Origin of the sequence: Stratiformator vulcanicus (assembly GCF_007744515.1) — a bacterium.
Lineage (GTDB): Bacteria > Planctomycetota > Planctomycetia > Planctomycetales > Planctomycetaceae > Stratiformator > Stratiformator vulcanicus.
Window position 1 is genome coordinate 57672 of sequence record NZ_CP036268.1, and the last position, 230686, is coordinate 288357.

Genomic DNA, 230686 nt, shown 5'->3' on the forward strand with positions numbered 1-230686 from the left:
CGGGATCGTCTACAACTTCCATCACGCCCACGGGCATATCGAAGATTGGCCCGAAGTCTTCGCGGCGATGAAGCCTTATTTGCTGTGCCTGAATCTCAACGGGATGAACGAGGGTGCGAAGCCGAAAATCGTCCCGATCGGCCAAGGTCGGCACGAAGCCGAGATGATCCGCGTCGTTGTCGAAAGCGATTACGACGGGCCGATCGGCGTCCTCGATCACCGGAGTGAAATCGACGCCCGCGAGGCGCTCAAGCAGAATTTGGAGGGGCTTGCGGAGCTTCGAAAGAAGTTCGCCAAGGACGACAAACCGCAAGAGGATCGAGATGTCAGTGCAACCGAGCCGAAGAGCGCCGAAGGAGAATTCCCCTACGATCCGCAACTCATTTCCGCACTCATCAATGAGGCCAGCAAGGAGGGCGATGCGAAACGCGGGGCGGCCGTCTTCGCATCTGCGAAAACCGCTTGCCTCTCATGTCATCGTGTCGGAGCGCACGGCGGCAAGGTCGGGCCGGAGCTATCAAAAATTGCCGCGGAGAAGAAGCTGCCGCACATTGTGGAATCGATCTTCTGGCCCAAGCGCGAGGTCAAACCGGAGTACGTGGTGCATCAGGTGCTCACGATCGACGGCCGCATTCGATCGGGTTTTCGTCATGCCGAAGATGACGACCACTTCACCCTTCGTGACGCGAACACCGGCAAGCTCACGGCGATCCCGCAGGATGAGATCGACGATGTCTTTACCGGCAGCACGCCGATGCCCGCCGCTTTGGCGAAAGCGATGTCGCGTCGCCAACAGGTCGATCTGATCCGGTTTCTGTCGGAACTCGGTCGCGGCGAGGACGGCACCGTCACAGACGGAGTTCCTCCGGAAATTGATTCCCTGTTAGCCCGCCTCGGCTCGCACGCACCGGCTGACTTCCCTCTCTCAAAGGCACCGCTGGAACCGGCGCATTGGCCGAACGCATCGCATCGGGTCAATCGTGATCGCATCTACGATTTCTACACAAAGCAGGCGGAGCATTTCCGGCGAAGCGGTCCACCGCCGATGTTGCTGAAGGCCTATCCCGGACTCGACGGAGCCGATACCGGGCACTGGGGCAATCAGACAGAATCGACGTGGCGCGACGACCGCTGGAACAAGATGCGGCTTGGCTCGGTGCAGGCGGGCGTGCTGAATCTTGATGGTCGCCGGATCGCGCGGGCGATCTGCCTGCGGCTCGGCGACCATGCGGTCTGCTTCAATCCCGACACGCACACCTATGAGGCATTCTGGAAAGGCGGCTTCGTCAGTTATTCATCGACCCGGCGGGGCTTTCTCGGGGGGATGAAAGTCGACGGCAAACTCCTGTCGCTGCCCGCGTTCAAGCCTCGTCCACAGCCGGTCGAGTATCTGGGTTTCCACCGAGCGGGAAACGAAGTCGCGTTTCACTTTCGAGCCGAGGGCAGCGAGTATCTCGAAATCCCGCGGGTGGTTGCGGGGAAGCTCACCCGTACGATCGTCCCTTTTGAAGATCATCCGTTTCAATCGCTCTTGACCGGAAGCGATCCGACTTCGCCCAAGGTGTATGAGACGGAAATCGCCCTTGGCGACGGGTCGCCCTACGCGATCGACACGATCACGGTTCCGGAGCAGACCGAAGACAACTCGTTGTTCTTTTTCGGAGGGCACGACTTCCTGCCCGACGGCTCGGCAATGCTCTGCACGATGCAGGGGGACGTCTGGCACGTCAGCGGACTCGACTCCGGCACCGCACGATGGCGGCGATTCGCATCGGGGCTGCATCATCCGCAGGGTCTCGTCGTCGACGAAGATGGGGCGGTGTTCGTGCAGTGCCGGGACGCGTTGATGCGACTGACCGACGAGGACGGCGATGGCTCCGCCGACTATTACGAATGCTTCGACAAGTCGTTTAAGACATCGCCCGCCGGTCACGATTTTATTTGCGGGTTGGAGCGCGATGCCGACGGGAATTTCTACACCTCCTCGGGTAATCAGGGCCTGTTGAGAATCGGCGCCGATGGCGAATCGTCCGAAGTCATTGCGACCGGCTTTCGCAATCCCGACGGTCTCGGCCTGTTGCCCGATGGCACGATTTCGGTCCCCGCCTCGGAAGGCAGTTGGACGCCGGCCTCGATGATCTGTGCGGTCACACCGAAAGAAATCCAAAGCGGTGGTCGTCCGCACTTCGGCTATCGCGGTCCGCGGGGCGGCAAGCCGCCGTCGTTGCCGTTGGCTTATCTACCGCGAGCCCTCGACAACTCCAGCGGCGGACAGGTCTTCGTCGACGGCGATCGCTGGGGTCCGCTCAGCGATCAGCTCTTGCATCTTTCATTCGGAATGGGCTCGTGGTTTACGGTCCTGCGTGACGAAGTTGACGGCGTTCCGCAGGGGGCCGTGGTGCCGATGACCGGGGACTTTCTCTCCGGTGTGCATCGGGGTCGCTTCCGTCCGCAGGATGGCCAGCTCTATGTCACCGGTATGCAGGGCTGGGGTTCTTATACGATCGCCGATGGATGCTTTCAGCGGGTGCGATATACAGGGGCGAAGTTTCAGACTCCGATTGGCTTTCACGTGCACGAGAACGGGGTACGCGTTGAGTTCGCCGAGCCGGTTGCCGCAGAAGTCGCCACCGAACCGAAAAGCCACTTCGCCCAAAGCTGGAACTACCGCTACAGCGGCGGCTACGGCTCCCCCGAGTACTCGCCATCGCACCCCGGCGTTGCCGGTCATGACCCGCTCGAGATCGCATCTGCTCATGTCCTGGACAACGGGACGTCGCTCTTCGTGGAGATTCCCGAGATCCAGCCGGTCAGCCAATTGCATCTGCGATTGAACGTCAATCGCGCGGGCGAAGTCCCGACGGCAAACCCCGCGGGAACCGGGCACGACCTGTTCGTCACGGTTCACCGTCTCGACGCCCCCTTCACCGGCTTCCCCGGCTACGTCGAGCGGGACAAGCTGATCGCCGTTCATCCGCTGCTATCGGACATGCGGCTCAATGCGGCGCGGAAGCCGAACCCGTGGCGGAACGAGGTCAAAGGCGCTCAGCCGATCCGCGTCCTGACGGGTGAGAATCTCAGCTATCAGACTCGCGAGTTGACGGTCACCGCCGGGGAGCCGATCGCCTTCACGCTCGCCAATCCCGATGTCGTGCCGCACAACTGGGTGCTCGCCAAACGCGGCACGCTGCGAAGTGTTGGCGAACTCGCCAACAAGCTGATCGCCGATCCCGACGCCTTCGCCCGGCACTACGTCCCGAAGACGGCCGACGTGCTCGTGCATACCGATGTCGTGGGTCCGGGCGACGAGCAAACGATCTACTTCAAGGCCCCTGAAGAACCGGGGCGCTACCCGTTCCTATGCACCTTTCCGGGTCACTGGATGGTCATGAACGGGACGATGGTCGTAGGAGTTGTGGATGAGTGATCGCTGAACAGGCATGCCGATTGCGTCGGTAATTTGCGGCGCGCATTGCGAACCGCACATTGCTGGCGTGTGTCGAGCGGCTTAGACTGATAAGGGGCCCGGCTCGGGCCGAACGGTACCGACTTTCAAAATTCGAGGGCACGCTTGGGCGATCCGAAACGCGACCAGTTACAAGTCAAACAAAAGCGGGCGGTGCTCGCGGCGGTGATCACTCCCGACGATCCGCTCTCCAAAGAACACGCATTGGATGAACTGAAGGGGCTGGTTGAAACCGCGGGCGTGATGGTCGTCGGCGAGTTGATCCAGAACCGGCAGAATCCGCATCCCGCGCACTGCCTCGGCACCGGCAAGCTCGAAGAGCTGGCCGAACTGGCCAAGGCGACCGACGCCGAGCTGATCATCTTCGACAACAATCTCTCGCCCGCTCAGGGGCGAAATCTTGAAGAGCAGACCGGCACGGTCATCGTCGATCGCAGCGAGGTCATTCTCGACATCTTCGCTTCGAACGCCCGGACGTACGAAGCGAAGTTGCAGGTGGAACTGGCGCAATTGCTCTACTTCCGCCCGCGGCTAAAACGGCTGTGGACGCACTTGGAACGAATCGAAGGTGGTGTGGGAGCCGGGCGCGGTCCCGGTGAAAAGCAGCTCGAGACCGACCGCCGCTTGCTCGATCGACGGGTCGCGGAATTAAAGCGAAAGCTCGGCGAAGTCGAGGGGCGTCGCCGCCGTGCGGTCGATGCCCGCGATGAGAATCCGACGGTTTCGCTCGTCGGCTACACCAACGCCGGCAAGAGCACCTTGATGAACGCCCTCACGGGGGCCGATGTCTATGTGGCGAACAAGCTCTTCGCGACACTCGATACCCGGACGCGGAAGTGGTCGGTCCCGAACTGGGGCGAGTTGCTGCTGTCCGACACGGTCGGGTTCGTTCGCAATCTGCCGCACCACTTGGTGGCGTCGTTCCGCTCAACGCTCGAAGAGGCCCGGCAGGCCGATCTGCTGCTGCACGTCGTCGATGCGAGTAATCCGGAAGCCGAGGAACAGATTCGGACGGTCTACGAGGTGCTCGAAGAGATCGGCGTTGAGACCGACAGCGTGCAGCTCGTCTTCAACAAGATCGACAAGGCGGAAGCCGAAGGGCCGTCCACGCTCGATATCTTAAGGCGTGAGTTTCCCGATGCGGTCTCCGTCAGCGCCGCTACCGGTCGCGGGATCGAACGCCTGACGGAACTCGTCACCATACGGTTGGGTGACGGCTATGTCGACGCGGTGATCGATACCTCCGCGGGCAACGGCAAGCTGCTCGCCTTCCTCGCGGCACACGGCGTGATTCAGAATCGGGACTACGTCGATTCACGTGTCCGCGTTGAAGTTCGCCTGCCGCGGACGACGGCCGACCGCATCTTCGCGGATGAGTCGTTAGTGGATGAGGACACGAAGTTCGAACTCCTTTCGGCAAAGTCGGGAGAATCGCTGGGCGACCCGCTCCAACCCGCAACGCACGCGGCTTCAGGGTGAATTGAATCGCAACGCTCAACAAACAAGCCCGTCGCCAAGCAAGAGACTTACTCACGAAATCACGAAAGAGTTTAAAGCTTATGATCAGATGCGAAGCATTTTTAAGATGATCAACTGCGCTAATTCTCGCGATGATAAAGTCGCGATCTCAAGTCGCGTGGGCTTTTCCTATTTTCGGGCAACCCTTTCCATACAATGGGAATTTGCGAGCTAATCCCTTGCTGGCGTTGCGGGCTTGTTTGCGTTCAGAATTATTTTCGAACTCTTAGGGCACTTCTTAAAGACGTTTGCCATGTCGACATCCCGCAGCATTGACGACGTGATCCATCACCCGCGACCGGGTGAGCCGGCGTACTTCATCGCGGAGTTCTGGCCCGATCAAGGCCGGTGGAGCGAAGAGGCTTATTTTCGGCTCCCCAAGCAGCAGGGCGTGGAACTTGTTGACGGTCGATTGGAGATGCTTGCTGTGCCGACAACTACTCATCAGCGGCTCATGAAATGGGTGTTTCGACTCTTGATGATCAGCGTCGATGATCGCGGCTTGGGCGAAACGTTTCCGGCTGGGTTGCGGGTTCGAATCCGAGCTGGAAATGTCCGCGAGCCCGATGTCGTTGTTGTTCTAAATCGCCGACCGGGAGCCGACGAAAATCGAGCTCTCAATCACGCCGACCTCGCTGTTGAAGTCGTCAGTCCCAGTGATCCCGATCGCGATTGGGTTGAAAAGCACCGCGATTATGCGGAGGCCGGCATCAGCGAATATTGGATCGTCGACCCACGCGACCGCACGTTGACGATCTTCTCACTCGACGAGGCCGGCGTTTATCAACAGGCGGGTCGCTGCGCAAGCGGGCAGACCGCGCGATCAACCTTGCTGCCTGACGTGACCGTAGTCATCGATGAGCTTTTTGCCTGCGTGGGCGAGTGACAAGCTGAGCAGTTGGCTTTGACGGCCGGATGACGTGGATCACGGTTCGTCTTGGATCGAGTGAAAGTCCCCATCGAAGTCGATTTGATGCCGTGATGTCACCACCGAGGCGAATTTGCGGATGCAGGGGCTTACATGGGCCTCCTTCCCCGTTTAGGCTTTCTGATCGACCTCAACGCTTTCTTTCAGTGACGTTTCATCCGATCGAGGAATTGAAATGAATTCGAAGCCGGTTACCGGAGAATACGCACGCGAACGGCAGGTGCCTCGCCGCGAAGCTTTAGGCACTTTAGCGGCCGTTGCCGCAGGGGCGATGACGGTTTCGCCCCGCTCGCTCTTTGCAGCCGAGACCGACAAGCCGGTTCGACTCATCACTCGTGCCGACGATCTTGGCGGGATGCGGAGCCTTAATCACGCGGTGATTGAGTGCGTCGATCCCGGGATTGTGCGAAACGCTTCGGTCATGGCAACGACGCCTTACACTGCCGAGGCCGCTAAGACGTTTGCCGCTCGTGAAGACATCTGCTTCGGGCTGCATTCGGTGCTGACATCGGAATGGGACGACGTGCGGTGGGGACCGGTCGCCCCGAAAAAGCATGTGCCTTCGCTGCTTCAGGAAGACGGCACGCTGCATCAGTTTCATGCCGGACTGAAGGGCGTCAATGCCGATGAAGCCCTGATCGAGCTTGATGCTCAGCTCGCGAGAATTAAGAAGTTGGGCTTTAAGCCGAAGTATGTCGACTCGCATATGGGGGCGGTCACACACGTTCCGGAATTGCCGGAGAAGTTTGCCGCGTGGTGTGCTGCCAACGATCTGTTTGACTATCGCGATGCGAGCATTACCAAACCCCCCGGCGTACATGGATACGGCAGTGTTAAAAATCGTCGCAAGCCGGATGACTTCCCCGATGTCGTGCTCAGCGCAATTAAGAAATGCACTCCGGGGGAAATTTACCTTCTTAATGGACATCCCGCCTACAACGATGCCGAAACCCAAAAGCTGGGCCACGACGGCTACGCTGACGGAGCCGTGGCAAACAATTTGAACCTCGAGCGATTGGTCTTCACGGATCCTCGCATTATCGAATTGTGCGAGAGCGATGCCGTGGAACTGGTGCGCTACGACGAACTGTAATACTTTGGATTATGCATCAATAAAAAAGCCCCGGCGTTGAAACGTCGGGGCTTTTCGTTTGGTGCCGAAAGGTCGATCAACCGAATTCCGGTCGACGACGGCGGAGTTGGTCTTTGAGGCGTGCGACGATGCTCGAGTGCATCTGGCTAACGCGGCTTTCAGAGAGGCCGAGCGTCTGGCCGATGTCCTTCATCGTCAGCTCTTCGTAGTAATAAAGGATGATGATCAGCCGCTCGTTGCGATTGAGGCCCTTTGTGACGAGCTTCATCACGTCCCGCTTCTGCAGGCCGAGCGTCGGATCTTCGCCCTTCGAGTCTTCGAGGATGTCGACTTCGCGGACGTCTTTATAACTGTCGGTCTCGTACCATTTCTTATTGAGACTGACGAGATTGACGGCCGAGGCTTCGGTCTTCAGTTTTTCGAACTCTTCGATCGGCAATTGCATCTTGCCGGCGATTTCCTGATCGGTCGGTGGCCGACCGTGTTCGGCTTCGGCCGATTTGCGGGCCGCTTCGAGCTTTGAGGCTTTGCTGCGAACGAGCCGAGGGACCCAGTCCATCGTACGGAGTTCGTCGAGCATGGCCCCGCGAATTCGCGGCACGCAATACGTTTCGAACTTAACGCCGCGTTCCAGATCGAACGCATCGATCGCGTCCATCAGGCCGAAGACGCCCGCACTGATGAGGTCGTTCATGTCGACCCCCTCGGGCAGTCGCTGCCAGACACGTTCGGCGTTGTAGCGTACAAGAGGCAGGTATCGCTCGATCAGGCGATTGCGAAGTGCCTGATCCGATTGGTCGACCTTAAAGGCCTTCCAGACATCGGTGACATCCTCGGCCTTGGTTCGTGCGCCGGCATATTTCGTGTGTGTCGTCATCCAGCCCTCCGTGGTCTCGTCATCGTCCGTCGCAAATCCTTGCGAGGACGTTTAATCGGTCGGTTCCCGTGCCGCTGTCTTCCCGCTGCCTTTACCGTGTCATCTGCTGCGAAATGCCGATCACTGATTGTCGTGATCGCTCGAATCATCTGCCGTTTCTTGCGTCGCACGCACGGCATTATCGAATCGAATAGCGGCGACTTCTTCCGCGAGTCGCCGGCCGATCTCTCCGAACACAAACCCCAGCAGGTAGAAGATCGCCCCTGCGGCGAAGGATGCCAGCAGCCCGGGGATGACGGCGGCTCCGGACAGCGCCGACTGCGCTGCGACTGCTGCGAGTGCGATCAGTCCGAGCCGTTGTGCGTAATGGACCGCCATTAATTTGAGTGTCCCGTCGGCACGGTCGGAAATAGGAGACGGCGCGCGGCGGCCGCCATGGCTTATTATCGGTCATCGTCGGTTCGTTCTTGAGAAAAACTGTCGGAGGCCTCGAAGTCAGGCCAGCCGTTAAACTTTGCAATCGATCGTTCCGCCCGGACGTCCGGGTTTTAATTAAGCGTTCGGCGTCAGGGGGAGAATGGCGTTGGCTGCGGCGTCGCTGGTCGCGGTTTCGAAATCATCGGGAACGTTTTGTCCCGTCGTGAAGTAGCTGAGCGGCAGACCGGAGTGTCGGCAGAGCGTGACAATTCCGCCCGCGCCGTCGGCTTCGTCCAATTTGCTGGCGACCAGGTGAGTCACGCCAACGCGGCGAAATTGGTCCACGGCGTTTAAAAGCGCCCGGCGGCTTGCGGCGACACTGACGACCAGATGCACTTCGTCGACATCGGCGGCATTAAGCAGGTCGCGCAGTTCATCAATCTGTCGGGCATCTCGTGGACTGCGACCGGCTGTGTCGATGAATATTAAGTCGACGTCGGCGAGGTCTTCCAGCGCGTCACGCATCTCGCTGCGATCGGCGACGACTCGCATTGGCAGGTCAATAATTTCGGCGTAGGTCTTCAGTTGTTCGACTGCGGCCACCCGATACGTGTCGACGGTGACCAGACCCATTGAGACATCGCCCCGCATTTTCAGGTCGGCGGCGAGCTTCGCGATGGTCGTCGTTTTGCCAACCCCGGTCGGGCCGACGAGCGCGACAACTTTGCGTTGACCCCGCACGGGCTCGATCGAACCGCCGCAGCGGATCTCCGCACCAAGACGATGATGGATGGCCTCTCGGAGCGAAATGTTCGGATTGGACCGGGCGGTCGTGACGAGTCGGCGAGCGTCCGTATGATCGACGCCGCTTTGAATTAAGTCCTCGTAGACTTCCGTCTGCGTCTCGTCGAGTTGATCGTCCTCACCAAAACGGCGTTCTCGCTCAATTCGCTCCAACGCTCGCTGGATGATGTCGAGCCGGTTCGCCAATGCGTCGGTCTGATCGACGGCGGGCGCGGCTGATCGTTGGGGGCGAACGGGACTCGTCGTCTCTGGCGAAGCCTTTTCTTCGGTCTCGCTCCATCGGCCGTCCGTCAGGGGTGAGTCATAGTTCTGCGTGGCGATTTCGCGGACGATATCGACGGCTTTGCGCTCCTGAATTGTCATTGCGGGCGCGGGCCGACGGCGGGGCGGTGTGCGCCGGGCTGCCGCTTTCGTGGTGATGCCGAGTCCCGCCGTAATTTCGACTTCCGCCTTCGGTTGAGAAAACGACAGCAGCCGCTTGCGGGCCGGGACCTCACGCGTGTTGAGAATGACCGCATCGGAGCCCATCTCGCGTTTCACGCGGTCGAGTGCGTCCTGCATTGATGCGGCTCGAAAGCTGCGAATATCGGGCATGATTTGAGGCAGGCAGGAGGAGGGCGGGCTGTGCCCGCCGGTTTAATGTTGAGAGTTGAGAGGTGAGTGACTCTTGTTGTCAGCTCTAATTGCGTCTTAGCCGCGGACGTCGGGGACGCTGCCGTGGACTTCGACATTGGTGTCGCGTGTGATTTCGTTAAGGCTCAGAACGGCGAGTTTGGAGAGAGAGCTACGCGTGATTTGTTTCAGCCCGGCCCGAACCTGCGGCCCGCACACGACGACGGCGGGATGGCCCGCGGAGGTCAGTGCGGACAGGGAATCGGCCAGTTGTTTGACGGTCTGATCGACGACGTTCGGCGGAAGTTTGATCGCCAGTCCCGCTTCGCCAAATTCGAAGCCTTTGGAAAGTGTGTCTTCCAAACCGGGATCGAGTGTGACGCAATGCAGGACGTTGTCGCGGTCGCGGTACTGCTGGCAGATCGTGCGGGCCAAGGCGTTGCGGACGTATTCGGTCAGAATGCCAAGGTCTTTGGTCCGGTCGGCAAAGTCACCGAGGGTTTCGAGGATCGTTTCGAGGTCCCGGATCGGCACCCGCTCCTTGAGCAGGTTCGCGAGGATCTGATGCACCTGCGAGACTTTGAGTTGATCGGGAATGAGCTCTTCGACGACGTTCGGCGAATGTTCTTTCAGATTGTCGAGAAGCTGGTGGACGTGCTGGCGGGTGAGGATTTCTGCGGCGTGGTCGCGGACGATCTCGGTCAGGTGCGTGATCAATACCGCACTCGGCTCGACGACCTGATAGCCGTACAACTCGGCCCGTTCGACGGCGGATAGTTCGATCCAGTGGGCCGGTCGACCGAACGCCGGTTCGGTCGTCTCGACGCCGGGGAGTGATCCGGAAGCTGCGCCGGTATCGATTGCCAACCGGGCATCGGCGTAGGCTTCGCCTTTGGCGATTGGCACATCGCGGAGTTTGATGCGATAGGTGCGTTGATCGAGGCGAATGTTGTCGCGAATTCGGACCTTCGGCAGGATCATGCCGAGTTCCTGCGCGATTTTATTGCGAATGCGGACGACCCGATCGAGCAGATCGCCACCGCTCGAGGGATCGGCGAGCTTGAGCAGTCCGACGCCGAGTTCGAGTTCGAGCGGATCGACGAGCAGGTTCTCTTCCGGCTTTGGTTCGGGCCGCTGGGCCTGTTCCTGCTGCCGCTCCTGCTTGGCTTGCTCGACAACTTTCTGCGAATTCGATCGCCGGAGACTGACCCCGACGACGGCGCAACCGGCTCCCAAAGTGAGCATCGGCATCGTCGGCAATCCGGTCAGCGACAGGGCGACGAGAAAGCTCGCGGCCAGGAACATCGCTTCGGGATGCCGAAACATCTGGCCGACGACGTCCTGCGGCAGGTTGCTGGCTGAGGACGTTCGCGTGACGACAAGTGCCGCGGCGAGAGAGATTAGAAAGCCCGGAACTTGAGTGACGAGACCGTCGCCGATGGTCAACGTCGTGAAGACGCGGGCGGCGTCGGAGGCATTCATCCCGTTTTCGACCATGCCGACATAAAAGCCGCCGGCGATGTTGATCAATGTGATCACGATCGAGGCGATCGCATCGCCGCGGACGAATTTACTGGCACCATCCATCGACCCGTAGAAATCGGCTTGGCTGGTAATTTCTTCGCGGCGGGATTTGGCTTGTTCGGACGTGATTAATCCGGCGTTCAGATCGGCGTCGATCGCCATCTGCTTACCGGGCATGCCGTCGAGCGCAAATCGCGCGGCGACTTCACTGATCCGCGTCGCACCCTTGGTAATCACAAGGAACTGAATCGCGATCAGAATGACGAACAGGATCACTCCGACTGCGAGGTTCCCGCTGGTAACGAAGCTGCCGAAGGCTTCAATTACGCCCCCGGCCGCATTGGTTCCGTCGGTCGCCCCGCGGCTGAGGATGAGTCGCGTACTGGCGACGTTGAGCACCAGTCGCACGAGCGTCGTGCCCAGCAGAATCGCCGGGAAAACGCTGAATTCGAGCGGCTTGGCGACATAGATGGTCGTCAGCAGGATCAGTACCCCGATCGTGACGTTGCACGCCAGAAGCATGTCCATCAACACCGGCGGCAGCGGCGCGACGATTACAAGAATCGCCGTGACGATGAGCACGGGGAAGATCAGACCGCGGGTACCCGCGAGGATGTCACGCAACGATCCCATGGAGGTCGCTTTGGCCTCTGAGCCGGAAAGGGAATGGTGGTAGCAGTGGGGAAGTCAGCTTGGAGATGAGGGCCGATTGATAGCGAATCTGGACCCAATTGATCCAGTTTTCTTCGACGCCGCGGAACATTTTGTAAATGTTTCCCCGGTTGGCATCGGTTTCGCCGGGATCAGGCGACCACATTCTGGACACCGAACGGAGCGAAACGCACGGCGCGCTAGACGGTCGACGATCGGCACGCGGTCATACGCCCGAAAGCGCATCGTTGAGCAGCGTCGGTATGACCGAGCGGCAACGATCGACATCGGCGAGCTCAATTTCGGCATCGATGACTTCTGCATCCGTCCCGGCCCGGGCGAGAACTTCGCCCCACGGTGAAACGATCATCGAATGGCCGAAGGTTCTCTTGCCGCCGGGGTGCTGTCCGCATTGGTTCGGAGCTAAGACAAACGAGCCGGTCTCGATGGCACGCGCACGCACCAAGACTTCCCAGTGGGCCTCACCCGTCGCCTGCGTGAAAGCGGCCGGGATCGATAAGACGTTCGCACCCGCCTGTGCGAGCCGTCGATACAGCAGCGGGAATCGAACGTCGTAACAAATCGACAGACCGATCGTTCCGAAATCGGTCGGCACGGTCGTGAGTGAACTGCCGGCTTGGTAATAGTCGGATTCGCGATGCGCTTCGCCGCCCGGCAGCGAGACGTCGAACAGATGAATCTTGTCGTACGTCGCGGGTGGTGAGCCGTCCGGCGAAAACAGATAGCTGCGGTTGGCGACCTTCGTGGGACTGAGCGGAACATGCAGTGAGCCGACGAGAATCAAGCAATTCAACTCCCGCGCCAGCGCGGCGAATCGCTCCACGCCCTCTGTTGCTTCTCGCTGAGCGATCGCGACGAGCGATGACGTGTCGGCGATCATCGCAAGCACATTTTCGGGCAGCACGATCAGCTTCGCTCCCCGCCCGGCCGCATCACGGCACAGTTCAATCGCGCGGCCCAGATTGCGCGAGAAATCGTCACTGGAATTGCACTGCACACAGGCGGCGGTGAATTGAATCATGACGGCAATACCTGCGGAGCGAGCATCCGATGAATGCCGCTTCAGCCGGAACAGACGCAGTGGCGAACTCGCTTCAACCAGCGTGGAACACGCGAGTCAAAAAGTATACATCACGCCGCGCATAGAGAGTTCGACAAAACGGCCGCCGATCAATTTCATCCGCACGAGCGCATTGGAAGTATCGCGGTTAACGATCGCGGCTCGCCAGGCGATCGTTGGGCGGCAGCACGTGCAGCATCACTGGTTGGCTGACCGGGTCGCCTCCGACTTCGGACTTCAGGTGAAACAGTCGCGAACCGGGTTGGGCCGTTTCGTCGGCCGTGATGAAGAAGTCGCGTTCGCTTGTCCCGCCCACAATCATGAGGCCGTTGAGCCCGATGTTGTCGACGATCACCCCTTTGGCCAAGTTGCGGCCCGCGTCGCCTTTGCCGAGCGGAATCCGACCTTTGAACCCGTTGCGCTCAGCCCGCACGTTCAAATGGATGGTTTCGCCGGGGCGAATTTCGAAAGCGAGCAGCCCATCGGATGCGGATGAGACGGGGGGCGTGCCGCCGGGGAGTGGTTCGATCGTGATCTTCAACCCGGGTTTGGAATCGATCTTAATGCTCGGAGCGATGCCGAAATTGCGGGTGACTTCTTCGCCGCGGATCATCGCGGTGGCGGTCCCAACGACCACGTCGCGCGATTTGTCACCGGGCTTCGGCGCGATCACCGGGATCGTCGCGGCCGCTCCTGATGCGGCAATCAATCCGAACGCTTCGGTACGGCCCGCTTCGATCACGACGGGGCTCGTTGCCGTCAGTCCGTCGGGCAGCGTGTCGACGTCGACACGAATCGGTCCGTCATAGCCGTCAATCCGTTTCGCCCGCACAACGAACTCGCGACCGCTCCCGCTACGAATCGCGAGGCTTTCTTTCTTGTCGACCCAAACTTCAAACCGGGGATTGCGCGGGCGGATGTGAAGTTTGTAATGGGCTTTTGGATCATCGATCCCGCGGACATCGCGAACGGCGGCGATGTATTCGCCGTCGGCGGGGGCGGTGAAGAACAGCCTTGAATCCTTACCGATGTCCCGCCGGGCCGCATCGTCGTTCTCGTAGTGGATCGTGAAGACCGGCAGGCCGTTGGGAATGATCTCGGCCTCCGGCGCATGCGGTTCGACCACGTAAGCCGGTTCGCCGAGGGCGTGGGCCAGCGGCGTCGTATCGAAATAGCCCCAACGCTTGCCGAATTCCGGTTCCATCTCGAAGCCGGAGTCAGGCCCGCGGGGGTGCGACCGCAGCATCGCGACTTCGCCGCTGGCGAACAGCAACTGCCCGAGCTTCATTTCCTGCCAGTTGAACAACCGGAAGTCCCCGGCCTGGTCGGCATCTTTCCCGCGGAAGGTGAAGTAGGACTCCCGGACCGCCTGCAGTTTGACCCGGGGCAGCCGTTCGCCGTCGGAGGTCAGCACTTCGATGAATGAATCGAGCGTCGATTTATTCCGCGCGGCCTCGATCTCCAGCACCCATTGCTGACCGGCTTTCGCGGTGAATCGATACAGATCGGTGTCGACTGCCGATTCCGAGTCGTTATGGATTAGGCCCGAAATGACCGCGGGCACAGTCACGGCTTGAGCCGTCGCCGCCGTCGCATTCGGCTCCTGCTCGGCCACATCGGTCGCCTCGCCGGTAATGCGGACGTAATCGGTCTCGGCCGTCGATCGGCGCGATTTCGGCGGAGCGACTTCGGGGATTTCGTACCGATCAATTTGACCATCCATGCGTCCGACGATGAACGATCGGCCGTTCGGCGTCACGGCGAGGCTCGACACGACGTCGCGGTCGGCATCGCGCCACACGTGCAGCTCCCGCACTGAGGCGGCGTCCCATAATTTGATGGTCTTGTCTTCCGATGCGGAAATCAGTCGTTGTCCGTCCGGGGTCATTTCAAGGTGTGTGATCGGCCCCTCATGGCCGAAGCGGGCGATCGTCTGCGGGTTGATCCGCGGCTTGTCGGTCGAGATAAACTTCCAGATGCGAATCTTCTTGTCGGCCCCCGCGGCGAAGACCGTCTCGCCGTCGGCACCGAATCCGCAGCCATATTCTTCATTGAGCGGCTGGCCGAGCGTGTCGAGGCGGACGCCGTCTTCGACCCGCCAGACCTTGCACGTATCGTCGGCACTCGCGCTGACGAGGAAGCGACCGTTGGGGTCGAAGGCCACATCGTAGATCGCGCCATTGTGCCCGCCGAGTGTGCGGAGTTGCTCGCCGCTGTTCACATCCCACAGAATGATCTTGCGGTCGTAGCTGCAGGTCGCGAGGACACTGCCGCTGGGCGAGAGCGTGGCGTCGTACAGAATGTCGCGGTGGCCCTTGAACTCGCGAACCAGTTCGCCCGTTTCGACATCCCACAATGCCGCGACGCCCCCGAGTCCGACGACGCCCGATGCGGTGAGCAGATGGCGGCCGTCTTTGATGAACTCGATCGATGTAACTTTGCCGGGAAACTCATCGAGTTCGACGACGGGATCACTCTCCATCGCGGAGCCGAACTCGCTCGCGTTATAGATCGCGACGGTGCCGAAGCGCGCGACGGCCAGCAGGCCGCCGTCGGGGGCGATGTCGACCGCGGTGATCGGGCGGATGTCAGCTTTGCCTTCGATCTTCGGTACGATCAGCGAGAGCCGGTCCGGCTCGACGCCCGCGGGACCCTTCGCCCCGCCGTCGATCCAGCGGGTGAGAATGGCGATTTCATTTTCGCCGGGCTTCGGCTCATCATCTGGCGGCATCGCGGGCTCGGCTTCGCCGGTGATCAGCCGCACGATCAGGCTCGACTCGGCATCCCCGGCCAGCACCGCGGGGCCGTCGGGCGTGCCTTTGAGCAGCGCGTCATAACTGTGCAGGGCGAAGTCGCCATCCGGGGCGAAATCACCGTGACAGCCGGCACAATACTTGGTGAGGATCGGCGCGACTTCGGTGTTGAAGTCGGGGGCGGCACCGTCCTCGGCGAGAGCGATCGCTCCGCATAAGATTGGGGAGACCACGAAGAGCGTTCGAAGAGGCATCAACATGCGATTCATCATATTCAAAGTTTGGATCGCGAAAGGCATTATGGAGTGGCCCGGACAACGTCCGGGCCACTCTTTTAGTCTTGTTTTTCTTCGTCACCCTTGCACGTGCTGCGGGCTTGTCACGGACTCAGTGATTGAAGATGAATTCGCGGCTTGTGAGCACGGCCCACAGAATGTCTTCCAGCACAATGCGCTCGTCGTCCGCGCCCGCGGCCGGAAGTATATCCTGAAGCTGCGTTCGTTCGCGTTCGGTCGGAAAGCGGGCCAGCGCGTTGAGATAGATTTCGTCGAGCAGGGCCCCGTCCGACATCCCGTCACTTCGCAGCTTGACGAAATCGCCGACGCAGCTTTGTTTGTTCGCGAGTTTGTCGTTGATCGTGTTGCCGTTGGACAGGTGCAGCACCTGCACCATGCTGGGCTCATCAGAGCGCTCGCACTCGCAGACGATGCGGCGTTCGTTGCGACCGAACGTGTTGAGGAAATAATTCTCGACGGCCGAATCGTGTAGCTGAATCGCGCGGGTGCCGTTCTTATAGATGTCGACGTCCTGGCGGTTGTTGCCGGGGAAGACGATCTTGTCGAACTTCGTGGGCACTTCGGTGACCCGCACGATCGCGTCGTGCAGGACCTCGGCGGTCATTCGTTTGGGGTAGTAGCGCGAGTAGAAGCGTTTGTCGTTCTTGTTGCCGGCAAGCGGTTCGCTGGACCGCTGATAGGCATTCGAGCTCAGGATCGCCCGCATTAACGACTTCAAGTCAAAGTCCTGCTCGACGAGATAACCGGCGGCGGCGTTGAGCAATTCGTCGTTCGAAGCGGGGTTGGAGACCCGCATATCGTCGACCTTTTCGACGATCCCGACACCAAAGAATTTCGCCCAGACACGGTTGGCGATCGAGCGCGAGAAATACGGATTCTCCGGCGAGACGAGCCATGCGGCGAGATGCGAGCGACGGTCGGACGTGTCGTCGATCGCCAGTGGCTCGGCGTCAAGCGGCGCCGGCGGTTGCGGGTTTCCCGTCCTCGGCTGAACGAGGTCGCCCGACTCCGACACGTAGAGCGTCCGCAGTCCGTCACCGTTGCGAGGCTCGCCGCCCCAGCCCTTGGCCTTCACCCGGGCGAACAGGTTCGCCATCGCGTAATATTGATCGTTGGTCCATTTCTCGAGCGGGTGGTTGTGGCACTTCGCGCATCCGATCGACAAACCCATGAAGGCCTGCGAGGCGTTCTCGGTCATGTCTTCGGGGGATTGATGCAGCGCGTAGAAATTCGTCGCCCCGTTTTCGTAACTGCTCCCCGTCGCGGTCAGCACCTCCCGGACGAGATCATCCCAAGCGGTGTTCTGTGCGACATGCCCGCGGAGCCAGCCGTAATAGGCCTCCAAGGCTTTCGGCCGCAGCAGCGTGCCGTTCATGAGAAAGATGTCGGACCACTGATAGGTCCAATAGTCGACGAATTCCGGGCGTTCAAGCAATTCATCGATCAGTTGCTCGCGCTTGTCTACGGAGTCATCGGCAAGAAACGTGCGGACTTCTTCCGAAGTCGGCAACAGGCCGATCGTGTCGACGTAGGCGCGCCGGATGAAGCTGGCGTCACTGCAAGGGCCGGACGCCACGAGGTTCAATCGCTCCAGTTGCCGATTCACATGCTCGTCAATGAAATTCACCGGTTCGCGGGTGTCGACAACATCGCCCGCCGATGCGACGGCTTCAAAGGGGACCGTGACGCGGGCGATGGCCAACTTGCTGGAGTACCAGGCCACAATTGCCCCCTCCCCCGGCCCGATCACCGTCACGGTGCCGTGTTCGTCGACGGAGCAAACGGCTTCATCGGAGGAAGACCAGATCACCCACTCGCTCACATCGACGGCTCGGCCGTCGGAGAAATGGGCGATGACCACAAGGTCCTGTTTCGAGCCGACTGTGTGGATCGAGCGCCCCGGCAGCACCTCGATTCGCTCGACCTCAGTATCGGCTTTCGTCGGGGGCGACGCCCCGGCCGCGATCCACTCTGAGAGAATCTGATACTCACGCGAGTCGGTTTCAAATCGCAAGCCGCCCTTATGCGGCAATGCTCCGGACGGTTTGGCGATCAACAGGCTTCGCCCCGGGTCGGCCAATTCGATCCGCCGACCGCGGTCTTGCTTGGCGATGTTGAAGTAGTCGCTCATCGGGTCGTAACCGCGGAGTGAGAGGCGGAAGCCCCCCTTCCCCGCGAGTGCCCCGTGACAGGCGCCCGAATTGCAACCGGCCTTCGAGAGCACTGGCAGCACGGCGTGACGAAACCCCCACGCCTCCGAGGAGTTCATCCCGACGACCGTCACCTCCGCAGTGACCGATCCGTTCGGAGTCTTCGCGACGATGTCGGTATTGCCGTTGGCGACCGGGTGCACGACGCCTTCGTTGGTGACCGTCGCGACCGCCGGGTTACTCGTTGACCAAGTGATGCCCTCGCGAACCTGCGCACCGATTTCCTCTCCCGATTGCCGCTGCAAAAGCAGTCGCTGCGAGGCTGCTTCGCCGTGCAGCGTTGCTTGCGGCGGAAGGATCGTCAGCGCGTCCTCCGCCAGGGCGGCCGAAGCGCAGAGCGTGAGAGCGAAGGCGATCGAGAAACTCTTCATGTCTCGTCTTCTTACATTTCTGAAACACAAGCCCGACGCGCGAGCGAGAGATTTCATGATTGATGCTTGGTCAGGGTGCCGGGGGCGTGTCGCCCCCGCATCTCGGTGTTCGTTTACTTCTTGCAATGTTCGCTGTTTTGTCCACATGCCGGCTTCGATTGGCCGATGCGCCGCATTACGCAGTCATGCTTGTTCCTGCGGGGGCGATAGGCCCCCGCCACCCATTTCATTCATTGGTAAGCCCGTCAATCCCTCGCTTGCGCGTCGGGCTAGTAATGAATGCGTCTGTCGAATCTAGAACAGCTCGTGGATCGCTTCGGCTCCGAAGTCGACGATCGGGAACGGTCGACCGGCCGGGCCGGGGAGCGTTGTGTCGAGGTCGAGGCCGAGGCTGTGAAAGATCGTGGCTACGATGTCTGCCGGCTCAACGGGCCGATCAGCCGGAACACCGCCGACAGGGTCACTCGCCCCGACGACCTGCCCGCCCTGCACGCCGCCGCCGGCGAAGTAGACGGTGAAGCACTGCGGCCAGTGGTCACGACCGCCGGCGGGATTGACCCGCGGCGTGCGGCCGAACTCCGCGAGATTGCAGACCATCGTGTCGTCGAGCATCCCGCGTTCGCTGAGGTCAGAGATCAACGCGCTATAAGCCTGATCGTACATCGGACAGACGACGTTCTTCATGCCCTCGATCGAGGTGAACGGTTTCGAGCCGTGAATGTCCCACGTAACTTCATCGAACACCGTCAGGAAGGCATTGACGGTCACGAACCGCACGCCGTTTTCAACAAGTCGGCGGGCCAGCAGGCAGCATTGACCGAAGCGGTTGCGTCCGTAGCGATCGCGGACCGAATCCGGCTCTTCCGACAGATCGAACGCTTTGCGGGCCTGCGGGCTCGACATCAGCCGGAAAGCGGCTTCGAAGTTCTCGTTCATCAAGTTCGCATTTTCGGTCGCCTCGAAGGTGGAGACCGTCTCGTCGACGATATCGCGCAGGCGCCGCCGGCGGTTGAGTCGGACCTCGCCGATCTCCTGCGGCGGGAGCAGGTCGGGCACTTTGAAGTTCGGTTTGGAAGGATCGGCGTTGAGGGCGAACGGATCGTAGCGTTTGCCGAGGAAGCCACCCGCTTGACCGTTGGGCAGGTTTCCGCCGCCGCGACCCATCTTCTCGGGCAGCACGACGAACGGCGGCAGATCCGATTTGCGACCTTTCAAATAACTCACGACCGCCCCGGCGTGAGGTGACTCGACTCCGCCGGTGAACTGTCGGCCGGTTTGAAGCATCTGCCAACCGGAGTCGTGGACCGCGGCCCCGGTGTGATGTGCCGAACGAACGAGCGAGAACTTGTCGGCGATCTTGGCGTGCTCGGGGAGAATCTCCGAGATCTCGACGCCGTCGGCGACGGTTTTGATCGGCTTGAACGGACCGCGGATTTCAGCGGGGGCCTCCGGCTTCATGTCGAACAGATCGACCTGACTGGGTGCCCCGAGGTTGAAGATCATGATGCACGAGTTGTTGTCGTGCCCGTCTTTCACCTTCCCTTGGGCCTGTGCGGCCATCAAATGCGGCAGCGACAGGCCGATGGCCCCGAGCGTGCCGACTTGCAGAAAATCGCGGCGTGTGGTGCCGTTACAATTGTGAGTGGAGCCGCGTCCGGTGAAACTGAGCATGGCAAAGGCCGTTTCGGCTGACTGATGGCATGGAGCAGGCGCGAGCGATCCTCACGCGATGGCGAACTGCGATCGCGGGAACGCATCAGCGTATGCCAATAATCTAGTCGCCGACGGCCTGTTTCGCCTAGTAGCAATTCGTCATTTTCTTGTAAAAATCGCGCATGCAAATTGCCGTCGATCCGGTCGAGCAGATATCGGCCGAGCTCTCCGTCGCGTTGCAACTGGCCGAATTGTTCGATCAACTGCACGACACCGTCTTCTTCGCCAAAGACCGCGAGGGCCGCTTCATCCACGTGAACCTCGCATTCCTCACAATGCGTGGGCTTTCCGATCACTCGGAGGTCGTGGGGAAGACCGATCTCGACCTGCATCCGCGGTACCTCGCCGAGCAGTATATTGAAGAGGATCGGCAGATCATGGCGTCGGGTAAGCCCCTGCCCAATCAGACATGGCTCGTCCCCGACAGTCGCGGCGACCTGAAGTGGTATCTTTCCTGCAAGACGCCATTGCTGAATTCCGCCGGCGAAGTCATCGGGATCGCCGGCAAAATGCGAGACGTGCAGAAGTTCTACACGCAATCGCAGCCCTACGGGGCGATGGATGGCGTCCTGCAATACGTGCTGACGCACTACCCCGAGCGAATCGAGGTTCCCCAACTTGCCAAGCAGGTTCACCTGTCGGTCAGCCAATTCGGGCGGCGTTTCCAAGAGCTATACAGCATTACGCCCCAGCAATACATCCTCCGCGTGAGGATCAACGCAGCCACGCAGGCGCTCACGGCGACCGATCTGACGATCGGCGAAATCGCCCAAAACTGCGGCTTCTTCGACCAAAGCCACTTCACAAAGCAGTTCAAACGCGAAACCGGAACCACTCCGCTGACCTTCCGGCGTAAATATCGGGAAGATGGGTGACGTCGGTGATCGAGTTGGTGCCCGCAAGTCCGTTGAACTGAGTCAAATAGACTAACGTAGACAAGCCGCGCACGAAGTAAGCGGATATCGCGCGGGTTGATCCGCTACTTCGTGCGCGGCTTGTCGAGCGTCGAAATAGCACGCGCTTCGCAACACGGACGACGTGCGTGCCACTCTTCAACGCAGAGTGACGGTCACCAATGGCCCTACAAGGTCGGGCCTTCGATCGCCAGAATGCGAGCCGACTTGTTGACCTGGTTGGTCGCGGTGACGTAGACGCGGATGTTGAAGCCCATGGCCAGCCCGGTCCACGTATACGTGTAAACGTTCGCGGCCGAATGCAGCCGACGTTGCACCAGCGGATAGCTCTTCATGTCCTCGACCTTCAACATCGGGTTGCCGGTTTGAAGGTCTTTGAGGGCTGACACGTTGGCTCGGCCACGTTCGCCGAGTTTTTCTTTCCAAGCGATCGCCGTCGCTTTGGCTTCTAGCCAAGCGGAGCGCTCGGTGTAAACGAGGCCGCACACGATTGCGAGAATCGGCCAGATCGCCAGTCGCAGGCCCCATCGCTTCCAGAACGGCTTGCGGTCGAACAGCGATTCGTCGAAATCGTCGCTGTCGTCTTCGGCCATGCCGCGCATCCGGTCGCGGAGCGACGACATCATGTCGTCTTCCATCGTGGAAGACGATGGCTGGTCTGTTGATTGAGAGTCGTTCATGACGGGATCATGCGCAAATTCCCGCTCGCATCCAAGATCCTTCATCAGAAGTTCATCGAATAGTTGAGCCGGGCGGATCGCCGAGCGCTGCCGTGCCATCAAATTCGCGATCGTTGCGACTCGAACCGTCTGACCTTATTATGCGGCGACCTGCCGGAGGCACCGCCTTCGGCTCTTTTTCTAGCGACTCCTCGGCAGGTATTGGCCGAATTTCTCGCTCCCTGCTCCTCGCTCCTGACTCTTCGACTATGCTTCGGACCCATACCTGCGGCGACCTGCGCAAAGATCACGTCGGCGAATCGACCACGCTGTGCGGGTGGGTCCAGAATTATCGCGACCACGGCGGACTTGTCTTCATCGATCTGCGAGACCGCTACGGGCTGACGCAAGTCGTCTTCAATCCTGACTTTGACCCCGAAATGCATGCCGTCGCTCGTGATCTGCGGGCCGAAGACGTCATTCAGGTCACGGGGGAAGTGATCGCCCGCGGCGTCGACGGTAAAGGCAAATCGCTGGAGAACCCGAAGCTCCCGACCGGCCAGATCGAAGTCCGTGCGCGGGAACTGAGCGTCCTCAACAAATCGAAGACGCCCCCCTTCGAGCCGAACTCGCAGAACCTGCCGAACGAGGAACTCCGGCTCAAATATCGCTTCATCGACCTGCGTCGCAAGCCGCTGCAAGACGCCATGGTGATGAAGCATCGCCTGATGCAGATCACGCGAAACTACTTCGACATCAAGGGCTTTCTGGAGATCGAGACCCCGATCCTCGGCAAGAGCACGCCGGAGGGAGCCCGCGACTATCTCGTCCCCAGCCGGATTCACGAAGGCGCCTTCTATGCCCTGCCCCAAAGCCCACAGATCTACAAGCAAATTTTGATGGTCGCCGGCTACGACCGGTACTATCAGATCGCCCGCTGCTTTCGAGACGAAGACCTCCGCGCTGATCGCCAGCCGGAGTTCACGCAGGTCGACATCGAGATGGCGTTCGTCGAACGCGAAGACGTTCTGACCACGATCGACGGTTTGATCGCCGCGTACTACGAAGCGTTTAAGGGCAAAGAACTGCCGACTCCCCTGCCCCGTTTCAGTCACGCCGAGGTCATGGAACGCTTCGGCACCGACAAGCCCGACATGCGATTCGGCATGGAACTGGTCGATGTCAAAGAGATCGCGGCCGAATGCGGCTTCGGGGTCTTTAAAGGCACGATCGACAACGGCGGCCGCGTCCGCGGAATCAATGCCAAGGGCGCCGCCGGCAAGTACAGCCGCAAAGACATCGACGGCCTGACCGAGTTCGTTAAAGGCTACGGGGCCAAGGGTCTCGCCTTCTTCCGGGTGAAGGAAGAGGAGGGCAAATTACAGCTCGACTCCCCCATTGCCAAGTTCTTCGAGCCGGAACATCAGGCGGCGATCATCGAGAAGCTGGGCGGCGAAGCGGGCGACCTGCTGTTCTTCGTGGCCGACAAAGCCCCGGTCACGAGTGCCGCGCTGGCCGCACTGAGGAACCGTCTGGGCAAGGAATTGGAGCTTTACGGTCCCGATGACTTCGATTGCCATTGGGTCCTCGACTTCCCGCTCGTCGTGTGGGATGAAGAGGAGAATCGCTGGGAGGCCGAGCACCACCCGTTCTGCATGGTTCACCCGGACGACGCCGACCTAATGGCGACCGATCCGGGCAAGGTCCGAGCGGCCTCCTATGACCTCGTCTGCAACGGCTACGAAGCGGCCTCGGGCAGCGTGCGTATTCACGACCCGAAGGTCCAGCAGCAGGTGTTCGACCTGATCGGCATGTCGGCCGAAGAAGCGGAGAAGCGATTCGACTTCCTGTTGGAAGCACTCCGCTACGGCGCTCCGCCCCACGCCGGCATCGCGCTGGGCCTGGACCGCTGGGTCATGATGTTCGGCGACATCCCCAACATCCGCGACGTGATCGCCTTCCCGAAAACGCAAAAGGCCTCCGACCTGATGAGCGGCGCCCCCGGCGAGGTCGACACCAAACAGCTTAAAGAACTGCACATCAAGGTCGACGCGTCGAAGTGATCAAATTAACTCCCCTCTCCTCTCGGGAGAGGGGCCGGGGGTGAGGGGACTGGGCGACGGTAAAATTAATAGCCGCGCTCAAGATAGCGATAGCAAGATGCGACTCTCGCTTTCTTTCTTGCCACACTGGAAGTTGAAGAGTGGCCCGGACAACGTCCGGGTCGCGTCGCGACCAGAGCATTCAGGCAGAGCTTGGCCCGACGAATCGGCATCGAATGCTAAATGTGATCGATAGCTGAATGCTCTGGCGGCTGCGCCGCACGGACGTCGCCCGTGCCACTCGCTATGGAATCGCTTCTTGGGCAAGGGTGAAGAGCAAACAACGATGGCGTTTAGCAACCGCCCCACCCTCCCCTCATCCGGCCTTCGGCCACCTTCTCCCGAGAGGAGAAGGCCCGCGATTGCTGCCGCAGGCACGAAGTGCCCCCTCTCCTCTCGGGAGAGGGCTGGGGTGAGGGGCCCACGGCGGCGCTGGATTTCATAGCCGCGCTCTTAATACCGGAAGCGATTTTAAGTCTCGGCTTTATCGATTACTCTTGCCCGCACCATGTATTCAAGAGTGGCCCGGACACCGTCCGGGTCGCGTCGCGACCAGAGCATTCAGGCAGAGGTTCCCCTACCAATCCGGCACCGAATGTTACATGCGATCAGTAGCTATATGCTCTGGCGGCTGCGCCGCACGGACGTTGTCCGTGCCACGCGAAGTCGAATTAAGCTGAGAATATTGATCGGGCTTCGCTCAGCTTTCGTTTTCACTGCCACAGGTTTTCTCGCGGGTCCGTCTCCAACCCTTTTAATTCTTCATACAACTTTCGATGGTCGTCTGTCGGGTCTTCCGGCACGACGATTTTCACCACGACGAATTGGTCGCCGCGGTTTTTGGTTTTTGGGTCGATCACGCCTTTGCCGCGGAGTCTTAATTTCTTGCCGCTCGAAGTTCCGGGCGGGATGGTGAGCATGAGCGTGCCCTCCGAGAGCGTCGGGACTTCGACTTTGGCTCCGAGGACCGCTTCGGACGGCGTGACGGGGACGTCGACCAGCAGGTTCGAGCCTTCGCGGCGGAAGTGCGGATGGGCGGCGATGTGAATTGTAATAAGCAGGTCACCGGCTGGTCCGCCGCTGTAGCCCGGTTGGCCCTGTCCGGCGAGGCGGATCGTGCCGCCCTCTTTGATGCCTGCCGGGACTTTGATCGAGATCGATTCCGGTTTTCCGTCGCGATCGATCCGCAGGTCGTGCTTTCCCCCCTCGGCGGCCACGGTGAATGGCACGGTGATCTCCGCCCGCGCATCCGCACCGCGTGCCTGGCGAGGTCGGGCAGCGCGGGGACCGCGGGCGCTGGAGGCCCCGCCGCCGAAGGCTCCGCCGAACAGGTCGCCCAGATCGAAGCCCTCCCCAAAGATGTCGTTCAGATCAGGCTGCCCGCCGCCCCCGGGATGGCGATACTGTCCGCCGCCTCCACCCGGCGCTCCCTGAAAGGCGTGGCCGTAGCGATCGTACTGGGTGCGCTTTTCGGCGCTGCCCAGCACGCTGTAGGCCTCCTGAATCTCTTTGAAGCGTTTCGCGGCGGCCTTATCGTCCGGCTTGACGTCGGGGTGATTTTCGCGGGCCAGCTTGCGATAGGCCTTGCGGATTTCATCCGCCGAGGCTTCGCGGGAGACGCCGAGCGTCTTGTAATAGTCTTCAGCCATATTTGATCTGTCGAGGAGGCAGCAAAAAGCACGAGCGACAATTGTAGTTGCGGAAGCGCCGGCGTGAAGGAAGGAGAGTGTTTCGGCGTGAGATGTGAGGGTTGAGGGTGAGAGGTGTGTGACTTTCGGGCCGGAATTCGATTCTGGTGGTCGCGAACCTGCTTGTGACTACCCGTGGCGGCTTGGGGCATCAGGGGAATCGGTAGCGATCAGGTCGTCACTGACTGCCGTGACGGGCGTGCCGGGATGTTTCGAGAAGAAAACATCGGTTCCCGGCGATTTGCCTCAATATTCGTTGTGTTTGCCGTCCATCGATCGCAGCATGGGACCAACTGCGGCCAAATCGAAACGACGCGGTCGCAGCTTGAACGGCATCCTGAGAACACATTCATTTACGAGTATCGCCCGGCCCATGTTGACGATCTCGAACGACCAACTCCCGCAAACGTGCCTGAGCTATCTGGCCTTCCGCATTGCGTTCAAAGACACGCTCGAACGCTTGTCGCTGGCGGATCAGATGTGGAGCGATCCGCACGAATGCTTCGGCTTTCTGACCGAGGTGCCGTTTCTGCAGGCCGTCCCGTCGCACGTCCAGATCGATCTGCTGGCGCGGACGTGGGCCAAGCACCTAGCGACCGACCCGATGGAAGCCGATCTGGTCGATGAAGCCGTCATTTACGCGGCGTGCGAATCGGCGGCAGCCATTGTGGAACGCGACCCCGCGTCGGTCCATCGCTTTCTGGACGGGGGGCCGCTCGATGTGACGGTGCCGCTCGATCAATTCCTGGCGACTGAACTGCGAGCCCTGCACCTCAATTTGGCGAGCGAAGGGGACTTCCTGCTGATCAGCCAATTCGAGGACATGCACCCCGACGAGGGGGCGAAGCTCAAAGCGAAGTTCGGTCTTGAACAGGAACGGCTCGAACCGCTGTTCGACGTGCTCGGACTGTGGTCGATTTCGCCGGAATTCCTCGGAAACCTCGCGGGATTGCTGACCGGTCGCGAAATTCTGTCGACCGTCAAGATTCTCGGCGTGAAGTGAGTTCAGATTCGAGGGCTGAGAGTCGAGAGTCGTCGGGTGGCCGGGGACGGCGCTTTCGCCGCCCCCGGAAGGCGCACTCTTGGACTCTCGAACTCGCGACTACTTTAAGAGGTTGTTGCCGAAGAAGAGATCACTGTGGGCGTCGTAAAGACGTCGTCCACAGCCACCCTTCGAAGTTTCTGGCTCGTGCGAACTGAACCACTAACTGTTCGGGCTGCTCTTATTTGAATCTCAGGTTTTCGATCTGCGGCATGTCGTCGAGGTCGGCCAGACCGAATACCTCCAGAAACCGGTCGGTCGTGGCGTAGGTGGCGGGCTGCTTCGACTCCTTACTTCGCTCAACGTGGAGCAAGCCCCGGCGGACGAGGTTATTCAAAATCGGCCCTGCATTGCCATCACGCATGCCTTCGATGTCTTCCCGGGTGACCGGCTGGCGATAGGCGACCAGCGACAGCACCTCAAGCGTTTCGGGGGTCAGCCTGACGTCCCGCGGGCCCAGACCGAACACCCGCGCTCGGACCGCTTCGAATTCGGAGCGCAGCGTAAATCGGTATCCGCCCTCACCGAACGTGATCTCGTAGGGTCGTCCTTCATTTCGGTATCGTTCGTCGATTTCGGCGACCATTCGCTCGATCGACTCAGCCGAGTATTCGTCGCCCAGCAATTCGCGAAGGCGCTTCAGCGTGAGGTCGATGCCGCCCACGAAGAGCGCCGCCTCGATGACCTGGCGTGCCTGCACCCGAGGAGCGCTTTGGGGGACCTGCGGCGCTGTCTCGTCCGCTTCGGGTTCGGCAGCGTCGGGCGACGTTCCGAGATCGGCTTCATCGATCACATTGAGGGCACGGCGATACGCCGATTCGATGTCGTCCTCGAATCCGAGTTCGATCGATTCCTCATCAGGGTCGATGTCCAAATCTGCGTCAGCCATGGCCGGGCTATCGTATGTCGCGTCGAGGTTCATACTCAAGACGAGCTTTCGCGGGCGACTTTGCGGCTGAGGCGATCGGCGAGATAGAGCGGCTCCGGGAGCCGATGTCCTCGAAAAAACTTACGGACGACGGCGGTCGCATCCGCAAGATCGCAGCAATGTCCGGGTGAGACATACAGCGGCTTCGAGGCGGGCGTCGGTTTGACGATTCGACCGATTTCGCCCTCCGCATCGGTGATGGTGCCTTCACTGCCGACCTTCCCGCAGAGCAATTTCTTACCGACCCCGACGGTCGGGTGATCGAGCACGACGCCGAGTTGAGACGCGACGCCGCAGCGTCGCGGATGGAGAATGCCGTTTCCGTCAACCAATAGCAGCGGAGCAAGATCGCCGCGCTGCCGAGCTTTCTTGATCGCGGCCAGATGGGCCGGGATCTCGCGAAACGCGAGGTAGCCGGTGATGTAGGGGAGCGGCGCGGGAACTTTCGCCGTGACCACGCACAAAGGTTCGGAAGAATCGGCAGCCATCTCGACGTAAGCAGCGACCGCGGTGCCGTCCGATTGATACGAGACGTCGATCCCCGCAACGACATCGGGCATCTCGGGCATTGATTCGATGCTTACCTTCGGGCGGACCAGTTCCTGTTGCCTCGCCAACTGCCGCAGCGGCTGCGCCGAGGCGAAATCGCGAAACCGGCATTCGTCGAGTCGGACCCGATTGTCCCGCATCGGCACGCCGGCGGAACGCAATTGCTCAATTCGCTGCGCGGGATCGGTTCCTCCGGCCGGGCTGATTTCTCCGGTTTGCCGCACGACTCTTCGCGACTCGGGCAGTTCGGTAGGCGATGGTTCGGGCAGTGCGCTCGCGATCCATTTCGCCGCTTTGATATCGCCAAGAGCCCGCGCGAGGTCACCGAAGGTCGTGACTTGGCCGGGCGGAATCTGGCGAAGCAGCTTAGCCAATTCCGCTTTTAAATCGGGCGGTTCGTGGAATTGAGGCGAGGAGGTCGTCACAGATTTTGGTCGAGGCGAGAGCAAGCGAGGAAACCCATTTCCGCCCCTGTTTGAGGTATCAGGCCGAGGAGCGGATCCGGTCGATAATCATGTGCGGGGCACCAATATCGATTACATGGACTTCGCCGGTCAATTCGCGAGCCGCTTCGTTTCGGAATCCGAGCTTCTCGGCCACGAACGTCGCCGTGACGTCCGCACGAACCGTCGTTCCCAGCGGCTGCCCCGAGTCGCAATCGAGTCCTGACGGGATGTCGACGGCAAACACGTTAGCCCGGCTCGCATTGATCGCGGCGTGAATCGCCGGGAACGGTTCGCGGAGTTCGCCGCTGGTTCCGGTTCCCAGCAACGCATCAACGATCCAGTCGGCCCCACCCAAGGCCTCGGCGATCTCGGCAGTCGGTTGGTTGGAGTCGAAGATGCAGATGTCGGCGTCCATGCGGCGGGCAATTTCGTAATTCACCTTTGCATCACCGGCGAGACCGGAGGGGTCGGCGAATACGAGCAGCCGAATGTCGTACCCCTGATTGAGCAAATGCCGGGCAATCACGAAGCCGTCACCACCGTTGTTCCCCTTGCCGCAGCAAATGGTCACGGTGCCGCCGGAGAGTTTCGATCGAAGTAGCTCGGCGCAATTTCGGCCCGCGTTCTCCATGAGCACGAGTCCGGGCATGCCGAAATCTTCGATCGCGATGCGATCGACCTCGCGGACCTGTTCACGAGTGAGTGGTTGGCTCTTACGCATTGGTGACCGCCTTTGCGAAGGAGTGCGATTTGGTCAAGTCATCCGATTCCGAGGTCCGCCCCTGTTCTATCGGTGCCCTCGCGGTGATACCATGGGAACCGCCGAGACTGAACTGCGTTGCCGAATCGGGGTGCGGCTTGATTGAAGAATACGCAGACCGCTGGGCCGTCGTGACCGGTGCGTCATCAGGAATTGGGGCCGAGTACGCGCGCGTGCTCGCCTCACGCGGGATGCACGTGATCCTGGTCGCTCGGCGGAAAGAGCGGCTCAAAGAACTTGCCGCCGAGTTGTTCGATAAACACGGCACCCGAACCGAAGTTATTTCAGCCGACCTCTCCCAAAGTGAGGAAGTCGGGCGACTGTTTCGAGAGATCGAGCAGCTTGACGTTCCGGTCGAAATTCTGGTCAACAACGCGGGGTTCGGTGTTGTAGCCGACATCCCAAATACGTCTCGCGAAGACGTGCTCGACCTGATCCGAGTCAATATTTCGGCGCTCACGGATCTCACCTATCGGTTTCTGCCCTCCATGATTGAACGGCGACACGGGGCGATTCTCAATATCGCCAGCGTCGCCGGCTTTCAGCCGGTCGCCTATATGGGAGCGTACGCGGCCAGTAAGTCGTACGTTCTGCATTTCAGTGAAGCCCTGTGGGCGGAGACGCGCGACCACAACGTGACGGTCATCGCGGTTTGCCCCGGTCCGACCCGAACGGAATTCTTTGACGTCGCCGGGGTCTCCGGCTGGCTCAAGAAACAGTCGGCTCAAACGCCGGAGCAGGTGGTGAAGTCTTCGCTGAAGGCCGCCGAGCGCAACCGCCAGTTTGTGATTACCGGTTGGCGAAATCGGCTGCTCTCGCTGCTTGTCCGGATGGCGCCCCGCAAGATCGCCGTGCTGGAGAGCCGGAAATATTTCCGGCCGAAACCGCGAAACGCATCCTCATCGCACGCGGTATCAACGGACGAGATCGCCAAGGACTCAGAATCTTCGGCGAAATCGGCCTGAGAGCGGGCTCGCTTTCGAGTACCCCTCTCGGCTTTCGCCGAACTGTCGCGATCGGGTCGGGGTCTTCCCCTCTTGAGTTTCGTGGTCCTCGAAGGATTGCCCCGTGCGTTCGAATGCCCACAATCTGCGAAGGATCGCGTTTCGGATTGCGCGAACCATCGGATTCGGATATCTCGCGATTGTGGTGATGTTTGCGTATTTCCAGCGGGCGTTGATGTATCCCGCACTACAGGTCGAACGGCTCGCCGCCCAAGCGGTCGACCACGAATTCGATTCGCTCAGCGACGTCACGCAGGAAACGTCGGATGGCTTAACGCTGCACGGTTGGCACGCCAAGCCGAGTCGGCCCGAGGGGGCTTCCGAAAGTGACCCGCAGCGACGTGCGATTTTGTTCTTTCACGGCAACGGCGGCCATCGGGGCCATCGCCTGTGGGAGTATCACCTGTTCGCCAAGTTCGGCTGGGAAACGATCGTTTTCGATTACCGGGGTTACGGCGAAAACGCAGGCAGCCCGAGCGAAGACGGACTCGTTGCCGATGCCAAGGCGGCTTGGAAATACGCCACCGAGGTGGCCGGGCTGAAACCATCCAATATCGTTCTGTTCGGTGAGTCACTCGGAGGGGGAGTGGCGATTCGGCTGGCGGCAGATTTATTCGAAGCGAAAACTCCGCCCGCCGCTCTGGTCGTGCGATCGACCTTCCGCACCATGACCGATGCGGCGGTCCATCGCTTTCCTTGGCTGCCCGTCCGGCTGCTCCTGCTCGACCGCTATGAATCGATCGGACTCGCTCAACAAATTGAGTGCCCGGTCCTCGTCTTTCACGGCGATCGTGACACGGTCATCCCGATCGATCACGCCCGCGACCTGTTCGACTCGTTTCCGGAGGAATCGGATTCCGGCGTGCCGCGACAGTTCGTGTTGCTCGACGGGGCTGATCACAACAATTACGCCGATGTCGCCGGGGTCGAGTTTCAACGAGAATTGAAGGCATTCCTCGATAAGGTCATCAGTACCGAGGAACGCGATCCTTAACGCATTGGTTGACGACTCAGGAGAAGAGTTCATTCACCGGAGCGCCACCCTCGACGATTTTCATCGGCCGGCCGAGCGGGCTCATCGTTTCGGAGTGCATATCGACTTCGAGAGCCTTGCACACTGAGTGGAACAGATCAGGAACCGTGACGGGGCGATCGGTGACGTTGTCGCCCCCCGCGGAGGTCGCGCCGATGACCTGCCCGCCTTGAACACCGCATCCGGCCAAGGCCGCATTGAAGGCTCGGGGAAAGTGATCCCGTCCGGCTCGCGCGTTAATTCGCGGCGTCCGGCCGAACTCGCCCGCCCAGACAATCAGCGTGTCATCAAGCAGGCCCCGGTCCTTCAGATCGGCGATTAACGTGGCGAAAGCCGGGTCACACTGTCCCGAAAGCGTGGCGCACTCTTCGGAATTGTCGCTGTGCGTGTCCCAGTTGCCGAGATTGACCTCCACGTACGTCACGCCCGACTCAACAAGTCGGCGGGCCAGTAGGCAGCCCCGACCAAAATCGGTGTCACCGTAGCGGTCCTTCAGTGACTGCGGCTCATTGGCAAGATCGAACGCTTTCAACTCGGGGCTGAGGACGAGATCGGCCGCCTTGGCGTAGATATCACCGTGATCTTTGACGGTCTGGGCCGCACCTCGCTTGGCGAACTCACCATCAAGTTGCGACAGCAGCGACCTGCGTCGAATGAATCGATCGGGCGACGTCGGGAGGGCGACGTTTTGCGGGAGCTCGCCGGCTTGCGCGACGCGAAACGGCTCATATTCGACGCCGAGGAAACCCGGTCCGGTTCCGGTCGTCCCGCCGCCGAGCCGTCCGCCGCCGATCGAAACGATGGAAGGCAAATCAAAATCGTCCGGGGCAATGCGATGGGCGATATTCGCGCCGAGGCTTGGGTGCTTCACGCTGCCCGAAGGCACGTATCCCGTATGCATTTGGTAGGTCGCCCGCTGATGGTTGCCTTCCTTATTGGTCATCGAGCGAATCAGCGCGATGTCGTTCATCGCTTTGGCTGTTTCGGTCCATGTCGAGGCGATCTCAATACCCGGAACGCTAGTGCGGATGGCTTCAGTGCCTCCGCCGTTTTCATGATCGGGCTTGGGGGAAAAGGTCTCAAACTGGCTCGGCGCGCCCTGCATCCACAGCAGGATCATCGACTTGTGCTTCCGCTTTAATTCGGATGCGTGTGTCGTCGCGAGGTTATGAAACCCGAGGGCACCCGAAGCAAGGGCGGTCGCCGAGGCCGTCCGCAGGAAAGAGCGACGGGAAAAGTCTCGACCGAGCGGGCTGAACGAGTGATGCAGGAATGATTTGGTCATGATTAGATCCCGATAAAATATTTCTATGAAAAATTCTGTCTTGATGACCAAGGACAGAAAAATAAAACTTCTCGCTTCTCGCTTCTCGCTTCTCGCTTCTCGCTTCTCGCTTCTCGCTTCTCGCTTCTCGCTTCTCGCTTCTCGCTTCTCGCTTCTCGCTTCTCGCTTCTCGCTTCTCGCTTCTCGCTTCTCGCTTCTCGCCTCAACGTCGCGAGACGAACTCGGCGCTGTTAATTAAAGACCAAACAAGGTCTTCATAGGCGTCTCGGCGGCTATCAGCCTTGTCGATGTAGGCGAGGCAGATCTTTGTTTCTGCCGCGGTCGGCTCGCGTGAAAGCACGTTTAAGTAAACCTCGGCGATCGCGTCTTTATCATCCGAATAGCGCCGCAGGAGTCGGCCCAGTTGAGACAGCGGATTGGCGGCGATCGAGCGGTTGACCTGATCGCTATTCATTAAGAACAGGGCTTGAGGGATATCGCCGGTCAGGTCTTCTTTGGGCGTCGAAGGGTCGAAGCCGAAGGTGTTATTAAAGGCGAACCGCAGCCGATCGAGGCCGCCGAGGCGGCCGCCCATGCTTTGGCTGACCCGTGAGCGGAGCGTCGGCTGCCCCAGCACCTCCGAGAGGGCGTTATAAATCTGGTCGGCCCGCAGGCGAGTCGCCCCCGTGGCGGCAAACGCGTTGCCATCAACGGGATCGGTGTAAGAGCCATCGAGTGCCCGTTGGTAGGCCTCGGTGTTCATGATCGCGCGGAACAGCCATTTCGGGTCATAATCGCTGGCGGCAAACCCGAACACGAGTGCGTCCAAGGCGTCCGCATAGCTCGCTTCTCGCTGCGGGCCCATGTCGTCGAGCGGGTGATAGAAGCCTTCGCCGACGAGCTCCGCCCACATGCGATTGACGTAAGCCCGAGCGAACCACGGATTGCGTGTGCTCGTAATACCGGCCGCAGCAGCTTTGCGGCGAATGCTGTCGGAAGTGCCGGGCGAGACGCGGACGTTTCGAGACGCGAACAGGGCCGGTGAAATTAATTCGCCTTTCGCATCGGGGTCCGAAAGGTCCGGCATGAAGTGCTCAATCGAGCGATTGCGGTCGTTCGGCGGCTCCGGCAGATTCTTTAATTCTTCCAGGTTCAGCGCGCCGTCGCCGTCTTTGTCACCGTAACGCACGATGAAAGGAAACGGTCGTTCGAGCTGAGTTCCCTCAGTTTCACTCTCGGTGATTCTGCCGTCACGATTCTTATCAATAAAACGGAAGACGAAGTCGGGATTCCTCGCGAATCGGGCGCGGGCGTTGGTGCGATCGCGATCCTGACTGACGACTTCGAACGAGCGTGGGGCATTCTCCTTTAGCACCGGACGAACACGCACACGTGGGAAGAATGCGGCGAGCTTGTGAAAGTCTTCACGCTTCCAAGCGTCATACGGATGATCGTGGCATTGGGCGCATTGAATCTGCACGCCCATAAAGATGCGGCTCACTTCGCCCGCGATCTCATTGGCCTCGCCATCATGGGCGAAGAGCAGGCCGACCGCGCCGTTCTCGCGGACGTCGCCGGTGGCTGTGATCAGCTCGGTGGCGATTTCATCCCACTTGCGGCCCTCGCGAAATTGCTCGGCCATCCACCTTTCGAATCTCGGTTCGGACAACCGGGCCCGCTGATTGGTGGCGTGGGAGAAGATCACGTCTTTCCAATAGCGGGCCCAGTTGAGCGAATAGCCTTCGGTTTCGAGCAGGCGTTCGACCAGCTCTGCTCGCTTTGCGCCGTCCGGCGTCACGGCAAACAGCACGGCCTCGTCAGCCGAGGGCGGTCCGCCCGTCAGGTCGAATGCCGCCCGCCGCAGGAAGTCGACGTCACTGCATTTTTCCGAAGGGGACACGCCCTGTTCGGCGAATGCCGCGGCCAGGATCCGATCCACTTCCGCGGCAACCTCGAGCGGCTCCACCGGACGCGCGTACGCCGTAAGCGAACTGAACATCAGGGCCAGACTGAGGGCGACAGGAGTAAAACGCATAGCGGCGACCTCGTCGTGAGACGCGAGTGAGAGTTGGGACGTGGGGTTAAACCACCCCGGGGGCAGAAAAGTTTCGGTGCTTTTTCCGAGAACCACGAATGGGAAAGGCGAAGTATCATTGAAGGCGGTCGGCAACGCCGGTCTCTGTTTCTCCCGCCTCTCACGTTTCCCACGTCTCCGGAATGCCCGTCTTGCCCGATTTCGGCAAATGACCGATAGTTCGGGCAATGGGCCGCGAGATCAGTGCGCGCGGCTGTTCGGAAAAGTCCCACGGATGGAAGACGCGTCGCCATGTCTCCGGCGGATGTAATGGAAGAATCGCGAGATACGTCGAATTTGACTCCCGCAGCCGGGGGGGCGAATGCGAACCCAGCTGCGTCGCAGGGTCGGCTCGATCCGGCCGTGCGAACCATCATCGCATCGGCCCGCAAGCCGGAGCGGCCGCCGTCGCTGGGGGCCTGGGTCTGCGGCCTCGTCTGCGGAGTGCTCTTCTGGGCGAGTTTTTATCCGCTGGCCATCGGTCCGCTCGCCTGGTTCGCGTTCACGCCGCTGGTCATGCTGATTCGGATTCCAGTGCCGACGCGGTGGATGTATTCAGCCCTGTATCTGACCACGCTGGCCGCAACGCTCGTGCAATTGCAGTGGATGCGGCTCGGCGACGTCACGATGTACCCGGCGTGGATTGCGCTTTCGCTCTACGTCGCGGTCTATGTTCCGCTGACGGTGTTCCTGTGCCGGGTGGCGCGGACGCGACTCAAGGTTCCGGCCGTGATTGCACTCCCGGTCGTCTGGGTCGGGACCGAGTGGCTTCAGGCTCACGCCTTCACCGGATTTTCGTGGTACTACCTCGGTCATTCGCAGTGGCAGTGGACGACCTTGATTCAAATCAGCGACTTGGTTGGCGGCTACGGCGTCAGCTATGTGGTCGCGACCGGCGCAGCCGTTCTCGGTCTGTTTCTGCCGCGCCGGCTCTACCAATCGCTCCGACTGGAGCCGCCGAAAAGATCGGACTGGCCGAACAATTCTGAGGGGTCGAGTACCTCGCTGCCACCGGTTTCTTTGTCGCACCGAGGCATGGCGACGGCGTGGCTGATTTGTCTTGTCGCTGCCGCCTGTTTGTATGGAACGCTCCGGCGTGACCCTGCGGTCTTCTCGCCCGGGCCGCGGGTCGCGCTGATCCAAGGAAACTTTCCGACCAGTCTCGGTCCCCCTACGGTTGCTGCGGGGGACCGCTTTCGGACCTACCACCAGCTCACCGGACTCTCGGTGCCTTACCAGCCCGATCTGATCGTCTGGCCCGAATCGGTCATGCCGTGGCCGCTGCTGGAAGCCGAAGAGAACCTCTCTCTGGCCGCGATTACCGGAATCGTTCCGAACATTAAAGCCGAGGCGTTCCGCAGCGGCGAAATGAAAGAGATGTTCGAGAACCTCGCGACGCAGGCGGGAGCCGCCATGATGATCGGTGTGCTCACCGGCGACGTTACTGCCCGGCACGGCTATCGCACATTCAACAGCGCCGCGTTCAGCCGACCGGAACTCGGACTAGTGGGACGTTACGACAAGGTCCACCGGGTGCCGTTCGGTGAATTCGTTCCGATGCGGCAATGGATTCCCGGCTTGGAGCAACTGACGCCCTATCGCGGTCAATTCGGCCTCGCCAAAGGTGAAGGACCAGCGAAGTTCGAATACGAGGGGCACAACTTCACGCCGCTCATCTGTTTCGAAGACACCGTGCCGCATCTGGCAAACGAGTATGTCCGCCGCGAGAATCCCGATGTCCTGGTCAACCTGACGAACGACGGCTGGTTCAATGAATCTTCAGAGCAGGAGCAGCACCTGATCTCGGCGCTGTTTCGCACGGTCGAAACGCGGACTCCGCTGGTTCGCGCCGTCAACACCGGCATCTCCGCCGTGATCGATGGCGACGGGGTCATCTTGGAACCGAAGGTTTTCATTGATGGCGAGACCTTGAAACGGACCGAGTATCGCACGGCCTACGGCGGATTCGAGAAGGATCGACATGCCGTGCTCGTGTCCGATGTCCCGCTCGACAGCCGGACGAGTCTGTATGTGCGCGGCGGAGACTGGTTCGCGATGAGCTGCGCGGTCTTCGCTTCGTTCTGCCTGTTTGTCCGATTCGTCCCGACCCGATCGGTCGCTATTTGAACGCGGCTGTCGCACGGGTTGCGACCACTTCTCGACGAAGATCGGCGCGATCTCTCGGAATCGCTGCCGGCAAATGGCAGGGTCGATTCCCGGATTGATTCGCAAACTCGGCGGGTGAGATAGACGCTCATCGGCCGCTGTGGTCAGATAGGCGTTTGGTGATATCTCCTGCGCCGGGAGATTTCCGATCTGCGATGCGGTTTTCGGTGTTGGATGCGACAATGCGACGGTCGTGTTCGGGATCGTTCCCGCCTTGCAGCATCCGATAATGATGAAATCAGCAGGCAGGAGCGCGTGTCACCACGGTTTGGCTTCTCGGGTCAATAATATTTCGGCCTCAGCCAGACCGCCCGCCTCGATAGATCACAGACAGCTGGTGTAGTGATGCGACCGGATACCGTCAGCGAACGAGCCAAGACGAAGTCTCGGGTGGGGGTGGGGCATCGGACGGTCGTTCGTTCGGTCACTCGCACCGGATCGTTTCTTCGCACCCAACTGTGGGTCTGGCCGATCATTGCGGCTCTGACGTTGGGTCTACTCGGTCTGTTTTTGCGAAACGCGATCGAAGACACGCTCAGCAAAGAAATCGGCGATGAGCTCGTCACCCTCGTCCAGACCGACGTCGCCGCAATGAAGCTCTGGCTCAACGAGCAGGAGCGAGCTGCGCGGTCGGTCCTCGAGGATGACACCGTGTTGCGGAATGCTCGCGAACTGGTGCGGTTGAGCGAAGCGAAAAACACGTCGACGGCGGACCTGCTGCAGGCGCCGCAGCTTGCGGAACTACGGACCGAAATGGATCCGTGGCTGCACGCGCACAACTATGACGGTTTCGTGGTCGTCACCGACGGTGGCCGCGTTGCTGCATCACGAAGGGATGCGCCGGTCGGCCTCACCATCGAGCAGGAGCTCGTCGACGTCATGCGAACACGGATGGAAGCTCGGGGGGCCACAGTGCTGCCGCCGTTTAAGAGTCGAATTCCGCTTGAAGATGAAGACGGCACGTTAAAGTCGGGGTTGCCGACAATGTTCGCAGCCGCTCCGCTGAACCGGGAAGACGGCTCTCTTGCCGCGATTTTCGCGTTAAGAATTCGCCCGGAGGACCAGTTCTCTGAGATTTTAAGAGTCGCAAGACCGGGAGAGTCCGGCGAGACTTATGCTTTCGATGCCGACGGATTAATGCTCTCGAACAGTCGCTTCGATCCCGACCTGAGAAAAATCGCGCTTCTTTCCTTCGACCAGGACTCGATTCTGAACATTCTGGTTCGCGATCCCGGTGGTGACATGACGCGGGGCTTTAAACCGCAGGCTCAGCCCTCGGAACGCGAACCGACGAAGATGGTGGCCTCGGCGGTCGCCGAAGGTGATGGTTACGATGCCGTCGGATATCGCGACTATCGGGGCGTTCGGGTGATTGGCGCCTGGGTTTGGCTTCCCGAATATGACTTCGGCATTGCCACCGAGTTGGACGCTTCCGAAGCCTTTATGGCCCTCAATATTCTGCGACGGTTTTTTTGGGGGATGTTTGCCCTGCTCGGTATCGCGGCTGCAACGATTTTCGTCTTTACGATCTTTATCGAAAGGGCGAATCGGGAAGCACGCAGCGCTGCAATTCAGGCCAAGCAACTCGGTCAATACGCATTGGACGAAAAATTAGGCGAAGGGGGAATGGGTGTCGTCTATAAAGCGCATCATGCGATGCTGCAGCGACCCACCGCGGTGAAGTTGTTGCATGCCGAACGAACGACCGAGGAGGCGATCGCACGGTTTGAACGAGAAGTTCAAATCACCGGGCGATTGACCCACCCGAATACAATCGCGATTTACGACTACGGGCGGACTCCGGAGGGCGTGTTTTACTATGCGATGGAATTGCTTGACGGTCGTGATTGCGAAGAGCTCGTCAACCAAGCGGGCCGCCTGCCGGAAAGCCGCGTGATCTACCTGCTGCGGCAGGTTTGCGGGTCACTGTCCGAAGCCCATGCCGTCGGATTAATACACCGTGACATTAAGCCCGCCAATGTCTTTGTGACGGTACGCGGCGGAATGTACGACTTCGTCAAGGTACTCGATTTCGGCCTCGTTAAAGCCGCCGATGCCGGCAAGATGTCGACGTTGACTAACGCCGGGGCGATCACGGGGACGCCGCTTTATATGCCGCCCGAGATGATATCGAACCCTGAGTCCACCGATGCTCGCAGTGACCTCTATATGGTCGGAGCGGTGGCTTATTTCCTGTTGACAGGTCGACCGGTGGTCGACGGCGGCAGTGTGATCGACATCCTACGTCAACAAGCCGAAGTGGTCCCGAAAAAGCCATCTCAACTCGCAAATCGCGAGATCGATTCCGACCTCGAAGCGATCGTGATGCGTTGCCTGGAGAAGTCGCCGGCAGACCGATTTCAAAGCGCCGATGAACTGGAGGCGGCCCTTGCGGCCTGTCGATCGGCGAACCAGTGGACCAGGCAGGACGCGGCCCAATGGTGGATGGAGAACTCCGATGAATTCATTTCGCCGGGGAACTTGGAGCCCCCGGACGCCGACGAAGCGATGGCCAAAACCATGATCGCCGTCCCGACAGAATCGACTCGGCAAGTTCGTTAAATTAGTAGCCTTAAGACTCTGAAGCGCGAGCACTTCTGGCCGCTCAACTGGTCAGTCAGGAGACGCCGACCGCGTTGTCCTTGGGGGAACGCTTCTTCCGAGATTGACGCTTACCCCAGCGATCCGATTCTCCGAATTCGATGAACCGGTGCAGCATGTCGCGATCCAATTCCGGGCAAGGCAGATCGGGCAATGCCGCGATTGTATTTGAGACGTCGAAGACCGGGTCGGAGGTGACGTACGCGTCATAAATTGCCGTGTTCTCGGCCACGGCCTGCTCGTAAGTATTCCAATCAGAGATGTCGGCATCGTGACCGACAAACTCGACGCCGTCGATCGAGAAATACTCTAGGCACGTGCCGATGGAGTGATTCGTTGTCGTCGGCTCCGACGGAGCAAGGTGATAGGTCTCGCCGTGAAGCGAAGGCTGATTAAAAATTCGGACCATCGCGTTCGCGACCCAATCGACCGGAACGACATTTCGCCGTTCTTCGCCGGTGATGCGGACGCGGATCGGGATGAATCGCCGCCCGTCTGGCCCCGGCTCGACGCTGCGGGCAATGACCGAGATAAATTTATAATAGCTCAGCAGGCCGTGATAACTGCTCGTGTAGCCGGTCTGGGCATCGCCCGCGATGATGGCGGGGCGGTAAACGGTGAGTGAATCGAAGCATGAGGCATCGCGGATGATTCGTTCGGCTTCGAATTTGGAACGCTCGTAGTCGTTCCGGAACGTCTGGCCGGCATCAAGGTCGCATTCCATGATCGGCCCCGGTCGCTCTCCGCAGACGTAAGCCGTCGACACGTGATGGAATTTGCGAATTTGAGTCGAGCGGCACAGCTCGATCACGTTCCGCAACCCCTCGACGTTGCTGCGGTACGGCTCCCCGCCCTCCTCAGTCGCGATGAATTGCAGGCTCGCGGCGTTGTGCAACATCGCATCGCAATGAGTCTCGACCCATTGGCGACTCGACTCGTTCAGCCCGAGCCCCGGTCGGTTCAGATCGCCATCGAAGACGGTCGGAGGCGATAATGATCGGCCGACTTCCTCCTCGAGTGATTCGACGAGTTCCAACAGGCGATCTTGGGCGGACGCGTGTTCGCTCGGTCGCGAGATCACGGCTACGTCGACATTCGCGCGAAGCAACTCACGCAGGACGTACCGACCCAGCAACCCGGTCGCCCCGGTCATCAAAACGCTTCGCTGCATCAGTCTCGCTTCCGTTCGGTTTGAGCGTTCGCAAGCACTGCGGCAGCGGGTCGGAGTGCGTCAAATCTCCGCTGCAATTCGGCTTACACCAATAGAAGGTCTCGATGGCTGAGCGGGCACGGACAAGACCTCCACGAGAGGTTACCGCTCGACTGTAGCAGCCTCGCCGATGCGCTCAACCGCAACGCCATTTACTTCGGGGAAATCCCTATCAATCGGACCTGCCGGCACGGATGCCTTACCGTGAAACGCGGAAGACTTGGGAATCATCCTCATCCGGTTCCCATTCCGGCTCGCGGTAACCGGGTTGCGCTTCTTCCGGTAGTTCCTGCTGATGTTCGAGCACGATCCGATAGGTACGGTCTTTGAGATGCTGCACGAAGTGCTGAAACCAGAGCATCTGCTGAATCCGTGGCTGTGGGTCGTAGAGATAGATTTGCACGCCCCGCTCACGCCAATCGAAGAGCATTCCGAAGAAGCCGCTCGGAATGTACTTCACGTGGGTCATATCGACCGAGATCGCCCGCTTTTTCTCCCGAGTGATCAACCGGATCAGAGTATCACGCAGTAGCGAAAGGTCCGCGCCATCCCAAATATCCATGTCACCGAGATTCAGCATCGCGACGCCGTTCGCTTCACTGACAATTTTTCGTCGCTTGCGTCGTGTCGCCATTCGAGTCGGCCCCGTGGGTCTGGTCAATCTATGGGGGTGACGGCGGCGCTTCGCGTTGTAAGGAATTCGAAGCGCCGCCGGAGAGAAAAGGGAGAACGCAAAGGGCGCACCGGAGCAACATCAGACATGGAAATTATCTCGTAAACAATTTTACCCATTGCACTTAAGCCATTTAGGTGGGCGATGTTGCTCGCGGGAAACCTGTGTCGTTTCTGCAACGTGGTGTCGTCCACGTTGAATTTTCGAAACGTCGACCGCGGTTCGGGCAGCGGACTCCGACGCGGCCGGAGAATAGAGAAAGCAAGGCATCATGTTCGGGGGGGTGGCCGGGGACGGCGCTTTCGCCGCCCCCGGAACGCGCGCTCGCGAAGTCGCGTTGGATCGATGAAGGTGCGACCAAAGGCCGGATCACACGGGGCGTCGCAATGGCACGGTCCTCAGCCACCCTTTGAGCTTCCGGCTCGGTCAAGCGGACCGTCTTTCGGACTCCGACGCTCGTTGGAAAAGGAGCGGGCGGACCCTATCATGATGGGTCGCGGTACATCGGCTGTTGTCGACGCGTACCCGAATCGCTTTCGACCGCCGGAGTTTGCCCCGTGAAGCACGATATCGCCGTCGCAGAACTGCCCCCCGCCCCGTCATCGCCTGAAGAAGCCAAAGCCGCGCTCGACAAACACACCGTCGAGATGGTGCAGTGGCACTTCAGCGAGGAAACCGGCTCCCCCTTCTGGCTGGAGAAGAAGTCGACCTACGATTTCGACCCGCTGACCGATGTGACGTGCTTCGAAGACCTCCGGCAGTTTCCGGAGTTCGAAGACGAGTGGCTCCGCGGGGGTCCCGTCCGCCGTTGGTTACCCAAGGGCCTCGAAGGCAAACCGCTGTACGTCTTCGAGACGGGCGGCACCACCGGCATCCCCAAGAGCCGGCTCGTGGCCGAGGACCACTGGATCGACTACGAGATGTTCTCGCACACGCTCCCCGATGAGTTCTTCCCGGAAGGAGCCGACTGGCTGATGCTTGGGCCTTCCGGACCACGCCGGCTGCGACTGGCCGTCGAGCACCTTGCCCAATACCGCGGCGGCATTTCGTTCTGCGTTGACCTCGATCCGCGGTGGGTCGTGAAATTGCTTAAGGCGGGAAAAGTTGAGGAAGCGAAAGCGTATCAGACGCACGTCATCGATCAGGCCTACACCGTCCTGACGGCGGGCCACGACATCCAATGCATGTTCGCGACGCCGAAGTTGCTCGAAGCACTCGCGATGAAATTGTTCGACGAAGGCACGAGCATTGAAGAAATCGGCATTAAGGGCATCTTCGCCGGCGGCACCGAGTTCACGCCGCAGTGGTATAAGTTTTGTAAGGAAGAATTGCTCGGGCCGAACGTCTATATCACGCCGACCTACGGCAACACGCTGATGGGCCTCGCCTGCGGCAAGCCGTTCGATCCGGCCGAAAATTATAAGATCACGTACTATGCTCCACAGCCGCGAGCCGCCGTCGAGGTCGTCGACTTTGACGACTACAACAAACCGGTCGGCTACGGCGAAACCGGCCGCGTGAAGCTCTACACTCTGACGAAAGAACTCTTCATCCCCGGCTTCATGGAACGGGACGAAGGCGAACGCGAAGAACCCTGCGACAAATACCCCTGGGACGGCGTCAGCGGCGTCAGGCCGTTTCACGTCTTTGCGAAGACGACGACCGTCGGGGTTTATTAAGAACGAGCGATTTCACCCGCCCCGTTTAGCCGCGACCGCCAGGGAGCGTGCTCACTTTGCACTTAGCCCTCGGTGCTCTCTTAACCTCGGTTTTGAACGTCCCTCTGCTGATTCTCAAAAACATGAGTGATCTGAAACCGGTATTCGCCGCAGCCGGACCGATGCTGAAGGAGTTAGGCTTCCGAAAGTTTGGTCCCACGTACACGCGTGAGTACGCTGAGTCGATCCAAGTAGTCAACTTTCAGAAGAGTCACGGGGGCGAGAAGTTCTTCATCAACATTGGTGCGAGGCCAAAGTTCTTGAAGCTGCACGGTGGCGTGTTCCCCGACCCGAAAAAGCTGAAGGAATACGAGTGTTGCTTCCGCAGCCGTGTTGACGTTCGCGACGAACCAGGTGGGGCGGGATTTTCGTATACCGAAGACCCGGAATGGCTCGCTGATCTCGCCGATTCGCTCGCGAATGCGATCGAAGATGAACTGAATCTAGTATCAGAGTATCCGGGCCTCGTGACTCGGATTACGCTGAAAGAGTTTAAAGCACAGGACGAAACACCGATCTTGGGGGGCACGCGGGCGATCAATCTGCGATTGTTTGCCGATATAGCCTTCGAGTTAGGAATGTTGCGGAGAGCAAAGTCATTTGCTCGCGAGAGTTTGAAACGATGTCCTCCGAGAGCAAATTCACTGAAGTATGACCTTGAAAGCCTTCTCCAGTCGATCGACTCAAGACAGGCGGAGCGGGCGTGAAACGCGGGTGGCCCGGAGGTCACACGTCCGGGTCGCACAGCGACAAGAGGTCTCAGGGGACGCTCCCAAAAAAGCGACGCCGGCTGGTAATCCGGTAACGGTCGTCGCAGACCTCACTCGACGATCAGTTTCGCCGTTGAAACTCCACGCCGAACCTCTTGCGGCTCCGCCGCCCGGACGTAGTAACGTCCGGGCCACCCGCGATCAGCCAACTAAGAGCTCATCAATGCGACAGTACCCCATTTCCATTGCTGCTCCCATTCCAGTCGCCAAGGCCTCGTCGCGTGCCTTTGTTGACGCATACTCGATCACCGTGGTGACCGTCGTTCTCCGGTCCATCTCCTGAAATGTGATGGTGACGACCGTTTCTTGGTTTGTGTCGTCGTCCGAATCGCCTATCAGGTGCTTTTCGTCTTGAACTATCTTTCTATGCGTTTCGATTTGACGAAAGTCGCCGGCAATTGAAATCTCCAAACCGTCTGCTTCATTTCGAAATACGTTCTCGTACTTCCCGCCCACTCGAAAGTCCATCTCACAGATGGGCATCGACCAACCCGGCGGTCCAAGCATCCATTGACGAACCAGGTCAGCGTCGGTGAAAGGTTTCCAAACCGAGTCAACTGGCGCGTCGAAGCCTCTAACAACCTCAACCTGTGTGTCAGAAGGGGAGTTTACAACGGCTGGTTTCATGCTCTTGTTCTCTCTTGTTTTGGTGGCTACGCGGGTATCGACAACTTTCATAGAGATTCGCTGGCGACCAACAGTGGCAAAAGGCTGTTTTAGTCACATAACTAGTGTTTATTAAGAATGATTCCAAATAACGTGCGCGCGTTATTCGGAATGAAAAGTCAAAGTCAGCCGGGCTGCGGACACCGCGACCACGGGTGGCCCGGCCGATTCTTGGCCGGGTGCCGAAAGGCACGAGATGTCGTTCGAGGACCTCCCGGTGTATTAGAGACGGATCAGTCAGCGGAACGGTTTCGAACAACATCCTGTCGCTTCGCGCCCTGGCCGTTCTCACGGCCGGACCACCCGCGAAAACAACAACGGTCGGGGTTTATTAACGGCGAGCCGCGAGGCATTCGACCCGCCGTTTAGCCGCGACCGCCAGGGAGCGCGGAACACAATCTAAGGGAATATTGGCGAAATCAGCAATTGATCGTTGTATGTTAATGGCTGCCGTAACCGGGCACGAACGGAAGACTTTGATTTCAGCTGCCAAGTGAATTAATGCTCCGGTTCACGGCTTTGTTAGCCCGCTCGCGATGGAACAAAGGAGAGGGTACGTTGGTCGAATTGCAGTTCTGAATAAAACGAGACGCGATCAAGTAAGCAAGTTGCGAGAAAGTCAGTCGTGGATTTGGAGTGGACGAGCAAGTTGTCAGCGACGCCATTGATCGCAACCTTCCAGCGATCTGGATCGTTCTGATCGGCAATCCAATAAAATGTCGTTTCTTGATGGTCGTGACCCCACGGGATTATTCCGGGGATGCCGTGAAAACCTGTAAATGCCTCGCTGCCGAGTCGGAAATCGCGGTCGTAGAGGACAGCGAACAACTCCTCAGCAGTGAGGTCACTCGCGACACTCAAGTCAGCAATGGCAAATGATAAACGGCCGTCATCGAATGTTCCGGCTCCAAATGTTGCGAGGAAGGTGGAATAATCCGAAGGTAGCTGGACGCTCTTTGAGTGAGATGGATGAAGTGAGAGAGTTTTTGATGATCGCTTGATCATGCGGTCGAACCGATTCGCGAGTCTTGCCATCGAAGTGGGCATCGGTTGACGACCGGATGAACTGCATCCCATGCCGCCACACATCAGGGCAATCGCGGCTAGCATACCGCGTCGAGTTAGTTGCCAGTCGGCTCGTGTCACAGGGTTCTCAATGCGGGCTAACGTCTAAAATCACCCGGTCGCGACGAGAGATTTTCCAATATCAAAACGCCCGACTTCGCGACTCGGGTGCATTTTTTTATTATCCGCCTTTATCAGGCCAGTGGTGCGCATGCTCATCGCGGAAAGGAAGCTGCACAAGCCAGTCTTGCAACGCTGGTGAAAGTGATTTCACGTCGTAGTGCGGGCATTTGCCCTCATTGCTACGAACCCAGTGATACAGCCCATTGTCCCATGGCAAACTGCGGTCCGGGTTGAACTCAGATATCAATGCAACATCGTACCATCGGCATAATTCGTAGAGTCCGTGTGGTTCGAGACAGATGTACTTGAATAGATCATAGAGCTGTGAAATCTTACGGCTCGTTTCGATGAAGGAATCGAGACCGCGGGCAACTTGGACAGGGTCTGAATCCAATAGCCCCTGAAGCGTTGCATACATACAAGTGATGTACATCTTCGGTTTCTTCCATGCCTCGTATTCAGCGATAGCGTCCGCTAGACGGGTGCGGTCACGACTGATGACTGCAGTAATGCCCGCATGCAAGAGCTTTTCCGCCCATGGGCCAGTTCTGGCCTTGGCGGGTGTCACCGCCGTGTACCGTTCAAAAAGAGCGATGTCTCCAGATGCCAATGTTCTTAACATGTCATTTGCGTGGCACAAAAAATCATTTTCCTCGTCGCGAGTCCCCCACCAGTAACGGAGTCGGCCGAACGTACTCGCTGACCGGGCGAGTTCTTCCGGTCGGTCCTCTAAGATACGTTTGGCGTAACCCCGTTCCAACAACGGGTAACCACCCATGAGATGCTGTGTCGCATGCGCAATGTATTGCTCTTCGGTCCAGTCAACGCCTCGTATTCGGTTCTCTCCGAGCAGTTTCGGAAAGTGCTTCTCCTGTTTCGCAGAAATATAGTCATGAAGAGACTGCCCTGCGCCATAACTCTCCACGAGCACTTCAATGTGGCGTTGATATTTCTTGGGAAGGGTGTCAATCATGATGCGATGTATCTTGAGCGAGCACTTTTGTGCGGATAACTAGTGTTTTTCAGGAATAATTCCGGATGACTGCGCACGTTATTCGGAATGAAAATGGTTAAAGTCAGCCGGGCTGCGGACACCGCGACCACGGGTGGCCCGGCCGATTCTCGGCCGGGTGCTGACAGGCACGAGCTGTCGTTCGAGAACCTCCCGGTGTATTCGAGACGGATCAGTCAGCGGAACGGTTTCGAACAACATCCTGTCGCTTCGCGACCCGGCCGCTCTGACGGCCGGGCCACCCGCCAGCAGACTGAGATACGCGGCCGGGTGGGTGTAGTAGATCTTTTTCTTCCGCAAGCCCTCGGGCGGAACCGACTCACCCGTCACAATGCAAACCGGCGGTAGTTCCACCTCGCTTTTTGCTACAACGGCCTTCCCGTCGATCCGCCAGTCGAAATGAATTTCACGATCGATCTCGTGCTCGGCGATCGGCACACCGCAAACGGGGCAACGCCTTTCCCCGTCCGCTTCCGTTTCGCAGCATCGCAGGTGCAGCGGCTCCCCGCACGACGGGCACGCCATTCGCGGTTCGTAGCCTTGGATGCGGTGCTGACAGACCGCACACGTTTTTCCCACGGTCGACGGGAGCGGAGTCGGAACGGCACTCATGATCGATGGAAATCTGTCTGGAAGGGTTCGAACGGATGCGGGTTCTGTGGCCGAATTCATCGGCCACGCCGATCGAATCGATTGATCGCTCCAACGTCAGTCGTTCGCCGATCCGACGCAGACGGATTCACGAGTTCTTAACCTTCCCGTGGTAGGCTTGTCGAGTCGGCACGGTACGGACGCACTCACTTCCGCGTGCCGACGCAAACGCCCACCAAACTTTCATTCCCCCGCCCGCAATGTCGCGTCGAAAGCCGAAGAGTGAGCAGCCCCGGCAGTCCGCCGAGGCACAGCCGGAGTCTTCGCGGGCGAAGGTGTGGATGTGGATCGCACCCGCATTATTCGCCTTGCTGGCCGGCGGCGCGGTGGTCGGATCGAATCTGCCGGGCAGCACCGACGCGAAATCGGGTGGGGATGACAACTCGGACATCGCATCCGCTTCGTTTCCCGCGACCAAGCCGAAGCCCCAGTCCGTGCCGAACACCGCGGCGAGCCTGCAAGCCCGCATCCAGCAGGCCGTTCGGACAAATCCACGTTTCGACTCCCACGGTTGGATGGTCCTTTGGAACGAGACGCCCGAGGTCTTCGCAGAATTCGCCGGGGCCTCGAAGCCGCTCGACGACTACAGCAATATCCGTCCCGCCGACTACAAGAAGCCGGCGGCGTGCGTCGACTGTCACCCGCAGCAGTTCCAGAAGTGGTCGGAGCATCCGCACGCGAAGATGAACCGCACCGCCTCGGCGGAGACGATCGTCGCCGAGTTCGACGGCTCTTCGATCGACTACCAGGGCGGCACGATCACCGCCTATCAGGACGGCTCCGATCGCCTCATTCGCACTGAGAAGGACGACGTCCGCCGCGAGTATCGCGTCACCCGCACGATCGGCTCCCGGTTCTATCAGTACTTCGTGGGGGTACTCACGTCCGGCACGCCGATCCCGACGCTCGACGAAACCCCTGGCGAAAGCACGACCGAACTCGTCTTGCCGGTCGGCTGGCAAATTTCCAAGAGGCGCTGGCTCCCCGTCTATGACGTGTTCGACTTCATGGACTACGACGACCCAGAAGCGGTCAACGGGAAGCCGAACCCGTTCGACACCTACGTCAATTTTCAGCCGAAGGCCTACTACGAGCGCTGCGGCGAATGCCACACGACGTCGCCCGAGGCGTACCGCATGCTCGTCGATACGCAGGCGGGCGAAATCGGACGCGAGTGGTATCACGTCTCGCTGAAGGAGCATCTCGCCGACGGGATCGAGCCGATGTTCCCCGGCATCTCCGCTGAGGCTCCCCGAGTGACCGAACGGGACAAGCTGCCCGGTTTCATTCAGACGCTGGAACAAAGCTATTCGGCCGATCACGCCGTCACGCTCGGCATCAGCTGCGAGGCGTGCCACTTCGGCGGGCGAGAGCACGTCGATTCGGAAGGCAAGATGCCGCCCCGCTTTCTCGCGTCGGCCCCTCACGTGTTGCCCGTTCAGCCGCACAAGCACGACGTCGGGCGGTCGGTCGGCAACGTCAACCAACTGTGCTCGCGCTGTCACGCCGCCTACCGCAATCTGCTGCCGAGCGGCGGGCTGCACAAGAACTCCGGCGAGTTCCGCGACGCTACGCACGGCCCCTGCTACAGCGCGATGAAATGCACCCACTGCCACGACCCGCATACCGCGACCGGGCTGGAGTGGCCGAAGACGCCCGCTCAGGACGACCAGAGCTGCCTTGCCTGCCACGAGCACTACTCAAGCGACGACGCACTCGTGGCCCACACCAAACACCCGGTCGGCAGCAGCGGTTCGAACTGCATGAACTGCCACATGCCGAAGGTGGTCGAAGGCCTCGAAGACGTCGTCCGCTCCCACCGCATCTCGTCGCCGAACGACCGGCAGGTCATCGAAAGCGGCGGCCTTAACGCCTGCAACCTGTGCCACCTCGACCAATCGATCGACTGGACCGTGGCCAAACTCGGTGACTGGTACGGCTTGCGCTATGACGAGCCGCAGATCGCGAAGAACTACCAAAGCAGGACCGCCCCGCTCAGCCGCGTCTGGCTGCAGCACGACGACTACCCGGTCCGCCTCGCCGCAATCGGGGCGGCCAAGCGTCACGATGCGAAGTGGCTCGCCCCCGACATCGCCGCCAATCTCGACACCGGATTCTTGATCAATCGCCAGTTCGCCCAAGACACGCTCGAACACCTGCTCGACGTCGACCTCCACGCCGCAGGCTACGACTTCTGGATGACCCCGGCGGAGCGCAAGCAAACCCTCCCCGCCATCCGCCGACGCCTCGCCGAAGCAGTCCGGCAAGATAATCCGAGCACCGCCAGCGAGGACTAACGCACTCCCCCGCTCATCACCGGGCCGGGCTGTTAGCACTTAGCTGTTAGCTTCGGAATAAAAAAGCTAATCGCTAAACGCCTCTCGTCCGCGGTCGGCGTTTCTGTTGCGACAATGTGTGCCACTGCGGACTCGTTCCGCAGTGCTGCGACCAGAGAAGACTTACCACGCCGTTGCATAGTCGCCCCCGTTCCAAGGGGACTTGCGACGTTGCAATCACGGATAACGCTATAAGAGGGAGCCGCACTGCGGGACCAGCCCGCAGTGGCACCGGGCGGCTAATTCGGAGGACGAGACCATTGTTCGACTTCGCTTGGTAGGACCGGCCCGAGTGGCGGCAGCGGGGGGAAGTCGAACAGGCTCGGCTTGGGCTTCACCGGCTTGTCGGGGGCGACGAGAAGCGGGTCGGGGATTTCGCCGGTCTTCTGGTAATGCTCCCAGTTGTGGTGCAGGTCGTCGATCTTCTCGAACCGCCCATAAATCGCCGGCAGCGAGACGCCGCAGTGCCGGTCGAGGTCCCCCGTCGTCGGCCGCCCGCCCCCCAGGTACTCCCGCACCTCGCCGTAGGCATCAAGAATCTGCTTCAATGTGAATGCACTCGTTAAATGCGTCACCCGTTCGGAGTTCAGCCCCGCGTCCCGCTTCAGTCCGGACCACCCGTCGCGCGGGCAATAGCGCGGAATCGTCTCAGGGCTGATCCCCGCCCAGCTGCAAAACTCTATCTTTGACGGCTCGCGATTCCCGGTCTCCTCGACGAATTTTTTAAGCCGGCCCGCGAGCATCGCCCGGCTCCACTTCTTCGCCCCCCGTTTGGTGTTGCCGGAACTGCCGAGCTGCTGCAGCCACGCCGTGCGGACGAGCTCGCCCCAGCCCCCATCCGGAAAATGCCGCCCGACGGTGTTCTTCCCGACCCTCATCCGCCGACGAAAATCGAGATGCGTCATCGCCACCCCCGGCAACCCCACATACTCCTGCATCTTCCGAATCAACGTCGCCCGCGTGTATCGCATCGTCTCGTCCGGCTGGGGTGAAGTGTCACCTATACCGAACCGGTTGCGCGGCGAGAGAAGCTGTCAGCTATCAGCCGTCAGCTTCATTGCTTGCTGAGAGCCGACAGCCGACAGCTGATAGCCGCACGAGTCAGCATGAGCCGCTTGGGCGCTGGCCCCGGTTGCGTGGGGGAAACTGTCGGCTTTCCCTGATGAGCGAATCGCTGAGAGCCGGTCGCCAGGAGTTCGAACAGGGGTGGCCTACCCGCCCCTCCGGCGGGCATGAGCGTCCGGCCCGATCACGTCCAGGCCGTCGAGGAATGATGGCACCTCCGCCCTCATGCCCACCTCAGGGTGGGCATGCCACCCGCCGGGGGCGGCTCGCCCCCGCAGAGTGCGCTTCACTGGCAGCTTGCACGGTTTCCACTTCGACCGTCCCCTCGTCACGGATTGCCTCACGGAATCGACTGCCATCGGTTTGGTTAAACCAACGCCGGAGCCGTATGGAAACGCTGCAACCTGCAAGTCAGCCACCAGATGCGCGGGCAAGCTGCCCCCGGCACCCGCGCTCGTTATCCAGAATGAAAATGGTCAAAGCCAGCCCGGCTGCGGACACCGCGACCGCGGGTGGCCCGGCCGATTCTCGGCCGGGTGCCGAAAGGCACAAGATGTCGTTCGAGAACCTCCCGTTGTATTCGAGACGGATCAGTCAGTGGAACGGTTTCGAACAACATCCCGTCGCTTCGCGACCCGGCCGTGTTCACGGCCGGGCCACCCGCGGTGGCATAACCTGTGCAACGCTCACTCGGACCGGCATGCTGAACACAGCACTGCGGGACGAGCCCGCAGTGGCACCTGGCGCGGCAACTACTCTGACATCTCCGAAAACAATTTTGTCGCAGCGGTCTGAATCTCGTCTGGAGTCAATTCACACAATTTCGTTGAGATACCCCACTCATGCCCGAATGGATCACGAACGCGCGCAAATCTTTCGCCCCAGAACATGTCAACTGGGGCCATTAAAACGGTTGAGTCATTATCTATCATGGTTTTGACCATCGCGTCGCAATCATTAACGTACAGATGGATCGCGACAGTTGTGCCACCAAGTCGTGCGGGGCTTGGAGTGCCGCCGTGTCCTGGAAGCTCCTCACTTACAAAGAACCGTGCGCTGCCGATACGAAATTCGCAGTGCATCACACGCCCATCCGGCATATTAAGGAGCAAGTGCGGATCAACTCTGAACACGCGCGAGTAGAACGCGACAGCCTTTGCGGCGTCCGTGATGCTTAGGTATGGGACGAATTCGCATGTCGGAGATGACTGCATATTGAACGAAACAATCTGGGTATTAAATGTGATGTAGGCTTAGCGGCATAACTAGTGTTTATCAGGAATGATTCCGAATAACGTGCGCACGTTATTCGGAACAAACTTGGCCGAAACCGGCCGGGCAGCGGCGGGTGGCTGGGGACGGGCGCGATTAAGAACAATGCTCATTTTGCGTGGTTGCCTTCGCCAATCTCAAACCGCCCGCCCCCAGTCTGTGGTTTGATCGTGGTCGACGTCTTGCATTGCAGTCACCACCCCGCGCTCAACTGGGGGCGACTAAAGGGTCGTCCCCAGCCACCCGCCGTTCGAGAACCTCCCGGTGTATTCGAGGCGGATAAGTCAGCGGAACGGTTTCGAACAACATCCCGTCGCTTTGCGACCCGGCCGTGTTCACGGCCGGGCCACGGCGAACGACTTCAATTTCATGAATCCGCGCGGCCCGCGGCTCCGTGTGCAACGCATTGTTCTGCATCCTCTGAGGTGCCAGACAAGCCTGCGCCATCGACGAGATTGGGCATCAGGGCGAAGAATTGATCACACCGGTCAATTACCGTTGCCATGTCGTCCGTTCGGAAAACTTCGGTGTGCAATTGGTCGCAGCAAAATGTTGCACAGTCGATTGCCGTCCGTTCCCAAAGCCGTTTGCACGGCCATGTTTTCAAGACGGTTGCGAACGGCGCGGAACATTTGTGCGAACGTAGACGGTCGTTGATATTTGTAGCGAATCCAACCTTGAAACGACCGGGATCGTGTTCCGGTTCGAGTTGGATTAGATAAAAGACACCGTAGTCAATCCCCGGCGTAGTTCCATCATCGTCAGATTCGTCAGCGCCAGCGGTTTGTCTCGAAGCAACATCGGTTTGGAGGGTTTGAAAGTCATCCATCGAGATGTACGCGATGGCCTGCCCATTGTGATTCGCACTCTGTTCCTTGAAGGTTTCGATCCCAAGTCGGCGAAGGATCTTGAAGACGGCCTGTTTCCCGTAGCCGACCGCGTGAGCGGCATCGATCACTGAGATTTGGTCGTCAATCATGTGTAATGTCGTGCCTTGGATGCAGAACGACGGCTGTAACGGGGCCGCTGCCAAAAAGTTATGATTTCAAAACTGGTGTTATCGGCGGCTCCCGTTCATCGCTTGGTTATCCCGCCATTCTCGCAACACGTCTTCCAGTGCCACGACGGGAATGGACTGAAGGTCGCGGTTGTTGCGCCAGCAAATACAAATGCAGTCGGCATCCAAATCGTGACCATGTTGAATGTAGTTTGAGCTTTCGTATTCGAACTCCGCAAGAATGATTTCGCCGTTTCGTTCCAATTCTGCATCGGGAAAATCAGCACGTACGGATCGGATGCGATACTCTAGACGGTCGGCCATCAACGAAAACAGAATTATCGTCTCCATTTCGTTTTGTGGCTCGAATTTGAGAACGGAGTCGAAACAAAGAGGTTTTCTGATCGTCTTTTGGCTCGATGGATTTCGAGGTGGCGCAACCGAAAACTCAAACGAGTCAGCGTGTTTTTCGGTGAAGTACGACTTGACTTGGGTCCATGTTCCCCAACGCAATCTATATGGACGTACTGAGAACTTTGAGCTTGCGCCGAATTCTGTCTGTCCGGGAATTTTCTGAATTTGATTTGCGACCCTGATGAACTCCTCAGTCAGTTGGGCGACCGTGTAGGGTTGCTGAGGTGGGGGGGTGTTTTTATTTGGCTCAAATCCAGCGTCTTCTATGGCCGAAGACCAATTCCCATACTGGTACAGAACTTGGTGCAACGTCGGCAAATCATTCGTTTGAGCATGCGATTTGTATTCGTTCTGTGTGGGCGGACGTCCCATTTTCGCGTGCAGTTCACGGATCGCAATTCTCGCGGCATTCTTAAGGTCGGCGATGTCATTGCGATGTATTGGCATTGGCTCTACGTGGGATAACTAGTGTTTATCAGGAACCATTCCGAATAACGTGCTCACGTTATTCGGAATGAAAATGGTCAAAGTCGGCCGGGCTGCGGACGCCGTGACTGCCGCGGTTAAGTCCATGCCCGTCCATCATTGCCGTCCCAACATCCCGCTGCAATCCGATAAGCTGTACCCAAGCAGCTCCTGCACGGTTCGGATATCGTCACCGGCTTCGATCAGGTGTGTCGCGAACGAGTGCCGGAATGTGTGGGCGACGGGTGGCTGGGCCCACGCGTTCGAGGGAAATTTTAAGCCAACGAACTCTGCACGTCTCCGCACTGCATCGACCGCCCTCAGCGCTACTCTGACCGGGGGCCATTGCAACAGCAACCTAGACTCTCGCTCGCTGGGGGCGGCTCTACGAGACCGTCCCCAGCCACCCGCCGTTAGCGATCGACTCCTATGGAGTAACCGAGTCTGGCAATGTCCGGGAACCTTTCCGGGCCCGTTGGCATCTGAACGTCAGATACTGTTCACTGAGATTGTTCAGTTTCCCCCTCGGCTCTTTGGGAAAGTTCGCCATGCGCTCGCTCATCTGCTGTGGATTCCTCGTCTTCCTTGTGGCCCTCGGATGTGGGCAACAGGCCCGAGAGTCAGCGAGACATGTGACCTCAAGTCCTGAGGTGGTGAGCCACAACTATTTGGCCGACTCCTCCGCTGAGGGCTACTCGGCCAATAATGGTTATTTGGCAGAGCCGGAAGGGCGAGACTTGGCTGACCGGGACACCTATCGGAAGGGAGCTGTTGTCGGAATGGTTGCACCGGATGAGGCGGCAGTCGACTCCGAAAGCAGTGGGGCTGTTGAGGCCAGGAGAGTTTCAAATACTCAATCGGTCGAGTCACCCAAGATCATCTATACCGCCGAGGTCTCCCTCCGTGTCGACGATTTCGATCAGGCTCAGGAAGACATTAAGGCACTCGTCGAACAGGCGAACGGATACGTCGCCAAGTCGTCACTGCAACGCAATACCGGCAGCTCGCGATGGGCGACCTGGACGCTTCGGGTACCCTCGGGGCGGTATTCGAGTGTGCTGGACAGGTTTGATGACCTTGGACTCGTCGAATCGCGTTCAGAATCGGCCGACGATGTGACGCGGCAGTACATTGACCTGACCGCCCGCCGCGATAACTTCGCGAGGCTTGAAGCACGCTTGATCGACTTGCTCGAAAAACGCGACGGCAAGATCGAAGAGGTCATCAAGGTCGAGAAAGAACTCGCGCGAGTCCGCACAGAAATCGAACGCATCTCCGGCGAACTACGATATCTCACGAACCGAGTCGGCTATAGCACGATCAACCTCTCCGTCCGTGAAGAGCGAGAGTTCGTGCATCAGGAGGAGCCGACGCTGGTGGCGGAGATATCGCAAACCTGGAACGGCTCACTCGCCAATCTCAGCGACTTCGGCGAACGGCTCCTGCTGGGGTTCATCGCCGTGTTCCCATGGCTGGTGACGGCGTCGGTCGTGATCGTGCCGCTGGCATTCCTCGCCTCACTGCGTCGGCGAAAAGCAGTCGCGGCTGCGAAATAGCTCGCGCTATCACGCTAAATTAGGAGTGGCCCGGACACCGTCCGGGTCGCAAAGCGACCAGAGAATCCAGCTCACGTTCCCGAGATACGTTTCGGCCGCCATGTAATTCGAAAGAGTGAGCTGCATGCTCTTGCGGCTGCGCCGCCCGGACGTCGTCCGGGCCACTCAAAACAGCAATCGCGACCCGTTGTCTCAAACTTGTCTTGCCGCACGGCTGCGACAAGTGCGGTCATTTGCCTACAATCGGACGTTGAACCCGAAATCCGCACTCAGACTTCCGATTGATCCATGCTCGAACTTCCCGTGCTCCGTTGGGGCGAAGCTTACGAATCGCTCGACAAGGTCGAGGTCAAGAACTTCGAGACCGGTGAGGTGCTCGCTCAGGTCCATCAGGCGACCGGCGGCATCCTCAAAATGGATATGCGGAAGGCGCAGCGGGCCCGCGATGTTTTGCGGAAAATTCCGCCCGCCGACCTCATCGCGATGTGCAAGCAGGCGGGCGAGTTCTATCTGAACGACACGCTCGAAGTCGGCAGCGGGACGCAGACGCCGGCGGAGTTTTGCCAGTTGCAATCGGCCTCGACCGGCCTGCCCGTCAATATGTGCAAGGCGAACATGGCGAAGTGCGCCTATGTGCTCAAGCACATGGACGAGATTCTCGACGCCCTCACCCGCGGGCTGCCGCTGGAGATTCTGGCCCGGGGTTATGGGGAGGAGAGCCGGGGCGTGACAGTCAGTTATCAGGCCACGACGCCAATCCTCGGCTGCGTGTTGCCTTCGAATTCGCCCGGCGTGCATACGCTGTGGCTGCCGGCGATTCCGATGCAGATCGGTCTCGTCCTCAAACCCGGCTCGACCGAACCTTGGACGCCCTACCGCATGGCCGCGGCCTTCACGAAGGCGGGCGTGCCGAAGGAAGCGATCGCGCTCTATCCCGGTCCGCACGAAGTCGGCGGGGCGATCACCGAGGTCTGTCGGCGGAGCATGATCTTCGGCAGCGAAAAGACCGTCCAGCAGTACTCGAATAATCCGAAGGTGCAGGTCCACGGGCCGGGCTTCTCGAAGATCATCTTCGGCGAGGACGCGGCCGATCGCTGGGAAGATTACCTCGACCTGATGGCCGCCTCGGTCTTCGCCAACAGCGGCCGAAGCTGCATCAACGCGTCGAGCATCTTCACGCCGAAGCACGGAGCCGAGATTGCCGACGCCTTGGCGCAGCGGCTCGGGCCGATCACTCCGAAAGCGATGGACGATCCTGACGCCGACCTGTCGGCCTTCACGACTGAAGGCGTGGCCGCGGCGTTCAATGGGATGATCGAAGACGGGCTGAAGACGTCCGGCGCGACGGAGGTGACGGCGAAGTATCGCGACGGCGACCGGCTCGTCGAGAAGGACACGCACGACTTCCTGCGGCCCACGATCGTGCACTGCACGTCGCCGGAGCATCCGCTGGCGAAAGCGGAGTACATGTTCCCGTTCGCCTCGGTCGTCGATTGCCCGCAGAAGGACATTCTGAAGAAGATCGGCCCCACCCTCGTCGGCACCGCGATCACCGATGACGAGGCGTTTAAAGCGGACCTGCTCGACGCCCTACACATCGACCGCCTCAACATCGGCCCCGTCCCCACGGTCGCCCTACACTGGATGCAGCCGCACGAGGGGAACATCGTCGAGTTCCTGTATCGCAACCGCGCCTTTCAGACGCAACCGCCGCCGAAGGTGGCGTGAGGGCGGCCCTAACAAGCACCGGGTCCTGAGACCCGGTGATGGAGCGCGGTGTGGAGTCTCGCGGAGAAGGCGGATTCGGCCGTGCACTCGATCCGCGGTTCTTTCGAACGCGCGGCTTGACGGTCGGGATTTCGCTGACATGCGGGAAACGGGGTCGACGAATGTCGGCCCTTTTTTTATTTCATAAGTGGTCCGCCTTCTGTCGTGCGAGACGCTGGCGATGCACGCGTTCGTCGCTTCTTTTTTTGAAACTGTCTTAGCAGGAGTTCGTTCCGTGACTATTCGGCTCTCTCTCCTGATCTCGCTCCTGGCGACTTTCAATTTGGCGCCAGCGTTCGCGCTTTCTATCGGACAGACGTGGACGTTCGGCGAATTGGTCGAAGCAAGCGACGAAATCGTCATCTGCGAAATCCTTGACGACGGCTCGGGGTGTATATTGAATTGTCAGTCCCCACATCGGATTCGCATCATCCAATCGATTAAAGGCGAGCTGGCCGCAGGCGAGGAAACGGCCGCCATGATGTGGGACGTTCAATGGCGTGGGATCGATAGGCATTGGGATTCGCTTGATTCGTGGGACGAGAATCCGATTCCTCATCAGCCGTGGCGGAAGGGCTCCTGCCATTTGTTCTTTCTGAAGAAGCGCGAAGCGGAGGATCTAATTCGGAATTCGGAGCGGCCCTACGTGGCGTTTGTGACAGCGACCGGGTTCATCTCGCTCCCGATGGACGAGGCTGAAAAATCTCCTTTCGGCGACACGATTTCCGATCAGATATCTGATGTTCTAAGTCGCGCTCTGGCGGCGCAAAACGGCATCACGAATTGCAATTTCGTGAATGCCGTGCGACTTGAGATGCTCACGCGAGACCTGTTCGCGTTTGGAAGCTACTGCGATGAGCAGCCGATGGACCTGCCGGGATTAAGAACGGCGGAGGCAAACGAATGCTTTTTACCTACAACGTTTCGCGACAAAGTCGTGCCCGACCCACTATTTCTGTGGCACTACCGGGACCATCCGGTTCTGCGAGATCTCGCTGCCGACGCAATAGGGGATTGACCTTCGGTCGGCTTCACCGCAGCATGGTTTCATGAGTACCGCATTCGCCCCATCGCCGACGGTCGCCGATACCAGCGCAGCCCTGACCGCAGCCGATCTCGTTGACAAGTTCGGCCCGATCCGGCTCTCGCGTATCCGCTGGGAACCCCTTCCGGGCACGGCGACGGACGAGGACTATTTCGAGCAACTGCCGAGTTGCAAAGTCCTCGAGCTTGTCGATGGCGTTTTGGTGGAGAAGCCGAAGGGGTACGAAGAGGGGCGGTTGGCGATGCGTCTCGGCTTTCTATTGATGACGTTCATCGAAGAGCACGATCTTGGCGAATGTGTCGGCCCTGACGGGATGTTGACGATGTCGACCGACAACATTCGGCTCCCCGATGTTTCCTTTACGGCAAAGGATCGCGCTCCGAAAGATCGGTCACAGGCTGCTCCGCGGATCGCACCCAATCTTTGTGTCGAGATCCTCAGCCCGAGCAATACGAAGCGGGAAATCGAAAATAAAGTTGCCGAGTTCTTCGCCTCCGGTGTCGACGTTGTGTGGATCATTGACCCAAAGGCGAAGTCGGCCCTCATTTACCGCGACGGGCAGATTGTCGATACGCTCGATGAGGCCGGAGTGTTAAAGGGCGAAGGACCGCTCGCCGGATTTGAACTCTCCCTCTCGGAACTGTTTCGAATGCCCGATGGCCGGCCGTGAGCGTCAACCACTTCGCATTGGTGACAAGGTCCGTGTGATCGCCGGACCATTTGAGAGCTTTGAGGGCGACCTCGTCGGATTCAATCGCGAGACAGGGCATTGGACCGTGACGGTTTTGGTATTCGGGCAACCGACACAATTGGACCTTCGGCCTGAAGCACTGCGTCACGCGACAGCCTTGGAATGAGCGGAGATAGTGTCGTTTAAGTTGTTGAATTGACTATTGCATTTGCACAATATTTTCAGCCGTCAGCCTGTCATCGACGACACCGTTTCGACCTGCGTCTTTTAATACGACGTGGACGCGTGGGCAAAGCATTCATTTCAGTTTCGGCCGTAGGATGAACGATGAGACAATCTGAAGAGGGACAATCAAGGTTGTGTGCGCATGTTCCTGTAACACAGTTTGCGGCACCAGTGTTCCCTGATATCGACTTCCACAATGTGGGGGAGAGCGAAGCGAAATGGGTTAACCGCGGCGCTCTTACTATTCAAGCAGAGACGACAAGTGGTGAAGTTACCTTGCGCTTCGAACAGGTTATGCAATTACGCGTCACTGCATGGGAGGTATACGAAGTTTTGCATGACCTCACCGGCTCCACCGATCCGATTCGTTCCGAACGATGGGATACCGTGCTGGCATTAGAGGAGTCCAAATGGATTCAAGAGAGCGGCGACATCGCAACGATGCGCAACCACGCGTTCCCGGAACAGATCAATCATTTTATAGTCCCGCTTCCAGATTTTGTCTGGGACGTTGCTGCAACAACTGTTGAAATCATAAACAATGATTTAGCGAAGCAGTGATTTAGGAAATAAGAAAAAGAGCGCGAAGTTGATTCCACAGTCGGTGGGGACCAAGCCACAGAATCAACCGGATGAAGCCGTTCAATTCATCGAATCGACCATCGCCGTCGCACGATCGGCCGTACTTAACGATTTCGCAGGCGATCGAGGCCGTCGCGGATTGCGTCGAAGATTTCGTCGGCGGTCTGTCGCACCTTTTCAGTATTAATGCCCGCGGCTTTGGCAATGGCGTCGTAGGCGGCGTCGCGGACCAGCTCAGATAGTTCGGTCGTCTGTTCGTTGGCGAACAGGCCGAGCGTTTCCGGATCGATCTTGATGTGAAATTCGATGGGAAGTCGGTCCGACTTCTCCCGTAGATGGTCGATGGCCGGGGAGAGGGCCAGCTTCAGCGGCTCCGGGATCTCCGCGGGCAGTTCGACCTCAATATTTTCGAAAACAATTTTCCAGTGGGAGTCGACCCGCGGTCGTTCTCCGAGCTCCCACTCATCGACAACGAGGATGTCGGCCCGTCCGTCTCGAAATGCCACGAACGGGCCGCCGTATTGCGAGGCGAGCAGGGCCACCGGCAACCGTCGGAAATCCCATCGCGAGCGGCGTCCCTGGGCGGTCTCGATGGTGTCGATGTCGAATGTGCTGTCTGCGATCGCACCGCTGCCACGGGAGCGAATTAAAATGTCGATCAGCCAGGTTCTTGCGGAGAGTTCTTCGATGTTAAATTCTTCAACCGCCAGCTCACCGCGGTAGGTTGACCCGCGGCGCGAAATTCTCAGGTCGAGCCGGGCGTCTTCGATATGCACGTTGCGGGCGCGAAATTCGGGCTGCTCGATCGAGAAGGCAGACCCCATTGGTTGCTGCAGTCGTCCCGGTGCCGGGGGAGCTTCCGGTGATTGGGTATACGTGCCGGATAGGCCTTCGAACCGCACCGTTTCGAACTCGACGGTCGACGAAAGGACCGTCCAGATATCGAGATCGACGAGCAGTCGATCGATCTCGATGTCGAAGTTGTCGCGCGGGTGCGACTCGCGACGCAGCGTGACATCGCCCAGATCGATGCGCCCGGAGAGCAAACTTCCGGTCGCCTGAGTAAAATCAATCTCGATTCCGGAGCGATCGGCGACGCCCCGGATCAGCCAGCGGGTTGTTGGCTCAAAGGCGACGGTACCGGCAATTAAGCCGCCACCCATCATGACAGCCAGCACAACTGCGGATACGGCCGAAACCCGGCCAGCAAGTCGGCTTCGATTGCCGGTTCGCTGACCGATTAAAGTCTCAAGTGGCTCCGTGGCCGTATCTGATTCGTTTTCCTCGGTCGGCAGCTCCGCCGCCTTACCGCGCTGCAACGGTAGCAGCACGAGTTGGGTGATCGTCGCAACGACGAAGACTGCCAGATCAACCAACACCACGATCAGCGACATTGCCGCGGTGGCCGCGACCGTCAGCCAGCCGAACAGCAGCAAGACGATCGCTTCCACCGGTTCTCCACCCGGTCTCTGTTAAGGCGAAGTCAGCCCCTTCCGCTATCGCGGGCGAAACCTATACTTTCCCAGCGGCTTTCGCCGCACTGCCGATACCACGACGAACGGTCCGAATCAGTTGCTCGGCGTCGAGAGGTTTCGGGAACCAGGCATCGAATTCGTCCGCATCGGCAGTCCGATCTGCGCCGGTCACCGCGACGACTTTGATTCCTTCGAATCTGCTGTCGCTGCGGATAGCCTCGAGAGTTTCTCGCCCGTTGCGGTTCGGCATGTTCATGTCTAGCAGCACGAGGTCGGGCTTCATTCCGCCTTCGAGTGATTCGATCGCCTTGGCACCATCGGGCACGGAATCGACCGCGAACCCGTGCGACCGCAGCAACGAGGCGAGCAATTCTCGTTCGTTGTCTTCATCCTCGACCACAAGCAGGCGAACCTCTCGATTGGAGGGCGCTTCGCCTTGCGGCTGACCAGTACCGCTGGCAAAGGAGTCGAGCTTGCCCATCTCGGTGAAGACCATGTCCAGTGTCTTCGCCGCTGCTTCTTCCTGGCCCAATTCCTGTTGGCGTTGGAAGAGCTTCAAGGCCAGACCGAGCGTATTAAGCCGGTTCTTCAATTCGTGGCGTTCGGTCTTAGTGCGGAGTGTCCGCTCAGCGAACGCTTCCAAATCCTCCGGCCCGAGCGTTTCGGGGCGGGCGACGGTGACATCTTTCGGGGCGGCGATACCGAGTCGAACTCGATTCGTGCCCGCCTGACAGACTTCAACTTTGATTCCGAGGTGCGGAAACAGCACCTGTTCGCCGACACGGCGTGAGAGTACGAGCATTCCAGATCCCTCCTTTGATCTGTCCGACCACGGTTGCGGTCAGAGATGTCCGCTATTGGAAACCTGCATCCTCTTCAATCAGGTTTTTGTTGGTACGAGAATAGCTCGGGGAATTCATCCGTCTCCGGGGTTGCATCACCAAACATCTCGTCGCAGAATTCTCACCTGATCGAGTTGACTTGTCGAGTCCGCTTTTCACTTTCGCTGGCGATATTTGGCAAATATCAGGGTTTACCCCAGTGAAATGGTCAGCGAAGACTCGCTGGACACCTCGAAAAGTGCGACAACTGCTCGGTTGCGGACGGCCTGTCCCGCGGAAAGGATTCTGCATTGCCGAATAACGAACGTCTGTGGAAAGAGGCGCGGCGCTATGGTTTCGCCGCCTCCGCCACGCTCATAGCAACATGGCTCCGGCTACTCGCAGCACCGCTGCTCGATGACCGCGTCCCGTTCGGATTCTTCTTCCTCTCCGTTATCTTAACGGCGTGGCGCTGCGGAACCGGTCCGGCGGTTTTCGCGGTGATCTTTGGGATCGCGTTGGTCGACGTATTCGTCATTCCGACGCATTACGCCACGATCGTCAATAGCCCGGCTGATTCCCTCGCTCTACTCGTCTATGCCTTCGCAACGCTCGTGACCATTGCGCTGTTCGAGCGGACAAAAAACCAGCGGCGAGCCGCTGAGCAAAATGCGGCCGAAATCGCAAAATTAAATGAAAACTTAAGAGAAGCGGCGCAGAAAAAAGACGAGTTCATGGCGCTGCTCGCCCACGAACTACGCAACCCGCTCGCGCCGCTGCGATCGGGAATCGAGCTGCTCGACCGACCCGAAATCGCGTGGCGCCAAGGGGAGGAGATCCTCAATCGAATGCGAAGGCAGATGCGGCATCTGGTTCGCATCGTCGACGATCTGCTCGACGTCTCACGATTTCTGCAGGGGACGCTCAGGCTCAATCGCAATGTCGTCGATCTGCGGACGATCGTGCGAGATGCGATTGAAATGACGCAACCGGAAATCGATCGCCAGCAGCATGAACTGAAGTTCTTAAGGCCTCCTCTCCCAATTTACATTTACGCCGACATGGTGCGGTTGGTTCAAATCGTATCCAATTTGCTCACGAATGCCGCCAAGTACACTCCCCGATGCGGATTGATTGTGGTCACACTCGATCGCAACGGCGGACAGGCCGTCCTGCAGGTTGCCGACAACGGAATCGGAATCGCGAATTCCGATCGCGATAAAATCTTTGAATTGTTCGGGCAGGCGTCCGGAGCGCGGGTGGCGAAAGAAGGTGGGCTCGGGCTGGGCCTGGCTCTAGTGCGTCATCTGACCGACATGCACGATGGCGTCGTCGAAGCCGAAAGCGACGGACCCGGATGCGGGGCGACGTTCCGGATTCGGCTTCCGCTGGCCACACCGTCGCAATTGGCCGAACGTGTCATTCCCGATGAAACCTTGGTGAGCAAGACCAAGTCGAGCGAGCCGGAAGGCGTTGCGTCCCAGTCGCTGCAATCGCAGCCGATCCCGGTGAGTGGGTCGGACGGCGAAGCCCTTCGCGTTTTGATTGTCGACGACAATGTCGATGCGGCCGAGACGCTCGGCACCCTGCTCTCCCTCGACGGATACGAGACGCAGCACGTTTTTGACGGCGTCAACGCGATCGACGCCGTCGAGGAATTTCAGCCCGCGGCGGTACTGCTCGACCTCGGCATGCCCGGTATGGACGGCTACGAAGTCGCCCGCCGGATGCGGCAGCTTCCCGAAGGCCGCCAATTGAAGATCATTGCCGTCACCGGATGGGGCGGTGAGGAAGACCGCCGACGCTCGGCCGAGGCCGGATTCGACGAGCACTTCGCCAAGCCGGTCGACCCGGCCATGATCGCCGCATTCCTGTCGGATCGCGAAGCCGTCCCGCGGTGAAGCGAGCGTTCGTAGAGCATCGATCGCCGACGATTATTCGCTTACGAGATCGTCTGTTCGCTTACGAGATCGTCCCCGAACACCGGGGCTGGCCGAAGCACCGGAACCCAATGAGGGGAATACCTGCATCCCGGGCATCTTCGGAAATTTTCTCAATGTCATATCGACAAAGTCCGATGTCGACGATTTAATAAGTAGATACCAGTAGCCCGTCCCATCACATCTTAAGGGCGACTGAGTGAATTTGAGGGTTCTCCTCACTTGCGGGTTTTCGGCTCACAAGAATCCATTTCTAGCGGCTCTTCTCGACTTCAAGCTGTCTCCGGTCGTTATCCGGTGCGTCGTTCGACGTGCGGGGTCGACCGACTTTGTCGTCCGGTATCGCAACAGGTTGAGGTCACTCAACCCGGCGATCACCCGGCATCTCACTTCTCGTGTCCCTGTTCTGGGAGATCGGTCCTCATGCGCATTTCATTTGTTTCGAGCCGCCGGAGGCGGCGCGGTTTCACCCTCATCGAACTGCTGGTCGTGATTGCGATCATTGCGATCTTGATCGCATTGTTGCTACCGGCAGTGCAACAGGCCCGCGAAGCGGCCAAACGAACGGAATGTAAGAACAATCTCAAACAAATCGGCTTGGCACTACACAACTACCACGACGCTCACAGCATGTTTCCGATGGGCATGCACACCGGATCACAGGCATCAGGCGATGTCGGCCAGCGGGGCGGTTGGGGCTGGGGCGCTTACCTCCTTCCCTTTATGGAAGAGTCGGCCGTGTATGAGAATTTCACATTCGAGCAACGGTTGGGCTCTGCCGCCAACCGGAACCTGCTCGGGTCGATCGTCAAGGGCGTACACTGCCCCAGCGACGAAATTCCTAAGGTATTAAATGACCGTGTCGAGAGTGGTCCGAACGTCAACGTTTCGAATCTGACAACCAGCTATCTCGGTAACGGCGGAGCTTTCATCCACATGAGCTTCAAAGATGACGGCTCATGTGGACACCCCAGCGCAACGAATTCCATTCCGAACACCGGCGTGCTGATTCAGGACAATCCTGTGCGGTTCCGTGACATCACAGACGGGACTTCAAACACAATTGCGGTCGGCGAAGCTGCTTGGCGATTTACGCTCAACGATCAACGTTGGTACGGCAAACCGCAGCCCGGCGGTGCGCACGGCAACTTCAGTTGGTTTGGCGTATGCGAAGACGTCGGCGGCAGCGTTTACACCTCCAAGCTGGCCGTGATGCGGGTCGGGGCGGTCCCGATTAACGAACCGGCGTCGACCAGCTCATGGAACTTCGACTTCGCATGGTGGAGTTTCTCGAGCGAGCACACCGGTGGGGCTCAGTTCTGCTTTGCCGACGGTTCGGTTCACTTCCTCAGCGAAAACATTAATCACACTCGTGAGTTCGGCTGGGGTGCCAATGGCGCTAACTTTGCCAACAATCTCGGCACCTATCAGCGGTTGATGGCTCGCAACGACGGACGTGTCGTCGGCGCATTCTGATCCGTTGATTCACGTCGCTCAATTCATCTCAAACCATCTCTCAGGACAGTCACAATGAAAACCCGCATGTCAGGCCGTGGGAGTCGTCCACGCGGCTTTACACTGATCGAACTCTTGGTCGTGATCGCGATCATCGCGATCCTGATCGCACTGTTACTTCCGGCCGTCCAACAGGCCCGTGAGGCGGCCCGCCGCAGTTCTTGTAAGAATAATCTGAAGCAGCTCGGGCTCGCGATTCACAACTATCACGACGTCCACGCCATGTTCCCGCCGGGGCAAAGTACGAATCCGGACGGTTGGGGCTGGCAGGCTCGGATCCTCCCCGGGATGGAGCAGGGCCCGCTCTACGAACAGATGAATCTCGACATTTCACTGGCCGATCCGCTGAACGTGGCGCTGGCTTCGACGGTATTGCCGAGCTTCCGCTGTCCGTCCGACCCGGCTCCGAACTTCGAAACCGATGCCGAAGGAGTCGTCACCGATCACGCGATCGGCAGTTACGCCGCTTCCGCCGGCCCCTTCTCGGACGTTCCCGGCTCTGATTTCGGCGGACGCGTCAATGTGAACGGCGCAAGTACGGCAGTGCTCTTCCCGCTCAATAACGGGTCGGCCTTCTATAAGCATGTCGCAATCAAAGACATCAGCGACGGAACTTCGAACACAATTATGGTCGGCGAAGTGACGTGGAACTTCAGCCAGAATCAACGGCTCTACGGTGGTGCGACCCAAGGACCGCAAAACGTCCAGAGCTTCGCCAGCTGGCGAAGCGGGGCGTTCCCGCCGAACGTACCTGTCGGCACCACCATTCCGACCGATTTCGGAAGTAGCGGTACGGTTGAGCAAGTCGGCTTCCACAGTCTGCATACTGGCGGTGCTCAATTCCTGCTGGCCGACGGGGCCGTCCGGTTCATCAGTGAAAATATTGAGAGCCAGGTTCCGACCGTTCCGGCATGCCATTGGGCACCGACCGGCGCGCCGTGCACGTGGTTTCTCGATGCGAGTTGGCAGACCTCGCGGAACTTCAACCGGCAGGATCTCGCCGTTTTCCAAAGGCTTCACGCCCGGAACGATGATCTGACCGTCGGCGAGTTCTGACAGAGCCGCTGAACCGATGTGAAAGGAAGGCCCCGAGTCGGGGCCTTCCTCGTTTCAAAGCCGATCCGTTGTGGCCCACTTTCAGACCGTGGCCGACGCTGAGTTCAAGGTCCGCTCGCACTCCGATTGCAGTGTCCGCGTCGGCAGGCATTGCCTGCGACGACTTGGCGAACCGGCCATTGCACCTCTTCATCTCATCGTTCTTCGGAAATAGATCACATGGCTTATCTCTATCGTGCTGGCGGATTTTTCGTCGTCGTTTTCAGCGTCGTGGCAATTGCCGGGTGCGGGGGTTCATCGAGTGGACCGCAGATGGCCACCGTAACGGGGACCGTGCTGTTCGACGGGCAACCCCTCTCCGAGGCCGAAGTGGTCTTTTCACCCGAAGCCGGACCGTCTTCGTCGGCACGCACCGACGAGCAGGGAAATTTCACGCTCGTTGGCGGACCTAAGCAGAAGGGTGCGGTCGTCGGCTCTCATACGGTGCGGATCTCGACTTACCAGCCACCTCAGCCCATCTTCGGCGATCGGGCGAGTTTGAAACAGGGCGAACTCCCCGAAGTCGTCGGCACAAGTCCGGAGAAGCCCGAGACGGTCCCTTCGAAGTACAATTCGGAGTCGACGCTTACCAAAACCGTAGAGCCCGGCAAGAATGCGTTCACGATTGAATTAACTTCGAATTAGCGGCAAACGTCTGATAGCTGAAAAGCCTACGTCTTAAATCCTTCGTTAACTTCTCTTCCGGAAACTAATCACAATGCAACGACTGTTGGTGTCGGCGATGATGGGTGAGCGCGTTCATTTGAGAGCGAGCGTCTGCCTGATGGCAGTCTTGCTCTGCGGTGCGGTCGGATGCTCGGGCGGAGCGGGTGACGGGCCTCAACGGGCACCAGTCAGTGGGGTCGTAACGCTTGACGGAAACGCCGTCGCTGACGCACGGGTCGTCTTCGAACCGGTCGATGGGGGGCCCGCTTCGACCGGAATGACAGGTCCAGATGGTAAGTTTTCGCTGCAGATCGACGGAATCCAACCGGGCGCGTATACCGGCGAGTACATCGTCCGGGTCACTACGTTTCGAGAGGAGAAGAAATTCTACGACGGTGTCGAAGCACCAACTGACCCCAGGGACATCCCCCGTCCGACCCGGGTCGAACCCGGAGCTCCGGAGAAAATCCCTGCCAAGTACAACGAAGAATCGGAGCTGAAACGAACGGTTGAGGCAGGGCAGAATGAGTTCCAACTCGACCTGACCTCGGCTTGAGGCGCTGGCAGCCCATGGAAAAGCTCAAGTTCGGCTGCGGTCGGCGTTTGTCAACGAACTGCTGAGACTCCGACGGACTTGGGCGACGCCACAATCACCTGCCGATGCCCGGTTCTTTTAGCGAGACAGTCCCGGCTTCCGCCGTCGAAGACGACATGTCGTAGCCTGACTCGATATTTAATTTCGCGAAACGGAAGCCCGGCCCGGCGGTGTTGACCGTCGGAGGGGTGGGTCTCGCGACCCATGTCGTCGTCAGACTGATTGAGTGGCCGAGCGAAATTTCGACGGCACCCGCGTACCCTGACCCGTCCGCGCCGAATGGCACACTCGCGAATCCAACGCTTCCGCCGCAGATCGTTGATTTCTTGATTGCCGCGTCGGCTCCTTCGCTGAAGCAATCTGGCGAATTAACGCTAACCGGCAGTAGTATCTGAGGACGAGGCTCGCAGAGCCGGCCCCGGCGAGTGTGGGGAAAGGTTACGCGTTCGGCTAATTTATCGCCAGATGCGATCGACTGGGGGCAGGCGAAAGCGCCCGTCCCCAGCCACCCGTCGCGGACTAGAAAACAATACCAGTGGCACAGAATTTTAAGTCGGGACGGACTGCAATGCGATATGCAACATGCCTGATTAATGGGCTATTCGCCATCTCCCTTTCCTTCAACTTTGCTTGGGGTGATGATGTGATCAAGAGTTTAAGAGCTTCTTCGACAGCAGATGATATCCGGTTAATCCAGTATCAGTTGCGAGATATTGAAAGAGAGTTGATCAGAATAGGCCGCGAGGTCGATTTAGAAAAAAAAGCGATGGCATTCCAAACATTGGGACAGATTCGATCCCGTAGGTCGGTCGATTTGTTGATTGAACACATTGACTTTTCCTTTCCTGACCCAGAATTTACCGTAGGAGGCGACCTCATTTGGCCGAGATGGGAGCCAAACGTTGCAAAGGAAGCTTTAATTTCTGTCGGACTCCCAGCTATGAGTGCAACAAAGGAAGCTTTGTCTCAGGAAAAGTCGGCGTTGAGAACCAAGTATCTCATCGACGTGATCCTTGCAGTCGAGGGGCCAACGCGGGGAACAGACAGCGTACGCGAAATAATCCGATCCTTTGATGAGGAACGAAGACGAGAGGCAGAACGCACTTTGGAATCGTTGTTGAAGAGACTTAGGAAAAGAACGCTGTCTAATGGTAGCGATTAGGAATTACCAAAATTCGCAACACAAAGATTGGACTTGGTTGTTTTCGCTTCTTCGTCAAGATCGAGTCTGCATGGCGCGAAACGCCGGGTTCCCGATCTGAAAACAGGACTGGGTGGCGGGTCTGAACCGGAGGGCCAGACCCGGATCACCCTCGGGTGCCCGGGGGAGGCTCGCGCCTGTGGAGTGGGGTTTAATTTGCGGCCTGCCCGCCAGTAGCGCGGTTTTTTATCAAACCGGGCAATTGAATTGTCCCGCTTTCGCGGAGAAAGCTCGGGCGAGCGGGCTCGCAGATCAGGCTCGTCGGGGCGCTGGGTATGGTTGCGCTATCAACCAATTCGCCGCCAGATGCGATCCACTGGGGGCAGGCGAAGGGGCCTGTCCTCTCCCCAGCCACCCGTCGTAACATCGGGTGTCCCGGCGCTTATATAGAGTCAGGCGGCGCGGCGAAGCAGCCGCGACTGGTAAGGAGCGGATCATCTGGCGGCTGCTCTCTCCATTGCACCGATGGCGGCTCGTTCCTGATCCGCTTCCTGCCGGGCGCGGCTTTAAGATCTGTCGAGGAGCGGGTTGATTGGGGAGGTGCCTAATAACGACCTCTTGTCACCCGCCGCCAATTGCCGGTTTTGGGTAGCGACGTGCCGTCCGGGGCTGGAGAATGATTTGGTCGGGTGTTGACCCGATATCGTTCGTCCTTTCGGCCTTCGACGGTCGGCGTTGTGTTACCTAGCGAGCCTGCAGCATGAGTCGCGTTCAGTATTTTCTCACGCCCCTGCTCTGTGTTGCCTGCGGTGGGATCGGCTCGGCCGGTGAGCTTTGGGAGCCGACCGAGGCGGAGATCAAACAGGCCGAGGCGGGGCGGACGCATCTGACGTTTCGCGAAGCGGAGGTCGAGCCTTACGAACTCCCACCGTTGCTGAAGCGCGCGGACGGAACGGTCGTTGAGACAGCGGACGAGTGGCAAGCGCGGCGGGCGGAATTGCTGACGTTGTTCGAAGAACACGTCTACGGTCGGCTGCCCGGTCCCCCCGAAGAGATGTCGTTCGAGCTGCTCTCGGAAGACATGTCGGCGGTCGACGGGAAGGCGACGCGTCGGAAGTATCGAATCGACTGCCAGTCGGGGGGCCGCACCTTCGATTTTGAATTTCACCTTGTCATACCGAACGGCGTCGATCCGAAGAAAGTCGATTCGGCGGTGCCGGTCTTTCTGCTCATCAGCCATCGCTCGTTCAAAGAGGTGGGGCGAAAGAAGCCGATCGATGATGTGTTGTGGCCGGTCGATCTGCTGATCGAGCGCGGCTACGGCACGGCGATCTTCGTTGAGAATCAGCTCTCACCGGACAACCGAACCGCCTTCGACTCAGGGCTCGTCGAATTGCATCCGCAGTCCGATCCGCGGCCAGCCGATGGCTGGGGCGGGTTGGCCGCGTGGGGTTGGGGAGCCAGCCGGGTCCTCGACTGTTTTGAAGAGATCGACGAGGTCGATGCCTCAAAGGTCGCCGTGTTAGGACACTCTCGCGGCGGCAAGTCAGCCCTGTGGGCGGGCGCACGCGATGACCGGTTCGGGTTGGTCATTTCCAATAACTCGGGGTGCGGCGGTGCGGCGTTGAGCCGACGTCGATTCGGTGAAACGATTGCCGTGATCCTTCGTGAGGATCGCTTTCCGTATTGGTTCGCCCCGAAATTTCAGGACTATAAAGATCGCGAAGCCGGCCTGCCGATCGATCAGCACATGCTGTTGGCTCTGGTCGCGCCGCGGCCGCTCTATGTCGCGAGTGCGACTGAAGACTTGTGGGCCGATCCCAAGGGTGAATATCAAGCGTTAGCGCATGCCTCAAAGGTTTACGAGTTGCACGGACACGACGGCCTCGATCCCGAACGGCCGCTCCGTGTGTCTGATCCGATTCAAACCGATCGGTTAGGGCATCACCTCAGACCGGGTAAGCACGATCTTTCGCGCAAAGATTGGACGCACTACATCGACTTCGCCGATCACCTTTGGCCAAAGCCATAGTGCTTGAGGCGGCGCTGGCGTTGTTCGCTATTCGCAGGTCGAGCGTGTTTCGCTTGATGGTCTCGACGGATAGGACGGGCAAAAATGCTCGGAGGGCGTAGGATTTCGTCCCTTGCTTGCGCTGCGGGCTTGTTTGGGGGCCAACTCTCACGTGCGGATTGCTTCGGCGTAGGCCGTTGTGAGTGCTGCTCGGATCTGTTCGGAACCGACGACTCGGCTCTCGCGGTCGACGGCCTCTTTCAGAAAGACCGATTCTCCTGTGCGAATAAGGTCGAGGACCGTCATGTTGGGGCGAAAGAATCCCGGATTGAGTTGGAGCCGCCCCGGGCCGATTTCGAGATTTGGATCGGCGATCACGATGATCTCCGAGATTGATTCGTAGACGCCTCGGAAAGAAATGTAGCGGGCATCGAGCTCCCGCGCGACGGTCTTGGCGAAGTCGTCGTCGATCGACGTGACGTTGATCATTCCCGCACGACCGGCCATCAGTCGCCCGATTGCGCGGGCGCGATCGTCTCCGGCGATCAGTAAGACCTGCCGCCGGGCGAGCGGATCGGTCTCGCCTTTCGCCGGTGGCAGGACGTCTTCGAGGGCGTTGAGCGCCAAACGGGTGAATGAATTTGACGCGTGCCAGCCGTCGGAGTGTCGGCGGAGCACGTCGGCGGTTCCGGTCGCTCGGGCATCGCCGTCGCGTCGATCGGCAAATTCACAGAAGCGACGTGATTCGAGGGGTCCGACGAGAATGGTCTCAATGCCGAGCACCTCGAGCATTTTCGAGAGCTTGTCCATTTTCCCGACCGGCATCGGCAGGCAGCGCGCCTGTGTGGCCTGTTCGGCGAAGCGTTCATTGAGTGATTCGATCAGGGCCGTTTCTTCGGAGCCGAACCCGGTGAGGGCGACGAAGGGCGTTTTGCGATTGAGGGAATCCCAGCGATAGACCTCGTCGAGTTCATGAACCGTGACGAGGTCCGCGTGGGCTTCCATTCCTTTTTCCAGCGAGGCGTAAACCCAAGGGGAATCGTATTTCCGCGCTAGCAGCGAAAAGGTCGTCCCGGCTTCGCCGACGCCGGTGCCCACGACGGGGAGATCACGCTTTTTGGTCACCGCGGCAAGCAGCGGCCAGGCGGCGTTGAGCGTCGGAGTCGGCCACACGAATTTGACGACATCGGCGTGCACCTTCTTGGCTTGGGCAAAGACTTCGTCGACATTGCCCAGGATGCCTTTCTTGCAGGTGTAACTGATGACCCGTTGCGTGGAGCCGAACCGCGGTATCTTGCCCGCAATGTCCAATTCCAATTCGACGTAATCGGGTCCGGCAACGATGGCCTGCCGCAATCGGACAAGCCGTTCGTCCTCGGTGCCCTGCCAGGCCCCGCCGTCTTCGGCGCGTCGGCATGAGACGAGAATCGGTTTGTCGACCGTCTTGTAGATGTCGGCGTAGTCGGGCTCTTTGATGAGGTGGTCGACACACACTTCGACCATGTCGGCGCTACGGGCCGCGTTGAGCAAGTCGACTTTGATGAGTTGACGCGAGGATGACGTGACGGAAACGCAGATCATGAATGAAATACTCCGACTCGGCAGTTGTTGCGGGAACCGTTGCCTGTTCCTGCATCAACTGATTTGAACGAACCCGCCCGTTCCAGTGTGTGAGCTTTGTCTTAATTTTTCGAGTGTGGTTGTTCCGAGAATCGACCCGCCGGATCAGATTGATAGGATCGGCCCTCACGTGTTCCTCGGGAGAGTCGCCGTCATGGCCAACTGCAACAGTCGTATTTGTGCATCGATCATCCGAAATTTCACCATTGCGGTGACGTTTACGTTCGCCTTCACAGGTTGCGATTACCTGCAAAGCCGGTGGCTTTCGGACGCTGAGACCGATGCGAAGCCCGAACCCGATAAGCCGATCGCCGGCGTGGCGGAGCCGTCGTTACAGACTCCACCGCCATCCGACTATTCGGCCGAGGCCGCGTTTTTCGAATCATTGGCGGCGATCGAGCAGAATCGCGTCGTGTCGTTGTTTCGGGCGATGAGCGACGGTGCCGGTCCTTCGCAACTTGCGGAGATCGACCGTGAAAAGCTGAGCGCGGTCACCGACCTCGCGCGGAAAGCAGAAGTCGGGGGGAAGGTCGAAGGCCGCCTGCTAGACTCGGTGTCGTTGGCGCTTAAAGGCGTGAGCCTGCCGATCGAGCACAGCGAGGTGTTTCCGGAGACGGTCGGACCGTTCGGCAAGGCGGAACTCAGCGACAAGTACTCGACGGCTACCGACCTTTTGATCGCCGACTGGCAGGGCGAGATCAACCGGTTGACCGATGCGGGAATGGTGCTCTCGCCGGAACTCGCGGGCCGTTCCCGATTGAGCTATCCGGGGGTGTTCGACGTCCGTGAGCATTTCGCGGCCGAGGCCATGAGCATCGCGGATGCGTTCGGTGTGCCGCTCGATCTCGGGCGGGCGTCGCAGGACCAGACAGTCGGGCGCAGCATCTCACAACCAACCGCGCTCGTGACCGGAACGGTGCCATTCGCCGGTGAAGTGACTGTGGAACTAAAGGCCGGGACGACTCCCGTTGTCGGCCGGATCTATCAGGTGGACGAGGTCGAGGGTGCCTCCGCGACGGCGATCTTCCCCGGACTTTCCGCGGCCGATGCGGGGCGTCTCGCCGCTGCCGCCGGCGAGCAAGGCGCGGCCAAGTTTCAACCCTCCGGCGACGGGCGATTCGCAATCGCTTTGGCGGCACTTCCCTCGCACGCAACGACCGGAACGATCGAATTGACAGTCCGGCCGGCGAACCTGCGACCCGGTCTGGTGAAGTGGGTGGGCACAGCCGGGTTGCCGAGCGATGCCAAGAGCCGACTCGACGCATTCGAGAAGGTCGCGAGTGAGAGTCTGTTCGAGGGCAAACGGGGCGATTCGGACGCGGTCGCGAGGTTTTCTTCACTGGGTGACGGCACCTTCAGCGGCCGAATTGTCAGCGACGATTCCAAGCGTGAGGCGGCCCTCGCCGTGCAGCCGGTCAGCCTCTTCGGCGACTTTTTTCTGAAGGCGGACGAAACGCAGCTGCTCTACGCGGGCGCCGGTGTTCCGGGGCAGACCAACGACTACTGGTTCGCCATCGAAGGCGGACTCGAAGATGATTCACCGTTCGAGCTTGTCGACCGCGGTCCGTTTTCGAAAACGGCAGAGGTTTCGCTGTCGACGGGCCGGTCCCGAGAAGGGGCCGAGGACCTTCTGTTCGCCAACGAGCAAGTCGATGCGGCAAAGGCCGAACAGTGGGGGAGACAATTGCTGGCCAAAATGCTGACGGAGCAGCGACTGACCACGGTCATGTATTTGGAGACCCCCACCGGCGTGAGTGAGGCTCACTGTCGGACGGACATCAGTCCGCTGAGCGAGACGACCGCAGGATTCGCCCTCAAATGGATGGAGGTCAAGAGTCACTACTTAGGTACCTATCGCACGTCGAACGTCGGTCCGCAGCTCGTGCTTGAGGAGAAAGAGCGTTTCGATCCGGACGGAAAGCGGATTCCCGTTCCGGCTTCCGATCTGATCCGGATCGTCCTCACGCTTGAAGCCGATCGGTATAAAGCTCACTTCACCGGTCGCTGGTTTCAGGGCGAGCGCTCGGGCAAATCGTTGATCGCGACGCAGCTCCCGCTCTGAACTCAATGACTGGAAACAAGTCGGGCCAGACCCTTTGATGCCCAAAGCTCGGCATCGATCAGACGGAAATCGCCGGTCGCTTCGGCCGAGTCGACGTGTTACCGCGCGACCGGCCTTAACGTGGCAGGCGAATGGCGGTCGGTCCCGGCACGACGGCCGGAAACGAGAGTGGTCGTGCGATTCGCGATTCCTGCAGCGGCTTCAGCCACTCGATAATCCGATAGTCCGCCCACCAACCGTCCGGGGATTCGCTCGATTTGGCGAAATAACCCATGTGTCCACCGTGATCGCTCAGGTGGAGTTGCAACTGCGGGTTAAATGTGAACGACTCGAAGATTTTCCACGGGATCAACGGGTCGTCCTTCGAATGCAGCACGAGCGTCGGCACTTTGATCCGATCGATGTAAGAGATCGCGCTCGCTTGGCGATAGTAATCTTTGGTCGATCGAAATCCCCACAGCGGTACGGTGACCCGGCGGTCAAATTCGACGATCCGCTTCGGCGGTCGGCTGGCGATTTCGTCAAAGACATCGCCGAATAGCTCGGGCCGGCTCAGCACGTTGGCCGTCAGCCCGCGGGCGAAGAATCGATCATACATCCGCTGCGTGCGGTTCTTCAGTTGGAAGCAGCACTGGGCGAGATCGACGGCCGGGTTGACCGCCACGCCGCGGATCGGAACGTCGGGCAGTTCTTCGGCGTGTTGCCCGAGCGTCTTCAATGCGAGGTTGCCTCCCATCGAGTAACCGATCAGGGCGATCGGCGAGGCCGGACACAGCCGGGCGATCTCGCTCAAAGCGGCGACAATGTCCTCGCTGAGCCCGGCGTGGTAAGGCCGCTCGGCGAAGTCGCGCCCCGCGCCGGTCCCGCGATAATCGATGCGAAACGTCCGAAAGCCGAGCTTTTTCAGCTTCGCCGCACAGCGGGCGACATAGGGACTGATGTGGCAACCCAGCAGGCCGTGCAGGAACAGCGCCGTCGGTCCGCCCGGCTCCCAACCTGCCGGGGCGTCATCGTGCAGCACGAGTCGATCGCCATCGTGCAGTTCGACCAGATGCATATCCTGACCGCACCGGTAGCGTTTGCGGTGCCCGTACGCCCCGATCAATGTCTGGGTGTGCGGATTGCGCAGCAGCCGGGGGGGCCGAAACGGCGGTATGGGAATGAATCGAGGCACCTGAGGTCGCTCTTCGGACGGCACCGCACCAATGTGCCGTATTTCACTCGATTCGGCAATAGGTGGAGACGCGGAAGCCGCCAGCGATCAGCTTTCGGCGATCAGCTTTCAGGTACAGCCCGCCCCGCTTCCCCGATCGCACCGGGGGAATCTCCCAGTATTCGCGCAACATTCATATTCGCTGCATGATCGCTTCATGTGGGGTCCTACAGTGACTTCCAACCGGAAGCGGTGCCGAACACGGTTCGCCCGCTCTCGGATGCGATGGCCTGACCTTTGGTGTCAACCGTCGCCAATCGTGAGGTGGCCTAAATTTTTCCCCCGAGGGTCTTGACGAAAATAGAGATTTCGAAGTTCATCGAACTCTCACGTCAGGCTCAAACGGTGTTCACAGGCCGCCGTACTCTACGGTGCACACAAGCGAAGAGTTCCCCATTGCGGGGCTCGATATATCCGGGGAGGATCCCCGGTCGCAGATCGATCTGAATTGTGTTGAAGAACTGAAGTAACGACGAACAACGGCAATCGCCCCGCCGCGAAGAGGGCGATGAACTTCAGCTGTTCCCACTACCTCAAGAAAGGTACCACAGCTATGCGTAAGGGTTTCACCCTCATTGAACTTTTGGTGGTCATTACGATCATCGCGATCCTCGTGGCTCTGGTCACGCCCGCCGTCTTCGCCGCCCGCGAAGCCGCCCGTGCCGCCCAGTGCCAAAACAACCTGCGTCAGTTCGGTGTCGCGCTGCACAGCTTCGCAGTCAACGACCCGCGCGACCGTTTCTGCACCGGTTCGACCGACTACTTCCGTGACGGTTGCCCGGACACGTACGGCTGGGTTGCCGACATCGTCAACCTCGGCACCGGTAACGTCGGCGACATGCTCTGCCCCGCTTCGGACTTCCTCGGTCTGGAAAAGTGGAACGAGCTGATCGGTTCGGAAAAGGCCTCCAACGGCGGCTACTACGGCAAGGACGGAAACACCTTCCCGTTCTTGTATGCGGGTTTTTGTACCTTTATCGGTAACCAGAACTCCACGCCGTTCACTGCAAGTGACTCAGGCACTGTGACCACGACGAACGGTACCGTTCTCAACGGCATCGCCAGCACGATTCTGTCGCGTGGCTACAACACGAACTACGCCTCGAGCTGGTTCCTCGTCCGCGGCGGACTGAACGGCACCGGTCAGACCGGATCAGCCACCAAGGGTAAGGGTGGTACGACCGGCCCGATGCGTTCGAGCAAGCTCGAAAGTGCCGGCGTCTCGGGTAACGTCATCGGCTGGCTCGGCTGTGGCTCGCCGGGCGACACCGGCGAAGCTCTCGCCCGTGCCGAGTTCGACGTCGACGGCGACGGCAATAACGACATCTTCGTCGGTGATCGTCTCGGCGAAACCAGCAACGACGGTCCTTCGGTCATCTCCGGTTTGGGGATTGCCGACGGTGCGTTCACCACGACCGCCAATGTGACCGACTCGCTTGACGCTTACCAGACGAATCCGGGTAATGTCAACGGAACCACCACGAGCCTGATTCTGCAGGACGTCCGGGACTGGTACGCCTGGCACGGCGTCGGCTCGAAGAAGAAGTGTAACATCCTCTACGCCGACGGTTCGGTGAGCCAACTCGTCGACGAAAACGGTGACCTCTTCTTTAACCCGGGCTTCGACGTGACCGGCCTTCTCGAAATCAACACCGGCTACCGCGACAGCACCGTCGATCTGCCGCCGGGAAAGATGTGGAATGCTGTTGAGCTTCCGGGCTCGAACATCATCAAAGGCGCCTTCGAGAGCATTCCGTAGGTCATCCTACAAATGCAATAACGGCTTCTTTTAAGCACTGCGGGGCAGCCGGGTTCGACCCGGCTGCCCTTTTTGCTTCGGTGATTGCAAGAGTATTCTTCCCGGTGATTCGCTTCCGATCGTTCGGTCGTTTGCGTTCTCGACGTGCGTTAACTTTCTGTTCCACTGGCGGACTCGCCCCGAACCAAGCGTAGCGATTTGTGATGCGTGCACAGCCGCAGCGAATTCTCTTCTCTCTCGCGCGAGACTGGCCGCTTCATCTCACGCTAGTCGCGCTCACCGCCGTCGTGTTTCGCGATCTTCTCTTCCGGGGGCACCTGTTTGCCCTGCGGGATGCGTCGGCGTTTTATCAGCCGCTGACCCTTCTGGTCATCCAGACGCTGCAGAGCGGCGAACTACCGTTGTGGACGCCACTGATCCACGCCGGGATGCCGCTGCTCGCTTACCCCACCTCGACGGTCCTCTATCCGCCGAAACTGATCTTCCTCCTACTCCCGTTCCAACCCGCGGTGGCGGTTTACATCATCGGGCACGTTCTGCTCGCCGCGTACGGGATGAACTACGCGACAAGGCGGTTCGGCGGTCCGCCGCTCGGGGCCGCCCTCGCGGGGCTGAGTTATGCGTTCGGCGGCTACGTGCTGTTTCAAACGACGAATTGGGTCTTTCTGTGCGGGGCGGCGTGGCTGCCCTTCGGTCTCGTCGCGGTGGAGCGTGTCGTTCGTCGCGGCGGACGGGGCGACGTCGTGCGTCTGTCACTCATCCTGACGCTGTTCGTGCTCTGCGGTGATGCGCAGACCGGCTATTTGCTGGGCATTGCTGCAGCGATTCTGCTCATGATTCGGGTCCTTCGTGTTCGCGGCCGCGCCGGTGGCCTCACGCGGGCTGTGCGGAAAAGGCGCGTGTCCCCCGCCCCGCGCTCGCGACGCTGGTTCGTCCCGCAACTTCTCCGCTTGAGTACCGCGGCCCTGTTGGCGATCGGGCTGTCCGCCGCGCAATTGTTGCCGACGTTGGAACTTGTCCGGCGAAGTGAACGAGCCGAGGACGTGGTCCCCCGCTCGATCTGGGGCGTGTCGTCCTTTCTATTAGCGGCAGAGTCGCCGCGGCGGATCGATACAGGCAAGCCGGCCAATTGGTACGACGCGATTCTGGGTGACCCGCCCCCGCCGGCGAGGCACGACGTGCAGCGCTGGTTGTTCAGCGTGTCGCCATTCGCGACCGCCACGCTGCTATCACCGTCGATTCTGGGGCAGCCGTTTCCGAACGCAGCCGAGTGGGGGATTCACGTCGGCCTTCAACCGAAACAGGTCTGGGTCCCGTCACTCTATGCGGGTCTGCTGACGGCTGTCGGAGGCTTGCTGGCGTTGCGTTTGCGGACCGGGCGGACTGTCGACCGGTGGCTTAGTTGGACGGCTCTCGTTTTCCTTCTCGGCAGCTTCGGTGTTTACGGGCCCGTCTGGCTGTGCAATTTCATCGGCGGCGTCAGCGGTTTGGAGCTGCGATTCACCGGCGGTATCGGCGGCGTTTACTGGTGGATGAATACCTTCCTGCCGGGATTCGACGCGTTCCGCTTCCCAGCGAAATTGATGATCCTGTTCGCCGCTCCGCTTTCGATACTCTTCGGCCTGCATTTCGAAGCGACGCTCCGCTTCCGATGGGCCGGCCGGATTCTCGCGTCGATCACCGGCCTCGCCGTTGTCGCCGCGCTCGGTGTTTGGCTGTCGCCCGACCTGTGGACCGAATTTTCGATGGCAATCCTGAAGACTGCGTATCGCCTCGAAGGCACGATCAAGCCGAATGCCGAAGATGTCGCGACGCTCGGGCGGGGCCGGAATGCCGTACTCAAGAGTCTGTGCTTCACCTCCTGCGTCGGGGCCGCGCTGCTCTTGATAAGACTTCTTTGGCTGCGATCCGATGCCGCGTTAACGCTGCGGTCCGGATACGGAATCGGGCTGCTGGTCTTACTGGCGGTGGACGTCGGAACTGCGAACGCGTGGATGATTCAGACGGTGCCCGCTTCGGCGCTCCTCGATAAGCCACGGGCAGCCCGTTTGCTTGAAACGGCTCTGTCCGCGGACGAAGCGACCCAAGGGGCCGAGTTGCCCGTAAGAGTTTATGAGGACCGACGGGAACTGATTCACTATGGAGACCGGTTTCTTTTCGGACAGGCGATCGAGCGGGGCGAGGATCGCGCGGCGGCTGAGGTGACGATCAGCCACGGCTGCCTTTCCAACCTTCACGGTACGATCTGGGGCATCTCCCCGATGGTGAGTTCCGGCACTGTGACGCTGCCGGAATACCAAGCATGGCTGGAGCCGCTATCGATCGCCGGGGGACGGCGAACGGTCGCGCCGCGGCGGGGGCTCGATCTCTGGGGCGTCGACGCGTTCACCTTCACTTGGATGGGCGATCGCCCGGCTGCCGGAAATCTGGAATTACTCAAACAGTGGCACCCGACCGGACAGGATCCGTCGCCGTTCGTCCCCGGGGGGGAGCCGACCCCGTCGCTCAGTTCTGCGGAACCCGCCCGCAACGCTTATCTTCGCGATCTCCGACTCAACCCGTCGGCATTCCCGCGGGCGTGGGTCGTGCATGACGTCCTGCCGCTACGACCGCTGCCCCGCTCCGAGTGGGCGAAATATCAGCCCTTGATGCAGAAACTGCTCTACCCCGGAGAGAACGCGCCCGACCTGCGGCGATTCGCCATTGTCGAAGACGAAGCGCTCTTCAAAACGTGGGGCGGCAAGCGGCACCGCGAACCCGTGCCGAACGGGAGGCCGGAGTCGATCGCGATTTCAACGTACGAGCCGACTCGTGTTCGGCTCGAGGTGGAACTGGCGGCACCGGGGCTTGTGGTTCTCGCAGACCAATTCTATGCCGGATGGACTGCCACACGCGAAACAGCCGACGGTGAGACCACTGGTGTCCCTATCGTAAGAACGAACCGGGCGATGCGAGGGATTTATCTGCCCGAGGGTCGCCATCTCGTCACCATGACGTACCGCCCGCTCAGTGTCACAATTGGCAGCACTGTCAGCGGTCTCTCGTTCATCCTCTGCTTCGCCTTCGCATTGACGCGGCGGCGCGGGCGGCGAAACTGATCCCCACGGCGGAAATTCCTTTTCCTTAAAAAGTCGACTACGAAGGCTCTCCGGACTCCCGGTTCGCGGCGATGTCGCCTGTGAAAACGGTTTTTTAAGTCTTCCTTCGAGTCGGTGAACGTTGAAGTTGTCATGAACCGTCCAAGCCCGACCGTCGATTCGGCTGCTGCCGAGTTGAGATCGCCCGCTCGATCGGGCCGCGTTGCGCATGCGGTGTTTTGGGGTGTTCTGGTCGCGCTCGTGGTCCTGGTGTTCGGTGACAGTCTGCTCGGGCGGTCGGTGCCGGCGGTGCGGGACTCTTTGCACTTTTACTTTCCGCTCAACCGCCTGATCGTCGAATACCTCGGGGCGGGAGAGTTGCCCCTTTGGAATCCGCGGATTCACGGGGGACTGCCGCTGCTCGGGTACCCGACGGCCGCCGTGCTCTATCCGCCGAAGGTGCTGTTCTTCCTTCTGCCTTTGCCCGCGGCGGCTTCCTGGTTTCTCGCTTTGCACGTCGCGGGCGCGGCCGCGGCAATGCGGTTTCTGGCTCTTCGACTCGGTGCGGTGCCCACGGGGGCCGCGGTCGCCGGGCTGTGCTACGGCTTCGGTGGGTACGTCCTCTTTCTGACGAGCAATTGGGTCTTTTTGTGCGGCGCCGCATGGATGCCGTTGGGGCTCCACTTCGGGTGGAACGTCGTGAAGCGTTCACGGTTGCTCGACGGTGCCGGCCTCGCGTTCGTGCTGGCAATGATGGTCTTCGCCGGCGATTCGCAGACGGCGTACATGCTCGGCGTGATGCTCGTATTTCTGGCCGTGCTGCGGAGTGCGCGAATGGTCGCCATCGGTCGGCGGCTCAAAGGAGCATCCGCCAAGATGCAAAAGCGACCTCGACCGTCTGAGAAGAAACCGAGTCGGCTGAGTGAACTGCGCCCACTGTTCCTGCCTGTGCTGCGTCTTGTCGGAGCGGCCGGGGTCGCGGCGGCGCTGTCGGCCGTGCAGCTTGTCCCGACCATGGAGCTGGTCGCGAGAAGTGAGCGGAGTGTCGTGCAGGTTCCCCGCTCGATCTGGCAGGTCCCGGCCTTCCTGTGGGAGTCGGCGCATGAACCACGCGTCGATACGGGACGACCTCCGAACTGGTACGACGCGATAATCGGCTTTCCGCCCCCTCCGGCCTTTCACGAGTATCAGACCTACGGGTTCAGTTACGAGCCGGTGCGGATGCCCCAACTCATCTGGCCGTACCTCGGCGGGCGACGCATGCCGGTCCGCGCAGATTGGGCGACGGCCGCCGGACTGATTACCGGCCATTACTGGGTCCCCACGATCTACGCGGGAAGTTGGACGTTTTTGGGGTTTCTGTTTGCCGCGCAGTTCTTTCGAGGAACCCTCCTACGGCGATGGCTGTCGTGGTCGGCGATCCTGTTCTTCCTCGCGGCTTTCGGCGTCTATGGGCCCGGCTGGGTGCTCGGATTTCTTCAGGGTGACGACGCCGTCAGTCAGCAACTCCGCGGCGGCATCGGCGGGGTCTATTGGTTTTTCGTAACGCTGTTGCCCGGTTTCGCATCGTTCCGATTCCCGGGCAAAATGCTGCTCGTCCCGCATCTGTGCGCGTGCCTGCTCGTCGGGCTCAGCTTCCGGCAATTGCTGGTCCATCGGAACCTTCGCAACGTGCTTCTGGTCGTGGCTGCGATCAGCGGCGTGGGGCTGGTCGCAGTGTTTCTAATGGGCGACCGTTGGTTCGATCTGATGGTCGCAGTGCAGCGTGTGACCGGTGCTCGGACGGGCGGCGGGGACCTGTCTGAATTGGAGCAGTCCGTGTTCGCAAACGGACGTCTTGACGTGATGCGGTCCTTCGCAATTGGGCTGGTCGGCACCTCCCTTTATGCGGGCATCATGTCATTCGCCGGCGTGCGTGGGCTTAGCAGAGGGGCTCGACTCACCGCGATCGCATTTCCGGTTCTTGTCGGAGTCGACCTCTTCGCCGGTAACAGCTGGATGGTACAGCGTGTCGAGTCAGAAACGTTGATGCGTCCGCCCCTTGTCGTCGAATTGATGGCCGCAAACGGGGGAATGCCGCCGGAAGACAAGCCCGAAATTCCCCGGCGGCTCTACCTCGACATCGATAAGCTGATCCGCACCGGCGACGGCTTCCTGTTCGGTCAGGAGGTTGGCGAAGATTGGGACTATGTTCGCGTCGAAACGACCACTGTTCACGACGGCGGGATGAACCTGTCGGTGGTGCCGTGGGGTTACACGCCGATGTTCACGGCGGGGACGATTTCAGACGCCACGTACGAGTCGATGTTCGACAACCTGACGTTTCTCGATGCCGGTCGCGAAGTCGGCCCGCGACGGACGATGGACCTGTGGGGCGTGAAATATTTCATCTTCACGGACGGCCCGCCGGGGGCTCGGGGAAGCGCAAACGATGCGTACCGCTTCGCCTGGGGCGAGGCGAGCCGGCGTCCCGCACCGTTCCTGCCGAGCGGGCCTCGCCTGCCCTCGCTCGTCGAATCGCCTCCGGAAGGCGATCTCTTTCGGGATGTGATCGTCAATGAGAGCGCGTTCCCCCGTGCTTGGCTGGTGCACGACATCGTGCCGATCGAACCGGTCGAGATCGATGCCAGGTCGAAGTGGTTGCCCATCGTCAGGAAGCTCATTTACCCGCAATCGGGAGCTCCCGATCTACGAAAGCTGGCCGTCGTCGAAGATCCGGAGTTGGCCGGCGAGCTCGGCTCCGGCGTCACCCGCTTCCCGGTGCCGCGTCCGGATGAGGAGTCCGTCGAAGTGGTGTCGTATCGCCCGAACGAAATTGTGATCGACGTAGTGCTTTCGGGCCGCGGAGTGCTCGTGCTGGCCGACCAATATTTCCCCGGCTGGACAGTCTCAATCGCGACCGACGACGGGCCGCCGGTCCCGGGGCGCGTCGTGCGGACGAACAGGGCGATGCGGGGCGTTCCGCTCCCGGAGGGACGGCATCGGTTGACGTTCACCTATCGTCCGACGAGCGTAACGGTGGGGCTGGTCGGCAGTGTGCTCTCGTGGTGCGTCTTCCTCGCCTGCGTCGGCCGGGCGCGCTGGCCCCGTCGGAAAAAGAGCGACGCCGACCCGCGTTTGGGCGAGACGATTGCTTCATAGGGATTCCGCGTGAGTTACGTCCATCTATCAGGCTTGGTCGGCCTGCCCGAAGTCATTGCGGTCCTGCTGCTACCGACGGGGGTGCGCTTGCTGATGAGGCGTTCTTCCCGAACGTCCGGTCCTTCGCTCGCCGGTCCCGGTCCGGGCGGCGTAGTCGCCGTCATGCTGTCTCGCTGGGGCTCGACTTCGGGGGCCGTTGCAATTGCGGCGCTGGGCGCCGGCACTTTGTGGTCGTTGCGGCGGCGTCCGGCACTTGCTTTTCTTGGAATTTGGTTTTTCCTGACGCTCGCACCGACTTCGAGTTTCGTGCCGATACTCACGGAAGTGGGTGCCGAGCGACGGATGTATCTGCCGCTGATGTCGATCGCGATCGCGTTTTCCGCGATGCTGCTGGTGAGTTGCCGTTGGCTCGGCGGGACGGCTCGCCTGGCCCGGCCTCTCTATGTTGCAATGATCGCGGTCACAAGCGCACTGTTCGTCGGAGTGTCGGCCTCGCGTTGTGAAGTTTACGAGAGCCGCACTCGCATTTGGAACGATGCCGTACGAGCTCTTCCTGGTAACGATAGAGCTTGGAACAACTTGGTCGATGCGCTGATTGATGCCGGTGAACCTGCGAAAGCGCTGCCGGCGGCGAAGCGATTGATTCAGCTCGTACCTGAAAATGCACGGGCGAATTATCAGCTTGGTCGCGTCCTCCGAATGAACAAGCTCCCGGAGTCCGCGATCCCCGCTCTTGAAAATTCAGTCACGCTCGCTCCCGGCAATGCGGGATTCTATCTGGAGTTGGGCAACGCCTATCGGGATTCAGGAAATGAAAGCCAGGCGATCGCGACATTTGAGAAAACGATTAAACTCGATCCCACTTATTCGGAGGCTTACAACAATCTTGCGACACTTGTCGGCAGGACCTCTCCGGAAACCGGGTTGCATTATGCGGAGCAGGCAATGACGTTATGATCCGCAGAACGCCGAAGCGTGTGTGACAGCGGGAAACCTTTTCGCCCGGAAGGGAAAATTTGAGAAGGCCGTACGAGCTTACGAGACAGCCCTTTCGATCCGACCCGACTTTCCTGCGGCACAGCGAAATCTCATAATTGTACGTGACGCTTGGTCCGACAAATAAGCCAAGCTTGTGCCGGTGTGCTGACAAAAATGTTCGCGATGCATTGTTCGACAGCCCTGCTTTTTGGAATGGCGAACTACCTGCAAATACAGTCGTGGGTGTGGTCACCCGAGGTCATTGCGGCTATTGCTCTGCTGCTCACCGCCGCATTGATGCCAAAGTGGATGACGCGGCAGTTCCGTCGTGCCGGTTCTTCGCTTACACAGATCGGGCGACGTCCCCTGCTGAGTCTCGCCGCCGTCGGCATGCTCTCCTTTTCAATGGATTTAATCTTTGCCTCGATCGTCGCATGGCCAGCCCCCAGTTTTCACGACGAGTTCTGCTACGTCCTTCAAGGAGACACATTCGCACAGGGCCGGATGACGAACCCTCCGCTTGAGCATTGGGAGAACTTCGAAACGTTCTATGTGCTGACGCACCCGACGCGGCAAGCGAAGTATCCCCCGCTGCAAGGCTGTTTCTTGGCTTTGGGGCAAGTTGTGACAGGGGAGCAAATCGTCGGGGTCTGGTTGAGTCGCGCGCTCGCCGCCGCGGCAATTCTATGGATGCTGCAGGCGTGGACGACTCGGAAATGGGCAATCGCGGGGACACTGCTATTCATTCTTAATGACCGTCTGATCATGTGGTGGGGGCAGACGTATTGGGGTGGTGCTATCGCGGCTCTCGGTGGCGCATTGGTCTATGGAGCAACAATTCGATTGGTCAAACGACCACGCTGGTCTCACGGAGTGTTATTGGGACTCGGCCTGGTGACGCTCGCGAACAGCCGACCTATTGAGGGCCTAATTTCGGTAATCCCTGCGGGTGTCTGGCTCGGGATGACGCTTTTCGACACAAAGATCGATCGACGAAAATTTCTTGTTCGCTTCAGTCTTGGCGCCCTTGTCATCATCGCACCTGCAGCGATATTGATGGCGGAGTATAATCGCCAAGTGACGGGAGATCCGTTGACCCACCCCTATGTGGCTCAAGCTTCGCAAACCGGATGGAACGTCATTCAGAGCATTTTACCGAAAAGCCTGCGATTTGTCGCAGCCGGAGCGAAGCCACGCGAGGAGGTGAAATCGCCTTTTCGCGAATGGGTGGCCGCATCGGGCAGATGGGGCCGTGGTGACTCCAATATTATTGGAGTCCGTCTCTTTAAGCTGAACAATCGCCAGAGGGCCTTTTACCTGTCGCTCCCGCTGGCTCTCTCGCTCTTAGGATTACCGTGGGCTTTAAAGCGTCGGAAGAATGCATTCGCTTTCGTGGGCACCGCATTTGTCATTTGCTTCGTCGTTTGGCACGGCGCCGGAGGCTTCCCGCATTACTCGGCTCCGGCAACACCTTTAATCTTAGTCTTGATCGTGGAGTCACTGCGGAGACTATCTGCGTCGAGGATTGGTCCGTTTCGCACGCGATTGCGTTCCGTCGGTGAGCTTACAATTCCGGTGACGATTGCAATGTTCGTATTGAACCTGATCTTCATCTGGCCGCAAAATGCGCCGGGATTAGGTGCGCTATCGAAGGTAAAAGCTGAGATTGAATCAAAATTGTCGTCACGCCCCGGTAAAGATATGGTCCTGATTCAATATGCGAATTTTCCGTACCACATCGTGGACATGGAATGGGTCTACAATCAAGCAGATATCGACAAGGCCGACGTTATCTGGGCTCGGAGCGTCGGATCTGTTGAAGACGCTCAACTGCTTCGTGATTATGCTGATCGGCGGAACCTCTGGATCGCCGGCGTTCGGAACAGAACCATGCTCAGAATAGCGCGTGTTCCTGCGGAGTCGATTGATCAAGCGATCCGACTGCTGCACACTTCTAACCGCGGAGAAGCAATCGAAACGAAACGTCCCACTTCGTCGGAACCATTGCCGAAATGAAATTGGTTATACAGATCCCCTGCTACAACGAGGCCGAAACGCTTCCGGCCACTCTCGCGGATTTGCCCCGCCGATTGGATGGTATCGACGAGATATTAATTCTCATAATTGATGACGGAAGCTGGGACTGCACCAGCGAAGTCGCGCGGGCGCATGGCGTCGATCACATTGTGCGACATACACGCAACCGCGGACTGGCACGTTCTTTCAGCACGGGCCTTGATGCCAGCTTGGGGCTTGGTGCGGATATCATCGTCAACACTGACGGCGACAACCAGTACCGTGGCTCCTGCGTCAAAGACTTGATCAAACCGATCTTAAAAGGAGAAGCAGATTTCGTAATTGGTGATCGGCAGACCCAGACCATCGAACACTTTGCTCCAATGAAAAAATGGTTGCAGCGCTGGGGAAGTTTCGCGGTCCGGCAGTTGTCGAATACTGAGGCTCCCGACGCCGTTAGCGGATTCCGTGCGCTCTCACGCGAGGCCGCGCTGAACATCAATATTGTTTCATCATTTAGCTATACGATTGAGACCGTTATTCAAGCGGGTAGCAAGCGTTTTGCTGTGAAATCGGTTCCAATCGAAATCAACCCAAAGACACGCCAGTCACGGCTTTTTCGAAGTATTCCCGAATTCTTGGGACGCTCGGCGGCAACCTTAATTCGCATGTATGCGATGTATCACCCGCTGCGCATTTATTGGTCGCTAGGTCTCGCACTTGGGATCGCGGGAAGTCTGCCGATCCTGCGGTTTTTATATTTTTACGCCATAGGAGAGGGCGGCGGTCGTATCCAGTCCCTTGTCCTGGGGGGCACATCGCTCGTCTTATCGTTCTTGATGTTCATGATCGGGCTTGTGGCCGACTTAATTGCTTCAAATCGCCGGCTTGTCGAAATGTGCCTGACTCGATTGCGTGAGATGGAGGTTAAGATGGACGACGTTCAACTTCGAAGCAATCTCGATCAAAAGTCTGAGATTATTGGTAGTGCAAATGTTGACATAAATGCAGACGAAGCTCTCAATGCGGCTCAGGAGCGCACTTGATATGAGTCTCCCGGCTGCCATACCCGCGGTTCACAATCCGGTGTCCGATCAAGGTGACGAAAATGGTTCAGAAGTTGCTGCCAGTAATGAGGTAGGTCGTCTCCGGGTGCTGGTATGTGGCAGTACCGTCCCATCGCATCTGGAAGACGGGAGCCCGCGGTTCGTTTATGACTTGGCGGAAGCGTTACTTAAGCATGCCGATGTCAGCTTGCTGGCGCCCCATCTCCCCGGCGCTGAGAGAGCCGGTCGATTAGGCAACGTTCCGATCGAACGCTTCAGATACTTTTGGCCGGAATCATGGCAGCGTTTGACGAGTTCTGAAGGGTTAGGAATGCGGGAGCGGTTTCGCGCGTCGCTGCTTGCGAAGTCTCAAGTCCCGCTGTTCCTTTGGCGTGAGTCGTCCGCAATTCGCCGTATCGTTAAGCGGGATCGAATCGATGTCGTTAATGCGCATTGGTTAATCCCACAGGGTCTAGCCGCCGCGCGTGCCTTGAAAAGACTTCCTTCCGTTCAGCTGGTCACCCACATCCACGCGGGTGATGTCTATCTTCTGCGCCGGCTGCCGTTCGGCCGCTCAATCGCGAGGTCTGTCGTGCGGCGATGCACCGCAGTACTGGCGTCTGGGAGCCACGTTCGCGACACTCTCGACGACCTGCTTGGTTTTCCCTCGAATGCTTTGCTGCAACCGATGGGAGTCCACACGCGGCAATTTGCCAGAGATATGAACGCGGAGGGAAAGCATGTGCCCGAAGCGGCTCAATTCCCCAACGGATTTCTGGTCACCGTCGGGCGTCTTGTTGAGAAAAAGGGGACGAAGTATTTAATTGAAGCGATGCCGGAACTCCTCCGCTCCAACCCCGGCCTCGGGTTAATTGTGATTGGAAGCGGGCCCGAAGAAGCGAGTCTTCGGGAACAAATCAGTACGCTGGAGATTGAGCACAGCGTTCGACTACTTGGCCGATTACCTCACGCCGAGATTGTCCGCTATCTGCACGCCGCTCGCGTGGCAGTCGTACCGTCTATTATTGATTCCCGCGGCGAAACCGAAGGCATGCCGACAACCGTGATTGAAGCGATGGCAGCCGGAACGCCGGTTGTCGGCTCCCGCGTCGACGGTATTCCCGATGTGATTCAGCACGGCAAGAACGGCCGGCTCTGCGAGGAGAAAAACCCTTCCGACTTGGCGAAGCAAATTCGAGAAACGCTTGAAGAAACAGAGGATGAGAGGCAGCAAAAGAACAAGACTTTACAAATAGAAAAATTTGATTGGGCCGAAGTAGGGCGACGCTACGCTGAATATCTCTGTACCCCGCAGATCACCAAAGCTGAGGCGAAATTACAGTGACCGCAACCGAGTCAGCCATCGCTTCGCTGAAACGCCGCCGAGCCAAAATTGAGGACGACCTTACGACACGCGGCCGTGCCCACACTTATTCGCTGGCCCGCTATAATCTTCACCAGATGTTGACCGCTGAGATCAAAGAGCATGTCCGCGGTCATTGTCTGGACGCGGGGGCCGGACGCGGCCCTTTTCAGGCATTGTTACGTCGCGTCGCGACATCAGTGACAGCGATCGACGTCACCGAACGCCCGGGAATAACTGACGCCGTAGGCGACGTTCAATCAATGCCCGAGTTTGCCAATGAAAGCTTCGATAGCCTGATCTGCTCGCAGGTGCTTGAGCACGTACCGCGTCCATGGGACGCCTTCGCAGAATTCGCTCGTGTACTGAAACCGGGCGGCATGGCGATTATATCTGTCCCGCATCTTTCGATGATTCACGAAGCCCCCCACGACTACTATCGCTATACAGAATACGGGTTGAAGTCACTGGCCGAGCAATCTGGCTTCAGCGTCGTCGACATTTGCCCGACCGGAGGCCTAATAAGTTTCCTCGGGCATTTTGTGTCTCAGGTAACAATGACGACTGCGGGCGGACTGCCGATCATCGGCGGATTGTTCCGCTTGTTCAACTTGATTGGCTTGGTCTATTTGTTGTCGCTGCTTGATCGTCTGGGCGGTCTTAGAATGCTTTTTCCATGTGACTACTGTGCCGTCTTTCAGAAGAAGAAATAATATCAAATGTCGACCGCTTCAGGCACTGTTCCCGCGCGTAAAGCATCTGGTCGCAATTATAATTCGCAGGGGAACAGGTTAACTTCCCACGATAAGTGATCGCATCCTGCGGTACGTTTCGGGAGCTTGCTGTATTAAACTTTGGGCGAACCCTATCACCAATTTCCAACTTTTTCGTGTGCCTGGCACTGCCAACGGATATTTCCGTCCTCCTATCCCTGCGATAAAGTCGTCCGCTCTGACAACCACGTCATCATGTCCTGATGCGAATGCCGATAATCTGTGAAGGTTGGCAAGGCGGCTAAGCTTGCTTCGTAATTGCTGAAGGTCGTTTTCGGAGAACAGGTGGCTGCTCGACTTGGCGAATTGGTAGCGGACTTCCAACGAGGCAATGTCGTGGTGTGGATTTTTCGTTTGCTGGCTCGACGAAACTCTGTATCCCGCTAGAGCTCGCGGAACACGAACAAACGTGCCAAATGCAATTAACTCAGACCAGAACAGCATGTCTTCGCTAATCCGAGTAAACTCGGGGAAACCGATGCGGACACCGAGTTCGCGTGGGAACATCGAAGCCGACGGAAGATTAGCCGCGTATAAAAGGACCGATAAGGAGGGGTTTGCTGACCCGTCGGGTGGTTCTCTCTTCGACGGAGGCCAGATTTTATGGCCCTGAAAACGAAAGTGATCCGTGTAGACACACGCGGGTTCAACACCCTTTTCACGAGCCCATTGCAGCGCGATCACCTGCTCCTCAAGTTTTTCTGGTTTCCAAATATCGTCTGCGTCAAGTAGAGCGATCCAATCGCCGGTTGCTTCTGCCATGCCGCGATTTCGCGCTACGGATTCGCCAGAATTTTCCTGCCTATAGACCTTAACGGGTGAACCGAAAGACGCGGCAACATCCCCCGACCCGTCAGTGGACCCGTCGTCGATCACGATTACTTCGTGAGCCGGACGAGTTTGCGTCAGCACCGACTCGATTGCCGGACGCAGGTAGGGCCCTGCGTTAAAACAGGGAATGATGACAGAAACACGGACTGCACTTTCGGACATTTCCGAATCATCTTAAAATGAAGTACAGGTTGGAAGTTACGTAAAGAAGTTAGAATGAAACGCCAACGTCAATGATGCGGACTTCCGATATTTTTTAGCAAGTCGCTCAGCTTTCTACCAATTAATTCCGCAGAGTAGTTGTCTTCAATATGCTTTCGGCCCGCCACCCCCATAATGTGTGCGCTCTGTGGATCGGCGAGCAAGTCGTTAATTTTGTTCGACATCGATTCGATATCGCCTTCATCCACCAGATAGCCGGTGACGCCATCTTGAATTGCCTCCTTTAGACCTTCGTGCCGTGTCGAGACGATCGGTAAGCCTGACGCGGCAGCCTCCAGTGCGGCGACCGGCGTCCCTTCGCGATCTCCACTTGGAGCCACGACAGAATGCTGTACAAATACCCGGGCGGCCCGCATCTCCTCGGCGACCACATCATGCCTTTGCGCACCGAGGAATACGAGATGATCTGATATACCGAGTTCTTTCCCCAACGCCCGGCACTCCGCCAAGAGCGGCCCGTCGCCGATCATCCGCAGAGTCGCATCCGGATGCGATCTCAGCGACTTTGAAAATGCGCGAATCGTCCGGCCGGGGGACTTTTTCGGTGTGAATCGCCCGACCGCGATAAGGCGCTTCTGAGCGCAAGGTTCTGATCGCGGCTGAAAACGTTCAAAGTCGACCGAATAGGGGATCATATGGGTTCGCTCCGGCGGTGACCCGAGGTCCTCAAGACGCGATCGCATGTCGTTCGAAACAGCGATGATACCAGCCGCCTCCTCGAACAGCCGTCGGTACTTCCGACCGTAGCGTTCAAGAATATCGTTGCGTGCGGAGTCGTACCCGTGAAAGTATGCGACCACGCGCCTTGCCCACTCCGGCCCGGCTGTAGCCACCAATTCGGCTCCCATGATACCGTATTCCGCCAGAATCACGTCGGGCTGATACCGCTCAAGCACGCGACGGACCGGAAATCTGCGTGCCCAATCCCACGTCGGCTCCAAGCCGATAGAACGGATCCGCTTGGATGTCCTCAGATAGGGCATCGCCAACACGCATTCCGGTCGCAGCAGCTTTATATGCTGCTTTATGAAAGTTGACGCATTCGCTTCCCGCGAATGAGCGACAATTGCGATCCGCATTGAATAACGCTTTCTGACGCTTTGACTAAACGTGTTCTCGCGAGGAGAATCGACGCATAATCCCTACACAACTTTTCTTCAAAATCACGTTCCTAAACATCTCATCGATCACTACTAGCATCGCTGGCGGTACTAGGTAGCGATGCTAGGACGACATATACGGAAGCGTCACGAGCTACGACACGTTGTGGTGTAATCCGGTCAAAGGCCTCGATTATTAATTGACTGAAAAAGAAGACAATCGGCTTAAAAATATGGGGAACCCGCGGCGCAATCGCATCTTGAAATAGCTGAAGACCAGTAGCGGCAGGCCCCATAATCGCTCGAGATTCTAGAACTTGGAATCCAGATCGTTCAAGTGTCAACGGAAGTCCCAAACTCGTCCAACGCCAAAAGTCTTCCGGATGACCGTGAAACCGCCAGATCCCATGAGTCGAAAGGAGCAGCCGACCCTCCGGTCTCAGCAAGCGACGACACTCCGAAAGATAGAGCGTCGGATCGCGAACGTGTTCCAATACCTGATTCGACAACACAATATCCGCACAATCATCATCCAGCGGCACAGTAAAATCTTCATTCAAATGTATATCCGCCGACCAATTATTCGCCAGGTCCACGCCGATATAGGCTTTGACAACGTCCTCAACAAGCGGACGATACGGCATACTCCCGCAACCCAAGTCGATAACGGCCTTGTCGCTCAGATCGAGTGAGTTCAGCAATGCCGTCGTCTGCTCTTTCAGACAGCGCAAGTGCCAATAAACCCGACTCGTGCGACGCGGGTTGAGTCGATCGTGTTGCTTATTTCGTTCTGTAGCCAATTCTTTTCATCCTTGCAGTCTCCCGCAAAGCCTCGCTCTTAAAAGTTGCGGACTGCAGTAACATGTCAGACAATGCAATCCCCAAAAACTTTCGAATGCTAGACGCCTTATAAGAAAGTTCCGAAATCATTTTATATCTTACCACATCGTTTCGTCCGAGTAGGAACGATTCAACCAATGAGACTTGTTCGACCAACTTTTGATCCGCGTCGACTTTCCTCGCACGCTGCCGTAAGCGCGCAAAAACCAACGCGAACGCCGAATGAAGTCTTCTGTCGGAGCGAATCGCACTCTCTAGAAATTGCCGGTGTTTCGTGATCACATCGATCCGCGTGCGAACCATTCGCTCGCTGTTAGTACTCATTGAGTTCGGATGTGTGCGATAAAGAACTCGGACGCGGCGGAAAGGCCGAACTCGTACGCCCGCTATAGCAGCCCTGACGAATATATCCCAGTCCTCACATGAATCGAGTTTCTCATCGAAGAATCCGACTTTATTGATAGCCGACCGCGTCCAAAGGACTCCGTGCGGAACCCAACCGAATACCGTCGAGTTTAGCAAACAGCTGGAACGATTGGGCAATTGCCAGCGATGTCCAAGCTCACCAGGATTTGTAAACGTACGAAAACCACACTGGACACATCCAACTTTGTCGGCAAATGAGCCGATCATATCTGCGTAGGCACTGGAGAAGACGCAATCGTCCGCGTCGAGAAAATGGACAAAGTCGCCAGTCGCAACCGCCAACCCGGCATTGCGCGCCGAAGAGAGTCCCCCGTTTTCCTTCTCGACATATTTAATTCGGTCGCCGTATGAACGGGCGACCTCGTCGGTGTTGTCATCGGAGCCGTCATTTACCACGACGATCTCCACCGCCTTATAAGTCTGCCGCAATACCGAGTCCACCGCCTCAGGCAACAGGTGCGCCTGGCGATAGCAGGGGATGATGACGGAGACGATGGGGTGAGTGGCGTTCATTTATTGACTACAGACACTTACACTTTCGAAAACTTTGCGGGCGATTGCTCGTCGCATGCGCCCGCTGACCCGACGAATGCTTGGAGGAACAAACGTAAGACAAAGAATTGCCGTCGCTCGGAAAGGAGACCGGAATTTTAGGATCGATGTAGCAAGGTTTTTCCACGCTACTCCGCGGTAACCGTTCTGAATAGCGAGTTTAGCGCAGGTGATATAATTGTTCGGTTTTCGTTTGGCCCGTTCCGACAGTTTTCGTCTCACATCCTCCGGCAACGTCCGATCCATTCGGTTGTAGGCACGCTCTACGCTTCGAAGCGCGCACTGCGCCTGACGACGCCGTCGTTCCATACCAACCGCGCTGCCGTGATATCGATATTGCAGTAGCCGGTCAGGCATATTTGCAAACCTCGTCCGGTCGGCCAAGCGAAGCCAGAGGTCAAAGTCTTGAGCGAATTCGAGCGATTCATCGTATGCATCGACGAGGTTCAATATCGATCGCCTCATCATGACCGACGGGTGGATCAACGTCGTGCTGCCGTCGAGCAGCCCCTCGACGATTGCCTTGTGATTGAGCGGCATCTCGAATTCGCCACACTCGTTTCCCCAAGCATCAATCACAACCGCACAGGTGCCGACAACACCAATTTCGTTGTGTTGCGCGAGGTATTCCTTCTGTTGTTGCAGCCGTTTATGCACCGCCACATCGTCTGAATCCATTCTTGCGATTAATGAACCTCGGGCGTGTTGTAGTCCGAAATTTAAAGCCACAGTCAATCCCCGCCCTTTGTTGCGCACAGGGCGGATGCGTTGATCCTCAGATGCGTTTCGGAGAAATTCCCAAGTACCGTCTGTCGACCCATCATCGACGATGATCGCCTCCCAATTATGGAAAGACTGCCCGATGAGGCTCGCCACAGCCTCTCGCACGTAGGGAAGCCCGTTGCGCACCGGGAGAATGATGCTAATTTCAGGACTCATGATGGACGTAGTTCGGACCAGATTTCACCCCACCGAACCTCGAGATGTTGTATTTCCAGTCCAGCAGCCGATGTCTCTTCGGCGAATGTCTCTAATGTAAATTCGGTCTCGTGAGTCGGATCAAGCCGATAGTCAACGCCCAGTTCGTCTTTAAGCGGAACTCTCCAATCCCTCTCGTAAACGGGAACACGGATCAAAAAACGACTCGAACCGGTCGTTTGAATCGCTTTCCTGAGAAAATCGCTTCGGTGCGGCAAGTGTTCGAGCACGTTCGATAGCACCACAACATCGTAGCGTCCCGCCGGGAGGCTGGTGAGTGCATCTCCACATTGAAAATTGACGCGTGGATGGCCAAAGCGGGTAAGCGCTTGGTCGATATTTGACCGGCTGAGGTCGATTCCCGTCACATCCGCTCCACTCTTCTCCGCGATACTGAAGGCGAGCGCTCCGACACCGCAGCCGATATCCAAAACGAGTTCATTTCTCTGAATGCGGGATGAAAAAAAGTCATGATACTTCATGTGGCGATGCTTGGTGTGCAAGCCGTTTCCATACCTGACTGCTGCAGGACCATGCAATTGATAGAGCCGATAGTCCAAGTCCATCAGGAATTTTGCCGCCTCGCGAGGCGAAGTGCGCGCCGCAGCGACTTCCGCAATTCGAACCAGGAGCGGTGACAAAAATCGTGGCGGGAGGAGCCACAGCGGCGCCGTCAGCCAGGTCGCTAATGCCTTCTTCATCGGCGAGTTTCTTCCAGATGCTCCGCGGAAAGCTCCAGCAAAACGTTCTCCTCCTGCTCAACGATTCTTGTAAGGCTGAGGTCGTTTACAATCGCCCGCCGCGCCGCGCCGCCGAGCTGTGATCGCAGACTGCCATCGTTGAGCAACCGGGTCACAGCGTCCGCAATCTCGGTTGGCTCAGTCCCGCACAGTAAACCGGTTTCGCCCGGCCGAATGACCTCTCGAATCCCTGGCACCCGTGTACCCACGACAGCACAGCCGCACGCCATCGCCTCCAGAAGCGTCTTCGGGTGCCCCTCGTAGTGCGACGGCAGCACAAAAATTCGGCCAAGACGCAACTGCGATGGCAATAATGTGTGCGGAAGCCGTCCGGCAAATTCAACGTCGCACCCCAATGTCCGGGCCTGTAACTCACAAGCCTCACGTAAATTTCCGTCGCCAATGATCCTGACGCCAAAGCCACCGATGTCCGCCGCCTGGATCAAGCTTTCCACATTCTTTTGCTCGGATAGACGCCCGACGTACACGACGTCCCTGTCCGGCTCGACCGAGTTGTCCGGTGAGAACAGTTCCGTGTCGACGAAATTAGGTATGATCGTCACCCGCGAGGCCAAACGCGGCCAGCGGGACGAAACCTGATGCCCGGCCGCGGCGGTCGACACAACAATACGGTGCGCTGCAGAAAACACCCGCTGCTCGTACCTCAGCGCCTTCTCACCTGCGGCATCCCCCCGCAGGTGGCGCGAAAATTCGGACCAGCGGTAGCCCGATCGAGCGACAAAAGGTCGGCCAAATCGCGCCCCAGCAGCAGCAGCCCGGTCTGCCCCCAAAGTCTGATTCGACTTGAACACCGAACATCGCGCCAAGGCCTTCGAATGTAACCGAATGAGGAGCCGGCGGTAGAGAGCGCGCGGCATCCCGCTCGAATTGCAAACGACGTCGATCCCGTCGAGTTGACGGCCTATCTCCAAGTCCGCCCGGCCGCCGTACGTTACGAACGTCACTTTCCACCCACGGTCTACCAACCGCTCATAGAGCGATACTTCCCGCGCAAGCATCCCCCCCTGCTCCCACGCTTCGAGGGAGACGTCGCGGGTAAAGAACAGGCCGACGTGCTTCTCAGGCATGACTCGTGACACCACTGCCAACAACTTCGACTGAAGTTCGCCCTTTAATCTTTTCGAGGACTGCCCATGTCGGTCCACCCATTAACGAATCGAGGTCGACCGACTCATGAAATAATTTTCGGTAAAGCCCTCTACGGAGACGATTGCGGACACCCCTGGCGATATTTACGCCTTCACCCTCCCGGTCAAGTTGAAGAACCTCAAGCCCGTTTCGCACGGCCCTCGCCTCGATAAATGCTCTCGCTTCCTGTGCGGAAAAAAACCATTTATGCCGATCCTCGGGTGGCTCGGGCGGAAGACCGTAGAATTTAAGGGGGAAGTCGGGCCGATAAGGGCCAAAGCGAAGCATTCGAAACATATCGCCCCAAGGGTTCGGCAGCGAGATGATTACGTGGCTTCGCGTGACGCGACACAGTTCGTCGAAGACTTCATGCGGATTGTCAAGGTGCTCGAGCACGTCGAGGCACAGCACACAATCGAACGAACCGTCACCGAATGGGATCGCCTCGCGTTCCAAATTCACCTGATGATCCGGCGAACCGCCCAGCCCGATCCCGACATATTCGGCTTCGCTATCTATGTGCTGGCGCAGGTGCTGCTCATCTGCTCCAACGTCCAGAATTCGTCGTGAGTGCAGGATCGGCTTGTACTTCTCCCATACATAACGGGCTTTTGAGACGCGATCGGTGTAACCATTTCTTGTTTTAAACAACATCACACGGAGCCAATATTGCTATTTCTATAAAATGATACGACGCCTTAGCCGGGAAACGAATACCCGAAATACTCAGCATCCAATCGATATTTGGCGAACACCTTCTCTTCCAGTCGATCAGTATAGTAGTGCCTCAGCTCTCGGTGTCTTTGCGATTGGTTAAGCTTGGGAAGCTTTTTCGGCAGAATGAGGCGGTCTGCAATTACTTGCCAATCTTCCTGTAACGACTCGAATCGGGCAATGAAATCGACCAACGGCGTCTTGTCTTCTCGAAAGAGATGCTGATGCTGTGGCAGCCAATGCTTATTTCGAGCGTGACCATTTTCGTCCCAGGCTCCCTCAAGCACAAATTCCTCAAAAGTTCTTCCGAATTCTCCTGGCATTCCCCGACTATACTCGAACGCTGAAACCATCCGGTCCCACGGACACCGAACGACTGAGAAACGAAAGAAATCTATCCATTCTGCTGCGTCAAGCGGTGAAGGTAGATTTGGTGCCGTGATTGCATCACTAGCATATCGATCAATAATGCCGCGATGTATTGAGTATCCAGCGGTCTTCGGCACGTGGACAAATATCGCACGTCTTGACGGTACAAGAACTAGCGAAAGCTTCAGAAACTCATCAAATGATTTATGGTCATCTCTCCACCGATCAGGGCGAAAGTGTTGATGCTCCCACGAACCTTTTCCATCTATCACTGTCGGAAAGGCATAAAGCCTATTGTCGCATTGTGTAGTGTGACCTTTATGGGGCTTTTCTTTGGGTTTCGGCCAAATTTGCGTCGCCTGATTGATCAGGCGACGAATCGCCGACTTCGGACCCTGATTCCTTGGAAACTCTAATTCTCGTTCGCGAAAGAAAACACCAAGGGTAGGACCATAGGCGGCAATATATTGCATTCCCTTGCGAAACGGCCGCCATGAATGCTCGGTCACAGTTTCAGCGCAGCTTGGACGGCAGTCGTTGTCGAGGTGAGCGAAGCTTTTAAGGAAGTCGGGGTCGTCTGAAAAAAAACAACGTTTCCATGTCGCAGATGCAATCGAACGCTGCCGCGTTCCTTGGCGCATGTCATGAATGAATCCAACTTTGACTTCCTCAAATTCCTCCATGAGAGTTTTGAGCAAAGTAAGAGCTTCCAAGCCTTTTGGCCCATCTATCAGAACGGAGCAGGCCTTTCCGGGCCGCAGAGCGATCTGTTCCCTAAGTACGCGATGCGCGTCTCCGTAAAGCAGTTTAAGATTCTTGTGTGCGGCAAGACGTTCTTCTGCCTGGCGGGCGATGTCGTCATGCAGAAGTTCAACGCTTACTACTGGCACAGGCTCGCTGGAAAAAAATTTGGCTAAGACATCAGTGCTTTGCCCGAGAAACCTTCCAGACTCGAGTACATAATCAACTTCTAATGACTTACTTACACTGCATGCCAAGCACATTTCACTATGTAGAATGCCGCGTTCGGCGAAAGTGAAATTCAATCGACGAAATCGGTGAATGTTGGTCTCCGAAGCACTCAGGCAGACTGTCGTCGCTAGAAGTGTGGTGGCGTGATCGCTCGTCTCTTGCCACAATCGATACAGTTCTGTGCACTCTCTCTTCGGTCTGTTTGTGCTAAACGGAGCGTTATCCAAAAGGATCGGGTGCCAACCACCTTTAAGGTGAACTACAGCAGTGCCTTTTCGTATGGGCACACAATTCGTTTCGTTCAAAATTGAACATGGCAAGCCCGCGAAAGTCAGATTCTGCCCGCGAACCGATAACTCAGAAGATTGATTCCAATTTGTGTGTCCCAGCAACTGTGCCAGGGCAAACTGATCTGCTGCGCCGTATGAATCGTCTGCCTCTTGAATTAAGTCTTCGTCTGAGCATATGTGCTCAACACGGCGTAAAAGGTCGGCAAACACTCGCGCCGCAACCTCTCCGTCACGCGTGAGCATCACACCTGTATTCAGCGGGAATTTCTCGGCCTTCCACGTGTAAACGACGTCCGCATCCGCTGGCAAGTGTTTTTCAATTCGATCGAGAATGATGGTATCGCAGTCGATAAATACGTGAGGACGACTTTGATTTGATTCAGCCGCGTGGGCCCAAGCAGCTAACTTCATCGGAATCCGGATTCGAGGGTTCGTTCCGGCATTTAGTCGATATTGTTCAAAAACCACGCTTGGGAAAGTTTTTGCCAACGTCGCAATTGACGCCGGCAAAACTTCATCGAAGAGAACGATTGCGTCGAATTGACCGTATACATGGCTTAGGGAGGCAAGCAATGTCTCAAGAAACGGCAAGTACCTGTTGCCGTAGATGGTAGTAACAAACCGAGGAGTCTTCATTTTACTGTCTGAATGGTAGATCATCTATTTACCGATCACGTGCCAATTCTGCGAGATGAGCACCGGGCCATGTTTGGTTCGATCGGGCAAGAGACCCGAGGGGAAAAAGGCGTCGGCTTCGACAGTGAAGGAAAAGGCATCAAGCATCACGTCGGATTGAATTCCATTGACCACGAGATATAGCGAGGCAATGTAATTTCCGGGTGTAAAATTCAGAGATTGAGCATCGCAGCATACCGTGCATGGCGGTGTAAGCTCCAAGAAATTTTCGCAGGCGATCTTCGTGTCGAGGACAGCCACAGGCGATCCGCTTTGGTCAGAGACCTGGATGGTCACTCGGACGTTTCGCTTTGGCATCTGGTCATTTGAAACTAGGTCGAGTTCGAAACGAGCAGGGCGGCTGCAGGAAAGAGATGCGCGGTCGCCTTGCTGTGATGAACTGATCCTAACGTTTGCAAATTTGAAGTTCGAAAATCGAAAACGTTTAGCGTCCACTAAGCTCATTGAGAGTTCTTCATGTCGTCCCGAACTCGCATACTGGTTCACTACTTGCGAAGTTGGGCCAAGCGTGACGACTTGTCCTGCAGCAATAAGGATGGCAGAAGCACATAGGCGGGTTACAGCCCCCATGTTGTGACTGACAAAGAATACCGTTCGCCCGCTTTCGGCCACCTCCCCCATTTTGCCGAGGCAGCGTTTTTGGAACTCGGCGTCGCCGACCGCGAGGACTTCGTCGATAATTAAAATTTCGGGTTCCAGGTGGGCGGCGACGGCGAAGCCGAGGCGGACGCTCATGCCGCTGCTGTAGCGTTTTACAGGGGTGTCGAGGAATTCTTCGATGCCGGCGAAGTCGACGATTTCGTCGAACTTGCGTTTAATCTCGGCGCGGGTCATGCCGAGGACGGTGCCGCTTAAGTAGATGTTCTCGCGGCCGGTCAGTTCGGGATGAAAGCCGGTGCCGACTTCGAGCAGGCTGCCGACGCGTCCTTTGAGGTGGACGCGGCCCTCGGTCGGGTCGGTGATGCGGCTGAGAATTTTTAAGAGGGTGCTCTTGCCGGCGCCGTTGCGGCCGATGACACCCACGACCTCGCCCGGCTTGACTTCAAAGCTGACGTCTTTGAGGGCCCAAAAATCATGTCTTTTGCTCGCTCCGCGGAAAATATTTTGGGCACCCTCGACGAGATCTTCGCGAAGGGAGCGATAGCTCTTTTTCTCCTGCGTATCGGCGATGCGATACCGCTTGGAGAGGCCTTCGACTTTGATCGCGTAGTCGGTCATTGTGAAGCGAAATCGATTTCAAATGAGATCGGCGAAAGAACTTTCGAACCGCCGGAAAATGATCGCCGATACGGGCACAATGACAGCAATAGTTGCGCAGCCGATGCCGAACGATTGCCACGGTAGCGGGCTTCCAGTCAGCGTCGCGCGGAAGAAGTCGACGAATCCGTTCATGGGATTGAGTGTCGTCGCCCAGTAACGCAGCCCGCTGGTTGATTTTAATGGTTGGGGACGCTCGGCGGGAGTGGCGATTTCGGTTGATGCCTCTGTCGGGGCTGTTATCGCCGGCAGGTAAATGGCGGGGGTCGCGAAGAGCCCCGCCTGAATGAGAAATGGGATCGCGTACCGCACATCACGGTATACAACGTTCAAAGCCGCCAGAAGGCAACCGATCGACATCGCCAACAGGGCGGCCGCCAGAATCGGCAGGGGGCTGAGCAAAATCGTCACCGAGGGCACGATGCCGTAAGCGATCAGGAGTCCGACCATCAGAAGGCTGCCGACGGCGAAATCGACCACGGCGGGAGCTGCCGCGGCGAATGGGATTAACAGTCGGGGGAAATAGACTTTTGTAATGAGTCTTTCAGCGCCGACAACGCTTTCGGAGGCGCTCGACAGCGCAGTGGAGAACATGGTCCACAATAACATTCCGCAGTAGACGAATGCCGGATAACCGGTCGTGGCTGAATCGGCCCCAATCGCGGGGGCGACGAAAACCGTGAAGACGATCATCAGTAGTGCCGGCCGCAACATCGCCCAGGCAATGCCCAGAAACGTTTGCTTATAGCGAACCGAAACGTCTCGCCAGGCAAGCAGCAGAAACAGGTCGCGGTATCGCCAAAGTTCCGCGACGTCGATCAACTGCCACGCCCGCCGCGGCGCGATCACGGTTTCGACTACGTTGGCGTCAGCCTCCTTGCCGGAAACATCAGCCGCGACGGGAGCTTCCGTCGGCGGTTCGGCAAATTGAGTGGAATCGGTCATACGGAAACAGTGCGGACGCGGTTCGAAGGCCAAGCTTCGGATTTCCGCGATCTCCAAATCTAATCAAACGGCGATTCTTCCATAGGCGACATCACCCAATGTTCGGCAGGGGCTGCAGAACATTGGGTGATACCCCGATTCGATGATACGCACCCTTGTGGCAGTTCGCGAATCGCCATCACTACAACGGGCGCCGACAGCCGAGTCAACGAAGTCTGGTATGAAGATTCTGTGAGGAAATCAGAGCGCGCGGCGGCACCGCACTTTCCGGCACCCGAGTCCACAGAACGCATTGGCAGTGCTATTTCTGGGATGCGAACGCCAGCTCATCCTGCCAACGGGCGAGTTCGTCGCCCGCAGCCTTGGCAGCAGTCTCTGCCAGTTTCACGGCCGCCTGCTGCCTTTCTACCGCCTTGGCGACCTCGGCGAGCTTGGGGCGAAGTCCGTCGAGTTGCTGCTTCGCCGCAGGAATTGCAGCTTCCGCTTTGCTGACGACGTCTTCGGCCGCTTTGATGGCCGATTGCGCGGCCGTGGCAATCGACTTCTGGGCTGTTTGCAGGCTTGCCGTCTCGGCCATTGATTTCCGAGTGGCTCCGAGTTTCTGCTCCAGTTCTTTGCTGACTTGCGTCAGGTCTTGATCCTGCGGCAATGCCTTCAATGCGGCGGCTAAGGATTCCAGTGCGGCCTTCAAGGCAGGTTCTGCCTCTCGCAGTGACTTCTCTTTTTGAGCCGCCTCGCTTGCGGCTTTTTCGGCTGCGGCCAGCTTCATCTTCTGGGCACTCAGTTTTTCGGTCGCGGATGCCTTTTGCTTGTCGAGTTCGGCGATCTTCCTCGTGAGGTTCGACTCCTGCGTCTTCCATTCGGATTGATCTTTGAGAAGCGATTCCAGTTTTGCTTCTTCGCTCTCGCGGTATTTCGTGGCCTTACTCTCGGCTGCTTGAGCGACCGTGATCCGAGATTCGAGCCTTGGAGGGTTCGGAATCAGTTTGTCGACTTCCTTGTCATCTTCAGTGTTGAAGACGCGGATTTCGCCCGACCAGTCCGACGCGATCACGTGGCCGGTTTCATCGCTGCTGGTGACGGCGAGGGCGATGTCGCTGAACGCGGGGAATGTCTTGAGCTGCTTGCCGTTGGCGTCCCACAGCTTGGCGGTTTTATCGCGACCGACCGAGACGAGCTTGCCGTCGCGGGTGAAGTCGACATCGCTGACTCCGCCTCCGTGGGCACCGAAGTCTTTGAGCTTCTTGCCGTCGGAGGGTGACCACAGCCGAATTTTGCCGTCCTCGCTTGATGAGGCGAGCATGTTGGAATCACTCCGCCACGACAGGGCGGTGATCGCTTCTTTGTGACCTTCGAGCGTGAGGAATTCACGGCCGGTCCACGCTTCCCACAGATGCAGCCCACCGGCTCGGTCCGCCGTGGCGAGCAGCACGCCGTCGGGGCTGAATGCGAGAGCCGTCACCCAGTCCGTATGTTTGGTGATGGTGTAGGCGAGCGAACCGTCTTCGACCGCGAATCCTTTGACCTCGCGCTTCGGTCCGCCGAGGGCGATGAAGCGACGATCAGGGGAGAGTTCGCCGGCGAGGACGGTATCTGTCTCGTCGCCGGCTTCCATCACGCGCTGGCCCGACTTCACATCCCACACGACGACCTTTCCGAGATAAGCCCCGCGGCCGCCCCCGGCGATGAGAAGTTGACCGTCGGTGCTGAAGGTCAGTTGCTCAGGACTGCCTTCAGGGAATGGGAGAATTCCCAAGAACTCAAGCTTCGCGGCATCGTACAGGACGACCTGCTGTTCGCCGCCGATGGCCACGAGCGGCGACCATGGGTTGGCGGCGAGGGCGGTGATCGTTCCGGGACGTTCGCTCGTGACGACCGGTTGTTTCGAAAGCCGCTCCGGCATGGGCGGCGGTCCGGCGGGTCGTCCGGAGGAGGGGGCAACAAAGTCGAAGGCGGCGTTCTTGGCCGGGCCTTTGGTCTTGCTGCTGGCATTCTCGGGAGCACCGATGTTGATCCACTCGCGGATCATGGCGAGCTTGTCGTCGGCCATCTTGGGCGACTCCGGCGGCATCGTCGGTTCGCTCTCGTGACTGACGAGCATGTAGAGATAGCTCGCCGAAGCATCGCCCGGTTCGATCGAGTCGCCCGCTCCGCCCCCCTGCATCAGACCGGCATAGGTGGTCAGATCGAGGCCCGCGATTTTGTCACTGGCATTGTGACAGCCGGCGCACTTGGCGCGGAAGATCGGTTTGACGTGCTTGTCGAAGGTGTATTTGGGCGCCTTCGGCTTCGTGGAAGCATTGTCTTCGGCCAACAAGAGTCCGGGAAGGATGACAAGACTTGCGATCGCGACAAGCGGGCGGCCAAGTGACTTCAACATGATTAACTCAACCAGAGAAGATTAAGATCGGGGAGTTGCCCGGACATCGTCCGGGTCGCGAAGCGACCAGAGCATTCAGCTTCAACTCTGATAAAATGGTGAGGCTGAACTAGGACATCGGGACGCCGAGCAGGATTCTCTTGCGGCTGCGCCGCCCGGACGTTGTCCGGGCCACGCAGGTATTTATTGGATGAACAAGAACTCTCGGGAGTTGAGAAGGGCCCAAAAGGCGTCCTCGTAGAGCGCACGTCGGTCTTCCAACTGCTCGGCCTCAGCGAGAAACCGTTCCGTCTCTTTGTCTGTCGGTTCCCGCACGAGGCAGCGGATCGTGATGTCACGGAGGAATTCCTTCGGCTCGACCTTGTCGGCGAGAGCCTGTTTCACAACGGAACTCTGCCGAATCTTGCCGTCGATCGTGTTCCCGTTAAGCATGTGCAGCGCTTGCGACAGGTTGGGCTCCGTCTTCACCTCGCAGGAGCAAGGTGTTTCACGCGAGGCCCGACCGAAAGTCGTCAGAAAGTAGGTCGACGTGTTGCCGTCGGGGATCTGCACAGCGCGGGCACCGGCGGGCAAACCGCTGAACTTGTCGGACGTTTCAGTAACCTGAGTGACCGAATCGAGCAGCACTTCGGCCCGCATCCGTCGGACATGGGCGTGTGAGAAATTGCTCAGGTCGGACGCGTTTGAATCGTTCGATCGCGTGCTGAGCTGATACGTCCGCGAGTTGCAGATGTCGCGGACCAGTTCTTTGAAGTCGTACCCGGTCTTCGTAAACCGCTCACCGAGCTCGTCGAGCAACGGCTGATTGACTGCCGGGTTGGTGACGCGCACGTCGTCGACCGGATCGATGATTCCGCGGCCCAGAAAATGTGCCCAGACAATGTTAGCGAGGTTCTTGGCGAAGTAGGGGTTGTCGGGCGAGGCGAGCCAATCGGCGAGTACTTTGCGGCGATCTTTGCCTTTCACATCGGCGACGGCTCCGCCGAGGAATTGTGGCGCGACGTTCTTCTTCGTTACCGGGTGCTTCACGTCGCCCCCGCCGCGGTTGTAGATGATCTGCTGCCGCGGATCGTCCGACCGTTTCCGTCCGATCTGCGAGAAGAAGGCCGAGAAGCCGTAGTAGTCGTCCATCGTCCAGCGATCGAACGGATGGTTGTGGCACTGGGCACATTGAATCCGCATCCCCATGAAGACCTGGGCGACGTTCTCGGCAACTTTGAGGGAGTCCTGCTCGGCCTGGTAGTAATTGGTCGGCGGGTTCTCGAAGGTTCCGCCGTTGGCCGAGAGCATCTCGCGAACCATCTGATCGATCGGCACGTTGCCGGCGATTCGCTCTTTCAGCCACGCGTGGTAGAGCAACATTCCTTTGGGATCGACGCGGTTGCGGACCGTGCGGACCTGCAGCAGCTCCGCCCATTTCATCACCCACAGCTCGACGAACTCTTTCTGCTCAATCAATTCGTCGATCAACTTGGCCCGCTTGTCCGGGTTCTTGTTGGCCAGAAAGCGTTCGTACTCTTCGGGGGCCGGAAGTCGACCGATGATGTCGAGGTGCACGCGGCGGAGAAACTCCTCATCCGTGCAGACTTCTGACGGGGTCATCCGCAGATTCTTCAGCTTGGCATGGACGAGTTCGTCGATGTAGTTCGAAGGCTCGATACCGGGCCATTCAAACGACTGATCTTCGGGAACGACGATGAACGGCACACCGACCGTATGTGTGCCGAACCGCGCTGTGACGAAGGCCTCTCCGCGTTCACCCGCAGTGACCTGACCCGATTGCGATACTGCGGCTGACGTTTCGTTGTTGGTCATGAAATACGCGAGGTTGGTCACATCGCGATCGGTGCCGTCGGAGTACGTTGCGCGGACAATCAGCTTTTGCGCGGCACCTTTGCCGGCGAGGACTCCCCCGGGCGGAAAGACTTCAACCTCGGTGCAGGTCGCGACTTCTCCGGTGTCATTGACCGCGCCGGAGGCGACCCAGCGACGCAGGGTTTCGTAGTATTCACTTTGCTCATCGAACCGCTGGCCGCCGGTGTGGGAGACCGCACCGACTGACTTCTCGAGCAACATGCTGCGCTCGGGAGAAGCGACGTTGATCCGACGACCGGCCAATTCGCGGGTCAACCGGTAGTAGTCGCCTTCGGGATCGAAGCCGAACAGCGACAGGCGGAAGCCATCCTTGCCGCGGGCGGCACCGTGGCAGCTTCCCATATTGCAGCCCGACTTCATGAAGACGGGCATCACGTCGAGCCGAAAGCTCAAATCGGGGTGCGACTCAACGCGACTGGCCTTAATCGGGATCTCACGCGTCAGCTTTTTGTAGCGAACCTTCAGCGTCGACTCGCCGTTGCGCGACGGGTGAAGCGTCGTGTCTTCGAGCGATGCGCAGGCATCCGAAGGCAATTCGAATTTCGCCTCAGCGGTGACATCGCGAGTGACCCCGTCGGCGTACTCGACCTGCACGACGAGCGGTTGCCGATCGGCCCCGGTCGTCAGGTCGACGCTTTCCGGAAACACGAAGAGCTTTGCAGGTTCAGCGGCAGTGGCAACAGTGACAGGGGCAGCCGTGAGGGCAACGAGGGCCAGCAGGGCGATGCGATGGGAATGGCGTCGCATATTTCAGAATTCCTTGCGGAGAACAGTTCCGTCGGTGGAAGCGAGATTCGTTTTGAACAGCGTCAGTCCTGCGTGCGATTTTCCTCGGCTTGCTGCCGGAGCAGTTCAAGTCGAGACAGCGGCTTCTTGGGCGGCTCTTTCTTGGGAGCAGCCTCTTCTTTCGGGGGAGACTCAGCCTTCGGCTTTTTCTCCGGCTTCGGCTTACGGGGCTTATCGATGCGGAGGTGCGTTCCGCCGCCTCGATACTGCACCGTTTCTTCACCGAAGGTTTGCTCGACCTCGCAGAACAGACCTTTGTGGACCCCGGTCGGGCTCTCCGCGTCGATCTGGAGGGTGAAGGCCGCCTCTGTTATGCCCGGTGTGAGCGTCAACTCATCGGCCGTCACCCTGTGCGGGAGTCCTTTGAGCCGAACGAGAACGCTGTCGGAGGCCCCCTCGGCCCATACGGCTTTGAGTGGGACGAGCAATTCGCTCCCCTGCTCCGCGGCGACCTGTTGAGGGTTCACCGTGACCGGCGGGTCTTCAATCTGAATTTCGAACAACTGCGACGATGTCATCGTCGGTCCGCCGTCGTCGGCAAGGGCGAACACGAATACCTGATGCGTTCCCAAAGCCGCCTTACCGTTGGCGCTGAGCTGATAGTTCGCCTCGGACTGGTCCTTCTTCACCTTCAGATTCGAGCGGGCGCTCACACCCGGCGGGCGGTAGCGGAACTCGAGGGTGACATCTTTCTCGAAACCTTCCTCCCGATGGATCGTCACCGGCAGATTGACCCGTCCATTACGAATCAGAGGAGCCGTCGGCGGCTTCACTTCGATCGAGTAGGGCAATGATTCGACGACCGCGACGGCGAGCCGATCGGTTGAGATGTTCCACATCGAACTATTGCCGGGGCCGCGCGTCATCGTCGCGCCTTGAGAGAATCCCCCGGCGACTTCCTCGCCCGACTCGGCCAATTTCGGACGCACATTGACGAGCGTTCCGCCCAACGGTGCATCTTCAGCGGCGGTGAACAGGATCGGGGTGCTGTTCGAACCCTTGGAAAGCGGCAGCTCGACGGCGGTGACGCCTTCCGGCAGGCCCTCGAAGTTGAACGCGACCCCATCACCGATCCCGCTGCGACGGGCGTTGAAGATATTCGCCAACCGACCGCCGCGGGGAATCGTCATGTAGTGTCGCTCTTGTCCGTAGCGGCTGTATTGCGGGAAGCCAAAAGAAATCGACTTCTCACCGCCGACGAACTCGATGCGGTACACGAAATTCTTGCCACCGCGGCCGAGGTGATCTCGCACGCGGATCACGTACTCACCGTCTTCGGGCACGCGGAAGTCGAAACCGCTGTCGAGCTGACCGCGCTGGTCATCATTTCCCTTGATGCCCTGCCCGTTTTCGAGGCGGTATACGTTGACGACCGGATCGAGCGGCGAACGCAGGCGGCGAGCGTAACACTGCAGGTCAAATCGCTGCCCCTTTTTCGCCGAAAACTTGAAGTGGTCGACGTCGCCGTACTTCTCGATGATCCCGTTGAAAGCACACGGCAGCACGCCCGGAGTCGCCTGCTTGCGATCGTCGTTCGGCTCCTGCTCAAGGATGTTCTGCTCGTCTGCCAACCGGAAGCGATGGGGCGACGGGGCGACGCCGGTGTCGTCGGCGATTTCGAGCTCGGTCCAGTCTCCTTCGCTCGGCAACGTGACGTTTCGCTCGATCGCGCCGGAGGGATCGCCGATAAATCGCAGGTCGATCGACCCGCCCCGCGGACCGCCGGGTGGGTAAACCGCCGTCGGGCGAGGGAACGTTCCGACGTGCAATCGGTAGTAGGAATCGCCGCGACCGCGATAGGTGCTCTCGCGCATCTCGATGATGTAGCGACCGTCCTTCGGTGCGATGACCGAGGCGACCGCATCCTGCCGCACGAGCGGCGTATCATCGGCGACAACCAGTTCGAAACGATCTTCATCCAAGATGGCGACATACGGGTCGAAGAAATTTCGACTGCCGAGGCGGACGCCCTCGACCTCAACCGAAATACGCTCCCCCTCGGCCGCATCGATGACGAAGTAGTCGACATCTTCCCGATTGGCGACGCCGTGGATCGTGATGTTGCGATCGATTTGCTGTGGCGCCTCGAAGTCGTTGTTCGGTTCTTTTTCGTCGACCGACGGGTACGGTCCGACCACGAACGTCGCGACATCCGAGAGCCCGGTCTTCGCCCGCAGGCGGACGCGCTGTTCGCCAAGTTTGCAGTCCTCGGCCGCGCGAACGCGCACTTTGACAACGCGGCCCTTTTCGTCCGGATCGACGCTCAGGACCTCGATGCCTTCGTCGTAGAGCATGACCTCTTCGACGTCGGTGAGTCGGCTGCCGCGAAAGGTCAGTTCGCTTTCCGCCCCACGTTGAATGCCCCGTGGCAGGATCACGCTGAGTTGCGGCGTCGCGGCCTGCAACAGAGGAGCCGAAATGAACGCAACGGCAAAGGCGACGGCGAGTTGTCGCAGCATAAATATCCTCACGTGCTTAAAAGTATCAGTCGGCGGCGAAGCCGGGATGTATAAGACGCTTTTTCGAGTAGCAATTCGGCGAATGCCCGTCGCGAATAAGATTTACTTGAGTGGCCCGGACAACGTCCGGGCGGCAAAGCCGCAAGAGCATTCAGCTCAATCTTTCGAGCCAAGTTCGAAGCCGAGATAACTCTTCGGCGTTCGCACCGAGTACTCTTGTTGCTGCGCGACCCGGACGTCGTCCGGGCCCTCCCGTTTGCTCGCGCCTACCCCAGCAGCTCATTTCGCAGTTTACCGCCGTCGACGATTTCGATCGGGCGATCACCCGGCGCCATCAGTTCCTTGTCGCCGACGATGCCGAGGCAGTGATAGAGTGTGTGAGCCCAGTCGGCGACGGTCAGCGGGTTGTCCTGCGGCTCGGCACCGGTGGGGTCGGATGACCCGTAAATTGAGCCGCGGCGAATGCCACCGCCTGCCATGACGACACTGAAGACCTTCGGCCAGTGATCGCGACCTGCCTGCGGGTTGATCTTCGGCGTGCGTCCGAATTCGCTCGCGATGCACACAAGCGTTTCGTCGAGCCGGCCTCGTTCGTCGAGGTCGTTGATCAACGCGGCGAACGCTTGATCAAGCGACGGCACCTGCTTGTCGATGCCGGCCTCGATGTTGCCGTGCATGTCCCAGCCGCCGTAGGTCATGGTGACGAATCGGGCCCCCGCCTCGACCAATCGGCGGGACATCAGCATTCGGGCACCCGCTTGGTTCCGCCCGTAGCGGTCTCGGACTTCGCCCGGCTCCGCATCAAGGTTGAACGCCTCGCGACACTCGGGCGAACTGACCATCGAGTAAGCACGATCGTAGAACGTATCGACAGCGCTGACGGCGTCGGACGATTCCCGCTCTCGCAGATGCGAATTGACGGCGTCGAGCATCGACCGTCGGCGGGTGAAGCGGGCATCGTCAACGCCATTGGGGAGCTGAAGATCCTGCACCTTGAAGCCCTTGCTCGCCGGGTCGGACCCGATACTGAACGGGGCGTATGACGAACTGAGATAGCCGGTGCCGGCGAATTCATTCGGTTGCCGCGGAATGCAAATGTAAGGCGGCATATTCTTGCGGGGACCGAACTCGTGGCTGACCACGCTTCCGATGCTGGGGTAGCTGAGCGCGGGGCTCGGCCGATACCCGGTATACATGTTGTGCGTGCCGCGCTCGTGGGCGGCTTCGCCGTGAGTCATTGAGCGGCAGACGGTGATCTTGTCCGCAATCTTGGCGGTCTCGCGAAGTTTTTCGCTGAAACGCACACCGGGCAGTGACGTCTCGATCGAGCCGAGGGGGCCACGGTATTCCTGCGGGGCCAGCGGCTTGGGATCAAACGTCTCCTGATGAGCCGCGCCTCCCGGAAGATAGATAAAGATGACCGACTTCGCGGTGCCTTCGACTGATTCGTAGTGCTTCAGATCGGCTTGGGCCGAGCGCAGCCTCAGAAATTGATCAAGCGTCAACCCGAGTCCGCCGCATAGCCCGACGTGCAGAAAGTTACGGCGACTGAAGTTGCTGGCTCCGCGCATAGTGCCTCCTTGATGGCAGTCGGAAAACGCAAGAATCAATGACCGAACCGGCCGGCCTTGTCTGGAATGTCAGCAGTTTGTGCAGCAGGTCAGAATCGAACCCCCACGACGCAATCACGACGATCCGCAAAGTCCGTTATTTCGCCGAATTCAGAAATTGCTGAGAAAACCGGCAAATCGACTCAAGTTTATGAGAAGTCCTCAAGTTGCATCGAAACGACGGCCTGCTGATCTGTCAAGACGCCGAATCGCTCGATGCCGATTTTTTACTATCAGACCGCCTTCGACGCACTTTTCCGGGACCTCGGCGTAAATGCGACATTTTGTGCACTATGGGCCATCTTCGGTTCGACCGACGAAGTGGGAATCTGACGAAAAAAGCCCGCGCGACCTGATGGCAGGTCGAGCGGGCTTCAGCGGAATCACCGGTCTCAGTCCGTCGTTGCGATCAGTCGTACCGCATCATGATCTCTTCGTCGCCGGTCTTTGGAAGGCCGGGGAAGCCGCCGTCGGCGATCTTCTCTCCCAGCTTCGTCACGTTCTTGAAGTACCGATCGCTCGGTCGCCGGCCCGTGAGGTCGTTCGTCAACTTCTCGCAAATCCCCTCAGCCGCACCGCGGATCAGTTCATCGTCGTGCCGCGCGGCATACAGCGAGGTGCAGAGGATGACGACGGCCGATTGAATTCGGCCTGAGAGCTCCGCCATCCGGCACTGCCGGTCGGCCAGCTTCAGTTGATGCTTCCGCATCGTGGCCGAAATTTCCGACGACGAATTGGAAAGGAATTCAGCCGCATATTCCGCGTGTGGCCTTAGTTCACGCGGCATGTCCGGCAGGTCGAAAGTGGCGTGGCCCGACAATTGGTGCCCCAGCCACCATCGACCATAGTTCATCAGCGGTCCCTTCAGCGCCCAGGCATGGGCCGGGTTCATCGGATTCGGCTGCTTGATGCCGGACTCTGAAAGCACACGACCGATCGGCTCGAAATAACGCATCCCGTGCTGCTTGACGAGCGACTTGAAGAACGCCATCGACAGCATCTCACCTTCGCCTTCATAGATGCAGGGGGCGAGCATGTCGTGGATGTTGTCGCCGAACATGTGCCCGGCCAGGAACGAGCGACCCCCGTGGGTCTTCATGTGCAACTCGATCGCGGCCTCCTTCTGCGCTTCGCTGCCGAAGACCTTGGCCACAATACATTCCATCTCGCCCCGGAACCCGAGATCGAGCAGGGCCGAGCCCCACTCGGTCAATGCGTCACAGGCGACGATCAGGCCGGCGAGATGTCCCAATCGGCGCTCCACCAGTTCACGCTTGGCAATCGGTTCCCCGTACGTCCGGCGATACCGTGCCCAGGGCAGCATGTCGGCCATCATCTGCCGCATCGTCCCGGCGGCATTGGCGCACAGAGAAATTCGCCCCCGGTTTAACCCGTGGTAGGCGATCGTCAGCCCGTCACCGCTGTCCGGGATCAGCAGGTTCTCCGCGGGCACCCGGAAATCCTTAAACACGATTCCCTGATTGTAAGCATACTTTAATGCGTACAGGCCATACTTCTTCAGTTGAAAATGCTCGTTCTGCTCCTCCGGCAATTCGGCCACCAGCACGGAAGGTTCATCGTCAATCAGGCAGACGACGCCGATCATCCGTCCGGGGCGAACGTTCGTAATAAAGAGCTTCTCGCCGTTAAGCACGTAAGAGTCGCCGTCCTTAACGGCGGTTGTCTTTAAGGCCGTCAAATCAGACCCCGCTCCCGGCTCTGTCAATGCGAAGGCGGAGAGCCGTTCCCCCGAAGCCAGCTTCGGCAATAAACGTTCTTTTTGCTCGGGTGTTCCGAACGTGCGGACCGGGTCGACGGCGCCAATGCAGCCATGAACGGACGCCAGGCCCGCCGTCGTCGGATCGATCGTCGCAACGTCAGTTAGAAACTGAGCGAACTGTGTAAAGGTCGCCCCCGAACCCCCGTACTCTTCGTCGATGAGCAGTCCCCAATAGCCGGCCTCGCCCAACTCGTTGAGGACTTCATCGGAGATTTTTCGTTTGTCATCCAATAGTGTATTCGCCTGACGATGGCGACGCAGGATCGACAGCGACTTTTGCATGACCGGTACCGCGGCTTCAGACGGCGGCAACGGTTGAGCGGTGTCAAAGAGTTCGATCGGCGTGCTTTTCTCCCAGACCGCCTGGTGCAGCGGGCTGTTTGCCGTTCGATAGCGTTCTTCGAACAAGGTCTCGACGACGTCGTCGGCCGCGTCGACGGTGCCGAGACGACGGACCTCTTCATCAGATTTGCCGCCGAGTTTTAAAGCCTCGCCGGCAAACGAGGTCGCTTGGACCTTCTCTACTTTCGCGACCTCGGTCGGCGGAACCGGCGCGGTGATCTCGTCGGCAACGGACTTTGCCTTATCGTTTAACCGGCTCGCCCCGCTACGAATGGCTTTGGGCTTGCGGTCTTCGGGCTTAATGACAGTCGACATGATTCTGACTCTCCGTCAGAGACTTGTGAATGACCTTCCCGGATCAGCCGGAGAGGTCGCTGAAGTTATCCTTCTTAAATATGCTGCGTCTCTTTAAGGCCTTCGCTTGCTGCGACTGAGGAATCCGATTTCTTAGAATTGTAATCATAGAAGCTGTCTTCACTCTCCCGAAGTTGGAGTAGAAGCGAGCTCGGTCGGAATCGTTCACCACACACGGTTTCCAAGTCTTCCAACGTCTTCGCCGTCGCGTCGATTCCCCACGTGTCGGCAAGTCTTAAAGGCCCGCCCCGAAACGGCGCGAAGCCGGTCCCGAGGACCATTCCGAGGTCGACCATCCAGGCCGCACTGACGATGCCGGACTCCAGGCAGTCGGAGGCTTCATTAATTAATGCAAACGTGAGGCGTTGCTGATACCCGTCGATCGTCTCCTTCTTGAGCGTCACCGGCTCGGGAAGTCGGGCCTTTCCGGAAGGACGGTCAAGTTCGACCGGTTGCTGTCGCTTTCCGTCTTTCCATAAATAAAAGCCCCGCCCCGACTTCTTCCCCAAGTGTCCTTGATCGATCAGGCGTTGTAAGAACTCGGGGGTCGGACTCGGTTCCGGTGAGAGCGAACCGATCGTATCGGCAACGTGACGAGCGACGTCGAGGCCGACGACATCGAGTAATTCGAGTGGCCCCATCGGCATGCCGAATTTCTTGGCGGCGCGATCGATCGCGGTGACCTCCGCCCCTTCGCTCACCATGCGCACGGCTTCGTCCATGTACGGGAATAACACCCGGTTGACGAGAAATCCGGGCCCTTCCCCAACGACAAGCGGCACCTTACCTAACTGCCGCACGACGTCGACTAGTACGCGAATCGCCGCGTCTCCCGTTGCGGGGCTGCGCACCACTTCGACGAGCGGCATTTTGTAGACGGGGTTAAAGAAGTGCAGCCCGGCTACCCGTTCGGGGTGCTTCGTCGCGGACCCAATCTGCTCGATCGAAAGTGCCGACGTATTCGAAGCGAGCACGGCCCGCGGTGACAACTGTTTGTCGAGTTCCGAAAAAACGTCTTGCTTCACATTCAGTTTCTCGACGATGGCTTCGATGACGAGGTCCGCGTCGGTCAGGTCATCAATTGACGTCGTATATTGAATACGGGCCAAACGCTCCTCCGCAGCCGGTGCCGAGAGGACTCCTTTCTTCGCGGCTGACCTCATCAGCTTTTCGATGCGCGCCCGTCCGCCCGCGACGAGTTCGTCATTAATGTCTTTTAAGACGACATCGAAGCCACTAAATGCAGCAGCTTGCGCGATTCCCGCCCCCATCGTCCCTGCACCAAGGACGGCAATCTTCTCGACCTTTTGAGAAGGTGTTTGAACGTTGGAAACCCAGGTGGCCCGCTTTCTGGCCTGTTCTCGCTGAAGAAATAATCCGACAAGATTTTTGCATGTGTCCGAAAAAATGAGATGCGAGAACTCGTCGCGTTCGACGCGAAGGCCGTCTTGAATACCGCTCTCGTATCCGGTTTCAATTGCCCGCAACGCGGCCGGCAAGGCGGGATAGTGCTTTGCATTCTTCTCGATCCGCTTTCGCGCAGAGCGGAAGATTAAGCCCCGTCCGAATGATGTCTCGTCGCGTAACCATTCGACCAGCGAGCCGCGCGGATTTCGCGGTGTCTCGCCATTGAGAAGCAAGTCTAGCAACTCATCGAGGGTGTGCTCGAATTCGGCCGGCGGAGCAATTCGATCAACCAACCGACACTTTAAGGAATCCGGTGCGGAAAGCTTGCGGCCCTGCAGGATCATTGTCACCGCCTGTAGAGCGCCGACCTGCTTTGGTAAGCGTTGAGTGCCGCCCCAGGCCGGAATGATTCCGAGTTGTGTTTCCGGCAATCCGAGTCGGGTGGAAGGGGTGTCTTCGGCGATGCGGTAATCGCAAGCCAGCGCGAACTCCAGACCCCCGCCCAAACAGGGGCCGTGGATCACCGCGATTGTCGGAATCGGCAGTGAGGCGATTTTATTGAAGAGATCCTGACCGGCGACGATGACCTGGTCGGCTTCTTGGGCCGTCCGAATTTGTGCAATTTGTTTAACGTCCGCTCCGGCGAGAAAGCCGGATTCTTTACCGCTGCGGAAGACGACCGCGCCGATGCCGGGGGCGTCCTGAAGGTCGTCGATAAGACGATCGAGTTCCCCGAGCAGCCCCGCATCAAAGACATTCATTGGGCGGTCGAGCACGTCAATCGAGACGAACAGCGCACCCCGCTCGTCCCACTTGAGATGCAGGTTCTCGAACATGCGTCCGTATTCGCCATTCGCGAAAGAGGTGGCCATGACGACTCCGATTCTTAACGTAGCTGTTTTTGATCTTATTTAACTTAGTTGCGGTTGAGGGCCCGATTTGTTGTGTCGATTTAGTCGTCGAGCGTTGTGTCCAGCCAGACGGCCGCTCCCTGCCCACCTCCGACACATAGGGAGGCGATCCCCCGTCGGAGTCCTCGCTCCTTCAGCGATCTTAAAAGGGTGAGCACGATTCGTGTGCCGCTTGTGCCAACGGGATGTCCGAGCGCGATCGCGCCGCCGTTGACATTCAGCAGGTCCGGATTTAATTCTCCGATCTTGCGGTCTCGCTGCAGTTCGCGCTGGGCGAAATCATCCGAGTCGAAAGCTCTTAAACATCCCAGCACCTGCGCTGAAAACGCTTCATTGATTTCGAACAAATCGAAGTCGCTCAGCGACATGCCGGTTTGCCGGAGCAATTTGTCGATGGCAAAAACCGGTCCGAGACCCATCCGACGCGGATCGCAACCGGCAACCGCATAACCGCGGATATAACCGAGCGGCGCGACGTCAAGGTCAGAGGCGTTTTGAGGTCTGGCAAGCACTAACGCCGCAGCCCCGTCGGTGATGGGACAACTATTTCCGGCGGTGACGGTGCCGTTCTGCCGATCAAATAGTGGTTTTAATTTCGCCAACGCTTCCATTGTTTGGTTGTTGCGCGGGCCGAAGTCCTTCTCGAGCTGTTTGTCCGGTCCGAGCGGAACCGGCACGGTTTCGCCACCGAGAAAGCAGCGATCCCAGGCCGCGATCGCTCGCTGGTGACTGGCGAGCGCGAACTCATCCTGCTCCTTGCGGCTGATGTCAAACTCTTTGGCGACGATCTCGGCCGTCTGGCCCATGTTTAATCCGCAAACGGGATCGGTCAGGCCCAGTTCGAGCCCGGGAATCGGTTTAAAGAAGCCCGGCCTTAACTGGGCGAGGTGTGCCAGTCGGCGAAGCCCTTTGGCCTTTCTCAGGCCGAGCATCCAGTCCCGCATCCGCGTGTCCCATAAGAACGGAACGTTCGACATCGACTCCGTTCCGCCGGCGACAACGAGATCGGCGCGACGTTCCCTTAAGATTTGCCATCCACCAAAGATTGACTCCATCCCCGAGGCACAGTTGCGGTTGACCGTGTGGGCCGGCCGATCGATCGGGAGGCCGGCTTTCAGCGCGACGACGCGAGCGATGTTGGCCGCATCGGGCGGACCCGAAACGTTTCCCATCACGACTTCGTCGATCCGGTCGGGAGTGAGGTCGGCAGCCTTAATCGCTTCTTCGACGGCCACGCGGCCGAGCTCGACGGCAGACCGGTCGGCGAGCTTGGTAAAAGCTTTGGCAAACGGAGTTCGGACTCCCGCGACGACCGCGATCGGTGGAAGCGGATCATTTTCTAGAGTACCATTCATTTTGAGGCCTCCTCGAGTGCTTCGGGCAGTTCCGATCGCTCAGCGGGACTCAAGGCCGCCGTCCCGGCGTCTGCTGCCGTCCTTAATTCGCGGCGGAGAACCTTGCCGAGAAAGTTACGCGGCAGATCGTCGGTGGTCGTCTCCACGACGCGAGGCCGTTTGTGAGCGGACAATTTCCGATGCGTGAAGGCATCGAAATCGGTTCGGTCGAAGGTCGATCCCTTTTCGATCGAGAGAATCGCTTTCACGAGTTCTCCCCGCTCGTCGTCCGGGATGCCGACGACGGCTGCGTCGCGAACGCCCGGATACTCACGCAAGGCTTCTTCAACATCGGCCGGGTAGACGTTAAATCCCGAAGTAATAATCAAGTCTTTCTTGCGGTCGACGATCTTAAAGAATCCCCGGTCGTCGCAAACGGCTAGGTCGCCAGTATAAAGCCAGCCGTTCTTAATTACGGCTTGTGTTGCCGCTTCGTCATTCCAGTAGCCCAGCATTACCTGAGGGCCGCGGACGATTAATTCGCCGACTTCCCCGACGGGCAAGTTGCGCTTGCCGGTTTCGGCATCGACAATTCTCGCATCGGTGTCGGGCAGCGGAAGGCCGATCGTGCCGGGTACGGCCGTGCCGTCGAGTGGTCCCGCGTGCGTGACCGGGCTGGCTTCCGACAGGCCGTAGCCCTCGACGATTATTGCCCCGGCGTGGTCGTTGAATTCCTCGGCCACCTGCTTCGGTAGCGGGGCGCCTCCGCTGATCACTCGGACGATCGACTGGAAATCGCGTTTTTTGCTGCGAAGCACTTTCGTATTGAGCGCGTTCAGCAGAGCCGGCACGGCCAGCAGAATCGTCGGTTGATGCTTTTCGATTAATTCCGCGACGACGGTCGGCTTAACCCGGTGATGCGTCACCAAAGTCGCGCCGAGTTTCGTTCCCATTAATAACGAAGTCGACAAGCCGTAACTGTGAAAGAACGGCAGAACGGCGAGGATCGTCTCTTCGCCCGGTCGGGCAAACGACCAGTGCGACAGCTGATTCGCTTGTGCGGACAGATTGCGGTGGGACAGCGTGACGAGCTTGGGGTGCCCCGTCGTCCCGCCAGTCGGAAGGATAAATGCGGGGTCATCGCACGCCGGGACCCGCGGCTCAAATTCATCGGCGTCTTCGCCGACGACATCCTGATATTTCAGCACCCGCGTGCGAACGCACGGTTTGCTGAAGCCGATTTTCTGAAACCGAACCCACGCGTAACCGAATCGCTCGAGTTGCGACAGCCGGTCGGCCAATGTGGTCATGATGACCAACTCGGGCACGTGATCGTCGCCGCAAATTAACGGCGAAAGAACGTCAACGGTGATAGCGACTTTCGCGTCGGTTGCCCGGAGGATTCCATTAACTTCTTCGGCGACCATTAATGGACTGACAGAAACCGCGACCGCACCGGCCATCCAGATTCCGAACAGCGATGCGACCGTCTCCGGGAGATTCGGGAGCAAAACGGCAACGCGGTCACCGGGTTCGACGCCGCCGTCGACCAGCGCTTTGGCGAGGCTGCGTGCCTCAGCGAGCATTTGCTCATAGCTGACGGCCTGCTCGTAATAATGGCAGGCAATGCGATCTGGGTAGAGAGCGGCTGCGTCCTCGAGCAGCCGATAGAGCGGCGCTTCGGGATAATCTAGTCGAGCCGAAATCTCGTCCGGGTAGCTCTTCAGCCACGGACGCGTAACGTCCGGGGGGAGCCACATCCGGCGGACTGCCGACCCCAGGTAATTTACAGACGAAGCGAGAGCACCCCGTCTGCCGGGCGACCGGCCATTTCCAACAGAGACCATCGTTGCACCTGCATTCTGGGAATGCCGCGTGCGCGGAACCACTCCGCGCTATCTGCCGTCGTTCCGTCCCGAAATGTCATCAGTTCAGTCTTCTGCGTTGAATTTGCGTGAAGGGATTACGCTCGATTGCCCGGGGATCGGGCCTTGATCACAGCCACATTCTTAGAGTCACATCAGCGATCGTCAATGCGTTATTCGTCGCGGAGGCGGTCATATTGACGAAGAACCGTCCCGGCCGGAGCATTTTGTCGATTAGCGGCTTTCGGCCGGGTCTACCGCTGCTCGCGATTGGTCCCGAACCGGGCCTCGGGAATAAAGTAAGTTGTTCCACAGATTGCGTTTGTGGCGATTGTCGAGGGCGGCAACGGTTGCCGCTCGCCCTGCTTCGATCAGTGCTTCGGCCCGGTCGAAGGCGAACCAGTCGATATGCCCGACCTTGGGCCGAACAATCAAATCGGCGTCGCAATCGCACTGCTCTCTGAACAGGGCTTCGCCGATCTGGTCCATCCGGCGGAGGACCCCCATCGACGTCGACATGTCTGAGACCGGAAGCATCTCGGTCCCTACGTCGACCGCTACGATGAAGCTGGGTTTGAACGTCCGAGCGACGCTCACCGCCAGCGAATCGAGGCCCCCGATGTCGGAGAGCAGCATCCCTTCGAACTCGACCGGCGGAAAGATTCCGGGAATCGCCGCCGAGCCCCGCACCGCTGCGCGGAGCGGTCCGCGGTCGAGCACGACCCGGCGACCACTTCGCAGGTCGGCCGCCACGATCGAAAGCGGAGTAGCCGTCTCCGAAATATCGATGTCTGGCAGCAACTGGTCGACGACCTCCTCCATGATGAGGCCGGAGAGAATCCCCGGTCGTCGGAACAGTCGCGTCAGCAATCGATTCGCATTCCAGTAGTCGCTCAGGCGGTTGTACCACGACAGAAAGGCGCTCTCCTCGATGCGCTCTTCGCTCGAAGCCGACGTCGTGGCGAATCTTGCCTGATGTCGCTGGAACTCGGGCGACGACAGGTACGCGACCGCTTGGTCCTGGACCTCTTCGATGTCCTTTCCGAGCGCCGCCAATGCGCCAGCGAGGCTGCCGATACTGACGCCGACGTATCGCTCGATCGTGAAGCCGCCCCGCTGGAGTTCTTCAATTGCCCCGAGGTGGGCGACCCCTCGTGCGCCGCCCGCGCCGAGCGCGACGGTTGCCGATCTTTGTTTGCTTCTCATGTCACCGCTCCTGAAACGGAATCGGTCCCATCAAGAAGCTTACGTTGCCGCGCGACCGTGTGCGGGAAAATTTAAGTCGATTGCGGCCGAGAAAAATTTTCCGGCCAATTTGTACTTGCCAACGGGTGAACTGTGTGCATGGCAAAAATCAATCGATCACTTTGTATCGACGCCGAATTGAAAGACCGTTTCGGATTGGTATTCGTCCCCGGGTTGCAGAATCGTCGAAGGAAAGTTCGGCTGGTTGGGGCTGTCGGGGAAGTGTTGGGTCTCAAGGCAGAACCCCCCGCGCTTCACATAGGGGCGGCCCGACTTTCCGATGAGTGAACCATTGAGAAAGTTGCCGGTATAGAATTGCATTCCCGGTTCCGTTGTGAAGACAGAGAGCGTCCGCCCGGTCGTCGGCTCTCGAACTTCGGCGGCCATTAGGAGTGCGTCATCGCCCTCGTTGCGATTGAGGACGAAATTGTGGTCGTACCCGCCGCCGATCTTCATCTGTGGATGGCTCTTTTGAATATCACGGCCGATCGGCTTCGCCTCGCGAAAGTCGAGAGGGGTATTGGCTATCGGGAGGATTTCGCCGGTCGGAATCAGGGCGTCGTCGACCGGCGTAAATCGATCGGCATTAATTTTTATTTCGTGACCAAGCACGTCTTCGTCACCCTCGCCCTTCAGATTAAAGTAAGTGTGCTGCGTCAGATTGACCGGCGTGGCGGCGTCGGTCGTGGCCCTGTATTCGACCGTGAGTCGATTCTCACTGTCCAAATTGTAGCAAACTGACACATCCAAGTTGCCGGGGTAACCCTCTTCCCCGTCACGCGATTGATAGGAGAGGCGAAGTTCAACGAAGTCTTTTCCGGAGGTCGGGCCACTCTCGACATCCCAAATAACTTTATCAAAGCCGGTATTACCTCCGTGAATGTGGTTAAGGCCGGTGTTCTTCGCGAGCTTGAAGGTTTCGCCATTGAGTATAAATCGCCCACCCGCAATTCGATTGCCATAGCGACCGACGATGGCTCCGAAGTATGGCTTGCTCGGTGCGTTAAGGTAGCCCTTCAAGCTATTGTATCCGAGTGCGATGTCGGCGAGGTCTCCATCGCGATCGGGGGTGATGATTGACGTAATAATCGCGCCGTAGTTCGTGACCTTAACCGAAATGCCGTTGTCATTCGAAAGCGTATAGAGCTTCACGTCGTCGAAGTCGTCGACGGTGCTGCTGAAGTCGCCTTCGCCCGCTGAGGCGGACACGGCATTCGGCACGAAGAAGGCCGTCATTAAGAAAAATAGAGCAAAGGCGCGCGGCATGAGGACAAGCTCCGAATTACAGGGCGGTCGGCATCAGGATTGAAAAGTCGGCAAACAGGGCATAGATCGTTCCAACGGCCAGGATGAGCAGAAGGCCTGACAGTCGGGCGTGACGCCAAGGCGTCAAATCGACGGCTCCGACATCCTGCTGGACGAACTCCTCGTCGCGTGGATTTAATTCGCCAATGATTAACATTAACACGACCAACCAGCCGAATACGATGCCGACGAAGTGATAACCACCGATGGAATCCGCAATCCAATTGAACGGAGGTACGAAATATCCGATCGCGATAATCGCAAAGCCGGCGACCAACGCCACTTTCGCCGCCAGCGCAGGCACCCGACGTGTCAACATGCCGACGAGCACGACTGCGAAAATGGGGATGAAGTACATCGCATTCATCTTCTGCAGATAGCCGAACAGGCTGTCTTGCCCGGCGAGCAGCGGGGCGACGGTCATCGCGGCGATCGCAACGATCCATCCGAAGATCATTCCGGAACGAACGACCTGTTTTTCGCTCGCCCCTTTGTGAAGAACGCTCTTGTAAACGCCGAGGCTGAACAAGGTGCAGGTGCTGTTTAGGGCGGAGTTAAAGCTGGATAAGATCGCCCCGATCAGCGCCGCGGCGAAGAAACCGGTCAGTGGAGCGGGGAGAACTTTTCGGACGAGCAAACCGTACGCATCGTCCCCTTTGACGTCTTGGCCTTCAAACAACGCAAATGCGATGATTCCGGGCAGCACCAGATAAAGCGGACCGAGCAGTTTTAACGCTCCCGTCAACAGGACCCCCTTTTGTCCCTCGGCTAGGCTCTTGGCGCCGAAGGTTCTCTGGATGATCTGCTGATTGGTCGTCCAATAAAACAAATTGATGAGGAAGATGCCTGAGAAAATCGTGCCGAACGGGACCGACGTTTCGTTTGAGCCGACTGAGTTTATTCGCTTGGCGTGTTGTTCAGTAAGAATCTGCACGCCGCCGGCGATGCCTTCGTCGCCCCCGAGTTGTGACAGGGCGAAGCCGGAGATTAAGAATCCGCCGACGAACAACCCTACGCCATTAATCGTGTCAGAAATCGCGACGGTCCGTAGGCCGCCGAACAACGCGTAGACCGAACCGATTAATCCGACCACCCACACGATCAGCCAGAGGGACAGCGTCTCGCGTTCAATCCCGGTCTGCTCGGGGAGCGAGCCGAGCATGCCTGGGATGTCGAGCATCCCCATCATCCCCTTCGCCCCGGAATACAGAATGATCGGCAGCAAGATGACGACGTAGGCGACCAGAAAGATCAAATTGGTAATGACCTGCGTCTGATGGTCGTAACGAATCTCGAGATACTCCGGCACCGTCGCCACGCCGCTTTTTAAGAACCTCGGCAGGAAGAACCAGGCCATGAAGACCAGGGCGACGACGCACACGACCTCCCACACCATCACACACAGGCCGTCGGTGTACGCGGCCCCGTTCAGCCCCACCATCTGTTCGGTCGACAGGTTCGTCAGCAACAGCGACCCGGCGATCAGCGGAAACGTCAGCGACCGCCCCGCCAGGAAGTATCCCCCGGTCGTCGAATGGTCATCCCGCCGCGTGATCCACCACGTCAACACGGCAACGAGCGTGGTGAAGAACAGAAACGATCCAAGCGTGAGGATCATTGAGTTGGGGCTTTTGGGAGGTGTGGGCGAAGATCACTTATCGGCAGAACGTCACGGTTGAGTGCTCTGGCAGACAGCTCTGAAAAGTGCGCGATTGAAACCGATTTCGATAGGCGAGGGCAAGCTATGGCTGTGGGATCAGGAAGAACGATCCCAAAGGTGAGCCGCCATTTCCGAGCATTTTCGATCGTGATACGGCCCGCTGTGAGCAGAGGCGCAAGGAGATATTTTCTCTGCGGATCATCTGGTGACGCTACACGTTCAAATAACAAGACATTGCGAATACACGACTTACGCCGGGTGATGCGAACAGACGTGAGGAACCCTTAAATAGCGACTCGCCCGAGATAAGGGGAATTCTGTGGTGAGCACACAGACTCACACGTTGAGCAAAATGCTTGACCAAGCCTGTCGATCGGCAAGCTCACCGAGTTCGTCGAGGCGGTTGCCGACAGCGGTCACAAATGAAGACCGGCCGCTTTCACCAAACAGGATGAGGGAGTGATTCAGGAACGAGTCGAATTCCAGGCGATACACGTTATGACCCGCCGTAAACTGTCGTGAGATGATCGTCTCGACCGATTCGACATCCTCATCGAGAATTTCACCTCGCGCGAGAAAAAGGAGCTCCGTGACTTTGCGGCGCCGCGCTGTTTCGACAGATGACTGAACGTCGATGAGTGTCAGCATGCGGTCTTTGACCTCGATCGCAAGTTTGACCTCTCCACGCTCGTCAAGGCACTCGATATCGCCCGAATTACCCTTCGCAGCGTCAGCTTGATTTACTTTTCCCGTTTTGACCTCGGCGCAGAAACCGAAGTGATCACGATAGGTATCGAAGAGGGCGGTTGAGACAATTTGAAGGCGACGCCCGCCAGTCTTAACCGAGATGAATTCCGATATCGCAGTTTGGCAAGCTCCGACAGATATTCGATCCGGTACGGGGTATAAGATTGAAGTCGTAGCGAGACGCTTGTGGATTGCTTGTAGCACACGGTCGAAGACAGCCGATGCTGATCCGGGATTTTCTTCCACGAATCCAAGCACCGAGATCAGGTCGTTAAATCCGCTCCGGTTTTTCTGATTGGTGGCGGTCTCGACCGAAATCACCGGAATTCGAAGCGGATTGTTGACATATGGATCACCGCTGCCGCCTAACACGCTTTCGTGATCTCTATCGAAGGGAACGATATTTCGCGAACAAAATGATCGTGCATCGAATCCGGTTTCGGGTGTCGTTCCCTTCTGAACCCAACGGCAATCAATATTGGGAAAAGCTAATTTAGCGAGAAGCTGAGTTGGCAAGACATAGCGGTACGACTTCGTCCGCGAATTAATGCTCCGATCGATGGCGTCTTTAATATCGACCGGGAGGGTGTCTACGTCATCGGAATTCCCTTCGAGGGTACGCTGCCAATGACGCGTGAAAATTTCGGACGGATCTGCGTCTTCGGACATCTGCTAGCTTGCTTTGTAGTTGACCCACAATGCCTCGCTCCGCGACTGCTTTGCCGAGTGACAGGCCTTTTCAGGCGCATCAATCCGCCGCCAGTCGGCATAGAGGTCGTCGTAAAGTTCCGATCGATATCCAGACACGGCGACCCATCCCTGTGCGTTCCGCAATCGCTCCGCCAGCTTGACATGGTCATCGTCGGTCAACTCGTGGCCGTATGCCTTCGAATCTCCCCGTGTCGAATGGACGTACGGCGGATCGCAATAGATGAGGGTCTCGATATCGTCGTAGAGATCGATCACTTCCAGTGCCGGGCGATTTTCGATCTGAACCCGCATCAAACGTGTTGCGATTTCAGGAAGTTGTTCGATACTCCCGAGCCATCGCGAGACGACGCCGCTCATTCCGGCACGACTTGTATTCTTGCAGTTTGCCCATCGTCCAAGCGAGGCCGTCTGTGCCAGTCCTGTTCTTACTTGCCTCGCACGAATGAAGAATCGACGGGCCCGTTCCAGATTCGAGATATCTTCCGTAGGTCTTTCGCAAGCGATCGCGAATTCTTCACGCGAGAATGGAGTCATCGCAATCGCATGAATAATCCGGTCACTATCGTCGCGTAACATACGGAAGAAATTTGCTACTTCTCCATCCAGATCGTTGTAGGTTTCAACCGCAGACGGCTCGCGGTTTAGAAGCACGGCTGCTGATCCGGCGAAAGGCTCGCAGTATTGGCGTGTTTTCGGGAGATTGGGCAGGAGCCAACCAAGGTGGCTGAATTTCCCGCCATACCAACCGAAAGCGATTTTCTTTTTCCGGCCGTTTTTTTTCGGTCGCCCTTTTGAACTTGAACCCGCCTTTTCCACGCGTTCTTTCAGCGCCGTCAGGTCCGACGCCGGGTCGTCCTTAAACAGATTCCGAGTGTGTGTCACGCGGGAAGGTCGACGACGCATCCGGCTTATCCTCTTGGTGACTTCAATGACAGTTGTCAAGATACCGTGGGGGGAAGCATTGTGAGAGTGTACGCAAGGTCCCTCCCGGTAGCCAGTTTGTCCCAGACATCGACAAAACCCAAATGAACTTCTCCACCCGCGCCCAGCACATCGACGCTTCCGGGATCCGTAAGGTCTTCGACCTTGCGGCGACGATGAGCGATCCGATCAACCTGTCGATTGGGCAGCCGCATTTTGATACGCCGGGGGTGATCAAGCAGGCGATTCATCAGGCGATTGACGATGGCCGGAACGCCTACAGTCAGTCGCAGGGGGTGAAGCCGTTGATCGAACGGATTCAGGCCGACGTCGATCGCGAGTTGGAACATGACGACCGGCGGGCCTTTATTTGCAGCGGCACCAGCGGGGGGCTGATGCTGTCGCTGATGGTGCTCGTTGACCCGGGGGACGAGGTGATCGTCTTCGACCCGTACTTCGTGATGTACAAGCACCTGACGACGCTGTGCGGCGGCAAGCCGGTGCTGATCGATACTTATCCCGACTTCCGCATCGACCTCGACAAGGTCCGCTCCGCGATCACGCCGCGGACCAAAGCGATCCTCTGCAACAGCCCGGCTAATCCCACCGGTGCGGTGCTGCCCGATGAAGACCTGAAGGGGCTCGCCGATCTTGCAGCCGAGAAAGGCATCGCTCTGATCAGCGACGAGATTTACCGAGCCTTCCAATACGACAGCGAGTTCGTCTCGCCGGCGAAGTGGAACCCTGACACGATCGTGATCGACGGCTTCAGCAAGACGTATTCGATGACCGGTCACCGCGTCGGCTGGGTGCACGGGCCGGAAGCCGTGATCCAACAGATGATCAAACTGCAGCAGTTCACGTTCGTCTGCGCCCCCCACCCGATGCAGTGGGGGGCCCTTGCCGCGTGCGACTTCGACGTGTCGGATCACGTTGTCGATTACCGCCGCAAGCGGGATTTCATGCTCGCCGAACTGGGCGACCAGTACGACATCCGCAATGCCGGCGGCGCATTCTATCTATTCGTGAAGGCACCATGGGGCACCGGGACGGAGTTCGTGAAAAAAGCGATCGAGCATAATCTGCTGATCATCCCCGGCAATGTGTTCAGCGAGCAGGACACGCACTTCCGCGTCTCCTACGCGGCCGATGACGCCGTGCTGGAGCGGGGGGTGGAAGTGTTGAAGCGACTGGCGACGGGGTGAGTCGGGTGAAGGCGAGAGAAACGGGAGAGGCAGGCGAAGCTCTTCTCCCCTTCCCCCATCTCACTCGCTCCCCCACCTCACCGACGCCCTCACGCCCAAACGCACCGACGCCCGCTCGCCTTGTAACCTTCCTCACAGAATCGTCGTTGGCTTTCGGGTCAAATCGGATAGAATCAGGGCGGTCGCGGGCTGCGACACCTCTCTCACAATGTTTCTCGCAGGAGTGCAGGCGTGGACGAAAGTCATGTTCAGGGGATCGAGTCGAGCGAATCGTCGGAAGAAAACGCGACGAAGGCCAGCGGCGGCTTTGCCCGCACGATCAAGCTGGTACTAGCGGTCGGCGTCTTGGGATTCGCAGGCGGATGGACCTATGCGAATTCCGGTAGCACCGTCGAATATTACTCGGCACTATTGTCAGGTGAGTCGTACGGACCGACCTGCAGTGCCAGTTACTCCAGCGGCGGTTGCTGCGAAAGTTCGGCGATGACTGCTTCCGCCGAGTCAGGCTGTTGCCCCGCGTCATCGGGCGGCTGCTGTAGCGAACAAACCAACGAAGTGATCGCGCGGGCTCCGATCGAAGCCCCGCGCCCGGTTGCGTCCGTCGCGTCAGAAGAAGTCACGCTCTGACAGGACGACCGAAGCGAATGCGGTTGAGTACATCGAGATGATCACAGGGCGGTCGTGCCGGACACGACCGCCCTGTTTTCAATTTTGCGTCCCCGATCACTCCGTCGTCGGCGGATTGACCGGCGATGCGCAGCAATTGGGCGTCACTGATCGCAGCCGGATCGTTCAATCGCCCACGCTCCCATCCCGCAGGGGCGTTCGGACGGGCAAATCGAAAGTAATCAAATCCGGCGATGAGATCGGGTTGGCCGCGCGTCACACGTCACTTTTTCGAATCTCCAACGGAAACCGGCTCGCTCCCCGCCGCCCGACCGTGCGGCTTAATCGAAACTCCAGATTTCCAAATCGTATTCGCTTAAGACGACGGCGGACATAACGCCTGATGTTACTGCGAGGCGTGAGCCTTGGAAATGTATTTTCAAATTAGCCCGACGCGCGAGCGAGGGTTTTCACTTGACGGACGCTCGATGAGTAAATCCCTTGCTTGCGCTACGGGCTTGTGGGCGGCAATTAAACAATCAGGCTGCCGATTTGATAGGTAATTAATGCGCCGATATAGGCGAGGGTCGTCATGTAGGTGAATGTGAAGACCGGCCAGAACCAGTGATTGGTCTCACGATAGATGACCATTAACGTGGCAGCGCACTGGGCACACAGAGCGAAGAACACCATCACCGATAAGGCAACCGGTGCGGTGTAAACGGGGGTGCCGTCCGGATGCGTCGCGTTTCGCATCGTCGCGCGGAGACCTTCATCCTCTTCGTCGACGTCGCCGCCGAGGCTGTAGATCGTGCCGAGCGTGGCGATGATGACCTCCCGCGCGGGAAAAGAGGCGAGAGCCCCGACGCCGATCTTCCAGTCCCAGCCCAGCGGCCGAACGATCGGTTCGATGAGGTGACCAGCACGTCCGAGGAAACTAATTCGAATGAGGCGGGCCTCCTCTCGAGGGATCGCGGCCTGAACGGCCTCGTACTCCTCAGGAATCGTATTCGAGCTCTTGGTTACCTCCGCGTAGAGCGACCAATCCTGTCCTGGAAACTGGATCCCCTTGGGACGTCGATTTTCCGAAAGCATGCTTTCGGCTTGGTGGAGTGTGTTGAGCGGTCGATGATCCCCCGGGAAATATGCCAGGGCCCACACGACAATCGTCGTCGCGAAAATTAAGGTTCCCGCTCTTACCACGAACGCCTTGACGCGGTCGTAAACGTTCCAGAATACGATTCGCCAGGACGGCCATTTGTAACTGGGTAGCTCCATCACGAACGGGGCCGCTTCGCCTTTGAACCAGGTTTTCTTCAGTGTCCAGGCGACCGGAATCGCGACGATCAAACCCAGCGAATACATGACGAACATCACCACCGCTTGCTGAAACGTCCCTGCGACGAACAACGATGTGAGTAGAATATAGACAGGCAGCCGAGCGCTGCAGCTCATTAGGGGGGCGATGAGGATCGTCACCATCCGGTCGCGACGGTCTTCAATGACGCGGGTCGCCATCACGCCGGGAATCGCGCACGCATAGCTTGACATTAAGGGTAGAAAGCTCTTGCCCGACAGCCCCAATGGCCGCATCAGGCGGTCCATTAAGAACGCCGCGCGAGCCATGTAGCCGCAGTCTTCCAGTAGCGCAATAAATAAGAACAGGATCGCGATTTGCGGGACGAATACGATCACACCGCCGACGCCGGCGAGGATGCCGTCATTAATCAGGCTGCGTAATGCTCCGGGGCCCATGACCGCTTCGACCTGTTCCGCGAGCCACGCCGGTCCTGCTTCCATCAGGTCCATCAGCGGACCGGCACCCGAATAAATCGCGTAGAACACGCCGAACATTAACGCGGCAAAGGCCAACAGTCCGAAGACCCGATGCGTTAAGAACTGATCGACGCGATCGCTGAACGTCGTGTGCGTTTCGGCCGACCGCGTGACGACGCCTTCGAGCGTGTCACGGATCCATGCGTAGCGAGAGATCGCCTCAGTGGCCGGCACCTTCACGCCGTGCTCGGCGAGTTGGCAACGCAATTCGCTTAATTTCTCGTCGAGTCCGTCGATTTTCGAACCGACGACCCGCTCCGCTTCGCCGCCGACGTCAAGCAGCAGTCGCTCGAGTAAGAAGACCGGCAGTTCGCGACCGTTTTCAGAGCAGAGCGCCCGCAGTTGCTCGACGGCCCGGTAAAACTTTTCCGGAAAGACGCGCGGCATCGGCGTCGCGTCGGCCCCGGCGGCCTCTTGAATCGCATCCTTTAATTTGTCCAAGCCTTTGCGCCGATGGGCCTCGGTCAGCACGACCGGCACGCTGAGCTTTTCGCTCAGCAATTTGAGGTCGATCGAAATGCCGCGATCCCGCGCCGCATCGGCCATGTTCAGCACCAGCACGATCGGTCGACCGAGGTCGCGCAGTTGGCTGAACAAGTAGAGGTTTCGCTCCAAGTTCGATGCATCGACGATACAAACGATGGCATCCAGATGCGGCACGTCGTTCTGTCGGCCGAGCAGCACATCGACGCTGACCATCTCATCGGGCGTTCGCGGCGACAGGCTGTACGTCCCCGGCAGATCGACGAGCAGTACTTCCTGCGAACCGAATTTCGCCCGGCCGACCTTTTTCTCCACCGTGCAACCGGGAAAGTTGCCGGTCCGCACGCGGAGCCCCGACAGCGCGCTAAACAGCGTACTCTTGCCGGTGTTCGGGTTGCCGATCAGGGCGACGGTCAGATGGTCGCGCGAAGTCGACTTTGGCGTCGTTCCTGTCGAGGCGTCGGCAAGAGACATGAGCGGAGGGGGTGTTGGCGGGAACGCAAATTCAGGATTCGGAAATCACGACGCGGTCAGCTTCGCTCGCTCGCAGGGAGAGATGGTAGCCGCGGAGCAGGAACTCGAGTGGGTCGCCCAGCGGAGCCGCCCCGCGGAAAGTCATCGACTCACCTTCGGTGATCCCCATCTCCATCAGGCGGATGGCGACGGCATCCTCCCCGCGGACCTCGACCACCGTTCCCGTCTCGCCCCGTCCGAGCTGCCTGAGCGTACGCATCGCGGAGGGGTGGTCAGGCAAAGGTGGAAGGTGACGAATCACGCATCGGTGCCGGTTCGCCGGGAATCAGATCGACGAGCACGGTCGTCGAAGGCTCCGGGCGGAAGCAGAGCCGATGATTGCCGTGCGCCAGGATGAGCGGCGAACCCGACTGCAATACGCGGATGATCGTGCCGCGCCGCAATCCCATCTCTTCGATCCGGTTCACCGAACCGACGTCGCCGAGAATCTCGGTGACCTGACCGGCTTCGCCGGACCGGAGCATATCGAGGGGGACGGTAGGGGCAGGACAGATCACGTGGGCCTCGGCATTGAGATTCAGTCTCAATTGATATCGGCCAAGTATAGCCCGCCAATCCCCGCATTGTACAGAGGCCCCAAGAGAAAATGTCACTCCGGCGGCGGCGGCGTCGACGCGACGCTTTGTGCCTGCGGCAGCAACGGGCGGATAAGGTTTAGGAGTTTTTGCCAGAAGAGAATTGGCCGGAGTAAGAATCGCGGAAATGCAACATCTTTTCCTGATGGGACTTCCGTCGATCGGAACTGGCTTTCTCGCAGCCACTCCGCGGCTAGCTGGCTTTGATAAACATGCCGTCAGCGAATGCGGCGAGTTCTCCCATATCGTTGATGATCGTCGGCGGCGTTTCGCCGAATTCTCGAGCCGAACAGATCGCGTCGCCCATCAAGACGAGCCGACTTCCCTGCTCCGCAGTGAGGCGACCGACCTCCAGCAGGCGTTTTTTCACGACCTCGGGCTGCGCCTGTTTTCCGCCCATTGCCGAAACCCACACGACATCGGGCTTCACCCGCGAGATCGCGCCGTTGAGAACCGCCTCCGGCACTGACAGGCCCAGTTGCGTGCAGGTTATCCCGGCATCGGCGAAAACCGTCTCGGCCAGATAAGTCGACAGGCCATCGATCTCGTAGCCGATATCGGCCAGCAAGGCGGACGGCGCATCGGTCTTCGGTTGGACGACCAACTCCCGGAGTCGCTGCAGAGCGTGAATGCTGTTCGACTGCCCGCGGTGCAGCACGACGCACTCTTCGCTCGGGTGCGTGCAACGGCTGCGCAGGTCTCGAAATGCCCAATGCACCGGCTCATCGCAGATCGCGGCGATCGACCGGTCGAGCAGGTGCAGGTGGCAGACGATGCCTGTCGTGGTCGGCTCGTCGCCCGATTCGAGCGCTTCGAGATACTGCGTGCGAATCTCCGCAGGATCGCTGAAATCGACGGTCGCGATCGCCCCGAGACCGAGTGACGCCGGGTCGATCAGCTTCTGATCGTTCTCCCTGATAAAGCGAAACGCATCCCCCATGGCGATGCGTCGGTGACCCCCGGCCGTTTTCACCGCCTTGAGTTTTCCGTCGTCGATCCAGCGTTTCACCGAGGACTCGCTGGCCGAAATGGCCTTGGCGAGTTCCTTCGGACTGAAGTGCTGCGATTTTTTCTCAGGTATAGCCACGGACATGTTCGCTTGAAGAAATGCCGGGTTCCGGTGGCAGCCGGAACCCGGCGGAGATCTTCCGACGTCAGTCCCAGCTGAGTGTGCCCGAAGTTTGATATTCGGTCACACGGGTTTCGAAAAAGTTCTTTTCCTTCGCGAGATCGATCGTCTCGCTCATCCACGGGAACGGGTTCCCGCTGTTGTATTGCGTCGGCAGGCCCAGTCGTTCCAGTCTGCGGTCGGCAATGTGTTGGACGTAATCCTTGAAGAGATCGGCATTTAGGCCCAATACCCCGTTGGGGAGGCAGTCTTGGGCGTACTCGATCTCCAAGTCGACGGCCTCACGGACACGGGAGATTATTTGCGCCTGGAACTCTTCCGTCCACAAATGCGGGTTCTCTGACTTGATCCCGTTGATGAGATCGAGTCCGAAATTCAGGTGAATCGTCTCGTCGCGCAGGATGTACTGGAACTGCTCGGCGACGCCGGTCATCAGGTTCCGGCGGTGGAACGAGAGCATCATCACGAAGCCGCTGTAGAAGAAGATACCCTCCATGATCGCGTAGTAGCCGATCAGGTTCTTCAGGAACGCCTGAGCCGACTCGTCGGTATCGGTGATGAAATCGGGATCGAGCACCTCGCGGGTCAGCTCCATCTCGAGGTCGTCCTTCTTCGCGATGGCCGGGACTTCCCGATACATGTTGAAGACTTCGCTCTCGTCGAGGCCGAGGCTGTCGACGATGTAGAGGAACGTGTGGGTGTGGACCGCTTCTTCGAACGCCTGCCGCAGCAGGTACTGCCGGCACTCGGCGTTGGTGACGTGCTTGAAGATCGCCAGCACGAGGTTGTTGCCCACGAGGCTCTCGGCGGTCGCGAAGAACCCGAGGTTCCGCATGACGACCCGCCGCTCCGCGTCGGAGAGCTTATCGGAGCGCCACGTCTCGATGTCCTTGGTCATCGGGACTTCGGTCGGCATCCAGTGGTTGGCGCAACCGTTGACGTAATGCTCCCAGGCCCACTTGTACTTCAGCGGCATGAGCTGATTGACGTCGACCGAATTGCAGTTAATGAGCCGCTTCTCCGCGGCATCAAACCGCCCGGTGTTTTCGGTGGTCAGTCCCGTTGCGTTTTCTTCCAGTACCGTGGACATAGGAGAGGATTCCTTCTCTCGGGTTGTTGTGTGAAAGCTGTTGGCTCTCGGCTGTCAGCTTTCGGCTTCGGTGTTGATCAGGCCGCTGCCTGATAATGGTGAGTTCGACTTTGTCTTACTGTCTTCAATTTTAGAGACGGTCGCTTGAAGGACGACGCCGTATTTTGATTGGGGGTGATCAGTTTTGGCATTCAATCGCCGGAGTGTTTCTTCGAGCGTCGGCTCGTTCACGCCGCTCATACCTTCTTCGGTGGTGAAGAACAGTTGCGTCAGTAGCCGTGATTCCCCCGCGGGAATGAAAAATGGTTCGGCAGGGATACTTGAAGACGTTCCCATCGGCTCGATGGGAACCTCCCAACCGCTGCCCCAACCGGAGAGGCTTCCCATGCCGTGCGAACCGACCAAAGTGATGCGTGGTTTGGTTCCCGCTGTCGATGCCTCCGGCTTAAGGACGGCAAGACCGGCTCGAACGTCGCAAGACGCCCGAGGGACATCGCCGGGTGCGATAATCATCGTGGAAAGCGTTTTCGGATCGAGGTCTTCGATCACGATCATTTCCAGTGTCAGTTCGCAGTCTTCGCTCAAGTGACCGCCGACGAAACGCACTTCGGCGCCGGGACCACTTAAAGTTTCAAATTGATCGATTGAAAACCCACTCGGGCCCGGCAGCGGGATCTCCCGCGCCGCCAGCCCCACTGCGACGCCCGACACGAGCAGCAGCAAACCGCCGACGAGAGTCAGGACCGGCCAACGCCGGGATCGACTTGTCGAAGGTTCCGAGCTCATGGTTCTTAGTCCGTAATCAGTGAGTGGAGTCGCCCCGTCTTATTAGATCCCGGCTTTAAAAACCGGGCCTCCGTGCCCCACGGCCACCCTCCTGGGGCCGCACGACTCCATTCAGATTGATCCCATCTTCTCCCCTCTCCTCTGGGGAGAGGGGCCGGGGGTGAGGGGGTCTATGGGATGTTGATCAAAAGCCTCAATTTTTTTGCTATTTCTTATTCCGAAATCGATCGTCGATATCTCCCGGGTTCAGTCCAGCCGCCTTTGCGATTGCCAACAGCGACTCTTCAAGATTCTGCAGGACATCGTCATTAGAAATTCTCAGCATCTTATAGCCCTCGCTCTCGATCCACGACTGCCGGGCTTTGTCATATTCGCCACGGCTGTCATGGCTCGCGCCGTCGAGTTCGACGACCAGTTTTTTCGCATCGCAGTAGAAGTCGACGATGTAAGGTCCTATCGGATGTTGTCGGCGAAATTTCAGCCCGGCAAACCGACGGCCGCGAAGCCCGTTCCAGAGCACTCGCTCAGGGCCGGTCAGAGTTTGCCGCAGCTCTTTCGCACGCCTCTCGGCGAAAGCCGGTCCGTCTCCAGCAGTGTTCATCGTTCGTGACGCCCCCGTATCCCCTCATCCGCCTTCGGCACCTTCTCCCGAGGGAGAAGGCCCGCTGTTGGAACTCTTCACTGAGAGCTGACAGCCGACAGCTCTTTTACTGACAAGCCTCACAATCCGGGTTGTTTGGGTCGCAGGCATCGCCTTCCGCATAGCCTGATGACACGACGGCGGGTTGTTTGGCTTCTCGGTTGAAGTTGACGTCGATGGCGCTGGAGGCGCTTTTGTTTTTCATCCAGCGGGGTTGGACGCCGAATTTATTAATGTCGATCGTGCTCTTTTCGACCTGCGTGGCCGCGAGGGTGCGGAGGTAGTAGGTCGTCTTAAGGCCTTTCTCCCACGCGTCGAAGTACATGCCGGAGAGTTTCTTGCCGCTGGGAGCCTGCATATAGAGGTTGAGGCTTTGGCCCTGGTCGATCCACTTCTGCCGGCGGGCGGCACATTCGAGGAGCCAGTGCGGGTCGATCTCGAAGGCCGTTTGATAGCGGGCTTTAATGTCCTCGGGCAGGCCGGGGATTTCGGCGAGTGCGCCGTCGAAGTACTTCAGGGCTTCGAGCAGGTCGGGGCACCACAGGCCACGTTCTTTCAGTTCGCTGACCAGTTCGACATTCACCTGGGTGAATTCGCCGGAGAGGTTCGACTTCACGAACAGGTGCTTGTAGTGCGGTTCGATCGACTGGGTGACGCCGATGATCGTGGAGATCGTCGCCGTCGGGGCGATGGCCATGCAGTTGGAGTTCCTCATGCCGTGCGACTTAACGGCCTGACGGACAAGGTTCCAGTCGAGTTTCGACGAACGGTCGACCTGGACGGGCATCCCCCGCTGCTCCTCCAGGAGGTCGATTGTGTCGATCGGCAACAGCCCGCGGTCCCACTTCGAGCCCTCATAGCTCGAATAGGTGCCGCGCTCGCGGGCAAGTTCCGTCGAGGCGAGAATCGCATAGTAGCTGATCGCTTCCATGCTCTCGTCGGCGAACTCGACCGCCGCCTCGCTCGCGTAGCTGATGCCTTGCGCTGCGACGGCGTCCTGGAACCCCATCACGCCGAGGCCCACCGGGCGGTGGCGATGATTGGCATTCTTGGCTTCTTCGGTGGGGTAGAAATTAATATCGATCACATTATCCAGCATCCGCATGGCCACGCGGATCGTGTCGGCAAGCAATTCCTGGTCGAATTTCCCGTCGACGACGTGTCGCCGCAGGTTAATCGAGCCGAGGTTGCAGACGGCCGTTTCGTCCTTGCTGGTGTTGAGCAGAATCTCAGTGCAGAGGTTGCTGCTGTGGACGACGCCGGCGTGATCCTGCGGGCTGCGGACGTTTGAGGGGTCTTTAAATGTGACCCACGGGTGCCCCGTTTCGAACAGGCGGGTCAGCATCTTCCGCCAAAGGTCGGCCGCGGTGACGCGACGGAAGAGTTTAATTTTTCCTGCATCGGCGAGCCGTTCGTAATGCTCGTAGCGTTCTTCAAACGCTTTACCATAAAGATCGTGCAGGTCGGGGACGTCGTTCGGGCTGAACAGCGTCCATTCACCTTCCTCGCGAACCCGTTTCATAAACAGGTCGGGAATCCAGTTGGCGGTGTGCATGTCATGCGTCCGCCGACGGTCATCCCCGGTGTTCTTGCGAAGGTCAAGAAATTCTTCGAGGTCGAGGTGCCAAGTTTCCAGGTAACTGCAAACGGCTCCTTTGCGCTTGCCGCCCTGATTCACGGCGACGGCGGTGTCGTTGACGACTTTTAAGAACGGGATGACGCCTTGGCTCTGACCGTTGGTGCCTTTAATGTGCGAGTTGGTGGCCCGAATGTTCGTCCAGTCGTTGCCCAGTCCGCCGGCCCATTTCGAGAGCTTGGCGTTGTCCTGCACACACTTAAAGATATGGTCGAGGTCGTCTGAAACCGTGGTGAGGTAGCAGGACGACATCTGCGGATGCAGCGTGGCGGAATTAAACAGCGTGGGCGTGGCGCTGGTGAAGCGGAAACTGCTCAGGACGTCGTAGAACTCGATCGCCCGCTCGGTCTTGTCGTCCCCTTCGCCGAGGGCGAGGCCCATCGCGACCCGCATCCAGAAGAACTGCGGCGTTTCGATCCGTCGACCGTCAATGTGCAGCAGGTAGCGGTCGTAGATCGTTTGCAGACCGAGGTATTTGAACTGGTGATCGCGCTGCGGCTTGAGGGCCCGGCCGAGTTCCTGCAGGTCGAACTGGCGAACATCGGTCGAGAGCCGCTCGGCAGCAACGCCATCGATGATGTAGTGCTCGAAGCCGTGTCGATAAACCCGTTCGAGATCGTCGGCACCGGGATGCTGGCCGAGGGTCTCGTTGTGAATGACCATCAACATCAGTCGGGCGGCGACGGTGTCGTAGGCGGGGTCCCGCTCAATACGGCTGCGGGCCGCCAGAATCATGGCCCGATACATCTCGGTTCGGCTGATGCCGTCGTAAACCGATCGCATGACCTCTTCGAGCAGTTCGTCGACGCTGCATTCGGCGTCGAGCCCGCGACAGGCTTCGGCGATCCGTCGGCGGGCGCGGTTCTCATCGAACGGAATGCGCGTGCCGTCGTCGAGCGTCACATGCAGCGACGGCTGCGCCGGTTCCTCTTCCTCGGCGATTTCGACCGGGGGACGAAGGGCACGAATCTTGGCGTGCTCGGCCCGGTAAACGATGTAGCGGCGGGCAACGCGGAAGTGCCCGTGCCGCATCAAACCCATTTCAACGAAGTCTTGAATCTTCTCGACGGTGATGCCGGTCGGCGTTTGAGCCAGCGGGGCGACTTCTTCGAGAAGTTCGTCGGTGATGGTGGCGATGTCCTGCTTGATGTCCTTATCAAGCGGCTGGCCGTCGGCGAGGTTCTGTTCGGCCCGGAACGCTTTTTCGAGTGCGTTCTCGATGAAACTGCGATCGAACGGGGCGACCCGTCCGTCACGTTTTTTCACGAGCCATTCTTCGGTCATTTTCTGGATCATCGCTCGATTCCTTCCGTCGCTTCTGCTGAAGGTCTGATGGGTTTTGTGTGCGCAGCAATTAGGTCATTGGAACACGGGACATCCCGTGAAAATTTGATGAAGTCATTTCGCTCGGGACGTGACGGCCCCCGGATGAGAGCAATGGCCGGGCCGGCTCACGGAGCGCGACTGGGGATGCTCTTTCGTTGCCTGAGAACCCGACAGTCGGCGGCGTGCCGAAGCGGGCGGGTGAGCTTAGGCTGGCGGGCGTGAAGCAGGCATCCCGCGAGAATTGTTCCGTTGGTCGCGTCCATGTCGTCCTCGGAAGTGGGGCCGGTCGGGCCTGGTCCTGTCTTGGTGATGGTGAACGCCGAGTGACGGATGTTCCCACAATCTGTTGTGGTCGCAGCCGGCCCGCCGAACAACCTGTTGCCCCCGGAAAACACTGGCTCCGGGCGATTGCCGCCCTGCCAACGGCGTAGGCGACATCAGGTTGTCCATCAATCAAGAGGCCCAATATAATGTGGTTTACCATTGCGTCAACACCAGATGGGGCGGGTTTTCTTCATAAATCGATATTCGCTTTTTCACGAAAAGCTCACGATTTGGCATCGTCTTCGCTACGTGAAATAGGGGATTGACAACTCGGAATCGCTTGATCCGCCAATACCAGATATAGATCGGCTGGTATAATCGGCCCGCCTCAAGAATGATACGGGTGTACCGTATCTTTGGCCAAGCTTCCAGCAAATTCGGACCGAATTTTCTGGTCGCGCAGGCGAGGTGATTTGCGGGAGATACGCTCAGGCCGAAGACCGCATCGGAGCATGATGCGGCGGCTAAAGCGGCATTTGCCGATGTTCGCTCGGAGCGAAAGCACGCACTCGATCAAGCGTTGCTTGAGATTTGCGTTGCGGGGAGGACCCGCGTACCGATTCGTTCGCCGGCGACGGCGCGAGCGATGTTGCCCGGCTTTTGGTAGTTGAAAACGACGATCGGGATTTCGGCTTCCTGGCAGTGGTGAATGGCCGTGACGTCCATCACCTTCAGATTTTGCGACAGGACATCGGCGTAAGAGATTTCCGAGTACAGCACCGCGTGCGGGTTCTTGAGCGGATCTTCGCTGTAAACGCCATCGACCTTGGTGGCCTTCAGGACGACATCGGCTTCAATCTCTCGGGCTCCCAGAGCCGCGGCGGTGTCGGTCGTCACAAAGGGGCGCCCGGTGCCGGCGGCGAGGATGACGACGCGGCCTTTTTCCAAATGCCGGTCACAGCGACGTCGGATAAAGGGTTCGGCCACGGAGTCCATCGGGATGGACGATTGCAGCCGCGTCGGAACGTCGACGCTTTCGAGGGCATCCTGCAGGGCGAGCCCGTTGATGACCGTCGCCAGCATCCCCATGTAGTGGGCCGTCGGTTGTTTGATGCCGCGACTGACATCGGCGAACTGTTTGCCGCGCAAAATATTCCCACCGCCGCACACAATCGCCAGTTCGACGCCCTGCTCGGTCACGGCTTTGATTTGATCGACGAGTACGCCGATCTCGGCCATGCTGAGGCCCGATTCGCCACTGCGGCAGAAGCATTCGCCGCTGACTTTGAGCAGCACGCGTTTGTAGGGAGCAGATTGAGCCATCGGTTCCGTTCGATCAGCACATCGGTTCGGGGATGTGCGAGTTATCGGCCACTCACTCCGCGAGTGCAATCGTGAGGCGACTCGGAGCGGCGTTTATCGATCGAGGGTGGCCGTATTTCTTGCGAAACGGCGATCGTGGGCGGGGTGGAGAGTGATGGAACGAGCGGGATCTCAATGCGCGCTCGGTCCGCGGTTCTTTCGAACGCGGGGCTTGTGGGGCGTTTAACTAGTTGATGGGAGGAGGCGGGAGGAAGTCCGCGGGCGATTCCTCCGGCATTGGCAGGTCGAGGACATCTTGTCCGCCGGGATTGGAGGTGGCGTCATCTCCCCCGACGAGAGGATGGGTTTGCCGCCACTCGGTCCAGAAGTCGGCCGGATGTGTCTTCCGCCACAGCGCGAGGGCGTTGCCGACGTGGCTGTAGAAGGTGTAGTGCGAAAGGATCTCCTGCTGCGTTTTAATGCGGGTCGTCTCGACGATCCAGTCGGCCGCCTTTCGGACGACCTCGCGGGGCGGTTGCAGCTCGGGATAGGCGATCGCCAGCCATTCGAGATGGTGCCCCGTGGCAATGACCTGCTTGTATTCCAGTTCGTCTTCAGCCATTGCGATGGCGTCCGCACCGTAAGCCCATGCGGCCGGGGAGCGACCGTCGTCGAGTTGCGAGGCGACCATCAGATCTCGCACGCGCTCCAGGTAGTGAAAGATTTCATCCCGTTTTGGAGCCGAGAGGATTTGGAACTCATCGTCGAGCCGCAGCAGCACCATCAGGGAGTACACGCGATGGGTTCCGCTGCAGACCCCGAAGCGACGATGGCCCCGCATCAGGCGGTCGGCAAGCAAGTTGAAGTCGACCAACCGTCCGTCGCCGTTGATCCACTGCTTCGTCGTCGGGGGCAACCAGAATCCGAAAGCCATTGCGGACCATTCGGTCTCCATTTCGTCGGTTTGAAAGTCGCGAAGCGCTTCCTGCAAGGCATCGGCCAGCGTATCGCCGCGTCGACCGGGACCGAAGATCGGGGTGTCGATCGGGACTCCCGCTTCGGTCAGCGAAGCGAGCCAGTGATCGTGGTGGACCGAGAGTTCTTCTTTAGCGCCCCAGTTGATCGCGACCCCGTCCGGGCGTTCCATCAGGATCGGTTCGGCATCGTCGCCCCACGATTGAAGGTAAGCGCCGTGATCGGTCAGGAAGCGGACCATCTCGGGGCCGTCCATCACCGATTCGTCCGGGAAGTCGATAAAGCCGCCCCAAGCCCGCAGGGCGTGTTCGACGTAGTTCGGGCTGAGGCGAATCAGGTTGAACTTGGGCCGCACCTTTTCGAGTACGAGCGCCAGATTCTCTTCCGAGACGACGGACGGGTCGTCGTACAGCGGCTCGATCCGCACCGGCACTTCGCGGGCGATCGGAACGGGCCGAAAGGGTTCGGTCGCCGAGACGGCGGCTGCCAACTCTCGTCGGCCCTGTGACGAAAGCAGGGCGAAGGAAACCGTAATCGCCAGCAGGACGATGACCTGAACGGCGATGACTTGGGAGCGGAGGTCTTGGTGGTTCATGGCTCGAAGCCTTGGGACTCAATAACTGAAAACGTGCTTCACTGAATCGGATCGATCCGGGTGAAAACCGAGGCGCGGGTATCGCGATAATCTTGTCGCCAACCCTCGACATCGGCCGAGAGTGAGGCGATCAGGCTCGCGTGACTGTTGTTGTTCAGGACGATCGTATTGACGCCGTAGCGTTCCAGAGCTTCGTCCCAGCCCGAGGTGCCCCGGATGATCCGCATATAGTCCTCCCAGACCAGTGACGGCACGAGGTGCGCGTGCGAGGCGACGAAGACCTCTAGTTCGGGCGGTCCGGCCCACATCAGGTAGTCGCCCCATTCGTACGGATTGAAGACCTGACCGACGGGCGGATGCTCGATGAGATATTCGGTCACGTCGACGGGAGTGGCCGTGGTATTGCGGACAAAGTGACCGAAGTATTTGGCCTCCTGTTCGGCATCCGGTCCGCCGAGCGCTCGCATTCCGAAAGGCGAGACGGCGAAGAAAATCCACATCAGACCAGCCGCGGCCACGGTCCACACGCTGCGACGCACCGGCCGCGCTGCGGCCGGCGAGGGGTCGCCCGGCTTTGCCTTTTTCAGCCGCTTTCTCTTCGCGGCCTGCCAGAGGGCACCGGCGTGAATCGCCCCGTAGTAAGCGGCGATCGGACCCCACCAAATCAGGAATCGACTCATCCACAAAGAGAGCAAACCGAAACCGATCAGCAGGAAGGGTTCGACGGTCCGAATGCGGCGCGGCGTCGTGCAGTAAAGCACGACGAGACTGATCGCCGCGAACGCGGCCAGTTGGCCCTGTTGCATCCGAAGTGTCAGCGGTCGCCATTCTACGAGGTCGGCGAGATTCGGATTGGACCCGAACGTCAGGACGGACGCGTAAAGTTCCAGTCCGTACGGATTGATGAGGGCCGACACCGCAGCGAGTTCCGCAAACATCACGTAGCGCCAGAATTCGCCGTCGCGAAGCACACGTCGAAATGAGTCCGTGCGGCGCAGGATATCCCCCGCTCGACCGATCGCGAACACGCCGATCAGCCCGATCCCGACGACAAACGAGCCGTGCAGATTCGCCCAAGCCGCGAACACTGCCGGTATCGCGATCCACTGGAAGATCGATCGCCGACCGGTCAGCAGGCACAGCGTTGCGACAAAGCACGCCAGCCCCGCCAACTGCGGGCGAATTAATACGGGCAAGAGCAGCCCGGGTAGCCGGAGCGAAAATACTCCCTCGATGATCTCGGTCAGCGTGAACGACGTCGCGAAGAGTTGTCGGTGATCGACGAGCAGGAACAGCGCGATCGCGACTAATCCGCACCACGCTTGCGACGTCGTGCGTGCGGCTCGATAGGCAAGTGCGCCGGCGCAAAAGACCATGAGCGCGGCGGCCAGCGCGGGAAGTGCGGACACGCCGAAGCGTTCATAGCCGACGTACGCGATCAACTGGCTCAGCCAGGCGGTGTCCACGAATCGGACACCTTCGGCGAGCGGCATGAGCGGAGCGGTTTCGGGGATCGAGCCGGTCTCGGCGATCAGCCGTCCGTAAGCGAGGTGTCCCCAGAGATCGGTGTACCACAGCGGGCAGAAAGCGAGATAGGTGAACATCGCGCCGAGCAGTAAGGCGTACCACACGATCGCGCGGGACGTCTTGAACCAGTCGGGCATCCGGTCCTGAAGCGCCGTTTCATCGAGCTTCGTCGGCTTCTGCGCGGTTGTGGCCTGATCGGCGGCGGGTTTGTTCGACTCCGAAGCCGGCTGACTGTAGGCCCGGCTCGGCGAGTCGAGCTGTTCGGTCACGTGCGTGCTCATGGGTACCGTCATTCCGGTCATTTGGGGACGTGTTGCCGAAACGCAACAGCGCACTCTACTGTTTGCCAGCAGGTGATGGGGGCATCGAGCGGAAGATTTTGCCGGACCGTCACACTTCCACACCGCCCGGCGGGAGATCGTTGCAATCAGACCGATCCCGCAGAATGAAGCGACGGCAACGATTACGCCGAAAGCGACGTTTCCGGTTTCCACACTGATGTTCTAGAAGTACGCGGACAAGCATACGTTCTGGCTATGGCGCGGATGGGAAAACCATGGAGTTTTCCGGCTCAGACGCGACAGCAGCACTCAGTTCACCGTTCGATCGTCAAGGAGCCGAAACGTGCGTCGCCGGCGGGAAGCTGAATGCTCTAGCGGTTACGCCGCCCGGACGGCGTCCCGGCCACACGCTGACGGCCGAGTCAGCTTGCGGACGACGCATCTCGATCGGTTCCCGTGGCTCGCTGCGATTTGCGTCGTCGGCTTGCTGCTGATCGGGCTCTCCGCAATCGATCGCGGGGACGAGATTGCCGGTCAAGGGCGTCTCGCGCTGAAGCAATGCCTCTGGGTGGCGATCTCGCTGCCGGTCGCCATCGCCGCAACCTGCGTCCCCTACGCGATGCTGAAACGACTGGCGCCTTGGCTGCTGCTAGCCGCGGTCGTGTTGCTGATCGCGGTTTATTTTATGCCGCCGCGCAATGGGGCACGGCGTTGGATCCCGCTCGGGCCGGTCTTCTTTCAACCGTCCGAACTGGCGAAGATCGCCTTTGTCGCCGCACTCGCGCGTTATCTCACGTTTCGCGAGAGCCATCGTCGAGTCTGGGGGTTGATCCCGCCCTTTCTATTCGCGTTGGTGCCGGCGTTGTTGATCGTGCGCGAGCCCGATCTTGGGACGTCGCTCGTCTTCTTGCCGGTGCTGATGGCGATGTTGTTCGCCGCCGGCGCGAAGAAGCGGCATCTCATCGCGGTGACGCTGTTGGGAGTCGCCGCCGCGCCGATCGTATGGTTGGGGATGAATGCCGAGCAGAAGTCGCGGGTCGTCACGCTCGTCACGCAGCGCGATCAGGGCGAGGCTCCGCGCGGCGACGGGTATCACCTGTTTCAGTCGAAACGCATGCATTCCGTCGGCGGCCTGTGGGGCAGCGAGCTGACCGGTGTGCCGCCGGTCAATCCCGCGATCTATCACCTCCCCGCCGCGCGGACCGACTTCGTGTTCTGCCTCGTGACGGAGCGGTGGGGCCTCGCCGGGGCCACGCTGACGCTCACCCTGTACGGCCTGCTGTTCTGGAATGCCTTGGGAGTGGCGCGGCGGACACACGACCCGTTCGGGCGATTGCTGGTCGTCGGGGTCACGTCGCTGCTCGCCGTGCAGGCGATGATCAACGTCTCGATGACGGTCGGCCTCGCTCCGATCACCGGGCTCCCGCTGCCGCTGTTGAGCTACGGGGGTTCGAGTTTACTCTTCACCGTGGTCGCCGTCGGTTTGATCTTCAACGTCGCGTTGCGTCCGGGCCTCAACGTCGGGCCGGAGGCCTTTCGGTTTGAATCAACCCGGCGGGATCGACCGGCAGCGTGACGGCCCGCCCTGGGGCAGCGTCAGGTAGCGCATTCGATTTCCAATTGCGGCGAACCCTCCTACGCTGTGCAGGCAGAGATAGCGAATCGCCTGTGATCCCTGTCGCGGCTATTCGTAATTCTGTCTTACGTTCGCCAACCGGACCCGAGGGTTTCGGTCCGTTGCACGCCTAATTTTGAGCGCTGTCCAAGGAGGGTTTCGTGCCGTCTGATCCCGTCCATATCGGCCCGCACGTGTGCGGCACCGGTCACCCGCTGGTGTTCATTCTCGGTCCGTGCGTGATTGAATCGCCGGAGCTGATTCACGAAACGTCGAGTCGCATTGCGGAAATCGCCAACGATCTCGGAGTGCCGGTCGTATTTAAAGCGAGCTTCGACAAGGCCAATCGGACCAGTATCGACAGCTTCCGCGGGCCCGGATTGGAGCGGGGAATGGCGATTCTCGCCGAGGCCAAGGAGCGCACCGGTTTGCCGGTCACGACCGATCTGCACGAAGCCGCACAGGCCGAACCGGTGGCCGAAGTGTGCGACTTATTGCAAATCCCCGCATTTCTGGCCCGACAGACCGATCTGATCGTCGCCTCGGCCGAAGCCGCGAAGAAATATGACCGTGCCGTGAATGTGAAAAAGCCGCAGTTCGTTGCTCCTGAAGACGTCGCCCACGTCGTCGGCAAATGCAGTGAGGTCGGTTTCGATCGCATGCTGCTGACCGAACGGGGCACGACGTTCGGTTATGGTCGGCTCGTCAACGACTTTCAGGCCATCCCGGCGATGAAGGCACTCGGCTGCCCCGTTGTTTATGATGCGACGCACAGCGTGCAGCGTCCGGGTGGGAAGTCGACCGGCGGAAATCGCGCGATGGTTCCCGTGCTCGCCCGCGCGGCCGTGGCGGCCGGGGTTGATGCGGTGTTCATGGAGACTCATCCCGACCCTGATCAAGCATTTTCGGACGGCCCGAATCAAATTCCGCTCGACCAGATCGCCAACTTGATCGGAGACCTCGTGCGGATGCGGTCGTTGGTATTGGAACTCGATGCGGCTTCGTGAGAGTGATTCGGACGGCTGTCGACGAATGGTGACTGACGATTGAAGTAAGACGATTGGTGACCACGGTGATTGACATCAAGACACAGATTGAACGTTCGCGGGCCCGGTCGAATTCGGGCGCGACTTCCGTCCTTATGGCGATGTTGCTGGTCGGTGTCGCCTTGGCTCCGCTCGGCTGTACGCGACGCCCGCCGCCGGTCCAAACCGGGAACGCGGATGAGGATTCGTGTACCGATTTGCTCGACAGCGCGATGCCGTTGTTGGAGCCGGGCACGCTCGGAGTCTCCGCTGACACCGGACGGGCGGTGCAATTGCTCAGTCAATGGATTTCCAATGACGACTGCGATTTTCAGGACGCAGTCGAACCGCTCGACGAGGAGGACTCCGAATTGCTGGAGCGCCTCTTCACGAAGGAGGACGCCGCGACCGTCGCTCAACTTCAATTCGGCGAAGAAGACGTCATCCACGTGCGTGATCGCATCCTCGATCGCCGGATGGCCGAAGGACTGACGAAAAACCTCGATTCCGATCGCGAACGCATCGCGCATCTGTTCGATTCGGTCGTCCAGAATATCGCTTTGATTCCGCCGGGCGGGACGGAGATTCCTCTCAGTACGTTCAACATCACGTTGATCGGTCGGGGAACGGCAGCCGATCGGGCTTGGGTTTTCGTAGAACTGCTGCGGCAGTTGCAGCTCGATTCGGTGATCATTCGCCCGCAACTCGTTGACGGGGACGCTGCCGATGGCGACCGCCTGTTCGTCGGTGTGACGACGCTCGACGGTATTTTGTTGTTCGATCCCGCGGCCGGTATTCCTGTCCCGTCGGCCGACCAGGTTGCTCCGGCCGATCGATCTGCCGCCGAGTTGGCCGTCACGGCTTCGATCCGTCCGGCAACCCTCAAAGAGGTCGTGGCCGATCCGACGCTATTAACCGCCTATGATTCGGCGTCGGAACCGATCGCGGCGGAGCAATTAATGCCGCCTCGCGTTTCGGTCATCGCAACGACCAGTCACGCCCGCGGCGCGGTCGACGTGTTGGAACAATCACTGGCGGGCGAGTACACGGTTCGGCTCTACGACCCGCTACATAACTCGTCAGCCGGTCCGGGATTGATCGACCGGATCAGTCGATTCGGCGAGGGGATCTTCACAGCCGATGACGTCACCCTTTGGGATTACCCGCAACGGCGGATGAAAGAAGCCCGACGACTCTCGGAGTCGGACCAATCGCGATTGCGGCTTCGACTGATCGGGTTTGACGCCCCCGTTGAGATCAATCGCGAAACGCAGTCCGAGACTCGCACCGGTCGGCAACGCGAGGCGAGACTGGAGATGCTCTCCGGGCGCCCGGTGCAGGCGATCAAGGAATTTCAACTCATTCGAATCGACGAACGTTTCGGCAATCAAACGAACGTGCGGCCCGACATCCGAACGATGTATCGGCAGGCGACCGACGATGCGTTCTACTGGACCGCACTGTGTCAGTTCGAACGGGGCGGTGCGAACTTCCCGACGTCTGCGGCGACGGCAGCGCGATACGTTGAGAATGGTTCCGGTTGGGTGGCCGAGGCCCAACGACTGCAGGCAACCGCGTTGGCCGCCAGCGGTGAGTTTGAAAAAGCACTCGAAGTTGTCGACCGCTGTCGGGCCGACGGGATCGATACGACGCGCCTGAATGTGCTTGCCGAGCGCTGGCGAACCAAGCAGGATGCCGACACGGCTGAAGACAGCGCGGTCGACGAATCCTCGGAATGACCCTGTCGGCGACACGAGGAGTTGTTCCTCCGGTCGTGAGCGGTCCGGTTGCTTGAAGGCTCGATGGACGAACGAATGATGCTTCGATTGCGGAGCCGATGAGGCGAACGCTCACCAAACATTGGTTTCTCGTCGGCCTTTCGGTGCTGATCCCGTCGGGTTTGCTGCTCGGCCGGTTCGGCAGTCCGGACCTCGTTTCGCAGGCGGTTGGTTGGATCGATGCGCGGGTCGTCACGGCAACGGTGTTGTTCCTCGTCGCGTTCACGCTCGCATCTCGCAAGCTGATGAAAGCTGCCAAGCAACCGGGCCCGGTCGCGGTCGCGTGTATGATCAACTCGGTTCTCCTCCCGCTGGCGGCGTGGCCGCTCGCGATCCAATTCGAGTCGCCCGACTTGCGGCTGGGATTAATGGTCGCGGCGGCGGTGCCCTGCACTCTCTCGGCCGCGTCGGTCTGGACCCGCCAAGCGGGAGGTAACGACGCGGTCGCACTATTGGTCACGCTCGTGACCAACGCGTTGTGCTTTCTGACGACGCCCTTCTGGATCGCCAATGCCGCCGGCGTGGCCATCGACCTCGACCCGGCGGCGATGACTCTGCGATTGTTGCTGACGGCGGTGCTCCCGATGGCCATCGGGCAGGCGGTTCGCGCGGCCCCACCGCTTCGCAACTTTGCCGATCGATTCAAGCAGCCGCTGACGAACACGGCGCAGGCACTCATTCTGACCGTCGTGTTCGCCGCCGCGGCGGAAGGGGGATTGCAACTGGCCGGGGTCGGCGACGGGGCAGCCTCGAACGCGAAGCCTCCGACCGGTTTGTCGTTTGTACTCGTCGGCCTCGCCGGCGTGTCACTCCACGTGGTCGCGCTGGTCGGCGGATTCTACGGGTCGAGAGTGTTCGGTATCGCCGCCGTCGATCGGGCGGCTATTGCGTTCGCCGGCAGCCAGAAGACGATGCCGGTCGCACTGTTGGTTGCGACGTCACCGACGATGTTGGGTGCCGATGACCTGCTGGGACCGGGGGTCGGGGCGCCGTTCGTTGTCTTTCCCATGCTGATGTACCACACGGCGCAGCTCTTTATTGATACCGCAGCCGCGAAGTACTTCCGCAAAGAGACCGAGGACGTGGCTGAGCCGGTCACGCCGCCCGCAGCGGATCGGGACGCCGTCGTTCCTCGAACTTGAGCGTCTGCGACGAACGGGCGACGAAACCTCTTATGTCGACTCCGACTCGGGTGAGGAGCTGCCTCGCCTCCGCATGCGTTTAATCCCCGCGCCGACCCAACGTCCGACGACCCGCATCGCACCGGGCAATTGCGGCTCGAATAATCGGATCAGCACCGCGAGGATCAAGATCGCGATAAAGATGCCGCTCGTCGTCCAGCCGATGATGTCCGGCGCGAAGAGCATCACGACGATCAAGGCCTGCATTGAGGCGATGATCGCGACGAGCCACAGCGTCGCGGTCGACTTTCGTTCGAGCCGCTCCAGCTTCCGTTCGAGTCGGTCGAAGTCGCTCACGCCTGCACCAAGTAGAAGTTGACTGTCGCGGCTGGCACAGTTTCGGCGCGTTTGCTCTAGAACTTCGGCACTTTAACGTTCGGCCGGTCGTAGTTCGGGTCGCGGTAAACATCTCGGAATTCGATCCCGAATCCTTTTTTCAATTCGGATTGCGCGGTGCGCGACCACGGAGTGTTGGGGTGCTCTTCAATCACGAATTTCAAGAGGTCGACGGCATCGGCGCGCTGCTGCTCCAGCTCGCCGATATCGACTTTGGTGACTTCGACCTGTTCCGGGGTCGGCTCGATCATCTTCTTCGTGTGACTGAGGTTCCAGCGGTTCGACTTCTCTTTCTTCGGCTCCGGCATCTCGCGGAGCGCCGCATCGGCCGAGAGCATGAATTGGAACAGGCGGAAGCGGTAGGTCAAAAGCTGTGCGAGAATCAGATCGTAATGGGCCCGCCATCGCCGAGAGGTTTCCAGGTCTCGCTGAGGTTTGGCCTGCTCCAGCATGGCGATCGCCTGATTGACCAATCCCAATCCCCGCTGGGCTTTCCCGAAGCTGTCGCGTACTTCAGATTGAAAGGCCGCTCTTTCGCCGGGATAGTTCCACCATTTGATGCCGAGCTGCTTGTCCTTGTTAGAGTCCATCCGCGTGATGACGTCGAGAATCGTCTTTCGAAACGGCGATTTAAGGACGAGTTGGTCATACTCCCGGCGCGATCGCAGTTCGGGCTGATATTCCTTCATGTCGAGGAAGTCGTAGACCCGTTCTTCGTTGCGCGCTTCGCCGGCCAAGGCTTCCTCGTCACCGGGGAGCAAGAAGAAAATGCCGCCCGATTCTTTGGCGAGCCGAACCTGCTCGTAAGGCCCGAAGCCACTGGAGCGGGAATCCCGGCGATTGCCGAATCCGTTCCACTGCAGCGACTCGGCCCGGGCCGTCTCGGGGCCCCGCCGCACGTTGATCCAGTGGTTCAAGCCGTATTCGGGATCCTTCCAACTCATGCGAGCGAACGGATAGCCGAAGACCGCCTGACGGCCCAACACGTAAACGGGCGAGTTGGCCCGGTTCGTCATTTGAATCGCTTCTTCCACGAATTCGCCGTCGTCACCCGACTCGTCGGAAACGATGATCATGACCAACCGGCGCTTCTGACGGACCGCCAACGGCCCGTACTTGTTGACGACTTCGCGGATCGCCTGATTGAGGTTTTCGTCGCCGGTCGTATCGATGCTGATCGCGTCGATCGCGGCGGTGATCTTGTCTAAATCGGCGGTCGGCTGAGGCGTCAGTTCCTTGACCGTCCGGCCGTAGCCGAGGATCGCCGTAAGGATCAACTCGTCCGGTCCCTGAGCGCGGCGTTTGAGGTCCTCTTTTTTCTCTTGAGCGATTCCCAGCTCCGCATAAATTTTGGCGAAGTTGTCTCGGATCTCCTGCTGGTCGTCCTTCATGCTCTCGGACTCGTCGAACATCCAGACAGCCATCACCCTTGACTCACGCATTAGCCGGATGAGCTCGCGAGAGACGCGACTCAGGGCGGCACCGTAACCTTCAACGACCGCTCCCGTCTCGCCGGCGACGGCCTGCTCACCGAGGTCTTCGCCGAGCAGATTATCGCTGGGAATCGTGAATTCGTTGATGTTCACCGCGGCCAGCGGATCGGCGACTTTCTCGGAGACTTCAATTCGATCCTGCCGGACGGGCGGCTTCTCGGGGGCACCGACTGCCGTGGAGACTTTCCCGCCCGAGACCCGGCTCAGGCTGTCGGAGACCGTTGTGTCGAGCTCGAGTTCCTGGCTGAACTCTTCCTGCACCCGTTCTTCGCTGAAGACGGTTTCGACGAGCAGCTCCGGCCTTTTATTGACGATGTCGAAGAAGATCGTCGCTAACGCAATCAGGACGATCACATGCACGGCGAATGAGACGCCGACGGCGGACGCAGTGCTGATTTGGCGGGAGTTCATGAGGCGCTCTGAGAAAAAGTCGGTGCGACCAGAATCAATCGACCGAGAAATAAGTCCACAAAGTCATACCGCGAAGTCCGCCGAACGGGCTGCGGCCGGCAGATTATAATTTCGGCAAGTTACGTTTCGGTTTGGGCGTTGCAGTACGTTCTTCCCGTCGCTGCTCTTCCTCGGCAAGCAGCAGTCGAACCACGTCGGGATCGCGGGCTCGCTCTCCGAACCGTTCGACCATTGAGTACTGTTCCTGCCAGGCCCAGCCCATGGGAATGCTGAGTTCGCGCTCGGCGATCATCGCCCACGGCGTGCCGGAGTGATCATCGATCACGCTCTTGAGATACTCTTCCGCCTTCTCAGCGATCTTGCGGACACGCGGCCCGCCGGCGATTTCGGTCGAAGGCACGAGTCGCCACTGGTCGCTTTGCGGACCCTGGAAGGGTTTTGGTGAGCTCTTCATGTCGGCGAGCACGACGTTGTAACCGAAGGCCCGGGCCTGTTGAGCGAGTGCCCGCCCCATCGCCAGATCGAAGCTGGCCTGCCAGCGCGGCTCGGTCAATTTCGGGCGATCCTTTTCCCCTTCCGAAAGCAGCGCGACGAGCCGGTTGACGTGATACTCATATACGGCGATCGGCTGCTGGGCATCGGTCACGGCCCGCCGAAGCTCGTTGTCGTCCTTGGCCGGGAAGAGCAACGTCGGTTGCGGTACGCTGTCGGCCTGCGTTGCGGTCGCCGACTGAACCAAAGCGGCCTTGGCCTTGTTGACGACCAGTGCCCGCTCGTAAATGGCGATGGGCCGATAATCGGGCAGGTAGCGCCGCATGATCGTCGGGTCGAACCGCACTCGGGGTTCATCCGTGAGCAGATACAGCCCGCCCGTTTCAGCGCACAACCGCGTCAATGCGTAGGGGCCGTAGCCGGACGACATCAACTCCAGATCGTTGAACCGGCCGCCCCAGAAGCCGAGTTGCAGTCGCTCGGGGTAGACGGTTTCGGGTCCCTGGTCGACCGGCAGCATCATCGTGTCCCCTTCCGGCATCACGTACGCTTTGCGGCCCTTCTCGCGGCCGAACGGGGCGGCGTCTCCGACGCAGTAGGTCTTAATGCTGTATCGCTTGAGCTTCGAAACGGTCGGTTCGACGAGGGCGTAGTCATCGCCCCGTTCGTCGGTGACGACGATCAGCATCATGTTCTTGCGAGCCCGAGTCCGTTCCCGCAGGAAGCGATCGGTGACGTGATTGACTGCCATGAAGACGCTTTCGTTGCCCGATTCGTCCGCCGGGATGTTGCGGACCTTTTCGGCCAACTCGGCAATATCGCTCGTCGGACGCTCTGTCAGAACGGCCACGTCATTCCCGAAGATCGCGATGACCGTTTCGAGAGCCGACTTGCTGCGTTCCTCTTCGAGTTGTCCTAACTGGGCATAGATCGATTCGAACCGATCGGCGATCGCATCGCGACGGTCTTTGAGCGAAAGCGACGCATCGAACAGCCAGATCACGACCGTCTCACGCTCGCGCAGCGAAGCGGCGATTTCCTGCGTCAGAATATCGACGGCCCCTTCAACGCCGCCGGGGTGTTCCGTCGTTCCGGAAAGATCGAGTTGCTCGACCAATTCCATCTGATTGGGAGGGGGGATTTCGTCGAGGACCGGTGTTTCGACCTTGGCGATTTCCTTGTGAATCTGCTGCTGCATTTCGACTTGCGGCTTCATCCCCGCTTCGGTGGCGGCCGCTTTCGACGGGCTGGCGATGTTGATCGGGCTGTCGTTGCCGATCTCTTCGGTCACCACCGCGTTTTCGAACTTGTATTCCTCGAAATCGACCTCTTCCATCTCGCTGGTGATATCGGGGACCGTTTCGATCACGATCTCGTAGTAGATACCCCCAAAACAGAGCAGCAATGCGAGGTGAACGGCGGCGCTGATCGCCCATGCCGGGGCTGCGCCGACGCGATCACCCAAATCGTGGAAGAACGGTTTCTCGCGACCCTGCGGTGGCTCCGGTGTAGGAGCACTCGCGGTTGCGGTCGAAACCGGATGGATGGCTTGAGAACTCACGCGGAAATCCTCAGGGAAACTTGGATGGAATTCGGGCGAGGCTGCAGCGTCGATCAATGCGAATCCTACCAATCTAATCCGCCCGATGCGTTGCCGCAACCTCCTTTTATATCAGAAGATGCAGTGCATCAGCCCGATGTCGAGCCGAACGCGCCGCTTCGGATGATCGCGGTTCGAGCAATGACGCTGACTCGCTCCCCTCTATACATACCCGATTCGCGGGCGATCTGTTCGTCGAAATGCTCGAAATTTGCCCGGACGATCACCCGGTCGGGTGGTAGCGATTTTGCGACAAATGCCGATTTCGCCGACTTTGCGGGCAGTTTCGGTACAGACCTGCCCGACGATTTTCGATATTCAACGGTACGGGCGGATTTGACCGTCACCGGGCATCGGGCCCTTGGTTAATCGTCACTTGGCTGGATACAGCTCGCCTCGGCGGCGCACGGAAACGGGGTGCCCATTGGTGCGTTACGAGGAGTCGCTCGTCTCCGCGAACGACCATACGCGTCTGTTCGTCAGAACGTACACGCCGTGCGACGGTAGCGATCGCTCGATCGTGCTGCTGCATGGGGCGACCGAACACGGCGGGCGGCTCGAGCCGCTGGCGCGATATTTCTGCCATGCCGGCTGGCGCGTCATCGTTCCCGATCATCGCGGTCACGGTCGTTCATCGGGACGCCCGACCCACCTGCGCCGGTTCACCGACTACCTGTTCGACGTCGAAGCAATTTGCCGGATGCAGGGCGTCCACCCGGCCCGTTCGGCGATGGTCGGCATCAGCATGGGTGGACTCGTCGCGATTCGCCACGCCCAGCGCTTTCCCGGGCGATTTGCCGCGGTGGGACTGATCTCTCCGCTGCTCGGACTCGGGTTCGAAGTCCCTCCCGCGCTCATCAATGCCGGGCGGCTGTTTTCAAAAATCTGGCCCCGAGCTCGATTTCGATCCATTCTCGATCCCGCCGACGTTTCGAAATTTCCCGCCAGCCTCGAAGGCGAAGGGGCCGATCCGCTGATTCACCGCTCGGTCACGGCCGGATGGTACTTCTCCACACGCAAAGCACTCCGGCAGGCATGGACCCAGGGACACAGCATCCAGTGCCCGTTCTACGTGATGCAGGCCGAGATTGACCGGGTGGTCGACGTCGAATCGAGCTACCGCTGGGCCGCGATGATGGGCCTTGTCCCCGATTCCTATCGGTTACTGCGAGGCCAATATCACGATCTGCTGGCGGAGCCGTCGTGGCGATCCGATGCCGCGATTTTGGCGGATTGGATGGACGAACAAGTCCCGCAGCAACTCCGCTCCTACCGCCTGCAGGCCGCGTAAACACAAGCCGCGCACGAAGTAAGCGGATGGGAGTCATCCCCAAGATCCGCTTACTTCGTGCGCGGCTTGTTCGTTCGTGCGCGGCTTGTTCTCTTCGCGTTTCGCCATCACAACTCGGCAGAATGTCATCGTTCCGGGCTTCTCGATCGGCCGGCCCTCGCCATCGAACAGCCGATAGCGAAGGCCTTCGTCCGATACCATTTCGAGGAACTCCGGCAGTCGGGCCCGACCGGGGTCGCCGAGCCAGAACTCGCCGTCGTCGGGCAGTAATCGATTGATCGATTGCAGCAGCGGTCGGTGCAGGTCGGAAAAGTAGACGAGATCGCTGCCGACGATCCAAGGCCACTGGCGTTTTGGTGGCTGCCGCCAGTTGAGGACCAAACCCTCGGCATTTTGTAAGCCGTTCCGGCGAGCATTGACGAGTGCGGTGCGGACGGCATCGGGCTGCTCGTCGCTGAATGCCACTGTCCTTCCCGCCGCGGCTGCCGCGAGGCCCACCAGTCCGGTCCCGCATCCCAGTTCAAGCACGTCCCCTTGCTTACGCCGGGCTTCGGTCGAAACGATGCGCGCCATCGGCTCCGCGGCCGACCACGTGTAGAGCCAATAGGGGTCGCTGCGCTCGTTCTCCCATGCTTCGGCCAACTCGGGATCATCGAGAGAGGCATCGGGATTGGCCGGCACGAACAAACGCAGTTCGCGGCCCCCGATCGACCAATTACGCTCGGACCAACCGCCGGGCACGTCGGGAAGATCGTATCCGATCGTGTTGGCTTTCATGTCAGTTGGACATGTTGGTAAGTCATGTTGGTTGGGATTTCGTCAAACGTATTGGGAACCTTTTGGTCAGGTCCCTTGCTTGCGCTGCGGGCTTGTGTTTGGGAGTCCGTTATTTCTGACGGCCTTCGATGGCGACGAGCAGGATGCCCGCGGCGAGCGGGAGAAACGGATGCAGTGGGCAATCGCCTTCGACCGTGACCGTCATCTTCTGCACGAACGGGTTGAAGTGCCTTCGAAACTCGGCCCACGCATTTCCTTCGCCGTCTCGCAGCGTGAAGTTCTGCGGAACCAGATCCGCGAGAAATCGCCGGACCAGAGCCATCGCGAGGCTGTCTTCCTGAATCGTGCCGACCGGAGTGCCCTGCTGGTCAAGCAGCGACCATTCGTCACGGAGGATCGAGGTCATCCCCTTGCGGCGGAGCGTGCCGATGTGCTCGTTGTCCGCCGCCACGAAGACGTCATAAGCGGCGCTGAAGTCGATGATGCTGCGGGCCTTGATCACGACCCACTCTTCCGTCTGAGCATCGTCGCGATAGACCCTGATGTCCTCTTTGAGCCGAAATGCTTTCTGGCGGGAAAATCCCACCATGTCGCCGTCGGCGTTGAAGACCTCGAATTTGGTGTCGGGGAACGAGAACAGACGCTTGCGGATCGTGTATTCGGCGGCGGACATCGATTCCTCGGGGCAGCGAATAAAGCGGGCCTGTCCGGCAGAGAATAACGCCGGACGCTCTTGGGAACGATCATCCGCCCGACTCGGTTCACCCGGCGAGATCGCGGAGGCGCGATTCGTCCACAACTTCGCCCTTCGGCAACTCCTCGATGCGATCAAGGATGCGGACGACGCGACCATCGTCTGCTTCCAGACCGAGTTCGGTCAGGCGGTGCGCGACGGCCTTGCGACCGCTATGACGCCCGAGCACGAATTCGATGCCCTCAGCCCCCACCCGCTCGGGACGATAGGGCAGATAGGTATCGGGATTCTTGAGCAGGCCGTCCTGATGGATGCCCGCTTCGGTCGCGAAGACGTTTCGCCCGGCGACCGGTTTCATGGGGCTGATCGCAATGCCGGTCAGATCGGCGACGAGGCGGCACAACGGGGCAAGTTTTGCCATGTCGAGTTTGAAATCGCGATCGTATTGATCCCGATTCATGTCCAAGGCGATCGCGACTTCTTCCAACGCGGCATTGCCGCAGCGTTCGCCGATCCCGCCGACGGTGCACTGCACGACGTTGGCCCCCTCGGCGACGCAGGCGAGCGTATTGGCGACGGCGAGCCCGTAATCGTTGTGCATGTGCACGGCGAGCAGGGCTTTATCGAGATTGGGGATGCCCGCTCTGAGTGTCCGCATCCACTCGGCGGCCTTCTCGGGCGTGAGCACGCCGACGGTGTCGGGAAAGCCGACCGTCGTCGCGCCGCATTCAATGGCAAGTTCGTAGCATTGGCACAGGAAATCAGGTTCCGTCCGAGTCGCGTCTTCGCCGGCGAAGCTGACGATCGGGAACTTCGAACTCGCGTAGGTGACGGTCTCCCGAATGATCGCGAGGATCTCGTCTTTGGTCTTGTTGAGCTTGTGTTCGCGATGGAGCGGGCTCGTCCCGCAGAACAGGCTCACGCCCCGTTTGTGCGATGCCTGACCTTTGAGGGCCTTGTCCGCGGCATCGATGTCGGCCGTGACCGTGCGGCACAGGCAAGTCAGCACCGGTTTGCGGACGACGCCGATCATCCGGCGGATCGCTTCGACGTCGGCTTCGCTGCTGGCCGGAAAACCCGCGTCGAGCGAATGCACCCCGGCATCCTGCAGCGCCAGTGCGATCTTCACCTTGTCGTCGGGCTCGAGCGTCGCCCCCGGCATCTGCTCGCCGTCGCGAAGCGTCGTGTCGGAAAAGAGAATCTTGTTCGAACGCTTGTGATGCCCGATGACCGCGCGCTTGATCGTCGTTTCGATGGCTTTGAGCAGCATGGGGCGATCCTGCCGGAGAGGCGAAAGCGGCGAAAAGGGGGTGAGCCTTCTCATTACTTCGCCGGAAAGTCCCGCAAAATTGCGTCAATATCGCGCGCTGCGTGAAGTATCCGAATGATCTCGACTCCGTCCGGCGCTTCCCGATAACAAATCACGTAAGGCTTAACCGGAAATACCCGCACACCCTGACTCTCAAATGGCGGGTGGTGGGGCGCCATTCGGGGATTCCGAGCCAAATCCTGAGTCACGGTCAGGAGTCGATCACGAAGTCGCACCGCGGAAGACGACCGTCGCTGAGTAATGTATTCGAAAAGTTCAAGCAGGTCTTTTTCTGCCAGCGGTGAGAACCGGGCTTCAGCCATCGGTTGGTACCCGTTCGGCGATCAACCGGTCAATTCGCGCGAATACCTCTGCGGATGAAATGCTCTTGCCCGCATCGAGTTCAGCCAGGCCCAGTTCAATTTTATGTTCAATCGATGTCTCCGCCGTCGCCCGGCGGAGCGATTCTTCAATCGCTTCAGCGTCGGACGAAAACTCACCCCGGCTGACCAACTCCTTCGCCAGTTCGGCGGCGGCGTCGCTGATTTCAACACTCTTCATTGTGGAACTTTCTGCGAAAAATCGTATTCGCAACATGAGGTCGACGGTTGAACGTGTGCCCCAATCGGCATCGGCCAATCTCCCTGAGAATAACGCATGGACCCCGTCCGCACATACAACTTGATCGAAACGGTCTGGTGGTGCGGGCTTGGGCTGGCGACCCTGCTACTCGAACGTCGCTCGTCCGTCTCACTGGTCGTTCGCTACTCGCTGGCGGTAACTCTGTTCGTGTTCGGCCTGTCCGACCTCGTCGAGATATCGACCGGAGCCTGGTGGAAGCCATGGCCGCTCGCGGTGCTCAAATTCGCCTGCGGATCCGGGATCTCCCTATTGGCACTCGCTTGGTGGCGACAGACGCGTAGGGGAAAAGCCGAAATTTAATGTCAGCGGGCGGTAATCGCTCTGGATCGCTTGCACTCTCCCTCGCATTCTTAGAATGCGAAGTGAGGGAATGGCGGCGATGAATATCTTGATGCTCACCAACATCTACGACCCGCTCGTCGGCGGGATCACGGAGAGCATTCATCGGTTTACCGATGAATACCGCCGCCGGGGACATCGCGTCGTCGTTGTGGCGCCCGAATTCGAAGGGGTGGTGCCCGGTGAAGAAACCGACGTCGTTCGCTTTCCCGCCTTGTTCAAGGCTTACAAGCGGCGGTATTCGATTCCACTCCCCCTGCCCGGTCTGATCGCCGCGACGCTCAGCGAATTCGATCCTGACGTCATTCACTCGCATCATCCGTTCTTGATCGGCCGCGTTGCACAGCGGGGCGCTAGCGTTTGGAACGTGCCCCTCGTCTACACGCATCACTCACGCTACGAGATTTACGCCGAGACCGAAGGGCTGAGTCAGTCGGTGCAGCGGATGCTGTGGGGGTTGACGCACTCATACTGCAACGCCTGCGATGCGGTCGTCGCGCCGAGCGAGAGCATTCGGCGTGACCTGCGGGCCCATAACGTCGACAGCCGGATCGAGATTATCCCGACCGGGGTCGACGTCGAGAAGTTCGGCGCCGGCGACGGGAGCCGCGTCCGAAAGCGATTCGGCGTTCCGGCGGATGCCTTCGTGGTCGGGCACGTCGGTCGAATCGCGAAGGAGAAGAACTGCGGATTCCTCGGCGATGCGGTCTCAGAATTCCTTCAGTCGACGCCGGATGCCCGCTTCCTATGCGTCGGCGAAGGGGATGCGCTGGCGGAGATTCAGTCGATTTTCCGAACGGCGGGCCTTGAGAACCGGCTCGTCACGCCGGGCCGACTGAGTGGACAGGATCTGATCGATGCCTATCACGCGATGGACGTGTTCGCCTTCGCCTCGCAAAGCGAAACGCAGGGGATGGTGCTCACCGAGGCCATGGCGGCCGGGGTCCCGGTCGTCGCCGTGGCGGCCAGCGGGGTGCGGGACGTGATGCGGGATGAAGTCAACGGTCGCATGTTACAGACCGAAGATCGAGAATCGTTCGCCGCCGCGCTGCGGTGGGTGCGGGAAGCACCGGCGGATCGCTTGGAGAAGCTCTCCGCCGGCGTCGCCGAGACCGCCCGCGAATTCTCCATTCGCACAACGGCGCAGCGAGCCCTCGACCTTTATGACCTGGTCGTCAAACGCCGCACGGAAAAAGACGCCGAGCAGCAGTGGTCGGCGTTCGATGTGCTTGAAGCCGAGTGGAACGCGTTCAGCGGCAACCTCGAAGCGATCGGCAAAGCGATTTTGCCCAAGTCGCGTCGTACGACGGAGTAATCGAGCGATTCACACAAACACCGCGTCCTGAGACGCGTGGCCGAGCGCGGCGTGAGGTTGGTCGAGCGGAACGGGGTTCCTCCCCGCGTTCGGTCCGCAGATCTTTCGAACGCGCGGCTTGTGGGGCGAAGGGATCGTTCGGTTCAACACAAGCACCGCGTCCTGAGACGCGTGGCCGAGCGCGGGATGAGGTTGGTAGAGGGAACAGGGTCGCTCCCCGCGCTCGTTCCGCGGTTCTTGCGAACGCGCGGCTTGTATCGACGCTGTTAAACATCGATTTGAACAAGTTCGCGATCTTCCACACGATTACGATGCGGGGCTGGGACACGCGACTCCGGCACGCTCAACGGGGTGACGATCGGTTCGCTCGCAACGGGCGTTGCCTCGCGAAGCGGCTTCAACCCGCCCAACGTCACCGCGGCGGCGCGGGCGAGACCGCCGAGGCTGCCGAACGTGGCAGAGACGGCAGTCGGTTCGTAGCCGCAGTGGACCATGCAGTCGGTGCAGCGGGGGTTGCCGCTCGATTTGCCGTACGCGTCCCAGTCGGTCGTCGCCATCAATTCGTCGAACGTGTCGACGTATCCGTCCTGCAGCAGGTAGCAGGGCTTTTGCCAGCCGAAGATGTTGTAAGTCGGACTGCCCCACGGCGTGCACTCGAGATTCCAATTGCCTCGGAGGAACTCCAAGAACAAAGGTGACTGATTGAAGACCCACCGCCGTTTCGGTCGGTCCAATATCCGGCGAAACAGCTCGACCGTTTCGCCCAAATGCAGAAAGTGCTCCTGATCGGGAGCCTTTTCGTAGGGGTAACCGGGCGAGAGCATCATTCCTTCGACGCCGAGGTCGGTGAGCTCATCGAACATTTCACGCAGCCGCTGCGGGTCGGCATTGTTGAAGACGGTCGTGTTCGTCGTGACGCGAAACCCGCGTCCCACCGCGGCCCGAATCGCATTGACGGCGATGTCGTAAACGCCTTCGCGGCAAACGGCTTCGTCGTGCTCTTCCCGCGGCCCGTCGATGTGAATCGAAAACGAGAGCTGCTTGTTCGGTTCGAACAGATCGAGCTTCTTCTCCAATTGCAGCGCGTTAGTGCACAGATAGATGTACTTCCCGCGGGCAATCAGTCCGTCGACGATCTCGTCGATTTGCGGATGAAGCAGCGGCTCGCCGCCGGGGATCGAGACGATGGGAGCCCCGCACTCCTCGGCGGCCTTGACGCAGTCTTCCGGCGATAGGTTCTTCCGGAGAATTTCGACCGGATGCTGGATCTTACCGCAACCTGCGCAGGCAAGATTGCAGCGAAACAGCGGCTCGAGCATGAGGACCAAAGGATAGCGCTTCCGACCGCGCGCCTTCTGGCCCAGCACGTAGCTCGCCACGGTCCACATCTGCGATACGGGAACGCCCATCGGTCCGGACTCCTTCCGCCACGGGTCGATTCGAATGCGGTCAATACCGCGTGAAGAATCATTCAATTGTCCGGTCTATAACAGACTTGGCCGCAGAAGTCAGCACGACACCCGTCGGTCAAAAGGTCGGATGCGGCAACGAATCGCTCGACGAGCTGGCATATCCGAAGAGGTCGAACCCACAATCGTGTCATGAATCAATCTCCCATCGGCTCGACCTCAGTCGACGATCACCCTCCGCTGCGAGCCGTCGTCTTTGATGCCGTCGGCACCGTGCTCCATCCGCAGCCCGACGTCGTGACCGCCTATCACGAGATCGGGCGGCAGCACGGCTCATCGCTCAGTCGCGACGAGGTCGGTCGCCGTTTTCGAGAAGCATTTACGTCGCGGGCGGAGACCGAACTCGAAACCAGTGACGCGATCGAATACGAGTTCTGGCGGTATGTCGTCGGCAAAGTCTTTCGAGATGTCGTTGACCCGGAGGCCTGCTTTCGGCAACTGCATGAGCACTTCGCTCAGCCAACGTCCTGGCGGTTCGATTCGGAGACCGAACGGGTATTGACGGCCCTCGGTCTCCGGGGTGTCGTGCGATGTATCGCGTCGAACTTCGACGCCCGGCTCGATGGGATTCTCGACGCCTCACCGGTGGGTCCGCTCTTCGATCATCGGGTTATTTCGTCGAAAATCGGCTACCGCAAACCTCATCGCAGGTTTTATGAAATCGTCCTCGAAACCTGCGGCACCACTGCGGCTGAGACGCTATTCATTGGGGATGAACCGGCGGCCGATCGCGAAGGTCCGGCACAGCTCGGCTGCCGCGCGCTTCTGCTTGATCCCGGCTGCTCCGGCGAAGAAAACTGTGTCACGCAGCTCCGCGACGTTCTCTGCTTTTTGGAAGCGAATTGATGCGGTGCGCTGTTAGCTCGGGCGGAGTGGATCGTCTACAGGGTCGGTGGCGTCCATGCCGCTGATGAACTGTCCCGCCCCCAGCCGGCACACGCGGGTCTTGTGCCTCTCCCTTCTTGATGGATGGACTGCCATGCGCCGCCGATACGGTTTCACCCTCATCGAATTGCTCGTGGTGATCGCGATCATCGCGATCCTCATCGCCCTGTTATTGCCCGCCGTGCAACAGGCGCGCGAAGCGGCACGGCGATCCCAGTGCAAAAACAACCTGAAGCAATTGGGACTGGCGGTTCACAATTACTTCGAGGTCGCCTCGGCGTTGCCGCCGCTATCGTGCTGGTCGATCGGCGGCTCGCTCGGCAGCAACAACGGATCGTGGTCGGTGCACGGTCGCATTTTACCGATGCTGGAACAGGGCAACCTGTTCTCGCAGGTCGATCTTGATGAAGCGTGGGACACCCAGCCCGAAATCAGCGGTATTAAGATTTCGACGTACGCCTGTCCGACCGACCCGCAGGCCCACGTCGTGCGTGACCCGGGTAGCGGTCGACCTCTGCTCTACCCGACCACCTACGCTTTTAATGCCGGTACGTGGTTCGTGTGGAACCCCGAGGACAACGCGATCGGTAACGGGATGTTTCATCCGAACGCCAAGCTTGGTTTTCGCGACTGTACCGACGGCACATCGAACACGCTGATGGTGGCCGAGGTGAAAGCGTGGACCTCCTACGTTCGCAATGACGACACGGTTCCGTCCGCTACGGTGCCGGCCGACGCGGCTTCCACGTTGGCTCAGCTCGACACGGCGATCAATGCCGGGATCGGCGATTATAAAGTTGAGCCCGGCAAGGCGACCGGCCATACCGAATGGCCCGACGGACGCGTTCACCACGGCGGGTTTACCGTTATGCTTGGACCCAACACTCGTGTGCCGCTCACACACAGTGGCGTCGAATACGATGTCGACTACAACAGCCAGCAAGAAGGCAAAACCTCTTGCTCCGATATGTTTTGCGACACCTATGCGGCGATTACCTCCCGCAGCTATCACACCGGCGGCGTTCAAGTCACATTAATGGACGGCTCGGTTCGCTTCATCTCGGAGAACCTGGACCTCACCATCTGGCGAAATCTCGGCGCAAGAAACGACGGCCAGGTCATCGGCGAATTCTAAGGTGTTTAACGCCAAGCCACGTACGAAATAAGCGGACATCGCCCCCACACAAGCCCGCAGCGCAAGCAAGGGATTCCTACGCAAGTCTTCCCTGCATCCTTCAAGGTATCTTTTCAGTACTTAATAACGCCAAGATATCTCGATCCGCTTACTTCGTGCGCGGCTTATGGTTCGAATTCAAACACTGACGATTGCCCGAAGAATGCCAGCTCCAGTCATCAAAGCCGCGTCGGTCATCGCTGTTTGTATCGTCGCTGCCTGCTGCGGTTGCGGCGCACCGATTGCTGAAACCGCGGATCCGAGTCCTGACACCGAGAAAGACGTCCCGATGCACATCGTCCTTCTCGGTGACTCGATCTTCGACAACGGCGTCTATGTCGGCGATGACCCGTCGGTCATTGAGCAGCTCGATGCCGCTCTTCCCGAAGGCAGCGTGGCAACGCTTCTCGCCGTCGACGGAGATACGACCGTTGACGTGGCCGCGCAATTAAAACACGTGCCGGACGACGCCACGCATCTCATCGTGAGCGTGGGCGGAAACGATGCGTTGCAGTCGTCCTACATTCTGGCGGAAGAAGCATCGTCGGTCGGCGAAGCGGTCTTGAAACTCGCGGAGCTGCAAGACGACTTCAGAAAGACTTACGAGAAAATGCTCGACGGCGTGCTTGACCGCGAGCTTCCGACCACTGTGCTTACGATTTACGACCCGAATTTCGGGGAGGGCACCCAGCAACGCATGTCGGTGACCGCCCTCGCACTATTTAATGACGTCATCACCCGCGCGGCAATTAAGAGAAAACTTAACGTGATTGACCTGCGCACGTTATTCGACAATCAGGCCGACTATGCCAACCCGATCGAACCATCGGCGAAAGGCGGGGAGAAACTGGTCGAGGCGATTCAGCGATCCGTGAACACGGACCGCGGTCGAGCTGATATCGCCGTCTTCGGTATCACTTACGCTCAATAACTCTCGACGTTAATTAATTCGCCTGCACTGGCAATTGGATTTCCCACCAGCGATTCTTTCGGGGAATGTTGGGGCCATTATATCCCATCGTCCGCGGGTCGCCGGCGACTTGCCACTTCTCCGACTTCTCGATCGCCTCTCGCAATTCTTGAAGTCCCGCCTGCAAGGCTTCGCCGTCCATATCTCCGCGGTGACCTATTGAGATCACCGTCACCGGTTCGGCGTCGACCACATCAACGATCACGCCGTCGTTCGTCGGGCCCTGATCCAGCCTTCGATACAGAAACGACATCGACCACTCAATCTCACCGTCTGCGTCATCGAGGTCGCTGTAGTCGAGTTCGACGGGCGCGGTCATCGCGATCCCGCGCGACTTGATGTGGGCGAACAACGGCCAGAACGCGCCCGTCGTGCCGCGCATCGGATCTAGGGCACTCTTGCCCTTCCCGCCGACCGTTGCCCGACGGACCTTGGGGTACTGCTTAATTTCAATCACCCCCGGCGGTGTGGGCGGCGGATACCCGACCGGTAGCGGCGTGTCGACTTTGCTTTCGCCGGCGACGTAAATCGTCTTGTCGTCGGACTGTTCGATCTTCAACTCCGCGTCGCCGGAGATACGGGAGATGACTTTGCCCACCTCCACCGAATCTTCGAGATCCTCCGCATTCGCCGCCATGCTCACTCCGAGCGCAAAGAACCCCGCCATCGCGATCCGCAAACCGAACATATTCGCCTCCACGTGAGATGATTTTCCCACGCGGTGTGACGCGTGGGCTTTGCTTGAAGCATTATTCGCTACGAAGTCGCTCGCGGATGCGGGCAATTTCCTGGAGTGCTTCTAGTGGCGTCATCGCATCGACGTCCAACTCCCGCAGGTGGGAGATCATAGGATGCTCTTCGGTAGCGAACAGCGGGATTTGCTTTTCCTTACGCGTCCGCTTGGGTCCGGGGCGACGTTTGGCGTTTCCTTCCGCCGGCTCGGCTTCGAGGCTTTCCAAAATTTGATCAGCCCGGTCGACGACCTGCTTCGGGACGCCGGCGAGTGAGGCGACGTGCAGGCCGTAGCTGCGATTTGTGGCGCCGCGGACGATCTTGTGCAGGAAGGTGATCTCGCCGTCGGCTTCATGGACGGCCACGTGCCAATTGCCGGCTCGGCTGAGGCTCTTCGGCAGGTCGGTCAGCTCGTGATAGTGCGTGGCGAACAGCGTGCGGCAATCGACGGAGTCGTGTAGATATTCAGTAACCGACCACGCGAGGGAGAGGCCGTCGTAGGTGCTCGTGCCGCGGCCGATCTCGTCGAGAATAACGAGACTTCGCTTCGTCGCGGCATGCAGGATGCGGGCGGTCTCGGTCATTTCGACCATGAAGGTACTCTGCCCGCGGCCCACGTCGTCACTGGCCCCGACGCGGGCGAAAACACGATCGGCCACGCCGATTGTTGCCGATGTCGCCGGGACGAACGATCCCAATTGTGCGAGGATCGTTAAGAGGGCCGACTGACGAATATAGGTGCTCTTACCCGCCATGTTGGGGCCGGTCAGAACGACGATCGCCTCGTGCTCACCCCCCAGATGAATGTCGTTGGGAACAAATTCGCCCGACGGTCTTAAGCGATCGAGCACGGGGTGACGACCGTCTGTAATATCGAGCACGGGTTCGTCGGTCATTTCCGGTCGGCAATAGTCGCGCGACCCGGCGAGTGTTGCCAGTCCCGCCAGCACATCGAGCGACGCGAGCACCACGGACGTCTGCTGCAACCGCGGGACGTATTCGGCCACGCGAGTCTTTAAGGCATCGAATAACTGCTGTTCCAGTGCGATCGCCTTTTCCTCAGCGCCGAGGACCTTGTCTTCGTATTCCTTTAGCTCCGGTGTGATATAGCGTTCTTGATTCTTAAGAGTCTGCTTGCGAATGAAGTCGTCGGGGACCTTGTCGCGATGGGCTGCCGTCACTTCGAGGTAGTAGCCGAAGACTTTATTAAAGCCGACCTTAAGATTGGGGATGCCGGTCCGTTCGCTCTGCTTTGCTTGGTATTTGGCAATCCATGCCTTGCCGCCGCGGGCCAATTCGCGGAGTTCGTCGAGCCGGGTGTCAACGCCCGGCCTGATCATATTGCCTTCGGACGTTAACAGCGGCGGGTCTTCAACCAGCAACTTTTCGATGTCGGTTCGGACCTCCGGACAAAGATCGAGCTTGGCTTCCAAGGAATTCAGCAGCGAGGCGCCCCGTCCGCTCAGTTTCGCTTTTAGTTTTGGAAGCAGCGCGAGTGTTTTGCCCAAGCAGACGAGGTCTTTCGGACTCGTCCGCCCCGTCGCAACGCGTCCCGTGAGCCGCTCCAGGTCATAGGCTTCGTCGAGTTGCTCTCGAACGTTCCGGCACAGCGCCGTTTCGCGTCGCAATTCTTCGACGGCGTCGAGGCGGGCGTTGATTGCTTTCACGTCGGTTAATGGTCCGGATAGCCAATCGGCCAGCAACCGTGCTCCCATCGAAGTGACGGTTTCATCGATGACGGCGAGCAACGATCCGGCCCGTTCGCCGTCGCGGATCGTCCGCGTCAGTTCAAGGCTTCGGCGGGTTGCCTCGTCGATGATTAATCGCTCGCCCCGGCGGTGCGGTTCGATTATTGTAATGTGCCCGAGGGCGGTCTTCTGCGTTTCGCGAACGTAGTCGAGCAGCGCCCCCGCCGCCGTCACGCCGGGGCCGGCGTCGTCGAGGTCAAACCCTTCCAGCGTGGCGGTGCCGAAGTGCTCGTTGAGCAACCGGCGCGATTCGTCATTGCCGAACGACCAAGGCTGACGGGGGGTGTAAAGCGGCGTGCCCTCCCACTGCTGCCGGACCGAGACGACCGCTTTCGGCTGCTCCTCGGAGATCAAGACCTCCGAAGGGTCGAGTCGGGCGAGTTCGTCGATGACGTGCGCTTCGGGTAAATCGGCGGCCACGAATCGGCCCGTGGAGATATCGATCCACGCGAGGCCGCACGTGCCCGATTTGTCGGCGTGCAGGGCGCACAGGAAGTTGCTCTCCCGCGGGTCGAGCAGGTCGTCGTCGGTCAGCGTGCCGGGCGTGACGACCTGAGTCACTTCCCGCTTGACCATGCCCTTGGCCGTCTTGGGGTCCTCCACCTGTTCGCAAACGGCAACCCGGAAGCCCTGGCGAATCAATTTTTGCAGGTGGGGCCGCAGGGCGTGATAGGGGAACCCGGCCATCGGCACGGGGTTGTCCGAGTTCTTATCCCGGCTGGTCAGCGTCAGTCCGAGCGATTTCGCCGCGACCTCGGCGTCTTCGTAGAACAGCTCGTAGAAGTCGCCCATCCGAAACAGCAGCAGTGCCTCGGGGTTCTCCCGTTTCACCTCCTGATAGCGCTGCATCATGGGGGTGAGTTTGGGCATTGCTACAGTCGAGGGTCGAGAGGCGAGAGTCGAGAGTCCGTTTAGCCGCGACCGATAGGGAGCGCTCCCTGCCGGTCGCGGCTTAACAATCGCCGTTTGGGGCGAAATCTCAACCCTGCGGCCCCTGCGTTGCAAACGGAGAATCGAGACGCGATAACAAAATCGCTTGGACTTCCCGCACTCTTTCTCTTCCCACCGGAGCGCCCCGATGGCGACCGCCGACCGCATTTACAACTTCTCCGCAGGCCCCGCGACGATGCCGGTGCCGGTGCTGCAGCAGACCGCCGAAGCTCTGATCGACGTCAACGGCACGGGTATCGGAATTGCCGAACATTCCCACCGCAGCAAGACCTTCACCGCGATCTGCGAAGGAGCCGAGGCCGCCTGCCGTGAACTCGCGAATATCCCCGACGATTACCACGTGTTTTTCGTGCAGGGCGGTGCGAGCCTGATGTTCGGGCAGGTGCCGATGAACTTCCTCACGCCCGACAAAACCGCCGACTACCTCAACACCGGCTCGTGGTCGAAGAAGGCGATCAAAGAGGCCAAGCTGTTCGGCAACGTAAATGTCGCGTGCAGCAGCGAGGATCGCAACTTCTGCTACATCCCCAAGGACGTCAGTTACAGCGACTCGCCGACCTACGTGCATTTTACGTCGAACAACACGATCTTCGGGACGCAGTTCGCCGTCGAACCGGAGTGCCCGGACGGGGCGTATCTCGTCACTGATGCATCGAGCGACATCTTCAGCCGACCGATCGACGTCACGAAGTACGGCCTGATTTACGCCGGGGCCCAAAAGAACCTCGGCCCCGCCGGCGTCACGCTGATCATCGCCCGCAAAGACGTTGTCGACAGCGGCTCAGGCGACCTGACCACGATGCTGCAATACCGCACGCAGGCGGAGGCGGGCAGCCTGTCGAACACGCCGCCGACGCTCGGCATCTATATGATGAAGCTCGTATTCGAATGGATCAAAGGCCAAGGCGGCCTCGCCGCGGTCGCCGAGCGGAACGAAGCTCAGGCGACGAAGCTCTACGCCGCCCTCGAAGCAAGCTCGCTGTTTAGCGGCACCGCCGACGTCGACAGCCGGTCGAAAATGAATGCTTGCTTCGTCACCGGCGATGCCGACAAAGACGCGGAGTTCGTCGCCTTCTGCAAGCAGCGCGGCATGGACGGCCTCAAAGGGCACCGCAGCGTCGGCGGCATGCGGGCCAGCATCTACAACGCCTTCCCCGATGAAGGAATCGACGCGTTAATTGAGGCCATGAAAGACTTTGAGGCTGAAAAAGGCTAGAGTCGAGAGGCCAGTGGCTAGAGAAGACTTGGCGAGCCGTAAGCGTCAGCGCCCGGAGATCGAAAATGAAAACGCAACTACTCTGCATTGTACTCTTTACTGCCCCCGCAATCGGGCTGGCTGCCGAGCCGGATGTTGTCCTCGATGTGTGGCCCGGCAAGCCGCCGGGGGAGATGAAGGAAATCGGGCCGGAGAAGGCGGAGACGGTCACCGACGTCAAGACGATCATCCGCGTCTCGAATGTCTCAAAGCCGACGATTTCGGTCTACAAGCCGGAGAACCCCAACGGGGCGGCTGTCGTGATCTGCCCGGGAGGCGGGTATCACATTTTAGCTTGGGATCTCGAAGGGACCGAGGTTGCCGAGTGGCTCAATGAGAACGGCGTCACGGGCATCGTGCTGAAATACCGCGTGCCCCGGCGGGACAAGCTCACCTTTTGGAAGCCGCCGCTGCAGGATGCGCAGCGGGCGATGAGCCTCGTCCGCAGCAAGGCCGATGAATGGGGCCTCGACCCGGAACGCATCGGCGTTCTCGGTTTTTCAGCCGGGGGCAATCTCACCGTCCGCACGGCGACGCAGTTCGGCGAGCGGATGTATGAATCGATCGACGAGGTTGACGAAGTCAGTTGTCGGCCTGACTTCGCGCTGCCGATTTACGCAGCCTATCTCTCCGGCGAAGACGCGCTCTCGGCGAAGTCGACCCTCAACGTGCCGGAAGACACCCCGCCGATGTTCATGGTCCACACGTTCGACGACGGCCGCGACGGCAAACGGGCTTCGACCCACGTCAACGGCGTGATGATGTTCGGGATGGCGCTGCGGGATGCCGACGTACCGTTCGAGATGCACGTCTTCCCCACCGGCGGCCACGGCTACGGCCTTCGCCCCAGCGAACACGCCGTCACCGGCTGGCCGAAACTCGCCGAAGTGTGGATGCAAAAGAACGGCGTGATCCCCGAAGCGGAGTGAGCCCGATCACAAGCCCCGCTTCCTGAGAAACGGTGGCCGAGCGCGGGGGGATGCAGGTTAAGTTCCTCGAGGTTTGACCGCGCTCGCCTCGCGGTTCACAGGAACCTCGGCTTGTTGTATGGCCGACAAGCCGCGCACGAAGTAAGCGGATCGATGTATCCTAAAGCCTCGCTCTATCCGCTTACTACATGCGCGGCTTGTGAGGAGAATTAATATGGCATCCATCAACAAGCCGCACTTCCTGAGAAGTGCGGATCGAACACGGGGTGAGGCGGGAAGGTGTTGTCGACATGAGTCCCCGCGCTCGGCCACCGTTTCTCAGGAACCTCGGCTTGCTGGGAATAGGGTGCCGGGGTGCGTGTCGCCCCCGTCTCTGGGTGTTCGTGGGCTTCTTGCACTGCTTTGCTTCCCGGCAGGTTTTTAGGCTTCGTAATAGGTGCGATGCAAGAAGCGGGCCGAGTCTGCCCTGCGGGGGCGACACGCCCCCGGCACTCTGTGAGCGAGCGTTGCCGCGCGCTCGTTTCGCGGTTCTCAGGAACCTCGGCTTGTTGGGCGCGAGGATTTGCCCTCGTGTTCGGTCGGGGTAGAGTTCATTCTTGAACACCTCGTCTTCGATCGAATCCGACCTGCTCAATGAGTGAAACGCAGGGTACATCCTGGGCACAAACGCACTCGGGCGAACCGCCGGTGACGCACTGGTCCTTTACGACCGATGCACCGTTGGTCGACGTGTCGCTGGCCCGCGAGACCGATGAGGTCGTGTTGGCGGACGAATCGGGCGGCGTCTATCTGCTCGACCGTGACGGGCACGTGGCTGCGGTCACGCGGGGGCTGAAGGGCTTATCGAAAGTCGCGATTTCGGACTCGGGTGATTCGATCGCCGCCAGTCACGGACGCAATCGCGTTTCTTTATTGAACCGGAAGCTCGGGGTCACGAAGTCGATCGATCTGCCCGATCCGGTTCACGGCTTGGCCCTCGATCCGTTCGGCCGGAATCTCGCAGTGGCGCTGGGGAACTCACAGGTTCGCATCGTGAGTACCGAGTCGGGCAAGCTGAAGACGGTCGCCGAATTCGCCACGATCCGGCCGATCGCCCACATCGTATTTCTGGCGACGAAGCCGACGCTGATCGAAGCCGCCGAATACGGTCTGCTGTGCGAACACTCGCTCAAAGGCAAAGCGTTGTGGGACGAGAAACTGTGGAGCAACATTGGGGCGATCGGTGTCTCCGGCAGCGGCAGTCTCATTGCGACGGCGGCGTTCGCCCATGGGATTCAACTCTTCGGCCGGGGCGGGCGAAATCGGGGCGCGTTGCAAATCGAGGGCACTCCGCATCGCGTGGCCGTCACCTACGACGGGCGTTACATCATCGCCACGACGCTTGAGCGGCACATCTATCGGCTGACCACGAAGGGCAAAGTCATTTGGACCGGCCTGGCACCGCGTGAAGTCAAGTTTCTACGAGCCGACGCCTTCGGGCATTCGATCGTGTGCGGAACGGAAGGGGGCCGGGTCGCGCGGCTGGCGTGGACGCCGCTGGGCCCGCAAGATTCCGACGACTTTACCGGCGGCGACGCTTGAGAATTCGCCTTTGATTGGGCGGGTGTTCCGATCGCGGTCGAATTTCGGGTGGCGGTTCGGTTATTCTCACTGGGTACTCTTCCGTTCGCGTTCCGCTTTTCACTTCGCGCGGGCTTATCAATGTCGACCGATTCCGACGAGCAGGAAAGCTCGGAGCAAGTCACCTTGCAACCGGGCATGCAGCTCGGACGTTATTTGATTAAGAAGCGGCTTGGCGAAGGGGGCATGGGGACGGTTTGGCTGGCCGAAGATACGCAGTTGAGCCGATCGGTCGCGCTCAAGGTTTTGAAGACCGCCAAGGGGACGCCGCCGAACCTGATCGCGCGGTTCCAATCGGAGGCCCGGGCGGCGGCGAATCTCAAGCACCCGAGTATCGTCTCCGTTTACGACACCGGTGAGATCGAAGGCGTGCTGTTCATCGCGTTGGAATACGTCGAGGGAATCGACGTCGAACGCCTGATGGAAAAGAAGGGGCCGATCCCGTATCGCCGAACGGTCTCCATTATCGGCCAGATCGCCGATGCCCTCGACCACCTGCACGGGCAGGGGTTTGTGCATCGCGACATTAAGCCTTCGAACATTTTGATTCGAAAAGACGGCTCGGTCACGCTGACCGATCTCGGTCTGGCCCGCGCCGTCGAGGAAGAGTCTGAATCGCGGATCACGCGGGCCGGACACACGGTCGGGACGGTCGACTATATGCCGCCCGAACAGGCCCGCAGCAGTCGCTCCGCCGATATCCGCAGCGACATCTATTCGCTGGGCTGCACCTGGTATCACATGCTGACCGGCGACGTGCCCTATCGGGCCGATAGCCTGACGAATCGTCTCCGCGCCCATGCCGAAGAGCCGATTCCCGATCCGCGAAAAGCTCAGTCCGATACCCCGGAAGCAGTCGTGGCAGTGCTGCGTCGGATGATGGCGAAGAAGCCGTCCGATCGGTATCAGACGCCCTCGGCGCTCAGCAAAGACATTACCAAGGCATCGCAGCGCCGCTCGTCTGTTTCCGTCGACGATCTGGCCGCGCTCTCCGGTAGCGACACGGCCTCCGCCGACAGCAGAGACGAAGGTCCGCTTTCGGATGCGTCGATGGGGGCATCAAAGATCAGTGATGGGGCTCTGCCGAGTCGCAAGGCCCGCCCGCAACGTCGTTCGAAGAGTAAGTCGAGTCCGCGCGTGGCCGCGGCCCCGCCGCCGGGACGAAGGCCGCTCAAGCACGAGATGAAAGCCTCGGGCAAACCGACCGGTCAGGATTCGGCGATCGTCGTTGCCGGCGTGGTGGGATTTATTTTGTTCGCGCTCGTGGCGTGGTGGCTGGTGATCGAAGTCGGGGGCTCTTACGTCAAGCTGTCCGACGAGGGGGGCGAGGTCACCAACGTCGATCCGCGGATCAACGAAGGCGGCCCGTTGACTGGCAATGGCTCCGGCAATGGCATCGGCAACGGACAGCAAGACCCCGCGGGAACGCAGCGCGATTCGCCGAACGGGCAATCAGGACAGCCGACCGGTCCCGAACCCGGAGGCACATCGCCGAACCCGACCCGATTCCCCGATGTCGGGGGCGGAACAGGGACGAATCCGAATCAACCGACCGTGTTGGTGCCGACGCGCCCGGACAAGACCGACGACCCGAGTGAGGCCGCCCCGACGCCACCTCCGCTGTCGATCGGGACCGAACAGGAACGACCGCACTTTCCCGAATGGGTCGCGACCGTCGCCACCGCGGAGCGGCCGCATCCGTGGAATCAGCCCGGAACGGAAATCAGCGTCGGACGTTCGGACCGCACGTCGACCGACTACGTCAACCTGAGCGAAGCCTTCGCCAATCTGCCGGGCACGACCGCAACGATTCGGCTGCACGGGGACGGGCCGTTCGTCTGGAAGCTGCCCGCCGCCCGGGTTACGGCTCCGCTGACGATCGTGGCCGCAACCGGTTCTCGGCCGGTGATCACGTTCGTCGGTTCCGAGGTGCAGGGGGCCTCGGATGCGTTGCTTGAAATCGATGGTGCAGAACTCGCTTTCATTGGCGTCGACCTGACCTTTGACCTCGCACACGCTCCACTGAATGCCGCCGACGTGTTCGCAGTCGCCGAGGGGTTGCTGGCTCTGCGGGACACCACGATCTCGGTCGAACGGAGCGACGCGACGGCGGTTGAAAACCTTGTCCGCCTGCGACAGTTGGATGCCGACCCTGAAGAGCGCCGCCCCGCCGGTCGAGTGTTGTTCGATCGCTGCGTGATCGACTCCCGCGGCACGCGACTGGTTGACGTCGAACCGCTCCAGGCCGACGTCGTGGTTTCAAACAGTGTTGCCGTCCTTCGTGATGCCGGGGCCTTTCGTGTGCCCATCCCGAGCGGCTTTGACCCAATGAGCAATCCGGGCCGGGAGGTCGAACAGGTCGAACCGACGCTGCGGCTCGCCCTGTTCTCTTCATCGTGCTTTTCGTCCGAATCATTCCTGCGGGCCGAACCCGTACCGGGCTTTACCGTCGGGTCGCAACCAGCGATGTCGTTCCGCGCGATGAACTCGGTCGCCGCGAGTTTTCGGGGCGGTGAATCGCAGCCCCTCCTCTCCTTGGGGCAGGCCTCTTCGACCTATCGCCCCGAGAACGTTATCCGGTGGAACACCGATCGATTCGCGTTCGGGGTGTGGAAGCCGCTGATCGCGATGGACGGTCAGACCCAGCCCATCGCGGCTGGGCCGTCGAGTTGGCAGCGGACTTGGAACGACTACACGCCACCGCTGCTGATCCCGCTGTCGAGCCTTCCGCGATCGGAGTCTGATTCGGCAACCCCGATCGACAAAATCGATCAATTCGCGCGGGTGTCGAGCCATCCGGATGTCGGTGCCGACCCCGCGTTGCTGCCGGAGCGATCGGAGCGGAATTTCGTCGCTGGCCTGTTCGAAGCGAAGCTCCCCCTCCCCGTCCGCATTCCCGACCCATCGCAGACGATCAACTTCAATTTGGGCAGCGGCGATCTCGGCAGCTTCGTCAATTCGGGCAACTGGCCCGATGGTGCTCGCATCATCGCGTCGGGCAGCGGTCCCGTGCCGTCGAGTTCCTTCGCGATCGCCGGCCGAACACTGACGATTGAATTTGAGACGGCGGGCGAATCGCCGCCAACCCTACGGCCGCGACTGGTGCCGGAGTCCTCGCCCCCTGCCCCATTTATCAGCGTCAGGAATGGCCGACTTCGACTCATTAATCCGAACGTCGTGATGACCGGTTCGACCCGCCGGCGCGGCCCGAACTACTTCCTTGAAACGGCTGACGCCACGGTGCTGATCGAGTCGGGCGAAATACGCGGTCCGGAACGAGGCAGCCTCGGGCATGTCGGCATGTTTCGCCTGCGATCGGCCGACGCGAATGCCACCAGCTTCGGGAACTCGCGCGGGACCGTCGAACTGCGCGACACGTTCCTCACGGCGGAATCGCCGGTCGTGACGATCGCCTATGAAAGTTCCCCGCTGCGGCTGACGAACTGCGGGATTGTCACGACTGACGACATCTTGCGATTGCAGACGACGAGCGGAACCGGAAGCATGACGGCAATGATCGAACACTGTTCGCTGTCGGCCGGACGCGCGACCGCCTTATTCGCCGGGCAGAACGTCGGGCGAAGTGCGACTGACACGGTCCGAGTTTCGATTCGAGATACGGTGATCCTTCCGCCGCTGGGAATCCGCCCCCCGTCCCCTCCCGCGGTGATCTTCGATCAGGACCAGACATTCCCGACCGATGTCGTCCACTGGCGTGACCGTCACCTTGCCGTTGCGATTGACGACGTGCGGCTGCTGGCCGGCCCCGGCGTTTATCTGGACGAACAACGCTCCGAAACGAGGTGGCGGTTATACGCCGGCAAATTCGGGACGTCGGAACTGCATCTATCGAAGGACGCGGTCCGCCTCGCCTCCCGGCCGCAGATCGATCGCGTCGTCGAAATTGAGCCGAGGGATCTGAAGCTCGACCCAGCGTGCGAAGCGGCAAGTGCCGGACGCGGAGGCAAGCCGCTCGGCTTTACGATGCCTTAGGCCGCTTTGAGGGGTCGAGCCGATTGCGACCAATCGATCCAGTCGCCTACTTCCTCGACCGTCGGTGACTTCCCGCTGCGAAGAATCCGCTGGCCTTCTTCCGACTCGCAGAAGGGCGCCACCAGTTCGAACAACTCTTCGGCGTCCAGCGCGACGAGATCGGTCGGGTCGGTCACGCCGCACGCGACGAGGATTTGCGAGTCGTGACCGCGGAGGTTCGGAATCTGACAGCACAACCGAGCCTGGCGTTGCCAGTCGCGAAAGACTTCGGCGGTGATATAGGTCACGCCGAGACGTGCAGCGACGCCGGTCGCATTGGCCCCCAGAAGATCGGCGACCGTGCGGATGCCGACGCCTTCGAGTCGACTCGCTGTCTTCGGTCCGATCGACGGCGCATCGACGACCGGGCAGTTCCGATCGAGATAGAACTTCGGCCCGTCCGATTCGCCGCTTGCGTCGGCGGTCGATTCCGTGTTCGGCCGCAGCTCCGGCGGCAATGAATCTTTGAGCGAAATCGTCGGCTTTTGCGGCGGTTCTGCGGGGGGTTGTTTGGCCGTCGTGTTGCCGCCCCGCGGTGTCTCAGCCTGGGGGTCAATGATCTTCCGCATTGAGCCGAAGTCGGCGAACGGGTCGGCCGGGTTGATCTTCTTGGCTTCCGGACGGGCGAAGTTTGCCGGCTTGCTCTGCGTCGTTGCGGTCGTCGATTGCGCGGTCTTTGCTGGCGTGCCCGAAGCAATCGTCCGCGCCAGATTTTGAGCCGGGGACGATGTCGTCGAAACGGCCTGCGGCTTGGCCGGTTGAGCCGGTGCCACACGGGGTGTCACCGGGGGTCGGCCGGCCGTGTTGACCGTCCGTTGCGGCGGCGACTGCTTGACGTTCGCAACCGCCGGAGTCGGTTGTTCGACTTTGCGAGCCGTTGGTGCGGGTTCAGTTCTCGCCGCGGGCTTCGCAATTCCGGACTCTTTTCCGACCGGCTTGCCGTATTGGGTTCCGATCGGTCGCAGCGGCTTCTCATCAAGTTCGGCGAGGGGCACGTTGAGCACTTCGCGGGCGTGTGCTTCGCGGACGGCGTACTCATCTTCGGGCAGATAGGTGAGGACTCGTCCGGTTTGTTGATACTCGCGATAGATCATTTCCACGATCTTTCGCTGCCGCGAATTGTGCATCCGCTTGGTGACCCAGAAGATCGGCACCGTCAATTTCGAAAGCACCCCGATGAGCGTGATACCTTTGCGCGGCGGGGCGACGCCGGCGTCGACGAAAGCGCGGTCGAGAATTCGGCTGAACCCGACAGTCGCGTGACCGAGACATCGCGCGATGCGAATGCGGAGGTCCTCGTCGAGGCCTTCGACCGGTCGTTTCCGGCCGACCTCGAAGTCGTAGCGCTCAATGAGTGCTTCGTAATGCGGATTGGATACGCAGGCGCCTTCGATGACCATCTGCTCGAGCCAGTCGCCGCCGGAGGGGACCGCGACGTCGGGATAGCCGAGTTCGTCGATCAGCATTCCTCGCAACGTGTCGTACGACTTTGTCATGCTCCACTCGGCGGCGCGGTGGATGACGGTCTCTTCCTCACTCTGCCCGGTGTGAAAGGGCATCAGCGGGTCGGTGTAGTAGTGGCTCAGCACCCCGGCTGCGTAAATCGCGTCGTTCCAGTCTTTGTTCGCGAGCAACTCAACGGTTTTGTCATACCACTTCGCTGCCGCACGCGGGGCACCGCCCCAGTTGTTGTCACGCACGTGCAGCACGTGATTGGTGAAGTCCTTGAAGCGGGTGTCGGGGGCCTTGGCCCCTTCGAGGTACGCTTCGATGTTCCGCAAGAATAAATTCCGCCAGCGCGGAGCGTGTTCGTTCTTGAGGTGCAGCAGTGAGTCGAGCGCGAGCTTATGGTGCGTGCTCTTGCACTTCTCGGCGAACAACACATTGAACAGTAGCGACATCGGCCCGGCCCGCCTGCGAACGAGATTGTCCCATTCTGACAATTCATCGAAATTCATTCGCGCGGGTTGTCTCAGATGCCGCCCTTGCCGACAAGATCGATCGCGACACGAATGTGATCAGTTGACCAGAAAGAGGCCGCCGGGCGACGAACGTCTTCGGCCCATGAATCGCACGACCGAAATGGAAACAGGCGATCAGGCCGATTGAGCAAGACCGGCCCTCGCGGTATTGTATTTTTAACGAAAAGGCTCGCGTTCAGGAGGAACCATCAATGCCCAAGTTACGCAACTTCGCTTTGTTTCCAACGAGATCGTCAAGCGGAACGCGATCGATGTGTTCGCGGGCCGTCAGCCAACTGATGGTCGGCTTGATCGTTGCGGGGGCGTGTCTGGCTCCGGCAACCACTGCCATCGCAGAGCCTCCACCGCTTCCGGCAGACGCCGACGTGATCGTGCGGTTCGAGACACCGCGCCGGACGCTTCAACGGGTCGACCGTCTATCACGCCAGTTCCTGCCGAACGTTCTGCGGTTCGCCGATGGCAAAGGTCTGGCCGCAGGCCTCGAACCGCTGCATAAGCAGTGGGTGAAATTTCTGGGCGAGACGGATGATCTTGATCATGCTGCCGACTGGTACGGCGTGGGCTATCTCACCGCGGACCTCAACCTGCAATTTGCGGTACTGTTTCCGTTAGGAGAAGCGGAGGAGCAAGCGGCTTCGAACCTGCGGAGTCGGCTACCAGCCGGTTGGTCGGGTGAGGCGTCGGGCCGCTGGCTCATTGCATCGGCCGAGCCGCGGATCGTGGTGCGTGTTGCCGATGCGGCGGACGATGCCTCGGCCAAATTCGAGTTTCAGTCCGGGTCCGCGCGGGACGCCTTCACCGAGAGCGACTTCGCCGTGTGGGTCAATATCCCGGCCCTGCGCGCGAAGTTTGGTAGTGACAAAAAAACCGTCATGCGGCAGATCGGCCAAGTCCTGCAGCAATCTGCCGAAGCCAATGGCAATGACGAAAATGAAGAAGAGAACAGCGGCTTTATTGAAACTATTCGTAAGAACGCTGCGGTCATTAAATTAATGCTCGGCATGCTTCTGGCCGACGCCGGCGATGCCGAAGCGATCGTTGCCGCGGCGAATTTCGACAACGACGGGCTGGGCAGCCGGCTTATCTACTCCGCCGCAGCCGATTCTGAACTGGCGGCCGCAATCTCGACACGTCGGCTCTCGGCATTTCCCCAGTTGGCCGAACTTCCGACGAACGCCCTGTATTACGTTCTGGCAACGGGAGAGGAACCGGAGTGGGTTGCCTCATTAATATCCTCCCTCGCGATGCTCGAAGGCGAAGAATTTAAAGCCTTAAAGAAAAAGTTAATGACGATTCTTAACGAGCGTCCCGTCGGCGACTTCGCGGCTGCGATCTGGACGGAGCCTTTGGCAAAGTCGAAGTTGCGTGCGGCAGCGATTGTCGAACTTAAAGATGACGAGGGCGTGATTCAGGAATGCCTCGGCACGGTCGAATCGATTGCGTCGTCGGCCCTTCGCGGGGGTGTCTCCGCGCGGACCACTCACTTTGAGGAAACACTGCCCGATCAGCACGGCGATGCCGCCACCCTTCAAGTGACCCGTCGCATCTCTCTTCAACATAGCGGTACGAAAAACGAGAAGTCGAGCATCTGGCTCTCAGCGTATGAAGCCCTTTCCGGCAACGAAGGATGGATTATCAGTTCGCGGCAGAACCGGACCCACGCGACGATCTCTGTAAGTTTGAACGACCCATTGCCGCTGCCCGAACATCGACTCGACGTTCAAGAATTCAGCCAGCCGGTCGAAGCCTCTCGGACGATCGGTCCGCGGCTTTCCGCTCCCGCTCGGTATGCCGCCTACCTCGATCTTGCCGGGCTTGCTCGGGAAGCGCTAACGATGTTCGCCATTGCCCAAGCCGATCAATTTCCGTTTCCGCTGGAGCAGCTTGATGCGCTTGAGCTCGAGCGAGACTTCGTTCGGCTGCGGGCCGATCACACAGAACGGGCCGTCCGCTGGGAATTCATCATGCCCGCGACGCAATTCACCGGCATCGACTCGATCGTCGGTCTGCTGTTCTCGACCGGTGCGCTGAAGCTCTGATCGCGTGTTATAATCTTTAATTAATCAACCGCTTCCGGTCGGCCACGTCTTTATTTCACTCGGCAAGATCGGTCCCAGCGGCGGTAGCGGGGGGAAGTCGAACAGGCTCGGCTTCGGCTCGATCTTCTCCTCAGGCGGGTCGAGTACCGGGTCAGGCACCGCGCCGGTCGACTGATACTGCTCCCAATTAAAATGCAGCGCCCGCATCGACGGATAGCTCGCAAAGATCGTCGTCACCGATATTCCGCAGTGCCGCCTGAGCTGACTTCGCGTCGGCCGCCCCCCTCCCAGATACTCCCGCACCTCGCCGTACGCGTCGAGAATCTGCTCCAGCGAATAACTGGTATTGGCCGGCGTCGCCCAAGCCGGATCAAGCCCCGCCGACTCCTTTAAACCGGACCAACCCTCCCGGCCCGCGAGTCGTTTCAAGGTAGTCAGACCAACCCCCGACCACTCGCAAAAATCATCTTGCCGCGGACACTCCTCCCCCGTCTCGGCGGCGTAACGTTTTAAATGCTCCACAATCATCGGCCGGCTCCACGCCCCGGCCCGCGGGGCCGACCGCCGCTGCCCTGCCTGCGGATCGCTCCGCCCGATCTGCTCCAGCCAGGCCAGCCGCAGCAGCTCCGCCCAACCCCCCTCGGGGAAATGCCGCCCGACGGTATTCTTGCCGACCCGCATCCGCTGCTGAAAATCAACATGCGTCATCGCCACCCCCGGCAACCCCACATAAGCCTGCACCTTCTTAATTAAAGTCGCCCGCGTATATCGCATGGTTACAAGTGGGTTAAAGTGGTGATGATCCCACCCTACTCAACTTTGTTGCGCACGCGTCCGCGTGTTTGTGCCTGCGGCAGCCCGTTCATCGGGTGGCCCGGGTCCAATCGAGCCGGGCGGCACAGCCGAAAGAGGCCTTGGGGAAGAATGAGCCAGTGCCGTGACTCGGGGCACCCCACCACGACCTCTTGTTGCTCCGCAACCCGGACGTATAGCGTCCGGGCCACCCTGCGTATCAACTTCAGGCTGCATGCTCCTTTGCATTGCGGTTCGGCAAAGTGATTCTGCCTCTTTGGTACTATTGTTCGGTCATCATAAACGATCGTACGAATTCTCAAGACCTTTTAAGCTGACGATCGAGAACCTACGGTGTTCTCAATTCTTCTTTTGCCCGATCGGACGCCTTTCGCCGCCGCGCGCGATTCTTTACCACCTCAATGATCTGACGGACGTATTCGAGATCCTGTTTGCCTGACAATTGGTCCCAGCCGTCGAGTTCAAAGCTCTCTAGTTGATCCATCAGAAGGAGACGCTCGTACTGTTCAATGCTCAGTTCCGGGGCACCTTCGCCGAAGTAAAAGTGCTTTAAACGTTCGCTTTTGAAAAAGTCAGCGAGCAGATCGGGGTCTATTTGCGATCCGAAAACGAAAGAAAGGCTTCGCAGCTTACTATTGAGTACGCCGACCGCCTCAAAGTCCGCTTTGGTGGGCTTGCCCGCGAATGACCCGACGTGCAACTCGAAATACAAAAGTTCGATATCTTGAAATGCCGAAATTGATTGCAGGGCGGATGTCGAAAGATGCCCTTTGAAGTCAAAGAATTTAAGGCCGGGCATTTTTCCGAATAATGACAGGCCGCCTTTCTCCGGAAAACGGCAGTTCTTAACAATCAGGGTGTGAATGCAATCGGATGTTGCGAGGTCATTCATTTGAGAGGATGTGAAGCGGTGATTACTGATGGAGAACTGGCGGTCCGCTGCATTGAACCGGCCCTTTTTCATCCATTTAAATGGTGGGCTTTCGTCTAAATCCTCGGAACACGTGTAAGTGCAAGACACCATGCTTATGGCGAATGCCAGTACTGTAGCCAAACGTATCATTCTACAATTTCCTTGACACGAATGTTACTGTAAATTACCCCGCTGCCCCAGTGCTGCTGAAACAAAATTGTGTCACTTTTGGGACGCGTTTTCCCTCCGCCTGTCCCGCCCTCAATTGTTCCGTAGTCGATCCAATCGCCATCGCCGAGCTTGACGAGAACACTATAAGTGTTATTTGAAGGTTCGTTGTCATCCGTCCTCAATCGCTGAATTCGCATTGTAATGGAGCCACCGCCCTGAGGAGCGTTTTGCAAGTCAGTCAGTAATGTCGCGTCCGTTTCATTGTAAGGCACTCCGGTGATCAGAGAAGCCACATCCTCCTGCAACCATGGCTTCGTTCCACCGGTCATATCGACCTTCCCGCCGACGACGGTTCCGCTCACATTGGCAGTGTTCCCCCCAATAATAACCTGCCCGGCAGTCATGGCAGCCAGCAGAGACGCGGTATCGAAGATTTGAACCTCTACCTTGTTATCAAAGTAGACGCCACCGTTCGAGAAGAAGCCCGGCTTGCTCTTATGATAATCCGCATCTACATAATTTCCGGCTGTCACTCCCGGGCGGCCGTCCTCAAGACTATAGTCGGGCGAAAGTTCATAACTCAGGCACACATCATTTCGACCGATTAAGAGGGGCCAGCACCGTCATTGCGAAGTTTGCTTCGCTTTCGATTGAAGAAGGCGCGGGAGCGTCGTTGAGCACGAGCTTCGGCAACTTCCATGATGATCTTGACGTACCGGCGATCGGGATCGCTCAGCTGCTCCCACCCGCTGAGATTGACGGTTCTTAATTCATCCATCAGAAGCAAATTCTCGTAAGTCCTGACCGGCAAACCAGGTATTGGATCTTCGATTGAAAAGCCAGTTAACTTGGGGTTGGCAAGAAGTAGTTGGATCAGCTTTACGTTGGGTTGAATACCGACCTCGATACCAAATCCTTTCAAATGCTTGTTCAGAGCGGGAATCGCTTGCAGCTCGCTCGGGCGCGCGGTGTTCCATTGCGAATAACTAGAAAGCGACACATTAAACGACTCGAGCGATTGGATTTTCGCCATGGTGGCAAACATGTCTTCGGGAACCGTCGAATAGAAGTCGAATGACTTGACGGAAGGCATCGAAGCAAGCGGTTCGATCGAATTATCCGGGAATGAACAGTTAATGAAAATGATATACGGCACATGATCCAGTTTGGACAATTGTTCTAACTGGCATTTGTCGAAGGATCTTCGTTCAAATCTCAGCGCACCTTCTTGGAGAACCTCGTCCGGCTTAACCCACGACAAAAGACTGTCATCCGCCGCAACAGGGTGTTGGCTCGCCGAGTACGCGAGAGCGTGGCAAATAACTAGTAATGAAGCCGCTTTACATAGGCCCCAAAGTCCCGCGCCCATCAGATTTCCTTAATATTAATGTTGGAGTAAATCACGCCGCTGCCCCAATGTTGCTGGAAGTGAATCTTCCCATTGGGAACGCGCCGTTTGCTTGATCCGCTAGTTCCACCGTCGATTCTAGTCCATTCACCCCAGTCGCCGTCTCCGACGAGTGTGCGAATTTCGTAGATGCTGTCGACTCCGTCAGCCTCTATTCTGCGAAATTGAATTGCTATTTGACCGCCTCCCTGAGGCGCAGTCTCCAGATCAGTCATAGAATTCAAAGAACTGTCGCTCGCGTACGGCACACCACTAATCAAGGTGTTCACACTTTCCTGCCTCCAAGGCTTGGAGCCACCAGAGAGATTCGTCACACTTCCGTTCAACCCGCCATTAAGTGTCACCTGATTTCCGCCGATTACCACGGGTGTTCCATTAATTGCCGCAAGCAATGCAGCAGTGTCGTATATCTGTAGTTCAGCTTTGTTGTCAAAGTAAACACCGCCATTCGCAAAAAAGCCCGGTTTACTGTCTGCATTGTCAGCTTCGACATAGTGCCCGGTTGTTATACCGGGGCGACCATTCTCAAAAGAATACTCAAACGAAATCTCGTAGGCGTAACTGCCAGCTTGATCAATGTCAAACGTCACGTCGTATGTACTACCAAGGTTCTTACCCAACCACTGCCCGGTCGATTCATTCTTCACTGGCCCCGGCGTGCGGAGTTGAGCGGGTGTTCCGCCTGCGATCGTCGCCAATGACCCGATGACTTTCCAGCCGGTCGGCACATCGACGGTATTGTCCCAATGCGATGTATCGAGACTCAAGTCGGTCGCGGGGTCGACTGCGATTTTCAGAGCTTCGACGCTGACACTGATCGTATCTCGCTCGATGATTGTGGCACGGTCTTCGGAGTAGAGCCGCAAGTGGACCTTAAAATCACCTTCGCCATAACCTTCCACATAGACCGTGCTCGGGAGACTGCTTTGCCCATCGGCGCCGATCTTCCAATAACGACGTGACCCCTGTGTTACAGTCGGATCATACCCAGTTAGCGACGACTTCTGCTGATTGCTATACAAGCGAAGCTGGGTTGCTTCCAAAGCAATCCATTTCCCGGCGTTGGCTGCGACATGGACTTCCGAAAGATCAAGCGACACTTCGAGCAGGTCATCGTCGATAAAAGTGCCGAAACTTGTATATGTTGCAGAGGAATCTGATGAGTCGGCTACTCCGTTCAAATTGTCATCATCAACATTAACGAAAGTTCGCAGGCCGAGACCATTTGAGGGGTCTTCCGCGGCGTCATCGTCCTCATCGATATCGCCGTCTCCGTCAATATCGGCCCCCAAATCAATCCCGGTCATATCCGCAACCGAAACCACCACCCGTCCACTCGCCGCATCAAAGCCGGCTGCGCCGCCCTGTGTCGCAGTCACTTCAAACGCTTCGGTGAAGCCGACGCCTTTCCAGGACTTGCCGTCGATGTAGCCGGTCGATTCATAGTCGAGCTGTTTAATTAATGTCAGCTTGTGCTCGCCGTCGATCTCTTCGATTTCGAAGTATTCGCTATTGCTGAGCGAGACCGAGAACGGATCGGACGCCCATTCGGCGGGGAGGGTAGCGACATAGGTGCCGACGGCCGTGTCTTCGCTCAGCGTAATATTAATGTCGCCGACGACCGCGATCTTAACGCCCGCGGAGTCGCTCGAAACGCCATCGGTCACCGTGTAAGACAATTCATCCACGCCGAGGTAGTCGGCGTCGGGTTTATAGAACAGGCCGCCGCGTTTGCTCAGCCATTTCGCGACACCGCCGTCGGTCGAGACGTCGCGCTGCGTCGTCGTGGTGAGGTCATCGCCGTCCGAGTCGTTGTCGTTATCGAATAACGGCCCGCGCCAGCCGGTGTAAATGTCGTCTTCATTATTAATGACGAATGCGTCGTCGGCCGCCGTGACGGCGCTATTTTTAAGTTTAATATTGACCGTCGCGTCGTAGGTGTCGGTGCCGTTGTCGACGGTGATATCGAAGGACGCGACGAGTTCGTCGTCCGCGTTGGTGCTGAAATTCTTAGGCGCGATCCAGTCGATGCCGCCCCACTTACTAACCCATCTTAATTGTCCGCCGTCGACGCCGTTGGCGGGTGTGAAATTGCTATGCCCGGTAATTTGGGCCGACGGGTCGTTTAATTCATCGAGTAGTAACGAGTCGCGCCAGCCGGTCGAGATCCGCTTTTGGGTTTGATGCCAGTCGATGTCGATCGTCTGCGGGTTGGTCGCGGTGCCCGAAAGCATCACCCGCTGCTCCAGCGGTTCGATTGCGGTGAAGCCGCGTCGACGGCGTCGCGGGCGAAAGGAATTTGCGGAATCAACGTAGAGGGAGCGCAGCCAGTCCGTGACGACCATCGGGAAATTCCTTCGGCAGGGAGGGCAAATGCGGCACAGCCGCGGCTGGGATTAAATGCGCGTACAGTAGTGAACGTTGAGTTGGTGGGGAGAATATCGCCACGTTTCTGCAACGCAACCGCAATCGAGAAAAAACCGCCCGAGGGGGGGTGACAGATTCTGTCACCCCTCTGCCGAAGTGCGTTGAAAATAACGAGTTGCAATCGGCGATTATTTTGGAGAAATTTTGGAGTTTTGCGACCAGCCGGGCTTAGAAGAGTCTCCGCACGGTTGTTTTATCGATCGATGTCGAAACGCAACTCTTAACTTCGCCTCTTCCGGACAAATCGAATTTGTCAGGGGCACGGTCAGGCCCGGCGAGTGTGATGATGTGGCTGGTGGCCAATCTGCGCGGCGAAATCGCTTCCCAAACAATCCCAACACTTTCCCATTTTCCTGTTTGAAAGTTGCGCCGGGCGGTGGGGAATCGCCCCTTTTTACCTGTTGATGTGAACCGGTGGACGCCGGGGCGTCAAGGGTGGGGGAGAGGTTGGAGGTGAGAGGTGAGTGGTGAGTGGTGAGTGGTTAGAGGGAGTGCTGGCTTCGCTCGGTTTTGTGTTTGTGCTGCGGTGGGGTTGGTCGCGCAACGGGATGGGGCGGGGGTGATTTGCATCAGTCCGCGGGGGGGATGCTCCTTCGGAGTTTAGAGTCTAGGGGCGAGTGGCTAGTGGAAGGAAGGAGCTTCCACTGGAACGCTGCCGCAGGCACAGAGGGACGAACGTCCCCCGCAGGCACAGGGACGCGGATGCGTCACCAGTATTTGCGGTCGAGGGCTCGGTAGTTGATGGCTTCGGAGAGATGATCGGCAGCGATTTGGTCTTGTCCGGCCAGGTCAGCGATGGTCCGGCTGACGCGGAGAATGCGGTCGTGGGCGCGTGCGGAGAGTCCCATCGAGTCCATTGCGGCTTTGAGAAGCTGCTCGGCATCGTGGGTGAGGGAGCAATGTTGGCGGACTTCGCGGGCGGACATGCGACCGTTGAGCAGGGTCGGATCAGGAGTGTTCTGGAAGCGTTGCCGTTGTCGGGAGCGGGCCTCTAAGACCTGATGGCGCATCGTGTTACTGTCGGTGCCGGGCTTCTTGCCGGAGAGCTCGCGGAAGGGGACCTGGGGGACTTCGAGGTGGATGTCGATGCGGTCCAGAAGGGGGCCGGAGATGCGGCTGAGATACCGCTGGGTCGCGATGGAACTGTCGGCCTTGTGCCCGGTGTCGTCTCCCTTGTGATAGCCGGAGGGGGTGGGATTCATCGCGGCGACGAGCATGAATTTCGCGGGGAATGTGGCCGAGCCGATGGCTCGTGAAATCGTGACGACGCCTTCTTCAAGCGGCTGGCGCAGGACTTCGAGCGTGGTGCGGCTGAACTCGGGGAGCTCGTCGAGAAAGAGGACGCCGTTGTGGGCCATCGAGATTTCGCCCGGTCGGGGGATCGACCCGCCGCCGACGAGTCCGGCTTGAGAAATCGTGTGATGCGGAGCCTGAAAGGGCCGCTTGAGCACGAGCGGGGCTTCGTTTTCGAGACGGCCGACGGCAGACCAGATCCGCGTGGTTTGCAGTGATTCTTCGGGCGAGAGGTCCGGCATGATGGTCCCGATCCGGCTGGCGAGCAGCGTTTTCCCGGTGCCGGGCGGACCGATCATCAGGGCGTGATGAGCTCCCGCTGCTGCGACGGTCATGGCTCGTTTGGCGAATTCCTGGCCTTTGACGTCGGCGTAGTCGATCTCGTAGCTGCCCCAGCGTTCGACGGCGGTGTCCCATTCGAACGGGGAGGGTTCGATGGTGAGCTGGCCGGTCATGAAGCCGACGGCTTCGGTCAGAGAGCTGACCGGGATGACGTCGATCTCGCGAACTACTGCTGCTTCCTTCGCGTTTTCGGCGGGGACCATCAGTCCGCGGAGGTTCTTTTCGCGTGCGGCGAGAGCCATCGATAGCGTGCCCTTGGCGGGGCGGAGTTTGCCGTCGAGGGCGAGTTCGCCGATGCAGGCGAATTCGGCGAAGCGGTCTTCGGGCAGTTGCTGGCTGGCGGAGAGGATGCCGAGGGCGATCGGCAGGTCGAGTGAGGCGGCCTCTTTGGGCAGGTCAGCCGGGGAGAGATTGATGACGATGCGATCGAACGGCCGGTGATAGCCGCTGTTGACGAGGGCTCGCTCGATGCGGTGCGTGCTCTCTTTGACGGCTGCTTCGGCCAGGCCGACGAGTATCGTCTTCGGTAACCCGGCCGGGCTGATATCGACCTCGACTTCGACGGCTTTGGCGTCAATCCCGTAGAGGGTGAAGCTATGAAGCTGGGCGAGCATCGGGACGCGGATCGGACAGGAATCGGACTGTGCGGTCGAACAGCGAGAGGCTCAGCGATTGTGGGCAGGGAGTAAAGCGACTGCAACGGTCCGGTCCCGTAGATTCCCGCGATCTTGATGGACTTCGGAATGCACAACGGCTGCGAATGGTCGGCGATCACTGGAGATTGCCACACAGTTGAGAAGTGTTGGTTGAGTTCGAATCGAAGTGTGGTTAACCCCCTGCCCCGTAGTAAGCCAGGTTGGTTGCGCGGCCACCAACGCGGGACAAAGATTACGTCCAAAACCAGCGAATATAAGGATTTTGGCGACTGGCACGGCCTATGCACCCTTCAGAGGCAAGCGGATAACGACCGGGGTGTCGTCGGAAACGATTCCACCACACACAGCTTGAAATGTAAGGAGGCAGACGCAGTCGGCCCAATTGATAAGAGAATCAATGGGTGCTCAGCAGATTTTGACTTGAAGGTTTGCACCAGTACGACTGCGGCCAATTCACTTCCCCTGTCATTTCATCCGTGACGTTTGAGTCGCGATCGATCGCGGCTCGCCGGCCAAATGGTTTGTGCCGGGACACGCAATTCGCGCCTGTCAGATTGAGGAGAGATTTATGAAAAAGTGGACACTCACCGCATTTGCGACGATGCTGGTTGCCGGACTTGGCACCAGTATGGCGGTCGCTCAGTCCGAGCCGCTGGAAAAAGACCCGGTCGAAAAACGACTGAGGGGCGGGACCTCGGATGAATTGCTCGAACGCCGTGGGCGATTCGATGCCGTTGACGTCGATCGCGTCGAGATCAACGACTCCGACGAGTACCGCGGTACCAACGAGCGTCGTCAGGCCGATCGCTTCGACGCCAGCCGATTTGAAGGCTACGACGAAGTCGAAGCCGACGGCCGGTACTATTACCGGGACGGACGGCGTCGTTTGGTCGATCCGAACTCGGGTCAGCCGGCACGAGTCCGAAGCGGCGTCGTGATTCAGGTCATTCCGAAAGGAACGATCGAAGGGCTGATGAATCGCTCTAGTCACGACGGCCAACGACGCAATCGCGGGAACGAGCAGTATGGCTCGAACCAACCGCAGAACCGCGTCAACGCCGCCGTTGTTGTGTTCTCGCCGATGCGGGATTCACAAATTGACGGACACGTTCGCATGGAACGCAACGGTGACCAGGTTCGCTGCTGGGGCGACGTCTCAGGGCTGAGCCAAGGCCAGTATTGCCTCTGCGTGCACCAGTTCGGCAACATGCTCGATAGTGCCGAGGGCCAGGGAATCGGCGACCAGTATCAGTGGCGTCAAAACAACTCTGATCAAAGGCAGAGCAACAATGCCAAGCGGGGTCAGTTCGCGACCTTTAAGGTCAACAAGAACGGTAAGGCTCAGTTCGATAAGACAGCCAGCCTTCCGCTCGGTGAATTCGTCGGACGTTCGGTCGTAATTCACGAACTTGGTAATAATGGCCAGCCTAAAAAGGCCGTCGCCTTTGGTATCGTTGGCATTACCGACGAAGCGACCGGTTCACGGCGTGGCCAGAAAGAACGGACTTCCGGCTATCGCGGAACCGACAGCGAGCAATCCGCTGACGACCGCGACGAGCAAAAACGGAACGCGGAAGATCGCGAACAGAATCGCGATCAGGCCGATAACCGAGAAGCCGCACGTAAAGAGCGTCAGCGAAATCGTGACCGCCAGCAGAACGACAATCGCGAACGTAATCGCGACCAGTCGAACGCTGCGGACGAGACTCGGAATGAGTCAGAATCGGACCGCGCACTGACGGTGCCCGAGCGTGATTCGAACGAGTCTTCAAGCTCGGTGGACCGGACAAAGACCTCGAATGACTCGACTTCGGGTCCGAATAGTGCGGCCGGTCGCTCAAACCGAAACGGTCAGAATCAAGAGTAATTGATTCGCATCGGATTTAATTTTGTTGGACCCCGTTAGGCGGGAAGGCACCGGAGGCCTTCCCGCTTTATTTGCGCGCTGTCAGTCAACTCCCTCACATGTCCCCGTAGTGTTCGGTAATGCCTAAGAGGTCTTCATCTTCGGTTTGCGGTGCATCGATGATTGGAAGGGGTCGCCAGTCGAACCATTCGCTGTGCGGAATCTTTCCTTCCTCGATCGGCGGAGGTAAGAAAGCTGCTGCGTAGAGGTGGTTCATCCAAATTTCTGATTCGTCAGATACGATGCCGGAATCGACCTTTAAACGATAGGAAGCGGCGAAGGCCGGGCGATTTCCCGTGTAGATATAAATCACACCGCTTAGGTCGCAATCGTCTAACTCTTCGTGTTGACTGATTGGGTAAGCAACCTCGAAGGCCTCAAACGGCTCAATCGTTTTGAATGTCAACGAATTCGAGTCCTCTTCCGCCTTCGATCGATCGTAGGTCTCGCTGACGAGCACCCGATTAAAGATTTCAGGCTTAAAGAGTTCTTTCGTGGCGTTGGGGGCGCGGCGAATTTGGATGTTCACAGAAGCAGCGTTTCCCGACGGGAATTCATTGCCGGGAACTAGCGTCTCGCGATTCGGTCCGATGAGTGAAATTTCGAAGATCGCCGTCGCGTAGTTGCCTTGATTAAATAATTTCGGGTCGCGTTCGTTGTTGCCGCGATAGTAAGTGTGCTCCGTACGCCGCGGGTGTGTCATCCGGACGGGCAGTGGCGGGTTCCCATAAAGATCGGTGGTCGAAAGAGTTTTCCCGGATAATTCGGCAACCTGTGTGTTTAACTCGCTCACGCGGGATTCGAGTATCGGGATCAGGGCTACTTGTTTGTCGAGAACGAAAATTCGACCGAGCAACCCGAGGGTTACGGTTGTCAATATCAGCAGCAATCCACTGCGGCGTCCGATTCCGGCAGCCGCTTTGCCTAACCATGATGGGGGCGTTCTATTTTTCTTCTGCAATTCGCGCTCGTATCGTTGCGCGATCGCTAAGACAATCAACACGCAAAGACAGGTGGCGGACAGCCCAAACAAATGGGGAATCGCAGACGCGAAGGTGAATAGTGAATCGATCCAATCCGCACTCAGAATGAGAACCCACAATGGGGGTGGGCTAAACTCGGAATCGGCACTCTCTAAAAGAGGATTTTGCTCGAACTTAAGATCATCCGGCCAATTGGTACCCTCGGCAACCCACCGCTCCAGTATGGCGAGCTCGTCATCAGATAGTCTTTCGGTATCGCGAGGCATCCTGTAGTTGGGGTCGTTACTTAAGACACGTGACAGAATTTCGTTCGAATCGAGGTCACCCCCCAAGAGTGCGATCCCGGAATGACCACCGGCTTGAGCGAACTGGCGCGTGTGCAGCCTCAGCCCGCCTTTATCGTGAAGCGGTCCGTGACATTGATAGCAGTGGCGGGCGAAGATCGGGCGGACATCAGTGACGAAATCGATGTCCGCAGTTTCGCTCAACTTCGTCGCCGAGTCGGATTCGGCCTGCGTGGGACGCTGCGCTTCAATCGGCGGGGCGGCGGCAGAGTCTTTAGCGGTGGCAAGGCAGGCAAGACCGCAAGAGGCGGTCGCGACCAGGCAGAGTGCGATTCGGAGAACGTAAGGCATGGCGAAGGACAAAAGACGCCGGGAGCAACTGCATTGAACGATAGCGATCAGCACGGCGGAGTCACGCCCTACCGATATGAATTTCTTGCAAGCCGCTGTTCATCACGGGTGAAACCAGAACACGACCGCGAAGAACAAGTAAACCGCCAGGAACATCGCCCCTTCAATCCAATTTGACTCGCCATCGTTGAGGGCAGCCGAACTGACGAGTACCGCCGCCCCGAGCGATGCGATCTCGAACAGGCTGAATGTCAGTGACATCGGTTCGGAGGCGAGAAAATACGATGCGATCACGAGCACCGGAGCGACGAGCAACGCCACCTGCAGGCACGAGCCCATCGCGATTTGAAAGCTGAGTTCCATCTTGTTGTCGCGGGCGACCCACACCGCGACCATCCCTTCGGCCGCATTGCCGACGACCGCGACGATAATCACGCCGATAAACAGTTCGCTCATTTGAAGCGTCCCGGCTTCCCGCATGTGCTCGATCGCGCCGACGAACGATTCCGAAAGGAAGGCCACGCACAGCGTCGCCCCCAGCAATATCCCGGCCGAGAGTTCCTTGGACCACTCAGCGGTTTCGTGATGCTCGACATCGGGGCGGAGCAGAAAGCGATGCGTCCGGAGCGAAAACACGAGCGTCAGCCCGTAGAGAATCAGCAACAGGATCGCCGCGGTCAGTGACGATTCCTGCACGAACGTGCTCGCCCACTCCGGATGCTCGACGAAGACCGGGTCGACCTGCGGGAGCAGCGTGATAACCGTCGGCACGCTGAGCATAATCAGCGTGACCCACAACATGCCGACGTTGACGTGGGCGCCGGTCCGGCTGAAACTCTGCGTCTGGTACTTCGTTCCGCCGTAAAGCATTGCGGCGCCGAGCACCAGCAGCAGGTTGCCGAGAATCGACCCCGTGATGCTCGCCAGTACGACCGGGTACATCGTCGGGCCCGCGACGAGCCCGAACATCGCGATAATGAGTTCGGTAATGTTGCCGAACGTCGCGTTGAGCAGCCCGCCCCACAGCGGGCCGGCATACACGGCGATTTCCTCGGTCGCTTTTCCGATCAGCGTCACCGTGCCGAGAATGGCGATTCCCGAGCAGATGAAAATCGCGATCGGGTCGGCGTGTGCGATTTTCAGCACGATGACCACCGGCAGGAATATCAGCAGGTACGACAACTTGGGGATTGTCGCGAGGAAGGCGCGGGGCTGGTCGGCGTCAGTGTTCATGAGGGATTCTTGGAAGCGCGTCGCGCGTCTTACATTGAACGGGATTCGCATTCCTCCGATGAATCGGAGATCGTTGCGCCGCCGGCTCGGAGTTTACACCGAAGTTGAACGCGATGTCGCCTCAACACACTACGAGACCGGTGCCAGCCGAAGCGAACTGCCCTGCGCCGAAAAGCCGGGAATTCATCTTTGGCGGGCGATTTCATGACCTAAACTCTGATGCGGGCCCGGTCGTCGTAGATGTCGTTCTGACACTGCGCCACGGAGCCATTCGGCATGTCTTTCAAAGTTGATGCATTTCTGGAACGTCGCAGGTCCGCGGGCTGGGACTGCGCGCTGCCTCGGCTCGAATTGAACGTGAGCCGGGAACTGCACGCGATTCTGTTCGGTTTCAGCGAGAACGGGGAGCACAACGCGCTCGCGGAGCGATTTCACCTTGAGCCCCGCCCTCTGCCGGACGACCTCTCGATCGAAACGAACGTCGAAGTCGTTGAGCAATCGCAGCGCGAGCGGCCGCGCCAGGTGGTGCTTCCGGCCGAGGCATGGGACCTCTATCGGCAGATGTCCCGCAAACTCGATCCGAGCGTCGTCGCGAGTACGGGGCTGCCAAAATTCCTGGAAGAAATCGCGACAGCCTTGCTCAAGGCGGAAGGCAAAAGCCCGATGCTGGCGACGTCGCGGGCTTGGATGAAGAGCCGAGCGACAGGGCGACCGTTTACAGGGACCCGGCTTTGCGGCTCAGAAGTGCGGTCATTCTGCCAACGACGCGATCTACGTCTGATTCTGTTCTCAAAAGCCGTGCCCGCCCGATCAGCCGCTTGTCCCAAATGATCGACGAAGCGTCTCGAAATCCGATGGCACTTTGCATGTCGATGCGAAGCGTCGCTCTCACCCCAGCGAACCGCCCCCCTCGGCGGAGTGCTCCAATTTGTCGCGCACCCGTGCCCGCAGTTGGTCGAACGCCTTTTGCTGAGACACCGAGAGATCGTCGCGGCGAATCGGACGTAACGCCTTGCGGGCGAGATCGGGGCGGTCGGAGTGGTCGACGAGCAATCGAGCCAGTTTGAGCCGGACCTTGAGCGTCTTCGTGCGATCGGTCGCCGCGAAGCGCTGCAAATACTCGGTCAACAGGGGCCGGGCGTCTTCCCAGTGTTTTTCGCGATAGATGCCGTCTGCTAGCAGGTAGAGATCATCGGCGCCCAGCCGGAACGAAGGGTTCGACGCGATCAACTTGTCCAACTCACCGACCGCGGCGACGGCGTTGCCCGAATCGAGAAAGCGACGCAGTCGCCGCAGCGGGGCCTCGGCCTTTGTTCGCCGACGTTCGGACTTCGGATCGGCTGTCGGCGATGCGTCCTTATCCCGGTCGCTTGATGACCAACTCGTCTCATTCCCGTAATCGCGATAGCGGTAGGAGTCGAACTCTTTCGGATTGCCGTGCGTGTTGTTCCAGACGGCGAACAAATCCCAGTTCTCGCAGTCGACCCAGTTATTTTTCAGCATCACGACGCCAACGACCGCGCCAAGCGCGGCACCGATGACGTGAGATAGGATGCCGCTCAGTTCGAAGCCTGTCAGCACGAGGAAGACGGCCTCCATCGCGATATAAAGGCCGCAGAAGGTCAGGATCGAAATCTCAAAGATGAACACCGCGAAGAGTCGAAATGTCGGCAGCAGTACCAGCACCGTCACCTCATTCTTCGGTGCCCAGACGACACAGATCGCCAGCAATCCGTAGATGATTGCGGAAGCTCCGGCCGCGCCGCCTGCCGGACCGCTGTAGCCCAGGGCGATCGTTTGGGTAATCGCGCACTCGATCGCCCCGATCGACAGGTAGATGATCAGATACCGCCACCAGCCGAGCTTGCCCTCGACGACCAACCCGAATCCCCACAGGAAGATCATGTTCCCGACTAGATGCATCGGGTCGTAATGCACGAAGTTGGACGTGACCCATTCCCAGGGCCGCAATCCTTCGCCGAATGCGAGTTGCAGGCCGATCTCGCCCCCGTCTCGAAATCCGAGGCCGGTGTAGGCGGCGACGCCGATGTTGGCCACGATCAGGGCGACCGTCATCCACGGCCAGTGGTAGATCGGGGCGTCGGTCTTAAGCGGAATCATCGCGAACCGCGGCGGGCGAATTGAAAACGAGGCGAGTCGGTTTAAGCATAACGCTCGCGGCCCCGTTCAGTTCAACAAAAAAGCCGGGCGAGAGCTTGGTTCGCGGACTCGAGCGAGTTCGCGGGGACCAATTGTCCCAATTTAAGACCGAGCTAATGCGAATAAACGGGCTAGCACTTCGTCTTCGGCCGCTTGAACTGCTACTGCTTGGCCGCCGCATTCGCCCGAAAAATCTCTTCTTGAACCGGGCCTACGACCTCAAGCACCTTGGTCAGCACCATCGCGGGCGATCCCATCGCATCGATCGAATTGATCATTTCATCGGGGTAGCAATTCAGGACGGGCGCGGTGTCCTGCTCGTACACGTTGAACCGATGGCGGATGATCGATTCGTTGGCATCATCGACGCGACTCTCACGAATCGCACGGCGTTTGATGCGGTCGACCATCTGATCGAGGTCGAGGCAGGTCAGGTGGACGACCGCCCGCACGTCGATGACTTCCGAAATCATCTCCGCCTGATGCACGTTTCGCGGAATGCCGTCGAGGATCAGGAGGTCTTCGCGGGGCTTGAACCGCGAGAGGAAGATATAGGCTTCAAGGGCCTTGCGCCAGATTTTGACCGTGAGGTCATCGGGGACGAGTTCCCCCTTCGAAATATACTTGTATATCACCTGCCCTTCGTCCGATTCGATGTCGATCGAACGAAAAACGTCGCCGGACGACAGGTGGAAGAAGCCGGGCACGAGTCCGAGAATCTTACCCTGAGTGCCTTTACCCACACCGGGCGCACCGAAGAGCAAAGCGGCTTTGTAGCGACCGTTCTGAGACATGGGCAAACCGTATCAAGCAGCGTCATCAGATTTCCGTGCCCGATCGGCGCCCGGGCAGGGACGAAAAACATCAATTCGCGAAGTCGTGTTTGTGGATCAGTTTGAACGAATCAAAACGCAAACTGAGTGGCGGTCGACGGCGTCTCTCTAAAGCCCACAGCGATATCTTGTCGCCGGCGACACCTGCACCACGCAGTCACGAGTTCGACTTCCGTGAGGCTGCGAAAGTGCTGTCCCAGTCGACCCGACGGTCCCACGCGACGTCAGAGTCTAAACGCCCGGCTGACGGGCAACAACTGCGCTACGTCGCCGCACTTCTGTATGGCGCACGGGCATCGGATTGAAGTCGAACTGTCCGGTGAATCTGGATTACCGCGACAGGAACGCGACAACAGCACCGACGTCGACCGGCAGGCTGACATCTTCGAATGTCGGGACTTGCGTCACGACCGCTCGCAGGTCTCCCGGCTCAAATGTGACCCAGCTCGCCCGCTGTGACATATCGGCGGCGGCGATTTCGGAATAAATCCCCTTCAGGTTCGATCGATTCCGAACGGTGATCACATCCCCCGGACGCACGACGATCGACGGCGTACCGACGGTTGTGCCGTTGACCTGGAAGTGCCGGTGAGCGATCCCCTGCCGGGCCTGCGGACGGGTCAGCGTGAAGCCGGCGCGGCGGATCACGTTGTCGAGACGTCGTTCGCACAGGATCAGGAGATTTTCCCCCGTGTTGCCCTTCATTCTGCGGGCCTGATCGAAGTACTTCCGCAGTTGCTTTTCACGTAACCCGTAGTAGTAACGGATCTTCTGCTTTTCGATCAGCGCGGTGCCGTAGTTCGACATCTTACGCCGCCGGACGGTCGGGCCGGGCGGAACGGGTCGGCGATCCAGCGCTTTGACGGCACCGGCCGACTCAAACACTTGGAATCCCAAGCGCCGGTTCTTTCGACCTTTCGGCCCGGTGTAACGACCCATCCTCTAACTCCCGTGTGACGCACTCTGGCAGACGTAATGTAAGCGGATCCGCCCGCAAAAAGTCGTCCGCGGGCGGAGAGAAGTCCGAGAGAATAAATCGGCACGACTTCATTTTCAACCGTGCTCCGCCGGGGGCGACTGCGGAGGGGTCGAAGTGAGCGGGCTCGCTCACTTCGTTGTGCCGGACTTCGGCCGGTTCGTGAGCGAAGCCGTGCCTTCAGTACGGGTGCCGTTCGCGATCGTCGGAACCGGTTGATCGACTTCGGCCGCCAGCGCCGGCAGATCTCTGATCACGATTCGCCGGCGTCGGATGGCGATCAGATTCTCAACCTGCAAATCGCCCAGCAGAAGCGTCACCGACTCACGCGTGCTGCCGATCACGTTGGCGAGTTCCTGATGAGACAGCTTCAGCGACAACTCGATCTCAGAATGACCGTTTCGGAGACCGTATTGCTGAGCCAGTTCGACGAGCAGGTGGGCCAGTCGCTCTCGATTCGAGCGAAACAGGAGAGACTTCAACCGTCGCTCGAATCGCTGACGTCTCAAGCCGATCAACTTCGTGATTCCGAACATGAAATCGGGGTGATTGCCCATCAGGTGCCGGATTTCCGAACCGGGGACGATCACCAACGTCGTCCGCTCCATCGCCTCGGCGTATTCGTCGCGCTGCCCGCCGGTGACGACGGGCAATTCCCCGAACACTTCGCCCGGGTCGATAAACGCGAGGACGGCCTGTTTGCCGTCAGAGGTGATGGTGTAGAGCTTGATACGACCCGAAACGGTGAGAATGACACAATCCGCCTCGTCCGACGGAAGATAGACGAGTTCGCCCTTGGCAAAACTCTTCGACCGGGAGGTACGCTCGAGTCGCGTGATCTGCTCGGAATTGAGTCGCTCGAAGAGCTGACTGCTCCGAAGATGCCAGTACCGCTGGTCCATAAAGAACGACCTGCCCGCGTCCGACTGATTGCCGTGAAGTATTCGAAACTCAGACTACTCGAACAATCAGATTACCAGTAACTCAGGTTGGAGATGGGCTGCCGAACGGCGAAAATCGGACGCTCCGCCGGAAATAATGCATTCGAAATTTCCGGCTCACCCCCGCCGATCTTCGATTCGAAGAGCGAGCGGCACGGCGGGCACTTCTCCAAATGGGCCGTGATCTGGTCCGACTTTTCAGCGGAGAGGTCGCTGGCGATATACAGGTCGAGTGATTCTCGAACTTCATCGCAGCGGATTCCGGCGATCAGTGGGTTGTGCCGCAACGCGTTGACCGCCGCGAACGGGACCGCAACCGCAATCAAAATGGCGGCCGCGGCGATCGATGCCCGCGCCGCGGTTCGCACGGTCCGCTTCCGGCGCAGGCCCGAGACCATTTCACCGATCTCATCCCGATTGCAGGGTTCCCAATGGGGGGCTGACTGCGTTCCTGAGGACATGTGATTCAATTGGCTCAATAAATGGGTTTCTAAATCAGACGCTCAGGCTTTCCTTTTGGGCGAGTGCGGAGTCCCCCCAAGGTGTAGCGGTGTCCGGCGGCGATTCTTTCGATTTTGCAGGCATTGTGCGTTCGATAGCCGCTACAGTTAGCCGGGACCGGCTCTAGAACCTTGAGTATCGACCGTTTCTGGTCACGTATCTGTGAGACACTTCACTGAACTGTCCAATGGTATCGCGATTCAAATCATGGAGTGGACGTGTCGTCTGGCGTTGATTGCATGAGGAATCCGCTCGATTGAGCGATTCGCCAGCACTTCGCGCAACAGGCTTTTTCTTCTATGACACTGGCCCCTTCCACGATCAGCGCCGCGCCTCCCCTTCCGAATCACGTCTGTGGGACCGCATTCTTTCCCAGCTTCGCAAACCGAAATCCGTTGAAACGAGTTTTTGTGAACCGTCTCACGGTGTGAGACGGGCCTCAAGGACGATCTCACAGACAGACGAATCAATAAAGTACCCATCCCGTATCGGAGTACCGACCCATGGCCACGAAAAAGCTGTTCTTTCCCTCGGCAATTCCTTTGTCGATCGCGCTGGCCGTGCTGGGAGTGGGGGTCGCCGCACACGCTGCTCCGCCGACCGGCAAAATCGAATGGCGCACTGATCTCGAAGGCGCCGTGGCCGAAGCCGTCCGCACAAAAAAACCGCTGATGATTCAGGTGACCGCGGAATGGTGTGGCTTCTGCAAGAAAATGCTCCGCACGACCTATACCGATCAGGACGTTGCCGACCTCGTATCAACGCGCTTTGTGCCGCTGGTCGTCGATGCCGATGAGCACCCGGAATTGATGAAAGAGTTGGAAATCAAGGCGTACCCTTCCACGGTGATCGTCGATCCTCGCGGCAATATTGTCGCGAACATCAAGGGATTTCAGGACGCCGAGAAGTTTCACCCGAACATCGCGCGGGCTTACATGCGGGCAAACCCGATCGCCGCGGGCGTCGGGCCGAGACGCAACTGATCAAGCCGCTATCGATCGAACTGACTGGGCTACAAAACACAAAGACGCATCCGCTCGGATGCGTCTTTGTTCGTTTGGTCAGCGCGTTAGGCCCAGTTGGGCCCAATAGTAGTGTTGCGTCAAGAACTACGAGATCGGCGAATCGTTGCGATCCATCAACGAACTCAGATAAAGCAGGTCGGAGTCCCGCCCCGCCGGTGCGACGAGCAGCATGTCATGCACTGAGCGGAGCAGATCGCGTCGACTGACCTGACCGACGACCTTCCCGTCTTCGAGTACGGGCAGGCGACGACAGGGCATTTCTTCGAACATCTGCGCGATTGAAAGGATGTCGGTGTCCGGATCGACCGTCTTGGCGTGTCGATCGATGAAGGGGTCGATGATCGCCTGCGGCAGCGATTCGCAAGCGGCGTCCAAAATGACCCGCATGCTGCATTTTTCCGAGAAGACGCCGATGTAATCGCCGTTCTCGTCGAGCACCGGTGCCCCCGAGATGCGGTGCTTCAGCAACGTCGCGATCGCCGCATAGACATCCATCCCGGCTTTCAGGGTGACGAGCCGAGTCACCATGATGTTGCGTGCAGTCAATGAATGCATCATCGGTCAGACCTCCAATTGAAGACGCGAATGCGAGTCGGCCCGTCGAGCGACGAGAAGAAATGGCGCGGCTCTGCGTCAATGCAACGCAGGCGCAACTCGTCCACGCTACCGAGGGTCGTCCAGTTAGTCAAACACTTTTTGATGCGTTGGCGGAATTGCGGCAGACGCCTCGTCCATCTGCGCTATGGGGTATTAAGCTTTGAGAGCAGGATCTCTCGTCGCTGCTGATACCGTTTCTCAGCCGTCCGAAAGTGATCCGACTCGTTCCATGCCGCGGAGGCCTGTTGCAGCCAGGTCGCCAGAGCGATCGCCAGCAGCACCGAAATTGCAATCGCGACAACTCCGAACCCTGAGAACAGATAGAACCCGATTCCGATCGCCAGCGCACTGAAGAAGGCCCAGATACCCCAGATCGCAAGAATCGATCGGCCGCCCAAGCTGCTGTCAGAGACGTCAAGACCGCCGAGCGATTGCATTTCGACATCCCAATCGTTGTCGAGTGCGATCAGGGCTTCCCTCCAAATTTCCTTGTCGACCCGCGGCGCGAAGGCGGGTTGCTGCGGATCGGGGACTTGCGAAACGACCGACGCGGGTGGCTGGATGTCGGCTGTCGCCACCGGGCCCCCCGCATGGAATCGGGAGGCCACCGGATTTGAAGCCTGATCGGTATGCGTATCGACTGGAGCCGCTTCCCCCGCTGGCGATTCCCGCCCTGCACCGTTGATCATGGCTGAGGCCGGATTTCCGCGTCCGGCTCCCGACTCGTCGACCGACTCCGCGATCGTCACATCCGCTTCTCGCCGCACTCTCAAATGAGCGCCGCAGCTATTGCAGCGCAGAAACTTCGCGACGACCGGGACACGCAGCGACTGGCCGCATTCGTTGCAAGGTAGCGTGATCGATTCCATGGCAACACTCCGGTGCGAGGCTCATCCAGAAGCGCTTCGTTTAATTGAGCGAGCGTGCCGAAGTGGCGCGCCCGCGTTTGCGTGACCTCCGGTGTCGCCCGACTCCCTCCAGCCTACTGTGTCACAAGCTCTCGTCGCCTCTGTTTGTAACGATTCTCCGCTTTTTCATATTCCTCCGCTTTTCGATAGGCGTGTATCGAAATCACAATCCCGCCGATCGTGAACGCGACGCCGAACAGCGGAAAGATCAGCGGGATGATGCTCAACAACCCCAAACCCGCCCCGCTACCGACGGCCGCCATTCCCCCCGTAATGGCCAATGCCATCACCGTCCAGAAGATGCCGAAACAGGTGACGAACACGCCCCCGACCACCGACATGCCTTTGGTCGGGACTTGCCGATGCCCATTTTTTCCCGTGATCATGAAATTCTCGCGCTCCATCTGCCACTCGCGGTCGAGCTGCTCGACGGAGCTGAGCTGTCCAAACTCGTCGAGCCGCTGTTCGATCCGCTCCGTTCGACTTTCCAATCGTTCCAGCAGTTCAGTGTAAGTGGCCGATTCGGTGCGGCGGATGGCGAGCTTGGACCCGCAGTGGGCACAGGTGGCGTAGTTCGACGCCGGGCCGACGTCGAGAGTCGCCCCGCAATTGTCGCAGGCGATCGGAATCGTTTCGAGGCTCATGCTGACCGGTTGCTTGTGTTCGCGTGTAAATGAAGATGAAGTCTTTTCAGTTCACCGAGCTGGCTTCGCGACCGCTCGGCAACGCGGGGAACCTATTGCTCTTCCGGCTCGAGACCGGCCGGTTCGAATCCCGACTCCACCAGTGCTTTGAACCCGGGCTTGAGCGGTCGGACCTCATACCCGAGCCGGCGGAGCGGCTCCGCGGCGATGACGCATCGCCCGCCCGAGCGGCAGTGCGTGTAGAGAACTTTTTTCTCAGAGAGTTTTTCTCGCAGGGCGTCGCGGTATTGTTCGTCGCCAACGCGTTTGGCCAGTTCGCTCAGCGGTACGAAGATGGCGTGTTCGAGGTGGCCCGACTCCCACTCCGATTTCTCTCGCACATCGACCAAGAGGGCGTCCCCGGCTCGGATCTTTTCACGAATTCGATCAAGCGATTCGTCGGTGTGCTGCCCCGACGCGGCCGAGGGCACCGCCAAGGCGGTGCAGACGGCAACCGTCGAACCCGCCATCAGCGGGATGTTGGGGACGATTCGCAACCAACCAAACATGTGATCTCCTCGGTTCGCAACGGCGGATTGATCTCTGTGGATTGATCTCGAACGGACTGTGACCGAGTTTAGCGTCTCACGACGCGACCGTTAACCAGCAAGTATTGACGGGCGAGTATCATGCAACCCGATCCGCGAAGGATATCGGTATGAAACTGGTAGTGATCACCGGAGCGACCCGCGGCCTCGGTGCCGCGATGGTTAAGGAATTCCAAAGCCGTGGATGGACCGTCGCCGGTTGCGGGCGATCCGAACAACACATTCGCGAACTTTCGGATCAATTCGGTTCGCCGCATTATTTCGAGGCGGTCGACGTCACGGACCGGGACGCGGTGCGAAAGTGGTCTGAGCGAGTGCTGGCTGAGGTCGGTTGTCCGGACCTGCTGATCAACAACGCGGCGATCATCAATTCGCCGGCCCCGTTTCACGAGATTCCGGCTGACGAGTTCGACCGGGTGATCGACATCAATATCAAAGGTGTGGCGAACGTGGCTCGGGTCTTTCTCCCGGCATTGATCGACCGAGGGAGCGGTGTCGTCGTGAATCTCAGTTCGGGCTGGGGTCGATCGGCGGGCGCGGATGTCTCCGCGTATAACGCGTCGAAATTCGCGATCGAAGGACTGACGAAAGCGATTGCGTTGGAACTTCCCGCCGGGATGGCGGCCGTGCCGCTGTCGCCCGGTGTCGTCGATACCGACATGCTGCGAACGGTCATGGATGACACGACGTCGAACTCGTCGCCGGAACATTGGGCGAAAGCCGCGGTCCCCTATTTGATAGGGCTCGGACCAGAGGACTCGGGCCAGTCATTGACCGTGCCGAACGCTTAGAGCAGTTTCCTGCTATCTGTCGCGGCTCTCAGACGCACAACGCCTGCGTATTCGCAAGGATCGCCGCCGGAACCCGCGACACTGACGGGATATTCGCTTAGCGCCGCGATGATCGGTCGTGACGGCTGACCGAGGTCGGTTCGCCCGTCACCGGGATGGCCGGTATGATGCTCTGCCCGAACGCTCTCACCGTTGCCGCACTGATACTCTATGGCCACCGATCAGACGACCGCCGACATCGAAACGCAGGACGGCCCCCCCGCTGCCCCGGCTTCCGGTGCGGAGGTCGGACTGGTTGAAACGCGACATATCACACTGTTCGAGAACGAACCGCTCAAGACGGCCTCCGGGGACCGCATCGGACCGATCACCGTCGCCTATGAGACGTACGGCGAACTGTCCCCCGAGCGGGACAACGCGGTGTTTCTGTGCCATGCCCTGACCGGTGATGCGCACGCGGCGGGACGCCATTCGCTCGATGAGAAAAAGGCGGGCTGGTGGCACCGGTTCGTCGGTCCCGGCCGCGGAATCGACACCGATCAGTATTACGTCATCTGCGCGAATGTCTTCGGAGGCTGTCAGGGCACGACCGGACCGGGCAGCATCAACCCCGCGACCGACGAGCCTTGGGGATTGAGCTTCCCGTTCTTGACCATCGGCGACATGGTGACGGTTCACGCCGAGCTGGTGCGATCGCTCGGCGTCGACAAGCTGCTCTCAATCGTCGGGGGCAGTCTGGGCGGAATGCAGTTACTCGAATGGGCGGCTCGCTATCCCGATATGCTCGAATCGGGCGTCGTGCTCGCCTCGGCTGCCAAACTCGCGGCGCAGGGGATCGCGTTTAACACCGTCGGTCGAAGGGCGATCCTCGCCGACCCGAAATTCAACAGCGGTAATTATTACGGCGGGGAGAAGCCGCAGTACGGCCTCGCCCTCGCCCGGATGATCGCCCACATCACCTACCTCTCGGAGTCGTCGATCGAGCAGAAGTTCGGTCGACGTCTGCAGCACAGCGATCATTTCGCCTATGACCTGACGAAGGAGACCGAGTTCCAGGTCGAAAGCTACCTGCACTATCAGGGGAAGCGGTTCGTCGAGCGATTCGACGCCAACAGCTACCTCTACCTGACGCGGGCGATGGACTACTTCGATCTCGCCCACGACTACGGCTCACTGACCGACGCGTTTCGAAAAACGTCGGCCCGCTTTCTCGTCGCGTCCTTCACGACCGACTGGCTCTTCCCGACGTCGCAGAGCCGCGACCTCGTGCGGGCATTGCTCAAAGCCGGTCGGGACGTCACGTTCCTCGAATTCGACAGCCCCTACGGCCACGACGCGTTCCTGATCCCGAAGGAACTTCCGAAATTGGCATCGACCGTCGGTCCGTTCCTGGAACGCACGCTGTCGAGCGTGCGGAAAACGTCGGGGCGTCAAGGTCAGGCACCGGTTGCAAATTCGATTTGAAGCCGTAGCGATGCACGGAATTGTCTGCGCTTAAAAAGGATCCGATCAATTTTCGGATCGATCCGTTGTGCCGTTCTCCTGAATCTCCGTTTTATCCTCAGGAGCCGATTGTCGAGGATTTGGGCAAACCGACTGTAACCCGTCGATGTGTTCGTTGAGGTCGGGCCGGATGGGAGCAAACATCGGGTCGAGAATAAAATCAATCCCCTCTCGACGCGCCATTTTCGCTGCCGGCACGAAATCGCTGTCACCCGCGATGAGGATGATCTGGTCGACCTGTTGTTTCAGCGAAAGTGAAGCGATATCCAAACCGATTCGCATGTCGACGCCCTTTTGACGCACGTCGAAGCAGAAGTCATCGTCCGTGAGCTCTTCGAACTTTCGCTCTTTCTTCAGGAGGCTTTTGAGAGCACCTTTGCGGAGAATCCAGCTTCCATGCTTCTCGTCGATGAACCCTCGGCGCAGAGCGACCTTCCGCAGCTTGAGGAGTTCGCGATGAAGATCAGTCCGAAATCGAAACACGTCGGTCTTGGAAAAATCGAGCGACCGACCCGATATCGGATGATGCACTTTTTTCGCTAGTGGCGGACAGTCGTAGAAGAAAATTCGATAGAGCCGGCCCGGTTTGCGTTGCTGGCGTCGCAGGTGGCCAGTCGCGTGCTCTCGAACAAAATGAGCTGCCTCCTGGGCAGTCACCCCGCCATAAACCTTTCGAACTCGACGTAAGAAAAACTCGCCGTCGATCAGCAAAGCCGTTTTCATAAAAAGAATGCCCTTGGGATCGGCGAATCCTTGATCTTGGAGACTCGCGTACGGCCAAGGGCGTTATGTCTGACTAAATCATCGGTTTCAAGACTCAGAGTGTCAAGCACGATCGCTTGCTCGCCGGAAAACGAGAGAGGTTGTTTGCGAGGTTTGCGAATTGGCAACGCCTTAGCCGATGAACAAGCTTGGCAAGACCCTAAAAGTTGTGACGCGGTGCATGTAGAACATCGTAGAACATCCTTGAGAAGTATCTGATCTCGCGGATCGGACGTCATTGCAAGACCGAGACAATCCGAATGAGCTTCGGTTCAATCAAGATCGTCTTTGTCCGGAAGTCGACGCCGTCGCACGAACCAATAGATCAACGAACTTCATGCGTCATCTTGCCGCATGAAATACCCTTTGATTCCCGGTCGGTCGACGTGAGAATTCTTGACGTGCTGTCAGTCGCCCCGCGCCCTCCGCAAAGCGGTCCCGGTTCGGTCGGCGTTCAGTTGGAAGCACGCAACACCAAAGCTAACCTGTGCGCGGGAAGTCTGCTCCGCTTGCACTCGGGATATAGACGGCTGTCATGGTGAAGATTTCCAAGGGATTGAACCTGCCGCTGCTCGGCGCACCCGATCAGTCGCGGATCGAACAGAAGACCTGCAAGACGGCCGCGATCGTCGGTGGCGACTACGTCGGTATGAAGCCGACAATGGCCGTCGCTGAAGGCGATGCCGTTAAGCGTGGCCAGCTCCTGTTCGATGATAAGAAGACCGAGGGGGTTCGATATACCTCGCCCGCCTGCGGTAAGGTCATCGCCGTCAATCGGGGGGCGAAGCGGGCCTTTCAGTCGGTCATCATCGAGATCGACGGCGAAGAGCAGGTTAAGTATCAGTCATACGCCGATTCGGATCTGACCACGCTCGGCCGTGAGACGGTCCGCGATGCCCTGCTCGAATGCGGGCTCTGGCCGGCCCTTCGCAGTCGACCCTTCAGCAAAGTGGCCGATCCGGCGGTCGTGCCGCATTCGATCTTCGTGACGGCGATCGACACCAATCCGCTCGCAGCCGATCCCGTTCCGCTGATTAAAGAGCGACCGGACGAATTTCGCTACGGCTTGCAGGTCCTGCGTCATCTGACCGACGGCCCGGTCTACCTCTGCAACCGGCCCGGCTCTGAACTGCCGGGGCGTGATTTTGATTTCGTCCGCGTCGGCGAGTTCGATGGGCCGCACCCGGCGGGGTTGGTTGGCACGCACATTCACTTTCTCGATCCGGTCAGCGAAAAGAAAAAGGTCTGGTACCTGAACTACTCGGACGTGCTCGATATCGGGCGATTCTTCGCCACCGGTGAATTGCCGGCCGAGCGAATCGTCGCCTTCGGGGGGCCGGTGGTGAAAGAGCCTCGGCTGCTGAGGGTGCCCGTCGGAGCTAATTTGGCGGAGATCACCGAAGGGGAATTGAGCAGCAGCGACGACGTTCGGCTGCTCTCCGGTTCGGTCTTCAACGGTCGGAAGTATCGCGAAGAGGACGGCTTCCTCGGTCGATATCACGTGCAGGTTTCGGCGCTCGAAGAGGGGCATCACAGAGAGTTCCTCGGCTGGCAGGGTCCGGGGTTCGAACAGTTCTCGATCCGCCGGATATTCGCATCCTCTGCCGTGCCCGAAAAGAAATACGCCATGACGACCTCAACCCACGGCAGCCCGCGGGCGATGGTGCCGATCGGGATGTACGAAGACGTCATGCCGCTCGATATTGAGGCCACTTTCTTTCTGCGGGCACTGATCACCGGCGATACGGAGCAGGCCCAATTGCTCGGTGCGTTGGAGTTGGACGAAGAAGACGTCGCGCTTTGCACGTTCGTCGATCCCGGCAAAACGGAGTACGGCCCGCTACTTCGTGACCAATTGACGCAGATCGAGCGCGAAGGCTGATCTTCCGCCCGCCCAAGCCAATAATTTCTGCCCTTAGACTCACCAGCCTCAGGCGATTCCGAGAGACGAATCACTGATGAAACCATTGCGAAAGGCTCTCGACTCTGTCGAACCCCTGTTCAAAAAGGGGGGCAAGCTCGAGATGTTGTATCCCCTGTACGAAGCCGGGGACACATTCCTGTATACCCCGGGCGAAGTGACCTCGACCGGCAGCCACGTCCGCGACGGCATTGACCTGAAACGGATGATGTCGTTGGTGATCGTGGCGCTGATGCCTGCGATCCTGTTCGGCCTGTGGAACACCGGCTATCAAGCCAATATTGCCCTGCAGCACGACGCCCCGGCGTTTCAGGCAGCCGCGCCCGAAGGGACGACCATCACGTATGAGGAGACCGAAGGCGGGCTCTACAACGTGTCGTCGGTTACCGGGTCCGATTGGCACTACTGGATTATCGAACTGCTCGGCATCGGTTACTCGCCAGATAACCCGCTGGCCTGCATTATTCAGGGGGCCGTCTGGTTCCTTCCGATCTATATCATCACGCTGATTGCCGGGGGCACGTGCGAGGCGATCTTCGCCGTACTTCGCGGGCACGAAATCAACGAAGGCTTTCTCGTCACGAGCATGCTCTATCCGCTGACGCTGCCGGCGACGATTCCGCTCTGGCAGGTCGCGTTAGGCATCATATTTGGGGTGGTGATCGGCAAGGAAATCTTCGGGGGAACCGGAAAGAACTTCCTCAACATTGCCCTGACGAGCCGAGCGTTCCTGTATTTCGCTTATCCGGGCGAAGTCATCGGCGACAAGGTTTGGAACGCCGCCAGCCAAATCGTCCGACAGCCGGATGGGACCTTCGCCACGGTCGATGGCTGGTCTTCCGCCACGATGCTGACCTGGCTCGGGGCGAACGGCGGGTCGACCCTCACCGATTATCAGAATTGGTACTCCGGCATGGGAGCCGGGTCGTTTGACTGGTTCTCATCCTTTATTGGCACGATCCCCGGCTGCATCGGTTCGACCAGTGCCCTCGCCTGTCTGATCGGGGCGGCGATTTTGATCGGTGTCGGAATCGGTTCCTGGCGAATCATGCTCGGCTGCGTGATCGGTCTCGTCGCGACGACGTTGCCGCTCTGGCTGATCGGCAGCGAGACGAACGCGATGTTCCAAATACCGCCGTGGTATCACTTGGTGATCGGTGGCTTCGCCTTCGGTGCGGTTTATATGGCGACCGATCCGGTCTCGGCCTCGATGACCAATACCGGTCGCTGGTGGTACGGTATTTTGATCGGGTTCATGACGGCTCTGATCCGTGTGATCAATCCGGCCTATCCCGAGGGGATTATGCTGGCCATTCTGTTCGGTAACGTCTTCGCCCCGCTCATCGACTACTTCGTCGTGCAGGCCAACATTCAGAGGAGGCTGGCCCGTGTCGCGTAACTCCGTCGGTAATGTGTTCCGGGTATCCGCACTGCTGTGCTTGGTTTGCTCGCTTGTCGTTTCGACCGCCGCGGTCGGCCTCAAGAGCTTCCAAGAGGCAAACAAGCTGCGCGAAAAACAGAAGAACGTTCTGTTGGCAGCCGGGTTGGTCGAGTCGGATGTCGCCAATGAGACGATCACCGAGGTCTACAAGGCGCGTGTCCGGCCCGAGATCATTGATCTCGAAACCGGTAAGCCGGTTGAAGAGGGCGAAACCGTCGAAAGCGATGGCGAAGAAATCACCGTCCCCGCTGAGTACGACCAGCGGGCCGCGGAGCGCAGCGAAGATCTGACGGTCGCCGTCGACGAATCTGCCCGACGCGAGTTCGGATATCCGATCCCGCGCGAAGTGCGTTTTGCCGAAATCTATCTGATCAAGGCCGAAGGGGAAGACGAGTCGATCGAGCAGATCGTGCTTCCGATCCGCGGAAAAGGCCTGTGGTCGACGATGTACGGCTTTCTGGCACTGAAGTTCGATCCCTCGAAGTCGGACCCCTCGGAGCGGTATGTGATCAACGGAATCACCTACTACGAGCAGGGCGAGACGCCGGGCCTGGGTGGCGAAGTCGAAAACGAGAAATGGAAAAAGCAATGGGACGGCAAAGTCGCTTACAATAGCGATTGGGACCCGCAGATTTCCGTCGATAAAGGTGGCTCAGGCGAGTCGCATATCGATGCCCTCGCGGGGGCCACGATTACATCCAACGGCGTGCAGTCGATGGTCAATTTCTGGCTGAGCAAATACGGATTTCGCAATTACCTTGAGTCGCTCGATCCTGATCAGAAGTCGCAGACCGCGAGTCTGCCCGTTGAGCGGAACTAATCTGTTGAGCGGAACTAATCTGTTGAGCGGAACTGAGACGCTATTCCACTTTGCGTGTCGGAAGACTCCGACGCGGATTGAACCCGAACCGGCAAAGAGACAATGGCTGAACCGAAACCGATGTCGGTGCTGTTCGACCCGGTCTTCAATAACAACCCGATCGGCCTGCAGATCCTCGGCATCTGTAGTGCGCTCGCGGTGACGACCAAGCTCGAGACATCTCTCGTGATGTCGATCGCCGTGATCGCCGTGACGGGCTGCTCCGGAGCTGCGGTCGCATTTATTCGCGACTACATCCCCGGCAGCATCCGGATCATCGTGCAGATGACCATCATCGCCAGCTTGGTGATCGTGGTCGATCAGATCCTCCGGGCGTTTCTGCCCGACATCGCCAAGCAGTTGTCGGTGTTCGTCGGATTGATCATCACGAATTGCATCGTGATGGGCCGCGCCGAAGGCTTCGCGATGAAGAACGGGCCTTTCATCAGCTTCCTCGACGGCGTCGGGAACGGCTTCGGCTACGGGGTCGTGCTGATGATTGTCGGCTTCTTCCGCGAGTTATTCGGCAGCGGTTCGCTGTTCGGCATCACCTTGATGGAAAAGACGACCGACGGCGGCTGGTACACGCCCAACGGGTTGATGCTCCTGCCGCCGAGTGCGTTCTTTATCATCGGAATCTTCATCTGGGTCGTGCGGTACTTTAAGCCCGATCAAATTGAAGCAGAAAATTAAGAGCTGTCGGCTGTCAGCGTCCGGCTGTCAGCGTCCGAAAATATTTGCGGAAACCTTACAGCCAAGTGCGTCATTATGATTGAACACTATCTCTCGCTGTTTATGAAAGCGGTGTTCGTCGAGAACCTCGCGCTGGCGTTCTTCCTTGGGATGTGCACCTTTCTGGCCGTCTCGAAGAACGTGAAGACGGCGATCGGGCTTGGCATCGCTGTGATCGTGATCCAGACGATCACCGTGCCGGCGAACAACCTGATTTTTCAGGGCCTGCTCAAGCCCGGGGCGTTGGCTTGGATGGACTCAGCTCCGATCGATACGGAGGCGGAGCCAAACCAACTGGACGCGGCGAACATCGGTGGTTCGGCCGCCGGCAATGACGCGGCTGGCGGGTTGACCGAGTCGGCGGTTCCGACCGTTGTCGAATCAGAGTCGGCGGAGAAAGAGTTCAAATACGGGGACCTCGACCTCACGTTCTTGGGCTTGATCAGTTACATCGGCGTGATCGCGGCGATGGTGCAGATTCTGGAGATGACGCTCGATCGCTTCTTCCCACCGCTCTACAACGCGCTGGGTATTTTTCTCCCGTTGATTACGGTGAACTGCGCGATCCTAGGGGGGACGCTCTTCATGGTCGAACGCGACTATGATTTTGCAGACAGCGTCGTGTTCGGCTTCGGCTCTGGCGTGGGCTGGGCCCTCGCGATTGTCGCGCTGGCCGGTATTCGCGAGAAATTGAAATATAGTGATGTCCCGCCGCCACTGCGCGGTTTGGGGATCACGTTCATCACGGTCGGCTTGATGGCTTTGGCCTTCATGTCGTTCTCCGGAATTCAGCTCTGAGGCGTCGGCAATCAGCACCGTCTGACTATAATGAAGGCGGTTCGAAAGTTTTGATCACGGCTCACAGGAAATCATTCGACGCGGCGAACATCGCCCGGATTAAATCATGACCGGATTCTTCGTCATTCTGCTCGGCGTGCTATTCTTCACCGGGATCGTATTGGCCCTCGTGGTCGTGATCCTGACGGCTCGCAGTCAGCTCGTCTCAACGGGCAACGTCTCGATCGATGTCAACGAGCAGAAAACTCTCTCGGTGCCGGCCGGTGGGAAACTGCTCGGAGCCCTCGCCGACAACGGAATCTTCGTCTCCTCGGCCTGCGGCGGCGGGGGCACCTGTGCCCAGTGCAAAGTGAAAGTCTTTGAAGGCGGCGGCGATATTTTGCCGACCGAGAAAGGGCATATTAATAAGGGCGACGCGAAGGAAGGCTGCCGGTTGTCGTGCCAGGTCGCCGTTAAGCAAGATATGAAGATCGAAGTCCCCGAAGAGGTCTTCGAAACGAAGAAGTGGGACTGTACCGTCCGCAGCAATCACAACGTCGCGACGTTTATTAAAGAACTCACGCTTGAGTTGCCCGAAGGAGAAGACGTCGACTTCAAGGCGGGCGGATTCATTCAGATTGAAGTGCCGCCGCACGAACTCGACTATAAGACGTTCGACGTCGAAGAACACTTCCGCGAAGACTGGGACAAGTTCGATCTGTGGCGGTACCATTCGAAGGTCGACGAGACCGTCTTCCGGGCGTACTCGATGGCGAATTACCCGGGCGAAAAGGGCATTATCATGCTCAACGTCCGAATCGCTTCGCCCCCGCCGCGAGCGCCGGAAGGCACGCCGCCGGGTAAGGTCAGCTCTTACATCTTCGATCTTAAGCCGGGCGATAAGTGCACGATTTCCGGCCCTTACGGTGAGTTCTTCATTAAGGACACCGAGGCCGAGATGGTCTACATCGGCGGTGGTGCCGGAATGGCCCCGCTTCGCTCGCACATCTTTGAATTGCTCAAGGGGCAGGCGGAATCGGGTCGGAAGATCACTTACTGGTACGGCGGTCGCAGCACCCGAGAATTATTCTATATTGATGAGTTCAAAAAGCTCGAAGAAGAGTTCCCGAACTTTAAGCTGAACATCGCGCTCTCTGATCCGCTGCCGGAAGACAACTGGACGGGCTACAAGGGCTTCATCCACAAGGTGCTGCTCGATGAATACCTCGCCAATCACTCGGCGCCGGAAGATATCGAGTATTACATCTGCGGGCCGCCGATGATGCTTCAGGCCGTCCTTAAGATGCTCGATGACCTTGGCGTTGAGCCAGAAAATATCGCCTTCGACGACTTCGGCGGCTAAGCCGTTCGGGGCCGAGGCTGCGAGCGTGCCGTTTGCTGGCGTTGCGTGTTTCAGCAAGCGATCGAATCGACGATCTTGGTGTCCGGTTGATCGGCCAGGTCGATGATTTCGCCGGTCCATTTGATGTCCGCCGGGTCCGATGCTTCGTCCGTGGCTAATTCGAGGACGGGGCGGACATAGTTGGATTCATTGGTGCTCACCACGCGACCGATTCGGCCATCACTGAGCAGAACGACCGAGCCGACCGGGAAGGCCGAGAGGACTTCGAGCAATAATCGGGACGAGTCGGCTTCGAATTTCCCGACGGCAGTGTCCTGCAGGACAAGTCGAATCGCTTGAAAAGCGTTATAGGCCGGGCGATGAGGCCGGTCGGAAACAAGGGCCACGAACGCTTCGGCGACCATCGCGATGCGGGCCAGCCGATTGATCTGCTCGCCTTGTTTGTTGCGAGGGTAACCGCTGCCATCCCAGCGTTCTCGGATTTGGTACGCGACGTTCCGGGCGTCGGCGGGGATGTCGCGGACCTGTTCGAGCAGATCGAAGGTCTTGCCGGGGATCTTCGTGATTTCGAGGAACTCGATCGAAGTTAACTTTCGCGGGTGCTTTTGAACCTGATGCCGCAGGGATGATTCGCCCAGCGTGGCGAGCAAGCAGCCGAGCCCGAGGTTCATCAGTTTCTCACGGCTCAGTCCGGCGACGGTCCCCATCGAGATTGCTAATTGCGACGTGCGATTGCCGTGATGGTGGTTTCCAATCCCCGACTTCTGGCCGCCGAGTCCTTCGATCGCTTTGCGGACGAACAGGTCAAAATCGGCGGCGAGCTGGTCGAGCGTCTGCCCGGTGACCTCGACAGCGGTGCGGCCCGCGAGTTTGCCGTTTCGATTTGTATCGGCAAAGAGTTGCTCGACCCGCGATTCAGCGGCCCGCATGTTGTCACCGAATTCGGTTTCCAACTCTGGAGATGTGCGACCTTTCGACCGCTGCACCGCATGCGCGAAGGCATCGGCGTCAAATTTTCGTCCGCCGAAGTTCTTGGGCTGAGGTTTCTCGACCGGTCTGCGAGCCGGCGTTTTTCGGGGGCTGTTGACGAGGTCGTTCGCGTGGCGGGCATCGACGCTGACGCTGTCGATGCCGCGCGCACTGAGTTTGCTCAGCGCGGCCTTGGTCATCAGGGCGCCGCGCTTGAGCAGCAGCGTCTCGCCGTTGCCGCGCGGGTCGTAAATGTGGACGGGGAGCTTCACTCCGGTCCGCAGTCGCGACAGGGGGAGTGTGACTCGATTTTCGGGGGGGCTCGCGAGGGGCATTGGGCAACGATTATTCGAGACGCTGAGCGCGTGGGGATGGCAGCCGACACTGACAACGTGAGTCGAAATTGTGTCTCGACACGGCACAACACTCGCTTCTTCCGGGAATCGCGGTCAAGCCGGGTCCGGTCGCGCGGCCTGCTCCGCTTGTAACGAAACGATCGCGTTCGGCCACGGTGGTGTTTCGGGACTTTGCAAAGCGGCCGCCAGTTCCTGAGAACGATGTCGCCCTCCTCCTACGGATGACACGGACTACGCCGTGCCCTTACGATCCGAATTCCCCGTAAGAGATGTTGCCCTTCCGCCCGCCCGCGATTGGCCGGGACGGACGACCGGTGCCGAAATCGATGAGTGATCTCCATGAGTGATGCCGCGAACGAAGACCGACCGGACGAAGGGGCGCCGACAGCAGACATCGGCAGTAGCGGGCAGGCCGCGAGTCCGCCGGAATCGCCGACCGAATCACAGAAGAAGGCTCACTCGGGCAATCGGCTCACGCTCTACATTCTGATCGGGATTATCGCCGCCGTCACGGCCGCGTTCGTCGCCCCGGAGGCGGCGAGTATGACCGCCGTGGGTGGCGAGATTTTCCTGTCGCTGCTGAAAATGATTGTGGTCCCGCTCGTGGTCACCAGCGTGATGAGCGGCATCCTCGGGCTGGGCGACGTCCGCAAACTCGGTCGGCCGGGCCTGTACGCGATCACGTACTACCTCTCCACGACGGTGCTCGCGGTGATCGTGGGACTGATCTGCGTCAACATCATCTACCCCGGCGGGAACATCTCCGAAGAGCAGAAGGCCAAGGCCGAACAGGAGGCCGACAAGAAAGACCTGACGGCCGAGGCGCGATTGCGGCAGCAGGAGCGTCAGCGCCTCGAAGAAGAAATCACGAAATATAACGCCGCCCTTGATGAATTGGGCGAAGACGGGCCGGCGGATGAAATCGCCCAAATGGAAGCCGAACTGGCGGCCAGTCAAAACCGCTTGCGGGAGATCAAAAAGCAGGACGGACTCGGAGCGATCTTCGCAAATCTGCTCACGATGCTCTTCACCGAAAATCTGTTCGAGTCCGCGGTCAAGATGGATTTGTTGCCGCTGATCGGCTTCAGTCTGATCTTCGCCGCAATGCTGACGACCCTCGGCGAGCGGGTCGATTCGCTGACTCAGCTCATCGACCAGACGAATCACGCGCTGCTCGCGTTCGTAATGCTGCTGATGAATGTGGCGCCGCTGGGCATCTTCTGCCTGGTCGCATCGCGATTCGGTGAGGCCCAGCTCGAAGGACGGCTCGGCGATGAGTTGCAGCAGATCGGTGGGTTCATGGCGACCGTTCTGATCGGCTTGGGCATTCACGCCTTTGTCACGCTGCCGGCGATCTACTGGATCTGCACGCGGAAGAATCCGTACGTGTTCATGTACCAGATGTCCCAGGCGCTCCTGACGGCGTTCTCAACCGCGAGTAGTTCGGCGACATTGCCGGTCACAATGGAGACCGCCACCCAAAAGGCGGGCGTGTCGGCGAAGTCGGTCGAATTCGTCGTGCCGATCGGGGCGACCATTAACATGGACGGCACCGCGCTGTACGAAGCCGCGGCGGCGATTTTCATTGCCCAAGCTGTGGCGGCCGGTGATCCGACCTTCGTGCTCACGCTGCAAAGTCAGATCATTGTGGCGGTCACGGCAACGCTTGCGGCGATCGGAGCGGCGGGGATTCCGGAGGCCGGGCTGTTTACGATGGTGATCGTGCTCAACGCCGTCGGGCTGCCGGTCGAATATATCGGGCTGATCCTCTCGGTCGACTGGCTGCTCGATCGCTTCCGCACGGCGGTGAACGTGTTCGGCGACAGTATCGGGGCGGCGGTCGTTGAGAAGTCGATCCCGGATGATGCGGTGCGTCCCGGTGCCGGGTGATCGCAACGAATCCTGCCCCTGGCCGACAAGGCCCACACACAACAAGCCGCGCACGAAGTAAGCGGATCAAACGACAACGTGACCTCGATCCGCTTACTTCGTGCGCGGCTTGTCGCGGGGATGTTATCCGCGAATCATTTAGGTTTTTTGACCTCCAAATTTCCGCGGCGGTATAATTTCCTGACCCGATGTGAGCCGTGGTCGTCTGCGGTGCGTTTCCTGAGTGAATATTCGGCCCGAGATTCAGCAGAGATCGAACAGTGCGAATTCCGATTTCAACGTTCATCGGTTTGATGCTGACGGCAAGCCTTTGGCAATCGTCCGCCATCGGTCAGGAGGCCGCTCCGGATGCCGAACTTGATACCGACTCCGGACAGGCGGCGTCGGTCACACCGGCACAGGTCGTCATTCTGCCCGGGGCGATTGACGCCACCGCGGCCGGACGGGTCCGCAACGTCGCGCTGCGGCTGCAGCAGGATGCCGCCGGACGGGACGATAAGGCGATCCTGGTGCTGGAGATTCACTCGGGATCGAGCCGATTCGGTGCGGTCTATGACCTCGCCGCGTTCTTGACCTCCGCGGAGATCGCCGACGTCCGCACGATCGCCTGGATCCCCGAAGAGGTCAACGGCAACAACGCGGCCCTCGCGCTGGCCTGCAATGAAATCGTGATGCATCCCGATGCCTCGCTGGGCGATCTCGGTCGCGGCGGCGTGATGCCACAAGCTGATTTGCAATTCGTGATGAATCTTGTGGACGGCCGGCACAATCCGCGGGTCAACCGCGCTTTAGTCGCGGGGATGGGCGACCCGGCCGAGACCGTGCTCAAGATCAAGCTCGGCAAAGGCGACTCGGTCGAGTCGCGGGTTGTGACACTCGAAGAACTTAAACGGCTGCAGGAAGATACCGATGCGATCGTCTCCGACGTCGAGACGCTCAAAGACGCCGGGGCGATCGGCCGCTTCACCGGTCGGCGAGCCCGGGCGCTCGATATTCTGATCACTCAGACGGCGTCGGACCGGACGCAGGTGGCGGAGCTGTACGGCCTGCCCTCCAGCGCATTGCGTCCCGACCCGACTGCCGGGGGGAAGCCAAAGGTCGCCTACATCAAGATCGCCGGGGTGATTGAGCCGATTCTCGCCGAGTTTATCGGCCGGCAAATCGATCGATCGGTCGCCCGTGGCGTTAATCTGATTATCTTCGAGATTGACTCCCCGGGCGGCTATTTGCAGCAGAGTAAGGACATCGCCTATCGCATTGCCGACCTTGAAGACGAAGGTGTGCGGACCGTCGCGTATGTGCCTGATGAGGCTTTAAGCGGGGCGGCAATCATTTCGCTCGGATGTGACGAAATCTATCTGCATCCCGGCGCGACGATCGGCGATGCCGGGCCGATCGAAGTCGGTGAGAATCAGCAGTTCGAGCGTGCTCCCGAGAAGGTCCTCAGCTTCCTGAGAAAGATCCTCGCGGAACTGGCCGAAATGAAGGGGCGGCCCGAAGCCGTCGCGATGGCGATGGCGGATAAAGACCTGCTCGTCTATCGCGTTGAGAATGCCGAAACTGGCCGCGAGTGGTACATGACCGAGGCGCAAATTCACAATGCTGCTGGGGAATGGATTAAGCAGGAAGTCGTGGAGTCGTCCCGCGAGGACAACCTTCTGACGGTCGGTGCCGAAGAGGCACACACGTTGAAGATCGCCGAGCCTCCCGTCGCCGATCAGGATGAATTGCGGCTGCGGCTCGGTCTGCCGCCCGACATGCCGTTGCGGGCGTTGGAGCGGACTTGGCTCGATACGCTCGTCTTTATTCTGAATACCGACTTCGCCATGGCGGTGTTGGTCGGGCTTGGAATCATTCTCATTTATCTGGAGCTCCACTTTCTAACGGGGCTGCTGGGCATTCTGTCGGCACTGTGTTTCTCGCTGTTCTTCTGGGCGCGGTTCCTTGGAGGGACGGCTGATTGGTTGGAGGTCGTGCTGTTCGGCCTCGGCATCGCGTGTCTGGCGATGGAATTTTTCGTGATCCCCGGGTTCGGTGTGTTCGGGGTGTCGGGGGGACTGCTCATTCTCGGATCGCTGGTCATGGCGACGCAGACATTCGGCAACATCGAACCGGGCTCCGACTTCAATCAAATGGCAAACAACGTCGGCTGGCTCGGGGCGGCGCTCGCCACGACGATTCTCATAGGAATGGTCACGAGTCGGTTCCTGCCGCACATCCCGCTGTTCCGCGCTATGATTCTGGCTCCGCCCGGTGCCGAACTAGCCGACGTCAACGAGCCGCGACTCGACCCGAGCCTCACGGTCGGCCCCGATAGTCTGATGTCGCTGATCGGTCGCACCGGCAAAGCCGCCACGACGCTGCGGCCAAGCGGAAAGGCCCTGATCGAAGGCGACTACGTCGACGTGGTCAGCGACGGCGGCTACATCGACGCGGATGCCGAAGTCGAGGTCGTCGGCGTGGAAGGGAATCGCGTGATTGTGCGCGAGGCGTGATGGGAGGTGGGAGAGCGAGAGAGTCGGGGGCGTGTAATGAATACCTACACATTTGACCTGATTGTCGATGGATTCGACGTGATGTCCGACAACTTTGCGGATCGTTTGTATGAATCGAGCGACTTTGATCTGACGCCTGGAATCAGGAACAGTCGACCGGAAATCGGATGTACGGTCGAGGCGACTTCGTTCGGACAAGCGGTGCAAATCGCGATCACAGCGGTGAAGCAAGCCGAACCTTCCGCAAAAATCGTCAGCTTGCAGATCGATGGCGAAGACCTGTCGCCCCTGATCGGTGCCGGGTAAGTCCGAAACGGGTGGCCCGCCGGGTCGCGCAGCGACAAGATGCCGTTCGAAAACCTTCCGAGTAAGGGGAACGGCTGATTTTGTTTGGAATCGGCTCGAGCAGCATCTTGTGCCTGTCGGCACCCGGCCGATTCATTGCCGGGCCGCCAATTCCCCCGACTCCCCCGCTCTCCAGCGTCTGTTCTCCCCGTTGCGTTGCATCTTACGTCGTGGTTGCTACAGTACCGCCTTGACGCGAAGACAATTGGGAAAAGTTGTGGCCGGGGTTCGGCCGAATTCAGAGGGTTTGCATGTCGATCACCAGAGAAAAGAAACAAGAAGTGATCGGAGAGTACCGGCAGAGCGAGTCCGACACGGGCTCGTCTGAGGTGCAGGTCGCTGTGCTTTCGCACCGAATTAAGGCGCTGACGGAACATTTGCGGACCCATCAGAAGGACCATTCGAGCCGACGTGGTTTGCTCCAATTGGTCAGCCGCCGGCGTCGCTTGCTCAATTATCTTCACCGGACCGCGCCGGAAACGTACCGGTCGCTGATCGACAGCCTTTCGCTCCGTCGCTAGTGGCTTTGAGCCTGGCATTGGGGCGAGCGTCGATTTTTTGTTGTGTTCGCGATGCGCTCGGCGCATCGCGATCGTGTCGGTTGTCATTGTCCCCCGCCGCCTTTTGATTGTGACCCCGGAAGAATGTGTTGCCCGGGGGTGAGGCGGCGTTTGTCGGCGAAGAAAGTAAATTCGTGAGTGATCAAAGCCCGTTTCCGCAGCCCGTCTCCGTCGAACGTGAAATCGGCGGCCGCACCTTCAAACTGACCACCGGCGAGATCGCCAAGCAGGCCAGTGGTGCCGTCCTCGTTCAATTCGGCGACACCGTCCTGTTTGTCGCCGCCCAGCACGGCCCGCCGCGGCCGGGCATCGATTTCTTCCCCCTGCAGGTCGATTATCGCGAGCGTCTCGCTGCCGCAGGTAAGTTCGCTGGTGGGTTTCTGAAGCGCGAAGGTCGCCCGACCACGCGAGAAATTCTGACCGCCCGCGTCACCGACCGGCCGCTGCGTCCGCTGTTCCCCAAAGGTTACAAAGACGAGATTCAAGTTCAGGCCAACGTGCTCTCGTCGGATGGCGAGAACGACCCGTCGCCGCTGTGTGCGACCGGGGCCAGCACCGCTTTGATGATTGCCGAAGAAGTGCCGTTCGGCGGGCCGATTTCCTCGGTTCGTGTCGGACGGGTCGACGGCGAACTCGTGCTCTTCCCGACGCACGAAGAGATGATGGGCAGCGACCTCGATCTCACCGTCGCAGGCAGCAAAGAATCGGTCTTGATGATCGAGGGCTTTGCCAACCAGCTTCCCGAAGCGGAGATGGCCGAGGCGATCATGTTCGCCCACGAATCGTGCGTCGAACTGTGCGAATTGCAGTTCGACCTGATGAAGGCTGTCGGAATTGAGCCGACGAAGTTCGAAGGGCCGCCTGAGAATCCTTTCACCAGTACGCTGCAGGAGAAAGCGTACGACAAGGTGAAAGAGGCGAAGACCTCCGGCAACAAGCAGGAGCGGGCCGACAAAGTCTCGGAAATCAAAGACGGTCTCGTTTCGGAACTCTTCCCGGAAGATGCCGAAGAGACCTCGGACGGCAACACCAAGGCGCAGTTCAAAGAAGCCTTCTACAAGCTCGAAGCCAAGGTCGTGCGTGACCTGTTGCTCGAAGGCAAACGTCTCGATGGCCGATCGCCGGACGACCTCCGCGCCGTCGACAGTCGCGTCAGCCTTCTGCCCCGCGTGCACGGGTCGGCGCTGTTCACCCGCGGCGAAACGCAATCGATGATGACCGTCACGCTGGGCACCTCACGCGATCAACAACGCGTCGATGGCTTGTTCGGCGAATCGGCTGAGCGGTTCATGCTGCACTATTACTTCCCGTCCTATTCGGTCGGTGAAGTTCGCCCTATCCGTGGGCCGGGGCGTCGGGAAATCGGGCACGGCGTTCTTGCCGAACGCAGCGTTTTTCCGGTCATCCCGAAGGCCGAGAAATTTCCCTACACGATCCGCTGCATCTCTGACATCACCGAATCGAACGGCTCCAGCTCGATGGCGAGCGTCTGTGCCGCCACGCTCGGTTTGATGGATGCCGGCGTGCCGATTCTGCAGCCGGTCGCGGGTATCTCGATCGGAATCGTGAAAGAGTCGAACGACAAGTACACCCTCCTGACCGACATCATGGGGGATGAAGACCACTTCGGCGACATGGACTTCAAGGTCGCCGGTACGCAAAAGGGCATCACCGGGATTCAGCTCGATCTTAAGATCGACGGCATCTCCGAGCAGATCATCAAAGACACGCTCGTGCAGGCCCGCAAGGCCCGCATCGAATTGCTTCGCGTGATGCTCTCGGCGATTCGCCGGCCCCGCGGCGAAATCTCCTCCTTCGCCCCGCGGCTGCTGCAAATTAAGATCGACCCCGAAAAGATCGGCCTGCTCATCGGCCCGGGTGGCAAGACCATTCGCGCCATTCAGGAAGAGTCGGGCGCAACGCTCGACGTTGAAGATGACGGCACTGTCACGATCGCCGCCAACAACGGCGAAGCAGCCGAGGCGGCCCTCGCCCGTGTTGAAGCCCTCACCGAAGAAATTAAGGTCGGCCGCATCTACGAAGGCACCGTCAGCAGCATTAAAGACTTCGGAGCCTTCGTCGAAATCGCTCCGGGCAAAGACGGGCTGTGTCACATCAGCGAACTCTCCGACGGGTTCGTGAAGAACGTCACCGACATCTGCAAAGTCGGCGATAAACTGCGTGTCAAAGTCATCGCGGTCGATGAGCAAAACCGCGTGAAGCTGTCTCGCAAGGCCGTGATGGAAGAAGAGTCGGACGGCGACGGCGGAGACGACGAGGAGGAATAATTCCTCCCGATTCGCACGGAAGCGCCTCGCTTCATCCGAAGTCGATCTTAATTTCGTTATTAAGATCGGACCGAGTTTTGAGGGCATACCGTGGCTGCCGAGCAGAAGACCGTCGACGCGACCGAGGAGCTGCGATCTCGCTATCACGAGATCGCGGCGCTCGCCGGAGGTTTCGCCCATGAGTTGCGAAATCCCCTCTCGACAATGGGCCTGCACCTCGAGATTCTCGCCGAAGAACTGAGCCCGCCGGGCGACTCGCGTGACCATCGGCTGCTGGAACGGGTTAAGAAAATTCGCGGCGAGTGTGGTCAGCTCGATCATATTCTGAAGGCGTTTCTCGACTTCGCCCATGCCGGGCAGCCGCAATTGCAGCCGGGCGATCTCAGCTCGGTGGTGGGCGACTTCGTCGAATACTTTCGTCCGCGGGCCGAGCGGGCCGGTCTTGATCTTCGGCCTCACCTCGACCAGTCGCTGCCGTCGGTTGAAGTCGACCCGACGTTGATTAATCAGATGCTCCTGAATCTGGCTTTAAACGCCTCTCAGGCGATGCCGGATGGGGGAACGTTGGAACTCATCACGCGGCTCGGCATGGATGGCATCGAATTATTCGTGATCGACAACGGCCCCGGCATCGACGAGGCGACCCGCGACCGGATGTTCGAACCGTTCGTTTCTACCAAACCCGAAGGCAGCGGGCTGGGCCTGCCGACCGTCGCCCGCATCGTCGCCGCCCACGGCGGCACGATCGAGTGCGAAAGCGAACCGGGCAAAGGGACTCGATTTCGCGTGTGGTTACCGACAAGCGATTAAGACGCAGTCATCAGCCGGACCGGCAATGCAACAGGGGTAGCCAGGCCAATTGTGGCCGGGTCGCGAAGCGACAAGAGCACTCAGGTTGAGATCTCCCTGCCAGTCCGGCGTCCAATGTTAATTGTGGTCGGCAGCTGCATGCTCTGGCGGCTGCGCCGCACGGACGGTGTCCGTGCCACTCGGAGATTGGATCAACGCCTACCCAATTCAAGTGTGGCCCGGACATCGTCCGGGTCGCGAAGCGACTAGAGCACTCACGTTTAGATTTCCCTGCTGATCAGGCATCAAATTTTAGTTGTGGTCGGTAGCTGAATGCTCTTGCGGCTGCGCCGCACGGACGGTGTCCGTGCCACTCGGGATTTATTAATTTCCTTTCGGTGTCGGCCTCCAATTCTTTCTTAATGTTTTCGAGCGGCATCTTGTGCCTGTCGGCACCCGGCCATGAAAGGCCGGGCTACCCGTGTCTTACTGATCGCTGACAGCCGATAGCCGACAGCTCTAAAAAAAATCGGACGCGCGCCCGGCAGTCTTGCCGCGGCAACATCCGCCGCATGGGAAGCTGCAGCCAAGTGACTGCACCCACCGGCGGGGCGAACAGAGGCGGTGCGCACCGTGTGTTCCTCTACCCTTGGGAAGATGGTTGCGCGGCTCCGTCGAATTTGGGTGCCGGGGTGCGTCTCGCCCCCGTATCTGGGAACTCGCTTCGTTCTTGCACTGGTCGCGTCGGCGACAGCCGGTAGGGGAGCCGGATTGTGGTCTGTGTAAGAACAGAGCGAGCCTTGCCCTGCGGGGGCGGCACGCTCCAGGCACCGGAAGTCAAATTACGATCACAAGCCGCGGTTCCTGTGAACCGCGGATCGAACGCGGGTCGAGCCTCCAACAAGCCGATGCGGCACGTCACTGCGTTCGATCCGCACTTCTCAGGAAGTGCGGCTTGTCGAAAGCATATTTAAGACGGCAGCATTTCCGCCCATTCCTGGATCGGTTTGACCCGGGGTTGGGGGTCGGCGTGCAGGGCTTCTAAAGCGTCGACAACCGCGATGCAGCCGGGGATGGTCGTGACGCAGGGGACGCCGTAGGCAACCGCGGCGGAACGGATACGGCCTTCGTCCGTGCGGCTGCCGCGGCCCGACGGCGTATTAAAGACGAATTGCACGTCGCCGTTGGCCATGAAGTCGAGCAGGTTCGGCCGGCCTTCCTGAACCTTCTTAACGGTTTCGACCTCGATGCCGTTTTCGCGAAGTAACGCCGCGGTGCCGGCGGTCGAGATGATCTTAAGACCGAGTTGCCGCAGCCGACGGGCCGGTTCGATCATTGCCTGCTTGTGGTTCTTCGCCATACTGATGAAGACCGTGCCCTCGGTCGGCAGCGACGTCCCCGCCCCGATCTGGCTCTTGGCGTAGGCCATCGGGAACGATTCGTCGATTCCCATGACTTCACCGGTGGAACGCATCTCCGGGCCGAGGATGATGTCGACGCCGCTGAACCGCTGGAACGGGAAGACCGCTTCTTTGACCGAGTAATAAGGGGGGATGATCTCGCCGTCGATGTTCTGTTCGGCGAGCGACACCCCTGCCATCACCTTCGCCGCAACTTTCGCAAAGGGCCGCGCCGTCGCTTTGCTCACGAACGGCACCGTCCGCGAGGCCCGGGGGTTCACTTCCAAAACGAAGACTTCGAACTGACTCTCGCCACTCGACTCTGGCCTCTCGCCTTTTTTTACCGCGAACTGCACATTCATTAATCCGCGGACCTGCAGTTCCTCAGCCATCTTTCGGGTCGCGACCTTAATTTCATCGATGACCGACTGAGTCAATGAATGCGGCGGCAGGGCACAGGCGGAGTCGCCCGAGTGAACGCCGGCTTCTTCGATATGCTCCATCACCCCGCCGACGACCGTCGTTTCGCCGTCGCAAACCGCATCGACGTCGACTTCGATCGCGTCTTCCAGAAATTTATCAATTAAGACGGGACGATCAGGCGACGCGTCGACCGCTTCGTCCATATAGCGGGCAATCTCTTCTTCCGAGTAGCAGATCTCCATCGCCCGGCCTCCCAGAACATAGCTGGGCCGCACGAGGACGGGAAAGCCGATTCGCTCTGCGGCGCTGCGAGCGCCTTCGGTATTGGTAGCGGTGCCGTTCGGCGGCTGCTTTAAACCGACCCGATACAGCATCTGTTGGAACCGTTCCCGGTCTTCGGCCGCGTCGATCATTTCGGGCGATGTGCCGATGATATTAATCCCGGCCTGCTCAAGTCCGCGCGCCAGATTTAACGGCGTCTGCCCGCCGAATTGGACGATCACCCCGTCCGGATCGAGCCGGTCGCAGATATTAAGAACGTCTTCGAGAGTTAATGGTTCGAAGAATAGAAGGTCGGACGTGTCATAGTCGGTCGAGACCGTCTCCGGATTGGAGTTGACCATGATGCTTTCGACGCCGAGTTCGCGAAGTGCGAATGAGGCCTGACAGCAGCAGTAGTCGAACTCAATTCCCTGGCCGATCCGGTTCGGACCGCCACCGAGAATCATGATGCGAGGCTGCGCTTCGCGTTCGAGTGTCGAGAGTCGAGAGTTGAGCGTCACGCCCGGAATCTCTTCACGCTTTAGAACGCGGTTCGAAACCGACGGATGCAATGCCGATGCGGCGACGTCGGGGTCGCCCCCTTCCATCTTCGACCTTCCCTCCTCGGCCGACTTTCGCGGTGGCGTTTCGTCTTCGCTTTCATAGGTTGAATAGTAATAAGGCGTAAATGCTTCGAATTCGGCCGCACAGGTATCGACCTGTTTAAAGGTTGCTTCGATGCCGTGTTGTTCTCGGCGGTTGCGCCGAACCTCAAGCTCGGTCGAGCCCCACCACAGGGCGAGTTGCATGTCGGAGAAACCGGCCCGCTTTGCTTTTCGGATTAACTCGGGTGTGGCGTCCTCCAACCGACCGATGCTGCGAATCTCGTCCTCGATCTGCACGATCTGTTCGAGATTGTCGAGGAACCACGGATCGATGTCGGTTAATTCATGAATCTCTTCAACCGTCATGCCGCCCTTCATCGCATAGCGGATATAGAAGATGCGATCGCAGTTCGGCACCGACAGTTTTCTCTTAATCTCTTCCGGCAGCGGTTGCTTCGCCGTGCCCCAGAGGTCTTTCTTGCCGCCGCCGAGGCCGAAGTGGCCGGTCTCCAAGCCCCGCAGCGCCTTCTGCAACGACTCTTTAAAGGTTCGGCCGATCGCCATCGTTTCGCCGACCGATTTCATCTGCACCGTCAGCGTGGGGTCCGCCTCGGCGAATTTCTCGAAGGTCCAGCGGGGGATTTTTGTGACGACGTAATCGATCGTCGGCTCGAAGCAGGCGAGCGTCTCGCGGGTGATGTCGTTGGGAATCTCATCGAGCCGATACCCCACGGCGAGCTTGGCGGCGATCTTGGCGATTGGAAAACCGGTCGCTTTCGAGGCGAGGGCCGAACTCCGCGAGACACGCGGGTTCATCTCGATGATCACCATCCGACCGCTGTCGGGATCGATCGCGAACTGCACGTTGGAGCCGCCGGTCTCGACGCCGATCTCGCGCATGCAGGCGAAGGTCGCATCCCGCATCCGCTGATATTCTTTGTCGGTCAGCGTCTGAGCCGGGGCGACGGTGATGGAGTCGCCGGTGTGGACGCCCATCGGGTCGAGGTTCTCGATCGCACAAATGATGACGCAATTGTCTTTGCAATCGCGCATCACCTCCATCTCGTACTCTTTCCAGCCGAGGATCGACTCTTCGAGCAGCACTTCGCTCACCGGAGAAAGCTTCAGCCCGCGGCGGACCATCTCCTCGAATTCTTCGCGGTTGTAGGCGATGCCGCCCCCCGCCCCGCCGAGCGTGAAACTCGCGCGGATGATCACCGGCAGCCCCACCTCGCGGACCGCCGACCGGGCTTCGTCCATATCGTGGACCGTAGCCGAGCGCGGCACGTCGAGGCCGATCTTGACCATCGCTTGCTTGAAGAGTTCGCGTTCCTCGGCCTTCTTGATGACTTCTTCGCGGGCGCCGATCAGTTCGATCCCGAGCTGGTCGAGAATTCCCCGCCGGGCGAGGTCCATCGCCGTGTTGAGTCCCGTTTGTCCCCCTAACGTAGGCAGCACGGCGTCGGGGCGTTCTTTCTTCAGAATCTCGGCGACGTACTCCCAAGTGATCGGCTCGATGTAGGTTCGATCGGCCGTGTTGGGGTCGGTCATGATGGTCGCCGGGTTGCTGTTGACCAGCACGACCTCGTAACCCTCTTCTTTCAGCGCTTTACACGCCTGAACCCCGGAGTAGTCGAACTCACATGCCTGCCCGATGACGATCGGCCCGGACCCGATGATCAGAATTTTGTGGAGGTCGTCTCGTTTGGGCATAGCGGCGCAAGTCTCTCGACAGCAGTCAAAACATAGAAAATGACCCTCGGTCCTGAGCGAAGCACTCGCGGACGAGGGTCGTCGGTTCGGCGTCAGGGGGAGACGGCTCCCCGTACCGTTTGGCGCGGCGGAGGCGAATCTCGTAGAGGGTAACTGGCCCCGTGAGAGATTCAACCCGCGGGCACTTCGCGATGTCCGATTCAAGCTCGGGCGATCAGTATGGCGGCCACGTTCGCAGAGCTATGCTCTGGTTCGATGAGGTGAGAGAGTCGAAACGACGGTGCCGCGGAACGACCCATGAACGAACAAAAACTGACTCATGTCGATGCCTCGAGCGGGGTCAACATGGTGGACGTGGGCGACAAGCCCGTCACGGCCCGCCGCGCGATTGCCGAAGGGATTGTCCGGGCCGCGCCGGAAACGCTCATCGCGTTCTCGGAAAATCGGATGCCGAAAGGACCGGTCATCGAGACGGCGAGGTTGGCCGGCATCGGTGCGGCCAAAAAAACCTTTGATCTCGTTCCACTGTGCCACCAACTCCCTTTGGAGGATGTCCGCATCGACTTTCGATTTGCGGCTGACCAGTTATTCATCCGCGCCGAGGTCTCAACGACCGCGAAAACCGGTGTCGAAATGGAAGCGCTGACGGCCGTGTCCGTGGCGGGTTTGACGATCATTGACATGGGAAAAGCCATCGACCGGGAAATGTCGCTTGAACGCATCCGGGTCGTTGAAAAGTCGGGCGGCCGGTCAGGGACTCATCACTTTGCGAGTGACTTCGAGCACGCAGAAGTATCCGACGACACGGGTGATAAGAGCAAAGCGACGGAGCACGATTCAGAAATTCAACCGCCGATTCGTGCGGCCATCCTGACGGTTTCGGATCGCTGCGCCCGCGGCGAACGGACTGACACCTCCGGCCCGGCGCTGGGCGAGATGGTGCGACGTGAACTCGCCGGGGAGGTCGTCTGGACCGGATGCGTCCCAGACGACGCAGCGCAGATTGAGCGGTCGCTGATTGATCTTTGCGATGACGAAGCGGCGGTCGATTTGATCCTCTCGACCGGCGGGACAGGTCTCGCCCCCCGCGACGTAACGCCGGAAGCGGCCGCCGCCGTCATTGAGCGAGAGCACGCCGGATTAATGGAACTGGCGCGAGCGCGGTGCGCATCAATCACGCCGAAGACGTATCTGTCACGCGGCATCGCGGGGACGCGCAAAGGGACCTTAATTATTACGTTGCCCGGCTCCGAGCGGGGAGCGACGGAGACGCTCGGCGGGGTGATCGATATTTTGCCCCACGCGATCGAAACGCTTCGCGGTGATGTCAAAGACGGATGATCGCGCGAATAATGTTCCGAGAGTTTACTCGGTTTCCGTTCCCCGATATTGCGGTACTTTCCAAATTGGAACGTGCTGCTTCATCCGATCGATAAAGACTGCGATGAAAGCCAACGCATTAGGGCGATGGGCTGCGGCCGCTTGCAGCAGGAACGAGCACTCCCCGTGCGGCACGAACCCCACGCTGTGTTCGACAAAGCAGCCGATGATGTCATGGGTCGCCATTAATTCTTCGGCGAGGCGTCTTAATTCGCGAGAGGTCATCGGCTCATAGACTTCGTAGAGCAGACCATCAATTTCCCGCTCTCCTTCATGCGGGCGGACGATGCCTTCGAACGTGAGAACCGCCCCCGCTCCGGCAATCCGTAACGGGTCGTGACATTCAATCGGGCCGGGCGTGAGTTTAATTTGAAGTTCCGACGCTCTTTCCGACATACATCCGATCTCACTCTTATGAGGTTGTCACGCAACTCAATTAACCGCCGCTGACGAGGCCGATCAGCGCGAGTTCTTCACTGCCGTCAATGATCGTGTCGGCATCGGCGATCTCATGATTTACGGCCAACTTGCTGCGAGACAGGGATGGTCGCAACGGCGGGAAATGCTCGCCGATGTTCGTCAAAATGCTCCCTGCGGTGGTCGGCAGGCCCTGATGCGGAACGATCAAGGTTTCGCCTTTCACCATCCGGGCCTGTGGTCCGAAGACCAGAACCGTTAGCGTCGAGGAAGTGTCGCACGTCATGATTCAACCACCGATCGAGTGCATCGCGCGATGTGGCCGCAGGAACGTCAGGTCATCGGTCCCGTGCCCCGCCTTCTTATTACTGATGACTTCGCGTAGCAATTCCGCGATGGCCTGATCGTCAGCGGAGTTCCGTAATAGTTTTCGAACATCTCCTGAATCGTCGCCGAACAGACAACTTCGAACTTTGCCATCCGCGGTCAGCCGAAAGCGATCGCAGGAGCCGCAAAACGGTTTCGTCACCGAAGAGATAATTCCGATGCGGCCGACGCCGTCATTAAATTCATATTGGGTGGCGGGGGACGACGAGTCCTCGTTCAAGAGGACGAGCGGGCGGATCGCTTCGCCGAGTCGGGTGATGATTTCGTCCGCGCCGAGGACCTGCTGCTCACTCCAAAACTGATCGGCCTCGAGCGGCATGAATTCGATGAAGCGGACCGTGATTCCCGTTTCCCTCGCAAATAGTCCGAAGGATTCTAATTGCGATTCGGTAACACCGCGCATCGCTATGGCGTTTAATTTCACGACCATCCCGAGATCGCGGGCCGCATCGATTCCGGCCAATACCTTAGTAAGTCCGGGGCGCCGCGTCGCCGCCTGGAAGTCGGCTTCATTCAGCGCGTCAAGGCTGACATTGATGCTGCGGAGGCCGGCGTCATATAGCCGCGGTGCCTGCTCGGCCAGTAACGTTCCGTTGGTCGTTAAAGCGATGCTTTTTAAGTTCTCTATGTTATCGAGCATCCGCACGAGTGTGTGTAACTCGCTTCGGACGAGTGGCTCACCGCCGGTCAGCCGCACCTTTGTGACGCCCAGCGAAGCCGCAACCTGCGCCACTCGCGAGATCTCTTCGAATGTGAGAATTTCGCTTCTCGGATGGTAGTCCGGCGTGGCCTCCGGCATGCAATAAGTACACCGCAGGTTGCAGCGGTCGGTGACGCTGACCCGCAAGCTCGTGTGACGGCGGCCGTATCGATCAATGAGCATTCGCAGCCGAGGCCAATTCTTCAGGAGTGTTGAAAGAAAGTCGCTCCGGCCAGTCGGACGGGAATGCCAGTGCTCTCGCGGCGACATCCGAAGAATTCAAGAGGCCCTGCAGCGATTTGCCGCGACCCTGACTTTTTAACAATGATTGCGCACTCGGCAGAATCGACGCGCGATAAATTCCCGGGAACGGTTCCCACCACTCGCCCCGAAACGCGATCGAGCCGGCCTTTGGAGTATTAATGGCCTCGTTGAGCAGCTCGTCGATCCAAGCGGCCTTCAATTGAAGCAGGTCGCAACTGATCATTAATACTGAGTCGGATTGCCGTCGTTGTGTCGCATCGGTGAGTGCGGCCTCCAATCCGGCAATCGGCCCGCAGTCAGCGAAGTTGTCGGCGATCGTCTCAATACCTAAAGACCCGTAGAAATCGGGTTCGCGGGCAACTGCGGTGACCGTTGGACAACCGAGTGCGACAAGCTGTTGCTGCAGGCGAACGATGTTGGGCGTTCCATCGTGGACCGCGAGTGATTTGTCCGAGCCGAATCGTGCGCTGCGTCCCCCGGCAATAATGTACGCCGGGGGAAGCAATTTGCGGAGTAAAACATCACGGCGTGTTCGATCGACCGTCGCATCATTCATCACGAGTCGCCTCGTCATTGCGGTCGCGATCAAACTGCACCTGAGCCCAACTCCAAGCGGCGACCGTCGCGGGGAATCCCCTCGTGTTCATCCCCAAGAGAATGGCCTGCTCGATCTCTTCCTGCGTGGCCCCCGCCTGCATCGCTCGTCGGACATGGCTCCGGAGGGCCGATTCCAAACCCGCGCCCAAGGAAATACCGATCTTCACGAGGAATTTCGTTTTGTCGTCGAGCGGGCCGACCGCATCAACGGCCCCGGCCATTTTCTCATGCTGCGCGACGATGCTCGGATATTTGGTCGAGAAGGCTCGAAAAGTCCCCGGCAGTTTGCTGGCTTCGCTCATCGGTCGCACTTTGAGTTCTTGATAGTGTTACGGGAAACGCGGAACACACCTCGAAGCGGCAGCGGCAAAGTCCCGCGATCCGTTGATGCCGCTCGGCGTCTCGTCCCCCATCACACGGTTCATTTCCTTTTCTGCGTGGAACGTCGAGTATAACAGCGCGGTGGTCCGGATGCAGTTTGCCAAACTTCTCGATTCATCAGCTCGGGTTCGAACCCTCACGATCGTCGATGGCTGATTTTCAATACCAAAACCCTGATGACGCGATCGCCGCGGCGGTGTCAAGGCTCCGGCCGGTCGCCACCGAAACGATTCGCATCACCGAGGCGGGCGGTCGAGTCCTCGCCACGGATCTTATGCTCGATCGAGACAGCCCGGCGTGCGATGTCTCAGCGATGGACGGCTTCGCCGTGCGTATCGACGAGCTGACGGCCGGTTCCGTTCCGGTGTCTGCCGAAGCGGCGGCAGGTCATGCGCCGCCGACTTGCAAGGCGGGAACGGCCGTCCGCATCTTCACCGGTGCCCCGGTTCCGCCGGAATGCGACACGGTCATTAAGCGCGAAGACGTGCATGAGGCAGAAGCCGCGATCACGCTGAAAGACGGCATCGCTCCGCCGCGTATCGGCAGCCACATCCGCCGCCGCGGTGAAAACGGATTGTCCGGCCACTCTTTTCTGCAAGCCGGATCGGTTCTCACACCCGCAGCTCTCGCCGGGGCCGCAACGTGCGGGGCGGCCGAGTTTTCGGTTTACCGCCGAGTGCGGGTCGCGATCGTCACGACGGGCGATGAGTTGTGCCGAATCGACCAGCAACCGGAGTCCTGGCAGATCCGCGATTCCAATGGCTTCGCGCTGCGGGGACTGTTTCAAAGCCGCCCCTATCTCGATGTCGCAACGCCAATTCACGCCCCCGATAAGCTGACAGAGCTGACCGACCTCTTAAAGCGACTCTCGTCGGAGTTTGACGCAATTTTTTTGACCGGCGGCGTCTCCGTCGGTGATCGAGATTTCGTACCCAAAGCGGTGAAAAACGCCGGCGGCGAAATCATTTTTCATAAGTTACCGATTCGCCCCGGCAAGCCGCTGTTAACTGCGGTTCAAGACGGCACGTTGATCGCGGGGCTCCCCGGTAATCCGGTCTCGGTCCTCTACACGGGCCGGAGGTTCGGCGTCGCGTACCTCCAGCATTTGGCAGGTTTTAACAAGCCGGAGCCAGTCTTAACGACGAGTCTATTAAACGCGGATGAAAAATCGCTGCATCTGCACTGGGGTCGGCTCGTGCAATTGGAACCGCAAGGAGCCAGACTGCTGGAGAGCCGAGGCTCCGGCGATGTCATCAACGCCAGTCAGTCCGATGGATTTATAGAAATCCCCGCCGGACAAAGCGGTCGCGGCCCGTGGAAATACTTCTCTTGGTAGAGAATTTTTACAACGACGGACGCCGACCCATTCTGCCAACACTGCCAAACGTTAAATCAACAATTCGCCGCGATCTTAATAACGCCGCAACCATTACTCGCCGACTCGGGTCGCGTCGAGTTCGTCGGAGAGATTCGGGCTCGCAGGCTTCGGCGGAAGGTACCCCAGCGATACGAGAAACCGATCGGCCTCGTCGAGCGTCGCATTGTACATCGTATTACCGCCCCG

At 59.2% G+C, this 230686-nt stretch carries 177 protein-coding genes and 1 pseudogene (2 of these 178 only partly in view); 73 read left to right on the forward strand and 105 right to left on the reverse strand.

Annotation, left to right across the window (positions count from 1 at the left end; all coding sequences use genetic code 11):
• The 4 genes from Pan189_RS00245 to Pan189_RS00260 all read left to right on the forward strand — a co-directional run.
• Window positions 1-3427: the 3' portion of a plastocyanin/azurin family copper-binding protein gene (locus Pan189_RS00245; protein WP_310820881.1), read on the forward strand. Its footprint begins 551 nt before the window's first position; 3427 of the gene's 3978 nt are visible here — the last part of the coding sequence; the start codon falls outside the window, past its left edge; the stop codon is at window positions 3425-3427.
• Window positions 3428-3571: 144 nt separating this feature from the next.
• Complete coding sequence (gene hflX, locus Pan189_RS00250; protein ID WP_145361970.1) at window positions 3572-4945, forward strand: GTPase HflX; 1374 nt, start codon at window positions 3572-3574, stop codon at window positions 4943-4945.
• Between the two features lie 292 nt (window positions 4946-5237).
• A complete protein-coding gene (locus Pan189_RS00255; RefSeq protein ID WP_145361971.1) occupies window positions 5238-5870 on the forward strand; it encodes a Uma2 family endonuclease in 633 nt (210 codons plus the stop codon).
• Window positions 5871-6087: 217 nt separating this feature from the next.
• Window positions 6088-7005, forward strand: coding sequence for a ChbG/HpnK family deacetylase (locus tag Pan189_RS00260; protein ID WP_145361972.1), 918 nt, complete (start codon window positions 6088-6090; stop codon window positions 7003-7005).
• A 76-nt stretch (window positions 7006-7081) separates the two neighbouring features.
• Here the strand turns inward: Pan189_RS00260 and Pan189_RS00265 are convergent, their stop codons facing one another.
• The 9 genes from Pan189_RS00265 to Pan189_RS00305 form a co-directional block, all read right to left on the reverse strand.
• A complete protein-coding gene (locus Pan189_RS00265; protein WP_145361973.1) occupies window positions 7082-7882 on the reverse strand; it encodes a FliA/WhiG family RNA polymerase sigma factor in 801 nt (266 codons plus the stop codon).
• 120 nt (window positions 7883-8002) lie between these two features.
• A complete protein-coding gene (locus tag Pan189_RS00270; RefSeq protein ID WP_145361974.1) occupies window positions 8003-8260 on the reverse strand; it encodes a hypothetical protein in 258 nt (85 codons plus the stop codon).
• Between the two features lie 174 nt (window positions 8261-8434).
• Entirely contained in the window at window positions 8435-9697 is a 1263-nt protein-coding gene (gene flhF / locus Pan189_RS00275; RefSeq protein ID WP_145361975.1) for a flagellar biosynthesis GTPase FlhF, read from the reverse strand.
• Window positions 9698-9793: 96 nt separating this feature from the next.
• Window positions 9794-11872, reverse strand: coding sequence for a flagellar biosynthesis protein FlhA (flhA, locus tag Pan189_RS00280; protein WP_145361976.1), 2079 nt, complete (start codon window positions 11870-11872; stop codon window positions 9794-9796).
• Complete coding sequence (locus Pan189_RS00285) at window positions 11856-12056, reverse strand: hypothetical protein (protein ID WP_145361977.1); 201 nt, start codon at window positions 12054-12056, stop codon at window positions 11856-11858. The genes flhA and Pan189_RS00285 overlap by 17 nt, the downstream gene beginning before the upstream one ends.
• 60 nt (window positions 12057-12116) lie before the next feature.
• The gene (locus Pan189_RS00290) at window positions 12117-12932 is read right to left on the reverse strand and encodes a carbon-nitrogen hydrolase family protein (protein WP_145361978.1); all 816 of its coding nucleotides are present in this window, start codon (window positions 12930-12932) and stop codon (window positions 12117-12119) included.
• 187 nt (window positions 12933-13119) lie between these two features.
• Entirely contained in the window at window positions 13120-15978 is a 2859-nt protein-coding gene (locus Pan189_RS00295; protein WP_310820882.1) for a c-type cytochrome domain-containing protein, read from the reverse strand.
• Window positions 15979-16111: 133 nt separating this feature from the next.
• The gene (locus tag Pan189_RS00300) at window positions 16112-18601 is read right to left on the reverse strand and encodes a DUF1553 domain-containing protein (protein ID WP_145361980.1); all 2490 of its coding nucleotides are present in this window, start codon (window positions 18599-18601) and stop codon (window positions 16112-16114) included.
• 294 nt (window positions 18602-18895) lie between these two features.
• Window positions 18896-20272, reverse strand: a complete 1377-nt coding sequence (locus Pan189_RS00305) for a DUF1501 domain-containing protein (protein WP_145361981.1) — start codon at window positions 20270-20272, stop codon at window positions 18896-18898.
• Window positions 20273-20436: 164 nt separating this feature from the next.
• On the opposite strand from Pan189_RS00305, the gene Pan189_RS00310 reads away from it, so the two are divergent.
• The gene (locus Pan189_RS00310) at window positions 20437-21189 is read left to right on the forward strand and encodes an AraC family transcriptional regulator (protein ID WP_145361982.1); all 753 of its coding nucleotides are present in this window, start codon (window positions 20437-20439) and stop codon (window positions 21187-21189) included.
• 206 nt (window positions 21190-21395) lie between these two features.
• Here Pan189_RS00310 and Pan189_RS00315 read toward each other — a convergent pair whose 3' ends face one another.
• Entirely contained in the window at window positions 21396-22007 is a 612-nt protein-coding gene (locus Pan189_RS00315; RefSeq protein ID WP_145361983.1) for a hypothetical protein, read from the reverse strand.
• Between the two features lie 149 nt (window positions 22008-22156).
• On the opposite strand from Pan189_RS00315, the gene aspS reads away from it, so the two are divergent.
• Window positions 22157-23950 (forward strand): aspartate--tRNA ligase, encoded by a 1794-nt coding sequence (gene aspS, locus Pan189_RS00320; protein ID WP_145361984.1) that lies wholly within the window; start codon window positions 22157-22159, stop codon window positions 23948-23950.
• A 752-nt stretch (window positions 23951-24702) separates the two neighbouring features.
• Here the strand turns inward: aspS and Pan189_RS00325 are convergent.
• Window positions 24703-25638 (reverse strand): DnaJ C-terminal domain-containing protein, encoded by a 936-nt coding sequence (locus Pan189_RS00325; RefSeq protein ID WP_145361985.1) that lies wholly within the window; start codon window positions 25636-25638, stop codon window positions 24703-24705.
• Between the two features lie 412 nt (window positions 25639-26050).
• On the opposite strand from Pan189_RS00325, the gene Pan189_RS00330 reads away from it, so the two are divergent.
• The gene (locus Pan189_RS00330) at window positions 26051-26680 is read left to right on the forward strand and encodes a hypothetical protein (protein ID WP_145361986.1); all 630 of its coding nucleotides are present in this window, start codon (window positions 26051-26053) and stop codon (window positions 26678-26680) included.
• A gap of 220 nt (window positions 26681-26900) precedes the next feature.
• Here the strand turns inward: Pan189_RS00330 and scpB are convergent, their stop codons facing one another.
• Genes scpB through Pan189_RS00345 form a run of 3 tightly spaced genes read right to left on the reverse strand, consistent with a single transcriptional unit; the run spans window position 26901 to window position 29363 of the window.
• Window positions 26901-27608 (reverse strand): SMC-Scp complex subunit ScpB, encoded by a 708-nt coding sequence (gene scpB, locus Pan189_RS00335; protein ID WP_310820883.1) that lies wholly within the window; start codon window positions 27606-27608, stop codon window positions 26901-26903.
• Between the two features lie 35 nt (window positions 27609-27643).
• Window positions 27644-28621: an endonuclease V gene (locus Pan189_RS00340; RefSeq protein ID WP_310820884.1), complete on the reverse strand. Its 978-nt coding sequence runs from the start codon at window positions 28619-28621 to the stop codon at window positions 27644-27646.
• Window positions 28622-28679: 58 nt separating this feature from the next.
• A complete protein-coding gene (locus Pan189_RS00345) occupies window positions 28680-29363 on the reverse strand; it encodes an NAD(P)H-hydrate epimerase (protein ID WP_145361989.1) in 684 nt (227 codons plus the stop codon).
• Window positions 29364-29500: 137 nt separating this feature from the next.
• Between Pan189_RS00345 and Pan189_RS00350 the strand changes: the two genes are divergently transcribed.
• Both Pan189_RS00350 and Pan189_RS00355 read left to right on the forward strand, forming a co-directional pair.
• On the forward strand, window positions 29501-30367 hold the full coding sequence (locus Pan189_RS00350; protein WP_145366055.1) for an SDR family NAD(P)-dependent oxidoreductase: 867 nt from the start codon (window positions 29501-29503) through the stop codon (window positions 30365-30367).
• A gap of 103 nt (window positions 30368-30470) precedes the next feature.
• The gene (locus Pan189_RS00355) at window positions 30471-31400 is read left to right on the forward strand and encodes an alpha/beta hydrolase (RefSeq protein WP_145361990.1); all 930 of its coding nucleotides are present in this window, start codon (window positions 30471-30473) and stop codon (window positions 31398-31400) included.
• Window positions 31401-31416: 16 nt separating this feature from the next.
• Here Pan189_RS00355 and Pan189_RS00360 read toward each other — a convergent pair whose 3' ends face one another.
• On the reverse strand, window positions 31417-32724 hold the full coding sequence (locus tag Pan189_RS00360) for a DUF1501 domain-containing protein (protein ID WP_145361991.1): 1308 nt from the start codon (window positions 32722-32724) through the stop codon (window positions 31417-31419).
• Window positions 32725-32926: 202 nt separating this feature from the next.
• Complete coding sequence (locus Pan189_RS00365; protein WP_145361992.1) at window positions 32927-34738, reverse strand: DUF1549 domain-containing protein; 1812 nt, start codon at window positions 34736-34738, stop codon at window positions 32927-32929.
• Window positions 34739-35029: 291 nt separating this feature from the next.
• On the opposite strand from Pan189_RS00365, the gene lnt reads away from it, so the two are divergent.
• The gene (gene lnt / locus Pan189_RS00370) at window positions 35030-36904 is read left to right on the forward strand and encodes an apolipoprotein N-acyltransferase (RefSeq protein WP_145361993.1); all 1875 of its coding nucleotides are present in this window, start codon (window positions 35030-35032) and stop codon (window positions 36902-36904) included.
• A gap of 384 nt (window positions 36905-37288) precedes the next feature.
• Entirely contained in the window at window positions 37289-39505 is a 2217-nt protein-coding gene (locus Pan189_RS00375; protein WP_145361994.1) for a serine/threonine protein kinase, read from the forward strand.
• Between the two features lie 55 nt (window positions 39506-39560).
• Here the strand turns inward: Pan189_RS00375 and Pan189_RS00380 are convergent, their stop codons facing one another.
• Complete coding sequence (locus Pan189_RS00380; RefSeq protein ID WP_145361995.1) at window positions 39561-40715, reverse strand: SDR family oxidoreductase; 1155 nt, start codon at window positions 40713-40715, stop codon at window positions 39561-39563.
• A 238-nt stretch (window positions 40716-40953) separates the two neighbouring features.
• A complete protein-coding gene (locus Pan189_RS00385; RefSeq protein ID WP_145361996.1) occupies window positions 40954-41388 on the reverse strand; it encodes an STAS domain-containing protein in 435 nt (144 codons plus the stop codon).
• Between the two features lie 608 nt (window positions 41389-41996).
• Here Pan189_RS00385 and Pan189_RS00390 point away from each other — a divergent pair.
• Both Pan189_RS00390 and Pan189_RS00395 read left to right on the forward strand, forming a co-directional pair.
• Window positions 41997-43106, forward strand: coding sequence for an acyl-CoA synthetase family protein (locus Pan189_RS00390; protein WP_145366056.1), 1110 nt, complete (start codon window positions 41997-41999; stop codon window positions 43104-43106).
• 122 nt (window positions 43107-43228) lie between these two features.
• Window positions 43229-43852 carry a DUF4304 domain-containing protein gene (locus Pan189_RS00395; RefSeq protein WP_145361997.1) on the forward strand — a complete coding sequence of 208 codons (624 nt, stop codon included), beginning with the start codon at window positions 43229-43231 and terminating at the stop codon, window positions 43850-43852.
• A gap of 204 nt (window positions 43853-44056) precedes the next feature.
• Here the strand turns inward: Pan189_RS00395 and Pan189_RS00400 are convergent, their stop codons facing one another.
• The 4 genes from Pan189_RS00400 to Pan189_RS00415 form a co-directional block, all read right to left on the reverse strand.
• Window positions 44057-44593 (reverse strand): SRPBCC domain-containing protein, encoded by a 537-nt coding sequence (locus tag Pan189_RS00400; protein WP_145361998.1) that lies wholly within the window; start codon window positions 44591-44593, stop codon window positions 44057-44059.
• A gap of 510 nt (window positions 44594-45103) precedes the next feature.
• Window positions 45104-45586 carry a hypothetical protein gene (locus Pan189_RS00405; RefSeq protein ID WP_145361999.1) on the reverse strand — a complete coding sequence of 161 codons (483 nt, stop codon included), beginning with the start codon at window positions 45584-45586 and terminating at the stop codon, window positions 45104-45106.
• Between the two features lie 241 nt (window positions 45587-45827).
• Window positions 45828-46742, reverse strand: a complete 915-nt coding sequence (locus tag Pan189_RS00410) for a hypothetical protein (RefSeq protein ID WP_145362000.1) — start codon at window positions 46740-46742, stop codon at window positions 45828-45830.
• A gap of 78 nt (window positions 46743-46820) precedes the next feature.
• On the reverse strand, window positions 46821-47393 hold the full coding sequence (locus Pan189_RS00415; RefSeq protein WP_145362001.1) for a hypothetical protein: 573 nt from the start codon (window positions 47391-47393) through the stop codon (window positions 46821-46823).
• Window positions 47394-47713: 320 nt separating this feature from the next.
• Here Pan189_RS00415 and Pan189_RS00420 point away from each other — a divergent pair, with 320 nt between their 5' ends.
• On the forward strand, window positions 47714-49729 hold the full coding sequence (locus Pan189_RS00420; RefSeq protein ID WP_310820887.1) for a multiheme c-type cytochrome: 2016 nt from the start codon (window positions 47714-47716) through the stop codon (window positions 49727-49729).
• 278 nt (window positions 49730-50007) lie between these two features.
• On the opposite strand, the gene Pan189_RS00425 is transcribed toward Pan189_RS00420, so the two are convergent.
• The 5 genes from Pan189_RS00425 to Pan189_RS21090 all read right to left on the reverse strand — a co-directional run bounded on the left by Pan189_RS00425 (window position 50008) and on the right by Pan189_RS21090 (window position 54287).
• Window positions 50008-50739 (reverse strand): hypothetical protein, encoded by a 732-nt coding sequence (locus Pan189_RS00425; RefSeq protein WP_145362003.1) that lies wholly within the window; start codon window positions 50737-50739, stop codon window positions 50008-50010.
• Window positions 50740-51585: 846 nt separating this feature from the next.
• Window positions 51586-52047, reverse strand: coding sequence for a VOC family protein (locus Pan189_RS21575; RefSeq protein WP_145362004.1), 462 nt, complete (start codon window positions 52045-52047; stop codon window positions 51586-51588).
• 425 nt (window positions 52048-52472) lie between these two features.
• The gene (locus Pan189_RS00435) at window positions 52473-53063 is read right to left on the reverse strand and encodes a GIY-YIG nuclease family protein (RefSeq protein ID WP_145362005.1); all 591 of its coding nucleotides are present in this window, start codon (window positions 53061-53063) and stop codon (window positions 52473-52475) included.
• A gap of 99 nt (window positions 53064-53162) precedes the next feature.
• Complete coding sequence (locus Pan189_RS00440; protein WP_145362006.1) at window positions 53163-53963, reverse strand: homing endonuclease associated repeat-containing protein; 801 nt, start codon at window positions 53961-53963, stop codon at window positions 53163-53165.
• A 135-nt stretch (window positions 53964-54098) separates the two neighbouring features.
• Entirely contained in the window at window positions 54099-54287 is a 189-nt protein-coding gene (locus Pan189_RS21090) for a tyrosine-type recombinase/integrase (RefSeq protein WP_375154894.1), read from the reverse strand.
• Between the two features lie 242 nt (window positions 54288-54529).
• Here Pan189_RS21090 and Pan189_RS00450 point away from each other — a divergent pair, with 242 nt between their 5' ends.
• The 6 genes from Pan189_RS00450 (at window position 54530) to Pan189_RS00475 (ending at window position 59826) form a co-directional block, all read left to right on the forward strand.
• Window positions 54530-55537 carry a DUF4349 domain-containing protein gene (locus tag Pan189_RS00450; protein ID WP_145362007.1) on the forward strand — a complete coding sequence of 336 codons (1008 nt, stop codon included), beginning with the start codon at window positions 54530-54532 and terminating at the stop codon, window positions 55535-55537.
• A 288-nt stretch (window positions 55538-55825) separates the two neighbouring features.
• The gene (locus tag Pan189_RS00455; RefSeq protein WP_145362008.1) at window positions 55826-57265 is read left to right on the forward strand and encodes an aldehyde dehydrogenase family protein; all 1440 of its coding nucleotides are present in this window, start codon (window positions 55826-55828) and stop codon (window positions 57263-57265) included.
• Window positions 57266-57539: 274 nt separating this feature from the next.
• Complete coding sequence (locus Pan189_RS00460) at window positions 57540-58322, forward strand: hypothetical protein (protein ID WP_145362009.1); 783 nt, start codon at window positions 57540-57542, stop codon at window positions 58320-58322.
• 31 nt (window positions 58323-58353) lie between these two features.
• Window positions 58354-59019, forward strand: coding sequence for a Uma2 family endonuclease (locus Pan189_RS00465; protein WP_145362010.1), 666 nt, complete (start codon window positions 58354-58356; stop codon window positions 59017-59019).
• Window positions 59006-59206 (forward strand): KOW motif-containing protein, encoded by a 201-nt coding sequence (locus tag Pan189_RS00470; protein ID WP_145362011.1) that lies wholly within the window; start codon window positions 59006-59008, stop codon window positions 59204-59206. Before Pan189_RS00465 ends, Pan189_RS00470 begins: the two co-directional genes overlap by 14 nt.
• Window positions 59207-59367: 161 nt before the next feature.
• Window positions 59368-59826 carry a hypothetical protein gene (locus tag Pan189_RS00475; RefSeq protein WP_145362012.1) on the forward strand — a complete coding sequence of 153 codons (459 nt, stop codon included), beginning with the start codon at window positions 59368-59370 and terminating at the stop codon, window positions 59824-59826.
• Window positions 59827-59951: 125 nt separating this feature from the next.
• Here Pan189_RS00475 and Pan189_RS00480 read toward each other — a convergent pair whose 3' ends face one another.
• Both Pan189_RS00480 and Pan189_RS21580 read right to left on the reverse strand, forming a co-directional pair.
• The gene (locus Pan189_RS00480; protein WP_145362013.1) at window positions 59952-61298 is read right to left on the reverse strand and encodes an AsmA family protein; all 1347 of its coding nucleotides are present in this window, start codon (window positions 61296-61298) and stop codon (window positions 59952-59954) included.
• Between the two features lie 61 nt (window positions 61299-61359).
• Window positions 61360-62124 carry a response regulator gene (locus tag Pan189_RS21580; protein WP_145362014.1) on the reverse strand — a complete coding sequence of 255 codons (765 nt, stop codon included), beginning with the start codon at window positions 62122-62124 and terminating at the stop codon, window positions 61360-61362.
• A 330-nt stretch (window positions 62125-62454) separates the two neighbouring features.
• Between Pan189_RS21580 and Pan189_RS00490 the strand changes: the two genes are divergently transcribed.
• The 7 genes from Pan189_RS00490 (at window position 62455) to Pan189_RS00520 (ending at window position 71127) form a co-directional block, all read left to right on the forward strand.
• Window positions 62455-64044 carry an ATP-binding response regulator gene (locus Pan189_RS00490; RefSeq protein ID WP_145362015.1) on the forward strand — a complete coding sequence of 530 codons (1590 nt, stop codon included), beginning with the start codon at window positions 62455-62457 and terminating at the stop codon, window positions 64042-64044.
• 462 nt (window positions 64045-64506) lie between these two features.
• Window positions 64507-65559 carry a DUF1559 domain-containing protein gene (locus Pan189_RS00495; protein WP_145362016.1) on the forward strand — a complete coding sequence of 351 codons (1053 nt, stop codon included), beginning with the start codon at window positions 64507-64509 and terminating at the stop codon, window positions 65557-65559.
• Between the two features lie 54 nt (window positions 65560-65613).
• Complete coding sequence (locus Pan189_RS00500) at window positions 65614-66654, forward strand: DUF1559 domain-containing protein (protein ID WP_145362017.1); 1041 nt, start codon at window positions 65614-65616, stop codon at window positions 66652-66654.
• Window positions 66655-66873: 219 nt separating this feature from the next.
• On the forward strand, window positions 66874-67338 hold the full coding sequence (locus Pan189_RS00505; RefSeq protein WP_145362018.1) for a transthyretin-like family protein: 465 nt from the start codon (window positions 66874-66876) through the stop codon (window positions 67336-67338).
• A gap of 73 nt (window positions 67339-67411) precedes the next feature.
• Window positions 67412-67915 (forward strand): carboxypeptidase-like regulatory domain-containing protein, encoded by a 504-nt coding sequence (locus Pan189_RS00510; protein WP_145362019.1) that lies wholly within the window; start codon window positions 67412-67414, stop codon window positions 67913-67915.
• A gap of 607 nt (window positions 67916-68522) precedes the next feature.
• Window positions 68523-69116: a hypothetical protein gene (locus Pan189_RS00515; RefSeq protein WP_145362020.1), complete on the forward strand. Its 594-nt coding sequence runs from the start codon at window positions 68523-68525 to the stop codon at window positions 69114-69116.
• A gap of 739 nt (window positions 69117-69855) precedes the next feature.
• Complete coding sequence (locus Pan189_RS00520) at window positions 69856-71127, forward strand: alpha/beta hydrolase family protein (protein WP_145362021.1); 1272 nt, start codon at window positions 69856-69858, stop codon at window positions 71125-71127.
• 147 nt (window positions 71128-71274) lie between these two features.
• On the opposite strand, the gene Pan189_RS00525 is transcribed toward Pan189_RS00520, so the two are convergent.
• Window positions 71275-72687: a bifunctional type I 3-dehydroquinate dehydratase/shikimate dehydrogenase gene (locus Pan189_RS00525; RefSeq protein ID WP_145362022.1), complete on the reverse strand. Its 1413-nt coding sequence runs from the start codon at window positions 72685-72687 to the stop codon at window positions 71275-71277.
• Between the two features lie 193 nt (window positions 72688-72880).
• Here Pan189_RS00525 and Pan189_RS00530 point away from each other — a divergent pair, with 193 nt between their 5' ends.
• The gene (locus Pan189_RS00530) at window positions 72881-74788 is read left to right on the forward strand and encodes a hypothetical protein (protein ID WP_145362023.1); all 1908 of its coding nucleotides are present in this window, start codon (window positions 72881-72883) and stop codon (window positions 74786-74788) included.
• A gap of 115 nt (window positions 74789-74903) precedes the next feature.
• On the opposite strand, the gene Pan189_RS00535 is transcribed toward Pan189_RS00530, so the two are convergent.
• The gene (locus Pan189_RS00535; RefSeq protein WP_145362024.1) at window positions 74904-75962 is read right to left on the reverse strand and encodes a YheT family hydrolase; all 1059 of its coding nucleotides are present in this window, start codon (window positions 75960-75962) and stop codon (window positions 74904-74906) included.
• A gap of 43 nt (window positions 75963-76005) precedes the next feature.
• Window positions 76006-76134, reverse strand: coding sequence for a hypothetical protein (locus Pan189_RS21105; protein ID WP_310820889.1), 129 nt, complete (start codon window positions 76132-76134; stop codon window positions 76006-76008).
• Window positions 76135-76554: 420 nt separating this feature from the next.
• Here Pan189_RS21105 and Pan189_RS00540 point away from each other — a divergent pair, with 420 nt between their 5' ends.
• From Pan189_RS00540 to Pan189_RS00580, 9 genes are all read left to right on the forward strand, one after another.
• Window positions 76555-77760: a DUF1559 family PulG-like putative transporter gene (locus Pan189_RS00540; RefSeq protein WP_375154895.1), complete on the forward strand. Its 1206-nt coding sequence runs from the start codon at window positions 76555-76557 to the stop codon at window positions 77758-77760.
• Window positions 77761-77963: 203 nt separating this feature from the next.
• Entirely contained in the window at window positions 77964-80858 is a 2895-nt protein-coding gene (locus Pan189_RS00545; protein ID WP_145362026.1) for a glycosyltransferase family protein, read from the forward strand.
• Between the two features lie 132 nt (window positions 80859-80990).
• The gene (locus Pan189_RS00550; RefSeq protein WP_145362027.1) at window positions 80991-83978 is read left to right on the forward strand and encodes a YfhO family protein; all 2988 of its coding nucleotides are present in this window, start codon (window positions 80991-80993) and stop codon (window positions 83976-83978) included.
• A 9-nt stretch (window positions 83979-83987) separates the two neighbouring features.
• The gene (locus tag Pan189_RS00555) at window positions 83988-84935 is read left to right on the forward strand and encodes a tetratricopeptide repeat protein (RefSeq protein WP_145362028.1); all 948 of its coding nucleotides are present in this window, start codon (window positions 83988-83990) and stop codon (window positions 84933-84935) included.
• Window positions 84936-84957: 22 nt separating this feature from the next.
• Window positions 84958-85101, forward strand: a complete 144-nt coding sequence (locus tag Pan189_RS21585; protein WP_145362029.1) for a tetratricopeptide repeat protein — start codon at window positions 84958-84960, stop codon at window positions 85099-85101.
• 38 nt (window positions 85102-85139) lie between these two features.
• Entirely contained in the window at window positions 85140-86972 is a 1833-nt protein-coding gene (locus Pan189_RS00565) for a hypothetical protein (RefSeq protein WP_145362030.1), read from the forward strand.
• Window positions 86969-88018, forward strand: coding sequence for a glycosyltransferase family 2 protein (locus Pan189_RS00570; RefSeq protein WP_145362031.1), 1050 nt, complete (start codon window positions 86969-86971; stop codon window positions 88016-88018). The genes Pan189_RS00565 and Pan189_RS00570 overlap by 4 nt, the downstream gene beginning before the upstream one ends.
• 1 nt (window position 88019) lies before the next feature.
• Window positions 88020-89363, forward strand: coding sequence for a glycosyltransferase (locus tag Pan189_RS00575; protein WP_310820891.1), 1344 nt, complete (start codon window positions 88020-88022; stop codon window positions 89361-89363).
• Entirely contained in the window at window positions 89360-90094 is a 735-nt protein-coding gene (locus tag Pan189_RS00580; protein ID WP_145362033.1) for a class I SAM-dependent methyltransferase, read from the forward strand. The genes Pan189_RS00575 and Pan189_RS00580 overlap by 4 nt, the downstream gene beginning before the upstream one ends.
• Window positions 90095-90172: 78 nt before the next feature.
• Here the strand turns inward: Pan189_RS00580 and Pan189_RS00585 are convergent, their stop codons facing one another.
• The 24 genes from Pan189_RS00585 to Pan189_RS00700 all read right to left on the reverse strand — a co-directional run bounded on the left by Pan189_RS00585 (window position 90173) and on the right by Pan189_RS00700 (window position 125822).
• Window positions 90173-91147 carry a glycosyltransferase family 2 protein gene (locus Pan189_RS00585; RefSeq protein WP_145362034.1) on the reverse strand — a complete coding sequence of 325 codons (975 nt, stop codon included), beginning with the start codon at window positions 91145-91147 and terminating at the stop codon, window positions 90173-90175.
• Window positions 91148-91215: 68 nt separating this feature from the next.
• Window positions 91216-92286: a glycosyltransferase gene (locus Pan189_RS00590; protein WP_145362035.1), complete on the reverse strand. Its 1071-nt coding sequence runs from the start codon at window positions 92284-92286 to the stop codon at window positions 91216-91218.
• Between the two features lie 101 nt (window positions 92287-92387).
• Window positions 92388-93107 (reverse strand): class I SAM-dependent methyltransferase, encoded by a 720-nt coding sequence (locus Pan189_RS00595; RefSeq protein ID WP_145362036.1) that lies wholly within the window; start codon window positions 93105-93107, stop codon window positions 92388-92390.
• On the reverse strand, window positions 93088-94086 hold the full coding sequence (locus Pan189_RS00600; RefSeq protein ID WP_145362037.1) for a glycosyltransferase family 2 protein: 999 nt from the start codon (window positions 94084-94086) through the stop codon (window positions 93088-93090). The genes Pan189_RS00595 and Pan189_RS00600 overlap by 20 nt, the downstream gene beginning before the upstream one ends.
• Entirely contained in the window at window positions 94087-95064 is a 978-nt protein-coding gene (locus tag Pan189_RS00605) for a glycosyltransferase family 2 protein (protein ID WP_145362038.1), read from the reverse strand.
• Window positions 95061-95804, reverse strand: a complete 744-nt coding sequence (locus tag Pan189_RS00610) for a class I SAM-dependent methyltransferase (protein WP_145362039.1) — start codon at window positions 95802-95804, stop codon at window positions 95061-95063. Before Pan189_RS00610 ends, Pan189_RS00605 begins: the two co-directional genes overlap by 4 nt.
• Window positions 95801-96931, reverse strand: coding sequence for a glycosyltransferase family 4 protein (locus Pan189_RS00615; RefSeq protein WP_145362040.1), 1131 nt, complete (start codon window positions 96929-96931; stop codon window positions 95801-95803). Before Pan189_RS00615 ends, Pan189_RS00610 begins: the two co-directional genes overlap by 4 nt.
• Window positions 96924-97646 carry a class I SAM-dependent methyltransferase gene (locus Pan189_RS00620; protein WP_145362041.1) on the reverse strand — a complete coding sequence of 241 codons (723 nt, stop codon included), beginning with the start codon at window positions 97644-97646 and terminating at the stop codon, window positions 96924-96926. Before Pan189_RS00620 ends, Pan189_RS00615 begins: the two co-directional genes overlap by 8 nt.
• A gap of 44 nt (window positions 97647-97690) precedes the next feature.
• The gene (locus Pan189_RS00625; protein WP_145362042.1) at window positions 97691-99997 is read right to left on the reverse strand and encodes a sulfotransferase family 2 domain-containing protein; all 2307 of its coding nucleotides are present in this window, start codon (window positions 99995-99997) and stop codon (window positions 97691-97693) included.
• On the reverse strand, window positions 99998-101251 hold the full coding sequence (locus tag Pan189_RS00630) for an ABC transporter ATP-binding protein (protein WP_145362043.1): 1254 nt from the start codon (window positions 101249-101251) through the stop codon (window positions 99998-100000). It abuts the gene before it with no gap.
• A gap of 18 nt (window positions 101252-101269) precedes the next feature.
• Entirely contained in the window at window positions 101270-102235 is a 966-nt protein-coding gene (locus Pan189_RS00635; protein WP_145362044.1) for an ABC transporter permease, read from the reverse strand.
• Between the two features lie 301 nt (window positions 102236-102536).
• Complete coding sequence (locus Pan189_RS00640) at window positions 102537-104615, reverse strand: WD40 domain-containing protein (RefSeq protein ID WP_145362045.1); 2079 nt, start codon at window positions 104613-104615, stop codon at window positions 102537-102539.
• A 183-nt stretch (window positions 104616-104798) separates the two neighbouring features.
• Complete coding sequence (locus Pan189_RS00645) at window positions 104799-107237, reverse strand: DUF1549 domain-containing protein (protein ID WP_145362046.1); 2439 nt, start codon at window positions 107235-107237, stop codon at window positions 104799-104801.
• Between the two features lie 62 nt (window positions 107238-107299).
• Entirely contained in the window at window positions 107300-109735 is a 2436-nt protein-coding gene (locus Pan189_RS00650; RefSeq protein WP_145362047.1) for a peptidase, read from the reverse strand.
• Between the two features lie 266 nt (window positions 109736-110001).
• The gene (locus Pan189_RS00655; RefSeq protein WP_145362048.1) at window positions 110002-111306 is read right to left on the reverse strand and encodes a DUF1501 domain-containing protein; all 1305 of its coding nucleotides are present in this window, start codon (window positions 111304-111306) and stop codon (window positions 110002-110004) included.
• A 448-nt stretch (window positions 111307-111754) separates the two neighbouring features.
• A complete protein-coding gene (locus Pan189_RS00660; protein WP_145362049.1) occupies window positions 111755-113782 on the reverse strand; it encodes an acyl-CoA dehydrogenase family protein in 2028 nt (675 codons plus the stop codon).
• Window positions 113783-113856: 74 nt separating this feature from the next.
• A complete protein-coding gene (locus tag Pan189_RS00665) occupies window positions 113857-116100 on the reverse strand; it encodes a 3-hydroxyacyl-CoA dehydrogenase NAD-binding domain-containing protein (protein ID WP_145362050.1) in 2244 nt (747 codons plus the stop codon).
• A gap of 80 nt (window positions 116101-116180) precedes the next feature.
• Window positions 116181-117494: a thiolase family protein gene (locus tag Pan189_RS00670; RefSeq protein WP_145362051.1), complete on the reverse strand. Its 1314-nt coding sequence runs from the start codon at window positions 117492-117494 to the stop codon at window positions 116181-116183.
• The gene (locus tag Pan189_RS00675; protein WP_310820893.1) at window positions 117491-119233 is read right to left on the reverse strand and encodes an AMP-binding protein; all 1743 of its coding nucleotides are present in this window, start codon (window positions 119231-119233) and stop codon (window positions 117491-117493) included. Before Pan189_RS00675 ends, Pan189_RS00670 begins: the two co-directional genes overlap by 4 nt.
• Window positions 119234-119572: 339 nt before the next feature.
• Window positions 119573-120544 carry a patatin-like phospholipase family protein gene (locus Pan189_RS00680; protein WP_145362053.1) on the reverse strand — a complete coding sequence of 324 codons (972 nt, stop codon included), beginning with the start codon at window positions 120542-120544 and terminating at the stop codon, window positions 119573-119575.
• A 156-nt stretch (window positions 120545-120700) separates the two neighbouring features.
• The gene (locus Pan189_RS00685) at window positions 120701-121849 is read right to left on the reverse strand and encodes an aldose epimerase family protein (protein ID WP_310820894.1); all 1149 of its coding nucleotides are present in this window, start codon (window positions 121847-121849) and stop codon (window positions 120701-120703) included.
• A gap of 16 nt (window positions 121850-121865) precedes the next feature.
• Window positions 121866-123506 (reverse strand): solute:sodium symporter family transporter, encoded by a 1641-nt coding sequence (locus Pan189_RS00690; protein WP_145362054.1) that lies wholly within the window; start codon window positions 123504-123506, stop codon window positions 121866-121868.
• Window positions 123507-123884: 378 nt separating this feature from the next.
• Window positions 123885-124964 carry a restriction endonuclease, SacI family gene (locus tag Pan189_RS00695; protein WP_145362055.1) on the reverse strand — a complete coding sequence of 360 codons (1080 nt, stop codon included), beginning with the start codon at window positions 124962-124964 and terminating at the stop codon, window positions 123885-123887.
• A gap of 3 nt (window positions 124965-124967) precedes the next feature.
• Entirely contained in the window at window positions 124968-125822 is an 855-nt protein-coding gene (locus tag Pan189_RS00700) for a DNA adenine methylase (RefSeq protein WP_375154919.1), read from the reverse strand.
• 209 nt (window positions 125823-126031) lie between these two features.
• On the opposite strand from Pan189_RS00700, the gene Pan189_RS00705 reads away from it, so the two are divergent.
• Together Pan189_RS00705 and Pan189_RS00710 are read left to right on the forward strand one after the other, a co-directional pair.
• A complete protein-coding gene (locus Pan189_RS00705; RefSeq protein ID WP_145362057.1) occupies window positions 126032-127132 on the forward strand; it encodes a pyridoxal phosphate-dependent aminotransferase in 1101 nt (366 codons plus the stop codon).
• Between the two features lie 231 nt (window positions 127133-127363).
• Window positions 127364-127759, forward strand: a complete 396-nt coding sequence (locus Pan189_RS00710) for a hypothetical protein (RefSeq protein ID WP_145362058.1) — start codon at window positions 127364-127366, stop codon at window positions 127757-127759.
• Window positions 127760-128269: 510 nt separating this feature from the next.
• Here Pan189_RS00710 and feoB read toward each other — a convergent pair.
• The 11 genes and pseudogenes from feoB to Pan189_RS00765 all read right to left on the reverse strand — a co-directional run bounded on the left by feoB (window position 128270) and on the right by Pan189_RS00765 (window position 142729).
• Window positions 128270-130531 (reverse strand): ferrous iron transport protein B, encoded by a 2262-nt coding sequence (gene feoB / locus Pan189_RS00715; protein WP_145362059.1) that lies wholly within the window; start codon window positions 130529-130531, stop codon window positions 128270-128272.
• Between the two features lie 31 nt (window positions 130532-130562).
• Window positions 130563-130790, reverse strand: coding sequence for a FeoA family protein (locus Pan189_RS00720; protein WP_145362060.1), 228 nt, complete (start codon window positions 130788-130790; stop codon window positions 130563-130565).
• Between the two features lie 13 nt (window positions 130791-130803).
• Window positions 130804-131088, reverse strand: a complete 285-nt coding sequence (locus tag Pan189_RS00725; protein WP_145362061.1) for a FeoA family protein — start codon at window positions 131086-131088, stop codon at window positions 130804-130806.
• Window positions 131089-131359: 271 nt separating this feature from the next.
• Entirely contained in the window at window positions 131360-132253 is an 894-nt protein-coding gene (locus Pan189_RS00730) for a helix-turn-helix domain-containing protein (protein ID WP_310820895.1), read from the reverse strand.
• A gap of 67 nt (window positions 132254-132320) precedes the next feature.
• Window positions 132321-133388: pseudogene (locus Pan189_RS00735) on the reverse strand (ribonucleotide-diphosphate reductase subunit beta); the annotation flags it as partial.
• Window positions 133389-133439: 51 nt separating this feature from the next.
• Window positions 133440-134171, reverse strand: a complete 732-nt coding sequence (locus tag Pan189_RS00740) for a hypothetical protein (protein WP_145362064.1) — start codon at window positions 134169-134171, stop codon at window positions 133440-133442.
• Window positions 134172-134376: 205 nt separating this feature from the next.
• The gene (locus Pan189_RS00745; RefSeq protein WP_145362065.1) at window positions 134377-134772 is read right to left on the reverse strand and encodes an endonuclease domain-containing protein; all 396 of its coding nucleotides are present in this window, start codon (window positions 134770-134772) and stop codon (window positions 134377-134379) included.
• Window positions 134773-134878: 106 nt separating this feature from the next.
• A complete protein-coding gene (locus Pan189_RS00750) occupies window positions 134879-137743 on the reverse strand; it encodes a ribonucleoside-diphosphate reductase subunit alpha (protein ID WP_145362066.1) in 2865 nt (954 codons plus the stop codon).
• A gap of 867 nt (window positions 137744-138610) precedes the next feature.
• Window positions 138611-139360, reverse strand: coding sequence for a UMP kinase (gene pyrH, locus Pan189_RS00755; RefSeq protein ID WP_145362067.1), 750 nt, complete (start codon window positions 139358-139360; stop codon window positions 138611-138613).
• Window positions 139361-139586: 226 nt separating this feature from the next.
• On the reverse strand, window positions 139587-140909 hold the full coding sequence (locus Pan189_RS00760; protein ID WP_310820896.1) for a hypothetical protein: 1323 nt from the start codon (window positions 140907-140909) through the stop codon (window positions 139587-139589).
• A 38-nt stretch (window positions 140910-140947) separates the two neighbouring features.
• Window positions 140948-142729 (reverse strand): hypothetical protein, encoded by a 1782-nt coding sequence (locus tag Pan189_RS00765; RefSeq protein ID WP_310820898.1) that lies wholly within the window; start codon window positions 142727-142729, stop codon window positions 140948-140950.
• Between the two features lie 415 nt (window positions 142730-143144).
• On the opposite strand from Pan189_RS00765, the gene Pan189_RS00770 reads away from it, so the two are divergent.
• The 4 genes from Pan189_RS00770 (at window position 143145) to Pan189_RS00785 (ending at window position 148277) form a co-directional block, all read left to right on the forward strand.
• Window positions 143145-144293: an FtsW/RodA/SpoVE family cell cycle protein gene (locus Pan189_RS00770; RefSeq protein ID WP_145362069.1), complete on the forward strand. Its 1149-nt coding sequence runs from the start codon at window positions 143145-143147 to the stop codon at window positions 144291-144293.
• Between the two features lie 200 nt (window positions 144294-144493).
• Window positions 144494-145339: a 3-deoxy-8-phosphooctulonate synthase gene (gene kdsA / locus Pan189_RS00775; protein WP_145362070.1), complete on the forward strand. Its 846-nt coding sequence runs from the start codon at window positions 144494-144496 to the stop codon at window positions 145337-145339.
• 56 nt (window positions 145340-145395) lie between these two features.
• Window positions 145396-147096 (forward strand): hypothetical protein, encoded by a 1701-nt coding sequence (locus tag Pan189_RS00780; RefSeq protein WP_145362071.1) that lies wholly within the window; start codon window positions 145396-145398, stop codon window positions 147094-147096.
• Between the two features lie 98 nt (window positions 147097-147194).
• Window positions 147195-148277 carry a bile acid:sodium symporter family protein gene (locus tag Pan189_RS00785; protein WP_145362072.1) on the forward strand — a complete coding sequence of 361 codons (1083 nt, stop codon included), beginning with the start codon at window positions 147195-147197 and terminating at the stop codon, window positions 148275-148277.
• Window positions 148278-148307: 30 nt separating this feature from the next.
• On the opposite strand, the gene Pan189_RS00790 is transcribed toward Pan189_RS00785, so the two are convergent.
• From Pan189_RS00790 to Pan189_RS00800, 3 genes are all read right to left on the reverse strand, one after another.
• A complete protein-coding gene (locus Pan189_RS00790) occupies window positions 148308-148613 on the reverse strand; it encodes a hypothetical protein (RefSeq protein ID WP_145362073.1) in 306 nt (101 codons plus the stop codon).
• A gap of 56 nt (window positions 148614-148669) precedes the next feature.
• On the reverse strand, window positions 148670-150556 hold the full coding sequence (locus Pan189_RS00795; RefSeq protein ID WP_145362074.1) for a vWA domain-containing protein: 1887 nt from the start codon (window positions 150554-150556) through the stop codon (window positions 148670-148672).
• Window positions 150557-150659: 103 nt separating this feature from the next.
• A complete protein-coding gene (locus Pan189_RS00800) occupies window positions 150660-152609 on the reverse strand; it encodes a VWA domain-containing protein (RefSeq protein ID WP_145362075.1) in 1950 nt (649 codons plus the stop codon).
• 466 nt (window positions 152610-153075) lie between these two features.
• Here Pan189_RS00800 and Pan189_RS00805 point away from each other — a divergent pair, with 466 nt between their 5' ends.
• On the forward strand, window positions 153076-153939 hold the full coding sequence (locus tag Pan189_RS00805) for an alpha/beta fold hydrolase (RefSeq protein ID WP_310820901.1): 864 nt from the start codon (window positions 153076-153078) through the stop codon (window positions 153937-153939).
• A 33-nt stretch (window positions 153940-153972) separates the two neighbouring features.
• Here Pan189_RS00805 and Pan189_RS00810 read toward each other — a convergent pair whose 3' ends face one another.
• The 5 genes from Pan189_RS00810 to Pan189_RS00830 all read right to left on the reverse strand — a co-directional run bounded on the left by Pan189_RS00810 (window position 153973) and on the right by Pan189_RS00830 (window position 157280).
• Window positions 153973-154716, reverse strand: coding sequence for a class I SAM-dependent methyltransferase (locus tag Pan189_RS00810; protein ID WP_145362077.1), 744 nt, complete (start codon window positions 154714-154716; stop codon window positions 153973-153975).
• Window positions 154717-154825: 109 nt separating this feature from the next.
• Complete coding sequence (locus Pan189_RS00815) at window positions 154826-155389, reverse strand: LURP-one-related family protein (RefSeq protein WP_145362078.1); 564 nt, start codon at window positions 155387-155389, stop codon at window positions 154826-154828.
• Between the two features lie 88 nt (window positions 155390-155477).
• Window positions 155478-156680, reverse strand: a complete 1203-nt coding sequence (locus Pan189_RS00820; protein WP_145362079.1) for a LeuA family protein — start codon at window positions 156678-156680, stop codon at window positions 155478-155480.
• Between the two features lie 53 nt (window positions 156681-156733).
• Window positions 156734-157042 (reverse strand): type II toxin-antitoxin system RelE/ParE family toxin, encoded by a 309-nt coding sequence (locus Pan189_RS21590; RefSeq protein ID WP_145362080.1) that lies wholly within the window; start codon window positions 157040-157042, stop codon window positions 156734-156736.
• A complete protein-coding gene (locus tag Pan189_RS00830) occupies window positions 157035-157280 on the reverse strand; it encodes a hypothetical protein (protein ID WP_145362081.1) in 246 nt (81 codons plus the stop codon). The genes Pan189_RS21590 and Pan189_RS00830 overlap by 8 nt, the downstream gene beginning before the upstream one ends.
• A gap of 96 nt (window positions 157281-157376) precedes the next feature.
• On the opposite strand from Pan189_RS00830, the gene Pan189_RS00835 reads away from it, so the two are divergent.
• Together Pan189_RS00835 and Pan189_RS00840 are read left to right on the forward strand one after the other, a co-directional pair.
• Window positions 157377-157661 (forward strand): hypothetical protein, encoded by a 285-nt coding sequence (locus Pan189_RS00835; protein ID WP_145362082.1) that lies wholly within the window; start codon window positions 157377-157379, stop codon window positions 157659-157661.
• A gap of 79 nt (window positions 157662-157740) precedes the next feature.
• Entirely contained in the window at window positions 157741-159015 is a 1275-nt protein-coding gene (locus Pan189_RS00840; protein ID WP_310820902.1) for a glycosyltransferase, read from the forward strand.
• 266 nt (window positions 159016-159281) lie between these two features.
• Here Pan189_RS00840 and hpnH read toward each other — a convergent pair whose 3' ends face one another.
• A complete protein-coding gene (gene hpnH / locus Pan189_RS00845; RefSeq protein WP_145362084.1) occupies window positions 159282-160424 on the reverse strand; it encodes an adenosyl-hopene transferase HpnH in 1143 nt (380 codons plus the stop codon).
• A gap of 192 nt (window positions 160425-160616) precedes the next feature.
• On the opposite strand from hpnH, the gene Pan189_RS00850 reads away from it, so the two are divergent.
• The 3 genes from Pan189_RS00850 (at window position 160617) to Pan189_RS00860 (ending at window position 163474) form a co-directional block, all read left to right on the forward strand.
• Complete coding sequence (locus Pan189_RS00850; protein ID WP_145362085.1) at window positions 160617-161330, forward strand: HAD family hydrolase; 714 nt, start codon at window positions 160617-160619, stop codon at window positions 161328-161330.
• Between the two features lie 133 nt (window positions 161331-161463).
• Window positions 161464-162504 carry a DUF1559 domain-containing protein gene (locus Pan189_RS00855; protein WP_145362086.1) on the forward strand — a complete coding sequence of 347 codons (1041 nt, stop codon included), beginning with the start codon at window positions 161464-161466 and terminating at the stop codon, window positions 162502-162504.
• Between the two features lie 202 nt (window positions 162505-162706).
• The gene (locus Pan189_RS00860) at window positions 162707-163474 is read left to right on the forward strand and encodes an SGNH/GDSL hydrolase family protein (RefSeq protein WP_310820903.1); all 768 of its coding nucleotides are present in this window, start codon (window positions 162707-162709) and stop codon (window positions 163472-163474) included.
• A gap of 13 nt (window positions 163475-163487) precedes the next feature.
• Here the strand turns inward: Pan189_RS00860 and Pan189_RS00865 are convergent, their stop codons facing one another.
• Both Pan189_RS00865 and mutS read right to left on the reverse strand, forming a co-directional pair.
• Window positions 163488-164201: a heme-binding protein gene (locus Pan189_RS00865; RefSeq protein WP_145362087.1), complete on the reverse strand. Its 714-nt coding sequence runs from the start codon at window positions 164199-164201 to the stop codon at window positions 163488-163490.
• 61 nt (window positions 164202-164262) lie between these two features.
• Window positions 164263-166863 carry a DNA mismatch repair protein MutS gene (gene mutS / locus Pan189_RS00870; protein WP_145362088.1) on the reverse strand — a complete coding sequence of 867 codons (2601 nt, stop codon included), beginning with the start codon at window positions 166861-166863 and terminating at the stop codon, window positions 164263-164265.
• A gap of 208 nt (window positions 166864-167071) precedes the next feature.
• On the opposite strand from mutS, the gene serC reads away from it, so the two are divergent.
• The 4 genes from serC (at window position 167072) to Pan189_RS00890 (ending at window position 174741) form a co-directional block, all read left to right on the forward strand.
• Complete coding sequence (gene serC, locus Pan189_RS00875; protein WP_145362089.1) at window positions 167072-168160, forward strand: 3-phosphoserine/phosphohydroxythreonine transaminase; 1089 nt, start codon at window positions 167072-167074, stop codon at window positions 168158-168160.
• A 65-nt stretch (window positions 168161-168225) separates the two neighbouring features.
• A complete protein-coding gene (locus Pan189_RS00880; protein WP_145362090.1) occupies window positions 168226-169128 on the forward strand; it encodes an alpha/beta hydrolase in 903 nt (300 codons plus the stop codon).
• A gap of 633 nt (window positions 169129-169761) precedes the next feature.
• Window positions 169762-170709, forward strand: a complete 948-nt coding sequence (locus Pan189_RS00885; protein ID WP_145362091.1) for a WD40 repeat domain-containing protein — start codon at window positions 169762-169764, stop codon at window positions 170707-170709.
• A gap of 120 nt (window positions 170710-170829) precedes the next feature.
• Complete coding sequence (locus tag Pan189_RS00890) at window positions 170830-174741, forward strand: serine/threonine-protein kinase (protein WP_145362092.1); 3912 nt, start codon at window positions 170830-170832, stop codon at window positions 174739-174741.
• Here the strand turns inward: Pan189_RS00890 and Pan189_RS00895 are convergent.
• The gene (locus Pan189_RS00895) at window positions 174738-176738 is read right to left on the reverse strand and encodes a DUF4332 domain-containing protein (protein ID WP_145362093.1); all 2001 of its coding nucleotides are present in this window, start codon (window positions 176736-176738) and stop codon (window positions 174738-174740) included. The genes Pan189_RS00890 and Pan189_RS00895 overlap by 4 nt on opposite strands.
• Window positions 176739-177013: 275 nt before the next feature.
• Between Pan189_RS00895 and Pan189_RS00900 the strand changes: the two genes are divergently transcribed.
• The gene (locus Pan189_RS00900; RefSeq protein WP_310820904.1) at window positions 177014-178801 is read left to right on the forward strand and encodes a hypothetical protein; all 1788 of its coding nucleotides are present in this window, start codon (window positions 177014-177016) and stop codon (window positions 178799-178801) included.
• 24 nt (window positions 178802-178825) lie between these two features.
• Here the strand turns inward: Pan189_RS00900 and Pan189_RS00905 are convergent, their stop codons facing one another.
• The 6 genes from Pan189_RS00905 to Pan189_RS00930 form a co-directional block, all read right to left on the reverse strand.
• Window positions 178826-179575 (reverse strand): hypothetical protein, encoded by a 750-nt coding sequence (locus Pan189_RS00905; protein ID WP_145362095.1) that lies wholly within the window; start codon window positions 179573-179575, stop codon window positions 178826-178828.
• A 367-nt stretch (window positions 179576-179942) separates the two neighbouring features.
• On the reverse strand, window positions 179943-180506 hold the full coding sequence (locus Pan189_RS00910; RefSeq protein WP_145362096.1) for a hypothetical protein: 564 nt from the start codon (window positions 180504-180506) through the stop codon (window positions 179943-179945).
• Window positions 180507-180673: 167 nt separating this feature from the next.
• Window positions 180674-181231 carry a hypothetical protein gene (locus Pan189_RS00915; protein WP_310820905.1) on the reverse strand — a complete coding sequence of 186 codons (558 nt, stop codon included), beginning with the start codon at window positions 181229-181231 and terminating at the stop codon, window positions 180674-180676.
• Window positions 181232-181302: 71 nt separating this feature from the next.
• Window positions 181303-182067 carry a hypothetical protein gene (locus Pan189_RS00920; RefSeq protein ID WP_145362098.1) on the reverse strand — a complete coding sequence of 255 codons (765 nt, stop codon included), beginning with the start codon at window positions 182065-182067 and terminating at the stop codon, window positions 181303-181305.
• A complete protein-coding gene (locus tag Pan189_RS00925) occupies window positions 182067-184451 on the reverse strand; it encodes a cadherin repeat domain-containing protein (RefSeq protein WP_145362099.1) in 2385 nt (794 codons plus the stop codon). Before Pan189_RS00925 ends, Pan189_RS00920 begins: the two co-directional genes overlap by 1 nt.
• 789 nt (window positions 184452-185240) lie before the next feature.
• Complete coding sequence (locus Pan189_RS00930; RefSeq protein ID WP_145362100.1) at window positions 185241-186782, reverse strand: YifB family Mg chelatase-like AAA ATPase; 1542 nt, start codon at window positions 186780-186782, stop codon at window positions 185241-185243.
• 610 nt (window positions 186783-187392) lie between these two features.
• Between Pan189_RS00930 and Pan189_RS00935 the strand changes: the two genes are divergently transcribed.
• A complete protein-coding gene (locus tag Pan189_RS00935; protein ID WP_145362101.1) occupies window positions 187393-188691 on the forward strand; it encodes a superoxide dismutase family protein in 1299 nt (432 codons plus the stop codon).
• Between the two features lie 94 nt (window positions 188692-188785).
• Here Pan189_RS00935 and Pan189_RS00940 read toward each other — a convergent pair whose 3' ends face one another.
• On the reverse strand, window positions 188786-190348 hold the full coding sequence (locus tag Pan189_RS00940) for a c-type cytochrome domain-containing protein (RefSeq protein WP_145362102.1): 1563 nt from the start codon (window positions 190346-190348) through the stop codon (window positions 188786-188788).
• 102 nt (window positions 190349-190450) lie between these two features.
• Window positions 190451-191581: a calcium/proton exchanger gene (gene cax, locus Pan189_RS00945; RefSeq protein WP_310820906.1), complete on the reverse strand. Its 1131-nt coding sequence runs from the start codon at window positions 191579-191581 to the stop codon at window positions 190451-190453.
• A 276-nt stretch (window positions 191582-191857) separates the two neighbouring features.
• Here cax and Pan189_RS00950 point away from each other — a divergent pair, with 276 nt between their 5' ends.
• A complete protein-coding gene (locus Pan189_RS00950) occupies window positions 191858-192412 on the forward strand; it encodes a hypothetical protein (RefSeq protein WP_145362104.1) in 555 nt (184 codons plus the stop codon).
• A gap of 57 nt (window positions 192413-192469) precedes the next feature.
• Here the strand turns inward: Pan189_RS00950 and Pan189_RS00955 are convergent, their stop codons facing one another.
• The 5 genes from Pan189_RS00955 to Pan189_RS00975 all read right to left on the reverse strand — a co-directional run bounded on the left by Pan189_RS00955 (window position 192470) and on the right by Pan189_RS00975 (window position 196952).
• Window positions 192470-193702, reverse strand: a complete 1233-nt coding sequence (locus tag Pan189_RS00955; protein ID WP_145362105.1) for a rhomboid family intramembrane serine protease — start codon at window positions 193700-193702, stop codon at window positions 192470-192472.
• Between the two features lie 200 nt (window positions 193703-193902).
• Window positions 193903-194535, reverse strand: coding sequence for an adenylate kinase family protein (locus Pan189_RS00960; RefSeq protein ID WP_145362106.1), 633 nt, complete (start codon window positions 194533-194535; stop codon window positions 193903-193905).
• Between the two features lie 369 nt (window positions 194536-194904).
• Window positions 194905-195513: a 30S ribosomal protein S4 gene (rpsD, locus tag Pan189_RS00965; RefSeq protein WP_145362107.1), complete on the reverse strand. Its 609-nt coding sequence runs from the start codon at window positions 195511-195513 to the stop codon at window positions 194905-194907.
• Between the two features lie 168 nt (window positions 195514-195681).
• Window positions 195682-196452 carry a Crp/Fnr family transcriptional regulator gene (locus tag Pan189_RS00970; protein ID WP_145362108.1) on the reverse strand — a complete coding sequence of 257 codons (771 nt, stop codon included), beginning with the start codon at window positions 196450-196452 and terminating at the stop codon, window positions 195682-195684.
• Between the two features lie 71 nt (window positions 196453-196523).
• Window positions 196524-196952: a zf-HC2 domain-containing protein gene (locus Pan189_RS00975; RefSeq protein WP_145362109.1), complete on the reverse strand. Its 429-nt coding sequence runs from the start codon at window positions 196950-196952 to the stop codon at window positions 196524-196526.
• A gap of 543 nt (window positions 196953-197495) precedes the next feature.
• On the opposite strand from Pan189_RS00975, the gene Pan189_RS00980 reads away from it, so the two are divergent.
• A complete protein-coding gene (locus tag Pan189_RS00980; protein WP_145362110.1) occupies window positions 197496-197975 on the forward strand; it encodes a thioredoxin family protein in 480 nt (159 codons plus the stop codon).
• A 126-nt stretch (window positions 197976-198101) separates the two neighbouring features.
• Here Pan189_RS00980 and Pan189_RS00985 read toward each other — a convergent pair whose 3' ends face one another.
• The 4 genes from Pan189_RS00985 to Pan189_RS01000 all read right to left on the reverse strand — a co-directional run bounded on the left by Pan189_RS00985 (window position 198102) and on the right by Pan189_RS01000 (window position 200714).
• On the reverse strand, window positions 198102-198575 hold the full coding sequence (locus tag Pan189_RS00985; RefSeq protein ID WP_145362111.1) for a CBS domain-containing protein: 474 nt from the start codon (window positions 198573-198575) through the stop codon (window positions 198102-198104).
• A gap of 182 nt (window positions 198576-198757) precedes the next feature.
• Complete coding sequence (locus Pan189_RS00990) at window positions 198758-199483, reverse strand: hypothetical protein (protein ID WP_145362112.1); 726 nt, start codon at window positions 199481-199483, stop codon at window positions 198758-198760.
• Window positions 199484-199596: 113 nt separating this feature from the next.
• On the reverse strand, window positions 199597-200166 hold the full coding sequence (locus tag Pan189_RS00995) for a hypothetical protein (protein WP_145362113.1): 570 nt from the start codon (window positions 200164-200166) through the stop codon (window positions 199597-199599).
• Window positions 200167-200258: 92 nt separating this feature from the next.
• Window positions 200259-200714 (reverse strand): rhodanese-like domain-containing protein, encoded by a 456-nt coding sequence (locus Pan189_RS01000; protein ID WP_145362114.1) that lies wholly within the window; start codon window positions 200712-200714, stop codon window positions 200259-200261.
• 149 nt (window positions 200715-200863) lie between these two features.
• On the opposite strand from Pan189_RS01000, the gene Pan189_RS01005 reads away from it, so the two are divergent.
• The gene (locus Pan189_RS01005) at window positions 200864-201544 is read left to right on the forward strand and encodes an SDR family oxidoreductase (protein WP_145362115.1); all 681 of its coding nucleotides are present in this window, start codon (window positions 200864-200866) and stop codon (window positions 201542-201544) included.
• A 210-nt stretch (window positions 201545-201754) separates the two neighbouring features.
• A complete protein-coding gene (gene metX / locus Pan189_RS01010; RefSeq protein WP_145362116.1) occupies window positions 201755-203008 on the forward strand; it encodes a homoserine O-acetyltransferase MetX in 1254 nt (417 codons plus the stop codon).
• Window positions 203009-203053: 45 nt separating this feature from the next.
• On the opposite strand, the gene Pan189_RS01015 is transcribed toward metX, so the two are convergent.
• Window positions 203054-203770 carry an NYN domain-containing protein gene (locus tag Pan189_RS01015; RefSeq protein ID WP_145362117.1) on the reverse strand — a complete coding sequence of 239 codons (717 nt, stop codon included), beginning with the start codon at window positions 203768-203770 and terminating at the stop codon, window positions 203054-203056.
• A 574-nt stretch (window positions 203771-204344) separates the two neighbouring features.
• On the opposite strand from Pan189_RS01015, the gene Pan189_RS01020 reads away from it, so the two are divergent.
• From Pan189_RS01020 to nqrF, 6 genes are all read left to right on the forward strand, one after another.
• On the forward strand, window positions 204345-205691 hold the full coding sequence (locus Pan189_RS01020) for a Na(+)-translocating NADH-quinone reductase subunit A (RefSeq protein ID WP_145362118.1): 1347 nt from the start codon (window positions 204345-204347) through the stop codon (window positions 205689-205691).
• Between the two features lie 76 nt (window positions 205692-205767).
• Window positions 205768-207129 (forward strand): NADH:ubiquinone reductase (Na(+)-transporting) subunit B, encoded by a 1362-nt coding sequence (locus tag Pan189_RS01025; RefSeq protein ID WP_145362119.1) that lies wholly within the window; start codon window positions 205768-205770, stop codon window positions 207127-207129.
• Entirely contained in the window at window positions 207119-207991 is an 873-nt protein-coding gene (locus tag Pan189_RS01030; RefSeq protein WP_145362120.1) for a Na(+)-translocating NADH-quinone reductase subunit C, read from the forward strand. Before Pan189_RS01025 ends, Pan189_RS01030 begins: the two co-directional genes overlap by 11 nt.
• Window positions 207992-208093: 102 nt before the next feature.
• On the forward strand, window positions 208094-208723 hold the full coding sequence (locus tag Pan189_RS01035; RefSeq protein WP_145362121.1) for an NADH:ubiquinone reductase (Na(+)-transporting) subunit D: 630 nt from the start codon (window positions 208094-208096) through the stop codon (window positions 208721-208723).
• Between the two features lie 75 nt (window positions 208724-208798).
• Window positions 208799-209560 (forward strand): NADH:ubiquinone reductase (Na(+)-transporting) subunit E, encoded by a 762-nt coding sequence (locus Pan189_RS01040; RefSeq protein ID WP_145362122.1) that lies wholly within the window; start codon window positions 208799-208801, stop codon window positions 209558-209560.
• Window positions 209561-209666: 106 nt separating this feature from the next.
• Window positions 209667-210902, forward strand: a complete 1236-nt coding sequence (gene nqrF / locus Pan189_RS01045) for an NADH:ubiquinone reductase (Na(+)-transporting) subunit F (protein ID WP_145362123.1) — start codon at window positions 209667-209669, stop codon at window positions 210900-210902.
• Window positions 210903-210952: 50 nt separating this feature from the next.
• On the opposite strand, the gene Pan189_RS01050 is transcribed toward nqrF, so the two are convergent.
• Entirely contained in the window at window positions 210953-212206 is a 1254-nt protein-coding gene (locus Pan189_RS01050) for an HD-GYP domain-containing protein (RefSeq protein ID WP_145362124.1), read from the reverse strand.
• A 360-nt stretch (window positions 212207-212566) separates the two neighbouring features.
• Here Pan189_RS01050 and Pan189_RS01055 point away from each other — a divergent pair, with 360 nt between their 5' ends.
• The 6 genes from Pan189_RS01055 (at window position 212567) to Pan189_RS01080 (ending at window position 220615) form a co-directional block, all read left to right on the forward strand.
• On the forward strand, window positions 212567-214117 hold the full coding sequence (locus Pan189_RS01055) for a dicarboxylate/amino acid:cation symporter (RefSeq protein ID WP_145362125.1): 1551 nt from the start codon (window positions 212567-212569) through the stop codon (window positions 214115-214117).
• Window positions 214118-214377: 260 nt separating this feature from the next.
• Window positions 214378-216612: an NfeD family protein gene (locus Pan189_RS01060; protein WP_145362126.1), complete on the forward strand. Its 2235-nt coding sequence runs from the start codon at window positions 214378-214380 to the stop codon at window positions 216610-216612.
• Window positions 216613-216648: 36 nt separating this feature from the next.
• Entirely contained in the window at window positions 216649-216918 is a 270-nt protein-coding gene (locus Pan189_RS01065) for a hypothetical protein (protein WP_145362127.1), read from the forward strand.
• Between the two features lie 290 nt (window positions 216919-217208).
• Complete coding sequence (rpsO, locus tag Pan189_RS01070) at window positions 217209-217478, forward strand: 30S ribosomal protein S15 (RefSeq protein ID WP_145362128.1); 270 nt, start codon at window positions 217209-217211, stop codon at window positions 217476-217478.
• A gap of 173 nt (window positions 217479-217651) precedes the next feature.
• Window positions 217652-219805, forward strand: a complete 2154-nt coding sequence (pnp, locus tag Pan189_RS01075; RefSeq protein WP_145362129.1) for a polyribonucleotide nucleotidyltransferase — start codon at window positions 217652-217654, stop codon at window positions 219803-219805.
• Between the two features lie 90 nt (window positions 219806-219895).
• Window positions 219896-220615: a two-component system sensor histidine kinase NtrB gene (locus tag Pan189_RS01080; protein ID WP_310820907.1), complete on the forward strand. Its 720-nt coding sequence runs from the start codon at window positions 219896-219898 to the stop codon at window positions 220613-220615.
• 949 nt (window positions 220616-221564) lie between these two features.
• Here Pan189_RS01080 and carB read toward each other — a convergent pair.
• On the reverse strand, window positions 221565-224996 hold the full coding sequence (gene carB / locus Pan189_RS01085) for a carbamoyl-phosphate synthase large subunit (RefSeq protein ID WP_145362130.1): 3432 nt from the start codon (window positions 224994-224996) through the stop codon (window positions 221565-221567).
• Window positions 224997-225293: 297 nt separating this feature from the next.
• Between carB and moaCB the strand changes: the two genes are divergently transcribed.
• Window positions 225294-226337 carry a bifunctional molybdenum cofactor biosynthesis protein MoaC/MoaB gene (gene moaCB / locus Pan189_RS01090; RefSeq protein WP_145362131.1) on the forward strand — a complete coding sequence of 348 codons (1044 nt, stop codon included), beginning with the start codon at window positions 225294-225296 and terminating at the stop codon, window positions 226335-226337.
• Between the two features lie 24 nt (window positions 226338-226361).
• Here moaCB and Pan189_RS01095 read toward each other — a convergent pair whose 3' ends face one another.
• The 5 genes from Pan189_RS01095 to Pan189_RS01115 are packed head-to-tail and all read right to left on the reverse strand — an operon-like array spanning window position 226362 to window position 229043.
• Window positions 226362-226772, reverse strand: a complete 411-nt coding sequence (locus Pan189_RS01095; protein WP_145362132.1) for a molybdopterin synthase catalytic subunit — start codon at window positions 226770-226772, stop codon at window positions 226362-226364.
• A gap of 40 nt (window positions 226773-226812) precedes the next feature.
• Window positions 226813-227079: a MoaD/ThiS family protein gene (locus Pan189_RS01100; RefSeq protein WP_145362133.1), complete on the reverse strand. Its 267-nt coding sequence runs from the start codon at window positions 227077-227079 to the stop codon at window positions 226813-226815.
• Between the two features lie 3 nt (window positions 227080-227082).
• Window positions 227083-228063, reverse strand: a complete 981-nt coding sequence (gene moaA / locus Pan189_RS01105; RefSeq protein WP_145362134.1) for a GTP 3',8-cyclase MoaA — start codon at window positions 228061-228063, stop codon at window positions 227083-227085.
• A complete protein-coding gene (gene mobA, locus Pan189_RS01110; protein ID WP_310820908.1) occupies window positions 228053-228700 on the reverse strand; it encodes a molybdenum cofactor guanylyltransferase in 648 nt (215 codons plus the stop codon). The genes moaA and mobA overlap by 11 nt, the downstream gene beginning before the upstream one ends.
• Window positions 228693-229043, reverse strand: coding sequence for a carboxymuconolactone decarboxylase family protein (locus Pan189_RS01115; RefSeq protein ID WP_145362136.1), 351 nt, complete (start codon window positions 229041-229043; stop codon window positions 228693-228695). Before Pan189_RS01115 ends, mobA begins: the two co-directional genes overlap by 8 nt.
• A 227-nt stretch (window positions 229044-229270) precedes the next feature.
• Here Pan189_RS01115 and Pan189_RS01120 point away from each other — a divergent pair, with 227 nt between their 5' ends.
• Entirely contained in the window at window positions 229271-230458 is a 1188-nt protein-coding gene (locus tag Pan189_RS01120; protein ID WP_145362137.1) for a molybdopterin molybdotransferase MoeA, read from the forward strand.
• Between the two features lie 93 nt (window positions 230459-230551).
• Here the strand turns inward: Pan189_RS01120 and Pan189_RS01125 are convergent, their stop codons facing one another.
• A protein-coding gene (locus Pan189_RS01125; protein ID WP_310820910.1) for an alpha/beta hydrolase crosses the window boundary here: on the reverse strand, window positions 230552-230686 show its 3' portion. The gene runs 801 nt beyond the window's last position; the window shows 135 of its 936 coding nt (coding positions 802-936); its start codon lies off the right edge, out of view; it ends in the stop codon at window positions 230552-230554.

Coding starts and splice junctions, on each gene's coding strand:
- Pan189_RS00255 (WP_145361971.1), top strand. CDS start 5,238: ATGTCGACATCCCGCAGCATTGACGACGTGATCCATCACCCGCGACCG.
- Pan189_RS00260 (WP_145361972.1), top strand. CDS start 6,088: ATGAATTCGAAGCCGGTTACCGGAGAATACGCACGCGAACGGCAGGTG.
- Pan189_RS00265 (WP_145361973.1), bottom strand. CDS start 7,882: ATGACGACACACACGAAATATGCCGGCGCACGAACCAAGGCCGAGGAT.
- Pan189_RS00270 (WP_145361974.1), bottom strand. CDS start 8,260: ATGGCGGTCCATTACGCACAACGGCTCGGACTGATCGCACTCGCAGCA.
- flhF (WP_145361975.1), bottom strand. CDS start 9,697: ATGCCCGATATTCGCAGCTTTCGAGCCGCATCAATGCAGGACGCACTC.
- flhA (WP_145361976.1), bottom strand. CDS start 11,872: ATGGGATCGTTGCGTGACATCCTCGCGGGTACCCGCGGTCTGATCTTC.
- Pan189_RS00285 (WP_145361977.1), bottom strand. CDS start 12,056: ATGTGGTCGCCTGATCCCGGCGAAACCGATGCCAACCGGGGAAACATT.
- Pan189_RS00290 (WP_145361978.1), bottom strand. CDS start 12,932: ATGATTCAATTCACCGCCGCCTGTGTGCAGTGCAATTCCAGTGACGAT.
- Pan189_RS00295 (WP_310820882.1), bottom strand. CDS start 15,978: ATGCCTCTTCGAACGCTCTTCGTGGTCTCCCCAATCTTATGCGGAGCG.
- Pan189_RS00300 (WP_145361980.1), bottom strand. CDS start 18,601: ATGAAGAGTTTCTCGATCGCCTTCGCTCTCACGCTCTGCGCTTCGGCC.
- Pan189_RS00305 (WP_145361981.1), bottom strand. CDS start 20,272: ATGCTCAGTTTCACCGGACGCGGCTCCACTCACAATTGTAACGGCACC.
- Pan189_RS00310 (WP_145361982.1), top strand. CDS start 20,437: ATGCAAATTGCCGTCGATCCGGTCGAGCAGATATCGGCCGAGCTCTCC.
- Pan189_RS00315 (WP_145361983.1), bottom strand. CDS start 22,007: ATGGCACGGCAGCGCTCGGCGATCCGCCCGGCTCAACTATTCGATGAA.
- aspS (WP_145361984.1), top strand. CDS start 22,157: ATGCTTCGGACCCATACCTGCGGCGACCTGCGCAAAGATCACGTCGGC.
- Pan189_RS00325 (WP_145361985.1), bottom strand. CDS start 25,638: ATGGCTGAAGACTATTACAAGACGCTCGGCGTCTCCCGCGAAGCCTCG.
- Pan189_RS00330 (WP_145361986.1), top strand. CDS start 26,051: ATGTTGACGATCTCGAACGACCAACTCCCGCAAACGTGCCTGAGCTAT.
- scpB (WP_310820883.1), bottom strand. CDS start 27,608: ATGGCTGACGCAGATTTGGACATCGACCCTGATGAGGAATCGATCGAA.
- Pan189_RS00345 (WP_145361989.1), bottom strand. CDS start 29,363: ATGCGTAAGAGCCAACCACTCACTCGTGAACAGGTCCGCGAGGTCGAT.
- Pan189_RS00360 (WP_145361991.1), bottom strand. CDS start 32,724: ATGACCAAATCATTCCTGCATCACTCGTTCAGCCCGCTCGGTCGAGAC.
- Pan189_RS00365 (WP_145361992.1), bottom strand. CDS start 34,738: ATGCGTTTTACTCCTGTCGCCCTCAGTCTGGCCCTGATGTTCAGTTCG.
- lnt (WP_145361993.1), top strand. CDS start 35,030: ATGTCTCCGGCGGATGTAATGGAAGAATCGCGAGATACGTCGAATTTG.
- Pan189_RS00375 (WP_145361994.1), top strand. CDS start 37,289: ATGCGACCGGATACCGTCAGCGAACGAGCCAAGACGAAGTCTCGGGTG.
- Pan189_RS00380 (WP_145361995.1), bottom strand. CDS start 40,715: ATGCAGCGAAGCGTTTTGATGACCGGGGCGACCGGGTTGCTGGGTCGG.
- Pan189_RS00385 (WP_145361996.1), bottom strand. CDS start 41,388: ATGGCGACACGACGCAAGCGACGAAAAATTGTCAGTGAAGCGAACGGC.
- Pan189_RS00395 (WP_145361997.1), top strand. CDS start 43,229: ATGAGTGATCTGAAACCGGTATTCGCCGCAGCCGGACCGATGCTGAAG.
- Pan189_RS00400 (WP_145361998.1), bottom strand. CDS start 44,593: ATGAAAGTTGTCGATACCCGCGTAGCCACCAAAACAAGAGAGAACAAG.
- Pan189_RS00405 (WP_145361999.1), bottom strand. CDS start 45,586: ATGATCAAGCGATCATCAAAAACTCTCTCACTTCATCCATCTCACTCA.
- Pan189_RS00410 (WP_145362000.1), bottom strand. CDS start 46,742: ATGATTGACACCCTTCCCAAGAAATATCAACGCCACATTGAAGTGCTC.
- Pan189_RS00415 (WP_145362001.1), bottom strand. CDS start 47,393: ATGAGTGCCGTTCCGACTCCGCTCCCGTCGACCGTGGGAAAAACGTGT.
- Pan189_RS00420 (WP_310820887.1), top strand. CDS start 47,714: ATGTGGATCGCACCCGCATTATTCGCCTTGCTGGCCGGCGGCGCGGTG.
- Pan189_RS00425 (WP_145362003.1), bottom strand. CDS start 50,739: ATGCGATACACGCGGGCGACGTTGATTCGGAAGATGCAGGAGTATGTG.
- Pan189_RS21575 (WP_145362004.1), bottom strand. CDS start 52,047: ATGCAGTCATCTCCGACATGCGAATTCGTCCCATACCTAAGCATCACG.
- Pan189_RS00440 (WP_145362006.1), bottom strand. CDS start 53,963: ATGCCAATACATCGCAATGACATCGCCGACCTTAAGAATGCCGCGAGA.
- Pan189_RS00450 (WP_145362007.1), top strand. CDS start 54,530: ATGCGCTCGCTCATCTGCTGTGGATTCCTCGTCTTCCTTGTGGCCCTC.
- Pan189_RS00455 (WP_145362008.1), top strand. CDS start 55,826: ATGCTCGAACTTCCCGTGCTCCGTTGGGGCGAAGCTTACGAATCGCTC.
- Pan189_RS00465 (WP_145362010.1), top strand. CDS start 58,354: ATGAGTACCGCATTCGCCCCATCGCCGACGGTCGCCGATACCAGCGCA.
- Pan189_RS00470 (WP_145362011.1), top strand. CDS start 59,006: ATGGCCGGCCGTGAGCGTCAACCACTTCGCATTGGTGACAAGGTCCGT.
- Pan189_RS00475 (WP_145362012.1), top strand. CDS start 59,368: ATGAGACAATCTGAAGAGGGACAATCAAGGTTGTGTGCGCATGTTCCT.
- Pan189_RS21580 (WP_145362014.1), bottom strand. CDS start 62,124: ATGCTCGTACTCTCACGCCGTGTCGGCGAACAGGTGCTGTTTCCGCAC.
- Pan189_RS00495 (WP_145362016.1), top strand. CDS start 64,507: ATGCGCATTTCATTTGTTTCGAGCCGCCGGAGGCGGCGCGGTTTCACC.
- Pan189_RS00500 (WP_145362017.1), top strand. CDS start 65,614: ATGAAAACCCGCATGTCAGGCCGTGGGAGTCGTCCACGCGGCTTTACA.
- Pan189_RS00505 (WP_145362018.1), top strand. CDS start 66,874: ATGGCTTATCTCTATCGTGCTGGCGGATTTTTCGTCGTCGTTTTCAGC.
- Pan189_RS00510 (WP_145362019.1), top strand. CDS start 67,412: ATGCAACGACTGTTGGTGTCGGCGATGATGGGTGAGCGCGTTCATTTG.
- Pan189_RS00515 (WP_145362020.1), top strand. CDS start 68,523: ATGCGATATGCAACATGCCTGATTAATGGGCTATTCGCCATCTCCCTT.
- Pan189_RS00520 (WP_145362021.1), top strand. CDS start 69,856: ATGAGTCGCGTTCAGTATTTTCTCACGCCCCTGCTCTGTGTTGCCTGC.
- Pan189_RS00525 (WP_145362022.1), bottom strand. CDS start 72,687: ATGATCTGCGTTTCCGTCACGTCATCCTCGCGTCAACTCATCAAAGTC.
- Pan189_RS00530 (WP_145362023.1), top strand. CDS start 72,881: ATGGCCAACTGCAACAGTCGTATTTGTGCATCGATCATCCGAAATTTC.
- Pan189_RS21105 (WP_310820889.1), bottom strand. CDS start 76,134: ATGTTGCGCGAATACTGGGAGATTCCCCCGGTGCGATCGGGGAAGCGG.
- Pan189_RS00540 (WP_375154895.1), top strand. CDS start 76,555: ATGCGTAAGGGTTTCACCCTCATTGAACTTTTGGTGGTCATTACGATC.
- Pan189_RS00545 (WP_145362026.1), top strand. CDS start 77,964: ATGCGTGCACAGCCGCAGCGAATTCTCTTCTCTCTCGCGCGAGACTGG.
- Pan189_RS00550 (WP_145362027.1), top strand. CDS start 80,991: ATGAACCGTCCAAGCCCGACCGTCGATTCGGCTGCTGCCGAGTTGAGA.
- Pan189_RS00565 (WP_145362030.1), top strand. CDS start 85,140: ATGCATTGTTCGACAGCCCTGCTTTTTGGAATGGCGAACTACCTGCAA.
- Pan189_RS00570 (WP_145362031.1), top strand. CDS start 86,969: ATGAAATTGGTTATACAGATCCCCTGCTACAACGAGGCCGAAACGCTT.
- Pan189_RS00575 (WP_310820891.1), top strand. CDS start 88,020: ATGAGTCTCCCGGCTGCCATACCCGCGGTTCACAATCCGGTGTCCGAT.
- Pan189_RS00585 (WP_145362034.1), bottom strand. CDS start 91,147: ATGTCCGAAAGTGCAGTCCGTGTTTCTGTCATCATTCCCTGTTTTAAC.
- Pan189_RS00590 (WP_145362035.1), bottom strand. CDS start 92,286: ATGCGGATCGCAATTGTCGCTCATTCGCGGGAAGCGAATGCGTCAACT.
- Pan189_RS00600 (WP_145362037.1), bottom strand. CDS start 94,086: ATGAACGCCACTCACCCCATCGTCTCCGTCATCATCCCCTGCTATCGC.
- Pan189_RS00605 (WP_145362038.1), bottom strand. CDS start 95,064: ATGAGTCCTGAAATTAGCATCATTCTCCCGGTGCGCAACGGGCTTCCC.
- Pan189_RS00610 (WP_145362039.1), bottom strand. CDS start 95,804: ATGAAGAAGGCATTAGCGACCTGGCTGACGGCGCCGCTGTGGCTCCTC.
- Pan189_RS00615 (WP_145362040.1), bottom strand. CDS start 96,931: ATGCCTGAGAAGCACGTCGGCCTGTTCTTTACCCGCGACGTCTCCCTC.
- Pan189_RS00620 (WP_145362041.1), bottom strand. CDS start 97,646: ATGTTGTTTAAAACAAGAAATGGTTACACCGATCGCGTCTCAAAAGCC.
- Pan189_RS00625 (WP_145362042.1), bottom strand. CDS start 99,997: ATGATCTACCATTCAGACAGTAAAATGAAGACTCCTCGGTTTGTTACT.
- Pan189_RS00630 (WP_145362043.1), bottom strand. CDS start 101,251: ATGACCGACTACGCGATCAAAGTCGAAGGCCTCTCCAAGCGGTATCGC.
- Pan189_RS00635 (WP_145362044.1), bottom strand. CDS start 102,235: ATGACCGATTCCACTCAATTTGCCGAACCGCCGACGGAAGCTCCCGTC.
- Pan189_RS00640 (WP_145362045.1), bottom strand. CDS start 104,615: ATGTTGAAGTCACTTGGCCGCCCGCTTGTCGCGATCGCAAGTCTTGTC.
- Pan189_RS00645 (WP_145362046.1), bottom strand. CDS start 107,237: ATGCGACGCCATTCCCATCGCATCGCCCTGCTGGCCCTCGTTGCCCTC.
- Pan189_RS00650 (WP_145362047.1), bottom strand. CDS start 109,735: ATGCTGCGACAACTCGCCGTCGCCTTTGCCGTTGCGTTCATTTCGGCT.
- Pan189_RS00655 (WP_145362048.1), bottom strand. CDS start 111,306: ATGCGCGGAGCCAGCAACTTCAGTCGCCGTAACTTTCTGCACGTCGGG.
- Pan189_RS00660 (WP_145362049.1), bottom strand. CDS start 113,782: ATGTCGACTGTCATTAAGCCCGAAGACCGCAAGCCCAAAGCCATTCGT.
- Pan189_RS00665 (WP_145362050.1), bottom strand. CDS start 116,100: ATGGCCACCTCTTTCGCGAATGGCGAATACGGACGCATGTTCGAGAAC.
- Pan189_RS00670 (WP_145362051.1), bottom strand. CDS start 117,494: ATGAATGGTACTCTAGAAAATGATCCGCTTCCACCGATCGCGGTCGTC.
- Pan189_RS00675 (WP_310820893.1), bottom strand. CDS start 119,233: ATGTGGCTCCCCCCGGACGTTACGCGTCCGTGGCTGAAGAGCTACCCG.
- Pan189_RS00680 (WP_145362053.1), bottom strand. CDS start 120,544: ATGAGAAGCAAACAAAGATCGGCAACCGTCGCGCTCGGCGCGGGCGGC.
- Pan189_RS00685 (WP_310820894.1), bottom strand. CDS start 121,849: ATGCCGCGCGCCTTTGCTCTATTTTTCTTAATGACGGCCTTCTTCGTG.
- Pan189_RS00690 (WP_145362054.1), bottom strand. CDS start 123,506: ATGATCCTCACGCTTGGATCGTTTCTGTTCTTCACCACGCTCGTTGCC.
- Pan189_RS00695 (WP_145362055.1), bottom strand. CDS start 124,964: ATGTCCGAAGACGCAGATCCGTCCGAAATTTTCACGCGTCATTGGCAG.
- Pan189_RS00705 (WP_145362057.1), top strand. CDS start 126,032: ATGAACTTCTCCACCCGCGCCCAGCACATCGACGCTTCCGGGATCCGT.
- feoB (WP_145362059.1), bottom strand. CDS start 130,531: ATGTCTCTTGCCGACGCCTCGACAGGAACGACGCCAAAGTCGACTTCG.
- Pan189_RS00720 (WP_145362060.1), bottom strand. CDS start 130,790: ATGCGTACGCTCAGGCAGCTCGGACGGGGCGAGACGGGAACGGTGGTC.
- Pan189_RS00740 (WP_145362064.1), bottom strand. CDS start 134,171: ATGAGCTCGGAACCTTCGACAAGTCGATCCCGGCGTTGGCCGGTCCTG.
- Pan189_RS00745 (WP_145362065.1), bottom strand. CDS start 134,772: ATGAACACTGCTGGAGACGGACCGGCTTTCGCCGAGAGGCGTGCGAAA.
- Pan189_RS00750 (WP_145362066.1), bottom strand. CDS start 137,743: ATGATCCAGAAAATGACCGAAGAATGGCTCGTGAAAAAACGTGACGGA.
- pyrH (WP_145362067.1), bottom strand. CDS start 139,360: ATGGCTCAATCTGCTCCCTACAAACGCGTGCTGCTCAAAGTCAGCGGC.
- Pan189_RS00760 (WP_310820896.1), bottom strand. CDS start 140,909: ATGAACCACCAAGACCTCCGCTCCCAAGTCATCGCCGTTCAGGTCATC.
- Pan189_RS00765 (WP_310820898.1), bottom strand. CDS start 142,729: ATGACGGTACCCATGAGCACGCACGTGACCGAACAGCTCGACTCGCCG.
- Pan189_RS00785 (WP_145362072.1), top strand. CDS start 147,195: ATGAGGCGAACGCTCACCAAACATTGGTTTCTCGTCGGCCTTTCGGTG.
- Pan189_RS00795 (WP_145362074.1), bottom strand. CDS start 150,556: ATGAACTCCCGCCAAATCAGCACTGCGTCCGCCGTCGGCGTCTCATTC.
- Pan189_RS00810 (WP_145362077.1), bottom strand. CDS start 154,716: ATGAAAGCCAACACGATCGGATACGATCTTCCCGACGTGCCCGGCGGT.
- Pan189_RS00815 (WP_145362078.1), bottom strand. CDS start 155,389: ATGTCCGCCGCCGAATACACGATCCGCAAGCGTCTGTTCTCGTTCCCC.
- Pan189_RS00820 (WP_145362079.1), bottom strand. CDS start 156,680: ATGCTGCTCAAAGCCATCGAAACGACGATCAAGCGCGCGGTCATCGGG.
- Pan189_RS21590 (WP_145362080.1), bottom strand. CDS start 157,042: ATGGCTGAAGCCCGGTTCTCACCGCTGGCAGAAAAAGACCTGCTTGAA.
- Pan189_RS00830 (WP_145362081.1), bottom strand. CDS start 157,280: ATGAAGAGTGTTGAAATCAGCGACGCCGCCGCCGAACTGGCGAAGGAG.
- Pan189_RS00835 (WP_145362082.1), top strand. CDS start 157,377: ATGGACCCCGTCCGCACATACAACTTGATCGAAACGGTCTGGTGGTGC.
- Pan189_RS00840 (WP_310820902.1), top strand. CDS start 157,741: ATGAATATCTTGATGCTCACCAACATCTACGACCCGCTCGTCGGCGGG.
- hpnH (WP_145362084.1), bottom strand. CDS start 160,424: ATGGGCGTTCCCGTATCGCAGATGTGGACCGTGGCGAGCTACGTGCTG.
- Pan189_RS00850 (WP_145362085.1), top strand. CDS start 160,617: ATGAATCAATCTCCCATCGGCTCGACCTCAGTCGACGATCACCCTCCG.
- Pan189_RS00855 (WP_145362086.1), top strand. CDS start 161,464: ATGCGCCGCCGATACGGTTTCACCCTCATCGAATTGCTCGTGGTGATC.
- Pan189_RS00860 (WP_310820903.1), top strand. CDS start 162,707: ATGCCAGCTCCAGTCATCAAAGCCGCGTCGGTCATCGCTGTTTGTATC.
- Pan189_RS00865 (WP_145362087.1), bottom strand. CDS start 164,201: ATGTTCGGTTTGCGGATCGCGATGGCGGGGTTCTTTGCGCTCGGAGTG.
- mutS (WP_145362088.1), bottom strand. CDS start 166,863: ATGCCCAAACTCACCCCCATGATGCAGCGCTATCAGGAGGTGAAACGG.
- serC (WP_145362089.1), top strand. CDS start 167,072: ATGGCGACCGCCGACCGCATTTACAACTTCTCCGCAGGCCCCGCGACG.
- Pan189_RS00880 (WP_145362090.1), top strand. CDS start 168,226: ATGAAAACGCAACTACTCTGCATTGTACTCTTTACTGCCCCCGCAATC.
- Pan189_RS00885 (WP_145362091.1), top strand. CDS start 169,762: ATGAGTGAAACGCAGGGTACATCCTGGGCACAAACGCACTCGGGCGAA.
- Pan189_RS00890 (WP_145362092.1), top strand. CDS start 170,830: ATGTCGACCGATTCCGACGAGCAGGAAAGCTCGGAGCAAGTCACCTTG.
- Pan189_RS00895 (WP_145362093.1), bottom strand. CDS start 176,738: ATGAATTTCGATGAATTGTCAGAATGGGACAATCTCGTTCGCAGGCGG.
- Pan189_RS00900 (WP_310820904.1), top strand. CDS start 177,014: ATGTGTTCGCGGGCCGTCAGCCAACTGATGGTCGGCTTGATCGTTGCG.
- Pan189_RS00905 (WP_145362095.1), bottom strand. CDS start 179,575: ATGCGATATACGCGGGCGACTTTAATTAAGAAGGTGCAGGCTTATGTG.
- Pan189_RS00910 (WP_145362096.1), bottom strand. CDS start 180,506: ATGAATGACCTCGCAACATCCGATTGCATTCACACCCTGATTGTTAAG.
- Pan189_RS00920 (WP_145362098.1), bottom strand. CDS start 182,067: ATGGGCGCGGGACTTTGGGGCCTATGTAAAGCGGCTTCATTACTAGTT.
- Pan189_RS00925 (WP_145362099.1), bottom strand. CDS start 184,451: ATGGTCGTCACGGACTGGCTGCGCTCCCTCTACGTTGATTCCGCAAAT.
- Pan189_RS00930 (WP_145362100.1), bottom strand. CDS start 186,782: ATGCTCGCCCAGCTTCATAGCTTCACCCTCTACGGGATTGACGCCAAA.
- Pan189_RS00935 (WP_145362101.1), top strand. CDS start 187,393: ATGAAAAAGTGGACACTCACCGCATTTGCGACGATGCTGGTTGCCGGA.
- Pan189_RS00940 (WP_145362102.1), bottom strand. CDS start 190,348: ATGCCTTACGTTCTCCGAATCGCACTCTGCCTGGTCGCGACCGCCTCT.
- cax (WP_310820906.1), bottom strand. CDS start 191,581: ATGAACACTGACGCCGACCAGCCCCGCGCCTTCCTCGCGACAATCCCC.
- Pan189_RS00950 (WP_145362104.1), top strand. CDS start 191,858: ATGTCTTTCAAAGTTGATGCATTTCTGGAACGTCGCAGGTCCGCGGGC.
- Pan189_RS00955 (WP_145362105.1), bottom strand. CDS start 193,702: ATGATTCCGCTTAAGACCGACGCCCCGATCTACCACTGGCCGTGGATG.
- Pan189_RS00960 (WP_145362106.1), bottom strand. CDS start 194,535: ATGTCTCAGAACGGTCGCTACAAAGCCGCTTTGCTCTTCGGTGCGCCC.
- rpsD (WP_145362107.1), bottom strand. CDS start 195,513: ATGGGTCGTTACACCGGGCCGAAAGGTCGAAAGAACCGGCGCTTGGGA.
- Pan189_RS00970 (WP_145362108.1), bottom strand. CDS start 196,452: ATGGACCAGCGGTACTGGCATCTTCGGAGCAGTCAGCTCTTCGAGCGA.
- Pan189_RS00975 (WP_145362109.1), bottom strand. CDS start 196,952: ATGTCCTCAGGAACGCAGTCAGCCCCCCATTGGGAACCCTGCAATCGG.
- Pan189_RS00980 (WP_145362110.1), top strand. CDS start 197,496: ATGGCCACGAAAAAGCTGTTCTTTCCCTCGGCAATTCCTTTGTCGATC.
- Pan189_RS00985 (WP_145362111.1), bottom strand. CDS start 198,575: ATGATGCATTCATTGACTGCACGCAACATCATGGTGACTCGGCTCGTC.
- Pan189_RS00990 (WP_145362112.1), bottom strand. CDS start 199,483: ATGGAATCGATCACGCTACCTTGCAACGAATGCGGCCAGTCGCTGCGT.
- Pan189_RS00995 (WP_145362113.1), bottom strand. CDS start 200,166: ATGAGCCTCGAAACGATTCCGATCGCCTGCGACAATTGCGGGGCGACT.
- Pan189_RS01000 (WP_145362114.1), bottom strand. CDS start 200,714: ATGTTTGGTTGGTTGCGAATCGTCCCCAACATCCCGCTGATGGCGGGT.
- Pan189_RS01005 (WP_145362115.1), top strand. CDS start 200,864: ATGAAACTGGTAGTGATCACCGGAGCGACCCGCGGCCTCGGTGCCGCG.
- metX (WP_145362116.1), top strand. CDS start 201,755: ATGGCCACCGATCAGACGACCGCCGACATCGAAACGCAGGACGGCCCC.
- Pan189_RS01015 (WP_145362117.1), bottom strand. CDS start 203,770: ATGAAAACGGCTTTGCTGATCGACGGCGAGTTTTTCTTACGTCGAGTT.
- Pan189_RS01020 (WP_145362118.1), top strand. CDS start 204,345: ATGGTGAAGATTTCCAAGGGATTGAACCTGCCGCTGCTCGGCGCACCC.
- Pan189_RS01025 (WP_145362119.1), top strand. CDS start 205,768: ATGAAACCATTGCGAAAGGCTCTCGACTCTGTCGAACCCCTGTTCAAA.
- Pan189_RS01035 (WP_145362121.1), top strand. CDS start 208,094: ATGGCTGAACCGAAACCGATGTCGGTGCTGTTCGACCCGGTCTTCAAT.
- Pan189_RS01040 (WP_145362122.1), top strand. CDS start 208,799: ATGATTGAACACTATCTCTCGCTGTTTATGAAAGCGGTGTTCGTCGAG.
- nqrF (WP_145362123.1), top strand. CDS start 209,667: ATGACCGGATTCTTCGTCATTCTGCTCGGCGTGCTATTCTTCACCGGG.
- Pan189_RS01050 (WP_145362124.1), bottom strand. CDS start 212,206: ATGCCCCTCGCGAGCCCCCCCGAAAATCGAGTCACACTCCCCCTGTCG.
- Pan189_RS01055 (WP_145362125.1), top strand. CDS start 212,567: ATGAGTGATGCCGCGAACGAAGACCGACCGGACGAAGGGGCGCCGACA.
- Pan189_RS01065 (WP_145362127.1), top strand. CDS start 216,649: ATGAATACCTACACATTTGACCTGATTGTCGATGGATTCGACGTGATG.
- rpsO (WP_145362128.1), top strand. CDS start 217,209: ATGTCGATCACCAGAGAAAAGAAACAAGAAGTGATCGGAGAGTACCGG.
- carB (WP_145362130.1), bottom strand. CDS start 224,996: ATGCCCAAACGAGACGACCTCCACAAAATTCTGATCATCGGGTCCGGG.
- moaCB (WP_145362131.1), top strand. CDS start 225,294: ATGAACGAACAAAAACTGACTCATGTCGATGCCTCGAGCGGGGTCAAC.
- Pan189_RS01095 (WP_145362132.1), bottom strand. CDS start 226,772: ATGTCGGAAAGAGCGTCGGAACTTCAAATTAAACTCACGCCCGGCCCG.
- Pan189_RS01100 (WP_145362133.1), bottom strand. CDS start 227,079: ATGACGTGCGACACTTCCTCGACGCTAACGGTTCTGGTCTTCGGACCA.
- moaA (WP_145362134.1), bottom strand. CDS start 228,063: ATGCTCATTGATCGATACGGCCGCCGTCACACGAGCTTGCGGGTCAGC.
- mobA (WP_310820908.1), bottom strand. CDS start 228,700: ATGAATGATGCGACGGTCGATCGAACACGCCGTGATGTTTTACTCCGC.
- Pan189_RS01115 (WP_145362136.1), bottom strand. CDS start 229,043: ATGAGCGAAGCCAGCAAACTGCCGGGGACTTTTCGAGCCTTCTCGACC.
- Pan189_RS01120 (WP_145362137.1), top strand. CDS start 229,271: ATGGCTGATTTTCAATACCAAAACCCTGATGACGCGATCGCCGCGGCG.